The organism is Mesorhizobium sp. RIZ17, assembly GCF_051127865.1.
In the GTDB taxonomy this organism is placed as follows: domain Bacteria; phylum Pseudomonadota; class Alphaproteobacteria; order Rhizobiales; family Rhizobiaceae; genus Mesorhizobium; species Mesorhizobium humile.
Window position 1 is genome coordinate 6,473,307 of record NZ_CP147861.1, and the last position, 224,552, is coordinate 6,697,858.

General features: G+C 64.4%; 211 protein-coding genes, 1 tRNA gene, 2 other RNA genes, 3 pseudogenes and 1 riboswitch (2 of these 218 cut by a window edge). Of the genes and pseudogenes, 74 read left to right on the plus strand and 143 right to left on the minus strand.

Annotated elements, in window-relative coordinates:
* The 22 genes from proS to WDX12_RS31685 form a co-directional block, all read right to left on the minus strand.
* A protein-coding gene (gene proS, locus WDX12_RS31580; protein WP_434723252.1) for a proline--tRNA ligase crosses the window boundary here: on the minus strand, nt 1–913 show its 5' portion. The gene continues 416 nt to the left of window position 1, outside the view; 913 of the gene's 1,329 nt are visible here — the first part of the coding sequence; the start codon lies at nt 911–913; its stop codon lies beyond the left edge, outside the window.
* Between the two features lie 575 nt (nt 914–1,488).
* Nucleotides 1,489–1,773 carry a DUF1467 family protein gene (locus WDX12_RS31585; RefSeq protein WP_320295248.1) on the minus strand — a complete coding sequence of 95 codons (285 nt, stop codon included), beginning with the start codon at nt 1,771–1,773 and terminating at the stop codon, nt 1,489–1,491.
* Nucleotides 1,770–2,174 (minus strand): methylmalonyl-CoA epimerase, encoded by a 405-nt coding sequence (gene mce, locus WDX12_RS31590; RefSeq protein WP_320295247.1) that lies wholly within the window; start codon nt 2,172–2,174, stop codon nt 1,770–1,772. Before mce ends, WDX12_RS31585 begins: the two co-directional genes overlap by 4 nt.
* A gap of 101 nt (nt 2,175–2,275) precedes the next feature.
* A complete protein-coding gene (locus WDX12_RS31595) occupies nt 2,276–3,949 on the minus strand; it encodes a ribonuclease J (RefSeq protein WP_434723253.1) in 1,674 nt (557 codons plus the stop codon).
* 93 nt (nt 3,950–4,042) lie between these two features.
* The gene (locus WDX12_RS31600; RefSeq protein WP_320295245.1) at nt 4,043–4,864 is read right to left on the minus strand and encodes a biotin--[acetyl-CoA-carboxylase] ligase; all 822 of its coding nucleotides are present in this window, start codon (nt 4,862–4,864) and stop codon (nt 4,043–4,045) included.
* 4 nt (nt 4,865–4,868) lie between these two features.
* Nucleotides 4,869–6,305, minus strand: a complete 1,437-nt coding sequence (nuoN, locus tag WDX12_RS31605) for an NADH-quinone oxidoreductase subunit NuoN (protein WP_434723254.1) — start codon at nt 6,303–6,305, stop codon at nt 4,869–4,871.
* Nucleotides 6,306–6,319: 14 nt separating this feature from the next.
* Nucleotides 6,320–7,825, minus strand: a complete 1,506-nt coding sequence (locus tag WDX12_RS31610) for an NADH-quinone oxidoreductase subunit M (protein WP_434723255.1) — start codon at nt 7,823–7,825, stop codon at nt 6,320–6,322.
* Nucleotides 7,825–9,798, minus strand: a complete 1,974-nt coding sequence (gene nuoL / locus WDX12_RS31615) for an NADH-quinone oxidoreductase subunit L (protein WP_434723256.1) — start codon at nt 9,796–9,798, stop codon at nt 7,825–7,827. The genes WDX12_RS31610 and nuoL overlap by 1 nt, the downstream gene beginning before the upstream one ends.
* 11 nt (nt 9,799–9,809) lie before the next feature.
* The gene (nuoK, locus tag WDX12_RS31620) at nt 9,810–10,118 is read right to left on the minus strand and encodes an NADH-quinone oxidoreductase subunit NuoK (RefSeq protein ID WP_027168992.1); all 309 of its coding nucleotides are present in this window, start codon (nt 10,116–10,118) and stop codon (nt 9,810–9,812) included.
* A 1-nt stretch (nt 10,119) separates the two neighbouring features.
* A complete protein-coding gene (locus tag WDX12_RS31625; protein ID WP_320295241.1) occupies nt 10,120–10,740 on the minus strand; it encodes an NADH-quinone oxidoreductase subunit J in 621 nt (206 codons plus the stop codon).
* Nucleotides 10,741–10,972: 232 nt separating this feature from the next.
* Nucleotides 10,973–11,464: an NADH-quinone oxidoreductase subunit NuoI gene (gene nuoI, locus WDX12_RS31630; RefSeq protein ID WP_217569186.1), complete on the minus strand. Its 492-nt coding sequence runs from the start codon at nt 11,462–11,464 to the stop codon at nt 10,973–10,975.
* A complete protein-coding gene (gene nuoH, locus WDX12_RS31635) occupies nt 11,464–12,507 on the minus strand; it encodes an NADH-quinone oxidoreductase subunit NuoH (RefSeq protein WP_320295240.1) in 1,044 nt (347 codons plus the stop codon). Before nuoH ends, nuoI begins: the two co-directional genes overlap by 1 nt.
* Nucleotides 12,508–12,509: 2 nt before the next feature.
* Nucleotides 12,510–14,591 (minus strand): NADH-quinone oxidoreductase subunit NuoG, encoded by a 2,082-nt coding sequence (nuoG, locus tag WDX12_RS31640; RefSeq protein ID WP_434723257.1) that lies wholly within the window; start codon nt 14,589–14,591, stop codon nt 12,510–12,512.
* Nucleotides 14,592–14,665: 74 nt separating this feature from the next.
* Nucleotides 14,666–15,349 carry an NADH-ubiquinone dehydrogenase gene (locus WDX12_RS31645; RefSeq protein ID WP_434723258.1) on the minus strand — a complete coding sequence of 228 codons (684 nt, stop codon included), beginning with the start codon at nt 15,347–15,349 and terminating at the stop codon, nt 14,666–14,668.
* A 75-nt stretch (nt 15,350–15,424) separates the two neighbouring features.
* Nucleotides 15,425–16,729 carry an NADH-quinone oxidoreductase subunit NuoF gene (gene nuoF, locus WDX12_RS31650; RefSeq protein WP_434723259.1) on the minus strand — a complete coding sequence of 435 codons (1,305 nt, stop codon included), beginning with the start codon at nt 16,727–16,729 and terminating at the stop codon, nt 15,425–15,427.
* On the minus strand, nt 16,719–17,168 hold the full coding sequence (locus WDX12_RS31655; RefSeq protein ID WP_434723260.1) for a hypothetical protein: 450 nt from the start codon (nt 17,166–17,168) through the stop codon (nt 16,719–16,721). Before WDX12_RS31655 ends, nuoF begins: the two co-directional genes overlap by 11 nt.
* Nucleotides 17,165–18,469: an NADH-quinone oxidoreductase subunit E gene (locus WDX12_RS31660; protein WP_434723261.1), complete on the minus strand. Its 1,305-nt coding sequence runs from the start codon at nt 18,467–18,469 to the stop codon at nt 17,165–17,167. The genes WDX12_RS31655 and WDX12_RS31660 overlap by 4 nt, the downstream gene beginning before the upstream one ends.
* A complete protein-coding gene (locus WDX12_RS31665) occupies nt 18,470–19,660 on the minus strand; it encodes an NADH-quinone oxidoreductase subunit D (protein WP_434723262.1) in 1,191 nt (396 codons plus the stop codon).
* 48 nt (nt 19,661–19,708) lie between these two features.
* Entirely contained in the window at nt 19,709–20,092 is a 384-nt protein-coding gene (locus tag WDX12_RS31670) for a four helix bundle protein (protein WP_434723263.1), read from the minus strand.
* Between the two features lie 21 nt (nt 20,093–20,113).
* Nucleotides 20,114–20,716 (minus strand): NADH-quinone oxidoreductase subunit C, encoded by a 603-nt coding sequence (locus tag WDX12_RS31675; protein ID WP_434723264.1) that lies wholly within the window; start codon nt 20,714–20,716, stop codon nt 20,114–20,116.
* Between the two features lie 4 nt (nt 20,717–20,720).
* Entirely contained in the window at nt 20,721–21,302 is a 582-nt protein-coding gene (locus WDX12_RS31680) for a NuoB/complex I 20 kDa subunit family protein (RefSeq protein ID WP_015317338.1), read from the minus strand.
* A complete protein-coding gene (locus WDX12_RS31685) occupies nt 21,293–21,658 on the minus strand; it encodes an NADH-quinone oxidoreductase subunit A (protein ID WP_140644309.1) in 366 nt (121 codons plus the stop codon). Before WDX12_RS31685 ends, WDX12_RS31680 begins: the two co-directional genes overlap by 10 nt.
* A gap of 333 nt (nt 21,659–21,991) precedes the next feature.
* On the opposite strand from WDX12_RS31685, the gene WDX12_RS31690 reads away from it, so the two are divergent.
* The 8 genes from WDX12_RS31690 to WDX12_RS31725 all read left to right on the plus strand — a co-directional run bounded on the left by WDX12_RS31690 (nt 21,992) and on the right by WDX12_RS31725 (nt 32,317).
* Nucleotides 21,992–23,191, plus strand: a complete 1,200-nt coding sequence (locus WDX12_RS31690; protein WP_434723265.1) for a winged helix-turn-helix domain-containing protein — start codon at nt 21,992–21,994, stop codon at nt 23,189–23,191.
* Between the two features lie 29 nt (nt 23,192–23,220).
* A riboswitch (cobalamin riboswitch) is annotated at nt 23,221–23,423 on the plus strand.
* Nucleotides 23,424–23,463: 40 nt separating this feature from the next.
* Complete coding sequence (locus tag WDX12_RS31695) at nt 23,464–23,892, plus strand: DUF1636 family protein (RefSeq protein ID WP_434725738.1); 429 nt, start codon at nt 23,464–23,466, stop codon at nt 23,890–23,892.
* 2 nt (nt 23,893–23,894) lie between these two features.
* Nucleotides 23,895–24,932, plus strand: a complete 1,038-nt coding sequence (gene cobW / locus WDX12_RS31700; protein ID WP_434723266.1) for a cobalamin biosynthesis protein CobW — start codon at nt 23,895–23,897, stop codon at nt 24,930–24,932.
* 17 nt (nt 24,933–24,949) lie between these two features.
* Complete coding sequence (locus tag WDX12_RS31705; RefSeq protein ID WP_434723267.1) at nt 24,950–28,717, plus strand: cobaltochelatase subunit CobN; 3,768 nt, start codon at nt 24,950–24,952, stop codon at nt 28,715–28,717.
* On the plus strand, nt 28,714–30,177 hold the full coding sequence (cobG, locus tag WDX12_RS31710) for a precorrin-3B synthase (RefSeq protein WP_434723268.1): 1,464 nt from the start codon (nt 28,714–28,716) through the stop codon (nt 30,175–30,177). Before WDX12_RS31705 ends, cobG begins: the two co-directional genes overlap by 4 nt.
* Nucleotides 30,178–30,810 carry a precorrin-8X methylmutase gene (locus WDX12_RS31715; RefSeq protein WP_434723269.1) on the plus strand — a complete coding sequence of 211 codons (633 nt, stop codon included), beginning with the start codon at nt 30,178–30,180 and terminating at the stop codon, nt 30,808–30,810. It abuts the gene before it with no gap.
* A complete protein-coding gene (locus WDX12_RS31720) occupies nt 30,807–31,556 on the plus strand; it encodes a precorrin-2 C(20)-methyltransferase (protein ID WP_434723270.1) in 750 nt (249 codons plus the stop codon). The genes WDX12_RS31715 and WDX12_RS31720 overlap by 4 nt, the downstream gene beginning before the upstream one ends.
* On the plus strand, nt 31,553–32,317 hold the full coding sequence (locus WDX12_RS31725) for a precorrin-3B C(17)-methyltransferase (RefSeq protein WP_434723271.1): 765 nt from the start codon (nt 31,553–31,555) through the stop codon (nt 32,315–32,317). Before WDX12_RS31720 ends, WDX12_RS31725 begins: the two co-directional genes overlap by 4 nt.
* Here the strand turns inward: WDX12_RS31725 and WDX12_RS31730 are convergent.
* Nucleotides 32,281–33,048 (minus strand): cobalt-precorrin-6A reductase, encoded by a 768-nt coding sequence (locus tag WDX12_RS31730; RefSeq protein ID WP_434723272.1) that lies wholly within the window; start codon nt 33,046–33,048, stop codon nt 32,281–32,283. The genes WDX12_RS31725 and WDX12_RS31730 overlap by 37 nt on opposite strands.
* 1 nt (nt 33,049) lies before the next feature.
* On the opposite strand from WDX12_RS31730, the gene cbiE reads away from it, so the two are divergent.
* From cbiE to cobT, 7 genes are read left to right on the plus strand one after another with little or no spacing between them, the layout of a single operon-like run.
* On the plus strand, nt 33,050–34,291 hold the full coding sequence (gene cbiE, locus WDX12_RS31735; RefSeq protein ID WP_434723273.1) for a precorrin-6y C5,15-methyltransferase (decarboxylating) subunit CbiE: 1,242 nt from the start codon (nt 33,050–33,052) through the stop codon (nt 34,289–34,291).
* The gene (locus tag WDX12_RS31740) at nt 34,288–34,674 is read left to right on the plus strand and encodes a cobalamin biosynthesis protein (RefSeq protein ID WP_434723274.1); all 387 of its coding nucleotides are present in this window, start codon (nt 34,288–34,290) and stop codon (nt 34,672–34,674) included. Before cbiE ends, WDX12_RS31740 begins: the two co-directional genes overlap by 4 nt.
* Complete coding sequence (gene cobM / locus WDX12_RS31745; RefSeq protein WP_434723275.1) at nt 34,671–35,435, plus strand: precorrin-4 C(11)-methyltransferase; 765 nt, start codon at nt 34,671–34,673, stop codon at nt 35,433–35,435. The genes WDX12_RS31740 and cobM overlap by 4 nt, the downstream gene beginning before the upstream one ends.
* A 14-nt stretch (nt 35,436–35,449) precedes the next feature.
* Nucleotides 35,450–36,247 (plus strand): uroporphyrinogen-III C-methyltransferase, encoded by a 798-nt coding sequence (cobA, locus tag WDX12_RS31750; RefSeq protein ID WP_434723276.1) that lies wholly within the window; start codon nt 35,450–35,452, stop codon nt 36,245–36,247.
* A complete protein-coding gene (locus WDX12_RS31755) occupies nt 36,244–37,560 on the plus strand; it encodes a cobyrinate a,c-diamide synthase (protein WP_434723277.1) in 1,317 nt (438 codons plus the stop codon). Before cobA ends, WDX12_RS31755 begins: the two co-directional genes overlap by 4 nt.
* Nucleotides 37,557–38,324, plus strand: coding sequence for an adenosylcobinamide-GDP ribazoletransferase (cobS, locus tag WDX12_RS31760; protein ID WP_434723278.1), 768 nt, complete (start codon nt 37,557–37,559; stop codon nt 38,322–38,324). The genes WDX12_RS31755 and cobS overlap by 4 nt, the downstream gene beginning before the upstream one ends.
* A 24-nt stretch (nt 38,325–38,348) precedes the next feature.
* Complete coding sequence (cobT, locus tag WDX12_RS31765; protein WP_434723279.1) at nt 38,349–39,374, plus strand: nicotinate-nucleotide--dimethylbenzimidazole phosphoribosyltransferase; 1,026 nt, start codon at nt 38,349–38,351, stop codon at nt 39,372–39,374.
* A gap of 115 nt (nt 39,375–39,489) precedes the next feature.
* Here the strand turns inward: cobT and WDX12_RS31770 are convergent, their stop codons facing one another.
* The 3 genes from WDX12_RS31770 to WDX12_RS31780 all read right to left on the minus strand — a co-directional run bounded on the left by WDX12_RS31770 (nt 39,490) and on the right by WDX12_RS31780 (nt 41,771).
* Nucleotides 39,490–40,326, minus strand: a complete 837-nt coding sequence (locus WDX12_RS31770) for a hypothetical protein (protein WP_434723280.1) — start codon at nt 40,324–40,326, stop codon at nt 39,490–39,492.
* Between the two features lie 307 nt (nt 40,327–40,633).
* Nucleotides 40,634–40,709: transfer RNA gene (locus WDX12_RS31775), tRNA-Lys, on the minus strand.
* 159 nt (nt 40,710–40,868) lie between these two features.
* Nucleotides 40,869–41,771 carry a PhzF family phenazine biosynthesis protein gene (locus WDX12_RS31780; RefSeq protein ID WP_434723281.1) on the minus strand — a complete coding sequence of 301 codons (903 nt, stop codon included), beginning with the start codon at nt 41,769–41,771 and terminating at the stop codon, nt 40,869–40,871.
* A 132-nt stretch (nt 41,772–41,903) separates the two neighbouring features.
* Between WDX12_RS31780 and WDX12_RS31785 the strand changes: the two genes are divergently transcribed.
* The 3 genes from WDX12_RS31785 to WDX12_RS31795 are packed head-to-tail and all read left to right on the plus strand — an operon-like array spanning nt 41,904 to nt 45,116.
* Nucleotides 41,904–43,190 (plus strand): efflux RND transporter periplasmic adaptor subunit, encoded by a 1,287-nt coding sequence (locus WDX12_RS31785; protein WP_434723282.1) that lies wholly within the window; start codon nt 41,904–41,906, stop codon nt 43,188–43,190.
* A gap of 4 nt (nt 43,191–43,194) precedes the next feature.
* A complete protein-coding gene (locus WDX12_RS31790; RefSeq protein WP_320295216.1) occupies nt 43,195–43,902 on the plus strand; it encodes an ABC transporter ATP-binding protein in 708 nt (235 codons plus the stop codon).
* Entirely contained in the window at nt 43,899–45,116 is a 1,218-nt protein-coding gene (locus WDX12_RS31795) for an ABC transporter permease (protein ID WP_434723283.1), read from the plus strand. The genes WDX12_RS31790 and WDX12_RS31795 overlap by 4 nt, the downstream gene beginning before the upstream one ends.
* Nucleotides 45,117–45,152: 36 nt before the next feature.
* On the opposite strand, the gene WDX12_RS31800 is transcribed toward WDX12_RS31795, so the two are convergent.
* A complete protein-coding gene (locus WDX12_RS31800; RefSeq protein ID WP_434725739.1) occupies nt 45,153–45,869 on the minus strand; it encodes a hypothetical protein in 717 nt (238 codons plus the stop codon).
* Nucleotides 45,870–45,874: 5 nt separating this feature from the next.
* Nucleotides 45,875–46,987 carry an endonuclease/exonuclease/phosphatase family protein gene (locus tag WDX12_RS31805; protein ID WP_434723284.1) on the minus strand — a complete coding sequence of 371 codons (1,113 nt, stop codon included), beginning with the start codon at nt 46,985–46,987 and terminating at the stop codon, nt 45,875–45,877.
* Nucleotides 46,988–47,153: 166 nt separating this feature from the next.
* Between WDX12_RS31805 and WDX12_RS31810 the strand changes: the two genes are divergently transcribed.
* Both WDX12_RS31810 and WDX12_RS31815 read left to right on the plus strand, forming a co-directional pair.
* Nucleotides 47,154–47,735 carry a BA14K family protein gene (locus WDX12_RS31810; protein WP_434723285.1) on the plus strand — a complete coding sequence of 194 codons (582 nt, stop codon included), beginning with the start codon at nt 47,154–47,156 and terminating at the stop codon, nt 47,733–47,735.
* A 176-nt stretch (nt 47,736–47,911) separates the two neighbouring features.
* Nucleotides 47,912–48,196, plus strand: coding sequence for a PilZ domain-containing protein (locus WDX12_RS31815; protein ID WP_041008222.1), 285 nt, complete (start codon nt 47,912–47,914; stop codon nt 48,194–48,196).
* Between the two features lie 304 nt (nt 48,197–48,500).
* On the opposite strand, the gene ilvC is transcribed toward WDX12_RS31815, so the two are convergent.
* The 3 genes from ilvC to WDX12_RS31830 form a co-directional block, all read right to left on the minus strand.
* Nucleotides 48,501–49,520: a ketol-acid reductoisomerase gene (gene ilvC / locus WDX12_RS31820; protein WP_320295212.1), complete on the minus strand. Its 1,020-nt coding sequence runs from the start codon at nt 49,518–49,520 to the stop codon at nt 48,501–48,503.
* Nucleotides 49,521–49,552: 32 nt separating this feature from the next.
* The gene (locus WDX12_RS31825) at nt 49,553–50,194 is read right to left on the minus strand and encodes a TetR/AcrR family transcriptional regulator (RefSeq protein ID WP_320295211.1); all 642 of its coding nucleotides are present in this window, start codon (nt 50,192–50,194) and stop codon (nt 49,553–49,555) included.
* 129 nt (nt 50,195–50,323) lie between these two features.
* A complete protein-coding gene (locus WDX12_RS31830) occupies nt 50,324–50,782 on the minus strand; it encodes a MarR family winged helix-turn-helix transcriptional regulator (RefSeq protein ID WP_320295210.1) in 459 nt (152 codons plus the stop codon).
* 96 nt (nt 50,783–50,878) lie between these two features.
* On the opposite strand from WDX12_RS31830, the gene WDX12_RS31835 reads away from it, so the two are divergent.
* Together WDX12_RS31835 and WDX12_RS31840 are read left to right on the plus strand one after the other, a co-directional pair.
* Nucleotides 50,879–51,184, plus strand: coding sequence for a Rieske (2Fe-2S) protein (locus tag WDX12_RS31835; protein WP_434723286.1), 306 nt, complete (start codon nt 50,879–50,881; stop codon nt 51,182–51,184).
* Nucleotide 51,185: 1 nt separating this feature from the next.
* Nucleotides 51,186–51,905 (plus strand): glutathione S-transferase family protein, encoded by a 720-nt coding sequence (locus WDX12_RS31840; protein ID WP_434723287.1) that lies wholly within the window; start codon nt 51,186–51,188, stop codon nt 51,903–51,905.
* Here the strand turns inward: WDX12_RS31840 and WDX12_RS31845 are convergent.
* Both WDX12_RS31845 and WDX12_RS31850 read right to left on the minus strand, forming a co-directional pair.
* The gene (locus tag WDX12_RS31845; protein ID WP_434723288.1) at nt 51,859–53,088 is read right to left on the minus strand and encodes an FAD-dependent oxidoreductase; all 1,230 of its coding nucleotides are present in this window, start codon (nt 53,086–53,088) and stop codon (nt 51,859–51,861) included. The two genes, WDX12_RS31840 and WDX12_RS31845, sit on opposite strands and share 47 nt — an antisense overlap.
* A gap of 150 nt (nt 53,089–53,238) precedes the next feature.
* Complete coding sequence (locus WDX12_RS31850; RefSeq protein ID WP_320295206.1) at nt 53,239–53,646, minus strand: winged helix-turn-helix transcriptional regulator; 408 nt, start codon at nt 53,644–53,646, stop codon at nt 53,239–53,241.
* Nucleotides 53,647–53,813: 167 nt separating this feature from the next.
* Here WDX12_RS31850 and WDX12_RS31855 point away from each other — a divergent pair, with 167 nt between their 5' ends.
* Complete coding sequence (locus tag WDX12_RS31855) at nt 53,814–54,707, plus strand: SDR family oxidoreductase (protein WP_434723289.1); 894 nt, start codon at nt 53,814–53,816, stop codon at nt 54,705–54,707.
* A gap of 35 nt (nt 54,708–54,742) precedes the next feature.
* On the opposite strand, the gene WDX12_RS31860 is transcribed toward WDX12_RS31855, so the two are convergent.
* The 4 genes and pseudogenes from WDX12_RS31860 to WDX12_RS31875 form a co-directional block, all read right to left on the minus strand.
* Nucleotides 54,743–55,783 carry an SDR family oxidoreductase gene (locus WDX12_RS31860; protein ID WP_434723290.1) on the minus strand — a complete coding sequence of 347 codons (1,041 nt, stop codon included), beginning with the start codon at nt 55,781–55,783 and terminating at the stop codon, nt 54,743–54,745.
* Nucleotides 55,784–55,860: 77 nt separating this feature from the next.
* Complete coding sequence (locus tag WDX12_RS31865) at nt 55,861–57,780, minus strand: potassium transporter Kup (RefSeq protein WP_434723291.1); 1,920 nt, start codon at nt 57,778–57,780, stop codon at nt 55,861–55,863.
* A gap of 145 nt (nt 57,781–57,925) precedes the next feature.
* Nucleotides 57,926–58,171: pseudogene (locus WDX12_RS31870) on the minus strand (KUP/HAK/KT family potassium transporter); the annotation flags it as partial.
* 120 nt (nt 58,172–58,291) lie between these two features.
* Nucleotides 58,292–59,032 carry a pyridoxine 5'-phosphate synthase gene (locus tag WDX12_RS31875; protein WP_434723292.1) on the minus strand — a complete coding sequence of 247 codons (741 nt, stop codon included), beginning with the start codon at nt 59,030–59,032 and terminating at the stop codon, nt 58,292–58,294.
* 108 nt (nt 59,033–59,140) lie between these two features.
* On the opposite strand from WDX12_RS31875, the gene WDX12_RS31880 reads away from it, so the two are divergent.
* Complete coding sequence (locus WDX12_RS31880; protein ID WP_320295201.1) at nt 59,141–59,539, plus strand: STAS/SEC14 domain-containing protein; 399 nt, start codon at nt 59,141–59,143, stop codon at nt 59,537–59,539.
* A gap of 202 nt (nt 59,540–59,741) precedes the next feature.
* Here WDX12_RS31880 and WDX12_RS31885 read toward each other — a convergent pair whose 3' ends face one another.
* The 10 genes and pseudogenes from WDX12_RS31885 to WDX12_RS31930 form a co-directional block, all read right to left on the minus strand.
* Nucleotides 59,742–60,869 (minus strand): ATP-dependent DNA helicase, encoded by a 1,128-nt coding sequence (locus WDX12_RS31885; RefSeq protein WP_320295200.1) that lies wholly within the window; start codon nt 60,867–60,869, stop codon nt 59,742–59,744.
* 165 nt (nt 60,870–61,034) lie between these two features.
* Nucleotides 61,035–61,943: pseudogene (gene fusA, locus WDX12_RS31890) on the minus strand (elongation factor G); the annotation flags it as partial.
* Nucleotides 61,944–62,040: 97 nt separating this feature from the next.
* Nucleotides 62,041–62,385 carry a nitrile hydratase accessory protein gene (locus WDX12_RS31895; protein WP_320295199.1) on the minus strand — a complete coding sequence of 115 codons (345 nt, stop codon included), beginning with the start codon at nt 62,383–62,385 and terminating at the stop codon, nt 62,041–62,043.
* A complete protein-coding gene (nthB, locus tag WDX12_RS31900) occupies nt 62,372–63,031 on the minus strand; it encodes a nitrile hydratase subunit beta (RefSeq protein WP_434723293.1) in 660 nt (219 codons plus the stop codon). Before nthB ends, WDX12_RS31895 begins: the two co-directional genes overlap by 14 nt.
* Entirely contained in the window at nt 63,028–63,633 is a 606-nt protein-coding gene (gene nthA, locus WDX12_RS31905; RefSeq protein WP_434723294.1) for a nitrile hydratase subunit alpha, read from the minus strand. The genes nthB and nthA overlap by 4 nt, the downstream gene beginning before the upstream one ends.
* 63 nt (nt 63,634–63,696) lie before the next feature.
* Nucleotides 63,697–66,852: an efflux RND transporter permease subunit gene (locus WDX12_RS31910; RefSeq protein ID WP_434723295.1), complete on the minus strand. Its 3,156-nt coding sequence runs from the start codon at nt 66,850–66,852 to the stop codon at nt 63,697–63,699.
* Nucleotides 66,849–68,153 (minus strand): efflux RND transporter periplasmic adaptor subunit, encoded by a 1,305-nt coding sequence (locus WDX12_RS31915; protein WP_434723296.1) that lies wholly within the window; start codon nt 68,151–68,153, stop codon nt 66,849–66,851. Before WDX12_RS31915 ends, WDX12_RS31910 begins: the two co-directional genes overlap by 4 nt.
* Nucleotides 68,154–68,370: 217 nt before the next feature.
* Nucleotides 68,371–68,967 (minus strand): LysE family translocator, encoded by a 597-nt coding sequence (locus tag WDX12_RS31920; protein ID WP_434723297.1) that lies wholly within the window; start codon nt 68,965–68,967, stop codon nt 68,371–68,373.
* A gap of 106 nt (nt 68,968–69,073) precedes the next feature.
* Nucleotides 69,074–69,646, minus strand: a complete 573-nt coding sequence (gene ilvN / locus WDX12_RS31925) for an acetolactate synthase small subunit (RefSeq protein ID WP_042644054.1) — start codon at nt 69,644–69,646, stop codon at nt 69,074–69,076.
* Between the two features lie 82 nt (nt 69,647–69,728).
* Nucleotides 69,729–71,480 (minus strand): acetolactate synthase 3 large subunit, encoded by a 1,752-nt coding sequence (locus tag WDX12_RS31930; RefSeq protein ID WP_434725740.1) that lies wholly within the window; start codon nt 71,478–71,480, stop codon nt 69,729–69,731.
* 359 nt (nt 71,481–71,839) lie between these two features.
* On the opposite strand from WDX12_RS31930, the gene WDX12_RS31935 reads away from it, so the two are divergent.
* Together WDX12_RS31935 and WDX12_RS31940 are read left to right on the plus strand one after the other, a co-directional pair.
* Complete coding sequence (locus WDX12_RS31935; RefSeq protein ID WP_434723298.1) at nt 71,840–73,759, plus strand: sigma-54-dependent Fis family transcriptional regulator; 1,920 nt, start codon at nt 71,840–71,842, stop codon at nt 73,757–73,759.
* Between the two features lie 267 nt (nt 73,760–74,026).
* The gene (locus WDX12_RS31940; protein WP_434723299.1) at nt 74,027–75,835 is read left to right on the plus strand and encodes an NAD(P)-binding domain-containing protein; all 1,809 of its coding nucleotides are present in this window, start codon (nt 74,027–74,029) and stop codon (nt 75,833–75,835) included.
* A 50-nt stretch (nt 75,836–75,885) separates the two neighbouring features.
* On the opposite strand, the gene tmpB is transcribed toward WDX12_RS31940, so the two are convergent.
* Together tmpB and tmpA are read right to left on the minus strand one after the other, a co-directional pair.
* Nucleotides 75,886–76,476, minus strand: a complete 591-nt coding sequence (tmpB, locus tag WDX12_RS31945) for a (R)-1-hydroxy-2-trimethylaminoethylphosphonate oxygenase (RefSeq protein WP_434723300.1) — start codon at nt 76,474–76,476, stop codon at nt 75,886–75,888.
* Nucleotides 76,473–77,624 carry a 2-trimethylaminoethylphosphonate dioxygenase gene (gene tmpA / locus WDX12_RS31950; protein WP_434723301.1) on the minus strand — a complete coding sequence of 384 codons (1,152 nt, stop codon included), beginning with the start codon at nt 77,622–77,624 and terminating at the stop codon, nt 76,473–76,475. The genes tmpB and tmpA overlap by 4 nt, the downstream gene beginning before the upstream one ends.
* Before the next feature lie 111 nt (nt 77,625–77,735).
* On the opposite strand from tmpA, the gene WDX12_RS31955 reads away from it, so the two are divergent.
* Nucleotides 77,736–78,620 (plus strand): LysR family transcriptional regulator, encoded by an 885-nt coding sequence (locus WDX12_RS31955; RefSeq protein WP_434723302.1) that lies wholly within the window; start codon nt 77,736–77,738, stop codon nt 78,618–78,620.
* Here the strand turns inward: WDX12_RS31955 and WDX12_RS31960 are convergent.
* The 3 genes from WDX12_RS31960 to WDX12_RS31970 are packed head-to-tail and all read right to left on the minus strand — an operon-like array spanning nt 78,612 to nt 80,064.
* Nucleotides 78,612–79,151: a GNAT family N-acetyltransferase gene (locus tag WDX12_RS31960; RefSeq protein ID WP_434723303.1), complete on the minus strand. Its 540-nt coding sequence runs from the start codon at nt 79,149–79,151 to the stop codon at nt 78,612–78,614. The two genes, WDX12_RS31955 and WDX12_RS31960, sit on opposite strands and share 9 nt — an antisense overlap.
* 32 nt (nt 79,152–79,183) lie before the next feature.
* Nucleotides 79,184–79,492 carry a hypothetical protein gene (locus WDX12_RS31965; protein WP_320295186.1) on the minus strand — a complete coding sequence of 103 codons (309 nt, stop codon included), beginning with the start codon at nt 79,490–79,492 and terminating at the stop codon, nt 79,184–79,186.
* A 5-nt stretch (nt 79,493–79,497) separates the two neighbouring features.
* Nucleotides 79,498–80,064, minus strand: a complete 567-nt coding sequence (locus WDX12_RS31970) for a helix-turn-helix domain-containing protein (RefSeq protein WP_434723304.1) — start codon at nt 80,062–80,064, stop codon at nt 79,498–79,500.
* A gap of 152 nt (nt 80,065–80,216) precedes the next feature.
* Between WDX12_RS31970 and WDX12_RS31975 the strand changes: the two genes are divergently transcribed.
* Entirely contained in the window at nt 80,217–82,052 is a 1,836-nt protein-coding gene (locus WDX12_RS31975) for an ATP-binding protein (RefSeq protein WP_320295184.1), read from the plus strand.
* 164 nt (nt 82,053–82,216) lie between these two features.
* Here the strand turns inward: WDX12_RS31975 and WDX12_RS31980 are convergent, their stop codons facing one another.
* Nucleotides 82,217–83,008, minus strand: a complete 792-nt coding sequence (locus tag WDX12_RS31980) for a GGDEF domain-containing protein (protein ID WP_320295183.1) — start codon at nt 83,006–83,008, stop codon at nt 82,217–82,219.
* A 125-nt stretch (nt 83,009–83,133) separates the two neighbouring features.
* Entirely contained in the window at nt 83,134–84,078 is a 945-nt protein-coding gene (gene miaA, locus WDX12_RS31985; RefSeq protein WP_434725741.1) for a tRNA (adenosine(37)-N6)-dimethylallyltransferase MiaA, read from the minus strand.
* On the opposite strand from miaA, the gene serB reads away from it, so the two are divergent.
* Complete coding sequence (gene serB / locus WDX12_RS31990; protein WP_434723305.1) at nt 84,068–84,955, plus strand: phosphoserine phosphatase SerB; 888 nt, start codon at nt 84,068–84,070, stop codon at nt 84,953–84,955. The two genes, miaA and serB, sit on opposite strands and share 11 nt — an antisense overlap.
* Nucleotides 84,952–85,545 (plus strand): GNAT family N-acetyltransferase, encoded by a 594-nt coding sequence (locus WDX12_RS31995; RefSeq protein WP_320295181.1) that lies wholly within the window; start codon nt 84,952–84,954, stop codon nt 85,543–85,545. Before serB ends, WDX12_RS31995 begins: the two co-directional genes overlap by 4 nt.
* A 124-nt stretch (nt 85,546–85,669) precedes the next feature.
* Here WDX12_RS31995 and WDX12_RS32000 read toward each other — a convergent pair whose 3' ends face one another.
* The 6 genes from WDX12_RS32000 to WDX12_RS32025 all read right to left on the minus strand — a co-directional run bounded on the left by WDX12_RS32000 (nt 85,670) and on the right by WDX12_RS32025 (nt 91,367).
* Nucleotides 85,670–87,187: a DegQ family serine endoprotease gene (locus tag WDX12_RS32000; protein WP_320295180.1), complete on the minus strand. Its 1,518-nt coding sequence runs from the start codon at nt 87,185–87,187 to the stop codon at nt 85,670–85,672.
* 145 nt (nt 87,188–87,332) lie between these two features.
* On the minus strand, nt 87,333–87,518 hold the full coding sequence (locus WDX12_RS32005) for a DUF2065 domain-containing protein (protein WP_320295179.1): 186 nt from the start codon (nt 87,516–87,518) through the stop codon (nt 87,333–87,335).
* Nucleotides 87,519–87,524: 6 nt separating this feature from the next.
* Complete coding sequence (gene hflC, locus WDX12_RS32010; RefSeq protein ID WP_434723306.1) at nt 87,525–88,466, minus strand: protease modulator HflC; 942 nt, start codon at nt 88,464–88,466, stop codon at nt 87,525–87,527.
* On the minus strand, nt 88,466–89,578 hold the full coding sequence (gene hflK / locus WDX12_RS32015; protein WP_320295177.1) for an FtsH protease activity modulator HflK: 1,113 nt from the start codon (nt 89,576–89,578) through the stop codon (nt 88,466–88,468). The genes hflC and hflK overlap by 1 nt, the downstream gene beginning before the upstream one ends.
* A gap of 248 nt (nt 89,579–89,826) precedes the next feature.
* The gene (locus WDX12_RS32020; RefSeq protein WP_434723307.1) at nt 89,827–90,345 is read right to left on the minus strand and encodes a dihydrofolate reductase; all 519 of its coding nucleotides are present in this window, start codon (nt 90,343–90,345) and stop codon (nt 89,827–89,829) included.
* Complete coding sequence (locus WDX12_RS32025; RefSeq protein ID WP_320295175.1) at nt 90,345–91,367, minus strand: DUF4424 domain-containing protein; 1,023 nt, start codon at nt 91,365–91,367, stop codon at nt 90,345–90,347. The genes WDX12_RS32020 and WDX12_RS32025 overlap by 1 nt, the downstream gene beginning before the upstream one ends.
* 142 nt (nt 91,368–91,509) lie before the next feature.
* Between WDX12_RS32025 and cobF the strand changes: the two genes are divergently transcribed.
* Entirely contained in the window at nt 91,510–92,271 is a 762-nt protein-coding gene (cobF, locus tag WDX12_RS32030) for a precorrin-6A synthase (deacetylating) (RefSeq protein WP_434723308.1), read from the plus strand.
* A 109-nt stretch (nt 92,272–92,380) separates the two neighbouring features.
* Here the strand turns inward: cobF and WDX12_RS32035 are convergent, their stop codons facing one another.
* The 4 genes from WDX12_RS32035 to modA all read right to left on the minus strand — a co-directional run bounded on the left by WDX12_RS32035 (nt 92,381) and on the right by modA (nt 95,436).
* Nucleotides 92,381–92,722, minus strand: coding sequence for a winged helix-turn-helix domain-containing protein (locus WDX12_RS32035; protein WP_320295173.1), 342 nt, complete (start codon nt 92,720–92,722; stop codon nt 92,381–92,383).
* A gap of 84 nt (nt 92,723–92,806) precedes the next feature.
* Complete coding sequence (gene modC, locus WDX12_RS32040) at nt 92,807–93,919, minus strand: molybdenum ABC transporter ATP-binding protein (RefSeq protein ID WP_434723309.1); 1,113 nt, start codon at nt 93,917–93,919, stop codon at nt 92,807–92,809.
* Nucleotides 93,916–94,620, minus strand: a complete 705-nt coding sequence (modB, locus tag WDX12_RS32045; protein ID WP_434723310.1) for a molybdate ABC transporter permease subunit — start codon at nt 94,618–94,620, stop codon at nt 93,916–93,918. Before modB ends, modC begins: the two co-directional genes overlap by 4 nt.
* Before the next feature lie 21 nt (nt 94,621–94,641).
* The gene (gene modA / locus WDX12_RS32050) at nt 94,642–95,436 is read right to left on the minus strand and encodes a molybdate ABC transporter substrate-binding protein (RefSeq protein WP_434723311.1); all 795 of its coding nucleotides are present in this window, start codon (nt 95,434–95,436) and stop codon (nt 94,642–94,644) included.
* Nucleotides 95,437–95,603: 167 nt separating this feature from the next.
* On the opposite strand from modA, the gene WDX12_RS32055 reads away from it, so the two are divergent.
* Nucleotides 95,604–95,813, plus strand: coding sequence for a TOBE domain-containing protein (locus WDX12_RS32055; protein ID WP_040995706.1), 210 nt, complete (start codon nt 95,604–95,606; stop codon nt 95,811–95,813).
* Between the two features lie 5 nt (nt 95,814–95,818).
* Here WDX12_RS32055 and WDX12_RS32060 read toward each other — a convergent pair whose 3' ends face one another.
* Together WDX12_RS32060 and WDX12_RS32065 are read right to left on the minus strand one after the other, a co-directional pair.
* The gene (locus WDX12_RS32060; RefSeq protein WP_320295169.1) at nt 95,819–96,613 is read right to left on the minus strand and encodes a thymidylate synthase; all 795 of its coding nucleotides are present in this window, start codon (nt 96,611–96,613) and stop codon (nt 95,819–95,821) included.
* A gap of 142 nt (nt 96,614–96,755) precedes the next feature.
* Nucleotides 96,756–97,067, minus strand: a complete 312-nt coding sequence (locus tag WDX12_RS32065) for a DUF2853 family protein (RefSeq protein WP_140644165.1) — start codon at nt 97,065–97,067, stop codon at nt 96,756–96,758.
* Nucleotides 97,068–97,236: 169 nt separating this feature from the next.
* Between WDX12_RS32065 and ssrA the strand changes: the two genes are divergently transcribed.
* Both ssrA and WDX12_RS32075 read left to right on the plus strand, forming a co-directional pair.
* Nucleotides 97,237–97,597, plus strand: a transfer-messenger RNA (tmRNA) gene (gene ssrA, locus WDX12_RS32070).
* Between the two features lie 99 nt (nt 97,598–97,696).
* The gene (locus tag WDX12_RS32075; RefSeq protein WP_434723312.1) at nt 97,697–98,257 is read left to right on the plus strand and encodes an AAA family ATPase; all 561 of its coding nucleotides are present in this window, start codon (nt 97,697–97,699) and stop codon (nt 98,255–98,257) included.
* A gap of 45 nt (nt 98,258–98,302) precedes the next feature.
* On the opposite strand, the gene WDX12_RS32080 is transcribed toward WDX12_RS32075, so the two are convergent.
* Nucleotides 98,303–99,508, minus strand: a complete 1,206-nt coding sequence (locus WDX12_RS32080; RefSeq protein WP_434723313.1) for a multidrug effflux MFS transporter — start codon at nt 99,506–99,508, stop codon at nt 98,303–98,305.
* 187 nt (nt 99,509–99,695) lie between these two features.
* Here WDX12_RS32080 and WDX12_RS32085 point away from each other — a divergent pair, with 187 nt between their 5' ends.
* The 4 genes from WDX12_RS32085 to WDX12_RS32100 all read left to right on the plus strand — a co-directional run bounded on the left by WDX12_RS32085 (nt 99,696) and on the right by WDX12_RS32100 (nt 101,470).
* Nucleotides 99,696–100,379, plus strand: a complete 684-nt coding sequence (locus WDX12_RS32085) for a TetR/AcrR family transcriptional regulator (RefSeq protein WP_434723314.1) — start codon at nt 99,696–99,698, stop codon at nt 100,377–100,379.
* Between the two features lie 116 nt (nt 100,380–100,495).
* A complete protein-coding gene (locus tag WDX12_RS32090; protein ID WP_320295165.1) occupies nt 100,496–101,026 on the plus strand; it encodes an SspB family protein in 531 nt (176 codons plus the stop codon).
* 9 nt (nt 101,027–101,035) lie between these two features.
* On the plus strand, nt 101,036–101,233 hold the full coding sequence (locus WDX12_RS32095) for a DUF4169 family protein (RefSeq protein ID WP_320295164.1): 198 nt from the start codon (nt 101,036–101,038) through the stop codon (nt 101,231–101,233).
* 9 nt (nt 101,234–101,242) lie between these two features.
* Entirely contained in the window at nt 101,243–101,470 is a 228-nt protein-coding gene (locus tag WDX12_RS32100) for a ribbon-helix-helix domain-containing protein (protein WP_434723315.1), read from the plus strand.
* On the opposite strand, the gene WDX12_RS32105 is transcribed toward WDX12_RS32100, so the two are convergent.
* Nucleotides 101,467–103,269, minus strand: a complete 1,803-nt coding sequence (locus tag WDX12_RS32105; protein WP_434723316.1) for a chloride channel protein — start codon at nt 103,267–103,269, stop codon at nt 101,467–101,469. The two genes, WDX12_RS32100 and WDX12_RS32105, sit on opposite strands and share 4 nt — an antisense overlap.
* 170 nt (nt 103,270–103,439) lie before the next feature.
* On the opposite strand from WDX12_RS32105, the gene WDX12_RS32110 reads away from it, so the two are divergent.
* Nucleotides 103,440–103,868 carry a MarR family winged helix-turn-helix transcriptional regulator gene (locus WDX12_RS32110; RefSeq protein ID WP_320295161.1) on the plus strand — a complete coding sequence of 143 codons (429 nt, stop codon included), beginning with the start codon at nt 103,440–103,442 and terminating at the stop codon, nt 103,866–103,868.
* Between the two features lie 425 nt (nt 103,869–104,293).
* Here the strand turns inward: WDX12_RS32110 and WDX12_RS32115 are convergent, their stop codons facing one another.
* Nucleotides 104,294–108,217: an AsmA family protein gene (locus tag WDX12_RS32115; protein ID WP_434723317.1), complete on the minus strand. Its 3,924-nt coding sequence runs from the start codon at nt 108,215–108,217 to the stop codon at nt 104,294–104,296.
* Nucleotides 108,218–108,413: 196 nt separating this feature from the next.
* On the opposite strand from WDX12_RS32115, the gene WDX12_RS32120 reads away from it, so the two are divergent.
* The gene (locus WDX12_RS32120; RefSeq protein ID WP_434723318.1) at nt 108,414–109,382 is read left to right on the plus strand and encodes a Dyp-type peroxidase; all 969 of its coding nucleotides are present in this window, start codon (nt 108,414–108,416) and stop codon (nt 109,380–109,382) included.
* Nucleotides 109,383–109,397: 15 nt separating this feature from the next.
* On the opposite strand, the gene WDX12_RS32125 is transcribed toward WDX12_RS32120, so the two are convergent.
* Nucleotides 109,398–110,813 carry an FAD-binding oxidoreductase gene (locus tag WDX12_RS32125; RefSeq protein WP_434723319.1) on the minus strand — a complete coding sequence of 472 codons (1,416 nt, stop codon included), beginning with the start codon at nt 110,811–110,813 and terminating at the stop codon, nt 109,398–109,400.
* 166 nt (nt 110,814–110,979) lie between these two features.
* On the opposite strand from WDX12_RS32125, the gene WDX12_RS32130 reads away from it, so the two are divergent.
* From WDX12_RS32130 to WDX12_RS32140, 3 genes are all read left to right on the plus strand, one after another.
* Nucleotides 110,980–111,465 (plus strand): thioesterase family protein, encoded by a 486-nt coding sequence (locus WDX12_RS32130; RefSeq protein ID WP_434723320.1) that lies wholly within the window; start codon nt 110,980–110,982, stop codon nt 111,463–111,465.
* Nucleotides 111,466–111,609: 144 nt separating this feature from the next.
* On the plus strand, nt 111,610–111,807 hold the full coding sequence (locus WDX12_RS32135; protein WP_140674600.1) for a hypothetical protein: 198 nt from the start codon (nt 111,610–111,612) through the stop codon (nt 111,805–111,807).
* Between the two features lie 414 nt (nt 111,808–112,221).
* Nucleotides 112,222–113,148, plus strand: a complete 927-nt coding sequence (locus tag WDX12_RS32140) for an IS110 family transposase (RefSeq protein WP_434725742.1) — start codon at nt 112,222–112,224, stop codon at nt 113,146–113,148.
* Between the two features lie 233 nt (nt 113,149–113,381).
* Here the strand turns inward: WDX12_RS32140 and WDX12_RS32145 are convergent, their stop codons facing one another.
* Entirely contained in the window at nt 113,382–113,858 is a 477-nt protein-coding gene (locus WDX12_RS32145) for an Lrp/AsnC family transcriptional regulator (protein WP_320295156.1), read from the minus strand.
* A 193-nt stretch (nt 113,859–114,051) separates the two neighbouring features.
* On the opposite strand from WDX12_RS32145, the gene WDX12_RS32150 reads away from it, so the two are divergent.
* A complete protein-coding gene (locus WDX12_RS32150; protein WP_434723321.1) occupies nt 114,052–114,879 on the plus strand; it encodes an EamA family transporter in 828 nt (275 codons plus the stop codon).
* 9 nt (nt 114,880–114,888) lie between these two features.
* Here WDX12_RS32150 and WDX12_RS32155 read toward each other — a convergent pair whose 3' ends face one another.
* A complete protein-coding gene (locus WDX12_RS32155) occupies nt 114,889–115,791 on the minus strand; it encodes a dienelactone hydrolase family protein (protein ID WP_434723322.1) in 903 nt (300 codons plus the stop codon).
* A 213-nt stretch (nt 115,792–116,004) separates the two neighbouring features.
* On the opposite strand from WDX12_RS32155, the gene WDX12_RS32160 reads away from it, so the two are divergent.
* On the plus strand, nt 116,005–116,442 hold the full coding sequence (locus WDX12_RS32160; RefSeq protein ID WP_434723323.1) for a hypothetical protein: 438 nt from the start codon (nt 116,005–116,007) through the stop codon (nt 116,440–116,442).
* 19 nt (nt 116,443–116,461) lie between these two features.
* Here the strand turns inward: WDX12_RS32160 and WDX12_RS32165 are convergent, their stop codons facing one another.
* A complete protein-coding gene (locus tag WDX12_RS32165; protein ID WP_434723324.1) occupies nt 116,462–118,777 on the minus strand; it encodes a glucose/quinate/shikimate family membrane-bound PQQ-dependent dehydrogenase in 2,316 nt (771 codons plus the stop codon).
* 191 nt (nt 118,778–118,968) lie between these two features.
* Here WDX12_RS32165 and WDX12_RS32170 point away from each other — a divergent pair, with 191 nt between their 5' ends.
* A complete protein-coding gene (locus WDX12_RS32170; RefSeq protein ID WP_434723325.1) occupies nt 118,969–121,728 on the plus strand; it encodes an ATP-dependent helicase in 2,760 nt (919 codons plus the stop codon).
* 9 nt (nt 121,729–121,737) lie between these two features.
* Here the strand turns inward: WDX12_RS32170 and WDX12_RS32175 are convergent, their stop codons facing one another.
* The 5 genes from WDX12_RS32175 to WDX12_RS32195 all read right to left on the minus strand — a co-directional run bounded on the left by WDX12_RS32175 (nt 121,738) and on the right by WDX12_RS32195 (nt 126,706).
* Nucleotides 121,738–122,784: an ABC transporter permease gene (locus tag WDX12_RS32175; RefSeq protein ID WP_434723326.1), complete on the minus strand. Its 1,047-nt coding sequence runs from the start codon at nt 122,782–122,784 to the stop codon at nt 121,738–121,740.
* Complete coding sequence (locus tag WDX12_RS32180; RefSeq protein WP_320295149.1) at nt 122,784–123,572, minus strand: ATP-binding cassette domain-containing protein; 789 nt, start codon at nt 123,570–123,572, stop codon at nt 122,784–122,786. Before WDX12_RS32180 ends, WDX12_RS32175 begins: the two co-directional genes overlap by 1 nt.
* Before the next feature lie 88 nt (nt 123,573–123,660).
* Nucleotides 123,661–124,668 carry a substrate-binding domain-containing protein gene (locus WDX12_RS32185; protein WP_434723327.1) on the minus strand — a complete coding sequence of 336 codons (1,008 nt, stop codon included), beginning with the start codon at nt 124,666–124,668 and terminating at the stop codon, nt 123,661–123,663.
* Nucleotides 124,669–124,769: 101 nt separating this feature from the next.
* A complete protein-coding gene (locus WDX12_RS32190) occupies nt 124,770–125,675 on the minus strand; it encodes a sugar phosphate isomerase/epimerase family protein (protein WP_434723328.1) in 906 nt (301 codons plus the stop codon).
* A complete protein-coding gene (locus tag WDX12_RS32195) occupies nt 125,675–126,706 on the minus strand; it encodes a Gfo/Idh/MocA family protein (protein WP_434723329.1) in 1,032 nt (343 codons plus the stop codon). Before WDX12_RS32195 ends, WDX12_RS32190 begins: the two co-directional genes overlap by 1 nt.
* Before the next feature lie 297 nt (nt 126,707–127,003).
* Between WDX12_RS32195 and WDX12_RS32200 the strand changes: the two genes are divergently transcribed.
* The 3 genes from WDX12_RS32200 to WDX12_RS32210 all read left to right on the plus strand — a co-directional run bounded on the left by WDX12_RS32200 (nt 127,004) and on the right by WDX12_RS32210 (nt 131,358).
* Nucleotides 127,004–128,029, plus strand: a complete 1,026-nt coding sequence (locus WDX12_RS32200; RefSeq protein ID WP_434723330.1) for a LacI family DNA-binding transcriptional regulator — start codon at nt 127,004–127,006, stop codon at nt 128,027–128,029.
* A gap of 273 nt (nt 128,030–128,302) precedes the next feature.
* Nucleotides 128,303–129,784, plus strand: a complete 1,482-nt coding sequence (locus tag WDX12_RS32205) for an esterase-like activity of phytase family protein (protein ID WP_434723331.1) — start codon at nt 128,303–128,305, stop codon at nt 129,782–129,784.
* 107 nt (nt 129,785–129,891) lie between these two features.
* Complete coding sequence (locus tag WDX12_RS32210; RefSeq protein WP_434723332.1) at nt 129,892–131,358, plus strand: MATE family efflux transporter; 1,467 nt, start codon at nt 129,892–129,894, stop codon at nt 131,356–131,358.
* 6 nt (nt 131,359–131,364) lie between these two features.
* Here WDX12_RS32210 and WDX12_RS32215 read toward each other — a convergent pair whose 3' ends face one another.
* A complete protein-coding gene (locus WDX12_RS32215) occupies nt 131,365–132,774 on the minus strand; it encodes an MFS transporter (protein WP_434723333.1) in 1,410 nt (469 codons plus the stop codon).
* On the opposite strand from WDX12_RS32215, the gene WDX12_RS32220 reads away from it, so the two are divergent.
* Nucleotides 132,713–133,288, plus strand: coding sequence for a TMEM175 family protein (locus tag WDX12_RS32220; protein ID WP_320295143.1), 576 nt, complete (start codon nt 132,713–132,715; stop codon nt 133,286–133,288). The genes WDX12_RS32215 and WDX12_RS32220 overlap by 62 nt on opposite strands.
* A gap of 4 nt (nt 133,289–133,292) precedes the next feature.
* Here WDX12_RS32220 and WDX12_RS32225 read toward each other — a convergent pair whose 3' ends face one another.
* Nucleotides 133,293–133,574 carry a hypothetical protein gene (locus tag WDX12_RS32225; protein WP_320295142.1) on the minus strand — a complete coding sequence of 94 codons (282 nt, stop codon included), beginning with the start codon at nt 133,572–133,574 and terminating at the stop codon, nt 133,293–133,295.
* A gap of 219 nt (nt 133,575–133,793) precedes the next feature.
* On the opposite strand from WDX12_RS32225, the gene WDX12_RS32230 reads away from it, so the two are divergent.
* Nucleotides 133,794–134,660, plus strand: a complete 867-nt coding sequence (locus tag WDX12_RS32230; protein ID WP_434723334.1) for an SDR family NAD(P)-dependent oxidoreductase — start codon at nt 133,794–133,796, stop codon at nt 134,658–134,660.
* A 92-nt stretch (nt 134,661–134,752) separates the two neighbouring features.
* Here the strand turns inward: WDX12_RS32230 and WDX12_RS32235 are convergent, their stop codons facing one another.
* The 4 genes from WDX12_RS32235 to WDX12_RS32250 form a co-directional block, all read right to left on the minus strand.
* Entirely contained in the window at nt 134,753–135,184 is a 432-nt protein-coding gene (locus tag WDX12_RS32235; RefSeq protein WP_320295140.1) for a low affinity iron permease family protein, read from the minus strand.
* Between the two features lie 330 nt (nt 135,185–135,514).
* Complete coding sequence (locus tag WDX12_RS32240; protein ID WP_434723335.1) at nt 135,515–136,156, minus strand: DapH/DapD/GlmU-related protein; 642 nt, start codon at nt 136,154–136,156, stop codon at nt 135,515–135,517.
* 61 nt (nt 136,157–136,217) lie between these two features.
* Nucleotides 136,218–136,646 (minus strand): CreA family protein, encoded by a 429-nt coding sequence (locus tag WDX12_RS32245; RefSeq protein WP_278160609.1) that lies wholly within the window; start codon nt 136,644–136,646, stop codon nt 136,218–136,220.
* Between the two features lie 140 nt (nt 136,647–136,786).
* Nucleotides 136,787–137,293 carry a cytochrome b gene (locus WDX12_RS32250; protein ID WP_434723336.1) on the minus strand — a complete coding sequence of 169 codons (507 nt, stop codon included), beginning with the start codon at nt 137,291–137,293 and terminating at the stop codon, nt 136,787–136,789.
* A gap of 197 nt (nt 137,294–137,490) precedes the next feature.
* Between WDX12_RS32250 and WDX12_RS32255 the strand changes: the two genes are divergently transcribed.
* The 3 genes from WDX12_RS32255 (at nt 137,491) to WDX12_RS32265 (ending at nt 140,952) form a co-directional block, all read left to right on the plus strand.
* Complete coding sequence (locus tag WDX12_RS32255; protein WP_434723337.1) at nt 137,491–138,075, plus strand: SCO family protein; 585 nt, start codon at nt 137,491–137,493, stop codon at nt 138,073–138,075.
* Between the two features lie 58 nt (nt 138,076–138,133).
* A complete protein-coding gene (locus WDX12_RS32260) occupies nt 138,134–139,006 on the plus strand; it encodes a 50S ribosomal protein L11 methyltransferase (RefSeq protein ID WP_434723338.1) in 873 nt (290 codons plus the stop codon).
* A 101-nt stretch (nt 139,007–139,107) separates the two neighbouring features.
* Entirely contained in the window at nt 139,108–140,952 is a 1,845-nt protein-coding gene (locus WDX12_RS32265; RefSeq protein ID WP_434723339.1) for an aminopeptidase P family protein, read from the plus strand.
* Nucleotides 140,953–141,048: 96 nt separating this feature from the next.
* Here WDX12_RS32265 and WDX12_RS32270 read toward each other — a convergent pair whose 3' ends face one another.
* The 11 genes and pseudogenes from WDX12_RS32270 to WDX12_RS32320 all read right to left on the minus strand — a co-directional run bounded on the left by WDX12_RS32270 (nt 141,049) and on the right by WDX12_RS32320 (nt 151,298).
* Complete coding sequence (locus tag WDX12_RS32270) at nt 141,049–141,345, minus strand: AzlD family protein (protein WP_434723340.1); 297 nt, start codon at nt 141,343–141,345, stop codon at nt 141,049–141,051.
* Complete coding sequence (locus tag WDX12_RS32275; protein WP_434723341.1) at nt 141,342–142,070, minus strand: AzlC family ABC transporter permease; 729 nt, start codon at nt 142,068–142,070, stop codon at nt 141,342–141,344. The genes WDX12_RS32270 and WDX12_RS32275 overlap by 4 nt, the downstream gene beginning before the upstream one ends.
* 119 nt (nt 142,071–142,189) lie before the next feature.
* A complete protein-coding gene (locus tag WDX12_RS32280; protein ID WP_434723342.1) occupies nt 142,190–143,584 on the minus strand; it encodes a glutamine synthetase family protein in 1,395 nt (464 codons plus the stop codon).
* A gap of 29 nt (nt 143,585–143,613) precedes the next feature.
* On the minus strand, nt 143,614–144,711 hold the full coding sequence (locus WDX12_RS32285) for a branched-chain amino acid ABC transporter permease (RefSeq protein ID WP_434723343.1): 1,098 nt from the start codon (nt 144,709–144,711) through the stop codon (nt 143,614–143,616).
* A gap of 17 nt (nt 144,712–144,728) precedes the next feature.
* The gene (locus WDX12_RS32290) at nt 144,729–145,628 is read right to left on the minus strand and encodes a branched-chain amino acid ABC transporter permease (RefSeq protein ID WP_320295131.1); all 900 of its coding nucleotides are present in this window, start codon (nt 145,626–145,628) and stop codon (nt 144,729–144,731) included.
* Between the two features lie 6 nt (nt 145,629–145,634).
* The gene (locus WDX12_RS32295; protein WP_320295130.1) at nt 145,635–146,339 is read right to left on the minus strand and encodes an ABC transporter ATP-binding protein; all 705 of its coding nucleotides are present in this window, start codon (nt 146,337–146,339) and stop codon (nt 145,635–145,637) included.
* Between the two features lie 15 nt (nt 146,340–146,354).
* A complete protein-coding gene (locus tag WDX12_RS32300) occupies nt 146,355–147,509 on the minus strand; it encodes an ABC transporter substrate-binding protein (RefSeq protein ID WP_434723344.1) in 1,155 nt (384 codons plus the stop codon).
* A gap of 42 nt (nt 147,510–147,551) precedes the next feature.
* Nucleotides 147,552–148,217, minus strand: a pseudogene (locus WDX12_RS32305) (ABC transporter ATP-binding protein); the annotation flags it as partial.
* Between the two features lie 198 nt (nt 148,218–148,415).
* Nucleotides 148,416–149,000 carry a helix-turn-helix domain-containing protein gene (locus tag WDX12_RS32310; protein WP_434723345.1) on the minus strand — a complete coding sequence of 195 codons (585 nt, stop codon included), beginning with the start codon at nt 148,998–149,000 and terminating at the stop codon, nt 148,416–148,418.
* A gap of 71 nt (nt 149,001–149,071) precedes the next feature.
* Entirely contained in the window at nt 149,072–149,911 is an 840-nt protein-coding gene (locus WDX12_RS32315; RefSeq protein ID WP_434723346.1) for an N-formylglutamate amidohydrolase, read from the minus strand.
* Complete coding sequence (locus tag WDX12_RS32320) at nt 149,889–151,298, minus strand: aldehyde dehydrogenase family protein (protein ID WP_434723347.1); 1,410 nt, start codon at nt 151,296–151,298, stop codon at nt 149,889–149,891. The genes WDX12_RS32315 and WDX12_RS32320 overlap by 23 nt, the downstream gene beginning before the upstream one ends.
* A gap of 171 nt (nt 151,299–151,469) precedes the next feature.
* Between WDX12_RS32320 and WDX12_RS32325 the strand changes: the two genes are divergently transcribed.
* On the plus strand, nt 151,470–152,228 hold the full coding sequence (locus WDX12_RS32325) for an SDR family NAD(P)-dependent oxidoreductase (protein ID WP_320295124.1): 759 nt from the start codon (nt 151,470–151,472) through the stop codon (nt 152,226–152,228).
* 131 nt (nt 152,229–152,359) lie between these two features.
* On the opposite strand, the gene WDX12_RS32330 is transcribed toward WDX12_RS32325, so the two are convergent.
* The 21 genes from WDX12_RS32330 to mraZ form a co-directional block, all read right to left on the minus strand.
* On the minus strand, nt 152,360–153,052 hold the full coding sequence (locus WDX12_RS32330) for a DUF2461 domain-containing protein (RefSeq protein ID WP_434723348.1): 693 nt from the start codon (nt 153,050–153,052) through the stop codon (nt 152,360–152,362).
* Nucleotides 153,052–155,259, minus strand: a complete 2,208-nt coding sequence (gene ligA / locus WDX12_RS32335) for an NAD-dependent DNA ligase LigA (RefSeq protein WP_434723349.1) — start codon at nt 155,257–155,259, stop codon at nt 153,052–153,054. Before ligA ends, WDX12_RS32330 begins: the two co-directional genes overlap by 1 nt.
* A gap of 202 nt (nt 155,260–155,461) precedes the next feature.
* Entirely contained in the window at nt 155,462–157,135 is a 1,674-nt protein-coding gene (gene recN, locus WDX12_RS32340) for a DNA repair protein RecN (protein WP_434723350.1), read from the minus strand.
* An 8-nt stretch (nt 157,136–157,143) separates the two neighbouring features.
* Nucleotides 157,144–158,013, minus strand: coding sequence for an outer membrane protein assembly factor BamD (locus WDX12_RS32345; RefSeq protein ID WP_320295120.1), 870 nt, complete (start codon nt 158,011–158,013; stop codon nt 157,144–157,146).
* 201 nt (nt 158,014–158,214) lie between these two features.
* On the minus strand, nt 158,215–159,162 hold the full coding sequence (gene lpxC, locus WDX12_RS32350) for a UDP-3-O-acyl-N-acetylglucosamine deacetylase (protein WP_320295119.1): 948 nt from the start codon (nt 159,160–159,162) through the stop codon (nt 158,215–158,217).
* 379 nt (nt 159,163–159,541) lie between these two features.
* Nucleotides 159,542–161,203: a cell division protein FtsZ gene (gene ftsZ, locus WDX12_RS32355; RefSeq protein WP_320295118.1), complete on the minus strand. Its 1,662-nt coding sequence runs from the start codon at nt 161,201–161,203 to the stop codon at nt 159,542–159,544.
* A 67-nt stretch (nt 161,204–161,270) separates the two neighbouring features.
* Nucleotides 161,271–162,578, minus strand: a complete 1,308-nt coding sequence (gene ftsA, locus WDX12_RS32360) for a cell division protein FtsA (RefSeq protein ID WP_320295117.1) — start codon at nt 162,576–162,578, stop codon at nt 161,271–161,273.
* On the minus strand, nt 162,575–163,519 hold the full coding sequence (locus tag WDX12_RS32365) for a cell division protein FtsQ/DivIB (RefSeq protein ID WP_434723351.1): 945 nt from the start codon (nt 163,517–163,519) through the stop codon (nt 162,575–162,577). The genes ftsA and WDX12_RS32365 overlap by 4 nt, the downstream gene beginning before the upstream one ends.
* Nucleotides 163,507–164,433, minus strand: coding sequence for a D-alanine--D-alanine ligase (locus tag WDX12_RS32370; RefSeq protein ID WP_434723352.1), 927 nt, complete (start codon nt 164,431–164,433; stop codon nt 163,507–163,509). The genes WDX12_RS32365 and WDX12_RS32370 overlap by 13 nt, the downstream gene beginning before the upstream one ends.
* 312 nt (nt 164,434–164,745) lie before the next feature.
* Complete coding sequence (murB, locus tag WDX12_RS32375; RefSeq protein WP_434723353.1) at nt 164,746–165,711, minus strand: UDP-N-acetylmuramate dehydrogenase; 966 nt, start codon at nt 165,709–165,711, stop codon at nt 164,746–164,748.
* Nucleotides 165,708–167,114, minus strand: a complete 1,407-nt coding sequence (gene murC / locus WDX12_RS32380) for a UDP-N-acetylmuramate--L-alanine ligase (protein ID WP_320295113.1) — start codon at nt 167,112–167,114, stop codon at nt 165,708–165,710. Before murC ends, murB begins: the two co-directional genes overlap by 4 nt.
* Nucleotides 167,111–168,235 carry an undecaprenyldiphospho-muramoylpentapeptide beta-N-acetylglucosaminyltransferase gene (murG, locus tag WDX12_RS32385; protein ID WP_434723354.1) on the minus strand — a complete coding sequence of 375 codons (1,125 nt, stop codon included), beginning with the start codon at nt 168,233–168,235 and terminating at the stop codon, nt 167,111–167,113. Before murG ends, murC begins: the two co-directional genes overlap by 4 nt.
* Nucleotides 168,236–168,241: 6 nt before the next feature.
* Complete coding sequence (ftsW, locus tag WDX12_RS32390; protein WP_320295111.1) at nt 168,242–169,393, minus strand: putative lipid II flippase FtsW; 1,152 nt, start codon at nt 169,391–169,393, stop codon at nt 168,242–168,244.
* Complete coding sequence (gene murD, locus WDX12_RS32395; RefSeq protein ID WP_434723355.1) at nt 169,393–170,796, minus strand: UDP-N-acetylmuramoyl-L-alanine--D-glutamate ligase; 1,404 nt, start codon at nt 170,794–170,796, stop codon at nt 169,393–169,395. The genes ftsW and murD overlap by 1 nt, the downstream gene beginning before the upstream one ends.
* A gap of 9 nt (nt 170,797–170,805) precedes the next feature.
* Nucleotides 170,806–171,888, minus strand: a complete 1,083-nt coding sequence (mraY, locus tag WDX12_RS32400; protein ID WP_320295109.1) for a phospho-N-acetylmuramoyl-pentapeptide-transferase — start codon at nt 171,886–171,888, stop codon at nt 170,806–170,808.
* Nucleotides 171,889–171,914: 26 nt separating this feature from the next.
* Nucleotides 171,915–173,348 (minus strand): UDP-N-acetylmuramoylalanyl-D-glutamyl-2,6-diaminopimelate--D-alanyl-D-alanine ligase, encoded by a 1,434-nt coding sequence (locus tag WDX12_RS32405; protein ID WP_434723356.1) that lies wholly within the window; start codon nt 173,346–173,348, stop codon nt 171,915–171,917.
* Nucleotides 173,345–174,799, minus strand: a complete 1,455-nt coding sequence (locus WDX12_RS32410) for a UDP-N-acetylmuramoyl-L-alanyl-D-glutamate--2,6-diaminopimelate ligase (RefSeq protein WP_434723357.1) — start codon at nt 174,797–174,799, stop codon at nt 173,345–173,347. The genes WDX12_RS32405 and WDX12_RS32410 overlap by 4 nt, the downstream gene beginning before the upstream one ends.
* Nucleotides 174,800–174,853: 54 nt before the next feature.
* Nucleotides 174,854–176,578: a peptidoglycan D,D-transpeptidase FtsI family protein gene (locus WDX12_RS32415; protein WP_434723358.1), complete on the minus strand. Its 1,725-nt coding sequence runs from the start codon at nt 176,576–176,578 to the stop codon at nt 174,854–174,856.
* Nucleotides 176,575–176,970 carry a cell division protein FtsL gene (ftsL, locus tag WDX12_RS32420; protein WP_434723359.1) on the minus strand — a complete coding sequence of 132 codons (396 nt, stop codon included), beginning with the start codon at nt 176,968–176,970 and terminating at the stop codon, nt 176,575–176,577. Before ftsL ends, WDX12_RS32415 begins: the two co-directional genes overlap by 4 nt.
* Before the next feature lie 4 nt (nt 176,971–176,974).
* Nucleotides 176,975–177,991, minus strand: a complete 1,017-nt coding sequence (gene rsmH / locus WDX12_RS32425) for a 16S rRNA (cytosine(1402)-N(4))-methyltransferase RsmH (protein WP_434723360.1) — start codon at nt 177,989–177,991, stop codon at nt 176,975–176,977.
* Nucleotides 177,988–178,446, minus strand: coding sequence for a division/cell wall cluster transcriptional repressor MraZ (gene mraZ / locus WDX12_RS32430; RefSeq protein ID WP_434723361.1), 459 nt, complete (start codon nt 178,444–178,446; stop codon nt 177,988–177,990). Before mraZ ends, rsmH begins: the two co-directional genes overlap by 4 nt.
* Before the next feature lie 392 nt (nt 178,447–178,838).
* On the opposite strand from mraZ, the gene WDX12_RS32435 reads away from it, so the two are divergent.
* On the plus strand, nt 178,839–179,954 hold the full coding sequence (locus WDX12_RS32435) for a cystathionine gamma-lyase (protein WP_320295102.1): 1,116 nt from the start codon (nt 178,839–178,841) through the stop codon (nt 179,952–179,954).
* 9 nt (nt 179,955–179,963) lie between these two features.
* Here WDX12_RS32435 and WDX12_RS32440 read toward each other — a convergent pair whose 3' ends face one another.
* The 7 genes from WDX12_RS32440 to WDX12_RS32470 form a co-directional block, all read right to left on the minus strand.
* Nucleotides 179,964–180,257, minus strand: coding sequence for a type II toxin-antitoxin system RelE/ParE family toxin (locus WDX12_RS32440; protein ID WP_320295101.1), 294 nt, complete (start codon nt 180,255–180,257; stop codon nt 179,964–179,966).
* Complete coding sequence (locus tag WDX12_RS32445) at nt 180,254–180,538, minus strand: type II toxin-antitoxin system ParD family antitoxin (RefSeq protein WP_320295100.1); 285 nt, start codon at nt 180,536–180,538, stop codon at nt 180,254–180,256. The genes WDX12_RS32440 and WDX12_RS32445 overlap by 4 nt, the downstream gene beginning before the upstream one ends.
* A 153-nt stretch (nt 180,539–180,691) precedes the next feature.
* Nucleotides 180,692–181,087, minus strand: an RNA gene (gene rnpB / locus WDX12_RS32450) — RNase P RNA component class A.
* Between the two features lie 127 nt (nt 181,088–181,214).
* Nucleotides 181,215–181,913, minus strand: a complete 699-nt coding sequence (locus WDX12_RS32455; protein ID WP_434723362.1) for a lytic transglycosylase domain-containing protein — start codon at nt 181,911–181,913, stop codon at nt 181,215–181,217.
* 185 nt (nt 181,914–182,098) lie between these two features.
* A complete protein-coding gene (locus tag WDX12_RS32460) occupies nt 182,099–182,866 on the minus strand; it encodes a peptidoglycan recognition protein family protein (RefSeq protein WP_434723363.1) in 768 nt (255 codons plus the stop codon).
* Nucleotides 182,863–183,582, minus strand: coding sequence for a DnaJ family molecular chaperone (locus tag WDX12_RS32465; RefSeq protein WP_320295097.1), 720 nt, complete (start codon nt 183,580–183,582; stop codon nt 182,863–182,865). Before WDX12_RS32465 ends, WDX12_RS32460 begins: the two co-directional genes overlap by 4 nt.
* A 134-nt stretch (nt 183,583–183,716) precedes the next feature.
* Entirely contained in the window at nt 183,717–183,929 is a 213-nt protein-coding gene (locus WDX12_RS32470; protein WP_320295096.1) for a hypothetical protein, read from the minus strand.
* Nucleotides 183,930–184,104: 175 nt separating this feature from the next.
* Here WDX12_RS32470 and WDX12_RS32475 point away from each other — a divergent pair, with 175 nt between their 5' ends.
* The 5 genes from WDX12_RS32475 (at nt 184,105) to WDX12_RS32495 (ending at nt 190,432) form a co-directional block, all read left to right on the plus strand.
* The gene (locus WDX12_RS32475; RefSeq protein WP_434723364.1) at nt 184,105–187,731 is read left to right on the plus strand and encodes a hydantoinase B/oxoprolinase family protein; all 3,627 of its coding nucleotides are present in this window, start codon (nt 184,105–184,107) and stop codon (nt 187,729–187,731) included.
* Nucleotides 187,732–187,763: 32 nt separating this feature from the next.
* Nucleotides 187,764–189,062: a DUF3419 family protein gene (locus WDX12_RS32480; protein ID WP_320295094.1), complete on the plus strand. Its 1,299-nt coding sequence runs from the start codon at nt 187,764–187,766 to the stop codon at nt 189,060–189,062.
* Nucleotides 189,059–189,724, plus strand: a complete 666-nt coding sequence (locus WDX12_RS32485; protein ID WP_434723365.1) for a class I SAM-dependent methyltransferase — start codon at nt 189,059–189,061, stop codon at nt 189,722–189,724. Before WDX12_RS32480 ends, WDX12_RS32485 begins: the two co-directional genes overlap by 4 nt.
* A 94-nt stretch (nt 189,725–189,818) precedes the next feature.
* Nucleotides 189,819–190,115 carry a type II toxin-antitoxin system RelE/ParE family toxin gene (locus tag WDX12_RS32490; protein ID WP_434723366.1) on the plus strand — a complete coding sequence of 99 codons (297 nt, stop codon included), beginning with the start codon at nt 189,819–189,821 and terminating at the stop codon, nt 190,113–190,115.
* An 8-nt stretch (nt 190,116–190,123) separates the two neighbouring features.
* On the plus strand, nt 190,124–190,432 hold the full coding sequence (locus WDX12_RS32495) for a HigA family addiction module antitoxin (protein ID WP_112099856.1): 309 nt from the start codon (nt 190,124–190,126) through the stop codon (nt 190,430–190,432).
* A gap of 21 nt (nt 190,433–190,453) precedes the next feature.
* On the opposite strand, the gene WDX12_RS32500 is transcribed toward WDX12_RS32495, so the two are convergent.
* A complete protein-coding gene (locus WDX12_RS32500; protein ID WP_434723367.1) occupies nt 190,454–191,836 on the minus strand; it encodes a serine hydrolase domain-containing protein in 1,383 nt (460 codons plus the stop codon).
* A 233-nt stretch (nt 191,837–192,069) separates the two neighbouring features.
* On the opposite strand from WDX12_RS32500, the gene WDX12_RS32505 reads away from it, so the two are divergent.
* Nucleotides 192,070–192,861: a glycoside hydrolase family 25 protein gene (locus tag WDX12_RS32505; RefSeq protein ID WP_434723368.1), complete on the plus strand. Its 792-nt coding sequence runs from the start codon at nt 192,070–192,072 to the stop codon at nt 192,859–192,861.
* A gap of 182 nt (nt 192,862–193,043) precedes the next feature.
* Nucleotides 193,044–194,222, plus strand: a complete 1,179-nt coding sequence (locus WDX12_RS32510; protein WP_434723369.1) for a lytic murein transglycosylase — start codon at nt 193,044–193,046, stop codon at nt 194,220–194,222.
* Nucleotides 194,223–194,321: 99 nt separating this feature from the next.
* Here WDX12_RS32510 and WDX12_RS32515 read toward each other — a convergent pair whose 3' ends face one another.
* Nucleotides 194,322–195,260, minus strand: coding sequence for a LysR family transcriptional regulator (locus WDX12_RS32515; RefSeq protein WP_434723370.1), 939 nt, complete (start codon nt 195,258–195,260; stop codon nt 194,322–194,324).
* Between the two features lie 84 nt (nt 195,261–195,344).
* Here WDX12_RS32515 and WDX12_RS32520 point away from each other — a divergent pair, with 84 nt between their 5' ends.
* Entirely contained in the window at nt 195,345–196,076 is a 732-nt protein-coding gene (locus tag WDX12_RS32520) for an SDR family oxidoreductase (RefSeq protein WP_434723371.1), read from the plus strand.
* Between the two features lie 162 nt (nt 196,077–196,238).
* Here WDX12_RS32520 and WDX12_RS32525 read toward each other — a convergent pair whose 3' ends face one another.
* Complete coding sequence (locus WDX12_RS32525; protein WP_434723372.1) at nt 196,239–197,459, minus strand: alanine racemase; 1,221 nt, start codon at nt 197,457–197,459, stop codon at nt 196,239–196,241.
* A 217-nt stretch (nt 197,460–197,676) separates the two neighbouring features.
* Between WDX12_RS32525 and WDX12_RS32530 the strand changes: the two genes are divergently transcribed.
* Nucleotides 197,677–198,597 carry a DMT family transporter gene (locus WDX12_RS32530; RefSeq protein ID WP_434723373.1) on the plus strand — a complete coding sequence of 307 codons (921 nt, stop codon included), beginning with the start codon at nt 197,677–197,679 and terminating at the stop codon, nt 198,595–198,597.
* Nucleotides 198,598–199,235: 638 nt separating this feature from the next.
* Here the strand turns inward: WDX12_RS32530 and metF are convergent.
* Both metF and WDX12_RS32540 read right to left on the minus strand, forming a co-directional pair.
* Nucleotides 199,236–200,153 carry a methylenetetrahydrofolate reductase [NAD(P)H] gene (metF, locus tag WDX12_RS32535; RefSeq protein ID WP_320295085.1) on the minus strand — a complete coding sequence of 306 codons (918 nt, stop codon included), beginning with the start codon at nt 200,151–200,153 and terminating at the stop codon, nt 199,236–199,238.
* Nucleotides 200,153–201,160 carry an ArsR/SmtB family transcription factor gene (locus WDX12_RS32540; protein WP_320295084.1) on the minus strand — a complete coding sequence of 336 codons (1,008 nt, stop codon included), beginning with the start codon at nt 201,158–201,160 and terminating at the stop codon, nt 200,153–200,155. Before WDX12_RS32540 ends, metF begins: the two co-directional genes overlap by 1 nt.
* A 140-nt stretch (nt 201,161–201,300) precedes the next feature.
* Between WDX12_RS32540 and tsaA the strand changes: the two genes are divergently transcribed.
* Together tsaA and WDX12_RS32550 are read left to right on the plus strand one after the other, a co-directional pair.
* Nucleotides 201,301–201,807, plus strand: a complete 507-nt coding sequence (gene tsaA / locus WDX12_RS32545) for a tRNA (N6-threonylcarbamoyladenosine(37)-N6)-methyltransferase TrmO (protein WP_434723374.1) — start codon at nt 201,301–201,303, stop codon at nt 201,805–201,807.
* On the plus strand, nt 201,804–202,118 hold the full coding sequence (locus WDX12_RS32550) for a DUF2293 domain-containing protein (RefSeq protein WP_320295082.1): 315 nt from the start codon (nt 201,804–201,806) through the stop codon (nt 202,116–202,118). Before tsaA ends, WDX12_RS32550 begins: the two co-directional genes overlap by 4 nt.
* A 134-nt stretch (nt 202,119–202,252) precedes the next feature.
* Here the strand turns inward: WDX12_RS32550 and WDX12_RS32555 are convergent, their stop codons facing one another.
* Nucleotides 202,253–202,882 carry an MOSC domain-containing protein gene (locus WDX12_RS32555; protein ID WP_434723375.1) on the minus strand — a complete coding sequence of 210 codons (630 nt, stop codon included), beginning with the start codon at nt 202,880–202,882 and terminating at the stop codon, nt 202,253–202,255.
* A 179-nt stretch (nt 202,883–203,061) separates the two neighbouring features.
* Here WDX12_RS32555 and WDX12_RS32560 point away from each other — a divergent pair, with 179 nt between their 5' ends.
* A complete protein-coding gene (locus tag WDX12_RS32560) occupies nt 203,062–203,628 on the plus strand; it encodes a methyltransferase family protein (protein WP_434723376.1) in 567 nt (188 codons plus the stop codon).
* A 7-nt stretch (nt 203,629–203,635) separates the two neighbouring features.
* Here WDX12_RS32560 and WDX12_RS32565 read toward each other — a convergent pair whose 3' ends face one another.
* The 5 genes from WDX12_RS32565 to WDX12_RS32585 all read right to left on the minus strand — a co-directional run bounded on the left by WDX12_RS32565 (nt 203,636) and on the right by WDX12_RS32585 (nt 209,039).
* Nucleotides 203,636–204,757: a beta-ketoacyl-ACP synthase III gene (locus tag WDX12_RS32565; RefSeq protein ID WP_434723377.1), complete on the minus strand. Its 1,122-nt coding sequence runs from the start codon at nt 204,755–204,757 to the stop codon at nt 203,636–203,638.
* A gap of 187 nt (nt 204,758–204,944) precedes the next feature.
* Nucleotides 204,945–205,280 (minus strand): hypothetical protein, encoded by a 336-nt coding sequence (locus tag WDX12_RS32570; RefSeq protein WP_434723378.1) that lies wholly within the window; start codon nt 205,278–205,280, stop codon nt 204,945–204,947.
* A 97-nt stretch (nt 205,281–205,377) separates the two neighbouring features.
* On the minus strand, nt 205,378–206,145 hold the full coding sequence (gene tam, locus WDX12_RS32575) for a trans-aconitate 2-methyltransferase (protein ID WP_434723379.1): 768 nt from the start codon (nt 206,143–206,145) through the stop codon (nt 205,378–205,380).
* A 40-nt stretch (nt 206,146–206,185) separates the two neighbouring features.
* On the minus strand, nt 206,186–207,835 hold the full coding sequence (gene ettA, locus WDX12_RS32580; protein WP_434723380.1) for an energy-dependent translational throttle protein EttA: 1,650 nt from the start codon (nt 207,833–207,835) through the stop codon (nt 206,186–206,188).
* 193 nt (nt 207,836–208,028) lie between these two features.
* Complete coding sequence (locus WDX12_RS32585; protein ID WP_434723381.1) at nt 208,029–209,039, minus strand: ribonuclease T2 family protein; 1,011 nt, start codon at nt 209,037–209,039, stop codon at nt 208,029–208,031.
* 248 nt (nt 209,040–209,287) lie between these two features.
* Between WDX12_RS32585 and WDX12_RS32590 the strand changes: the two genes are divergently transcribed.
* From WDX12_RS32590 to WDX12_RS32600, 3 genes are all read left to right on the plus strand, one after another.
* Nucleotides 209,288–210,220, plus strand: coding sequence for an alpha/beta fold hydrolase (locus WDX12_RS32590; RefSeq protein WP_434723382.1), 933 nt, complete (start codon nt 209,288–209,290; stop codon nt 210,218–210,220).
* Between the two features lie 81 nt (nt 210,221–210,301).
* Entirely contained in the window at nt 210,302–211,474 is a 1,173-nt protein-coding gene (locus WDX12_RS32595) for a CaiB/BaiF CoA transferase family protein (RefSeq protein ID WP_434723383.1), read from the plus strand.
* Nucleotides 211,471–213,120: a thiamine pyrophosphate-binding protein gene (locus WDX12_RS32600; protein WP_434723384.1), complete on the plus strand. Its 1,650-nt coding sequence runs from the start codon at nt 211,471–211,473 to the stop codon at nt 213,118–213,120. Before WDX12_RS32595 ends, WDX12_RS32600 begins: the two co-directional genes overlap by 4 nt.
* Nucleotides 213,121–213,202: 82 nt before the next feature.
* Here the strand turns inward: WDX12_RS32600 and WDX12_RS32605 are convergent, their stop codons facing one another.
* From WDX12_RS32605 to WDX12_RS32625, 5 genes are all read right to left on the minus strand, one after another.
* Nucleotides 213,203–213,640: a CHRD domain-containing protein gene (locus WDX12_RS32605; protein WP_320295070.1), complete on the minus strand. Its 438-nt coding sequence runs from the start codon at nt 213,638–213,640 to the stop codon at nt 213,203–213,205.
* 169 nt (nt 213,641–213,809) lie between these two features.
* Nucleotides 213,810–214,781, minus strand: coding sequence for an ABC transporter substrate-binding protein (locus tag WDX12_RS32610; RefSeq protein WP_320295069.1), 972 nt, complete (start codon nt 214,779–214,781; stop codon nt 213,810–213,812).
* 39 nt (nt 214,782–214,820) lie between these two features.
* Nucleotides 214,821–215,975: an ABC transporter permease gene (locus tag WDX12_RS32615; RefSeq protein WP_434723385.1), complete on the minus strand. Its 1,155-nt coding sequence runs from the start codon at nt 215,973–215,975 to the stop codon at nt 214,821–214,823.
* The gene (locus tag WDX12_RS32620; protein ID WP_434723386.1) at nt 215,972–216,850 is read right to left on the minus strand and encodes an ABC transporter permease; all 879 of its coding nucleotides are present in this window, start codon (nt 216,848–216,850) and stop codon (nt 215,972–215,974) included. The genes WDX12_RS32615 and WDX12_RS32620 overlap by 4 nt, the downstream gene beginning before the upstream one ends.
* Nucleotides 216,851–217,262: 412 nt before the next feature.
* The gene (locus WDX12_RS32625; protein WP_320295066.1) at nt 217,263–218,054 is read right to left on the minus strand and encodes an ABC transporter ATP-binding protein; all 792 of its coding nucleotides are present in this window, start codon (nt 218,052–218,054) and stop codon (nt 217,263–217,265) included.
* Between the two features lie 119 nt (nt 218,055–218,173).
* Between WDX12_RS32625 and WDX12_RS32630 the strand changes: the two genes are divergently transcribed.
* Entirely contained in the window at nt 218,174–218,578 is a 405-nt protein-coding gene (locus WDX12_RS32630) for a cupin domain-containing protein (protein WP_434723387.1), read from the plus strand.
* Between the two features lie 17 nt (nt 218,579–218,595).
* Here the strand turns inward: WDX12_RS32630 and WDX12_RS32635 are convergent, their stop codons facing one another.
* The 3 genes from WDX12_RS32635 to WDX12_RS32645 form a co-directional block, all read right to left on the minus strand.
* Nucleotides 218,596–218,973 carry a hypothetical protein gene (locus WDX12_RS32635; protein WP_320295064.1) on the minus strand — a complete coding sequence of 126 codons (378 nt, stop codon included), beginning with the start codon at nt 218,971–218,973 and terminating at the stop codon, nt 218,596–218,598.
* A 2-nt stretch (nt 218,974–218,975) separates the two neighbouring features.
* A complete protein-coding gene (hydA, locus tag WDX12_RS32640; protein WP_434723388.1) occupies nt 218,976–220,427 on the minus strand; it encodes a dihydropyrimidinase in 1,452 nt (483 codons plus the stop codon).
* A gap of 65 nt (nt 220,428–220,492) precedes the next feature.
* Nucleotides 220,493–221,743 carry a Zn-dependent hydrolase gene (locus WDX12_RS32645; RefSeq protein WP_434723389.1) on the minus strand — a complete coding sequence of 417 codons (1,251 nt, stop codon included), beginning with the start codon at nt 221,741–221,743 and terminating at the stop codon, nt 220,493–220,495.
* Nucleotides 221,744–221,804: 61 nt separating this feature from the next.
* Here WDX12_RS32645 and WDX12_RS32650 point away from each other — a divergent pair, with 61 nt between their 5' ends.
* A complete protein-coding gene (locus WDX12_RS32650) occupies nt 221,805–222,503 on the plus strand; it encodes a TetR/AcrR family transcriptional regulator (RefSeq protein WP_434723390.1) in 699 nt (232 codons plus the stop codon).
* 98 nt (nt 222,504–222,601) lie between these two features.
* Here the strand turns inward: WDX12_RS32650 and WDX12_RS32655 are convergent, their stop codons facing one another.
* A complete protein-coding gene (locus WDX12_RS32655) occupies nt 222,602–223,930 on the minus strand; it encodes an aspartate aminotransferase family protein (RefSeq protein ID WP_320295060.1) in 1,329 nt (442 codons plus the stop codon).
* 238 nt (nt 223,931–224,168) lie between these two features.
* Here WDX12_RS32655 and WDX12_RS32660 point away from each other — a divergent pair, with 238 nt between their 5' ends.
* Nucleotides 224,169–224,552: the 5' portion of a TetR family transcriptional regulator C-terminal domain-containing protein gene (locus WDX12_RS32660; protein ID WP_320295059.1), read on the plus strand. Its footprint extends 246 nt past the window's final position; 384 of the gene's 630 nt are visible here — the first part of the coding sequence; its start codon is at nt 224,169–224,171; its stop codon lies beyond the right edge, outside the window.

Below are 224,552 nucleotides of genomic sequence, written 5' to 3' on the forward strand. Positions count from 1 at the left end.
GGCCGGTCACCTTGGCGTTCATCGGCTTGGAATACTTCTCGCCGAAGTGGAAGATATGGCCGACCTCGATGCCGCGCGCCGAGAGCCGGTCGCCTTCGGCGACTTTCTCCCAGGCCGCCTCGTCATGCATTTCGTCGGTGGCGGCGTAAGGCGTCGTCCATTTCTGCACGATCTCGCCGATCTCGGCATCGTTGGAGAAGTTCGTGCCGGCGCCCGGCACGTCGAGCGACAGATAGGCGCGGTCACAGAACACCTGGCTCTCGCCGGTCTCGGCCAGGATGATGAACTCATGACTGAGATCGCCGCCGATCGGGCCGGTGTCGGCGCGCATCGGAATGGCCTGCAAGCCCATGCGGGTGAACGTCCTGAGGTAGGACACGAACATGCGGTTGTAGGCGGCCCTGGCGCCCTCGAAATCGAGGTCGAAGGAGTAGGCGTCCTTCATCAGGAATTCGCGAGACCGCATGACGCCGAAGCGCGGCCGCACCTCGTCGCGGAACTTCCACTGGATGTGGTAGAGGTTGAGCGGCAGGTCCTTGTAGGACTTCACGTAGGCGCGAAAAATCTCGGTGACCATCTCTTCGTTTGTCGGCCCGTAGAGCATGTCGCGGTCCTGGCGGTCCTTGATGCGCAGCATCTCCTTGCCGTAGTCGTTGTAACGGCCGCTTTCGCGCCACAGATCCGCCGACTGGATGGTCGGCATCAGGATTTCCAGCGCGCCGGCGCGGTCCTGTTCCTCGCGGATGATCCGGCAGACCTTGTCCAACACGCGCTTGCCCAATGGCAGCCACGAAAAGCTGCCCTGCCCTTGCTGGCGGATCATACCGGCGCGCAGCATCAACCGGTGCGAGACGATTTCGGCCTCGCGGGGATTTTCTTTGAGGATGGGCAGGAAATAGCGCGACAAACGCATGGACTGGTCCGTGAATGAAGATGGCGGCGCGGGGAATCGGCGCACCTCAGGCTGCTTGCCCGGGTTTCATAGCCATTTCATGGCCGAATGGAAACCCGAGTGCCCCAAAGTATCGGGGCCTTCTGCACCTTACCAAAAAGGCGATTTTGGCCGCAAAGTGCCGCAAATGGCTTTTTGATCGATTCACAAGCAAGCCCTGCCGCACTATTGTGCAGTGCAGCACGATATTGCCTGTTTCGAGGCAAAATTCTTCGTGACATTTTCACCTGCCTTGGTCTAGTGTGCCCCGATAACCGAGAGGGCGGAGAAAAATCTGCTCTCCTACGCGGTCAAAGTCTTGGGAGGATGCGATCTAGGCGCGGTAACTCGCTGCCGCCGGACACCGGAAACGGATCGGACGCGTTTAAATTGCAAGGCCTCGTGCCTTGCATTTTTTTTGTGCAATCATCTGCTTAGCACAGCCATCTGCCAAACAGCATTAGCCATGGATAGCTGCCGAATTCGGAAGCCGGCTTCCGAATTCAACCTTGGCGCGCGTATGCTCTTCAATACTTGCGGAAACTGTATCTTCAGCGTCAGTGACTGCCGTTCGGACTAAAGTCCGGCATGATCCGCATGATGTCGTCGAAGCTGAATCCCAGGCCCATCGTAAGACCGTAGAGAACGCCCATCACGATCACCGTCACGATCGTCGCGCGGATGAAGGCGCGCAGCATATGCGGGCCGCGCGGTGCGCTGGAAACGGTGCCGAGCGTGACATCCTGGTCGTCGTCCTGGGTGCGCAGGCTGAACGGAAGAACAACGAACAGCACCAGCCACCAGGTGACGAAGAACAGCGCGGCGAACAGAATCCAGTTCATGCCTGCTCCAGTTCGACGAGCGTGCCGAAGAAATCCTTGGGATGCAGGAACAGCACCGGCTTGCCATGCGCGCCGATCTTCGGGTTGCCGTCGCCCAGCACGCGCGCGCCGCTTTGTTTCAAATGATCGCGAGCGGCCAGGATATCGTCAACCTCATAGCAGACGTGATGCATGCCGCCGGAGGGGTTCTTCTCGAGGAACGCGGCGATGGGCGAAGCCTCGCCCAGCGGCTCCAGCAGCTCGATCTTGGTGTTGCCGACATCGACGAACACGACGGTGACCCCATGTTCCGGCAGCGCCTGCGGCGCGCTCAACCGCGCGCCCAGCGTATCGCGATAGGCGGCCATCGCCGCGGCCAGATCCGGCACGGCAAGCGCGACATGGTTCAGGCGTCCAAGCATTGGTTCACTCCAAGGGGAGTAGTGAGTAGTCAGTAGTGAATGGTGAATGGTACCGAACAGCGGGCATCACTATTCACTATTCACTATTCACTATTCACTATTCACCACCTGGTCACAAACACCGTCACCAGCGGCTTCTTGCCCCAGGCTTCGTTGGCGGCGCCGCGCACGGCACGGCGCACCGCTTCCTGCACCAGGTCGAGGTCTTTTCGGCGCTGGCGCGGAATGGAGTCCACCGCGCCGATTGCTGCATCGAGCATCAGGTCCTCCAGCGTCTCGCCGCGGGCATCGGCCTCGGCGACGCCGATCGCCACCAGGTCGGGGTCGCCGGCAAGCTCATATTTGTCGTCGAGCACGACATTGACCGCGACATGGCCGGCAAAGGAAAGCTTGCGGCGGTCGCGTATGCCCATCGCCTGGTCGGTGCCGATCAGATTGCCATCCTTGTAGAGCCGGCCGAACGGCACCTGGTCGATGATCGTGGCGGGACCGGGCCAGAGCCGAAGCATGTCGCCGTCGCGCACCTGCGCCACCTGGCCGATGCCCGAGATCGACATCAGCGAGCCCTGCGCCACCAGATGCGCCGCCTCGCCATGCACGGGAACGCCGATCTGCGGCCGCACCCACTCATACATCTTGCGCAATTCGCTGCGCCGCGGATGGCCGGAGACGTGCACCAGCGCGTCGCCGTCCTCGATGATCTTCATGCCGAGGTCGATCAGCCGGTTCTTGATCTCGAGGATCGCTTTTTCGTTGCCGGGAATGGTGCGCGAGGAAAACACCACCGTATCGCCGGCCGTCAGCGCCACCGACTTCATCTCGTCGCGCGAAAGCTTTGCAAGCGCCGCCAGCGGCTCGCCCTGGCTGCCGGTGCAGATGATCACCAGGTTCTCGCGCGGGATATAGCCGTAGTCTTCCTCGGCGATGAACTCCGGCAGGCCGTCCATGTAGCCGAGCTCGCCCGCCACATCGATGACGCGCTTCAGCGAGCGGCCGAGCACCAGGCACTGCCTGCCGGCGTCGCGCGCCGCCCTGGCGATCGAGACGATGCGCCCGACATTGGAGGAGAAGGTGGTGACCGCGACGCGGCCCTTGGCTTTCTCGATGACGCCCTTGAGGCCTTCGCCGACCGCCACTTCCGAGGGCGACTCCCCTTCCCTCAGCGCGTTGGTGGAATCGCAGATCAGCGCCAGAACGCCCTTGTCGCCATAGGCGCGGAAACGCGCCTCGTCGGTCATCGGGCCGATCGTCGGCGCCGGGTCGATCTTCCAGTCGCCGGTGTGGATGACGGTGCCTGCGGGCGTGGTGATCGCCAGCGACATCGGCTCGGGGATCGAATGCGCCACCGGAATGGCCTCGATCTCGAACGGTCCGACGGTGAATTTCTCGCCCGCACGGTAGATCGACGCCGGTATCTTCGGGGCGTTCTGCTCGCCCTGCCGCTTGGCTTCGAGCAGGCCGGCGGTGAACGGCGTCATCCATACAGGCGCCTTGAGCTTCGGCCAGATATCGAGCAGCGCGCCGTAATGGTCCTCATGCGCATGGGTGATCACGACGCCGCGCAGCCCGTCGATATTCTCCTCGATGAAGCGCGTATCGGGCAGGATGAGATCGACGCCGGGATGCGCGCTGTCGGGGAAGGTGACGCCGACATCGACGATGATCCACTCGCGCGCGTCGGCGGGCCCATAGCCGTAGAGGGCGAAGTTCATGCCGATCTCGCCGACGCCGCCCAGCGGCGCGAAGACGAGCTCGGCGTTTTCCTTATTCGCCATGAATTCTTTCCTTCCTGGCCGTCAGGCCAAGCCGTTGGAGCAATGCCGGGAAATGCGTGTCACGGTTTCCGTCCGGAATTGCACTGAACAAAATTATACCCGGGCCGAGGCGACAGCGCCGAAATGCACGTCGCCGGCCGCGATCGTCAAAACCGATCCCTTATCGTCGCGGATCACGAAACGGCAGTCCTCGTCAATGGTCTCGAAGACGCCGCGCACCACATTGCCGTCAATTCTGACAGCAACCTCGCCGCCGAGGCCCGCCGCACGGCCAAGCCAGCGCTTTCTGATGGCATCGAGCCCGCGCCCGTTATCCCACATCCGGGCATTCTCGCTCCAGGCATCCGAAAGCGCCAGGAACAGGATCTCGGCGTCGCACTCGGCACCCAATGCCTGCAGCGACGTCGCCGGATAAGGCAAGTCCTCGGGATAGGCCACGACATTGACGCCTATGCCGACGGCGACTGCAAAACGGCCGCCCTCCAGCATCGCCGATTCCAGCAATATGCCGGCAAGCTTGGCGCCCGAAGCCAGCACGTCGTTCGGCCACTTCAGTTCGAAGCGGTTGCGGCCCTGGCTCGCGCCATCCAAGGCGACGGCGATCCGGCCCTTCGGCACGACGGCGTCGAGCGCGTCGGCCAGCGCCAACCCTGCGACAAAGCCGAGCGTCGCGGCAAGCCGCAGCTCGCCGCCCGGAACCAGAAGCAGTGTCGCCGCGAGATTGCCTTCAGGCGTTGCCCAGACACGGCCACGGCGGCCGCGACCGCTTTCCTGCTTCTTCGAAACGACCCAGAGCTTGCCGGGATCGCCGGCGCGCGCATGATCCAGCGCCAGCGCGTTGGTCGAGCCGACGCTGTCATGCGCCTCGAGCCGGAACCCTTCCGACGCCGCGGTTGGAGCCAGCCGAAATGCCATCCCTTCAGAAGAAGGTCTTGGCGGCGGCTTCGGCATAGCTGCCGATCGGCCCGCCGATCAGCACATAGAACAGCACGAAGGCGCCGCTGACGCCGAGCACGAGACGCAGCTCGCTGGCCATCGGCACGAAACCGCCGACCGGCTCGTCGAACCACATGATCTTGATGATGCGCAGATAGTAGTAGGCGCCCACCACCGAGGCCAGCACGCCGATGATCGCCAGCGCGTAGAGATGCGCGTTGATGGCGGCGAGGAACACATACCACTTCCCCCAGAACCCCGCGAGCGGCGGAATGCCGGCCAGCGAGAACATCAAGATAGTGAGGATGGTGGCCATGATCGGGTTGGTCGAGGACAGGCCGGCGAGATCGCTGATCTGCTCGACATTGCCTTCCTTGCGCCGCATCGCGAGGATGAAGGCGAAGGTTCCCAGCGTCATCACCAGATAGATCAGCATGTAGATGGCGACGCCGCGCACGCCGGCCTGGCTGTTGGCGGCAAGGCCGACCAGCGCATAACCCATATGGCCGATCGAGGAATAGGCCATCAGGCGCTTGATGTTGGTCTGGCCGATGGCCGCGAATGCGCCGAGCGCCATCGAGGCAATCGAGATGAAGACGATGATCTGCTGCCAGTCGGCGGCGATCGGCTTGAACGCGCCCATGGTGACGCGCACGATCAGCGCCATCGCCGCCATCTTCGGCGCCGCCGCCAGGAAAGCGGTGATCGGCGTCGGCGCGCCCTCATAGACGTCCGGCGTCCACATATGGAACGGCACGGCCGAGATCTTGAAGGCAAGGCCGGCAAGCACGAACACCAGGCCGAAGACGAGGCCGAGCTGGCGCTCGCCGCTGGAGAGCGCCGTCGCGATCTCCTGGAAACCGGTGTTGCCGGTGTAGCCGTAGACGAGGCTGATGCCGTAAAGCAGCATGCCCGACGACAGCGCGCCGAGAACAAAATACTTCAGGCCCGCCTCGGTCGAGCGCAGATTGTCGCGGTTGATCGCCGCCAGCACGTAGATCGCCAGCGACTGCAGCTCGAGCCCGAGATAGAGCCCGATCATGCCGTTGGCCGAGATCATCAGCAGCATGCCGAGCGTGCAGAGCAGGATCAGCACCGGGAATTCGAACTTGTCGAAATGTTCCTGACGCGCAAAGCGCATCGACATGACCAGCGTCACCGCCGAACCGATCAGCGCCAGCATCTTCATGAAGGCGCTGAAGGAATCCTGCACGAAGGCGCCGCCATAGGCAGCGCCCCGCCCGCCGGAGAAGGCAAGCCACAGGCCGGCCACCACCAGCACGAGCACGGCCAGACCGGTCACGGTCATGGTGTTGTTGGAGCGCGAATAGGCTCCGATCATCAGGAGCACCAGCGCGCCGACGGCCAGGATCAGTTCCGGCGTCGAGAGCGAAAAGCTGGAGAGAAGGTCCGGCGTCATGGTCTATTCCCCAGTCAGTTCGCCGCCGCGGTCTGCGCGGAATTGATGGATGCGGTGACGTTGGTGACGAGCGTCTTGACCGACTGGGCCGTCGCGTCGAACACCGGCGCCGGATAGACGCCGAAGAAGATCACCAGCACCACCAGCGGGTAGATGATCGCCTTCTCGCGCGGCGACAGGTCGAGCAGGTTCTTCAGGCTGTCCTTGGTCAGCGCGCCGAAGATCACCCGCCGATAGAGCCACAGCGCGTAGGCCGCCGACAGGATGACGCCGGTTGCGGCGAAGAAGGCCACCCAGGTGTTGACCTTGAACACGCCGAGCATGGTCAGGAATTCGCCGATGAAGCCGCTGGTGCCCGGAAGGCCGACATTGGCCATGGTGAAGATCATGAACACGGTAGCGTATTTCGGCATGTTGTTGACCAGGCCGCCATAGGCGTCGATTTCGCGCGTGTGCATGCGATCGTAGATGACGCCGACGCACAGGAACAGCGCGCCCGAGACGAGGCCGTGGCTGAGCATCTGGAAGATCGCGCCCTGCACGCCTTCCTGGTTCATCGCAAAGATGCCCATGGTGACGAAGCCCATGTGCGCGACCGACGAATAGGCGATCAGCTTCTTCATGTCCTCCTGCATCAGCGCCACCAGCGAGGTGTAGATGATGGCGACGACGGAGAGCGTGAACACCAGCGGCGCGAACATCGCCGACGCTTCCGGGAACATCGGCAGCGAGAAGCGCAGGAAGCCGTATCCGCCCATTTTCAGCAAGATAGCGGCCAGGATGACCGAGCCCGCGGTCGGCGCCTCGACGTGGGCGTCGGGCAGCCAGGTGTGCACCGGCCACATCGGCATCTTCACCGCGAAGGAGGCGAAGAAGGCGAGCCACAGCCAGGTCTGCATGTTGGCCGGGAAGTGATGCGTCAGGAGCGTCGGGATGTCGGTGGTGCCCGACTGGAAGAACATCGCCATGATGGCGAGCAACATCAGCACCGAACCGGCCAGCGTATAGAGGAAGAACTTGAACGAGGCATAGACGCGGCGCTTGCCGCCCCAGACGCCGATGATGATGAACATCGGAATCAGGCCGGCCTCGAAGAAGACGTAGAACAGGACGATGTCGAGCGCGCAGAACACGCCGATCATCAGCGTCTCGAGGATCAGGAAGGCGATCATATAGGCCTTGACCCGCTTCTCGATCGCTTCCCACGAGGCGAGGATGCAGAACGGCATCAGGAAGGTCGTCAGGATGACGAACAGCATCGAGATGCCGTCGACGCCCAGATGATAGGAGATGCCCGAATCCAGCCAGGCGTGCTTCTCGACGAACTGGAAGCCGGCCTGCGAATTGTCGAAGCCGGTCCAGATGAACAGCGAGACGACGAAGGTGAACGCCGTCGTGATGAAGGCGATGGCGCGGATGTTGCGGCGCGCGTTTTCGCTGTCGTCGCGGATGAACAGGATGAGCAGAACACCAACCAGCGGCAGGAAGGTGACCAGCGAGAGGATTGGCCAGTCGGTCATCAGAGCATCATCCAGGTGACGAGAGCGGCCACGCCGATCAGCATGGCGAAAGCGTAGTGGTAGAGATAGCCGGTCTGCAGCTTGACGACGCGGTTGGTGACGTCGACGACGCGCGCCGAGATGCCGTCCGGGCCGAGCCCGTCGATGATCGTGCCGTCACCGGTCTTCCACAGGAACCTGCCGAGGCGCTTGGCCGGCTGCACGAACAGGAAGTCGTAGAGCTCGTCGAAATACCACTTGTTGAGCAGGAAGCCGTAAAGCAGGCGATGATTGGCGGCGACGCTTCTGGGCAGTTCCGGTGTGCGGATGTAGAACTTCCAGGCAACCGCCAAACCGATGATCATGGCGACGAAGGGCGCCAGTTCCACCCACAGCGGCAGCTCGTGGATCTCGTGCAGGATGTGGTTGTCCGGCAGCGTGAACAGCGACGCCTTCCAGAACTCGGCATAGCCCTCGCCGATGAAGGCGCCGTGGAAGATGATGCCCGCGAACAGCGCACCGGCGGCGAGCACATAGAGCGGCACCAGCATCACCGGTGGCGATTCATGGACGTGATGCATGACCTCGTGGCTGGCGCGTGGCTCACCGTGGAAGGTCATGAAGATCAGCCGCCAGGAATAGAAGCTGGTGAAGCAGGCGGCGACCACCAGCAGGATGAACGCGAAGGCCGCGACCGCGTTGTGGCTGGCAAACGAGGTCTCGATGATGGCGTCCTTGGAGAAGAAGCCGGCAGTGCCGATCACCGTAGCCGGAATGCCGACGCCGGTCAGCGCCAGCGTGCCGATCACCATCATCCAGTAGGTGGCGGGGATGAGCTTCCTGAGCCCGCCCATCTTGCGCATGTCCTGCTCGTCGGACACGGCGTGGATGACCGAGCCGGAGCCGAGGAACAGCAGCGCCTTGAAGAAGGCGTGCGTGAACAGATGGAAGATCGCCGCGCCATAGGCGCCGACGCCGAGCGCCACGAACATGTAGCCGAGCTGCGAGCAAGTCGAATAGGCGATGACGCGCTTGATGTCGTTCTGGACGAGGCCGACGGTTGCCGCGAAGAAGGCGGTGAAGGCACCGATGAAGGTGACGACGGTCAGCGCCGTATGCGACAGCTCGAACAGCGGCGACAGCCTCGCCAGCATGAACACACCGGCGGTCACCATGGTCGCCGCGTGGATGAGCGCGGAGACCGGGGTCGGGCCTTCCATCGCGTCCGGCAGCCAGGTGTGCAGCGGCACCTGCGCCGACTTGCCCATGGCGCCCATGAAGAGCAGCAGGCAGACCACCGTCAGCGCCGCCTGCTTGTCGAGCGCATGGCCGAGGAAGGTGAGCACGGCGGCACCGGCCGGCGCGCCTTCGGCCGGCAGGTAGGTGGCCGCATTGGCGAAGATGGTGCCCAGGTTGACCGAGCCGAACAGCACGAACACGCCGAAGATGCCGAGCGCGAAGCCGAAGTCGCCGACGCGGTTGACGACGAAAGCCTTGATCGCCGCCGCATTGGCCGACGGCTTCTTGTACCAGAAGCCGATCAGCAGATAGGAGGCGAGACCGACGCCTTCCCAGCCGAAGAACATCTGGATGAGGTTGTCGGCCGTCACCAGCATCAGCATGGCAAAGGTGAACAGCGACAGATAGGCGAAGAAGCGCGGCCGGTTCGGATCGTGGTGCATGTAGCCGATCGAATAGATGTGAACCAGCGCAGACACCGTGTTGACCACGACCAGCATCACCACCGTCAGCGTGTCGACCCTCAGCGCCCAGGAGGCGTCGATGCCGCCCGACTGGATCCAGCGCAGCACCGGCACAGTGAACACCTCGCCATGGCCGAAGCCGACGGTGAAAAAGGCGATCCACGACAGCACCGCCGCGATCACCAGGAAACCGGAGGTGATGTATTCGGAAGCCTTGGCGCCGAGCGAATTGCCGAACAGGCCGACAATCAGGAAGCCAAGCAGCGGAAGGAAGACGATAGCCTGATACATGATGGTTCCCGTCAACCCTTCATCGCGCTCACGTCTTCGACCGCGATCGAGCCGCGGTTGCGGAAGAAGACGACAAGAATGGCAAGACCGATCGCGGCTTCCGCGGCCGCGACCGTCAGCACGAACAGGGCGAAGACCTGTCCGACGAGGTCATGCAGCGCCGCCGAGAACGCGACGAAATTGATGTTGACCGCGAGCAGGATGAGCTCGATCGACATCAGGATGACGATGATGTTGCGGCGGTTCAGGAAGATGCCGAACACGCCGAGCGTGAACAGGATCGCCGATACGGTCAGGTAATGTGCAATGCCGACGACCATCTCAGATGCCCTCGCCCGATTTGACCTTGCGGATTTCCATGCCCGTCGCCGGCGTGCGGCCGACCTGCGCGGCGATCGACTGCCGCTTGACGCCTTCCTTGTGGCGCAGCGTCAGCACGATGGCGCCGATCATGGCGACCAAGAGCACCAGGCCGGAAATCTGGAAGTAATAGAGGTAGTCCGTATAGAGGATATCGCCGAGCGCGGCCGTGTTGGAGCGCGCGGCGAGGTCCGGCGTTGCCTTGGCGACCGTCGAGGCAAGCTGCGGCGCGAATGTGTAGCCGCCGAGCACGACGATCAGCTCCGCCGCCAGGATCAGCCCGACCATCGCGCCGATCGGCGCATATTGCAGGGCGCCCTGCTTCATCTCGGCGAAGTCGACGTCGAGCATCATGACGACGAACAGGAACAGCACCATGACCGCGCCGACATAGACGACGAGCAGGATCATCGCCAGGAACTCGGCGCCGGTCAGCATGAACAGGCCCGCGGCGTTGAAGAAGGTGAGGATCAGGAACAGCACGGAATGCACGGGGTTGCGCGACGAAATGACCATGAAGGCCGACGCCACGGCGATAAAGGCGAAGAGGTAGAAGAAGGCCGCCTCTAGTCCACTCAGCATGGGTTCCCCCGGGTTCCTGTCCGAACAGGACGTTCGTCCTGTTTGATTTTTGCGACCGCCTCCGGCCGGCAAGTTGCGTGTTCCTATCGCATGTTTCGATCGGGTTGAAAGACCCGATCGAAAGAAACATGCGACACTCTTTCATTCCGGAGGATGATCTTGTCCGAAAAGTCTGCAACTTTTCGGGATCATCCTCTGGACGAGGCCCCTCGCCCCGTCCATGCGTCAAATGTCAGCGATAGGGCGAGTCCAGCGCGATGTTGCGCGCCAACTCCCGCTCCCAGCGATCGCCGTTCGCGAGCAGCTTTTCCTTGTTGTAGTAAAGCTCCTCGCGCGTCTCGGTCGCGAATTCGAAATTCGGCCCCTCGACGATGGCGTCGACCGGGCAGGCTTCCTGGCAGAAGCCGCAATAGATGCACTTCACCATGTCGATGTCGTAGCGCACGGTGCGGCGCGTGCCGTCATTGCGGCGCGGGCCGGCTTCGATGGTGATGGCCTGCGCCGGGCAGATCGCCTCGCAGAGCTTGCAGGCGATGCAGCGTTCCTCGCCGTTCGGGTAACGGCGCAGCGCATGTTCGCCACGGAAGCGCGGGCTGATCGGCCCCTTCTCGTGCGGATAGTTGATCGTTTCCTTCGGCGCGAAGAACTGGCGCATCGAAAGGAAGAACGCGCTGACGAAATCCTTCAGCAGCAGCGATTTTGCGGCCTGGGCCAGAGCGGACATCACGCAAACCCCGTGATCTTGAGGAACGCCGCGGTGGCCACGACCATGAACAGCGAGATCGGCAGGAAGACTTTCCAGCCCAGCCGCATCAGCTGGTCGTAGCGGTAGCGCGGCACGAAAGCCTTCACCATCGAGAACATGAAGAACATCAGGCAGATCTTCAGCACGAACCAGATCACCCCCGGCACCCAGGTGAAGGGCGCGAAGTTGAACGGCGGCAGCCAGCCGCCGAGGAACAGGATGGTCGCCAGCGCGCACATCAGGACGACGGCGACATACTCGCCGAGGAAGAAAAGCAGGAACGGCGTCGACGAATATTCGACCATGTGGCCGGCGACGAGTTCCGATTCCGCCTCCACCAGATCGAAAGGCGGGCGGTTCGTTTCGGCGAGCGCAGAGATGAAGAACACCACGAACATCGGCAACAGCGACAGCCAGTGCCAGTCGAGGAAGGTATTGGGCAGGCCGAGCCTGGTGCCGAGGCCGTCCTGCTGCGCCATGACGATGTCGGAGAGGTTGAGCGAGCCGACAGTGAGCAGCACGGTGACGATGACGAAGCCGATCGAGACCTCGTAGGACACCATCTGCGCGGCCGAGCGCAGCGCGCCCAGGAACGGGTATTTCGAATTGGACGCCCAGCCGCCCATGATCACGCCATACACCTCAAGCGAGGAGATGGCGAAGACATAGAGGATGCCGACATTGATGTTGGCGATCGCCCAGCCCTCATTGACCGGAATGACCGCCCAGGCCGAAATCGCCAGCACCGCCGAGACCAGCGGGGCCAGCAGGAACACGCCCTTGTTGGCGCCCGACGGGATCACCGGCTCCTTGAAGACGAATTTCAAAAGGTCGGCGAAGGCCTGCAGCGTGCCCCACGGGCCGACGACGTTCGGGCCGCGCCGCAATTGCACCGCCGCCCAGATCTTGCGGTCGGCGTAGAGCAGGTAGGCGACGCCGATCAGAAGGACGACGATCAGCACGACCGACTTCAACAGGATCAGCAGCGCCGGCAGCACGTAGAAGGAGAAGAACGTTTCCATGCTTATTCCGCCGCCTGCTTGAAGCCGCTCTTGGCCAGCGCCGAGCATTCGGCCATCACGGCCGACGCCCGCGCGATCGGGTTGGTGAGATAGAAGTCCTTCACCGGCGAGGTGAAGGTGCCCTTGTTCAGTCGGCCGCCGAGCTTCGCCACCTTGGCGATGTCGTCGCCGCTGCCGGCCTGCACCTGGTCGATACGGGCAAGATGCGGGAATTCGCCATAGAGCTTGGCGCGCAGCTGCGCCAGCGAATCGAAGGGCAGCTTCTTGCCGAGCACGTCGGAGAGCGCCCGCACGATCGCCCAGTCCTCGCGGGCCTCGCCAGGAGCGAAGCCGGCGCGATTGGTCTGCTGCACGCGGCCTTCCGTGTTGACAAAGGTGCCGGACTTCTCGGTGTAGGCGGCGGCCGGCAGGATGACATTGGCGCGGTGCGCGCCGGCATCGCCATGCGTGCCGATATAGACGACGAACGCGCCACCGGTCCTGGCCATGTCGATCTCGTCGGCGCCGAGCAGGAAGAGCACGTCGGTGTCGCCCAGCATGCCGGCGACGTCCTTGCCGCCCTCGCCCGGCACGAAGCCGACGTCGAGGCCGCCGACTCTTGCCGCCGCGTTGTGCAGCACCGCAAAGCCGTTCCACTCGGCCGTGAACGCGTTGACGGCGGCCGCGAGCTTCGCCGCCTGGCCGAGCACCGCGGCGCCGTCGGCACGTGCCAGCGCGCCCTGGCCGACGATGATCAACGGATGCGTGGCCTTGCTCAGCACTTCGAAGAATTTGCCGGTGCCGTCGGCCAGCCCTTTCAGGGATTCCGGACCGGCGCCGATGAGCTCATAGTCGTAGCGCGTGTCGCCGATCTCGCCGATGACGCCGACCGGCAGATTGCCGACGCGCCAGCGCTTGCGGATGCGCGCGTTGAGCACCGAGGCCTCGAAGCGCGGATTGGCGCCGATGATCAGCACCGCGTCGGCCTGCTCGATGCCCTCGATGGTCGGGTTGAAGATGTAGCTGGCGCGGCCGAGCGACGGATCGAGCGCGGCGCCATCCTGGCGGCAGTCGATGTTTTTCGAGCCGAGCGCCGCCATCAGCAGCTTGAGCGCGTAGATTTCCTCGACCGCCGCGAGGTCGCCGGCGATTGCGCCGATCCGCTCGGGCGCGGTCTTGGCCACCTGTTCCTTGATCGCGGCGAAGGCTTCCGCCCAGCTTGCCGGTGCCAGCTTGCCGTTCTTGCGCACATAGGGACGGTCGAGACGCTGCGTGCGCAGGCCATCCCAGATGAAGCGGGTCTTGTCGGAGATCCACTCCTCGTTCACCTGTTCGTTGACGCGCGGCAGGATGCGCATCACCTCGCGACCACGGCTGTCGACGCGGATCGCCGAACCGACGGCGTCCATGACGTCGATCGATTCCGTCTTGGTCAGTTCCCACGGCCGCGCCTGGAAGGCGAACGGCTTGGAGGTCAGCGCGCCGACCGGGCAAAGGTCGATGACGTTGCCCTGCAGTTCCGACGTCATCGCCTGTTCGAGATAGGTGGTGATCTCGGCATCCTCGCCGCGGCCGATCAGGCCGAGCTCGGAAATGCCGGCGACCTCGGTGGTGAAGCGGACGCAGCGCGTGCAATGGATGCAGCGGTTCATCACCGTCTTGACCAGCGGGCCGATATACTTGTCTTCGACCGCGCGCTTGTTCTCGTGATAGCGCGAGGAATCGACGCCGAAGGCCATCGCCTGGTCCTGCAGGTCGCATTCGCCGCCCTGGTCGCAGATCGGGCAATCCAACGGATGGTTGATCAGCAGGAATTCCATCACGCCTTCGCGGGCCTTCTTGACCATCGGCGTGTTGGTGAAGATTTCCGGCGGCTCGCCGTTCGGACCGGGGCGCAGGTCGCGCACGCCCATGGCGCAGGACGCCTGCGGCTTGGGCGGACCGCCCTTCACCTCGATCAGGCACATGCGGCAATTGCCGGCGATGGACAGCCGCTCATGGAAGCAGAAGCGCGGCACTTCCGCGCCGGCGTCCTCGGCCGCCTGCAGCAGCGTGTAATGGTCGGGTACCGTGATCTCTTTCCCGTCGACCTTTAGCTTTGCCATTCGCCTCAAACCCTCGCGGATGTTCCGCAATCCGTTTTGCCGGACGTGGCTTCCGCCGCGCCCGGCATTTCAATTCAATTCGTCGCGGCGAGCGCCGCCGCCTGCGCAGTCCAGTCGTCGCGGCCGATGCGGCCGGCGAGCGACAGGTAATCCTCCACCCAGGCGATCTCTTCCGACGTCCAGGCGGCGATCTGGCCATAGGTCCAGATGCCGAGGCCGTTGAGCACCTTCTCCAGCTTCGGTCCGATACCCGAAATCGCCTTCAGGTCCGACGGCGCCGCCGGCTTGTCGAGCGCCTTCGGCTGCCTGAAATCCTCGGGCATCAGCCCGGTCGGGGCCGGTTGGGCGACGATATCGGCCCCGGTCGCGTCAAGCGCCTTCTCGGTCGCGTTCGCCGCGATATCGGTCACGTCCCTGGCGAAGGTCTGCGCCCTGGCGATCAGCGTCTCGGTCGCCTTGCGCGCCTTGGACGCGTTGGCGGCCGCTTCGTTCTGTGCCTCGAGGTCGTCGAGGAAAGGCTGGAACATGCGCTGCGAGGCTTCCATCGCGCCGGTGAAGGCGCCCATCCACATGCCGACGGCATGGTTGGCAAGACCGATGCTGAGCGCCGACATCGCCGCCGCGCCCGCGACCGGATGCGCGAAGAGGTTGACGGCGCTGGCCATCTCCTTCGGCATCATCTTGGTCAGGTCCTGGTTCATCTTCTCGAGCTGGTCCAAATCAGGCATGAACGGATAGGGTATCGAATACGGCGCCATAGAGATCTCCTGGTCGTTTCTTCGTATGCCCCGCCCCTGCTTTCAGTCTTCGGGCCAAGCCCGTATTTCGAAGTCTTATTCCGCCGCCACCATCACAGGCTCGACCCGGTGCGCGTTGCGCGAAAACTCGTCGATGCGGCGTTCCACGTCGCCACGGAAATGCCGCATCAGGCCCTGGATCGGCCAGGCCGCCGCGTCGCCCAGCGCGCAGATCGTGTGACCCTCGACCTGCTTGGTGACGTCGAGCAGCATGTCGATCTCACGCTTCTGCGCTTCGCCGCGCACCAGCCGCTCCATCACCCGCCACATCCAGCCGGTGCCTTCACGGCACGGCGTGCACTGGCCGCAGCTCTCGTGCTTGTAGAAGTAGGAAAGCCTGGCGATCGCCTTCACGATATCCGTCGATTTGTCCATGACGATGACGGCCGCCGTGCCAAGGCCGGATTTCAAGTCGCGCAGCGCGTCGAAATCCATCGGCGCGTCCATGATCTGCTCGGCCGGCACCAGCGGCACCGAAGCGCCGCCAGGGATGACCGCGAGCAGGTTGTCCCAGCCGCCACGGATGCCGCCACAATGCTCCTCGATCAGCTCGCGGAACGGGATCGACATCGCCTCTTCGAAGGTGCACGGATTGTTGACGTGGCCGGATACGCAGAACAGCTTGGTGCCGGCATTGTTCGGGCGGCCGAAGGACGAGAACCAGGCGGCACCGCGCCGCAGGATGGTCGGCGCCACCGCGATCGACTCGACGTTGTTGACGGTGGTCGGGCAGCCATAGAGGCCGACATTGGCCGGGAACGGCGGCTTCAGCCTGGGCTGGCCTTTCTTGCCTTCCAGGCTTTCGAGCAGCGCGGTCTCCTCGCCGCAGATATAGGCGCCGGCGCCGTGATGCATGTAGACTTCGAAGTCGTAGCCGGACGTGTTGTTCTTGCCGATGAGCTTGGCCGCGTAAGCCTCGTCGATGGCGCGCTGCAGCGCCTCGCGTTCGCGGATGAACTCGCCGCGCACATAGACGTAAGCCGCGATCGCGCCCATGGCGAAGCCGGCGACCAGCGCGCCCTCCACCAGCGTGTGCGGATCGTTGCGCAGGATGTCGCGGTCCTTGCAGGTGCCAGGCTCGGATTCGTCGGCGTTGATGACGAGATAGCTCGGCCGGCCGTCGCTCTGCTTCGGCATGAACGACCATTTCAGTCCGGTCGGGAAGCCGGCGCCGCCGCGGCCGCGCAGGCCTGACGCCTTCATCTCGTTGACGATCCAGTCGCGCCCCTTGGCGATGAGGCCCGGCGTATCGTCCCAGATGCCGCGCGACTGCGCCCCGGCCAGCGACGTGTCGAACAGGCCGTAGATGTTGGTGAAGATGCGGTCTTTGTCAGCCAGCATTTGCAGCCTCCATGGCGGCGTCGGTCACAATGACGAACGGAGCGATCAGAGCGCGACCTTTTTCCGTCAGGACAAAATTTCCGTTGAAGCCTGGGGTTATGCACCCGAATTTCAGGTGGGTTTTCATGTTTGCCAGATCGGGGTGGATGTAACCGTCTGAGAATTCCAGCCGTTCATAAGAGAAGCGAGGTCCAAAGAAATCCACGTAGGCAGCAAGATATCCAACTTTTCTCGCCCCGAACCAATCGCTGTCGACCTTACCCACGTTGTAGTCATATTCAGCGATTGCTCGTTTGCTTAGGGACGTGTGTGGCAACTTGTTGGATGAAATACCAGTTTCGCTAGCCGCACCGGTTCCCACGTGCGCGAATTGGCTAAGAAGCGCCTCAAGCCGCTTCCGAAATTCGTGATGGCTTCCCAAGACCGACATCATCTTCAAACCGGCTTCTTGCCGAAGACGCGGATGTATTCGGCGACGCCGCCCTTGGCGAGCGCCTTGGCCTGCTTCACCCAGTCGTCGCGCTCGATACGGTCGCGGAAATTGAGATAACCGTCGACCCATTCGCGCTCGGCTTTCTTCCAGGAGGCGACCTGCGCGAAAGTGTAGATGCCCAGCGAATGCAGGATGCCCTCGATCTTCGGCCCGACGCCGGAGATCAGCTTGAGATCGTCGACCGTCGCCGGGCGCTCGATGCCGGCGGGCCGGTTCCTGTCCTCGAGCGAAGGTTTTGCCGTCTTGGCGGCAGGCTGCTTGGTTTCCGGCGCCTTGAAGGCGGCAGCCGGCTCGGCTTTCGTCTTTGGCCCGCTGCGCGGCTTGGAAACCGCCTCGACTTCCGGATCGGCCTGGTTGGCGTTGGCGGCAGAATGGCGCGGCGCCCTGACGCTGGCCGCCTTCTCGGTGGCCGGCGCGACCTTGACCGGCGACGGCGTCGCCAACGCCGGGCTGGTTTCCGGCGCATCGGTCTTCGGCTTGGCGGATTTGGATGGCGCAACCGGGCCCGACGCCGGCCCGGCGGGAGCCTGCGAGACGACGGCGGCAGAAACAGCAGCGGGTGCAGCGGCGGCAGCATCCTTGGCGGCTTTCGCCGCCGCCTTGGCTTCCTTGTCGCGCGTCGACTTCAGGATCGCCTTTTCGCTGGTCAGCGTCTTCAAGCCGCCGGCCGGCTCGGAGCCATGGCGGCCGTTCTGCGGACCGGGCTTCACCTCGGCGCCCTTGCCGGCGTCGTAGAGATCGATGATCTCGGCCAACCGCTCGGGCGTCAGGTCCTCGAAAGTATCCTTGAAGATCATGACCATCGGCGCGTTGACGCAGGCGCCGAGGCATTCGACCTCCTCCCACGACAGCGTGCCCTTGTCGTTGGTGTGGAACTGGTCGTGATGGATCTTCGAGCGACACACATCCATCAGCGCTTCCGAGCCGCGCAGCATGCAGGGCGTGGTGCCGCAGACCTGGATATGCGCACGCGTGCCGACCGGATTGAGCTGGTACTGCGTATAGAAGGTCGCGACTTCGAGGCCACGGATACGCGGCATGCCGAGCATGTCGGAGATCGTCTCGATCGCCGCCTTGGTGACCCAGCCTTCCTGCTCCTGCGCGATCATCAGCAGCGGAATGATGGCCGACTGTTCGCGCCCTTTCGGGTATTTGGCGATCCACTGCTGCGCCGCCGCCGCGTTCGCCTTGTTGAAGGCGAAGGAAGCGGGCTGGACGCTGGCATCTGCGAGACGGCGGACTGACATTTAGCGATCGACCTCACCAAACACGATGTCGAGGGAGCCAAGTACGGCGGTGACGTCGGCCAGCATGTGGCCGCGGCACAGGAAATCCATGGCTTGCAGATGCGCGAAGCCGGGCGCGCGCAGCTTGCAGCGATAGGGCTTGTTGGTGCCGTCCGAGACCAGATAGACGCCGAACTCGCCTTTCGGCGCCTCGACGGCCGCATAGACCTCGCCGGCCGGCACGCGATAGCCCTCGGTGTAGAGCTTGAAGTGATGGATCAGCGCTTCCATCGAGCGCTTCATCGCCTGGCGTTTCGGCGGTACCACCTTGCCGTCGAGGTTCGACACCGGGCCGGCGCTTTCCTTGCCGAGCAGGAGATCGACGCACTGGCGCATGATCTTGGCCGACTGGCGCATCTCTTCCATGCGCACCAGGTACCGGTCGTAGCAGTCGCCGTTCTTGCCGATCGGGATGTCGAAATCCATCTCGGAATAACATTCGTAGGGCTGCGACTTGCGCAAGTCCCAGGCAGCACCCGAGCCGCGCACCATGACGCCCGAAAAGCCCCAGGCCCAGGCGTCGGCAAGCGACACCGTGCCGATATCGACATTGCGCTGCTTGAAGATGCGGTTGGGTGTGAGCAACGCGTCGAGATCGTCGATCGACTTCAGGAACGGATCGATCCACTTGCCGATGTCCTCGACCAGCTCCTGCGGCAGGTCCTGATGCACGCCGCCCGGCCGGAAATAGGCCGCATGCATGCGCGAGCCGGAGGCACGCTCGTAAAACACCATCAGCTTTTCGCGCTCGACGAAGCCCCACAGTGGCGGCGTCAGCGCGCCGACGTCCATCGCCTGCGTCGTCACATTGAGGATGTGCGACATGATGCGGCCCATCTCGGAATAGAGCACGCGGATCAGTTGGCCGCGCTTCGGCACCTCGATGCCGAGCAGGCGCTCGGCCGCAAGCGCGAAGGCATGCTCCTGGTTCATCGGCGCGCAATAGTCGAGCCGGTCGAGATAAGGCACGGCCTGAAGATAAGTCTTCGCTTCCATCAGCTTCTCGGTGCCGCGATGCAGCAGGCCGATATGCGGATCGACGCGGTCGACCACCTCGCCGTCCAGCTCCAGCACCAGGCGCAAAACGCCGTGCGCCGCAGGGTGCTGCGGACCGAAGTTGATGTTGAAGTTGCGGACGGAGGTTTCAGCCATGGGTCGCCCTTGGCGAATAGTGAATGGTCAATGGTGAATGGTGAATGGTCATTCGCGCTCCCCCTCGAGCGACCGAACGAACGAAACCAGCCTTTTGCCCAGCCGGGTGAAGCTTGGTTCCAGACTTGCGGCTTGCTCCTTGGACAAGAGTCCCACGCGCCCGCAGAGCATTGTATGCGTTTCCAGTTCCTTCAATGAGCCCTGCGCAATACGAAGGAATTGAATGAACGGTCGCCTCTGAGCGCGACCGAACCCTTCCGCAATGTTTGCCGGTATAGAAGCTGCACATCGCCGCATCTGAGCCGCCAGTCCGTACATTTCCTCGCGCGGAAACCCGCGCGTCAAAGCGTAAATGGACTCGGCGATATCCATCGCCTCCTGCCAGACGATGAGATCGCGATAGTCGCGTATCTTTCCCGGCGTCTCGTCCATTCACCATTCACTATTCACCATTCACTGCTTCGCCTTTTCATCCCCCGGCAGGACGTAATCCGTCCCTTCCCATGGGCTCAAAAAGTCGAAGTTTCTGAATTCCTGCTTCAATTCCACCGGCTCGTAGATCACGCGCTTGGCTTCGTCGTCGTAACGAACCTCGACGAAACCCGTCAGCGGAAAATCCTTGCGCAGCGGGTGCCCTTCAAAGCCGTAATCGGTCAAGATGCGGCGCAAGTCTGGGTGGCCCGAAAACAGCACGCCGTAGAGATCGTATGTCTCGCGCTCAAACCAGTCGGCGCCGGGATAGACCGCCGTCAGCGACGGCACCAGGGTTTCCTCGTCGGCCTGAACCTTGAGCCGGATGCGCACATTCTGCTTCGGCGACAAAAGGTGATAGACGACATCGAAGCGCCTGGCGCGCGACGGGTAGTCGGCTCCGCAGACGTCGATGATCGAGATGAACTGGCAGCGCGGATCGTCGCGCAGGAAAGTCGCCACCTCGATCAGATTGCCCGGTTCGACCGAAACGGTCAGCTCGCCATAGGCAAGCACGGCTTCGCCGATGCGGCCGGAGAGCTTCTCGCCCAGATAGGTGGAGAGTTCGTTCAACGCCTGGGTCATCGGCTCACCGTTCGATCGTGCCGGTGCGGCGGATCTTCTTCTGCAGAAGGAGAATGCCGTAGAGCAGCGCTTCCGCGCTCGGCGGGCAGCCGGGCACATAGATGTCGACCGGCACAACGCGGTCGCAGCCGCGCACCACCGAATAGGAATAGTGGTAGTAGCCGCCGCCATTGGCGCAGGAGCCCATCGAGATGACGTAGCGCGGCTCCGGCATCTGGTCGTAGACCTTGCGCAACGCCGGCGCCATCTTGTTGGTCAGCGTGCCGGCGACGATCATGATGTCGGACTGGCGCGGCGACGCGCGCGGCGCGACGCCGAAGCGCTCCGAGTCATAGCGCGGCATCGAGGTATGGATCATCTCGACCGCGCAGCAGGCGAGGCCGAAGGTCATGAACATCAGCGAGCCGCTGCGCGCCCAGGTGATCAGCGCTTCGGTCGACGTGACAAGGAAACCCTTGTCGGCCAGCTCATTGTTGATTTCGAGGAAGAAGGGATCGTCCTCCCCCACCGGCCTGCCGGTGTTGGGGTCGATGATGCCCTTGGGCTTCGGCGCGACGAGGGTGCCTGAACTGTCGTTCAATCCCATTCCAGCGCTCCTTTTTTCCATTCATAGGCAAAGCCGATGGTCAGCACCGCCAGAAACACCATCATCGACCAGAAGCCGAGCATGCCGACCTTGGAGAACGACACCGCCCATGGGAACAGGAAGGCGACCTCGAGATCGAAGATGATGAAGAGGATCGACACCAGGTAGAAGCGGATGTCGAATTTCATGCGGGCGTCGTCGAACGAGTTGAACCCGCATTCATACGCCGAGAGCTTTTCCGGATCTGGATTGCGGTAAGCGACCAGGAACGGCGCTATGAGCAGCGCAAGGCCGACGACCAGCGCCACGGCGATGAACAGGACGATCGGCAGATATGAACTCAGGAGTGCGCTCATGCGGCGGCTTTCCTTAGGCGGGCAGTTCACTTTGATTACAGCAACGAACTCTAATGCGGAAGCGTGACAGTTTAACCGCTGAACCGTTTTAAGAGGCCCATGCTGCATCGCGGCGATGGGTTAGCGCAGCGGTTTCGGTGACGCAAGTCAAACCTTGTTCAAATCGCGGCCCGGGACGCCTTATCGGAAGAAACTGGTCCGATCCGCTCTTGTTTGATTTCCTTCGCTTTTTACTCCACTTTTCTCTCCTGACATGTCTCCCGCCATTTGCCTGCTAGCATGGCCGGAATCACCGGCTAAGAACCAACGGACGATCTCGGCAAGGACATCTTGATGAAGGAGAAAATCTCGCTCGCCATGGCCAGGCGCATCGCGCTTGGCGCGCAAGGGTTCAACGACCCTCGCCCGGGAGGAGTACCCGACCGCCGGCACCTTGCGCGTGTGCTTTCGCGAACCGGCCTCTTGCAGATCGATTCCGTCAGCGCCGTGGTGCGCGCTCATTATATGCCGCTCTATTCTCGCCTCGGCCCCTACCCGCTTACGCTGCTCGACAACGCCGCGGTGACCCGCAAGCGCGCCGTCTTTGAATATTGGGCGCATGAGGCGTCGTTCCTCCCCGTCGAGACCTACCCGTTGATACGTTGGCGCATGCAGCGCGCCGAGCAGGGCGACGAAATGTATATCGGCCTCGCCAAATGGGGCCGCGAGCGCGGCGAACTGATCGAGGAGATCTACAAGGAGGTGGCCGAACGCGGGCCGATCGCCGCCTCCGACATCGAGGGCCACAAGGGCAATGGCGGCTGGTGGGGCTGGAGCGAGGCCAAGCACGCCTTCGAATGGCTGTTCTGGGCCGGCCGCATCACCACCGCCTACCGGCGCGGCTTCGAACGCTATTACGACCTGCCGGAGCGCGTTTTGCCGCAGGCGGTGCTTGACCTGCCCGTGCCCTCGGTCGAGGACGCGCATCGCGAATTGCTCCGCATCTCGGCTCGCGCCCACGGCATCGCCACCTATGGCGACCTGCGCGACTATTTTCGCCTTGCACCGGGCGACACGAAGGACCGCATCGAGGAACTGGTCGAAACAGGCGAATTGCTACCGGTGAAGGTCGAAGGCTGGGACAAGACAGCCTATCTCCACAAGGATGCCCGTTTCCCGCGCCGCATCGAGGCCCGCGCCCTGCTCGCCCCTTTCGATCCAGTGGTTTTCGAACGCACGCGCACAGAAAAACTGTTCGGCTTCCGCTACCGTATCGAGATCTACACCCCGGCCGAAAAGCGCCAGTACGGCTACTACGTGCTGCCCTTCCTGCTCGGCGACCGGATCGTCGCCCGCGTCGATCTGAGGGCCGACCGGCCGGCCAAAGTGCTGCGCGTTCACGCCGCCTATGCCGAAGTCGGGGCGCCGCCTGAAACCGCCGCGCAGCTCTTCGACGAGTTGAAGCAGATGCAGGCTTGGCTCGGCCTGGAGGCGATCGAAGTGACACCGGCCGGTGACCTCGGGCCGGCGCTGGCCGACATCGCGGTGTCGTAGCCGCGCGTTGACTCTGCCGCCTGCAAAAGCCTAAATCCGACCTAGACGGTCCCCTACCCGCAACGGCAGGGGCCAAGAGGGAATGCGGTGCGGGCCAAAAACCCAAATCCGCGGCTGTCCCCGCAACTGTAAGCGACGAGCCTTAGCCGAAAACCACTGGGATGTCCCGGGAAGGCGGCATTCAAGGCGACGACCCGCGAGCCAGGAGACCTGCCGTCTGAGACTTTGAGTATCCGAATGCCCGGCGGGTTTTCCGGGCAAGGAGCATGGTTTTGGATCGCAACGGCAGTTTCCCGGCTAAAGCAGCGGATTTTTCGTCCGAGCCCGACGACGCGCCGGCTGGCGTCACCGTCATCGTTTGTTCCTCCTGCCGCGACGAGACCGGCTCGGACGCGCATCCGCGCGCCGGAACCCTCCTTGCCGAGGACGCGCGCCGCGCCGCATCGGGCGAAAACATCCGCATCCGCACCGTAGAATGCCTCGGCAATTGCAAGCGCCGGCTGAGCGCCGCGCTGCTGCGCGACGGCTGCTGGAGCTACGTCTTCGGCGATCTGAACACTGCCAGCGGCGCCGACCTCGTCGCCAGCGCAAAGCTCTTCGCCACCTCGACCGACGGCCTGATCCCCTGGCGCGGCCGGCCCGATTCCCTCAAGCGCGGCCTGGTTGCCCGCATCCCTCCCCTCGACATGCTGAAGGACTGACCATGAACGCTTCCGTTTCCCGTGTTCCCTGCACCGTCGTCACCGGCTTCCTCGGCGCCGGCAAGACGACGCTGATCCGAAACCTCATCGAAAACGCCAAGGGCAAGCGGCTGGCGATCATCGTCAACGAGTTCGGCGATGTCGGCATCGACGGCGAGATCCTGAAAGGCTGCGGCGTCGACGCCTGTCCGGAGGAAAACATCGTCGAGCTCGCCAATGGCTGCATCTGCTGCACCGTGGCCGACGACTTCGTGCCGGCGCTCGACCAGATCCTGTCGCGCACACCGAAGGTCGAGCACATCCTGATCGAAACCTCCGGCCTCGCTCTGCCGAAGCCCCTTGTCCAGGCCTTCCAGTGGCCGACCGTGAAGAGCCGCGTCACCGTCGACGGCGTCATTGCCGTGGTCGACGGCCCGGCGCTGGCCGACGGCCGGGTCGCCTCCGATATGGACGCCTTGCAGGCGCAGCGCGCGGCGGACGATTCCCTCGACCATGACGATCCGGTCGAGGAGGTGTTCGAGGACCAGATCGCCTGCGCCGACCTGATCATCCTGTCGAAGAGCGATTTGATGGATGCGGCCGGCTCGGCACGCGCCAATGCCGTCATCGGCGAGCACGTAGCGCGCGCCGTCAAAATCGTGCCGACCGCGCAAGGCAAGGTCGACCCGTCCGTGCTGCTTGGCCTCGGCCTCGCCGTCGAGGACGACATCGAGAACCGCAAGACCCATCATGACGACGAGCTCGACCACGAGCACGACGATTTCGATTCCTTCGTCCTCGACATCCCCGCGATTTCCAACCCGGATGAGCTAGCCAAGCGCGTCGCCCTTGCCGCCGAGCAGGAAAACGTGTTGCGCGTCAAAGGTTTCGTCGAGGTCGGCGGCAAGCCGATGCGGCTTCTGCTCCAGGCCGTCGGCCCACGCGTCAACCATTACTACGACCGCGCCTGGACGGCCGAGGACGACCGCCGCTCGCGGCTCGTCGTCATCGGCCTCAAGGGGCTGAACCGCCCGGCGATCGAGCGTATCCTCGCCGGCTGAGGCAAATTCGGACCGCGATGCATATCCTCGCCACCACATCCGCTTCGCTCGACGATCTCGCCGAGCCGATCGACCTCAGGCAAACGCCTGCGGATGTCGTGGCCCTGTCCTTCACCGACAGCGACCTGGCCGGCCTGGCAGCCGCCTGGAAGGCGGATGCGGTGCGGCTGCCCTCGATGCGGCTGGCGGCATTGCGCGACCTTCGCCACCCGATGTCGGTCGACCTGTGGATCGACAGCGTTGCCCGCCATGCCAAGGTCATCCTTGTCCGCATCCTCGGCGGCTATGATTGGTGGCGCTATGGCTGCGACCAGCTCGCGGCGCTGGCGCGCGAGCGCGGCATCAAGCTCGCGCTGTTGCCCGGCGAGAGCCACGACGAGGATCAGCGGCTGATCGAGGCCTCGACCCTGCCGCGCCCCGAGCTCGACGCCCTGCTCGGCTATTTCCGCGAAGGCGGTCCGGCGAACATGGCGGCGCTGGTGGAAAGGCTGGCACGGCTTGCGGGAGCGGAGGCGGTAGTCGCCGAAGCGGTGAGCGTGCCGAAGGCGGGGTTTTACCAGCCGGGAGTTGGTGTTGTTGACAAGCCGAACCTTTCAAAGGTCGGCGATCCTTCGCCCCCCTCTCTGTCCTGCCGGACATCTCCCCCTCAAGGGGGGAGATCAGCCGTCACCGAGCCTGTTGCCCCTTCTGCCAACTCAACGATAGAACCTTCTGCGGTATCCGCGATTGGCGAAACCGTCGACGACGGAGCAATCTCCCCCCTTGAGGGGGAGATGTCCGGCAGGACAGAGAGGGGGGCGGCGGAACTCAACGCCGACAATCTCGGTTCCCCCGTCGTCCCCATCCTCTTCTACCGTTCGATGCTTCTCGCCGCGGACGTCGCGCCGATCGACGCACTGGTTGACGCGCTGCGCTCGCAGAGCCTGGCGCCGGTGCCGATCTTTGTGTCCAGTCTCAAGGATCCGGCGTCCCTGGCCTTCGTCGAAAACGCCATCACCTCGCTAAGCCCCGCTGCCATCATCACCGCAACCGCCTTCGCCTCCGGTGCCGAACCTGGCGCCGAAACCCTGTTCGACCGGGCCGGCGTGCCGGTCTTCCAGGTCATCGTCGCCACCACCCGGCGCGAGGTCTGGGAAAAGAACCAGCGTGGCCTGGCGCCCGCCGATCTCGCCATGCATGTCGTGCTGCCCGAACTCGACGGCCGCATCCTCGCCGGCACGATCTCGTTCAAGGGCGAGGTCGAGACCGATCCGGCCCTGGCTTTTCGCGCGTTTGCCAACCGGCCTGAAGCGGATCGCGTCACGCAGGTCGCCAAGCGCATCGCTGCCTTCATCCGCCTGCAACGGACGGAGCGAGCCAAGCGCAAGCTCGCGATCCTGCTCCCGGATTACCCGAGCGCGCCGGGACGGACCGGCTACGCCGTGGGGCTTGATGTGCCGTCCAGCGTGCTTGCGATGCTGCATGACCTGAAGGAACAGGGCTATGCGGTTGACGGGATTCCGCAATCGCCAAGAGAGTTGCTGGATGCGCTGGAGGTGGGTGGACAAGGATTGAGTTTCGATGACTACCTGGCCCTTTCCGCCGAGCTGCCGGAAGCTGCGCGTAGTGCGGCGGAAGCGGCGTGGGGCAAAGCGCAGGACCAGATAAGTTTGCGCGAGGCGCCCCTCTCTGTCCTGCCGGACATCTCCCCCTCAAGGGGGGAGATTATTCCTTCGCCACGGCTTTCGCCAATTTCCGGCCTGGCAAGAGGAGAGCCAGCGGCGGAACTGCCAATCTCCCCCCTTGAGGGGGAGATGTCCGGCAGGACAGAGGGGGGGGCGACAGAACGCCAGCCTTCACGACCAGCAGTCGAACCCCACTTCCGCTTCCGCGCCGCGACCTTCGGCAACGTCACCGTGGCGCTCGCCCCCGACCGCGGCCGCTCGGCCGACCGCCGCGCCGACTACCACGACCCGACGCTGCCTCCCCGCCACGAGCTGATCGCGTTCGGGCTCTGGCTGCAGAAATCGCTCGGCGTCCATGCCATCGTCCATGTCGGCGCGCATGGCACGCTGGAATGGCTGCCGGGCAAGACCGTCGCGCTCTCCGACACTTGTTTCCCCGAGATCGTCACCGGCTCGCTGCCAGTCATCTATCCCTTCATCGTCTCCAATCCCGGCGAGGCCGCGCAGGCCAAGCGCCGCATTGCGGCCGTCACGCTCGGCCACCTGCCGCCGCCGCTCACCGGGGCCGGCCTCGACGAGGCGCAACAGAAGCTCGAACGCCTGGTGGATGAATATGCCCAGGCCGACGGCCTCGACCGCCGTCGCCGTGACCGTCTGGCGAAGCTGATCGTCGAGACGGCGCGCAAGACCGGGCTTGCCTCGGAAGCCGGCGTCGCCAAGACCGATCAACCCGACGAAGCGCTGCGGCGCATCGACGCCTGGCTTTGCGACCTCAAGGATTTCGCCGTCAAGGACGGGCTGCATGTCTACGGCCGCGCGCCGGAGGGCGAGACCGATCCGCTGCGCCGGCAAAGCGCCGTGGCAGAGAAGGCAGCACTGCTCGCCGCTCTCGACGGTCGCCACATCAAGGCAGGACCGGCCGGTGCGCCGGCGCGCGGCCGCTCCGACGTGCTGCCCACCGGCCGCAATCTCTTCACCTCCGATCCGCGCACGATGCCGACGCCGACAGCTTACGATCTGGGCCAGGCGGCGGCGGAAGAAGTCGTGCGCAGCTATATGCAGAGCCATGGCGATTGGCCGCGTTCGCTGGTCATCGATCTCTGGGGATCGGCTTCGCTACGCACCGGCGGCGAGGAGATCGCGCAAGGCCTGGCGCTGATGGGCTGCCGGCCGCAATGGGACGCCGCCACCGGCCGCGTCACCGGCATCGAGGTGCTGCCGCCGGCAACGCTCGCCCGCCCGCGCGTCGACGTCACCTGGCGCATTTCCGGCCTGTTCCGAGACATGTTCCCGACCCAGATCGCGCTGATCGACGCCGCTGCCAACGCCGTCGCCGGCCGTGACGAGGACGATACGGAAAACCCGCTCGCCGCCTCGACGCGTGCTCAGGGCAAGATCAGCCCGCGCATTTTCGGCACCTCGCCCGGCACCTATGGCGCCGGCGTCGAGGATCTGCTGTCGCGCGGCGAATGGGGCGCGCGCGAAGAGATCGGCCGCGCCTATCTCGATGCGACATCGCACGCCTATGGCGGCGCCGACGGCGAAGCGATTGCCGCGCCCGGCGCTTTCGAAGGCCGCATCGCCGAAGCTGATCTCCTCGTCCACACCGGCGACGACCCGGGCCGCGACATCCTCGAAGGTTCGGCCGATGTCGCCTTCATCGGCGGCTTTTCGGCAGCCCTTGCCGCACTTGGCCGGAATGCCGACGTCATCGTGCTCGACACGACCGACCCGAAAAAGCCGAAGCCGCGTTCGGTCGGCGAAGCGGTGTCGCGCGTGGTCCGCGCCCGCGCGGTCAATCCGCGCTTCATCGCCGGCCAGATGCGCCACGGGCCGCGCGGCGCCTCGGAATTCGCCGAAACGGTCGACCGCCTCGTCGGCTTCGCCGAGACCACGCATGCCATTTCCGGCGCGTTGATCGAGGCCGTGCACGACGCCTATGTCGGCGACCCGGACGTCCGCGCCTTCCTGCTGCGCGAGAATCCGGCTGCCGCCAAGGTCATCGCCGAGCGGTTCCTCGCTGCGCGGCGGCGCGGCCTCTGGCATCCGCTCAGGAATTCCATCGACGACGACCTCGCGGCCCTGATCGCCGAGGCCCAGGCAGGTGGGGTGGCAGCATGAACGCGTTTTCGCGCCGTGGCGCCTGCCCCGCACTCAGCGCTCCCATGCAGACCGGCGACGGGCTGCTGGTACGGCTCAACCCGGTTGCTGGAGGATTGGCGCCGAAGTCCCTGATCGGACTCGGGGAATCCGCTCTGCGCCACGGCAACGGCATTATGGAAGTGACCGCGCGCGGCAGCCTGCAGATCCGTGGTTTGACGGCAGAAAGCGCGCGGCTGCTGGCGGCGGAGGTCGATGCGCTTGGCATTGCGGTGCGCAGTGGCGTTCCGGTGGAGATTGGGCCGCTGGCGGGGATCGATCCGCACGAGGTTGTCGACCCGCGTCCGCTGGCCCAGCGGATCAGGGCCGCGATCGAGGAGGCCGGGCTGACGGTGCGGCTGGGGCCGAAGGTGTCGGTGATCGTCGACGGCGGCGGGCAGTTGGGCATGGATGCGTTGACAGCCGATGTGCGGCTGAGGGCGGTACGGACCGGGGATGGTGTTCTCTGGCGCGTATCGGTTGCCGGCGACCCACCCGGCGCAAGGCCACTCGCGACGGTCGATGCCGATGCAGCACGCGATATTGCTGTCGCGGCACTGCGGATGGTCGCTGAACGAGGTCGTGAGGCCCATACAAGAGATTTGTCGGAGAGACAGCTCAATTCACTCGCAGGTTGGCACTCTGTCGCCCCCCTCTCTGTCCTGCCGGACATCTCCCCCTCAAGGGGGGAGATTGGCAGCGTCGACGCCGGCTCTCCATTTTCAACGTTGCAGATTGGCGAAACCATTGGCGAGAGCGTAATCTCCCCCCTAGAGGGGGAGATGTCCGGCAGGACAGAGGGGGGGGCCTCACGCAAACCTATCGGCCTTTTCCCGTTAGCCGGCGACACTTTCACCCTCGGCATCGGCCTCCCTTACGGCAGCATGCCGGCCGAAAAGCTCATCGCCCTCACCCAAAGCGCCCTGTCCCTCGGCGCCCCCGAAATCCGCCTCGCTCCGGGCCGCGCCCTGCTCTTCCTCGGCCTCTCCACCCCCTCCTCGCTCCAGACCTCCGCCGCGACGCTCGGCTTCGTCACCAACCCCGCCGACCCGCGCACCCGCATCGCCGCCTGCCCTGGAACGCCGGCCTGCGCCTCCGGCCGCATCGCTACGCGCGCCATCGCCGAAGCCATCGCAAAACAAAGCGCCGACCTCCTCGACGCCTCGCTGATCCTGCATGTTTCCGGCTGCGCCAAGGGCTGCGCCCATCCCGGAGCGGCGATGCTCACTTTGGTCGGCGACGAAAACGGAGCCGGACTTGTCGTGGACGGGACGGCAAAGGCCCTTCCTGCCGGATACAGGCCGGGCTATGACGCCGCGCGCGGCATCGCCGGCATCCTTGCCGCGCTGCGCGCGCAAAGACATCAGGGCGAAACCGCCGCCGCTTGCCTCACAAGGCTCGGCGCGGCCGGTATCGCGGAACTCTATCGACGGAACCAGTGAATGGCCGCCTACGACTATATCCGTGACGGGATGGCGATCTACGAGCGCTCTTTCGCCATCATCCGCGCCGAGGCGGACCTCACGCGATTCTCCGAGACGGAGGCAGATGTCGCGATCCGCATGATCCATGCCTGCGGCCAAGTCGAAGCCGCCAGGAATTTCGTCTTCTCCAGCGATTTCGTCGCCGCGGCGCGCACCGCGCTGGCTGCCGGCGCGCCGATCTTCTGCGATGCCGAGATGGTGGCGCATGGCGTCACCCGCGCGCGGCTGCCGGCCGGCAACGAGGTGATCTGCACGCTGCGCGACCCGCGCACGCATGACATCGCCAAGCAAATCGGCAACACCCGTTCGGCCGCGGCGATCGACCTCTGGGGCGAGCGCATGGCAGGCTCCGTCGTCGCCATCGGCAATGCGCCGACCGCGCTGTTCTATCTGCTCGAAAAACTGCGCGACGGCGCGCCGAAGCCGGCCGCGATCATCGGCATGCCGGTCGGCTTCGTTGGCGCCGCCGAATCCAAGGATGCGCTGGCCGAGAATTCCTACGGCGTGCCCTATGCCATCGTTCGCGGCAGGCTGGGCGGCAGCGCCATGACCGCCGCGGCGCTCAATTCGTTGGCGAGGCCGGGCCTATGAACGCTATCCTGAAAGGGCGTCTTGTCGGCGTCGGCACCGGTCCGGGCGATCCGGAGCTGCTGACGCTGAAAGCGGCGCGCGCGCTGGCCGAAGCCGACGTCGTCGCCTATTTCGCCAAGCGCGGCAACAACAGCAATGCCCGTGCCATTGTCGAGGCGCGTTTCCGACCCGACATGGTCGAACTGCCGCTGCTCTATCCGGTGACGACCGAGATCGACAAAGACCACGACGACTACCGGGCACAGATCACCGATTTCTACGAGCAGTCGGCCGAACAGGTCGCCGAACATCTTAGCGCCGGCAGGATGGTGGCGGTGCTGTCGGAGGGCGATCCGCTCTTCTACGGCTCCTACATGCATCTGCATGTGCGCCTCGCGCATCGCTTCCCGACCGAAGTCATTCCCGGCATCACCGCGATGTCTGGCTGCTGGTCGCAGACCGGCGTGCCGATCGTCCAGGGCGACGACGTGCTGACCGTGCTGCCGGGCACGATGAGCGAGTTCGAGCTGACCCGTCGGCTGGCCGACACCGACGCCGCCGTGATCATGAAGGTCGGCCGCAACCTGCCGAAGATCAGGCGCGCGCTGGAAGCGACCGGCAGGCTGGCCAAGGCCGTCTATGTCGAGCGCGGCACCATGCCGGGCAGCGTCTCGATGCGGCTTGCCGAAAAGCCGGACGACAAGGCGCCCTATTTCGCCATCGTGCTGGTCGCCGGCTGGTCGGCGCGTCCCGGGGCAAAGCCATGAGCGGTCGTCTCACCGTCATCGGCCTCGGACCCGGAAATGCCGACCAGGTCACGCCGCAGGCTGCCAATGCCGTCGCAGAGGCTTCCTTCTTCTATGGCTACAAGCCTTATCTCGACCGGCTTGAGCTACGGCCGGACCAGACCCGCATCGCTTCCGACAATCGCGAAGAGCTCGCCCGTTCCAACGAAGCACTGGCCAAGGCGGCCGAAGGCCACAGCGTGGCAGTCGTTTCCGGCGGCGATCCCGGCGTCTTCGCCATGGCCGCGGCCGTCTGCGAGGCAATCGAAGCCGGCCCGGCCGAATGGCGCGCCATTGACCTGTCGGTCGTCCCCGGCGTCACCGCCATGCTTGCGGTTGCCGCCCGCATCGGCGCACCGCTCGGCCATGATTTCTGCGCCATCTCGCTCTCCGACAATCTGAAGCCGTGGGAGCTGATCGAGCTGCGCCTGCTGGCGGCGGCCGGCGCCGGCTTCGTCATCGCGCTCTACAATCCGATCAGCAAGGCCCGCCCCTGGCAGCTCGGCCGCGCCTTCGAATGCCTGAAGGCGATCCTGCCGGGCACCACGCCGGTGATCTTCGGCCGCGCCGCCGGCCGGCCCGATGAGCGCATCGAGGTTTTCCTGCTCGCGGACGCCGACGCGGAAAAGGCCGACATGGCGACCTGCATCATCATCGGTTCGCCCGAGACGCGCATCATCAAGCGCGGCGAAAAACCCGCGCTGGTCTATACGCCGCGTTCGGCAACGGGGCCGAAAAGATGATCGACTTTTGCCGCCAGCGCATCGACGGTTTCGGCCGAGGGCATGTCGGGCAGCGCCGGCCGGCGGACCATGACCACCTCGATGCCGAGCGCTCGCGCGGCAGCGATCTTGCCATAGGTCGCCTCGCCGCCGCTGTTCTTGGCAACGACGGCGTCGATCCCGTATTTTTCGAGCAGCGCCCTTTCGTCCGCTTCCGGGAACGGTCCGCGCGCCAACAGGTAGAGCGCATCCGGCACGGCAAGCTTCGGCTCGACCGGATCGACGCTGCGGATCAGGTAGCGGTGTTGCGGCGCGGCCTCGAAGGCGCAGGCCTCCTGCCGGCCGATCGCCAGGAAGACACGACGCGGCGCCGTACCGAGGGCGCTTGCCGCCTCGGTGACATTGTCGACCAGCGTCCAGCGATCGCCCGCGACGGGCTCCCAGCCGGGACGCCGCAGCGCAAGGATCGGCACGCCGGCCTCCCTGGCCGCTTCGGCGGCATTGGCGGAGATACGGGCAGCGTAAGGATGCGTGGCGTCGATCAGCAGATCGATGTGTTCCTGGCGAAGATGGGCGGCGAGCCCCTCCACGCCGCCAAAGCCGCCGACCCGCACCGGCACGCCTTGCGCGACCGGGCTTTCGGTGCGGCCGGCAAGCGACAGCGTGACCGAAAGATCCTCGCGACGCGCGAGCTTTCCCGCCAGTTGCCGGGCTTCCGTCGTGCCGCCGAGGATCAGGATACGGTGGGTCATCATGCCTGCTAAGGGTCCGCGCGCCGCCAAGCCCGCCTCGAAATGGCTGACCATCGTCGGCATCGGCGAGGACGGTGTAGCGGGTCTCGGCGACGAGGCCAAGCAGCGGATCGCGCAGGCGGAGACCGTGTTCGGCGGCAAGCGGCACCTTGCTCTCGTCTCGAACGTGGCCAAGGGCGAGACGCGCCCATGGCCAACGCCCTTCGATGCCGAGATGCGCGACGTGCTGGCGCTCAAAGGCAAGAAAATCTGCGTGCTTGCATCCGGCGACCCGTTCTTCCACGGCGTCGGCGTCACACTGGCACGCAAGGTCAAGCCGGATGAGATGCTTGTCCTGCCGGCACCCTCCTCGCTGTCGCTCGCGGCATCGCGTCTTGGCTGGGCGTTGCAAGACGTCGAGACCATCTCGCTGCACGGCCACCCGATCGATCTGATCCGCCCCCTGCTCCAACCCAGCGCGCGCATCCTGGCGCTCACCTCCGACGCCGACGCGCCGGCGGCTATCGCCTCACTGCTCGACGAACTCGGCTTCGGCCCGTCGCGGCTGACCGTCCTGGAGGCGCTCGGCGGCGCCGATGAAGCGCGTCGAACCTCCCGCGCGGACGCTTTCGATCTCAAGAACATCAACCCGCTCAACGTGCTGGCGCTCGAGATTGTATCGACGCCGGATGCGCGCGTCCTGCCCTTGACCGTCGGCCTCGCCGATCACCTTTTCGAGCATGACGGCCAGATCACCAAGCGCGAGATCCGCGCCATCACGCTGTCGGCGCTGGCGCCACGGCGCGGTGAGTTGCTGTGGGATATCGGTGCCGGTTCGGGCTCGATCGGCATCGAATGGATGCTGGCGCATCCTTCGCTGCGCGCCATCGCCATCGAGGCCAACGGCGAACGCGCCGTCCGCGTCCGCCGCAACGCCGCGCATTGCGGTGTGCCGGGCCTTGTCGTGGTCGAAGGCGCGGCGCCCAAGGCGTTCGCCAAACTGGAGACGCCGGATGCGATCTTCATCGGCGGCGGCGGCAGCGATACCGGCGTGCTGGAGAAAGCGATCAAGGCGCTGCGCGCCGGCGGCCGACTGGTCGCCAACGCGGTGACGCTGGAGATGGAGGCACTGCTGCTCGACCAGCACAACAGGCGCGGCGGCGATCTCACCCGCGTCGCGCTTTCCCGCGCGGCACCTGTCGGGTCCATGCAGGCCTGGCGTCCAGCCATGCCGGTTACGCAGTGGAGCTGGGTCAAGTCATGATGGTCGCGGGCATCGGTAGCCGCAAAGGCGTGAGCGTCGAGGAAGTGCTGGCGGCGATCGAGACCGCGCTTGAAACGCATGGCCTCGCGATGACAGCGCTTTCGGCACTGGCGACCGCCCCGCTCAAGAAGGATGAGGCGGCGATTTCCGCCGCCGGCCGCGCGCTTAACCTGCCTGTCGTCATTGCCGATGACCGGGTCCTGCAGCTGGCCTCGCCGGGCGCCCGCAGCCGCTGCGATCTCTCGCAAAGCCGCGCCGGCACGCCGTCGGTTTCGGAAGCTTCCGCCCTCGCGGTCGCCGGGGCCGGTGCAAGGCTGCTCGGGCCCCACACAGTGCTCGGTCCGGTCACCTGCGCCATCGCCATCAGCGGAGATGCGCCATGACGGTCCATTTCATCGGCGCCGGTCCAGGTGCGGCCGATCTCATCACGCTGCGCGGCGCGCGGCTCCTGGCCAGTTGCCCGGTCTGCCTCTATGCCGGCTCGATCGTCGCGCCGGAGCTGCTGGAACATTGCGCGCCAGGCACCAGGCTGATCGACACCGCGCCGATGTCGCTCGACGAGATCGAGGCCGAATATGTCGCCGCCCACAAGGCCGGCCACGACGTCGCGCGCCTCCATTCCGGCGATCTTTCGGTGTGGAGCGCCGTCGCCGAACAGATCAGGCGCCTGGAAAAGCACAACATCGCTTACACGCTGACCCCCGGCGTCCCCTCCTTCGCGGCGGCGGCGGCGGCGCTGCGCCGCGAGCTCACCATCCCCGAGCTCGCGCAAAGCCTGGTGCTGACGCGCGTTTCCGGTCGCGCCTCGAAAATGCCGCCGGGCGAGACGCTGGCCGGCTTCGGCCGCACCGGCGCCACGCTTGCCATCCATCTTGCCATCCATGCCATCGACCGCGTCGTTGCCGATTTGACGCCTCTCTACGGCGCCGAATGTCCGGTCGCGGTCGTCTTCCGCGCCTCCTGGCCGGACGAGCGCATCCTGACCGGCACGCTCGGCACCATCGAAGCGCAGCTGGCGGAAAATCCGGTGGAGCGCACGGCGATCATCTTCGTCGGCAGCGCTCTCGCAGCTCAGGATTTCGGCGAAAGCTCATTGTACGACGCCCAGTACCAGCGGCGTTTTCGCGGACGGGACGGATTGTGAACGGCAGCGCCAATATGAACGGACGGGCAACTCTGGAGCAGGCGCTGGCGCGGCTGAACTTCAAGCCGCGCGAACTGGAGCCTGGCCATGTCTGGCTGGCCGGCGCCGGCCCGGGCGATCCCGGCTGCCTGACGCTTGAGGTGCTGGCGGCGCTCGGGCAATGCGACGCGCTGGTTTATGACGCGCTGGTCTCGCCCGACGTCGTGGCGGTCGCTCAGGGCGCCGAGCTCTTCTACGCCGGAAAACGCGGCGGCCAGCCCTCGATGAAGCAGGACGACATCAATGCCCTTCTCGTGCGGCTGGCGCGCGAGGGCCGCCGTGTCGTGCGCCTCAAGGGCGGCGATCCCTATATTTTCGGGCGTGGCGGCGAAGAGGCCTTGGCCCTGGCGGGCGAAGACATTCCGTTCCGGGTGCTTTCCGGCCTGACCTCCGGGCTCAGCGCTTTGGCCGCCACCGGCATTCCCGCCACCATGCGCGGCATCAACAAGGCGGTCATCCTCGCCACCGGCCACGCCGCCGGCACCGATGACGACATCGACTGGACCGCGATCGCCCGCACCGGACAGCCGGTCGTCGTCTATATGGGCATGGCCAATTTGCCGGTGATCGCGGCAAAGCTGCTGGGCGGCGGCCTCGCGCCATCGACACCCGCCGCCGTGATCGTCGCGGCGACGACGCCGCAGGAGCGCATCGTCGTCGCCACGCTCGCCACCATCGCCGATGAGGCCGCAGCTGCCGGGCTTGCTTCGCCGGCGCTGATCGTCGTCGGCGGCATCGTCGCCATGCGCGCGGCACTGGCGGGCGGCGCATGACGGCGCGCGCGATCATCATCGGCGCGCCACGCTCCGGCTCGGGCAAGACCAGCGTCACCATCGGCCTGTTGCGCGCGCTCGCCCGGCGCGGCCTGAAAGTGCGCGGCGCGAAGTCCGGACCGGACTATATCGACCCCGGTTTCCACACCGCCGCCACCGGCCTTTCCGGCGTCAACCTGGACAGCTGGGCGATGTCGCCTTCCCTGCTCAACGCGCTGGCCAGCCAGGCAACGGATGACGCCGAATACGTCATCCTCGAAAGCGCAATGGGCCTGTTCGACGGCATCCCCGCGCCGGAAGGCCGCTCCGGCTCGGCCGCCGATCTCGCCCGGCTCTATGGCCTGCCGGTGCTGTTGGTGCTCGACGTCTCCGGGCAGTCGACCACGGCGGCGGCGGTGGCCAAGGGTTTCGCCACCTACGACCCGGATGTCCGCATGGCCGGTGTCGTGCTCAACCGCCTTGGCAGCGAACGCCACCGCCGTCTGTCCGGCGACGCGATCGAGGCGATCGGCCTGCCCGTGGTCGGCGCCATCCTGCGCGATCCGATGCTCAATCTGCCGGAGCGGCACCTCGGCCTCGTCCAGGCCGGCGAATACGAAAACCTGATGGCGCATCTCGACCGGCTGGCGGACATGGTCGAGAAGTCGCTCGACATCGACGCCATCCTGGCGCTGGCTACCCCGCTGGAGCCGACGGCCGGCGACTTCGGTGACGCGCTGCAACCGCCCGGGCAGCGCATCGCGATGGCCGAGGACGCCGCCTTCACCTTCCTCTATCCGCATGTCGCGACGCATTGGCGCAAGGCCGGCGCCGAGATCGTGCCCTTCTCGCCGCTTGCCGACGAGGCGCCGGCTGAAGACTGCGATGTTTGCTGGCTGCCCGGCGGCTATCCCGAGCTGCATGCCGGCAAGCTCGCGGCCGCGACGAATTTCCACACAGGTATGGCGCGCTTTGCAGCGACAAAGCCGGTTCATGGCGAGTGCGGCGGCTTCATGGTGCTGGGCGAAGTGCTGGAAGACGCGGATGGACAAAGCCATAAGATGCTCGGCCTGCTCGGCCATTCGACCAGCTTCGCCAAACGCAAGATGAACCTCGGCTATCGCGAGGCGCGGCTGCGCGCCGCCTGTCCTTTGGGACCGGAGGGAACGCTGATCCGCGGTCATGAATTCCACTATGCGCAGATGACCGCTACCGGCAATGACGAGCCTTTGGCCGACCTTGCCGACGGCCAGGGCAACCCGCTTGGCGCTTCCGGCTACCGGCGCGGCCATGTCAGCGGCACTTTTTTCCATGCCATAGCGAGGGGCGCATGAACGGCCCTTCCGCACCCCGGCGAGTGCTTGACGATATCGGCCTCAGCCTCATCTTCTTCACCCGGCTGAAATTGCCATCGAGCGATTTCGGCGGCCGCAGCCTTGCCGACGCGATCTGGGCTGCGCCCTTTGCCGGTCTCGCGGTGGCGATCATCGGCGCGCTGGTCTACGCCATCGCCACGGTCCTCGGCCTCGCCACCGGCCCGGCCGCGGCGCTCACGCTCGCCGCGACGATGCTCGTCACCGGTTGCCTGCACGAGGACGGGCTTTCCGACATCGCCGACGGTTTTTGGGGCGGCCGGACACGCGACAGGAAGCTGGAGATCATGCGCGACAGCCGCATCGGCGCTTATGGCGCCGCGGCGCTTGGTATCTCGCTGCTCATCCGCTGGAGCGCGCTGTCCCAACTCACCGGCCCCGGCCACGTCGTCCTGGCGCTGCTCGCCGCGCATGCGGCTTCACGCGGCCTGTTCGGCGCCTTCATGCATCTTCTGCCGCCGGCTCGCAGCGACGGCCTGTCGGCCAATGCCGGCTCCGTCACGACGGAGACCGCCATCGTCGGCGCGGCGCTCGGCGCGGTGGCGCTGCTGGCGCTCGGCCTTGGCGGCGCGATCGCGGCGCTCATACTGCTCGGCCTGCTGTTTGCCGCCTTCCGCGCGCTTTGCCTCAGCCAGATCGGCGGCCAGACCGGCGACACGATCGGCGCGCTGCAGCAGCTCGGCGAGATCGCGGTGCTGCTTACCGCTTCCGTTTGCCTTTCCTGACTCTCTTTCGGAGACCTTGCCCCCATGTCCCCCCAATCGACTGCCTTCAAATCGCTCGAAGATCTTCGCGCCGCCTGCCTCGACCTCCCCGCCGGCAGCGATGCGGCCGCCGGCGCCGTCGCCAAGCGCCAGGACACACTGACCAAGCCGCCGGGCAGCCTCGGCCGGCTGGAAACCATCGCTGCCTGGCTCGGCCGCTGGCAGGGCCGCGACATGCCGAAACTCGATGCGGTGAAAGTCTTTGTTTTCGCCGGCAATCACGGCGTCACCGCGCAGGGCGTGTCGGCCTATCCTTCTGAAGTCACGGTGCAGATGGTGGCGAATTTCGCCGGCGGCGGTGCGGCCATCAACCAGCTTGCCCGCATCGCCGGCGCGAAGCTGGACGTCATCCCGCTCGATCTCGAGCATCCGACCGGCGACTTCACGCAGGTTCCGGCGATGGACGAAAAGGCATTCCTCGCCGCCGTCTCCGCCGGCTATGACGCCGTGACCAACGACCTCGACCTCGTCTGCTTCGGCGAGATGGGCATCGGCAACACGACACCGGCTGCGGCGATCTCCACCGCCCTCTTTGGCGGCGGCGCCGAGAAATGGACGGGTCGCGGCACCGGCGTCGACGACGCCGGGCTGCAGCGCAAGGTCGTCGCCATCGAGGCCGGCCTCAAGCGCCATGCCGATTCGCTCTCCGATCCGCTGAAGATCGCTGCCGCTCTCGGCGGGCGCGAATTGGCGGCTATCTTCGGCGCCACGCTCGCCGCGCGCAAGAACAACGTGCCGGTGCTGCTCGACGGTTTTGTGTGCACCGCCGCGGTCGCACCATTGGCCAGGCTCCACCCGACCGGCCTCGCCCACACCGTCGCGGCCCATGTCTCGGCCGAAGCCGGCCACCGCCGCCTGCTCGAAGCGCTCGGCCTGCCGCCGCTGCTCGATCTCGGCATGCGGCTCGGCGAAGGCTCCGGCGCCTGCCTTGCCGTCAACATCGTTCGCTCGGCGCTGGAATGCCATGCCCGGATGGCGAGCTTCGCCGAGGCCGGTGTTTCGGAGAAGTAGAACAGAGAGAGGGCGTTTCGCCGTTCGCGCGAAACGGTGAAACGCCCAGTCAGTCTTCGAAGGGTCGAAGGCGCAATGTCACCCGGCTGCTGCGCGGGCGATCTTGCGGGCAGGTTCACTGCGAGGCGGCGAACCCGCATTGCTTCTGTTCCATCTCGATCTGCTTCGTGATGCGGATGGCGTTCTGCGCATAGGCTTCCGTCACGGAGCCGCTGTTCACAGTCTTGTCCTTCAGCGGACTCACGGCGGCGCATAGATGGAAAACATGTGGTTCGGAGGACTTCGCGGCTCCGTTTTCCGGCGCGATCCAGTACACGACATCCTGGCCTGCAGGGTGGCTCGCGTCCTTCGTCGCCGCGGTCACCGCGGAAGTATCCGTGGCGATCTCCTGGGCCTGGGCGGCGACTTCGGGCGAACAGGCCGTGGTCGGCTGCCCCGCCCTGATCTGGGCCGCGCACGAGTTCATGTCCTGGGTGTACTGCTCGACCGACGGGGGCTTGAAGCTGACCCCCATTACCGTCGCGAGCACGGCCAGCGCGGCACCGACGCCGCCGGCGACCTTCTTGGTCTGCGGATCCATGTTCTTGTCGGTGAGGATAAGGAAGATCAAGGGGAGGAAGGCAATCAGCGTGATGATCGCGCCGAGCTGGTTTTGGAAGAAGAAGCTGGCCGTGTCGGATGCCCGGGCCGGGTCGTGCCGGTTGGCTGCCTTCCACAGCAAGTTGCCGGCGATTGCGAAAATCGCGATTCCGACCAGAATGCCGATCAGCAGCGGCAGGTTCCCCTGGTCGAACTTGTGCTTGTAGAACAAAAAGATCCCGGCAATCTCGCCGCCAATGGCGACGATCCACGAGAGCGCGGCGAAAAGGCGGAGGCGCGTGGCGGCGGATTTCTGGCCCTGCGTTGCTTGCCAATCCTTGGTGACGTCTGCGGCCGGCTTGTTGTCGGTCATGACCAGTTCCCCTGAAATCGACACTTTTGCAGGGCGGCGTCAATCAAAAGACCAACTCGCCCCACGCAGCATCATTGAACGAACGTCTCGTCGTCTTCCTTCGCGACGCAGCGAAAACGGGAGCGCCACGACAGGTTGCATCCCATCCATATTGCGCATGAGCGAAAGCGTCCATACCCACGGGGGGCAGACTCTAGCATAACGGTGGCTTTGCTCTTCCTGTCTCCGGTTCGAACCCGGTGCCGGGATCCGGAAAAGACAAAGTCTTCTCGGCAGGCGTAAAGCGCTAGGAAAACAAGGAATTAAATGGTGGGTGTGCACAGGATCGAACTGTGGACCCGCTGATTAAGAGTCAGCTGCTCTACCAACTGAGCTACACACCCACACCGCTGGAAAACCAGCGTCGGCGGCGCATATAGCCGCCGCCTTCGGTCATGTCTAGCCCTGCCCGATCATTTCCCGACAAATCGCTGAAGCATGATCCCGAAAAGTGGATACCGGTTTTCGGAAAAGATCATGCTCGCTCAAAAAGGCCGCACCGGTCAGACAAACAGCCTGCCTTCCGCGACCTTGATCGCATGGCCGCCGATGCGCGCGGAGGCCAGTTTTCCGCCATCGACATTAAGCTCGAGCCGAATGCGCGATGGCCGGCCCATTTCCAGCCCCTGCTCGATCCAGAGCTGCGAGGTGCCGTCGGTCGGGGCATCGAAATGCATGATCGCGCCGGCAAAGGCCGCCGCGGCCGAACCGGTTGCGGGATCTTCGTAGGACGGGGTACCGGGCACGATCATGCGCACATGGAAGCCGCTGTCGTGATGGACCGTCTCGCGGCAGTAGACATACGGGCTGGCGAAGGCCCATTCGCTCTTGCGGGGTGCCAATTCCGACCATGCCTGGTTGTCGAGCCTGATCTTGGCCGCCTCCGCCAGGCCGGCAACCGGAATAGTCACATAAGGCACACCGGCCGACCAGAAGGCGACGCGGTGATTCTCGAAGCCGATCTCGTGCGGGGCAAGGCCGAGTGCCGCGCCGATCGCGTCCGGGTCGGCCTTGAGCTCCAGCGGCTCCGGCAATTTCGCCAGGTCGAACTCGGCGAAGGTCGAGCCGTCATGCTTGCTCACCGCGCAGCGTACCGGCCCGATATTCTCCTCCAGCACGAAGATGCCGGCCGCCTCCCCGGCGAGTTCCGCCAGCGCGATTGCCGAGCCGACCGTGGGATGCCCGGCGAAAGGCATTTCATAGTCGGGCGTGAAGATGCGGATACGCTTGCGGTGCTTTGGATTGTCGGCGGGCAACACGAATACCGTTTCCGAAAGATTGAATTCGCGCGCGATCGCCTGCATGCAGGCAGTGTCGAGCCCATCGCTGTCGAGCACCACCGCAAGCGGATTTCCGGCCAGCCTTTCGGTGGTAAACACATCGTAGAGCAAGTAATTGCGCGCCATGGAGAAAACCTTTCGCCTCGCCCCGAATTTCCGCCTCAATCCCAACATGAGGGAAATTTAATTTGAAATTCGGACCTTAAGGCCTGATCTGTGCACGGATAGGGACATCGATTTTCAGCATAGGGGTCCGGGGTGGACCAGATTGTCAATCCGCCAAGCGCGGAATCCGGTACTTCCATAGAGGCCGCGCTTGGGCTCGACCGCAAGGGCGTAAGCCGCAAGCGACGCCGCTTCTGGCTCTACGCGATCCTGGCGGTAGCGGTCGTCGCGGCCGGCATTGCCCTCTATCGATGGTATGCCGCCGCACCCCCCAAAATTGAATACGCCACCGTGCCTGCGGCAATCACCGACCTCACCGTCGAGGTATCGGCCACCGGCACGCTGCAGCCATTGACCCAGGTCGACATCTCCAGCGAGCTTTCCGGCATCGTCCGCTCCGTCGCGGCCAGTGAGAACCAGCAGGTCAAGAAGGGCGACGTGCTGGCGACGCTCGACACCGTAAAGCTGGAGGTCCAGCTCGAGCGCGCCACCGCCTCCGCCAAGGCGGCGGCTGCCGCCGTCGAGAACGCCAAGGTGACCTTGCAGGAAAACGAGAACGCGGTTGTACGCGCAAGCGCGCTCACCAAGCGCGGCATGGCGACGGACCAGTCGCTCGAAGCGGCGACCGCGACGCGGGATCGCTCGAAGGCGGCGCTGGACAGCGCCGAAGCCAATCTCGCCATCGCCCAGGCCGACCTCAAGGCGCAGCAGACCGATCTTGCCAAAAGCACCATCTATGCGCCGATCGACGGCATCGTGCTGACGCGCTCGGTCGATCCCGGCCAGACGGTCGCGTCCTCGCTGCAGGCGCCGGTGCTCTTCGTCATCGCCGCCGACCTTCGCAACATGGAATTACAGGCTGCGGTCGACGAGGCCGATATCGGCCAGGTCAAGCCCGGCCAGCACGCCCGCTTCACCGTCGACGCCTTCCCGGATCGCCCCTTCGACGCCGAGATCCGCGACATCTCCTACGCCTCGGTCACCACCGACGGCGTCGTCACCTACAAAGCGCGTCTCGAAGTTGACAATGGTGAGCTTCTGCTCAGGCCCGGCATGACGGCGACGGTCTCTGTTGTCACAAGGCAGGCCAAGGGCGTGCTCACCGTTCCCTCGACGGCCTTCCGCTATCGCCCGATGCAACAGCAGACGCGCGGCTGGAGCTTCAGTGACCTGTTCACCGGCCGCATGGGCCGTCCCAACCGGCAGCGCGAGGCGACGAAAGCCCCGACCGACGGCTCGCGCACGCTTTATGTGCTGGAGAATGGCCGGCCGCATCCGATCAACGTCAGGATCGGCTCGACCGACGGCGAGTTGACCGAGATCACGTCCGGCCTCGACGCCGGCGCGCAAGTCATCACCGGCGCGCAGCAGCGGAGCTGACGACATGTCGGCTCCGCTGCTCATCACCTTCGACAAGGTCTGGAAGAGCTACGGCGAGGGCGAAGCCCGCGTGCATGCGCTGGCCGGCGTCGATCTCGCCATCCGGCGTGGCGAGTTCGTCGCCATCATGGGTCCCTCAGGCTCGGGCAAATCGACAGCGATGAACATCATCGGCTGCCTCGACACGCCGACGGTCGGAACCTACTCTTTCATGGGCGTCGATGCGGGCCGCCTCGACCGCAACCGCCGCGCGCTTTTGCGCAACCTTTATGTCGGCTTCGTCTTCCAGGGCTACAATCTCTTGCCGCGCACGACCGCCGCTGAAAATGTCGAGCTGCCGCTGATCTATCGCGGCGTTGCCGCGCGCGAGCGCCGCGACCTCGCCATGCAGGCGCTGGCCGAGGTCGGTCTGGTCGGGCGCGAGCACCACACCCCGGCCGAGCTTTCGGGCGGCCAGCAGCAGCGCGTTGCGATCGCCCGCGCCATCGTCACCAGGCCGACGCTGCTCGTCGCCGACGAACCCACCGGCAATCTCGACACCGCGCGCACGCACGAAATCATGGAATTGCTGACCAGGCTCAACGCCGATCTCGGGCTCTCCATCGTCATGGTCACCCACGAGGCCGATGTCGCGGACTATGCCGGCCGCACCATCCGCTTCCTCGACGGTCATGTCGCCTCCGACACCTTGAAAGCGGAGGAAGCGGCATGATCTGGGAGACCGTCCGCCTCTCGCTGCGCTCGATCCGCCGCAACGTATTGCGCTCATTCCTGACGCTGCTCGGCATCGTCATCGGCGTCGCGGCCGTCATCGCCATGCTCACCATCGGCTCCGGCACGACGGAGAAGGTCAAGGCCGACATTTCCAAGCTTGGCAGCAACCTGCTCGTCGTTCGCGCCGGCCGGCCCGCGGGACCAGGCGGACCGGGGGGCCTCGATCAGGTGACGCGGCCGCTGGCCGAAAAGGATGTGACCGCGCTGGTTGCGCATCTCAGCGGCGCGCGCGCAATTTCGCCTGCCTCGCAAAAACAGGTCCGCGTCATCTTCGGCACCGAAAGCCTGACCTCGGGCGTCACCGGCACCGACAGCGCCTATCTCGATGCTCGCGACTGGAGGCTGGTGTCGGGGCGGCCGTTCAGCGATTCCGAAACGCGCGCCGGCACAGGCGTGTGTCTGATCGGAGAGACGGTGCGCCAGCAATTCTTCGGCGCCGGCGATCCCGAAGGCGAGATCATCCGCGTCAACCGCACCTCCTGCACGATCATCGGCCTGCTCGAGCCCAAGGGCTATACCGGCTTCGGCCAGGACCAGGACAATGTCGTGCTGATGCCTTTGCACGCCTATCAGCGCCGCATCGCCGGCAACCGCGACATCGACAACATTTATATCGCCGCCGACGACCGCACGCCGACCAGCGAACTGCAGCCGCGCGTCGAGGACATTTTGCGCGACACGCGCCGCATCACGCCGGACCGCGATCCCGATTTCGCCATACGCGACATGACCCAGATCGCCGACGCGATGACCAGCGCCACCACCACCATGACCGGCATGCTGGGCGCGGTCGCCGGCGTCAGCCTGTTGGTCGGCGGCATCGGCATCATGAACATCATGCTGGTGTCGGTCACCGAGCGCACGCGCGAGATCGGCATCAGGCTGGCCATCGGCGCGCACGAAAAACACATCCTCATCCAGTTCCTGGTGGAGGCGACGGTGCTGTCGCTCTTTGGCGGCATCATCGGCATCCTGATCGGGCTTTTGCTGGCCGGCCTTGCCTCGATGGCGCTGACGATACCTTTCGCGCCAAGCCCTGCCGTCATCCTGCTCGCCGTCGGCTTCTCGGCGCTGATCGGCATGGTGTTCGGTTTTTTCCCGGCGCTGCGCGGCGCGAGGCTCGACCCGATCGACGCGCTGCGGCACGAATAGCCAGATCGACTACTGACGTCGGGACGCCCAGCGGCGTTAGCCGTGGCTAGCGAAATGCCACTCGATCAGTGGCTTCATATGCCCCATCAACCCATCCGGCAGATCGCTGGCGTCACGGATGATCACCGGCCCCTCGATCTCCGGATCCGTCTCGGTCGCGACGAAGGCTGTGATGCGCCGCGCCAGCTCATCGGCGGGCTCAGTCACATGGTAGCGGCGGAAGATCACCGTGCCGCTCGGCGTCGAGAGCGCGTGCCAGCGCCGCCCACGCTCGGCCGTCGAAAGATCGATGCCCGTCTCTTCGCCCACTTCGCGGATCATGTTGAAGTCGACATCGACCAGCCCGTCGCGAAAATCGATCGGCTCGAAGGACCCGGCGGCGAAATAGACGCGGCCGGCATTGACCGTGTGCGACCCCATGCGGATCGCCACCAGCGCATTGTCGCCGGCGACCAGCATGGCATGCGCGTAGGCGTGCTCGGCGCCGGAATTCTCGCGCCGCTTGCGCCACAGCATGAAGGTCGAATAGTTGACCGCATGGCAGCGGCCGATGAGGCGGCCGTCCCGGTAAGCAAGCTCGGAAAGCAGCACCACCGTGCCGTCGAACAGCGCCGGATTGGCGGCTGTCTCCCGCCGCCAGTTGTCTGCGATCGCCGCCGCATTGGTCAGCGCGAAGGGATGCGGACCGGGATCGAGGCGGACGTCGACCGCATCGACCGGTAGGATGACATTGCGCGGCAAGTCGAAACTCACGAGCGTCACGCCATGTCCAGTGTGATCGTCACCGGGCAATGGTCCGACGCTTTCGGCCTGTCCCAGCCGGCGCGCGGGAAACGCTCCACTTCCTGACCGGGCGGAAAGATGGTGCGCCAGGGCTGGCCGTTGCGGATGATGTCGGGGACGGCGGTGGCGTTCTTCGCGGCCAGCGCCTTTGACAGCAGGATATAGTCGAGCTGGCAAAGATGCCGCTCTTCAGGGCCGCGCGTGTGGTAGAAGCTCCAGCGGTCCATCTCCGGCCGCCGCTCGACGACATTCTCGCAAAAGCCGCCGGCGGTCAGCACGTCGATCGAGGAGCGGGCTTCGTCGACAACCTCGAAACGGTAACCGTCTATGGCGTCGCCGTCGATCTTCACGCGCTGCCGGTAATCGTTCATGTCGCCACAGATCGCCCAGCGCTTGTCCGCGGCATGATCCTTGCCGAAACGCTCCTCGATGATGCGGCGCACTGCCTGCGCCTCGGCAATGCGCAGCGGCATTGACGCCTCGCGGCCGTCCAACCCGTTGCGCGGCGGCCCCATCGACTTGAAATGCACGAGATAGAGCGTCAACGGCGCGCCGCCGATCCTCAGGTCGATCTCCAGGCAGTCGCGGCGAAAGATACGCTCGTTCGCGAGATAGCCGAGCGTGGCAAGCTCCGGCGTGAACAGCCCGAACTGCTCGAAGGTGACATAGGCGTGGCTGGTCATGCGCACGAAATCGATCGGCTGCCCTTGCGTGGTCTCGTTGCGCATCATCACGGCGACATCGATGCCGCGCGTATCGTTGCCGGCGGTGGTGTATTTCTGCCGGTAGCCACGCCCGACCATCTTGAACAGATAGCCATATTCGAAAGCCTTCAGCGCCTCGATATTGTCGACCTCCTGCATGCAGATGATGTCCGCGCGGGTGGCTGCGATGGCGAGTGCCGTCAACTGGCGCGTGTCGTCGGACTGGGCGATCGCGCGGGCCTGCTCGAGGATGCGGTATTCGGCCTCGCTCTGGATGTCGAACAGCGCCAGCGTGCGGTCTTCATTGAGCTGGTTGCGGTAGCCCGAGAAATCGAACCTGTTCATCAGGTTCTCGACATTGAAGGTGGCGAGGCGCAGCGACATGGCCGTGACCTTTGCCCGCAAGCGAGGGCGAAAACAAGAGCCAGGCCGATGCTCGCCATGGTTGACGGAACCTTTCCGTTCATCCTCCGTTCAGACGGAAAGTTCCAACAATAGGCCTTTCCCCGGGGTGTGCTGGGCGTGGGGCCTTTGCTCCTTGGAGAGTGAAATGAAACCGCTTTTTTCTTCCCTGACATCCGGGCTCCTGGCCCTGGGCCTCGTTGCGGGTGTGACGGCACAGTCGGTCGCCGGCCCGATCCTGCAACCCGATCTCGGCGTCGCGACGAGCACTGCCGCGCCGACGATCATTCCGGTGCGCGACAGCTGGGCCGGCGGTAACAACAATGGCGGCGGCTTCCCGGACTGGCGTTGGCGTCACCGTGGCGGCGACTTCAGGTGGCGTGGCGGCGACCGTCAATTCTCGCGCCATTGGGACGGCGGCAACTGGGATGGCGGCGGCGACTGGCGCTGGCGGCATCACCGCCGGCACTTCCGAGACAGCGATGCGGCGATCCTTGGGCTGGGCCTCGGCCTGGGCTTGGGCAGCCTGGCCTATGACAACTACTACGACCCCTACTATTACGATCCCTACCCGCGCTACGTTCAGCCGCGGCGCATCTACCGGACCGAGCGGCTGTCCAGCGCGCATGTCCGCTGGTGCTACGACCGCTACCGGTCGTATCGCGCCTGGGACAATACCTTCCAGCCCAACTACGGTCCTCGCAAGCAATGCTGGTCGCCCTATAGCTGAGCGGCGCCGCCGGCACAGACAAGCAGACGGCGCCCTTCCCGGCGCCGTTTTGCTTTTGCCGCAACCAGTGCTCGCTACCGGCCCATAACCCTAAATTCATCGGCGGCTTCTATTCATCCATGCCGATGTCCTCCAATATGACGATTCGCGCGAACGGGGTGCGAGACGTACCCGCCATGGCCGAAAACGAACACAGAAACCAACACAGGCAACGCGTGCTGAAGGGCGCGGCGATCCTGACTGGCATCAACAATTCCGAGGTGAGATGCACGGTGCGCAACATGCACTCGAACGGCGCCGAGCTGAAAGTGCCGATCGATGCGCGCGTGCCGGACGAATTCCTGCTTTATGTGCCGGTCGACGGCATCGGCTACAAGGCGGTAGTGCGTTGGCGCCGCGAGGACCGCATCGGCGTCGAGTTCACCGGCACCGAGCCCAAGCCGCACTGGCACTACGGCTGAAGAACGTCCACTTTGCAAAATAAAAAGCCAGCGGATTTCTCCGCTGGCTTGAACTCCAGCAACCGGAAGGTTGATGACAATTCGCCCTGCCGGGTCAGCTGGTGCGGGTTTCGAGAACCGGAGCGGAGCGGACATCTAAGTCCGTGAGCACCGGAAGCGCAGAAACCCGCGGCAGATGGCCGGCAGGGTAGAATTGGAGCAAGCTTCTTAGTTCTTCGCCTTGTCGACCAGCTTGTTCTTGGCGGTCACCCGCGCGACCGCAGGGCGAAGCCCGAGGACGCGCAGGCAAAAGACGTGGATCGCCTTAGTTCTTCGCCTTGTCGACCAGCTTGTTCTTGGCGATCCACGGCATCATGGCGCGCAGCTTGGCGCCGACTTCCTCGATCTGGTGGCTGTCGTTGTTGCGGCGGATGCCCTTGAAGCGCGACATGCCGGCGCGATATTCCTGCATCCATTCCGAGGTGAACTTGCCGGTCTGGATGTCCTTCAGGATGCGCTTCATCTCGGCCTTGGTGTCGGCGGTGATGATGCGCGGGCCCGAAACATATTCGCCCCATTCGGCGGTGTTCGAGATCGAGTAGTTCATGTTGGCGATGCCGCCTTCATAGATCAGGTCGACGATCAGCTTCACTTCGTGCAGACACTCGAAATAAGCCATTTCCGGCGCGTAGCCGGCTTCCACCAGCGTCTCGAAACCGGCGCGGATCAGCTCGACCAGGCCGCCGCACAGCACCACCTGCTCGCCGAACAGGTCGGTCTCGCATTCCTCGCGGAAATTGGTCTCGATGATGCCCGAACGGCCGCCGCCGACGCCGCAGGCGTAGGACAGAGCGAGATCGAGCGCGTTGCCCGAAGCGTCCTGGTTGACGGCGACAAGGCACGGCACGCCGCCGCCCTTCTGGTATTCGCCGCGCACAGTGTGGCCGGGGCCCTTAGGCGCGATCATGACGACGTCGACCGTCGACTTCGGCTCGATCAGGCCGAAATGCACGTTGAGGCCGTGCGCGAAGGCGATCGCGGCGCCATCGCGGATGTTCGGCGCGATTTCCGATTTGTAGATGTCGGCCTGCAATTCGTCGGGCGTCGCCATCATCATCAGGTCGGCCCACTTGGCTGCATCCGCCACGCTCATGACCTTGAGGCCGTCGGCCTCGACCTTCTTGGCGGTCGCCGAGCCGGCCTTCAGACCGATGGCGATCTCCTTGACGCCGGAATCCTTGAGGTTGAGCGCATGCGCCCGGCCCTGGCTGCCATAGCCGATAATGGCGACCTTCTTGCCCTTGATCAGATTGAGATCGGCGTCACGATCGTAATAGACACGCATTTGGTGTTCCTTCCCGTTTGAAGATCAGGGCCTCACGACCCGGTTTTTGCTCCGAAGAGAGCGAGAAAATGTTGCGTCGCGCGCGCGGCATCGCCGCCGATCGTCGCCCCAGTCAATTCCACCCGGTCGCCGAGCAGCAGACGTATCTGCACGTCGCGGCCGACCAGGCCGAAAAAGGTCCGGAACGCCGTCTCGGCGTCCTCGAAATCGAGCAGCCCGGCCTGCCGACCTGCTTCAAGCACCGGCTTCAAGCGCTTGGCAAGCGCGAAGCGGCCATTCTGCAGCACGATCGCGCCGAGATCGTCCTTGCCGGAACCGGCATGGCTGACTGCCACACGGTTCAGCGCGATCGAAGTGTCACTGGAGATAACCTTCAGCCAATCTGAAGCGAAACGCTCCAGGCTCGCCGTGAGCGAACCGATGTCCAGTCTCTCACGGTCGACGGACGCGACACGCACCTTTGACGCCTGCCATTGCACCGTAGCGTTGAGCAGTCCGTCGCGGTCGCCGAACCATTTGTAGAGCGTTTCCTTGGAACAGCTCGCCCGCCGCGCCACCGCGGTCATGGTAAGATTGTCGCCCTCCTCGACCAACAGGCGAAGAGCCGCATCCAGAACGGCCTGCTGCCGCTCCGTCAGCGTTTCACTTGTGTCGATCTCAGCTGGCTGCAACACGACTGTTCCCAATTCCGGATACGCCCGCAGATGCGTACCGTACGTTACGGTTCGGCTTATGGCTCATTCCCCTTTTCAGCGCAAGGGGCGGAATCGAAAAATTCGGACGAGGCGGGTGGCCGAGCTCTCTCAGTGGTTTTCTATCGGCGGATGCCGCAGCCGCCCGAGCAGAGTCGCCAGTGCCTTGAGCTCTTCGGCCGAGAGCCTGTCGCCCATCAGCTCGGCGATCGAAGCGCCGTAGACCGCCCAGATGCGGCGGCGCATCTCCCGGCCGCTTGCCGTGATGCGGACGGTCTGCCCGCGGCCATCGTCGGAGACGGGCAGCTTCTCGACCAGGCCGTCCGCCTCCAGCCGGGCCAGTAGCCGTGAGACGCCGTACTGCGCCAACAGCACGCGATCGATCAGCTCGAACGGCCGCAACCCGCCCTCGCCCGCTTCCGCGAGCTCGTGCAGCACGTCGTACCAGGCGAGCGGCGGCAAGCCGCGCGCCTTCAGCGCGTCCTCCGTGCTTTCGACCAGCTGTCGCGAGACGCGCACGAGGCGCGCCCAGGCGGTGACGGCTTCAGGTGATGGGGATTTTTTCGTCATCGGCACAATCTAGTAGATAGATGCAATTGCATCAAGCTTGACGATCGATGCAAATGCATCCATATAGATGCAATTGCATCGACAAGGAGTTATCCGATGAAACATGAAATCTGCAAGATCGCCGATATCCCGCAGACCGGGAGCCTGATCGCGCCTTTCTTCGGCCGCGAGGTCCATGTCTGGCGCAGTGGCGAACGCGTCCGCGCCGCGGCCAATGTCTGCCTGCATTTCGGTGGACCGCTCGACTGCAAGGACGGCGTTTTCGTCTGCCAATGGCATGGCGCGAAATTCGACATGGCAAGCGGCGAGCGTTTGGAAGGACCGGCGCCAAAGGGCGCGCGCCTGATGTTCCTGTCGACCCGCGTCGAGGATGGCGCGCTCAATTACGTCTGGGGAGAGTGAGATGACCGCCAGGCTCACCCTCGTCAGTCATCATTTATGCCCCTACGTCCAGCGCGCCGCGATTGCGCTTGCCGAGAAAGGCGTGGCGTTCGAGCGGGTCGATGTCGATCTCTCCAACAAGCCTGACTGGTTCAAAGCCGTCTCGCCGCTCGGCAAGGTGCCGCTGCTGCGCGTCCGGCATGGCCATGCGGAGGAAGTGATTATCGAATCCGCCGTCATCCTCGAATTCCTGGAGGAGACGGAGGCCAATCCCTTGCACCCGGCCGATCCGCTGGCGCGGGCCAGGCATCGCGCCTGGATCGAATTCGGCTCGGCCATCCTCAATGCCATAGGCCGTTTCTATTCCGCTGCCGACGAAGCCGCTTTCCGCCATGAAAGCAGAGACTTGTCCGGGATGTTCGCACGCGTGGAGGCAGAACTTGCGGCCAGGCAAAGCGGCCCGTGGTTCGCCGGCGAGCGCTTCTCTTTGGTCGATGCCGTCTACGGGCCGGTCTTCCGCTATTTCGACACGTTCGACCGCATCGGCGATTTCGGCATTGTCGACGGCAAGCCGCTCGTCCGGGCCTGGCGCGAGGCCTTGAGCGAACGCTGGTCGGTGACTGAAGCCGTCAGCCCGGATTATCCGCAGCGGCTGCTCGCCTTCCTTCAAGCAAGGAAATCTTACCTGTCCGGGATCATCCGGCGGCAGGCCATTGCAACTCCGCAAGCCCGATCCGCCTGAACGGGTCGATAACCGTTCCGGCCACCATGGCGGCGAGGAATTGCGGTCCTGGCGGAACCCTCGCCAGCGCCGCCACCATACGGTCGCGGACAAAGGGTAAGGCTGCGGAATCCGATTGGTAGAACGGCGTCAGCGACAGCGACAGCGCCTGGAACACGCGCACATGCCAACGCCTCGCCTTCGCGTAGGTATCGAGCGCGTCGTCGACACCCTTCGCCTGCGCCAGCGCATGGCTGAGCGCGGCGGCGTCGAGCAGCGCCATGTTTGCGCCTTGCCCGAGTTGCGGACTGGTCGAGTGCGCGGCGTCGCCGATGACGGCCAGCCGCCGACCGGCCGGCAGCGTCATCGTGTGGTGGCCGTAGCGGGCGAGCGAGAGTTGCTCGAAACTGTCGATCTGGCCGGTGAAGGCCTCGCACTCCGGCCACACCGAGACCACCCTCGCCTTCCATGCTTCGAGCCCCTGCCCCTTTACCCGTTCGGCATCAGCCGGCTTGAGGCTCCAGAAGAAAGCCGCCATGTCTTCCGCGCCGGGCTCAGGCCGGCCGATCGGCAGCACGCCGACCATGATGCTTGCCTTGTCGTAGCGCTGCAGCAGCGCCCGCCGGTCGAAGCCGTCCCGCCAGCCGAGCGACGCCCAGAATGCGCCATAGGTGAGCGGCCGTGGCATGGCGGCATCGCCAAGATAGTGCCGCAGCTTCGAGCGAGCGCCGCTGGCATCGACGATGAGGTCGAATGGACCGAGCCGCCTGCCATTGCCGCAGACGAGCGTCGCGCGCTCGGCCGTCTCCAGCGTCTCGACCTCGACATTGGTTTCGATGGCGATCGCTTCGCGCAAGGCGGAGCGATAGAGCACCCCGAACAGCGCCGCACGATGCACGGCGAGGCCGAAGCGGCGGCCGCGCCGCGCGTCGTAGCGGACTTCGAGCACCGTGCGTCCGCTGCCGGCGTCGGTGCCGTGCAGCCGTTCTATGCGGCTGCCAAGCGAGAGAATCTCATCGAGCATGCCGAGATCGGCGAGCACGGTCAGCCCGGTCGGCTGCAGGATGAGGCCGGAACCGACAGGCTTCGGCTCATCGAAGCGCTCGAAAATGGTGACCTTGTGCCCGGCCCGCTTGAGATAAAGCGCTGCCGCCAGCCCGGCCGGACCGGCGCCGGCAATCGCGATGTCGAGATTCTTGCCCATTGCCCGCCCAGACCGACCGGCGGGCACAATCCCCGATCGATCCCGCCAAATCAACCAGGCGCTTTAAGTCTTTATCTTGATGCATGTCGTTGTCCCAGAACCGCTGCACACTTCTGGGCGACATGCATTAGCTGCGGCAAGAAACCAGGCTCAGGTCCGGGCGTCGAAGGCGGCCCGCGCGTCGCGCACTGCGTCGTGGTTGAGCTCGGCCCATTGGACAAGCTGATGCATGGGGCCGGACATCGAGCGGCCAAGATCGGTGAGGCTGTATTCGACGCTTGGCGGCTTGGTCGGAAACACTTCGCGATGCACATAGCCATCGCGCTGCAGGTCGTAGAGCGTCTGCGTCAGCATGCGCTGCGAAATATCGGGAACCAGCCGTCGCAATTCGCCGAACCGATAGGGTTTTTCGGCCAGCGCCATGACCAGCAGCGAGCTCCATTTGCCGCTGATGCCCTGGATGACGTCGCGGACCGGGCAGTCGGCGAAATTGCCGCCGCCGGTCATGGCCTTATAGACCTCGAGCTTGGCTTTCAGATTGAGGATCTTGCTGTCCATCGCGGCATCCGCTGATCGAAATTCGGCCGTCCAGGTGGTTCCCTGGCTGTGCCTACCTCCCGAAAAACTGCCTTCTTTACGGCTTGAGGTCAATTCCTATTTTAGTGCTGGTCTCTTTTTGAGACCACCAACAGCTCCCGCCGATCGGCGCAATTCAGGAACCTGCCATGACCGAAACACTCCTCGTCACCGGTGCCTCCGGCCAGCTTGGCCGCGCCGTCATCAATCACTTGCTGGAAGCGCAAAAGATAGCGCCGGCAAGCATTGTCGCCACCACGCGCAATCCCGAAAATCTCGCCGATCTCGCGGCACGCGGCGTCGTTGTCAGGGCCGCCGATTTCAACGACAAGGCCTCGCTGGAGAAGGCATTCGCAGGCGCTGACCGGGTGCTGATCATCTCGACCGGCGACCTCGATTTGAAGACTGGCCGGCGCCTCAAGCAGCATGAGACCGCGGTGGCGGCGGCCAAGGCGGCGGGCGTTTCGCATCTGCTCTACACCTCGATGCCCAATCCGGAGCCGGGCTCGCCCGTGCTCTTTGCCGGCGACCACTACGGCACCGAGCAGGCTATCAAGGCGAGCGGCATCCCCTACACCATCTTCCGCAACGGCTGGTACCAGGAGAACCTGTTCATGGCGCTGCCGCACGCCATTTCGGCGGGCAAGTGGTACACCTCGGCCGCCGACGGGCGCATCGCCCACGGCGCGCGCGACGATATGGCAGCCGCCATTGCCGCCGGCCTCGCGTCCGGCTCCAGGGAAAGCCATATCTACACGCTCACCGGCCCTCAGGCCTACACCGCCGGCGAGATCGCCGCTCTGGTGAGCGAAGTCACCGGCAAGCCGCTGGAAGTCATCCAACTGCCGGACGAAGCGCTGACTGAAGGGGTGAAAGCGGCCGGCGTTCCCGAAGATTTCGCCCGCATCATCGTCTCCTTCGACGCCAACACGCGCGCCGGGCGCATTGCAGAGGTAACCGATGCCGTCGAAAAACTCTCGGGTCGCAAGCCGCGGACGCTGAAGCAGTTCCTCGAAGCGAACAAGGCTGCCCTGCTCGGCTGAAGTCTGCGCGCCTGGGGAAGCCGTCCCCCGGCGCGCTATTTCGCCTTCTTGAGCAGTCCGAGCCGGATCAAGCTCTCGCCGGTCGCCACAAGCGCGTCCTCGCGCGATCGCGGCGTCCAGCCGAGCAGGCGCACGGCCTTGGCGCTCGTGGCGTTCCTGGCCTTGCCCAGCTCCGTCACGATCTGGGCCGCTTGCCCGTCGAACAGGCCGACGATCCGGACCAGCCAGTCCGGCAGCACCCTCGTCGTGATGCGCGATCCTGCGTTGCCCAGCCGCGTCTTCAGCGTCCGCGCGATCTCGAGCATCGTCATGAAGTCGCCGCTGATGGCCAGGAACCGCTCGCCTTTGGCTGCGGGATTGGTCATGGCGCGCAGATGCAGGTCCGCGACGTCGCGCACGTCGACCACGCCGAACACCATGCGCGGCAGGCCAGGCATCTCGCCATCCATCAGGCGCCGGATGAAATCCGTCGAGGTCGAAAGATCCGCCCCAAGGACCGGTCCGAAGATGCCGACCGGATTGACGACCGCCAACTCCAGTGCCCCGCCTTCGCGATCGATGAAATCCCAGGCCGCCTGCTCGGCCAGCGTCTTCGACTTCACATAGGCGCTCACCTTCTGCGACAGATCGGTCCAGTTCTCTTCCGTGAACGGACGGCCGGCAACCGGTATCTGGCCATAGCCGACGGCGGCAAAGGACGAGGTGAGCACGACCCGTTCGACGCCGGCATCGCGCGCCGCGCGCAGCACGCGCAACGCCCCTTCCCTGGCCGGGACGATCAGCTCGTCCTCATGTTTCGGCACGCCGGGCGGAAAGGGCGAAGCGACGTGCAGTACGTATCGGCACCCGGCGACCGCTTCGGGCCAGCCCTTGTCGCTCATGAGGTCGGCATGGCCGAAGGAAAGCGCATCGCCCGGCTCGACGCCACCGACCTTCAGCATGGCAAGAGCATCCGCTTCGCGCTTGGCGGAGCGCACCGTCGTGCGCACGCGGTAGCCCGCGTTCAAAAGCGACAGGATGCAATGCGCGCCAAGGAAGCCGGACCCGCCGGTCACAAGCACCAACTCGCCGCTCATGCCCCGCCCCTTTCGAAAGCAATTCCCGGAAACTTCCGTCCGGAATTGCGTGACGTCAGCCTATACGGCGCAGTCTGTCAGATGGCGACCTGCGTGCCAATCTCCACCACGCGCCCGGTGGGGATCTGGAAATACTCCGTCGCGTCCGCCGCCGTTTTCGCCAGGCCGATGAACAGCCGGTCCTGCCAGATCGGCATGCCGGAATTGGGCGAAGCCTTAAGCGACCGGCGCGACAGGAAGAAGGACGTCGTCATGATGTCGAACTTCCAGCCCTGCTTGCGGCAGATGGCCAAGGCGCGCGGAATGTTCGGCTGCTCCATATAGCCGAAAGTCAGCGTCACGCGCATGAAAAGCTCGTTGACCGTCTCCAGCTTCACGCGCTCGCTGTCGGGCACGACTGGCTGCGGCGCCGTGACCACCGACAGGATGACGTTCTTTTCATGCAGCACCTTGTAGTGCTTCAGGCTGTGCATCAGCGCCGTCGGCGCGCTCAGCGGATCGCTGGTCAGGAACACGGCGGTGCCCGAGACAAGCTGCGGTTTTTTCTTCAGGAGATTGGCCGCCAGGAAATCGAGCGGGATCTCGTTGCGGCGCGTCTTGTCGAACAGATAGCGGCTGCCACGCACCCAGGTCCACATGGCCATGATAATTGCGAAGGCCACGGCCAGCGAAGACCAACCGCCCTCGAAAACCTTGACGATGTTGGCGGCAAAGAAGCCGATGTCGATCAGCGCGAACATCGCCGTCAGGCCGACCGCCAGCCAGATGTTCCATTTCCAGATGCGTGTCATGACGACAAACAGCAGCGTCGTCGTCACCAGCATGTTGCCGGTGACCGAGATGCCATAAGCCGAGGCCAGCCGGCTGGATTCGCCGAAACCGACCACCAGCAGCATCACCACCAGGGCGAGCAGCAGATTGACGCGAGGCATGAAGATCTGGCCGGATTGCTTCTCCGACGTATGCAGGATTTCGAGCCGCGGCAGCATGTTGAGCTGCACGGCCTGCCTGGTCAGCGAGAAGGCGCCGGAGATCACTGCCTGGCTCGCGATGACGGTCGCCGCGGTCGCCAGCACCACCATCGGGATCAGCGTCCAGCCCTCGTTCATCTCGAAGAAGGGATGGCCGACCACGCCTTTGTTCGCGAGGATGAAGGCACCCTGCCCCGCGTAGTTCAGCAGAAGGCACGGGAACACGATTGCCAGCCAGGCAAGCACGATGGGCTTGCGGCCGAAATGGCCGAGATCGGCATAGAGCGCTTCCGCCCCGGTGACGGCGAGAAAAACGGCACCGATGGTCACGAAGGCCACGTCAGGCGAATTGATCAGGAACGCGACGATATAATGCGGGCTGATTGCCCACAGGATTTCCGGGTCGCTGACGATATGATTGAGACCGGAAAGGCCGATGGCGAGGAACCATAGGGCGGTGATCGGCCCGAACACGAGGCCGACGCCCCCCGTGCCAAAACGCTGCACGGCGAACAATATCGCCAGGATGATCAGGGTCAGCGGCACGACATAAGGCTGGAAGGCGGGCGTGACGACATTCATGCCTTCGACCGCCGAAAGCACTGAGATGGCTGGTGTGATCACCGCGTCGCCGAAGAACAGTGACGCTCCGACGATGCCGATGCCGAGGATGATCGCCGAGCGCGTGGCGAAACTGCCGCGTACCAGCGCCATCAAAGACAGCACGCCGCCTTCGCCGCGGTTGTCGGCGCGCAGCACGAACATGATGTATTTGACGGTGACCGTGATGGTGAGCGACCAGATGATCAGCGACAGCACACCGAGAATGTCGGCGCGGGTGGCGACGTCGCCGCCCGACGAGGCATGCAACGCCTCGCGAAGCGCATAGATCGGGCTGGTGCCGATATCGCCATAGACGACCCCGAGCGCACCCAGCATCAGCACCTTGGTGCTGTGCTGCTGCATTTCAGTGTGGCCCGATTGGTCGGCGGGTTCTGCGTCTACACCACCATTGGCAAGGGCCATGACGACACTCCGATAAAATGCGCGGTGCTCTACGCTTGCTGCGGTGCAATATCAAGTGCCCCAGCGTGAGGGCTCTCATGCTGCCAACGCAGGGCTTTCATATACGCAATGCGCAGGCTTATGCATCCGGTAGAAATCGATCTCGTCAAATGGCGACCTGCGTGCCGATCTCGACCACGCGCCCGGTCGGAATCTGGGAATACTCCGTCGCGTCCGCCGCCGTTCGCGCCAGGCTGATGAACATCCGGTCCTGCCAGACCGGCACGCCGGAATTGGGCGACGCCTTCAGCGAGCGCCGCGACAGGAAGAACGACGTCGTCATGATGTCGAACTTCCAGCCCTGCTTGCGGCAGATGGCCAAGGCGCGCGGAATGTTGGGCTGTTCCACATAGGGGGTCCGTCTCGCTGGCGTTGGCTAGCACCATGAACCCCATTTCACCGGATTCGTCACGCCCCGAGGTCGCCGCAACGCGCGGGACGCTCCAAAACCGCCGAAACTACGCAAGGCGCCCTACCATCCGCAGGCCTTCAAGAACCGCCCGACCGTGCCGGCCATGCCATACTCCAGCGCATCGGCTGTCAACCCATGTCCGATCGATACTTCGGCCAATGCCGGAATACGTTTTGCCAGCGCCGGCAGGTTCTGCACGGTCAGGTCGTGGCCGGCATTGACGCCAAGCCCGGCCTTGAATGCCGCGTCAGCGGTTTTTCCCAGTCTTTCCAGTTCCTTCGCCGCCTTTGCGGTATCGGAATGGAAGCCGCCATAGGGGCCGGTATAGAGCTCGATCCGGTCGGCGCCGGTATCGCGAGCCGCGTTCACCCCGTCAGGATCGGCGTCGGAAAACAGCGACACGCGAAACCCGCTTTTCTTCAGCCGCTTGACGACCGGAGTGAGGAACGCCGCCTGGGCGACGAAGTTCCAGCCATGGTCCGAAGTCGCCTGCGCCGGATCGTCCGGCACCAGCGTCACCTGCTCGGGCTGGCTTTTCTCGACAAGCGCCAGGAAATCCTCGGTCGGATAGCCCTCGATGTTGAATTCAGCCTTGGGAAATTCGTCGTCGATCAGCGCCCTGATCTCAGGCAGGTCGGAATGCCTGGTGTGCCGCTCGTCGGGCCTCGGATGCACCGTCAGCCCGTGCGCGCCGGCGGCAAGGGCGATGCGGCCAAGCCCGGTGACGCTCGGCCATGGCAGGTCGCGGCGGTTGCGTAGCATGGCGACAGCGTTGAGATTGACCGAAAGCTTGGCGGGCATGAGCTGGGTCCAGTGGATCGGCGGGCATCTATACCGCCTTTGACGGGAACAGATAGAGGGTTTCGGGTGTTCCAGGGGATAGATGGAGGCTAACGTAAGGATCTACCTGTGAATTTCCTCGAAGCCGTGCCGGCGGTCCGCCGCATTGAAACCAACCGCGACGCGCTTTTCGCCATCGACGTCGTCGGCGATATCTCGCCGGCCGACGCGGAAAACCTCTTCGGCCTGCTGGAGGCGGCCTATGCGCTGCATCCAAGGATCGACGTGCTGGTCAGGCTGACCGACGCGGAAAGCGTCGACTGGGCCAACATTTCGCAAGATACGGTCAAGCAGGGCGTGGCCGACGCGCTGGAACATGTCGTGCGTTGCGCTGTCGTCGGCGAGCCGAATTGGGCCTACCTCGTCACCGGCGTCTTCCCTAAGGCGCTGCCGTTCGAATTCAGACGTTTCGGCGTCGACGATGAAGAAGCTGCCTGGCAATGGCTTGGCGCAAGGCCGAAGGACTAGGGTTGTCGAGATTCAGGTCAGGCCGAGTCGAAAATGGTGGATTCCGAGAACCGGCCTACGCCGGCCGTAGCCTTCATAGAGCGGAAACATTTATGAGGGCTTCGGCCGGCGAAGGCCGGAGCGGAGCGTACTAAAGTACGTGAGCACCGGAAGCGCAGGAAGCCGCCATTTGCACGCCGGCCTCACCTGAATATCGACAACCCTAGCGTACGACCGTCAGTCGCTCGGCTGCCCGGGTGATGGCGGTGTAAAGCCAGCGCTGCCTTGTCTCCTTGAAGGCCCAGCTCTCGTCGAACAGCACCACGTCGTTCCACTGTGAGCCCTGCGCCTTGTGCACGGTCAAGGCGTAGCCATAGTCAAAATCGTCGAAACGCTTCTTCTGCTGCCAGGGGATTTCGGCGTCCGGATCCTCGAACGCCGCCTTGAGCAGCTTGATCTTGGCGACGCCGCGGTCGGGATCGTCCTCTTCCGGCGAGACAAGCAAGTTGATGCCGGGCTTCACCGTCTCGCGCGAGGAGGTCATCACCTTCCATAGCGAGCCGTTGAGCAGCCCCTTGGCCGGATCGTTGCGCAGGCAGACCAGCTTGTCGCCGGCCTGCGGGAAGTCGGCGTTGAAACCCTTCAGTTCGCGCAGCCGCTGGTTATAGCGCCGCCTTGTGCGATTGGTGCCGACCAGCACCTGGTCGGCCTTGAGCACCAGATCCTGGGTGACGCCTTCCCTGCCGATCACTTGCGCGGTGCCATAATCGCCATGCATGAATTCGCGACCCTCGCGCACGTCGAGGGCCAGCCGGATGATGGGATTGTCGCGCGCCTGGCGGTGGATTTCGGTGAGCAGCACATCCGGCTCATGCTCGGTGAAGAAGCCGCCGCCCGAGATCGGCGGCAGCTGGGCCGGATCGCCAAGCACCAGGATCGGCGTGCCGAAACTCTGCAGGTCGCGGCCGAGCTGCTCGTCGACCATCGAGCATTCGTCGATGACCACGAGCTTGGCGCGCGAAATCGGGCTTTGCCGGTTGAGCGAAAAGGTCGGCGACATCGAGGTCTTGCCGGTCACCTCGTCCTCGACCGATTCCTCGCCCTTCGGCCGATAGATCAGCGAATGGATGGTGCGGGCGTTGGTCGCTCCTTTCGAGCGCAGCACCTGCGCCGCCTTGCCGGTGAAGGCGGCGAACTGCACCTGTCCGTCGACATGCTCGGCGAAATAGCGCGCCAGCGTCGTCTTGCCGGTGCCGGCATAGCCGAACAGGCGAAAGACCTGCGGCCGACCCTCCTTGAGCCAGCGCCCGACCGCTTTCAGGGCCTCATCCTGTTGGGGAGAAAATTCCATCAGTGCGACAGACCGGATTCGCAAGCGAAAGACAAGATTGGCCGCCATGTCGACCGCTGTCGGCGACAATCGCTAGCGCCTCCGACAAAGTCAGGCTATCAGCCGCGAACCGGAACGTAAAGAGAACAAGTCGCAGTGCTTTGGTTGGCTCGGACGAAGAACAAGTCAGCCGTAGGCAGCCACTGCCGGCGGCGGCGGCGGGTCGCGGTAAGGCATCGGAACGGGCGCGTAGTGATCGAATTGCATCGTGTAGGCCGCACTGTCCCGGCTCATCGAGCGCAGGTAGTCGATGTACTTGAACATGTTGGCCAGCGGCACCATCGCGTTGATGACGATGGCCTCGCCGCGGCTTATCCGACTCTTGACCAGACCGCGGCGGCCGTGCAGGTCGCCGATAATGCTGATGACATAGATTTCCGGCGTCACCACCTCGACCTTCATGATCGGTTCGAGCAATTGTACGCCAAGCTTGGGTGCAGCTTCACGGAAACAGGCGCGGCCGGCGATCTCGAATGCGAGCGCCGAAGAGTCCGTGTCGTGATAGACGCCGTCCACCAAGGTTGCCTTGATGCCGATCATCGGAAAGCCCGCGAAGGGACCGGAGGACAGGATGCTGCGCAATCCGGCCTGGACCCCCACGACATAGACCTCGGGAACCGCAACTCCGGCGGTCTTCGAGAGAAACACGAACTCCGCATTGCGCCCGTTCGGCTCGAACAGAATCTTGACTCGAGCGAACTGTCCGTGGCCGCCAACCTGCCTCTTATGCGTATAGTCTTGTTCGCAGGCGAGGGTAATCGTTTCGCGATAGGCCACTTGTGGCGCGCCGACATTGACCGCGACGTTGAACTCGCGGGTCAAGCGATAGAAAATGATGTCGAGGTCAAGCTCGGTCATCGCGGCGATGATCGTCTGGCCCGATTCCACGTCCCGCTTCACCTCAAAGCCAGGCAGCTTCTCTGCAAGCGTCGATAAGGCGACACGCAACTTCTCCTCATCGGCTCTCGACTTCGGCTCGATCGCGAGTTGCAGCAAAGGCCATGGCGCGGGAGGTTTTTCCATAGTGACGGCACGGTTGCAGGCAGCGCCGATATTTGCAACCGAACATCGGGGCGAAATCCAGACTGAGATAATAGAAGCCTAAACTTGTCCCACTGCCGGCAAGCTGCGATCAGAGCCCCGGATCGTTCTCCAGCAGGATCGGCTTGCCATGCGGCGTGGCGTGTGCGGCGCGTTCCCACGCGGCGGCGAGCTCGTCCACCTCGCCCTTGCCGGCAATCCCCTTTCGCGACAGCAGCTTTTCCAGCGCCGCCAGCCAATGCTCGTAATAGTCGTGCCCGTCGCAAGCCGCGCCCGGCTGCTTCACCTCGGCGGACAAGGCCTCCGCCCACTCGCTCCACGAAAACAGGCCTTTGCCGTGCAGCGCAACCGTCAGGGCGAAGGCTTCCGCCTGCCAGGGCTCGGCAAAGACCGGCTCGTCGAAACCCGCCGGCAACGCATCTTCATGCCGGCTCAAGATAACTCTCCCAGGCATCGATCGAGACACTCAGCGTAGGATCGGCGCCCTCGCCCCAGATCTCGCTCCCGTCGAACACCACCGTGTAGACCCATTGCGGGTTCTCACCCGTGCCATGCGCATTGCTGTCGGGGAAGACGAAGCCGTCGCGAACGGCCTCGATCGTCCCTGTCTTGCCACGGGCGTAGCGCGGCAGGCGCGTATGGCCGGTCGGGTTGAAGTTCTTCGTCCGCACGTGATCGCCCGCCTGGAAACGCGCCGGGGTATCGACGGGCCGATCGCACGGGCCGCCCTTGGCGAGCACGGCCGGCACGTCCGCCGCCTTCAGCACTCTCTTCGGCGTCGCGGCCGGATCGACCGCCTTGTCGGCGGCAAGGTCGCGCTCGGTGATGAAGCCGTGGCGCTTCAGCAGCACTTCCAGCGCCTTGATCCAGATCTGATAGTAGCTCGACGAATAATAATCGGCGGGATGCAGCGATTCCCGCGCATGCCGGCTCTCGTCAATGTTCCAGGCGCCCATGCCGCCGGCCGTTAGTGTCACGCCCAGCGCCCGCCTCTCCCATGCCGCATGGAAATAGGGCTCGTCTCTCTCGGGCGCGACCGGCCCGAAACCCATCTGCCCGCCGAGATCCTGCGGTCCGTTCATGCCGGTTCCTTCGCGACTGCCGTGCCGATCATCGCATCGCGGCTGACTAGCCCGGCGAGCTGCTCCTCGCTCCAGCCTTCGGTGCCCTTGGGCCGCATCGGCACCACCAGGTAGCGAAGCTCGGCCGTCGAATCCCAGACGCGGATCTTCTTCTGCGCCGGCAGCGTCAGTCCGAATTCCTCCAGCACTCCGCGCGGATCGATCACAGCCCGCGAGCGGTAAGGCGGTGCCTTGTACCAGACCGGTGGCAGGCCGAGCACCGACCACGGATAGCAGGAGCAGAGCGTGCAGACGACGAGGTTGTGCGTCTCCTCGGTGTTGAACACGGCCTGCATGTGCTCGCCCTGGCGGCCGGAATAGGAGAGCGATTCAATCGCCGCGGTCGCGTCGCGCTTCAGCCAGTCGGCGTAAGCCGGATCGCCCCAGGCCTTGGCCACCACCCGTGCACCGTTGCGCGGACCGATCTTGGTCTCATAGGTGTCGACGATGACGTCGATGGCCGCGGGATCGATCAGGCCCTTTTGGGTGAGGATCGTCTCCAGCGCGCGCACGCGCGCCGCGAAGGGCTCGAGCTCGTTGTCGTGATCATGATCATGGGACATCACACGACGTTACGATTGCCCACATCGCGCCGCAAGTATGACGGCTTGGGCCAGAGCCGCCGCCTATTCGGCGGCGGTCTTTTGCGGGATGTCGTCGTTGGTGTCGAACAGCGAGGCTTGTTCGCCGCTGTCCACCACATGCAGCGCCGGACTGCTCTTCTTCGAGGAGAAGCCGAGCAGCCAGCCGGAGAAATTCTCGAAATAGACGTAGATCACCGGCGTGACGAACAGCGTCAGCGCCTGCGAGGCGAGCAGGCCGCCGACCACCGCGACGCCGAGCGGCTGGCGAAGCTCGGCGCTGGCACCGGTGCCGAGCGCGATCGGGAACGTGCCCATCAGCGCGGCAAGCGTCGTCATCATGATTGGCCGGAAACGCATCAGGCAGGCCTTGTGGATGGACTCCTTCGCCGACATGCCCTGTCGCCTGAGCTCCAGCGCCACGTCGACCATCATGATGCCGTTCTTCTTGACGATGCCGATCAGCATCAGGATGCCGATCACCGCGATCACTGAAAGGTCCATGCCGGCGAAGCGCAGCGCCACCACCGCGCCAAGCACCGCCGACGGCAGGCCAGTGAGGATGGTGAGCGGGTGGATGAAGCTCTCATAGAGCATGCCGAGCACGATATAGATCGTCAGGATCGCGCCGCCGATCAGCAGGCCCTGGTTGGCAAGCGAATCCTGGAAGGTCTTGGCCGTGCCGGCGAAGCTCGTCGAGATCGCCGTCGGCATGCCGATCTGCTCCTTGAGCTGGTCGATGCGGGTCACCGTGTCGCCGAGCGAGACGCTCTGCGGCAGATTGTAGGAGATCGTCACCGCCGGAAGCTGGCCGAGCTGATTGACCGTCAGCGCGCCGGCTGTGCGATCGACCCGCGCGAAAGCGCCCAGCGGAACCAGGCTGCCGCTGGCCGTCCGCATCTGGATGGCAAGCATGTGCTCCGGCGACCATTCGATCTTGGGATCGAGCTCGGTGATCACCGCATAGCTGTCGGCCGAACCGAAGATGGTCGAGACCTGATCGGTGCCGAAGCCGCCATAGAGCGCGGAGCGCAGCGTGTCGGTATCGATGCCGAGCTGCGCGGCCTTGTCGCGATCGATCACCAGCGACGCCTGCAGGGCGTTGTTCTGCAGATCGCTTGTGACGTCGGTGAATTTCGTGTGGTCGGCCGCCATCGCATCGTTGAGCTTCTGCGCCCAGATATCGGTCTGGCCGGTATCCAGGCCCTGCACCACGAGCTGGTAGGCGCTGGCGGATGACCGCGAACCGAGCCGCAGGTTCTGCACCGGTTGCATATAGGTCTCGATGCCCGCGACTCCCGACAGCTGGCGCCTCAGATCCGATAGCACCTTCTCGATGTTGGGACGCTGATCCTTGCCCTTGAGCTGGACGAAGAGCTGCCCCTGGTTGAGGGCGTTGTTGCCGCTGCCCGCCGACCAGGCCACATGGTCGACATAGGGCGACTTCGAGAACACGCCGGCCACTTGCCCTTGCAGCTTCGCCATGGCGTCGAACGAGATGTCCTGGCGCGCGATGGTGGTCACCGAGATCTGGCTGATATCCTCCTGCGGAAAGAAGCCCTTCGGCGAAACCTGGATCAGCCACACCGACGCCGCCGCGGTCGCCACGAAGACGAGGAACACCAGGAAAGTGTTTCGCAGGCAGAAGCCCAGGATCCGGTCGTATCCGCGCGTGATGAGGTCCGGCCTGTGACCGGGAGCATGCTTTTCGCGATCCGCCTTGCTCACCGACAGCAGGCGCGAGCAGAGCATAGGCGTCAGCGTCAGGGACACGAACATGGAGGCCAGGATGGCGACGGTCACCACGACGGCGAATTCGTTGAAGATGCGGCCGATGACGCCGCCCATCAAAAGCACCGGGATGAACACCGCCACCAGCGAGATCGAGATCGAGATGATGGTGAAGCCGATCTCGCGCGCGCCCTTCAGCGAGGCGTCGAAAGCCGACAGGCCGTCTTCCTCCATATGGCGGAAGATGTTTTCCAGCATGACGATGGCGTCGTCGACGACAAGGCCGACGGCTAAAGTCAATCCCATCAGCGAGATGTTGTCGATCGAGAAGCCGAACAGGAACATCGCGCCGAGCGTGGCGATCAGCGAGATCGGCACCGCCACGGCCGGGATGATCGTCGCCGTTACCCTGCGCAGGAACACGAAGATCACCATCACCACGAGAGCAATGGTCAGCAGCAGCGTGAACTGCACGTCGTCGACGGCCTGGCGAATCGAGGTCGAACGGTCGTTGAGCAGCTTGATCTGCGCGGCCGCCGGCATCTGGTCCTGGAAGGACGGCAGCATCGCCTTGACCTTGTCCACGACGTCGACGGTGTTGGCGTCGGGCTGGCGCTGCACGGCCATGATGATCGCGCGGGTACCATCGTACCAGCTCGCGGTCGTCGTGGTCTGCACGGAATCGACGACCCGCGTCACCTCACCCAGCCGGACCGGGTGGCCGTTCTTGGTGGCGATGATGAGGTTGGAGAAGCCGGCCGCGTCGGTGAGCTGGGTGTTGGCGGTGATGGTGAGCTGCTGCTTGTTGTTCTGCAGCACCCCGAGCGGCGTGTTGCTGTTGGCCGAGGCGACGGCCGCCTGCAGCTGGTCGATCGAGATACCGCGCGCGGCAAGCGCGGTCGGATCGATCTGGATGCGCACCGCGTATTTCTGCTGGCCGAAGATCGAAACCTGGGCCACGCCGTCGATGGTCGACAGCGACGGCGAAATGACGTTTTCGGCGAAGGCGTCGAGATCGGTCATCGGAACCGTGTCGCTGACCAGCGACATCAAAAGGATCGGCGCATCGGCCGGATTGACCTTGCGATAGCTCGGCGGCGACGTCATCTGCGGCGGCAGCGATTTCTGCGTGCGCGCGATCGCTGCCTGGACGTCGGCGGCCGCCGCGTCGATGTTGCGGTTGAGCACGAACTGGATGGCGATCGAGGTCTGGCCGAGCGAGTTGGTGGTCGAGATCGAATCGATGCCGGCGATCGTCGCGAACTGCTTGATCAACGGCGTCGCAACCGATGTCGCCATCGTCTCCGGCGAAGCGCCGGGCAGCGAGGCCGAGACATTGACCACCGGAAATTCGGCGCTGGGCAGCGCCGCCACCGGCAGGAACTTGTAGGCAAAAATTCCGCCCAGCACGAGGGCGAACGACATCAAAAGGGTGGCGACAGGCTTGCGGATGCAGAATTCGGAGATCATTGGCTCGCCCCGCCGGCCTTGTCGGCCTCCGCAACCTTGGGCGCAGCCTGCCCACCGCCGCTGGCCGCGCTGCCTTCATGCACCGCCGCGCCGTTCTTCAGTCGTGTCTGGCCTTCGACGACGACCTTCTCGCCGCTCTTCAGGCCATCGCTGATGGCGCTGTTCTGGCCCACCGTCAGCGCCACCTGCACCGGCCGCATCTCCACGGTGTTGTCCGGCTTGACCACATAGACGAACGGACCCTTCTGGCTGGGCTGCACCGCGACCGTCGGAACCGAGGTCATCTGCGGCATCGTGCCGGCCTCGAGCACCACGTCCACATATTGCCCCGGCCACAGCGACAGATCCGGATTCGGTATGCTCGCCCGCGTGGCGATGGTGCCGGAGGCCGTATCGACGCTGGAATCGACGAAATCAAGCGTGCCCTTGCCGATCGGCGTGGGATCGTCGTCCTTGGTCAGCGTCACGTCGCCTTGCTGCGGGTCGGCCAGGGCCTTGTGCAACAGCGCAAGGTTGCTCTCGGGCAGCGTGAAGTTCACCTGCAGCGGGTCGATTTGCGTGATGGTGACCAGCGGGGTCGCCGTGCTGGAGTTGCCGTTGCTTACGGTGACAAGGTCGCCGACCGAGACGTTGACGGCGCCGAGCCTGCCTGCGATCGGCGCCGTGATCGTGGCAAAGCCGAGCTGGACATTATCGGCGTCGATCGTCGCCTTGTCGGCATCGACGGTCGCGGACGCTGCCTTCTGCGCCGCCACCGCCTGATCATAGGTTTGCTGGGTTCCGGCCTGCTTGGCGACAAGGTCCTTGGCGCGCTGGAGATCGGAATTCGAACTGGCAAGCAGCGCCTGGTCCTTGGCTAAAGCGGCCTGATCCTTGGCAAGTTGCGCCTTCAACGCGCGGTCGTCGAGCTGGAACAGAACGTCGCCGGCCTTGACCATCTGGCCGTCCTTGACGTCGATCGACACGATCTGGCTGGAGATACGGGCATTGATGCTCACCACCGCCGGCGACGACACGAAGCCGATGGCATAGCGCCGTATCGGGAAATCGGCGGTCGTCGCGGTCGCCGCAACGATCGAGGCCGAGCGCGCCCCGCCGCCCTTCGCGGTGTCCGATGCATTGGCCGTCTTGTCGCCGCCCCCGGTTTTATCACCGCTTGCCGTCTTGTCCGCGGTGGTCGTGCCGGCCTGCCTGCCCGAAACGAGCTGCTGGACCTTGGCCAACGTCGAGGGCGAAGAATAGAGCCCGGCGCCCGCCAGACAGGCGACCGCTACAACTGCAAAGATGATTTTCCCGCGCATCGACAAATAAGCCTTCTACCCGACACGCCGATCCCGGTGGTCCATCTTAGCTCGATTCACGGCCCTTCGCCGCGATTTTCGCCGAATAGATAGGACAAGGCTCTGGCGGAAAAGGGCCAAAACACGGGATTACGAAGATTTAATGTGCAGTGCACAAATGTTGGGCAGCCGGCTAATATGCCGTCTCGGACCCTCGCATCGGTCCAAAAAAACGCTCTCAGCGCAGCATCGGCCACAGCGTCGCCGCGAGCAGCACACCCATGGCGATGTTGAACCATTTCAGCCGCACCGGATCCGACAGGAAGCCGCGCAGCGCGGTACCGAAACCAGCCCAGACGGACACACTGGGCAGGTTGACGATGGCGAAGGCGGCCGAGATTAGCATCACCGAAATGAACGGGTGGTCGGCGTTGGTGTAGACGGCCATGGCGGTGATCGCCATCACCCATGCCTTGGGATTGACCCACTGGAAGGCCGCCGCATCGATGAAGCGCATCGGCTCCGCCTCCGCCTCGCCCTTGCCGCTCAACGAGCGCGACATCGCGATCTTCCAGGCGAGATAGAGCAGATAGGCCGCGCCCGCGACCTTCAACGCGGTATGCAGCGCAGGCACCGCCGTCAGCACCGCGCCGAGGCCAAGGCCCACGGCCAAAAGCAGGACGAAAAAGCCGATGCTGATGCCGAGCATATGCGGGATCGTTCTGACGATGCCGAAATTGACGCCGGATGTCAGCAGCATCAGATTGTTCGGCCCTGGCGTGATCGAGGTCACCAGGGCATAGACCAAAAGGGCAAGGAATGCGTCAGCCGACATGATATCCTCCCAGATATGTCAGCCTTACTGTCCTTTTAGCAAACGCGCAAAAGCCAGCGGCGGGCAACCGCCGGGCCAAAAGCTGAAAACAGGCTGACCGTCCTGGTTACATCCCCTGCGGGCCGCGGTTCATCGCAGCGACGCCGGTGCGGCAGATCTCGACCAGGCCGAGCGGCTTCATGATGGCGATGAACTGGTCGAGCTTGGAGCCCTTGCCGGTGATCTCGAAGATGAAATGCTCGGTGTTGGCGTCGATGACCGAGGCGCGGAAAGCATCCGCAAGGCGAAGCGCCTCGACCCGGGCATCGCCGGTACCGGCGACCTTGACGAGCGCGAGTTCCCGCTCCAGCGGCCGCTCCTGCCCAAGCTCATGCGAGCGCACGGTCAGGTCGACCACCCGGTGCACCGGCACGATGCGCTCGAGCTGATGCTTGATCTGCTCCATCACATGCGGCGTGCCGCGCGTCACGATGGTGATGCGCGACAGATGTTTTTCATGCTCGGTCTCGGAGACCGTCAGACTTTCGATGTTGTAGCCACGGCCGGAGAACAGGCCGATGACGCGGGCAAGCACGCCCGGCTCGTTATCGACGAGCACGGAAAGCGTGTGCGTTTCCGGCTTCTCGGTTTCCTTGGCGATGAAGTATGCCGAGCCGGTCGGCTGAAGCTGTGCGTTCATGACGTGAATCTCTATTTCAGATTTTTGAGCTAATTCTCTGTTTGCGCATGGCTTCTCGCGACAGCCCTGCCTTGGCGGCCACCTACACCAGTTCCCTGCCCTTGGCGTCGATGGCGTTGGCCACCGCCTCGTCGGTCGCCTCGTCGGGCAGGAGCATCTCGTTATGCGCCTTGCCCGACGGGATCATCGGGAAGCAGTTGGCCAAGGTCGCCACGCGGCAGTCGAACAGAACCGGCTTCTTCACCGAGATCATCTCCTTGATCGCGTCGTCGAGCTCGTCCGGCTTGTCGCAGCGTATGCCGTGGCCGCCATAGGCTTCCGCCAGCTTGACGAAGTCCGGCATCGCCTCGGTGTAGGAATGTGACAGCCGGTTGCCGTGCAACAACTGCTGCCACTGGCGCACCATGCCCATATACTGGTTGTTGAGGATGAAGATCTTGATCGGCGCCTCATACTGCACCGCCGAGCTCATCTCCTGCATGGTCATCTGCACCGAAGCGTCGCCGGCGATGTCGATGACCAGCGCATCGCGATGCGCGATCTGCACGCCGAGCGCGGCCGGCAGGCCGTAGCCCATCGTGCCCAGGCCGCCCGAGGTCATCCAGCGGTTCGGCTTGTCGAAATGATAGTGCTGAGCCGCCCACATCTGATGCTGGCCGACCTCGGTGGTGATGTAGGTGTCCATATCCTTGGTCAGCGCATAGAGCCGCTGGATCGCGTATTGCGGCATGATGACGTCGCTGTTCATCTTGTAGGCGAGCGAATCCCGCGCCCGCCATTTCGCGATCTGTTCCCACCACGGATAAAGCGCCTTCTTGTCGGTCTTGGCGGTCGCCCGCCACAGCCGCACCAGGTCTTCCAGCACGCGGCCGACGTCGCCCAGGATCGGCACGTCCGCATGCACGTTCTTGTTGATCGAGGACGGGTCGATGTCGATGTGGATCTTCTTCGAGTTCGGCGAGAACGCGTTGAGCCTGCCGGTGATGCGGTCGTCGAAGCGCGCGCCGATGCAGATCATCACGTCGCAATCGTGCATTGCCATGTTGGCTTCGTAGGTGCCGTGCATGCCGAGCATGCCGACCCAGTTCTTGCCGGATGCCGGATAAGCGCCAAGCCCCATCAGCGTCGAGGTGATCGGGAAGCCGGTGAGGTCGACCAGCTCGCGCAGCAGATGGCTGGCTTCCGGGCCGGAATTGATGACGCCGCCGCCCGAATAGATGATCGGCTTCTTCGCGCCGGCCATCAGCTCGACCGCGGCCTTGACCTTCTCCAGGTCGCCCTGGACCTTCGGCTTGTAGCTGGTGCGCGGCGCCGTCTGTGGCGGCACATAGATGCCTTTGGCGAACTGCACGTCCTTCGGAATATCGACCACCACCGGGCCGGGCCGGCCGGTGGTCGCGACATGGAACGCCTCATGGATGGTGGCGGCGAGCTGGTTGACGTCCTTCACCAGCCAATTGTGCTTGGTGCAGGGCCGCGTGATGCCGACCGTGTCGCATTCCTGGAAGGCGTCGGAGCCGATCAGCGAGGTCGGCACCTGGCCAGTGAGGCAGACCAGCGGAATGGAATCCATCAGCGCGTCCTGCAGCGGCGTCACCGCATTGGTGGCGCCGGGACCGGACGTCACCAAAAGCACGCCGGCCTTTCCGGTCGAGCGCGCATAGCCTTCGGCCGCGTGGCCGGCGCCCTGCTCATGCCGGACCAGGATGTGCTCGACATCGTCCTGTTGAAAAATTTCGTCGTAAATTGGGAGAACCGCGCCGCCCGGATAGCCGAAGACGTGCTTGACGCCGTTATCCTTCAGCGCCTGCACCACCATCTCCGCGCCCGTCATTTCGCGCCGCTCGTTCTGTCCGTTGCTCATCGGTCTGGTCCCGTACTGTCCGCCATCTGGCGATTTGCTGGTCGTTTAGTTCGATTGGAGGCAATAAAAAAGGCCCCCGAGGGAGCCTGTGAGATGCGCATGGGAGGTTTTCGCCCGGCGGTTACACCGCCTTGCCCACGCGCCAGCCTACGAGAATGAGTGCCGTTTTCATGGGCGCGGACAATAAGCGAAAACGCGGGCTCGTCAATGGGGTCCCGTGCAAATTCACCCGCCTGTGAAACGGCTCGGTCTCGCGCTACCATAGTACAGTTGAGCGCCCGCCGCCGACGCACCACTATGCGCTGGCAAAGGACGTGCGAGGAGGACGCATGGCTGGCGAACGCGAGCATATACGCGAAATCGAACAGGTATTGTCCGGCGCCCGATCGGCCCGCGACGATATCGTGGTTCAATCCTGGCTGCGCTGCATCGACACGCATCGGCTCGATCCGGCACGGCCGACGGAAGCCTACATCGTTCCCGATACCCAGCTGCGCGAGCACCGCGAGCAGTCGGAGCGGCTGATCGCCATTGCCCGCAGCGGGCTGGAGACATTATTCAAGCAGGTGGCGGGCCAGAACTATGTCTTGCTGCTGGCCGACGCCAAGGGCGTCACCGTCGACTTCCTCGGCGACCCGCTGTTCATGGACCAGTTGCGCACGGCCGGTCTCTACCTCGGCTCCGAATGGTCGGAGAGCCGCACCGGGACCTGCGGCGTCGGTTCCTGCATCGTCACCGGCGAGGCGATGACCATTCACCAGACCGACCATTTCGACACCACCCACACGCCGCTCTCCTGCACCGCCGCGCCGATCTTCGACACCAAGGGCGAATTGACCGCCGTGCTCGACATATCGCTGCTGCGCTCGCCGCAGCCCAAGGTCAGCCAGAACCTTGCCCTTCACCTTGTGACGTCGTCGGCCCGGCGCATCGAGCTCGCCAATTTGATGGCGCAGATGCATTCGGAATGGGTGCTGCGCTTCTCCCGCTCGCCCGAATTCCTCGACGTCGATCCGGAAGCCGCCATCGCGCTCGACGCGTCGGGCCGCATCCTCGGCACCACGCGCGGCGCGGCACTGCTCCTGGCACAGGCTGGCGGTGTCGACTGGCGTCGCTCCTCGCCGGTCGGCCAGCCGATCTCGCGTTACCTCGACATGGATATCGACGACTTGCCGAATTTGACGCGCGGCCGCCCGACCGAGGAGCGGCTGGTGTTCGGCCGCAACGGCAGCGCGCTGTTCGCGCATGCCATCGAACCGCAGCCGTCGAGCGGACGCCGCGCCCCCGTCGAGGTGCTGCCTGGACCGATCGCCGAGCTTTCTGGCGGCGACCCGGTCATGGCGGCAATGCAGCTCAGGGCCGCCAAGCTGGCGCGCACCACAATCCCGATCCTGATCCACGGCGAGACCGGTTCCGGTAAGGAACATCTCGCCCGCGCGCTGCATGACAGCTCCGGGCGCTTCGGCCCGTTCGTGGCCGTCAACTGCGCGGCCATCCCGGAACATTTGATCGAGAGCGAGCTGTTCGGGCACGCCGCGGGCGCCTTTACCGGCGCCACGGCCAAGGGACGCAAGGGCCTGATCGAGAGCGCCGACGGTGGCACGCTGTTCCTCGACGAGATCGGCGACATGCCCTACGCGCTGCAATCGCGGCTTTTGCGTGTGATCGCCGAGCGCGAACTGGTCCCGGTCGGCGGCATCGCGCCTCGGCCTGTCAACATCAAGATCATCTCCGCCTCGCATCATGACTTGCGCCAACTGATTGCCGAGGGCCGTTTCCGCGAGGACCTGTTCTATAGGCTGAACGCCGCCTCGCTGAGTTTGCCGGCACTGCGAGAACGCACCGATTTCGAATGGCTGCTGGAACGGCTGGTCGGCGAGCGCGCGCGCCTTGCCGGCCGGTCGGCACGGCTGTCGCCGGCGGCGCGGCTGGCGCTGATCCGCCATGACTGGCCCGGCAACATCCGCGAGCTCGTCAACGCCGTGGATCTGGCGATGGCGCTTTGCGACGATGAGACGATCCAGCCTTCCGACCTGCCTGATTTCGCCACGTTCCGCGCCGCGCCGACGGCCCCATCCGCCAGCCTGGTCGCGCTGCGCGCGCCCTCGCCCGAGGAAGAGCGTGGCGCCCTGCTGGCCGTGCTGGCGGCAACCGGCTGGAACATTTCCGAAGCCGCGCGGCGTCTCGGCGTCGACCGCACCACGGTGCATCGCCGCATGAAGCGCCTGCGGCTGGAAGCGCCCAACTAAGCATGTCGCCCAAAAGTGCGCAGCGGTTTTGGGACAACGACATGCGTCGGAACAGGGACTTAAAGCGCGCCGCCTGAATGCGCTTCATTCGGCGCGCTTTAATATTGCAAGGCTGTGGCGCGCCGTAGCGCCTGCAACAGGAAACGCAACAGGCAAGACAACGCAAGAGCATCCTAACAGATTGATTTCATTGCAATCACGAACAAGCGCCACGGTTGGCACGCCGCTTGCTGCTCATGGCGCACTCTAGCAAGTGGAGGAGAACAAATGCTCGAGAGAACACCCACCACCAAGGCGCAGGCGCTGCTCGACAAATTCGGCAAGGCGCTGGAAGCCGGCGACATCGACAGCGCCGTCAACTGCTTCCAGGCCGACTGCTACTGGCGCGACCTCGTCACCTTCACCTGGAACCTGAAGACGATGGAAGGTCAGAACCAGGTCCGCGACATGCTGCAGGCGACGCTGGCCGGCACCAAGCCGACCGGATGGTCGGTGGCCAAGGGCGAGGAAGCAAGCGAGGACGGCGGCGTCATCACCGCCTGGATCACCTTCGAGACGAGCGTGGCGCGCGGCTTTGGCCTTGTGCGGTTCAAGGGCGACCTGATCTGGACCTTGCTCACCACGATGGCGGAGCTGAAGGACCATGAGGAGAAAGCGGGCTTCAGCCGCCCGCTCGGCGCCAAGCATGGCCACGGCAAGGGCCGCAAGACATGGCGCGAGGAGCGCGACGACGAGATCGCCGAGCTCGGCCATTCCAGGCAGCCCTATGTCGTGATCATCGGCGGCGGCCAGGGCGGTATCGCGCTCGGCGCGAGGCTGAAGCAGCTCGGCGTGCCGGCCATCATCATCGAGAAGAACGAGCGTCCGGGCGACTCATGGCGCAAGCGCTACAAGTCGCTCTGCCTGCACGACCCGGTCTGGTACGATCACCTGCCCTATATCGACTTTCCGAAGAACTGGCCGGTGTTCGCGCCGAAGGACAAGATCGGCGACTGGCTGGAGATGTACACCAAGGTGATGGAGCTGAACTACTGGTCCTCCACCACCGCCAAATCGGCCAAGTACGACGAGAAGACCAAGGAATGGACCGTCGTCGTCGAACGCGACGGCAAGGAGATCGTGCTCAAGCCGAAGCAACTGGTGCTGGCGACCGGCATGTCCGGCAAGGCGAACTGGCCGAAATACAAGGGCCAGGACATCTTCAAGGGCGAGCAGCAGCACTCCTCGACCCATCCCGGCCCGGACAAATACCGTGGCAAGAAGGTGGTGGTCATCGGCTCGAACAACTCGGCGCACGACATCTGCGCGGCGCTGTGGGAAGGCGGCGCCGACGTGACCATGGTGCAGCGCTCCTCCACCCATATCGTCAAGTCCGACACATTGATGGATATCGGTCTCGGCGCGCTCTATTCGGAGCAGGCGGTCGAGAACGGCATGACGACGCGCAAGGCCGACATGATCTTCGCTTCGCTCCCCTACCGCATCCTGCACCAGTTCCAGATCCCGCTCTATGAGCAGATGAAGGAGCGCGACGCGAAATTCTACGCCGACCTGGAAAAGGCCGGCTTCATGCTCGACTGGGGCGATGACGGCTCAGGCCTCTTCATGAAATACCTGCGCCGCGGCTCCGGTTATTACATCGATGTCGGCGCCTGCGACCTCGTCATAGACGGCTCGATCAAGCTGAAGAGCGGACCGGGCGCGGCGGTCCAGGAACTCACCGAAACCGGCGTGAAATTCGCCGACGGCACGGAGTTGCCAGCCGACCTGGTGATCTATGCCACCGGCTACGGCTCGATGAACGGCTGGGCCGCGGACCTGATCTCACAGGAGGTGGCGGACAAGGTCGGCAAGGTCTGGGGCCTCGGCTCCGCCACCACCAAGGATCCGGGTCCCTGGGAAGGCGAGCAACGCAACATGTGGAAGCCGACGCAGCAGGAAGCACTGTGGTTCCACGGCGGCAACCTCCACCAGTCGCGGCACTACTCGCAGTATCTGTCCCTACAGCTCAAAGCCAGGCAGGTCGGCTTGCCGACGCCTGTCTATGGGCTGCAGGAGGTCCATCACAAGAGCTGACCCACGGGGCTCGCAGAAGACAGAAGCCCGGCCAACCGGGCTTCTGTCATCTAAGCCGCCTTTTCCGCCGCGAACTTTTTCACGACGCGCTCAAGCAACGGCACATAGTCGCGAAAAGCCCGCGTCTTCATGTCGGCGACCTTGCCGCCCTCGTCCCACATGCGCACCCGCACCGCTTCGTCGTGGAACGGATTGCTACGGAACTCAGCCACTTCCTCCGCGCTCATCGGTCCGCCCTGCAGCGACAGCGTGTGGACCGAAGCCGGCGACAGCTTGCCGAAATAGCTCGGATCGGTGGCGCAGAGATAACGCTTGGCCGAGACATGCAGCCGCACGCACTCGACGATGACCGGCGGAAAGAACGGCGCAAGCACCTCGCCGCCGGCCTCGTCATGGTGCTTGTCCTCGACGTCGTCGGGCGAATAGGTGCCGAACTCGCTGGTGTAGTGGCCGATGTCGTGCAGCAGCGCCGCCGCCACAAGCTCCTCCGGCGCGGCGTCCTGCTCGGCCAGCCACGCGCCCTGCAGCATATGCTGCGACATGGTGACGGGCTCGCCGAGATAGGATTCCGCCCCGCGGCGCTCGAAGATATCGGCGATGAACTCTACGATGTTGCCGGCGTTCAATTCGTTCGGGCTCATTCCGCCGCCTCCTTGAAACCATGCTCGATCGCCGCAAGCGTCGACAGCAAGCCATCCTTGTCGGCGTAGCAGCCCTGCAGCCAACGCTTGCCGCTGCCGGAAAACGCCTTGCGCGCATGCATGACGCGGGTGTTGTCGACGATGAAGGATTCTCCCGCCTCGAGCTTGAACGTCACCTCGAAGACCGGATCCTCGATCAATTCGGCGAACCGGCGGTAGGCTGCATAGTATCTGTCCATCTCGGTGAACGGCACGTCGACGATCGGCGCCAGCGAGCGGTTGTTGAAGCGGATGCAGATGAGTTCGCCATCGGGTCCGAGCTCGATCATCGGCCGCTTGGACTGGAGGCGCACGCCCGACGAGCCGGCATATTCGAAGCGCGCCGGATAGGAAGAGAGCAACCGGAAGCCGTCCGGGTTTTCCGCCTGCAGTGCCGCCGCCACCGCGAACCCGTCGACGACACTGGATTCGCCGCCATCGACCGTGTTCTCGATGCAGGCGAGGATCTGCAGCGTCGGCACCGGATCGCGGTAGGGATTGTCGGTATGCGCCTGCAGGCCGAGATTGGTGTAGGCGAGATTGTTCGGATTGACCTCGGCGCGCACCTCGAACCAGCGTCCGTAATTGGTCTCCCTGACATAGCCGAAGAGGTCGGCCACCTTGCACAGCGAACCGGATACGGCAGGCAATCCGTCCATGACGGCAAAGCCGTAGCTGCGCACCGCGGCCAGCCATTGCCGCAGCACATTGCTGTCGCGGCTGGCGTCGGCATAGGCCGCGCGCGGCACGGAATTCTGCATCGTGGCTTTCGTCCAGCGCCGTATGTCGCCTGCCGTCCAGCCGAGCTCGCGTGCCTCCTGGCGATCATAGGCATGGCCGCGCAGCCAGCCGGCGGGAAAGCCGACGGTCTTGCCTTCGGGAGCGAACGTGACTTCGAGCAACTCGCCCTTGATCGAGGCGGCGGCGATCCGCGTCTCGGCCGGAATGTCGAGGATGGTGATCAGCCTCTGGCCGTTGCCGGCGCTGCGCGTCTTGTCGTCCAGCGCATTGTCGCGCAGCCACATGGCGTGGAAGCGGCTCACCGTTCCGTCTTTCCAGCCAAGCTCGATCGTTCGTCCGTCGTCGCCCAGCGTTACCGTCGTCAGCATATCCCGAAAGCTCCCATCCTCGACCCGCCACTGCGGACACGGATTGCATGGTGGCTTCGCCGAAGGCATAATTCAAATTATCGTTTTGTGGGTAATGACGCTAAATTTCTGATGGCTGGAAAAGCTTTCGACACGATGCCTCCGCTCGACTGGCTGCGCAGTTTCGAGGCCGCTGCCCGCCTGTCGAATTTCACCGCCGCGGCCGCCGAGCTCGGGCTCACCCAGGCAGCGGTGAGCCAGCACATCCGTTTTCTGGAAGAGCGGCTCAAGACGCGATTGTTCGCGCGCCTGGCGCGCGGCGTGGCCCTGTCGCCGGAAGGCGCGGCCTACCTCCCCCACATCCAGTCGGCATTCGCGACCATCGGCAACAGTACGAACGAGTTGTTCGAGCCGCGCGCCGTGCAGTCCGTCAGCATCCGTGTTCCCATCTCCTTCGCGATGCTGGTTCTGGTCCCGGCTCTTCCCGACCTGGCAAAGGCGCTGCCACGGGTGAGGCTCGATCTGGTGACCATCCATCGGCCGACCGACTACGACCAGCCGGGCTCGGCGCTCGACATACGCTTCGGCAACGGATCCTTTCCCGGGCGCGAAGCCGACCGGTTGACCATCGAGCGGCTCGTCCCGGTCGCGGCGCCGACACTCGCGCTCGGTGGCGATTGGACATCGCTGCCACTGCTCCTGGTGGCCGGCGCGCGCGAGATGTGGGCGGAGTGGTTTGCCGCCGCGGGGCTTGCCGGCCATTCCCGGCGCTCGCATCGCTTCGACAGTTTCGTCGCCGCCTTGGAAGCGGCAAGGACCGGCGCCGGAGCGCTGCTCGGTTCCCGGCCTTTGGTCGACGCCGCGCTCAGGGACAAGGCTCTGGTCAGGCTTTCGGATTTCGAGCTTTCAAGCCCATCGGGCCATTTCCTGACGAGGCCGTCATCGTCGCGACTGTCCGGCGCCGAGCAGGATTTCCGCCGCTGGCTCCTGTCGCGCATCGCCCGGGTTTCAGGATAGCGCTCCGGCCGTCGTTCCGATCCGTTTCCAGTAGATAAGGGTGCCGGTCAGCCCGCCATGCGGCTTGAGCGCGAAATCGGGGATCTCACCGGTCAGGGTGAAACCAAGTTTCTCATAAAGCCCGGCCGCGCCCTCCTCGCTCGCCGTGTCCAGCACCAGTAGCGTGCGGCCTTTTTCGGCAGCCAGTTTCTCGGCTGCCTGCATCAGGCGCGTCGCGACGCCTTTGCCGCGATGGCGCCGGCCGGTCATCAGCTTGGCGATCTCGGCGCGGTGCGGCTGATTGGGCGGAAAGTCGAGAAGCAGCGTGACGGTGCCGGCAAGCGCCCCGCCCTGCCATGCGCCCAGCACCGCCCTTTCGCCGCGCGCGGCCGCGGCAAGCGACTTGCGCCAGAAATCCCGCGCTGCTTCCGGCGACAATGGGTGCATGAAGCTCACCGACCCGCCGGCGGCGACCGTCTCGATCAAGAGATCGCACAGCATGGCCTCGGTTGCCGCGTCGTCGGTCAACGCCCGGATTTCAAGGGGGTTCATGCCGGTGCTCTCCAGAGGTATCGGGAACGAGGTCATTCGAAATGGCTGATGCGCTTGCGTCGTCGCGCCCGCCTGATTTCGGCGACACGGTCGTCATCGTCCTCGCCGAGGTGGCGCCCGCGCTCCAGGATCTCGAGCGTGTATTCCTCATAGGTCAGCCCGAGCCGCTCGGCTCGTTCCAGCCGCATCAGCATGACGGCGTGGCCTGGCGCCTTCCAGGCCTTGTCGTGGGCGGCGCGCCAGGCGAGGAAGACATAGGCGTCGCCCTTGCCCCAGGGCGGGCCGTCATAGTCGTCGAGCGGCGGCCCGCCATTGTGCGAGCGCTTTGGCCGGCGGGACATCAGGGTCATCCCTTAACCAGCGCCACGAGATACTCCGCTGCATCCGGCCCCGGAGCATGAAAGACGCAATCCGACGGCGCGCCGAGCGCCAGGCAGTCGCCGGGTTCGAGCCGGTGCACCACATCACCTTCGGTGAACTCCAGCCTTCCGTCGATCAGCCATATCTGCTGCTTGATGAAAGCGTAGGAGGCGGCCGGAAGGCTGACCTTGGCGCCCGCGGGCAGACTGACCCTGATCAGTTCGAGCGGCATCTGCGATGCCGGCGACAAATGCCGCCTGATGTAACCGGTTGCCGGATCCTGCCAGACCGGCTGCTCGTCCTTGCGCGAAACGCCGCCGCCTTGCATCTCGGCTCGTGCGATCAGTGTCGACAGCGTCATGCCGAAAGCCGCTGCGATACGCACCAGGAGCGCCGCGGTCGGACTGGTCGTGCCGCGTTCGATGGCGCTCAGCATCGCCTTCGAGACGTCCGAGCGCTCGGCCAGTTCGGCCAGCGACCAGCCCCTCACCGTCCGTTCGCCGCGTATTCGCCTGCCGATGGTGGCGCTGATGTCATTCGATATATTATCCACTCGTCCAATATATCGGAATTTCGCGAACTGAGAAGAAGCTGTTCGATCGAATTGTCGCGGCTGGCTTAACGCTGCCTACACCATCCGACCTCACCTGACTTTAACCCCGATTGGATAGGGTTCCCGCTCCAGGGGAATGGGACCAGCGCATTATGTTTGTTGAACGCGAAGCCTCCGTCGGAGAACCGACCTCGCAGGAACGCCGCAACATCCAGCAGAACGACAAGCGCATTCTGGGCAATGTCGTGCAATGCGACGGCGCGCGCGCCACCATCAGCGCCTATGCCGAAGACGCCGACGGCATCGTCAGCGGTCAGTGGACCGTCGGCAGGATGATCTCCATCAATCTCGGCGCGGCGCGAACTGTCGGCCTTGTCTATGCCATCGGCAAATCGGACCGCGCCTGGAACACCGAAGGGCAGAACCCGATCGAGGTCAGCGTCGAACTGGTCGGCGAAGTGCGCGACGGCGCCGAGCCCGGCTCCAAGCCGGTGTTCGACCGCGGCATCACGATTTATCCGCATATCGGCGCCATCGCTCACCGCATCCGCAGCCGCGACCTGCAGGCGGTCTACGACCTGGCCGGGCGCCATTCGGTGACCATCGGCACGCTGTCGCAGGATGAGTCGATCGATGCCAACATCGCCATCGACGACACCCTGGCGCGCCATTTCGCCATCGTCGGCACCACCGGCGTCGGCAAATCGACCGCGGTCTCACTGCTCTTGCGCAAGACCATCGAGGCGCGCCCGGACCTGCGCGTGCTCATTCTCGACCCGCACAATGAGTTCGCTGCCTCGCTGCCGGAATATTGCGTCAAGGTCGATTCCGCGACGCTCGACTTGCCATTCTGGATGTTCAGGCTGGAAGAATTCGCCGAGGTCCTGTTTCGAGGGCGCGAGACGGTACCGGAAGAGGTCGACGCCCTGCGCGACCTGATCCCGGCCGCAAAGAACCTCTACCGCAACCCGAATTCCGGGACTTATATCAGGCGCGGCAGCGACGCGCTGACGGCGGACACGCCGGTGCCTTACCGCATCGCCGACCTCATCAAGCAGATCGACGAGCGCATGGGCCTGCTGGAAAGCAAGAACGACCGCCCGATCCTGAAATCGCTGAAGACGCGCATCGAATCGGCCGCTGCCGACCCACGTTACCGCTTCATGTTCAATTCGCGCCTGATCGAGGACACGATCCACGAAACGATCGGCAATATTTTCCGCGTTCCGAGCCACGGCCGCCCGGTCACCTGCTTCGAGATGGCGGGCATGCCGTCGGAAGTCGTCAATTCGGTCTGCTCGGTGCTGGCGCGCCTGGCCTTCGACCTGGCCTTGTGGAGCGAGGGCCGGCTGAGGCTGCTCCTGCTTTGCGAGGAAGCCCACCGCTATATGCCGGCCGATCCGCGTCTCGGATTCGCGCCGACCCGGCACGCGCTGTCGCGTATCGCCAAGGAAGGCCGCAAATATGGCTGCTATCTCGGCGTCGTCACCCAGCGCCCGGGTGAGCTCGACCCGACCATTCTGTCGCAGTGCTCGACCTTTTTCGCGATGCGCCTCGCCAACGAGCAGGACCAGGCGATCATCCGCTCGGCGATCGCCGACTCCTCGGCCTCGACGCTGGCCTTCCTGTCCTCCATGGGGCAGCGCGAAGCCATCGCCTTCGGCGAAGGCGTGGCGACGACCATGCGGCTGAAATTCGAGAAGCTTGCGCAGGAATTCATCCCCGGCACCGCGAAGAGGGAGCAGGTAGAACCCTCCGTGGACGGCAACGATGTCGACCTGGCCATGATCGTCGAGCGGCTGCGCAACGTGCCGAAGCCGCAACAGGCCATGGCTTTTGCCGAAGCCGTGGACTCGAGCCGCCAGGCCGGCGACCCGGACTATAAGAAGCCGGCCACCACCGCCGCCCGCGCTCAGCCGGACGACGACTTCGACACACGCTACGGGCTGAAGCCCTCGACCTTCGGCATGCGCCAACTCAACGACTGAACGGCTGCCTCGCAAGCACGGCCAAATTCCGAACAGGAATTCATCAGGCCGGTCGAATGACGTGGCTTTCGAGAAGCCGGAGCGGAGCGGACATTCAGTCCGTGAGCACCGGAAGTCGAGAAAGCCGCGTCATTCGACCGGCCTCATGAATTCATGTCGGAATTTTAGGCGCAGACGCGGTTGCGGCCCTGCTTCTTCGCCTCGTAAAGCTGGCGATCGGCGCGGCGATAGAAATCCTCCGCGCTCTCCTTGTGGTCCCAGACGGCAAGGCCGACGCTGGTGGTGACCTTCAGCCGCACATTGCCCGACATGATCGACATGTTGGCGATCGCCTTGCGGATGCGCTCGGCGAACCTGGCGAGCAATTCGACATCCATGTTGGGGGTGACGACGGCAAACTCCTCGCCGCCCAGCCGCGCCACCACGTCGTGATAGCGCGTCATGCCCCGCAGGCAGGTGGCGACGGCTCTCAGCACCTCGTCGCCGACGTCATGGCCATGCGTGTCGTTGACCTGCTTGAAATGGTCGAGATCGAGGATCATCAGCCCGACCGGCCTGTCGATGCGGCGAAACTCTTGGAGATATTCGCGCAGCGCATCGTCGAAATAGCGGCGGTTCTGCATTCCGGTGAGACCGTCGGTGAGCGCCGCCTGCTCGAGCGTCTGCGAACGGGCGCTGAGCGAAACCGTCATGGCCCTGAGCTTGCCCTCTTCCCGCACCTGGCCGCGGATCAGCGGGTAGATGAAGAAAGTGCCGAAGAACAGCGCGGTCGCCAGCAGCGCGCCGGTGACGAACAGCAATTTGTTGAGATAGACGATTTTGTCGACGCGCGACGCCGCATCGAGATCGGCGGCGATGTCCTGCAATTGGCCATAGGCGTGGAAGGTCACCAGGCCCGCGGCCAGGATCACGAAAATAAAGACAAAGAATGCGGATTCCGCCTTATGGAAACGCATCTACTCCCCGCGGCACTGCAAGCCCTGAGGTTATGGCATGGCGGACCTTACGGACCGTTAACCCGGACAACCTTGGCGAGAATTAGAGCTGGGGATTTTAAGGTGCTGATTGAAAAAGCTTTTCGTCAGTCCGGGAGCGCCGGTTCGTCGCCCGGCCGCAGCCTGCGCCACTCCGCGCCCAGTTGGTGTCTGAACCATGTCGACTGACGCTTGGCATACTGCCGGGTCGCGATCTTGGCGCGTTCGATGGCTTCAGGAAACCCCGACTGGCCGGCCATTGCCGCCTGGAGCTCGCGCACGCCGATCGCTTTCATCGCCGGCAGGTCCGGGTCGAGGCCGAGCGCGATGAGCTGGCGCACTTCGTCGAGTGCGCCCTTGTCGAGCATCTGGTCGAAACGCGCCTCGATGCGCCGCACCAACTGCTCCCGGTACGGCTCGATCACCAGGAAGCGAGCGCTGTCGCGATCGATCAGCGGGCGGCCGCGCGCCGCCTGCCATTCCAGGATCGAGCGCCCCGAAGTGTCGAGCACTTCGAGCGCCCGCACGATACGCTGGCCGTCGGTCGGCCTGAGCTGCATGGCGACAGTCGAATCCTCGCGCATGAGCAGGCGATGCAGCCTTTCGGCCCCTTGTTCCTTGAGCTCGTAGCGCCAGCGCTCGCGCACGGAGGCAGGGATATCCGGCATATCCGAGATGCCTTCGGCCAGCGCGCGGAAATAGAGCCCGGTGCCGCCGACGAAAACGACCGGTCGGCCCGACAGCAGGCCGTCTTCCATCAGCTTCGTCACGTCGCGTAGCCAGGCGCCGGTGGAATAGGCCGTAGAGGGATGCACATGGCCGTAGAGGAAATGCGGCACGCGCGCCGTTTCGGCAGCGCTCGGTCGTGCCGTCAGGACATCGAGCACCGAATAGCCCTGCATGGAATCGGTGTTGACGATGACGCCGCCATCGCGTTCGGCGAGATCGAGCGCCAGCGCCGACTTGCCGCTGGCTGTCGGCCCGGCTATCAGGATCGCGTTCTTGACGCGGCCTTCGCCCGCCTGCCTGCCGGAATTCTCAATGCCGCTGATCGCCACGCTAGTGTCCCGTCCAGAAGCCCGCGCCGTGCCGGCCTCGCTTGCGAATATGGCCTTGCGGGCCGCCGGCGCAAGCGCCGTTCATTGGCTGGCTGAGGACATTGCCTGTGATCTCGTTTTGCCGTGGACGCCCGATATCGGCGAGATGACCGCCAATCTGCGCGCCGCACTGGCTTCCGAGCCGGTCGACGTCATCGTCCAGCCCGCCAAAGGCAGGCGCAAGAAGATCCTGCTTGCCGATATGGATTCGACGATGATCGACCAGGAATGCATCGACGAGCTCGCCGACGAAATCGGCGTCAAGGACCATGTGGCGGCGATAACCGCGCGCTCGATGAATGGCGAGATCGCTTTCGAGCCCGCCTTGCGCGAGCGCGTGGCCTTGCTGAAAGGCCTCGACACCGCCGTGGTCGATCGCATCATCGCCAACCGGCTGACGCTCGCCGCCGGCGGCCGTGCCCTGGTGCAAACGATGCGCGCCAATGGCGCCTGGACGGCGCTGGTCTCTGGCGGCTTCGACGTCTTCACCAGCCGCATCGCCGCGATGCTGGGTTTCCAGGAGAACCAGGCCAACCGCCTGATCGAGGACGGCGGCGCATTCACCGGCATGGTGGCCGAGCCGATCCTCGGCCGCGCCGCCAAGGCCGAAGCGCTGCTCGACATCGCGGCGAGGCTTGGACTGACGACCGAGGACGCCATCGCGGTCGGCGACGGCGCCAACGATCTCGATATGATCCGTCTCGCCGGCACCGGCGTCGCGCTTCACGCCAAGCCGGCGGTGGCGGAGCAGGCCCGCATCCGCATCGATCATGGCGACCTGACCGCGCTGCTCTATCTGCAGGGCTATCGCCGGGAGGAGTTCGTCGAATGAAGCCGATCCGCACCGAGCGCCTGATCCTGCGCAATTGGGAGGAGCGCGACCGCGAATTGTTCCATCGCATCAACTCGGATGAACGTGTGATGGAATTCTTCCCGTTCCGCCGCGACCGCGCAACTGCGGACGCCAAGATGGACGAGGTCCGCGCCTGGATCGATGAGGATGGCTACGGCTTCGCGGCGGCCGAGATTGCTGCGACCGGCGAATGCATCGGCTTCGTCGGATTATCCGGAACGGAAGACATCGACGTGCTGGCCCCCGGCACCATCGAGATCGGGTGGCGGCTGGCGCCGGAATTCTGGGGCAAGGGCTATGTCACCGAGGCATCTGAAGCCTGGCTCGCATTCGGCTTCGAAACGCTTGCCGTCGACGAAATCGTGTCGTTCGCGGTCGCCGACAATCATCGTTCGATCGCCGTCATGAAGCGGCTCGGCATGCGAGCCGATCCGGGTGCCGATTTCGACCACCCCGCCGTCCCCGACAGCCACCCGCATCTCAAGCGCCATGTCATGTATCGGCTGTCGCGGGAGGATTGGCAGGCACGAAAAGGGTGGCTCGCTAGAGCAATTCCAGGAAAAGTGTAAGCGGTTTTCCGTCCGGAATTGCGTAAAAACAAAGAGATAGGGCGTTTCACCGGTTCCGTGAAACGGTGAAACGCCCTAGCCGCCCTATTCACTGAACCATCGATCGGCGATGGACGATCCGGACTCAATCCATCCGGATCGTCACGAAGCGCAGTTCGCCGGTCTTCGAGGCCAGCATCAAAAGCGCGTTCTTGCGGCCCTGCTCCTTCAGCGCGCCGATCCGGTCCATCACGTCCTTCGGCGTGCCGACCGATTCCTGCGCGATCTCGGTGATCACCTCGCCGGGCTGGATGCCACGCTCGGCCGCGGCCGAATCCTTGGCGACATCGGTGACGACCACGCCGGACACATCCGCCGCGATGCCGAACTTCTGCCGCGTCTGGTCGTTGAGCTCGCCGATCGTCATGCCGAGCACCGAAGCCGTCGATACCGGAGGCGTTGCCTTGTCGCCCTTGTCCTGGTCAGTGTTGCCGTTCTCGCCGCTGGCGAGCTTCTCACCGTCCTCGAGCCGGCCGAGCGTCACCTTGACGGTCTGCTCGACGCCCTTGCGCACGATGACGACGTCGACCGCCTTGCCGACCGGGCTTTCGGCGACGACGCGCGGCAGGTCGCGCATTTCGTGGATGTCCTTGCCGTCGAATTTGATGATGACGTCGCCGGCCTGCACCGTACCGTTGTCGACCGGCCCGCCCTTGATGACGCCGGCCACCAGCGCGCCCTTGGCGGTCGCCATGCCGAGGCTTTCGGCGATGTCGTCGGTCACCGGCTGGATGCGCACGCCAAGCCAGCCGCGCCGCGTCTCGCCATACTGGCGAAGCTGGTCGACGACGCCGGCGGCAAGCTGCGAGGGGATGGAGAAACCGATGCCGATCGAGCCACCCGACGGCGAGATGATCGCCGTGTTGATGCCGATGACTTCGCCTTGGGCGTTGAACAGCGGGCCGCCTGAATTGCCGCGGTTGATGGCGGCGTCGGTCTGAATGAAGTCGTCATAGGGGCCGGAATTGATGTCGCGGTTGCGCGCCGAGACGATGCCGACCGTGACCGTGCCGCCGAGGCCAAACGGATTGCCGATCGCCATCACCCAGTCGCCGACGCGCATCTTGGTGGAATCGCCGAATTTCACCGCCGTCAGCTTGTGGCCTTTCGGATCGACCTTCAGCACCGCGACGTCGGTCTTGGTGTCGGTGCCTACCAGCTTCGCCTTCAACGTGATGCCGTCGGAGAAATTGACCTCGATATCGTCGGCGTCAGCGATGACGTGGTTGTTGGTCACCACGATGCCCTGCTCCGCGTCGATGACGAAGCCGGAGCCGAGCGACTGCACTTTCTGGGCGGCACCGCCCTTGTCGCCGCCACGGTTCTTGAAAAAATCGTCGAAGAAGTCCTGGAACGGCGAGCCCTCGGGCAGTTGCGGCATCGGCACCGCGCCCGGCCCTTCCGTGCCTTTGACCGTCTGCGAGGTCGAGATGTTGACCACCGCGCCGAGCAGACGCTCGGCCAGATCGGCGACCGAAGGCGGTCCGTCGGAGGCGATCGTCGGCGTGACGAAGGACGGAACGGCAACAATGCCAACCACGAATGCCGTGGCGCCGGCGAAGAAGGTGCGGCGCGCCGCGCGCAACAGGGTGTCGGATATCATCGTGGCCTCCCGGCGTTTTCAGAAAAGGAAAGGCGCTTACGCAAAGACGCCTGTCCCGTTCATGTTGGCAAGAAATACGGCACGTTTGCGGCTACAGCGATCGACCAAGGATAAATCGTCAATCGCTTCGGCACCAAGGAATTCTTCAGCCGCGGACCAGCCAGACGATGGCAACGCCGACGGCGATCGCCACCAGCCCGCCGATCCGCAGCACATTTTCCGGCACCGACAAAACCTCAGTGGCGAGCTTCCGGGCCAAAGCCGGAAACCCTCCATAGACCAGCCCTTCGATCACGAGGACCAGGCCGATTGCCGCCACAAAATCCTGCACCGCCCGCTACTGGGCGGTGCTGGGTTGCGCGGCCGGAGCGGCTGGCGCCGCCGGCTGCCCGGGCTGAGGCTTGCTGTCCGGATCGCGGAAGTAGCGGAAGAACTCGGACTCGGGCGAGAGCACCATCGTCGTTCCGGTGCTGTCCAGCGCCGTGCCGTAGGCGTTCATCGAGCGATAGAAATCGAAGAAGGCCGGATCGCGCTTATAGGCGTCGGCGAAGGTCGCGCTGCGCTGCGCCTCGCCCTCGCCGCGCAGGATTTCCGATTCCTTTTGCGCCTCGGCGACGATCTCGACGACCTCGCGGTCGGCTCGTGCTCGGATGCGCTGCGCCGCCTCGTTGCCGCGGGCTCTCAGACGCTCGGCTTCCGCCAGGCGCTCGGCCTTCATGCGGTCATAGGTCTGCTGCGAGACCTCCGCCGTCAGATCCGTCCGGCGGATGCGCACGTCCTCGATGTCCAGGCCGAGCGAGGTCGCATCGGGGCGAAGCTGGTCGCGCACCTCGCGCATCATGACGCCGCGTTCCTCGGAGAGCGCGGCCTCGAAGTCTCGCAGGCCATAGACACGGCGCAGCGCCGCATCGAGACGCGTCCTCAGCCGGGCTTCGGCCAGTTCGACCTGACCGGATACTGCCGCGCGGAAGGTGCGCGGATCCGAAATGCGGTAGGCGATGAAGGCATCCACCTCGTAGAACTTGCCGCCCGAGACCTGGACGCGGATGTTGTCGAGGTCGAAGCGCATCACCCGCTTCTCGACCATTTGCACGCTGTCGGCATCGAAGAAGGCGAACGGCGCCTTGAAGTAGATGCCGGGCTCGTTCTTGACGTCGATGATCTCGCCGAACCTGAGCACGATCGCCTGCTGGCCGGCACTGACCACGAACACCGAGGAGTAGAGCAAGAACAGAAGGACTGCCGCGATGACGGCGATGATGGGAAGACGGTTGGCCATCACTGGTTACCTCCCGTCGTGCCGCCGCCCAGGGCCGGCGCCGGCTGCGCTTTCGGCTGCAATGCCGGCAGCGGCAGGTAAGGCAGCACGCCCTGACCGTTGCCTTGCTCGACGACGACCTTGTTCGAGTTCTTCAGGATCTTCTCCATGGTTTCGAGATAGAGACGCTTGCGCGTGACGTCGGGCGCCTTGGCGTATTCGCTGTAGACGGAGATGAAGCGCTGCGCCTCGCCTTCCGCCTCCTGCACGACGCGGTTCTTGTAGGCCGCCGCATCCTCGCGGACCTGCGCCGCCTGGCCGCGTGCCTGGCCGAGCTTCTGGTTGGAATACTGGTTGGCCTGCTCGACGAACTTGTCCTCGTCCTGCTCGGCGCGCTGCACCTCGTCGAAAGCGTCGGCCACCTCACGCGGTGGTGCTGCATCCTCGATCGAGACCGCGTTGACCTGCAGACCGGTCTTGTAGCCGTCGAGCGTGCCCTGGATGATCTCGCGCACCCCGGTTGCGATCCCCTGGCGGTCGTCGCGGAAGATGTCCTGCGCCGGACGCCGACCGACGACTTCGCGCATGGCGCTTTCGGCGACCTGGGCCAGCATGCCGTCGGGATCGGAAACGTTGAACAGATAGGCCTTGGGATCGGACACCTGGTAGGCGACCGAGAACTGTACGTTGACGATATTCTGATCGCCGGAGAGCATCAGCCCGGAGCCGCTGCTCGAGCCACCGCCGACGCTGACGAGCTGCTCGGATATCTTGGCCGTTTCGACCGTCTCGATCGGCCACCAGTGGAAATGCAGGCCAGGCTGCGAAAGCTCTGCTTTCGGCTGGCCGAAGCGCAATTCGACCGCAACCTCGTCGGGCTGCACGGTGTAGATCGCCTTGAAGGCCCATAGCACGACGAGGGCCAGCGCGATCAGCCCGAGCACGGCCGGGCTGGTGCCGCCGCCGCCCGGAAGCGCGCGCCGCAGCCTGTCCTGGCCGCGGCGGATGATATCCTCAAGATCGGGAGGCGAGCCTTGCGGGCCGCTCGGCCCTTTCGGTCCCTGCCCCCAGGGCCCCTGATTGCCGCCGCCGCCCCATGGGCCGCCGCCGCCGCTCTTGTCGTTCCAGGGCATGAATGTCCTTTCGCTCCGGTTCCCTCAGGCCTTGCGGCGCAATCCTAGCGCATGACCCAGAAAACCCATATCGGTTTTCGAAAAGGGAATCATGCGCCAAAATCAAAGTATTACGGCGGCCTCTTGTGCGTCCGGTTGGACGCGAGCCGCTGCAACACTGTTCTTCTATAGGGACGCCTTGACCCGCTTTCAACGCGATGCGCCATCGTCACCGTGCGATTTGGATCGGTAGCGACCCTTTGTCGTCGTCAACGATCGTCGCGTCGGCGCTCGTAAACCGTATAACGCGTGGCGTGGCTGTCCTTCTCGCCGGCGGGAAAACCCTCGGCGCTGACGACTTGCCAGGTGTTCGGGTCGATCGGCGGGAAATGCGCGTCGCCATCGACGCTGGCCAGCACATGCGTCACATGCAGCCGGTCTGCGAGCGGCAAGGCCTGGGTATAGATCTCGCCGCCACCGACCACGCAGATCTCCCGTGCTCCCGCCATGCAGCGGCCGCGAACCTTGGCCAGCGCGATCGCGTCATCCAGCGAGTGGGCCACTTCTATGCCCTCGGCACGCCAGGTCTTGTCGCGCGTCACCACGATGTTGAGACGACCGGGCAGCGGCCGGCCGATGCCTTCATAGGTCTTGCGGCCCATGACGATCGGCTTGCCCATCGTGTCGGCCTTGAAGCGCTTGAGATCGGTGGAAAGCCGCCACGGCAGGCCGCCTTCACGGCCGATCACGCCGTTTTCGGCAATGGCGACATAGATGGCGACGTCCATCAGTTGGCGTCTCCACCATTGTTGTCCGAAGGCTCCAGCAGAAGGATGTCGATGTCGTGCTCGGGATAAAAATCCTTGGCCGTCACCTCGAACGTGGTGGCGCCGACTTTTTTGACATTGTCGCCGCAGAAGGAAACCAGGCTGTTGGGGTTGCCCTTGTCGATGGTCAGCTTGAAATTGCCGATCGTCCCGGCCGCCCAGTTGCCGCCGGTGGTCAGGATATAGGCGATGCGGCTCTCGTAATATTTCGGATAGCCGTCCGGATTTGCCTTGGCCGCCTTGCGCACCGCATTGTCGAACGTCTCGTCCATGCAATAGCGGGTCTTGTAGGTATCGTATTGCGGGCTCTGGAACTGGCCGTCGGAGAAGAAGCTGACCGAAGAGGTGCCGCCGACGCTCGGCTTGTAGCGGTGCGAAACGTGGACCTCCTTCTTGGCCGGGAAGGTCGAGCGCCACCAATAGGTCGAGCGCAATTGCCAGAACGGCGAATATCCGGGGTTCAGGCCGGATCCGTTATCCGCTTCCGGGTCCTCGATGATGATGCCGCGGTTTTCCCAGTCCTGAGCGACCTCTTTCGGCAGTTTCGCCAAAGCCGCCTTGGCGGCATCGCCGAACGGGTTGAATGGCACATTCTGCGCTTTCAGGTCGGCGCTGATGTCGATACCCAGCGCGAAAACCTTCTGTTCGAGCTGCGGTTTGGCCGCGACGCCATCGATCGTCACCTCGAAACCGAGGAAATTGTCGCTCTGGTTTTCCGGGATAGCCGGCATCTCTTCGGGATCGCCCGAAATGTCGGGCATCGGGAAGGCGACAATCGCGTCGACATCCTTGTCGGTGTTGTTGCGGAAGACATAGTCAACCGTCACCTTCTCCGGCGAGATGAAGAGATCCTCGCTTTGCATGGCGACAGCATCGCTGCGCGACAGGATCAGCCCGCCGGTGCCAAGCTCGGCCACGGAATCATTGGCGAAGGCCGGAGCGGCGATGACTGCCAGCGCTGCGGTCAGTGCGGTGCGTAACATGGACCCCTCCTCTGTGCCGCGATACCGGAACCAGCCGGATGCGCGCTCCCATCTAGCCGTTTAAAGACGGCGTTTCAAAGCCCTTCATCACCGGATACGGGTACTTCTGGACACCGCGCCGCCGATCGGGCAGGAGAGCGCCATGCGCAAGCTTCTCGTCATCGGCATCGGCGCCGGCAACCCCGACCACATGACGGTTCAGGCCATCGATGGCCTGAACCGCGCCGACGTGCTGTTCATTCCCGACAAGGGAGCGAAGAAGAACGATCTTGCCGATTTGCGCCGCCAGATCTGCGACCGCTTCGTCACCAATCCGAAATCGCGCCGCGTCGAGTTCGATGTGCCGGTTCGGGCCGAGCCGACATCGTCTTACCGGATAACCGTCGACGACTGGCACGAGGCGATCGCCGAAATCTACGAGACCTTGATCCGCGACGAGCTTGCCGAAGACGGCTGCGGTGCGTTCCTGATCTGGGGCGATCCGTCGCTCTATGACAGCGCGCTGCGTATCCTCGAGCGTGTGCGCCTGAGGGGCAATGTCGGTTTCGAGCTCGAAGTCATCCCCGGCATCACCGCGATCCAGGCGCTGGCCGCCGCCCACGCGACCGCGCTCAACCGCATCGGCGATTCGATCCTGGTCACCACCGGCCGGCGGCTGACCGAGGAAGGGCTGCCCACCAATGCCGGCTCGACGGTGGTCATGCTCGACGGCAAATGCGCCTTCAACACGCTGGCGGACCAGGACGTCCTCATCCAGTGGGGCGCCTATCTCGGCACACCCGACGAGATCGTCATCTCCGGACGCCTGGGCGACGTCGGCGCCGAGATAGAGAAAGTCCGCGAGGAAGCCCGGCTAAAGAAGGGCTGGATCATGGACACTTATTTGCTGAGGAAGGCGGAGTGAGTAGTGAGTAGTGAGTAGTGAGTAGTGAGTAGTGAGAGCACCGCAAGCTTGTGACGCCCACTATTCACTATTCACTATTCACTATTCACTATTCACTATTCACTATTCACTACCCAGCATCGATCTCCGACTGCAGCGCCTGCATATGCACCGCCGCCGCCGAAGCCGCCGCGCGCTCTATAGCGCGAAACCGGCTGACGACCGCCAAACCCACCGATGTCAGTTGCGCGCCGCCGCCTTTGCGGCCGCCGGTCTGCGCCGCGACCAGCGGCTTGCCGAACACGCGGTTCATGTCTTCGACCAGGTCCCAGGCATGCTTATAGGACATCTCCATGCCGCGCGCCGCGGCCGAGATCGAGCCGAAGGCGGCAATCTGCTCCAGGAGTTCGATCTTGCCCGGGCCGATCCGGCCGTCGGGGTCGAGATTTATCCGCAGGCTGAGCGACGGCATGTCCTGTCCTCCGCAATCATGTCGAGGTTAGCCCTTTTGCGGCCAAAGCGCTATTCCAAAGCAACATAGCGACATACGCATCCGTCATCCATCGGCCTCCGCCGGCAGTCCGACGCCTGTCGTCGCGCTGTCGAAGCTCACCGTCTTGATCACCGCGAAGACCTTGTGGCCAAGCGCAAGGCGCAGGGTTTGCTTTGACTGTTCGGTGATGCGCGCCAGCACGGTCGCGCCATTGCAATCGATGGCGATTTCCACCGTAGGCCCGATACCCGGCCTGACGGCGGAAATCGTTCCCGACAAAATGTTGAGCGCGCTGAGGCCTGTCGGCTGCCCGGTCGCAACCATGACGTCGCGGGCCCGGACGCGCAGCCGCACCGAAGCTCCGACCGGATGCGCAAGGCGCGGCACGCGGATTTCGCCGGCCTGCGAGCCAAGCACCGTCATGCCGAAGGCCTCATCGTGGCGCATGACCTTTGTGTCGAGCACGGCACCACCCTCGCCGCGCTCCTCCGCCGGCAACAGGTCGAGCCGCTGCATGATTGCCACCGTCGGGCCCGAGGCCGCGACCTTGCCTTGCGAAAGCACCACGACGTCGCTTGCCAGCCGCGCCACCTCGGCGACGGAATGGCTGACATAGCCGATCGGGATATTCGTCTCGTCGCGCAACCGCTCGATATAGGGCAGGATCTCGGCCTTGCGCGCCTCGTCGAGCGAGGCGAGCGGCTCGTCCATCAGAAGCAGCTTCGGACTGGCAAGCAGCGCGCGGCCGATCGCGACGCGCTGTTTTTCGCCGCCCGACAGTTTCGCCGGCCGCCGGTCGAGCAGGTGACCGATGCCGAGCAGGTCGACCACCGCATCCATCTTGGCGTAGCGTTCGGAGGCCGGCGTGAACCAGCGGCCGTAGCGCAGATTGCCGGCAACGCTCATATGCGGGAACAGCCGCGCATCCTGGAACACCATGCCGATGCGCCGCTTGTGCATGGGCACGAAGATCCGCGCGGCGGTGTCGACCAGCACGTTGCCGTCGACAGAGATGCGGCCCTTGTCCGGACGGATCAGGCCCGCGATCAGGTTGATCAGCGTCGACTTGCCCGAGCCGGACGGCCCGAACAGCGTAGTCAGCCGGCCGGCGCTCTCGAAACGCGCTTCCACGGCGAAATCGCCAAGGCGATGGCTGATGTCGACCGAGAGCGTCATTCGATGTCCATCCGCCGGCCAACCCGCCGCGCCAGCACTTCCGAGGCAACCAGCGCAACCATCGAGATGACGATCGAGATCAGCGTCAGCCTCAGCGCGCCTTCATCGCCGCCGGGCACCTGCGTGAAGGTGTAGATCGCCGAGGGCAGCGTCTGCGTCTCGTTGGGGATGTTGGAGACGAAGGTGATGGTGGCGCCGAATTCGCCCATCGCCTTGGCGAAGGAAAGGATCGCGCCCGCGATCAGGCCGGGCAGGATCAGCGGCAGCGTGATGGTGGCGAACACCCAGAGCGGATTGGCGCCCAACGTGCCGGCCGCCGCCTCGATTCTGCGGTCGACAGCCTCGATCGAGAGCCGGATGGCTCGCACCATCAGCGGAAAGCCCATGACCCCGCAGGCCAGCGCCGCGCCCGTCCAGCGGAACGAAAAGACGATGCCGAAATGCTCGGCAAGGAAGGCGCCGGCCGGCCCGCGCCGGCCGAAGGTGAGCAACAGCAGATAGCCGGTCACCACCGGTGGCAGGATCAGCGGCAGGTGCACCAGCCCGTTGAGCAGGGTCTTGCCCCAGAAGCGCCCCCGCGCCAGCAGAAGCGCGATCAGGATGCCTGGCGGCAGGCTGGCGATCATCGCCACCGTCGCCACCTTGATGGACAGCCGGACCGCATTCCATTCGTCGGGAGTGAGGTCCAGCAGCCAGTTCATGTCAGCGTTGCGCGGTCTTTCTCAGTTGCTCGGCGCGAGCACCGTGAAGCCCTGCTCCTTGAAGAGCTCGGCGGCCTTGGCCGACTCGACGCATTTCAGGAAGGCAGCCGTGTCCTTGTCCTTCGAATCCGCGGTCTGGGCAATCGGATAGATGATCGGCGGATGCGAATCTTCCGGGAAGGTGCCGACGACCTTGACGCCCTTTTCGGCATGCGCGTCGGTGGCGTAGACGATGCCCAGCGCCGCCTCGCCCGTCGAGACCAGCTTCAGTGCCGCACGCACATTCTCGGCCTGCGCGACCTTGCCCTCGACCGACGACCAGACGCCCAGCGATTCCAGCGCCGCCTTGCCGTATTTGCCGGCGGGCACGGCCTTGAAATCGCCCATGGCAAGCTTGCCGTCGCCGATCAGCTTGGCGAGGTCGAAGCCCTTCTCGATCTTGGTCTCAACCGTGGAATCCTTGGGCGCCACCAGCACGATCTGATTGCCGAGCAGCTTCACTTCGGTATCCGGCTTGGTCAGCTTCTTGTCGGAGAGATACTTCATCCAGTCGAGGTCGGCCGAGACGAAGATATCGGCCGGCGCGCCGCCTTCGATCTGCTTGGCGAGCGCCGAGCTCGCCGCGTAGGAAATGGTGGCGGCCTCGCCGACTTCCGGCTCGCAGGCCTTGTTGACCGCGTCGAGCGCGTCCTTGAGGCTTGCCGCGGCAAACACGACCACCTTGGCGTCGGCATGGGCCGCCGGCACCGCGGCCATCAGCATTGCCGTAAAACCTCCAACAGCGATCGCCTTCAAACCAAAACCCTTGCGCGTCATGAAATCTCTCCCCGGTTTCAAAATCCGTATGGCCCAAAGCCTCGGACCGATATATCCGTATGAACATAACAAGGGAAGGGTTTTCGCCTGCGATAGCATTGTGCGCCGTCGTGGTCTCAGCCTACGGTGAATGCGAAACGGAACGGCGAAGTTCAAAGGAGAGACGCATGAAGATCAGCGCCCGCAACATCCTCAAGGGCAAGGTGACCGAGATCGTCAAGGGAGCCACCACTTCGCATGTCAGGATCGACATCGGCGGCGGCGTCATCGTCACCTCCTCGATCACCAATGAAGCGGTCGCCGACCTCGCGCTCGAAAAAGGCAAGCAGGCCTATGCGGTGATCAAGGCCTCGGACGTCATGGTCGGCATCGACTGAGAGAGCTAGACGGCGATCGGCGCCTTGATGCTCGCATCCGCGAAGTAGTTTTCGAGGCGGAAATCCTCGAAGCGGAAGGCGAAGAGGTCCTTCACCTCCGGATTGATCCACATCGTCGGCAAGGCCTTGGGCGTGCGCCGCATCTGCTCGCGCGCCTGCTCGAAATGGTTCGAATAAAGATGCGCATCGCCAAGCGTGTGGACGAAGTCGCCAGGCTTCAGCCCGGTCACCTGCGCCACCATCATGGTGAGCAAGGCATAGGACGCGATGTTGAACGGCACGCCGAGGAAGATGTCGGCCGAGCGCTGGTAAAGCTGGCACGAGAGCCGGCCTTCCGAAACATAGAACTGGAACAGGCAGTGGCAGGGCGGCAGCGCCATCGCCTCGACTTCGGCCGGATTCCAGGCCGAGACGATCAGCCGGCGCGAGTTAGGATTCCTGCGTATCTCCTTCAAAAGATTCGCGATCTGGTCGATCCCGCCGCCATGTCCATCCGGCCATGAGCGCCACTGCTTGCCATAGACCGGACCGAGATCGCCATTCTCGTCGGCCCACTCGTCCCAGATGGAGACGCCGTTGTCGTTGAGATATCTGATGTTGGTGTCGCCGGCCAGGAACCACAAAAGCTCGTGGATGATCGACTTCAGATGCAGCTTCTTGGTGGTCGTGACCGGAAAGCCGCGCGAAAGATCGAAGCGCATCTGGTAGCCGAACACCGAGCGCGTGCCTGTTCCGGTACGGTCGCCGCGGTCGGCGCCGTTCTCCAGCACATGCTTCAACAGGTCGAGATATTGGCGCATCGGCTCTGCCTCGATTCGGGTAACAGGCAATCATACCCGACCGGCAGCCGGTCGAACACCGCAAAGCGGGCGGCAAATGTGGACCGCGCCGGAAATCCACGGTGCCGGCACGGTTTCGTGCCGACTGCCGGGTGGCCGTGCCTTACAGGGAGCCGAGTTTGCCGAGGTCCTTCGCGACCAGGTAATAGAAGGTCACGCGGCTCTTGGTGTTGTCGGCATGCATCGCCTTGCAGGTCTTCTCGATCGAGGCGTTGGCCTTGGCGGCATCCGCGATGCCGAGCTTCTTGCCGATCCAGTTCTCCCGCACGCGGTCGAGTTCCTTCGGGTCCGTGCAGGACACCAGCGAGGAATCGCGGTTCCTGAGCGCAATGCCCAGATGCTTGACGATCTTATCGACAGCGTCGGCGCTGGCGCCGGCATCGTATTTCTTCACATCCGCAAGATAGTCGGCCATCGAACTTCCCCTCGTCGGCGCCACGGATCCGGTCGATGAGGGTTGTGGCGCGCCGCGCAACCTGTGCGCTAGGTCAGAGACTCCTCACCGGGGAGCGAGATTTGATTGAGTGGGCGCGCAAGTCAACCCTTGGCTGTGCAGTTTGGCATAACCGGATAAGCACCGGTTTGGCCTTTCTTTTTCCGCTATCGGTCCCTATATTCGTTTCGTCGGCTTGACCGACTATGGCGATAAACAGGCGATGAAATAAGCCGTTCGGACCCGGGGGCGGTACCCGGCGCCTCCACCAAAAACCGCTCTGGCTGACGGAGCGGCTTTTGCTGGGGGCGAAATAGGATCGACGAAGGTGTAAAGATCGTACTTTTGCCCGGCATTGTACCACCGTCATCGGGCTAAACTTATAGTTGCCAACGACAACTATGCGGAAGCTCGTCTCGCTGCTTAATGCGGCGCGAACGCTTCAAATCAAGTCCTAGCGGTTCGCACTTCTAGGCGGGGTTCGGAGGTACCTGGCAACAGAAACCTCCACTTTCCTCCCCCTTTTCTTCTCATTCGATCGAACGGCCAAGGCTCGTCCGGCGCTCGATGCGCGGCGCGCAGCCTTGCCGCTCATTCTCCAGGGACAAGCGATGCAAGACGATTGCGACCGATTTTTCGTGCTGACCGGCGGCCCCGGCTCGGGCAAGACCACCTTGGTCGAGGCACTGCGGGCCCAAGGCTTCGCCACGGCCCCTGAGGCTGGGCGCGGCATCATCCGCGACCAGATGGCCATCGGCGGCCCTGCCCTTCCCTGGCAAGACCGCACGCTCTTCGCCGAGCTGATGCTGTCGTGGGAGCTGCGTTCCTGGCACGCCGCACGTGCCGAACCGCCTGGCCCGATCTTCTTCGACCGCGGCGCGCCCGACACGATCGGCTATCTTAGGCTCTGCGGCCAGCCGGTGCCGGACCACATCACAAGCGCGGCTGAAAAATTCCGCTACGCGCGCCGCGTCTTCGTCGCGCCGCCCTGGCCGGAGATTTTCATCCAGGACGAAGAGCGCAAGCAGACGCTCGACGAGGCCGAGCGCACATTCAGCTCGGTGACGGGCGTCTATGCGGAGCTCGGTTACGAGCTGGTGCCGTTGCCTCTCGTGCCGGTCGGGGAACGGGTCCGTTTCGTCCTCGATCAAGCGGGCCTGCGAGGCACATGAAAAAGGCCGAGCAAACCCGGCCTTTCCTGTTTCGTCTGCGATTACCTATTCCGCCGGCGCTTCGGCCGCCTCGCGTGCGCGGCCGAGCGTCAGCTTGGCCAGCGTGAACGAGATCACTGCGCAGAGCGAGATGCCGGCCACCATCGGCAGCGGCGTGCCGTCGAAGAAGATGCCGGCGACGCCCATCGCCAGCGCGCCGATGGCGAAGTGCAGCGTGCCCATCAGCGCCGAGGCCGTTCCCGCGATCTGGCCATGCTCTTCCATCGCCAGCACCGAGGTGGTCGGGATGACGAGGCCAAGGAAGCCGTACCCGACGAACAGCAGCGCCGCCATCACGTCGAGCCGGTCGACACCGGAGGCCATGATGGCGAACAGCGCCACCATCACCGTGGCATAGCCGGTGACCGCCACCCAGACGACGCGCTTCAACCCGAAGCGGTCGGCCAGCATCCCGGTCAGCTGCGACATGCCGATGAAGGCGACCGCGTTGATCGAGAAGAACACGCTGTAGACCGACGGCGACAGGCCGTAATGGTCGATCAGGATGAAGGACGAGCTCGACAGATAGACGAAGAAGCTCGCAATACCGAAGCCCGCGATCGCCACAAGGCCGAGGAAGTTGCGATCGCCCATCAGGTAGCGATAGCCGGCAAGTGCCGTGCCGAAGGACGAGCCGGCGCGCTCCTCGACCGGCCGCGTCTCCTTGAGCGAGGTGGCGAGCAGGATGGTGGCCAGGGCGGCCGCGCCCGTCACCGTCCAGAACACGGCGCGCCAGCCAAAACTCTCGATGATCTGGCTGCCGGTCAGCGGCGCCAGGATCGGCGACACCGAGAACACCAGCATCAAGAGCGACATCAGCTTGGCGGCCTCGTTGCCGGTGTGCAGGTCGCGCACGATGGCGCGCGGCACCGCCATGCCGGCGCTGGCGCCAAGCCCTTGCAGGAAGCGGAAAGCGATCAGCCACTCGATGGTCGGCGCCATCGCAGAGCCGACGCCGCCGACCATGAACAGCGCGAGACCGGCATAAAGCGGCGTCTTGCGGCCGACCATGTCGGAGATCGGGCCGACGACGATCTGCCCGAAACCCATCGACAGGAAGAAGATCAGCAGGCTCATCTGCACGGCGGCTGTGCCGGCATGCAGGTCCTGGCCGATCGACGGCAGCGCGGGGAGATACATATCGATCGCAAACGGGCCGATCGCGGACAACAAGCCGAGCACGACCGCGACGCGGAGGAATTTGGGACTCATGATAAAGGCTCTTTCAGATCTGGTTGCCGCCGAGAATACCGGCGTCTGAACCAAGGACGTTCCATCCCACGGGAAATCCGACATTCACGAGCGAACTTGTTCGTCTCGGCAGCTCGGACTCCCTTTGTTGTGTCCACAAATTTAGACAGGCTTGTCCAATTCGTCAATCACCGCTATATAGATTTTCATGAAGCACGGCGTTTCTCCTGACACTTTCCCGCCACGCAGCCACGAGGCCAAGCGCGTGTCGGTGGTGGATGCCGCCGCTTCCGTCTTTTGCCGGGAAGGCTATGCCGGCGCCAATATCGACCTGATCGCGGCCGAGGCCGGCGTATCGCGCCAGACCGTCTACAACCATCACGGCGACAAGGAAAAGCTCTTCGTTGCCGTCGTGCGCGACCTGACGGAGCGCTGCAACGCCGGCATCTTGGCCACATTCGCCACATTCCCCGACCAGCCTACGAACCTCGAAGCCGACCTAGTCGCCTTCGCCGTGCGCATGAACCGCAATTGCATCTGCAACCGCGACGGCCGTTTCCTGCGCAAGCTGATCCAGGCCGAAGGCGAGCGTTATCCGGAACTATTTGCGGAATGGCGCGAACAAGGTCCGGGCCGCACCTGGTCGGCGCTTGCCGCGCGCTTTGCCCGGCTTGCCTTCGCCGGTCATCTGTCGATCGGCGACCCAGACGTCGCGGCGCGTCAGTTCCTCGCTCTCGTCAACGCCGAGCTTCAGATCACTTTCATGCTGGGCGGCGTGCCGACCGAGGAAGAGGTGCTGCGTTCCGCCACCAACGGCGTGCGGACCTTTCTTGGCGCCTTCGCCAGGAAGAAGTCGCCAGCCGGCAAACAGGCGGCGCTCGTTCACGCCTGAGCGATCAAATCGCCGACACCCCTCTTGGCCTCACGGCTTTGCGCCTATATGCGGTTTACGCCGCGCTCAAGCTTGATTACAGCTATGCGGACGATTCAACGGAACCCGACCATCAGATGGCCGACGACCACATCCGCTACGACATTCTGGCCCAGGAGGCTCTGCGCGGCGTCATGCGCAAGGTCCTGGCCGAGGTCGCGCGCACCGGCCTTCCGGGCAATCATCATTTCTTCATCACCTTCCTGACCGGCGCGCCGGGCGTGCGCATCTCGTCCAGGCTGCGCGAGCGCTATCCGGAGCAGATGACCATCGTCATCCAGTTCCAGTACTGGGACCTCAAGGTGACGGATGCCGGCTTCGAGGTCGGGCTTTCCTTCTCCGACGTGCCGGAAAAGCTCGAAATCCCCTTCTCCGCCGTGCGCGGCTTCTACGATCCGTCGGTCAATTTCGAGCTCGAATTCGACGTCAAGACGGAGAATGCGGAAGAAGAGGCGGCCGCTCCGGCGCCCGAGCCGATCGCCGTCGTCCCCGAGAAGAAGGCGGAAACGAAGAAGAAGGCCGCCGAGGCCGAAAAGAAGCCGGCGGTCGCCGAAACCGGCGGCAAGGGCGCGGACGTCGTTTCGCTCGACGCCTTCCGCAAGAAGTAGCGCTGCGCCATGGGCGAGGTCGTCAATCTCCGCCAGGCCCGCAAGCATAAAGCGCGCATCGAGAAAGAACGCCAGGCGAGCGAGAACCGGGCACTGCACGGCCGCCCGAAGACGGAGCGCGAGCGTGACCGGCTCGCATCGGAAAAGGCCGAGAAATTCGTGGCCGGCCATCGCCGGGAAAAACCCGACGACCCTGGCGAGCGCTGAGTCCCTGCAATGGCCGCGGTCGAAAAACGTTCGGTAACGATCCGCGGTCACCGCACCAGCTTTTCCCTGGAACAACCCTTCTATGACGACCTCATCGCCATCGCTGCGCAGCGTTCGCTGTCGCTCGCGGCTCTGGTCGCGGAGATAGACGATACGCGCACCCGCGACGCGAACCTCTCATCCGCGCTGAGGCTCTATGTGCTGGCCTGGGCGAAGGGCGGCGGCGCCGCGCCCTAAGCCGGATCGCCGACGCTTTGCCCAGCCTTGCGCTTCGCGCCGAAGCTGAGCAATGCAGTGCGGTCGCGCTCCTCCGCCTGCTTTTTCGATCTCACCCGCATCATGTCTTTCCAGCCGATATAGCCGATGAGCCGTTCACCCTCGCGTGAGACCACAGGCAGATGCGACACATTGGCGGTGAGCAGCTTGTCGGAAAGCGCCTCCAGATATTCGTCCGGATAAGCGAGCGTGATCTTGCTGCCAGCGAGGAGTTCGCCGAGCGTCGCCTTGCGGTGCTTCCCGGCGCGCCGCCAGCGCAGGATCGCGGGCGGATCGATGACGCCGAGCACATGCCCCTCCCCATTGATAACCGGGAAGCTCGGGTGCCGCGTGTCCGGCGCGGTCAGGAAGGCTGCCGCGCCATGCAGCGTCATCGTCGATGGCACGCTCTCGACCTTGGTCGTCATCACCTCCTTGACCCTGGTCAGGGCGAAAGGATCGACACGATATTCGCGAACGAGGTGATGCCCGCGCCGCGCCACTTTCTCGGTCAAGATCGAGCGCTTCATCAACAGCACGGTGACCGCATGCGCGGTAGCGCAGGCGGCAATCAGCGGTACCAGAACATGCGTGTTGCCGGTAAGCTCGGTGGCAAAGAAGGTCGCGGTCAGCGGCGCGCGCATGGTGCCGCCCATGGTCGCGGCCATCGCCAACAGCGGCCAGAAGCCGGGGCTCGCCTCGGGCAGGATGCCCGAGAGCACCGCTCCCATCGCGCCGCCCATGATAAGCAGCGGCGCCAGCACGCCTCCCGAGGTCCCGGACCCCAGCGCAACCGACCAGATGACGGCCTTCACCACCAGAAGCAGCAGCGCGGCGGTCGCGACGGTGCGGCCGTCGAGCATGTTGGCGATGTTGTCGTAGCCGACGCCAAGCGCGTGCGGCTCGACAAGTCCGCCGATGCCGACCACCAGGCCGCCGATCATCGGCCACCACATCCAGTGTATCGGCAGCTTCAGGAAGGCGTCCTCGCAGGCATAGACCAATTGCGTCAGCAAGCCCGAAAGCAGCCCGGCGGCAATGCCGACCAGCACCCAGCCGCCCAATCCTGCGAGCGATGTCTCCATGGTGCCTGAGAACGGAAAGATCGGACCTGGCAAGTGCAGCAAGGTGCGCTCGACTTCCGCGACGATCGCGGCGACGGCGACAGGGATGAAGCTGCGCGGCGTCCATTCGAACAACAGTAGCTCGACCGCGAGCATGATGGCGGCAATCGGCGTCCCGAACACCGTCGTCATGCCGGCCGCAGCGCCCGCCACCAGCAGCGTCTTGCGCTCATTGTCGCTGACCGGCAGCATCTGCGCGATCAGCGAGCCGATGGCGCCGCCGGTCATGATGATCGGGCCTTCGGCGCCGAACGGTCCGCCCGAGCCGATCGAGATCGCCGACGACAGCGGCTTCAGCACCGCGACCTTGGCGTCGAGCCGCGAGCGCCCGAGAAGGATCGCCTCGATGGCTTCGGGAATGCCGTGGCCGCGGATCTTCTCGCTGCCGAAGCGCGCCATAAGGCCGATGATCAGCGCGCCGATCACCGGCACGATCACGGCGGCATAGCCCAGCGGCGAGTCCTCTAGCTTGAGTTCGGCCAGCGAGAACTGGCCGAAATAGGCGATGTTGGTGGCGAGCCGGATGAGCTTCAGGAGCACGATGCCGGCGAAGAGCCCGGCGGTCGCCACCACCACGGCGATTGCCGCGATGATCAGCACGCGCGGATCGGTCGTGAAGTCGCGAAGATGGCCGTTGCCGGCGTGAGCGGATTTCATTTCGGGAGCCTGAACTTTCTGGCGGCGCGAAGGCCGTCCGGTTTCAGGTGGGTTAATATCGTAATACGATATAAATCTTCAAGCCGTTTTCGATCCTTGCGCCGCGTCATTTTGGACAGGGATCGCGGCCGCCTGTTGAGCTTTTGCAGGAAAGGACCATAAGTCGGGGAATGACGCCGCCGAAACCACGCCCCGCCATCAGCCAGGCCGACTACCAGCGGCTGTCGCAGTTTCGCTACCTGATCCGCCGCTTTCTCGAATTCAGCCAGGTCCAAGCCAATGACGCAGGCCTCACGCCGCGCCAGCACCAGGCGCTGCTGGCGATCAAGGGATTTCCCGGCGGCGGACCGGTGGCGGTGGGCGATCTTGCCGAGCGGCTGCGCATCCGCCACCACAGCGCGGTGGAACTGGTGAACCGCCTTGCCGAGGCGGGCCTGGTCATTCGCGATCAGGACAAGGGCGATCACCGCCGCGTCTTGCTGCAGCTCACCCCTCTGGCGGACGACCACCTTGCCGACTTGTCGGCCGCGCATCTCGACGAGCTTTCGCGCATCGAGCCGATGCTGCGGCGCCTGCTCTCGCGCCGGGAAGAATCCTGAGCGCTAAGATATTCGACCAGTTCCCCGATAAGGGATGAAAGGTTGCCGTTTGTCTTGGTGCAAGATTTTCCGTTCATGTTCGTGAAATCAGCACAAGCGCCGGGGATTGGTTGAAGCCGCCCCAACCTCGTCATTCTATGGCGGAGCAAGGAGCGAAGCGACGCGGCGCAGACCATAGAATCCATGCCGTGACTTGGAAGCGCCGCCACGGTGCGGAATTCTGCTCCGTAGCACGCCTTGGCGAAGGTAACGGCATGGATTCTAGGGTCTTCGCGACGGAGCTTCGCTCCTGCTCCGCCCTGGAATGACGATCGCGATGGAGGTTTCGGCTAATCTCCAACGCATGCCACCTGCCAACGCAAACAGAGCCGACCGGTCAAATCCGTGTGCCGGGCAACTGGTCCGCCGCCCGCGCAGCGTGAAGCTCAGCCGCCGTCCAGCGACTTCAACAGATTGTCTATCGTGAACGGGTTGGCCTTCGGCTTCGCCGGCGTCGAACCGTCATTGACGCCGGGCAGCGACCCCTCGGCCTTTGGCGTTTGCTCGGCCGCCTTACGCGCCGCTTCCAGCTTCGCCTGCTCCGCCCTCTTGCGATCGGCCTCGGCCTGCGCCTTGGCCGCCTCGTCCGCGGCCCGCTGCTCGGCCTCGGCTTTCGCCTGTGCATCGGCCTTCGCCTTGGCGTCCGCTTCGGCCTGCGCCTTGGCGTCGGCTTCCGCCTTGGCCCTCGCCTCTTCGTCGGCCTTGGCTTTTGCCTCGGCTTCCGCCTGCGCCTGGGCTTCCGCTTCGGCTTTGGCCTTGGCTTCCGCCTCGGCCTTCTGCCGCGCCTCTTCCTCTTGCCGGCGCAACTCCTCGGCCGCGTTGTCGCGCTCCGTCTGCAGCGCCGCGTAATAGCGCACTTCGCGCCGCAGCCGCTGCTTCTCCAGGAGCGCCGCCTGCATCGCCTCGACCCGCTGCTGTTCCTTCTCCAGCGCGCGCTGCGTCAGGAACTGCGCCAGCGGGCCGCTGTCGAACTGCGGCGCGGCCGCCCCGAGCGGGCCGGTCAGGCTGAAATTGACGGTTGGTTCGGAACCGACCAGCGCCTCGTCGCCGGGACGATAGGTCAGCGCCCCCTTTGCCGTGACGGTGCTCGTGTTGAGATCGGCCGTCACGTCCGCGGACAAGGTCGCGCCGGGATTGTCGAGGCTGATCGGCGGCGCCCGCAACGTGCCGTTCGCCACGGTGAAGGCCACATCAGCATCGCCGGCGGCAAAGCTGCCCTCCCCGGCGATCTGCGGCGCGAACTCCGCCGTCTTGGCCGTGTCGATATCGCGTCCGATCGCATCGGCCTTGGCGATCATCGCGGCAAAGCCATCCGGATTGATGCCGTCCACTTTCAATCCCTTCAGCGCCGCCGTGCCCGATCCGGAGAGAGCCGCAATCATGGCGTCGACGGATTTGCCGCTGGTCGACAGCGCCGCCGAAAGATCGCCGCTGCCGCCGATACCGGCGCCGGGCAGAACGGCGGAAAGGTCGCCGCCGGCCAGTCTCATCTGGCCGGAGAACAGGCCGGTGCCTTCCGTGTTCTTCAAGTCGAACAGGCCGGTCAGATCGCCGCCATAAAGCTTCGCCTTGAGGTCGGAGACGTGGATGCCTTCGCGGTCGAGCTTCAACGAGAATGAAGCGTCATGCGCCGTGGCGAACGGCCCGGCGGCAAGCGCCGACGTGTTGAGATCGAGGTCTGCGTTGAACGGAAGCGTCGACTTCTGGCTAAACGGCCTCGTCGGCCATCCGCTCTTGGCGGGCGCGAAGGACTGGTCGCCGAACAGCGAGACCGCCAGCGGATCGAGGTCGAGTTCGTCGAGCGCCAGCGCCCCTGCAAGATGCGGCAGTCCATCCTTGGCATCGATGTTGATGTCGCCGGACACCGCCGCCTTGTTGATCGAGCCTGTGAGTCCGCTCAGCACCAGGAGCCCGTTGCCAAAATCGGCATCGGCCGCCAGCGACGTCGACGTGCCCGCTCCCATGCCGGGCAGGCCGACCCCGGTCGTCATCAGCCACGGCTCGATATCGGCGGCCTCGAGATTGACCTTGCCTTTGGCGGTGGCGCCTTGCGCCGTCTCGGCGACGGTTCCGTCGAAGCTTGCCCTGAAATCGTCGGACGTCAGGTTGAAGCTGGCCGCGAGACCGCCGACGACCGAGCCCTTCGCCGAGACTTCGGTGTTGGCGTGGCCGAGCATGCCGAGCGGCAGCGCCGGCAGGCCGTAAAGCGCAAGCAGCGTGGTGGCATTGTCGTTGCGGGCGTTGAAGGTGATCGATACCGGCGCCTCGGAGAGCTTGTCCGCGGTTCCCTTGCCGGAAAGCGAAGCCGAGAAGGCCGAGCCGCCGGCATTGCCCTGGGCGGAGAGCGCCAGGCCCGTGGTGCCGTCGCCATTGTCGGCGGCGCTGGTCAAAAGATCAATGCGCGCGTCCTGAAACAGTTCGGGATAGGCCGCCGCGCGGGTGGCCAGGCCTTTGAGCACGCCATTGTTGGGATAGTGCTGCGCCGCGACATCGATCAGCGGCTTGAGGTCCACCGCCACCACGGAAGCGTTGAGCTTGCCTGTCGGGCTCTGAGGGAAGTCCTTGACACGGCCCGTGGCGCTGATCGAGGCGCCGGCCAGGCCGCCGATCGAAAGCCGGTCGATCTCGAGCAGGCCCTCACGCAGCCGCAGCGCCGTGTCGACAGTGTCGGCGCTCAAGCCGCCGGCGCTGACTGGCCCCGCCTTGATCTGGAAATCGAGATCGCGATCCGAAAAGCGGTTGGCGCCCTTGTCGCTGATGAAGATAGAGGCGAAGGCCGCGAGCCCGTCCAGGTCCATCTCGCCGCCCGTCAGCCGCATCAGCACCGATGGCCTGGCGCCGTCCGGCTGGCTGGAATCGATGCTGCCGGAAAATTTCGCCTTGCCGAGGATAAGTTCGAGATCGCTGAAGGACTGCCGGTTCTCGCTGAGATCGACCTTGGCCTTGAAGCCTGCCGCGGGCAGCCGGCGGATCGCCTCGTCGACATCCTTCGACAGCCAGGCGGCAAAGCCGGAAGGCTGTCCGACGGCGAGCAGCAACGAGCCGGTGAAGCCGAAATGGTCCTCGACGCTCAACATGCCGTCGGCCTCGAGCGTTGTGCGGCCAGGCAGCGTCGCGGCAAGCGACTTGACCGACCAGCCCCCTTCGACGGGCTCGGCCGACAGCCGCACGTCGCGCACCGTGGTATCGCCCGCCACCACCGCCGGGAGCCTGACCTCGACCGTGCCCGGTATCGTCGGCTTCGGCATATGCTGCAGCGTCTGCTCGAATGCGGCGATGCGCTGGTCGAGCGTGAAGCCGGCGCCGGCGGCACCACCCACGGCCTCGTCGAACTGGACCTGCGCGCCGCTGGCCTCAACCGAGAAATGCGGCTTCAGGCCGAGATCGACCGATGCCTTGCCGTCGGCGGTATAGGGATTGTCGAGCGGCCCGGTCTCGAAGCGGAATTCATCGACATTGAGCTTCTGGTGGTCGAGCGCGAACTTGCCGTTCAGCCGGAAGCCCGGGTCGGGCTTGCCGGTGCTGATCTTGACCGGCTCGCCGTCATTGCCGCGCAGCTCGGCCGAGTTTTTGTCCGCACCTGAGATCTTGAACTGGCCGGAATAGACCGCGGCGCCCTTGACGATGCCGGCATTGCCGTCGGCTTCGATGACCAGCGGATAGGCATCCGGATCGGCTTTCAGCCTGAGCCGCATCTGGCCGTCCTGCTCCACCTTGCCGGTCGAAGCCGAGACGTCGGCGCGCAAGCCGTCGAAGCGCAGCGTTCCGTCCATGCGCCATGGGCCGGTGAGCGCCTTGGCCGAAATCGTCGAGTTGATCTCCGATATCAGATGGCTGCGTCCGCCGGCGGCGTGACGAAGCTCGATCTGTCCCTCGGTTACCGACAGCTTCTCGATGGCGATCTGGCCCGGGTCGAGGGGCGTCGAGGGCCGCAGCGTCCAGTCGACGGTGCCGTCACCGGCGACATTGATGATGGCCTTCGGGTGCACCAGCCGCATGTCGAAGATCAGCACCTCGCCACGCAGGAAGGGCGCCAGCTCCGCATCCATGGAAAAGGTCTCGACCGTCATCGCCGGCTGGCCTTCCGGCCCGCCCGCGACCTCGACATTGGAGAAGGTCACCGACGGAAACGGCAACAGCCGCGCCGTCGCATCGCCCTTCACCGTCACCTTGCGGCCGAGGATGGCGCTCGCCTCGCGCTCGAAATCGCCCCGGTAACCCGTCCAGTCGATGAAATACGGCACCACCAGCGCCGCGCACAGCACCAGCACGAACAGGCCACCGAAGATCACGAACAGGCGGGCGAGCATCTGTTTCCCGGATTGAAAGTCAGCCGCACTCTACCCGCATCCGCGTGTCGATAAAGAGGCAATTCAGCGGCGCAGCAACGGCCGACCTCTCCAGTTGCGCGATGGCTCGCGGTCGGGATATCTCTTTTGCCAATTCCTGCCCTTCCGGCCATGCCCCTGGTCGCCACAGATCTGAACCCAACACGGAGCGTTCCCGATGTCAGGCAAGAACTGGGATAGAGTGCCCATCGATGCGCAGAGCGTCGACGCTCCGCTATCGCAGGCCGCGATTTTCCTCGTCGTCACGGTCGGCACCGACAGGGCCGCGCTTGCGACCGTCGCATCGGTGCTGGGCGAACTCGACGATCTCGTCAAGAATGTCGGCTTCCGCGACCTGTCGGGCCGGCTGTCCTGCATCGCCGGCATCGGCGTCGGACTCTGGAACCGCCTCTCGCCCAACCGGCGGCCGCGCGAGTTGAAACCCTTCGCGCCGATTGAAGGAGCGGCGCATTCGGCGCCCTCGACGCCCGGCGATCTCCTCTTCCACATCCGCGCCGAGCGGCCCGATATGTGCTTCGAGTTCGAGCGCATCTTGCTGAACAGCCTCGGCGACAGCGTGAGCGTTGCCGACGAGGTTTCGGGCTTCCGCTATTTCGACGCCCGCGATCTTCTGGGCTTCATCGACGGCACTGCAAATCCGACCGGCCTCGACCTGCCCGCCTCGGCGCTGGTCGGCGACGAGGACGGCGACTTTGCCGGCGGTAGCTATGTGGTCGTGCAGAAATACCTGCACGACATGGCCGCCTGGGGCAAAACGCCGACGCATGTCCAGGAAGAAATCATCGGCCGCACCAAGATCGACAACATCGAGATCGATGACGACGACAAGCCGCGCAAATCGCACAAGTCGCTGGCCACGATCGAGGACGACGCCGGCAACGAATACGACATCCTGCGCGACAACATGCCGTTCGGCCGCCCCGGGCAGAACGAGTTCGGCACCTATTTCATCGGCTACACGCGCTATCTGTGGGTGATCGAGAAAATGCTGCAGCGCATGTATGTCGGCGAGCCGCCCGGCGCCTACGACCGGCTGCTCGACTTCTCCACGCCGCACACCGGCACGACCTTCTTCGCGCCGACGCGGCCGACGTTGCAGAAGCTTGTCGAAGGAGTGGGCGAATAGCCTCTGGCCGATGGGTTATCCCGCCGCCGGCAGAATCTTGCCCGGGTTCATGATGTTGAGCGGATCGAGCGCCTGCTTGATCGTGCGCATGACATCGACGCCATGGCCGAGCTCATGGCGCAGGAAGCCGACCTTGCCCTGGCCGATGCCGTGCTCGCCGGTGCAGGTTCCCTCCATCGCGATGGCACGCATGTTGAGCCGGGCTACGAATTTCTCGGCGAGCGCGATCTCTTGCGGGTTGTCGACGTCCATCAGCACCAGCACATGGAAATTGCCGTCGCCGGCATGACCGACGATGGGTGCCACCAGCCCCATCTCGGCAATGTCGGCCTCGGTCTCAGCGACGCATTCGGCAAGCCGCGAGATCGGTACGCAGACATCCGTCGAAAGCCCCTTGGCGCCGGGCCGCAGCGTCAGCGACGACCAATAGGCGTCGTGCCGCGCCTTCCAGAGCTTCGTCCGCTCTTCCGCGACGCTGGTCCACAGGAACGGCCCTCCTCCATTCTCCTCGGCGATCATGCCGAACGTCTCGGCCTGTTCAGCCACGCCGGCGTCACTGCCGTGGAACTCGACGAACAGGCATGGGCTCTCCGGATAGTCGAGCTTGGAATAATTCTTCATCGCCCGCATCTGCAACGCGTTGACCAGTTCGATGCGCGCCACCGGAATGCCCATCTGGATGGTCGCGATCACCGTGTTGCAGGCCGCCTCGAGGCTCGGAAACGGACAGACCCCTCCTGAAATTGCCTGCGGAATGCCCTGGAGCCTCAGCGTCAGCGAAGTGATCACGCCGAGCGTGCCTTCGGAGCCGACCAGAAGCCGCGTCAGGTCATAGCCGGCCGAGCTTTTCTTCGCCCGCTTGCCGGTCGTCACCGTCTCGCCGTCCGCCATGACGGCGGTCAGCGACAGCACGTTTTCGCGCATCGTGCCGTAGCGCACCGCGTTGGTGCCGGAAGCCCTGGTCGCCGCCATGCCGCCCAGCGACGCATTGGCCCCCGGATCGATCGGAAAGAACAGGCCGGTGTCGCGCAAATGCCGGTTGAGATCCTCGCGCGTCACCCCTGGCTCGACCGTGCAGTCGAGGTCCTGCGGATTGACGGCCAGGATCCGGTTCATGCGCGACGTGTCGATGGAAATGCCGCCGCCCGGCGCATTGGTGTGGCCCTCGAGCGAAGACCCGACGCCGAAGGCGATGACGGGCACGCGGTGCGCGGCGCAGGCGCGCACGATCTCCTGCACTTCCTCAGCTGTCTCGACGAAAGCGACGCCGTCCGGCGCCTGGGTCGGGATATAGGTGGTGGTGTGCGCGTGCTGGCCGCGTATCGCCTCGCCGGTCTGGAAGCGCTCGCCGAAGCGCTGCTTGAGGATGCCGAGCACCGCGGCGATGCCTTCCTCGTTGCGTTCGACGGGGTTGAGGTCGCTCAAAGCCATGAATTCCTCCGCGAATGGACCAGCGTCCACCCTTGTTATGCAGCTATGGATGATGCCTAAAGCAATTCCAGGAAAAGTGCCAAGCGGTTAGGCTTGGCGACTTTACGCCAGAACAACGAGAATCTTAGCAGCCACGCCCTGTCCCGCGGCGATCAAGGAAAATCAGATGACCATCCCCGCCCCGTTCATTTCCGACCCGATGGACATCGAGAAGGACTGGATCGACTATAACGGCCACCTCAATATGGCCTATTACAACGTGCTGTTCGACCGCTGTTCGGATGTGGCCTTCGAGATGATGGGCATGGGGCCGAACTACGCAAGGGATCGCCGTCTCACCATCTACACGGCGGAAGTCCATGTCTGCTATGTCCAGGAACTACACCTCGACCATAAGGTGAAGGTCTCGTTCCAACTCATCGACCACGACGAGAAGCGGCTCAGGGCCTATCAGGAAATCCGCCATGTCGACGGTTGGTTGGCCGCGACCTCCGAGCAGCTTGCGCTGCATGTCGACATGGCCGGGCCTAGGGTCGCCCCCTTCCCAGCCGACGTGATGGAAAAAGTTGAAGCTATGCGCGCCGCCCATGGGGCGCTGCCCATGCCGGAGCGCGCCGGTCGCTCCATCGGCATCAAGCGCAAGACCGCTTGAAGCACCCGGACGCCCGCGTTAACCTTACCAAGGTTTTAACGTGAACAAGTCGGTTGAGTCCGTTGAACGACTCACTGGTGCGTTCGAAAACCGCCGTACCGGGTTGCGCGCGGGCGGCTGGCGGATGCGGTACGAGGACAGTGCATGAAAACCGACATCAAGGTCGAAGTGGAACGGTTGGCGGCCGATCCACGCATCACCGACTATGATTTCTGGCGATCGTTGAAGAACGTCAACAACGAGATCTTCCACATCGCCAACAACAACGAGCCCATCCCGTTCGACATGATCCGCTGGCGCGCGATTCTGAAGCAGGCGCGCATGAGGCGCGGCCACGCCTAAAGCAGGTCGCGTGAAAAAGGATTCACGCAACCTGCTTTAAGTCTTTGATCTTAAGCATGTCTTTGTCCCGAAACCGGGACCACTTTCGGGAGACATGCTTTAGTTCCCTGGCACAGAAATCTGACAGGTTGGCTATGTTTGCCTTGGCGGGCGGCATGCCTTGGAGATTGGCCGAGACGCCGACCCCGTCGTCATCCACGGGCGGAGCGGGAGCGAAGCGGACGCGCAGACCCGAGGATCCTGTGTGTTGGTTCTGGTGTATGGTTGAAGTGGGAAGGAGACCGAGTGGATCCTGGTCGTCCTTTCGGACAGGCCGTGGCATGGCCCGGTCCCTTCCCACCGGTGAACCATCAACCTGAACAGTTGCACGGGGCTGTTCGAAGCAGACCCCGCACCACAGGAAGAGGCGTGGACATGATAGCCCAGAACTATGTCGGCTGCGACATCTCCAAGCAGTGGCTCGACTTTTTTGATGAGACAAGCGGCCGTCTTCGGCGCATCGACAACCAGGCCGATGCGATCGCGGCCTATGTGGCGGGTCTTGATCCCAGTCGGGACTTCGTCGTCATGGAGGCGACAGGGGTGCATGACCGGCTCCTGCGCCATGCGCTGGCCAAGGCCGGCGTGCCGTTCTCGCGGCACAACCCGGCCCATACCCACCACTATTCGAAGTCGACGCGCCGGCGCGCCAAGACCGATCCTCTCGATGCCAGGATGCTGAGCGACTACGGCCGTCGCTATAGCCCTGAAGCCGAGCCGGCGCCGAGCGAAGAAGTCGAGCGGCTTCAATCGCTTGCCGGCCACCGCGATCACTTGGTCAATATGCGGGCAGCGCTGAAGAAGCACCTCGCCGAGGCTTTCGAGGAGGTCGTCATTGCCGATCTGGAAGAGACGATCGCCTTCCTCGACACGCGCATCAAGGCGTTCGAGAGCCAGATTGCCGAAATCATTCGTCAAAACCAGGACACCGCTCGCGACCATGCGCTGATGGTCTCCGTGCCCGGTGTCTCCAAGGTCGGCGCGCTCTCGCTGCTGGCGCTCCTGCCCGAGCTCGGCCAGCGCTCACCCAAGGCGATCGCAGCACTCGTCGGCCTTGCCCCGTTCGACAACAAGAGCGGCAAGCTCAACCGCAGGAGCCAGATCCAAGGCGGGCGATCACGCGTGCGCCGCGCCCTCTATATGGCAGCCCTCACGGCCATCAGAACCTGCGACCGGTTCAAGTCCTTCTACACAGCCCTTGCTGCCCGGTCGGGCTCCAAGAAGCTCGCCATCATCGCCGTCGCAAGGAAGCTCTTGGTCGTCCTCAACGCTATCATTCGCGACAAAACTGCGTTTGCGTGAACACAGTTGCCATGCCGTGAGGTCGAGGCGTTGCCGCGGTGCAGAATTCTGCACCGCCGCGTTCTCCGATCACGGTCACGGAATGGATTCCAGGGTCTCCGCGACGCCGCTTCGCGGCTGCTCCGCCCTGGAATGACGAGGTTGAGAGGCTTCCGCCAATCTCCAGCGTCTGCGCTGATTTCACGGAAATGAACGGTGGAAATCTTGCTGCCGACAACCCCGCTCTGATCCCCTCACCGGGCCTTGAACCCGCCGAGCGGCGAGCGCGGCTCGACCGGTGACGACTGGATGATGGCGGTGTTGGTCATCGCATAGGGAATGATCCGGTCGATCACGCGCTCGAGCTCGCTCACCGAGCCGACATGGGCGAGCGCGATGAAGCAGTCCTCGCCAGTCACCCGGTCGCATTGCGCGATTTCCGGCAGCTCGCGGATGATGTCCGCCACCACGGAAAGCTGTCCCGGCACCGGCCTTATTCTCAGCCATGCCGACAGCTTCATGCCGAGAGCGGCTGGATTGATCCTCACTGTATAGGCCTCGATCACGCCGTTCTCCTGCAGCTTGCGGATGCGCTCCGCCACGCTCGGCGCCGACAGCCCGACCGCGCGCGCCAGTTCCGCCGTGCTGATGCGCGCGTCCTTTTCCAGGAGCCGCAGCACCTTCAGATCGATCGCGTCCAGATCGACATTTTCACTTCGAAGGTTTTTCAACTTTTTTCTCTTCTTCTGAAAGCCAATAAATCAATATGGCCGCCGATCACGCATATAGATCACGCATTTCGCCTGCGATAATGCGCTCGTGACCAACCAAACGCAAATTCCAGCTGCAAATCCGGCCACCGGTGATACGGATGCGCGCCCCGCCCTCGCCCGCCCCACGACACTCGCTGGAAGGGCCAACGCTTTGCCGCCGCATGTCTGGTTCTGCGTCAGCGCCGTATTCCATTATCTCGGGCCGGCCTTCGCCGTGCTGCTTTTCGCTCAGGTCGGCGTGCTCGGCATGGCTTGGCTGCGCATCGCCACCGCCGCCCTCGTCTTTGCCCCGCTGACCAGGCCCTGGCGCGTCTTCGCCCGCGCGGATCGCGCTCAACGGCTCCTGCTGCTGGCATTCGGCATCTGCCTGGCGGTGATGAACTGCTCGTTCTATCTGGCGCTCGACCGCCTGCCGATCTCGTTGGTGGCGGCGATCGAATTCGTCGGCACGATCGCGGTGGCGCTGGTCGGCCTGCGCAGCCGGCGCAACTTTGCGGCGCTCGCTGTTGCCGTTGCCGGCACCTTGCTTCTCATCGACGTGAAGTGGTCCAGCGATCCCGTCGGCCTGTTCTGGGCCTTTTTGAACGGCGCCCTGTTTGTCGGCTACATCGTGATCGGTCACCGCGTCGCCCAGGCCGGCATCGGCATTGCCGGCCTCGGCACCGCCATGGCGATCGCATTCCTCATCGTGTTGCCCATCGGCTTCCACGAGGCGCTGCCCGCCTTCTCATCGCCGCAACTGCTCGCCGCCGCGATCGGCGTCGGCGTCTGCTCCTCGGTCATCCCCTACATCTGCGACCAGCTTGCCATGGCGAGGCTGCCGCGCGCGAGCTTCGCATTGATGCTCTCGCTTCTGCCGCTGACGGCGACGCTGATCGGCGTCGTCGTGCTGGGTCAGGTGCCGAGCGTCACCGGCTGCATCGGCATTGCGATGGTCATCGCCGGCGTCGCCTTCCACAAGCCCGCGGCAAATATCTAGCCTGCTCGACTATGCCAGCTTCTCTTTCAGGAAAGCGACAGTGCGCCCCCAGGCCAGATCGGCGGCCTTCTTGTCATAGCGCGCGGCCGAGGTGTCGTTGTTGAAGGCGTGGTTAGCGCCATCATAGACAAAGACCTTGTATTCGACATGCGCGGCGTCGAGGGCCTTCTTATAGGCATCGATGCCGGCATTGGTGCGCGTATCGAGCCCAGCATAGTGGAGGAGTAGCGGCGCCTTGATTTTCGCAGCGTCCTCCGCCTTGGGCTGCATGCCGTAATAGGCGACGCCGGCGTTGAGATCCGGCGCATGGACGGCCAGCTGGTTGAGCGCGCCGCCGCCCCAGCAGAAGCCGACCGCCCCGACCTTGCCGTTGCCGTCCTTGAGGCTCTCGAGGTAGGCGATCGTCGCCACGCCGTCGGCCGTGACCTGTGCAGCGTCGAGCTTGGTGAACATGTCGCGCGCCTTGTCCTCGTCGGGCGGCGTGCCGCCGAGCGGCGACAGGAAGTCAGGCGCCAACACGACGAATCCCTCCAGCGCCACACGCCGGGCGACATCGCGGATATGCGGGTTCAACCCCCTGTTCTCGTGGATGACTATGACGGAGCCGAGCTTGCCTGAGTGGTTGGCGGGCTTGACCAGATAGCCCTTTATCTCGCCGGTGCTGCCGGGATAGGTGATGTCCTCGCCCTTGATGCGGCTGTCGTCCTCGGCGACGATCGCCGCTTGGGCGGAATTGGCCGCCAGCATCGGCGCGATCGCGGCCGCCGCGGCGGCCGAGCCCGCCAGCTTCGTCAATTGCTCCATGAAGCGGCGGCGGTCGAGCGTCAGATGCGTGTATTCGTCATAGGCATCGATCATGGCCTGCGTGACGGCGGGCTGCGTGATGACGGGCTTGGCAACGGGTTCGGTCATGGCTCTCTCGACGACAATCGGGGAGATTGGCAGGTCGATCCGCAAGATAGGGTCGAGATTTATACGTTCCAGTCACGCTTGGATGACGATCCGGAGAGGTGCGGCTCGCCCATCACATTTTGGTCATTTCCGAAAGCCTTGATGGTGCTGTCACATTAGGGCGCGAAGTTGCCGAGGCCGCCGCACCGATACGAACGACGAAAGGGGAATGCCATGAACGTCCAGGACATCGTCAACACCGTTTCCGCCAAGGCCGGCCTCGACGAGCCGACCACCGAGAAGGTTGTCGGCACCATCTTTTCCGTGCTCGAGCACGAGGCTGAAGGCACCAGCGTTTCGTCCTTCTTCGACCAGATCCCCGGCGCTGATGCGCTGGCGCAGAAATATGACGTGATGGCCGCCGGCGCGACGGCCAATTCGGGGGGCGGCCTTCTGTCGTCGCTGCAGGGCGCGCTTGGCGGCGTGCTGGGCGAAAAGGCCGGCGCGCTCATCAACGGCGTCGCCGTGCTCAAGGCGTCCGGCCTCGACATGGCTCAGATCCAGAAGGCAGGCACGACGCTGACCCAGCAGGCGGAAGCCGCCGCCGGCCCTGACCTGACCAACCAGGTGCTGGACCAGGTACCGAGCCTGAGGGGCCATCTCGGACTTTGAAGCCTCGCGCTGCCCTCTCTTATTTCGGTAGCGTGTAGGCCATCACGTAATCTCCCGGCTTGGTGCCGACCGAGCCGTGGCCGCCGGCGACGATGACGACGAACTGGCGGCCGTCGGCCACCGTGTAGGTCATCGGTGTCGACTGCCCGCCCGCCGGCAGCCGCGCCTGCCAGAGCTGCCGGCCGGTGGTGAGGTCATAGGCGCGCAGATAGTCGTCGACCGCGGCGCCCAGGAAGGCGACGCCGCCCGCCGTGATCATCGGCCCGCCGATGCCTGGAACGCCGACCTTGAGCGGCAGAGGCAGCGGCGTCATGTCGTAGACCGTGCCGTTGCGATGTTTGTAGGCGATGTTTCCCGTCTTGAGGTCGACGCCGGCGACGTAGCCCCAGGGCGGCGCCTGGCAGGGAACGCCGAGCGGCGACAGGAACGGTCCCATCACCACTGCGTAAGGCGCGCCTTCGTTGCGGTTCAGCCCCTGCTCGCTGCCCTTGGTGTTGTCGCCCGGCGCCGGCACGTCCGCGCGCGGGATGAGCTTCGAGGTGAAGGCGAGATAGGTCGGCATGCCGAACATCACCTGCCGCACCGGATCGACCGCGACGCCGCCCCAGTTGAAGACGCCGAAATTGCCGGGATAGATCAGCGAGCCCTGCAGCGAGGGCGGCGTGTAGCGTCCCTCATAGTGCAGCTTCTTCAATTCGATCCGGCACGCCAGCTGGTCGAACATGGTGATGCCCCACATGTCGGCGCCGGTCAGCGGCTTCGGATTGAAGGACAGGTCCGAGGCCGGCTGCGTGGGCGACGCGTGATCGCCCTCGATCGCGCCGCCGGGTGCGGGCACTTCCTTCACCGGGATGATCGGCTCGCCGGTGCGCCGGTCGAGCACGTAGAGATCGCCCTGCTTGGTCGGTCCGACCAGTGCCGGCACGACTCCGTTCGCCGTGGTGATGTCGACCAGCGTCGGCTGCGCCGGGACGTCCATGTCCCACAGATCGTGATGCACGGTCTGCCTCACCCAGCGCAATTGTCCGGTGTTGAGGTCGAGCGCGGTGATCGAGGAGGAGAACTTCTCGACATTGGCGCTGCGGCCCATGCCGAGCTGGTCCGGCGTCTGGTTGCCGAGCGGCAGATAAAGCAGCCCCAGCTTCTCGTCGGCGCTCGCCGTCGACCACATGTTGGGCGAGTTGTGGGTGTAGGTCTGCCCGGCGGGCAACGGCGTCGTCACATCCGGATTGCCGGAATCCCAGTTCCACAGCAGCGCGCCGGTGTCGACATCGAAGGCGCGGATGACGCCGGACGGCTCCTCGGTCGAGTAATTGTCGTTGACCGCGCCGCCGACGATGATCTTGCCGCCGACGATCAGCGGCGCCGATGTCGAATAGTAGTAGCCCGACTTCGGATAGGGCATGTTGGCCATCAGGTTCAGCGTGCCGCCCTCGGCGAAGGACGCACACACCTGCCCGTTCGCGGCGTCGAGCGCGATCAGCCGGGCGTCCGACGTCGGCAGGTAGACGCGCTGCGCGCAAGGCTGGCCGGCGGCGATCTTGGCGTCGGCATAATAGGAAACACCGCGGCAGGTCTGGTGCTGGCGGTTGGGGTCGAGCTTGACCTTCGGGTCGTAGCGCCATTTCTCCTGGCCGCTCGCGGCATCGATGGCGATAGCGAAATTATGCGGCGTGCAGATGTAGAGCGCATCGCCGACTTTTAGCGGTGTCACCTGATAGGTCGTCTCGCCGATGTCGTCGGGGCCTTTGACGTCGCCGGTGCGATAGGTCCAGGCCGGCTGCAATTTGGCGACATTGTCGGGCGTGATCTGGTCGAGCGGTGAATAGCGCTGGCCAAAGGGCGTGCGGCCGTAGAAATGCCATTCGCCGGCCGGCATGTCGCCGCCGAGATTGGCCGCCGTCGCCACCTTCTCGGTGCCCAGCGTGCCGCCGATGTCGTGAGGGTCGACGGTCATCGAATAGCCGGCGACCGCGAGCGAGGCGAGCACGGCCAGGATCAGCGGCGCGCGCGCGTCCGGCCCCCGCAAGCCGCGCCTTGCCCATGGCGTCAAAAGCCACAAGGCGATAAGCACGATGACGCCGCCGCGCGGACCGAGCTGCCACCAGTCGAAGCCGATTTCCCAGACCGCCCAGCACAAGGTGGCGAGCACGAACAGCGCGTAGAGCCAGAGCGATGTCGACCTGCGTCGCAGCAACAGCCAGGCGGTGATCAGGAAGACCAGGCCGGCGATCAGGTAGTACCAGCTGCCGCCTAGCGTCGCGAGCCAGATGCCGCCGCCGCCGAGAACGAGACCGATGAGGGAGAGGACGAGGGACGTGATGGTGACAGCCAAGACGGTGCTCCTTCGACTGTTGCGCGCCTTCAAACGAAGAGGCGGCTTTCAGGCGACGGCGAGCCGTCCCTGCCCTGCCGGCAGCTTTCCCTCACCCGCTCCGGCTGTCAAGTTGGGGCCAGACACGCGAAACTAGAACAAAACGTAGACAGTTCTGGTCTTTCGCTGCCGAATCACTACATTCGGGAGCGATGTCGGGCTTTTCCGAGGACATGCCTTTTTTCGATGAACCGAATGCGCGGCCGGCGGCGGCACCATCCGGCATAGCCGCGCGCGCCATGGCCGCCCGCAGCGGCCAGCACGGCGCGCCCGATTACCTGAAGGGCCTGAACCCCGAGCAGCGGCTCGCCGTCGAGACGACCGAGGGCCCGGTTCTGGTGCTGGCCGGCGCCGGCACCGGCAAGACGCGGGTGCTCACCACCCGCATCGCCCACATCCTTGCCACCGGCAGGGCCTTCCCCTCGCAGATCCTGGCCGTCACCTTCACCAACAAGGCCGCGCGCGAGATGAAGCAGCGCATCGGCCACCTGATCGGCGAAGGCAATGTCGAAGGCATGCCCTGGCTCGGCACCTTCCACTCGATCGGCGTGAAGCTGCTTCGCAGGCACGCCGAGCTGGCCGGATTGAAATCGGATTTCACCATCCTCGACACCGACGACGTGGTGCGGCTGATCAAGCAGCTGATCCAGGCCGAAGGGCTGGACGACAAGCGCTGGCCGGCCAAGACCTTCGCCCAGATGCTCGACAACTGGAAGAACAAGGGCCTCGGCCCCGACGAGATTGCTGAAGGCGATGCGCGCAGCTTCGGCAACGGCAAGGGCCGCCAGCTCTACAAAGCCTATCAGGAGCGGCTGCAGACGCTGAACTCCTGCGATTTCGGCGACCTGCTCTATCACCCGATCCGCATCTTCCGCGCCTATCCGGACGTGCTGAAGGAATATCACCGCAAGTTCAAATACATACTGGTCGACGAGTATCAGGACACCAACACCGCGCAATACATGTGGCTGCGCCTACTGGCGCAACGGCCGGGTACTCCAAGAAGTGGTTCACCGGGCGGTCGCACCCCTAATGCGTCCAAATCAGCGTCGTTCGACAGGACCGAGCCAGGCCAATACAGGCCCCCGACTCCCGAGTATGACGCACCTGAGCACAACCATGATTGGGACGTTTCGGCCGAAGGCCGCAAGCCCGACCGGGCGTCCGAGCCGTTGCGAGGCCCCCGCGGAGGGCCCGCGCCGGCAGGCGCGGAACAGCCCGTGAGCGTGAATATTTGCTGCGTCGGCGACGACGACCAGTCGATCTATGGCTGGCGCGGGGCCGAGGTCGACAACATCCTGCGCTTCGACAAGGATTTCCCCGGCGCCACCATCATTAGGTTGGAGCGCAACTACCGTTCCACCGCGCATATCCTGGGCGCCGCCTCGCACCTCATCGCCCACAATGAGGGCCGCTTCGGCAAGACGCTGTTCACCGACCGCGACGACCCCGAGGACGACAAGGTGCATGTCCATGCCGCCTGGGACTCCGAGGAAGAAGCCCGAGCCGTCGGCGATACCATCGAGGCCTATCAGCGCCAGAAGCACCGGCTTAACGACATGGCGATCCTGGTGCGCGCGTCCTTCCAGATGCGCGCCTTCGAAGACCGTTTCATCACGCTGGGCCTCAACTACCGAGTCATCGGCGGCCCGCGCTTCTACGAGCGGCTGGAAATCCGCGATGCGCTCGCCTTCTTCCGCGTCGTCGCCAATGGCGGTGACGACCTCGCCTTCGAGCGCATCGTCAACGTGCCGAAGCGCGGGCTCGGCGAAGCCACCATCCGCCAGATCCACGACACCGCGCGTGCCCTGCGCGTCCCGATGCTGGAAGCGGCCGCGACGCTTGCCGAAAGCGACGAGTTGAAGCCGAAGCCGCGAGCAGCACTGCGCGAGGTCGCGGCCAATTTCGAGCGCTGGCAGAAGGCGCTGGAAACCACCCCGCACACCGAGCTCGCCGAGACCATCCTCGAAGAGAGCGGCTACACCGACATGTGGAAGAACGACCGTTCGGCGGATTCGCCCGGACGGCTGGAAAACCTCAAGGAGTTGATCCGCTCCATGGAGGAGTATGAATCGCTGCGCTCCTTCCTCGAGCATGTTGCGCTGGTCATGGACGCCGAGCAGAATGCCGACCAGGACGCCGTGAGCATCATGACGCTGCATTCGGCCAAGGGTCTCGAATTCGAGACCGTGTTCCTGCCTGGCTGGGAGGAAGGCCTGTTCCCGCACCAACGCGCGCTGGACGAAGGCGGACGCTCCGGCCTGGAGGAAGAACGCCGGCTCGCCTATGTCGGCCTGACGCGCGCGAAGAAGAACCTGCACATCTGGTTCGTCTCCAACCGCCAGATTCACGGGCTTTGGCAATCGACCATCCCGTCGCGCTTCGTCAACGAACTGCCGGAAACCCATGTCGATGTCGCCGATAGCGGCAACAGTTACGGCGGCTACGGCAACCCTTACGGCGGCGGCTCATTCGCCTCCGGGCGCGGTGGCGGTGGCCGCCAGAATCCCTATGGCGCCTCGCGCTTCGACAATGTCGGCGCCAAGGACCAGGGCAGCTTCTCCAACACCTATGCGACGCCCGGCTGGCAGCGCGCCCAGGCGAACCGCACCGAAGCGACCGACCGCAACTGGGGCACCCGCTCCGGCCATCAGGTCGAGCGCATCGGCTATGGCGAGACAGACTCCGGCTACGGTGCCGGCCGCACCTCGGTGAAGGGCCGTACCATCGATGGCGAGCTGGTCGCCAAATCGGTTGCCGACACGCCCTCCGCCTTCAATGTCGGCGACCGCGTCTTCCATCAGAAATTCGGCAACGGCAACATCGCGGCGATCGAAGGCAACAAGCTCACCATCGACTTCGACAAGGCCGGCCAGAAACGCGTGCTGGACGGGTTTGTCGCGCCGGTTTGACCAGCCCCCTCACCTGTACCTTGCCTGGTTCCACTTATGACCCAGCAGCGACAGGATGATGATCAGCCCGTTGAAGAACTGCACGTAGAAGCCGCTCAGGCCCGCCGCCACCACGCCGGTCTGGATGAACGACACCGTGACCGCGCCGATCGCGCCGCCGACCACGGTGCCGATGCCGCCCCATGTCGGCGTGCCGCCAACGAACACCGAGGCCAGCACCGGTAAGAGATAGCCGTCGCCCGCCGTCGGCCACCAGGTGAAGTTGATCATCACCGAGAAGCAGCCGGCGATCGCGGCACCTATGCCGACGAAGACGAACACCTTCACCCGAACCCATTTGACGTCGATGCCCATCTGCCTGGCGCTGTCCGGGTTGTCGCCGACCACTTTCACCTGCGCGCCGAAGCGGTGGCGGTTGTAGAGCAGCGCCGCAAAGACGACGAAGGCGATCGCCCAGAAGATCTGCACCGGGATGCCGAAGACCTGGCTGGAGAAGATCTTGTAGGCCGAGCTGTCGGCAAGGCCCGTCAGCGCCATCGACTTGCCCTCGTTGACGATCTGGATCAGGCCGCGCAGCAGGAAATTCATGCCGAGCGTGGCGATCAGCGACGATAGTCCGCCATAGACGACCAGCGAGCCGACCAGGAAGCCGAGCAGCGTGCCGGTGACCAGTGCGGCCACGATGCCGATGAACGGATCGTAGCCGGCCTGCACCACCAGCGCGAAAACCCATGAGGCAAAGCCCATCGTCGCCGGGAAAGACAGGTCGATCTCGCCGCAGGTGACGACGAAGACCAGCGGCACCACCACGAACAGCGCCACGGGAAGCGTCGTCAGCACCGAACTGTAGAGATACCAAGTGGTGAAGACGGTCGGGTTGGCGATCATGAAGACCGCCATCATCACGATGAACACGGCCAGCGTGCCGAGCGCCGCGCGGTTGTCGAGGACGAAGCCGCGCAGCCAGTGGTTGGATGGGTGGCTCCACTCCTTGGTCGCCTTGCCGCTTGTTCTTCCCAGAGGAGTTTGCAGATCGGGTTCCATGACTTTGCTCATCAGGCTCTCTGCTCCGCTTCCCCGTGCAAACCGGGCAATCCGCCGGGATGCGCCACGTCTTCCATGAAGTTGATGAGGTCTTCGGCAGACTTGACCTCGGTGCGGTCGGCGGTCAGCGCCACCTTGCCGCGGTCGAGCACCACGAAACGGTCGGCGATGTCGAAGACATGGTGGATGTTGTGGCCGATGAACAGGATCGAGCGGCCGCTCGCCCGCACCTGGCGAACGAAATGGAAGACCTTGGCGGTCTCGGTCAGCGACAGCGCCGTCGTCGGCTCGTCGAGGATGATCAGCTCCGCCTGCTTGTAGATGGCGCGCGCGATCGCCACGCCTTGCCGCTCGCCGCCCGAAAGCTGGCCGACGATCGACTGCGGCGTGAACACTTTCGAGGTGAAGCCGATCTCGCGCATCAGCCGGCTAGCTTCCGCGACTTCCTTGTTGACCTTCAGCCAGCCCATGAAGCCTGTGAGCTCGCGACCCATGAAGATGTTGCGCACGATGGTCTGCTGCACGGCCAGCGCCCGGTCCTGGAACACGGTCTCGATGCCGGCGTCGCGCGAGCGCGCCGCGCTCCATCCGCTCACCGGCTTGCCGCGCACCAGGATGTCGCCGCTGGTCGGCTTGACCACGCCGGACAGGATCTTGATCAGCGTCGACTTGCCGGCGCCGTTGTCGCCGATCAGGCCGACCACCTCGCCGCGATCGACGCTGAGATTGACGCCGCCCAGCGCATAGACCTGGCCGTAGGACTTCTTGATGTCGCGCAGTTCGATGATGCGTTCGCTCATGCGATCCTCGCTTGAATTGTCTGTTGTGCCTGCCTCGTCCGCAGGCGGTCCCGCCGGCCGGGTTGGGTCCGGCCGGCGGCCTGGGAGGTCAGCGCAGCGCCTGCTTGGCGAGCTCTGAGACGATCTCGTAGTTCTGCGGCGTCACGAAGCCGGCGCCGGTGTCGACATTCATGGGGGCAAGACCGAGCACCACCTGCTGGCAGAGACTGAGGATCGGCAGATAGCCCTGCATGAACGGCTGCTGGTCGGCCGTCAGCTGCACCCAGCCGCCCTTGAAGGCCTCGACGATCTGCGGGCTGGTGTCGAAGCCGAAATTGAAGATGTCGCCGGGCTTCCTTCCCGCCGCCTGCATATAGGTGGCGACATTGCCGAGCATCTGTCCGCCGGGATAGCCGACCGCCTTGACGCCGGGATTGTTGAGGAGCGCGGCAGTGATCGGCGGGATCGCGAGATTGGGATCGGCTGCCCATTCGGTTTGCGAATTGATCTGAACGACATCGACGCCGGCCTCCTTCAGCGCGGCGACCGTCCCACGCTCGCGCGCACCGCGGCTCTCATTCTCGAACGGGCCGATCATGATCGCCTTGTCGCCAGCCTTCAGCCCGGCCAGCTTGAACGCCTCGGCGCCGAGCGCGCGCCCCTGCTGCTCCTGTTGCGCGCCGACATAACCGCCGCCGAACGCCGCCACCACGGTCGGCACCGGAACGTTCTGGTACATCATCTTGATGCCGTCCTTATGCGCCTGTTCGGCCAGCGGCATGATCGCCGCGTCGCCCGGATGGCCCATCATGGCGATGCCCTGGGGCTTGACGGCGACCGCCTCGCGCAATTGCTGCACCATCTTTTCGACATCCCAACCGGAAAAGATGTAGTCGACCTTCGGCCCGAGATCGGCCGCCGCCTGCTTGGCGCCATTATAGACGATGGTGCCGAAGGCGTCGCCCTCGGCGCCACCGACGAAGAAGCGGATGTGCACGTCCTTGCACCATTGCGCGTCGAGCGCCTGCGCCGGCAAGGTGGAGATCGAGGCGCAGAGCGCCGTGGCGGCCGCCACGACGGTCGAGCGCAGAAAAGTCCTTCTGGTCGTCATGCTCATGCACGTTCCTCCCTTTTGGTTCCCTCACGATCAAGGGTTTACGACAATGATTTTGGATCGGCCGGCTCCTCCCGCCGGCCGGCACTCAAGTCGGCCAGTACTCAAGTTGGATTGGGCAGGTAGCTCTTCCCTCCCCGGCATTGCTTCAGATACTCCAGGCCACGGACCTGGCCGGTGATCTCGAGGTCGCCGCGATAGACAGGGTCGTGCCAGCCCTCGATGTCGATGGCGCCCTTGTAACCGGCTAGCCGCAACTCGCTGATCACCCGCGTCCAGTCGCTGTCGCCGAAGCCCGGCGTGCGCATCTGCACGAAAGGCAGGCGCCCGAACACGCCATGCTGGCGGATCACGTCCCAGCGCACCGTCGCGTCCTTGCCGTGGACGTGGAAGATGCGCGGCGCCCATTTGCGGATCTGCGGCATCGGGTCGATCAGGTAGACGAGCTGGTGGCAGGGCTCCCATTCGAGCCCGAGATTGTCGTTGGGCAATTCGTTGAACATCAGTTCCCAGGCGTCCGGGTTGTGCGCGATGTTCCAGTCGCCGCTCGCCCAGTTGCCGTCCATGGCGCAGTTCTCGAAGGCGATGCGCACGCCCTTGTCGGCGGCGCGTTTGGCCAGCGGCCCCCAGACCTCGCGGAAGCGGGGCAGGCTGTCGGTCAGCTTCTTGCCGCGCAGGCGGCCGGTGAAGCCGCTGACTATCGAAGCGCCGAACAGATGCGCATGGTCGATGACGGTCTCCCAGGCCGCGAGCACGCCGCGATCGACTTCGCCGCTCTCCAACGGATTGCCGAACACGCCGATCGAGGACACGGTGACGTCGGCGTCGCCGATCGCCTCCCTTATTTGGCCGGCGAGCCGCGGCAAATCCTTACCGCCCAGCGTCTGCCAGAAGAAGGGCTGGATGCTCTCGAAACCGAGCGGCAGGATCTGCCTGATATAGGCCGCCGGGTCGTCGAGATTGGCCCGCACCATGGTGCCGATCCTGATATCGAGAAGCGGGCTCGGCATCATTGTGGCTCCTGTGCGATGGCGATACGGCGCCCGGTCTCGGCGCTCTCGATGGCGCCGAACACCATGGCCAGACTGCGGATATTGTCGGTGCCGCGCGTTTCCGGTTCCGTGCCGGTCTCGATCGCGTGCATGAAATCCTTGATGATGCCGAGATGGCCGTCGACGCGATCGGCGGGATCGAGCGGCGGCACCTCGATCGGCCGGGTCTTGTCGATGATACCGTCGCGGCCGGACGCAACCACTTCCGCCTTCAGCCCGTCATGGCCATCCCACAACAGGGAGCCGTGCTGGGCGACGATGCGCCAGCTGCCTTCCCAACTGGTCCTGAAACCGTCTGCGCACCAGGAGCCGGCATAGGTAAAAACCTTGCCGCCGCCGAAGTCGAAGACCGCACTTGCCGACGATCCCTGCCGGTACCACGAACTGGCCGGCTCCCATTCCTGGCAATAGACGCCGGCAGGCTCGCCGGCCACCATGTAGCGGGCGGCATCGAAGGTGTGGATCGCCATGTCGAGCAGGAGCACATGCGCCATCTCCTCGCGAAAACCGCCGAAATGCGGGGCGACGAAGAAGTCGGCGTGGATGCTTGTCGGCGCGCCGATCGCGCCGGAATCGAGGAACCGCCGGATGCGCCGGACATTGGCGACGTAGCGGCGGTTCTGGACCACCGCATGGATGCGCCCGGCAGCCCGCGCCGCGGCGATGATGGCGCGCGCATTGTCCGGGCTGTCGGCCAGCGGCTTTTCCGTGAGCAAATGGCAATGATGGGCAAAGGCCGAAAGCGCAACCTCGCGCCGGGCGGCGGGAACCACGACGTCGAACACGGCATCGGGTTTTGTCTGATCGAGGACGGCATCGATGCTGGTGCCGATGACCGCGCCGGAAAGCTCGTATTCGCGCGCCCTTGCCTGTGCCCGGTCGGCATCGAGGTCGACAAGGCCGACAATGGCAAGCCCGTCGATCTGCCTCGCGGCATCGAGCCATTGCCTGCTCATGGCTCCGCAGCCGACCAGGACGACCTTCATCATCCAGCGCTCCTCCTCCGCCCGGTCCCTCCAGACCGGTCGTCACGGCATTCACGGCGAGACCGTAAACGTTTTTCCGTAAACGTTTACGAGAACACACCCGATGACATAGAATGTCAACAGGCTGCCTCTCAAAAATCTTCCGGAAGCCTTGGCCCGGGCGGCAGCCAATGCTAGACCGGCTCACCGTTTACGAAAACGGTGAACCGGTCTAACTCTTTGTTTTTGACGCAATTCCGAACGGAAACCGCTTCGCGCTTTTCCTGGAATTGCTCTGGCCAAGGCAAGGGAGAGTGGCTCTTGGCGTCCAGCATTCACGACCTTGCGCGTCATCTGAACATTTCGATCGGCACCGTGTCGCGCGCGCTGAACGGCCGTGCCGACGTCAATGCCGATACGCGCAGGCGCGTGCTCGATGCGGCCAAAGAGCTGAACTATTCACCCAACCAGTCCGGCCGCAGTCTCAGGCAAGGCGCCACCCGCTCGATCGCCTTCATGCTGCAGCCGCATCCGGGCGACCAACAATATGGCGAGCCCTTCTTCATCCCGTTCCTGATCGGGCTGCAGGCGAAGCTCGCCGAGCATGACCTCGATCTGATGGTCGTCATGGGAGAGCCCGGCCAATATCAGCAGGAGCGGTTGCGCCGCGTGGTCGAGACGCGCCGGGCCGACGCGGTCGTGTTGGCCAATACGCGAAGGGAAGACGACCGGATCGACTATCTCAGCAAGGCCGGCTTTCCCTTCGCCACGCTTGGCCGAAGTCAGTCCGGCGGCGACACCTATCCTTCGCTCGATATCGATTTCGAGAGGGCGGGTGATGAAGCCGTCGAGCGGCTGGTCGCGCGCGGCCACCGCCGCATTGCCGCCATCCGCCCTTCGCTTGATCTCAACTTCGGCTACCTGTTCCTCGACGGCTACCGCAAGGCGCTGAGGCGGCACGGCATCGAGGTCGACCCCGACCTGATCGCCGACGGTTTCATCAACGAGACCGGCGGCTACCAGGTGACGCCGCAAGTCATGCGCTCCAAGGCCCCACCGACGGCCATCATCTTCAACAATGACGCGATGGCGCTTGGCGGCTGCAAGGCGCTGGCAGAGATGGGCATCAGGCCGGGCCATGACATGGCCGTGATCGTCATCGTCGACACGCCGCTCTGCCGCTACTTCTCGCCGACGCTGACCGCCTTCCGTCCGGCACTGGAGGCCATGGGCCGGCGGCTGGCCGAGATGCTGCTCGCCTCCCTTCCCGCCTTCGCCGGGCCCGAAGGCACACGCATCATACGCGAAGTCTGGCCGCTGGAGCTGATCGCGCGCGAGAGCGATTGAAGCGCCTTTCCTTCTCCCCTTGTGGGAGAAGGTGTCGCCGAAGGCGACGGATGAGGGGTGCTCCAGGGAAAGCCGGCGTCTCACTCCGCTGGAACACCCCTCAACCGTCTCGGCGCTGCGCGCCGATCCACCTTCTCCCACAAGGGGAGAAGGAGAAGGGCGCCCCTCCTGTCACGCAACCATCACGTTGGCGTCCTAGACCGCTTGGCGGAAACTACTGGCGGCTGTCGATGCGACGCCTGCTCCGATCTGCTCGTCACGAAGGGGATATCCATGAAACATCTCAACCGAACCACCGCGCTCGGCGCGGCACTCGCCCTGTTCACCGCGCTGACCCCGGCGCTCGCCGACGGCGTCGCCTATGTCAACAAAGGGCTCGTCGGCATCGGTCGCATCCCGGCCAGCCAGAAGGACAAGTTCGGCGAGACCTTCGGTTCGGGTTCCGGTATGGCGATCGACACCAAGGGCTGGGCGCGCGACGGCGCGGGCTACAAGGGCTCGCTCTGGCTGCTGCCGGATCGCGGCTACAATGTCGTCGGCACCACCGATTATCGCGCTCGCGTCAACACCATCGCGATCGAGCTGACGCCGACCGCTCCTGGCGCGGCGCCGGCCGCCGGACAGGAACAGACCGGCGTCAGGGCGACGCTCGCCGACACGATGCTCTTGGCCGACGACAAGGGCACTGATTCCACCGGCCTTGATCCGCTCGACGGCGTGCGCGAAGCGGCCGGCGGCATGCCGATCCTGCCGCAGGCCGAAAACGGCAAGCTGGCGCTGGACGACGAAGCGATCGTGCGGCTGCCCGACGGCACGATGTTCATCTCCGACGAATATGGCCCCAACATCTATCGCTTCTCGGCCGAAGGCCGCCTGATGTCGGCGACGCAGCCGCCCGCGGCCCTGGTGCCGATGCGCCACGGCAAGCCGAACTTCGCCTCCGACAACCCCGGCCCGGGCGCAGCCGAGCCCAGTCCGAAGGATCCCGAGACCGGCCGCCAGAACAACCAGGGTCTCGAAGGCATGTCGATGACGCCTGACGGCAAGTTCCTGATCGCCGTGCTGCAGTCGGCGGCCCGCCAGGACGGCGGCGATTCCGGCTCGACGCGCCAGAACACCCGCGCGCTGGTCTATGACGCTTCCGACCTCGCCCACCTCAAGCTGGCGCACGAATATGTCGTTCCGCTGCCGATGTTCAAGGACGCCAAGGGCAAGACCAAGATCGCCGCCCAGAGCGAGATCGTCGCGCTTTCCGACAAGAGCTTCCTGATGCTGGCCCGCGACTCGGGCAACGGCCAGGGCCTCAAGGGCGACGAGTCGCTCTATCGCAAGATCGAGATCGTCGACCTCTCCGCCGCGACCGATATCGCCAACGGCCCGTTCGACGCCGCCGACAAGCCGGTCGCGCCCAAGGGCGTGCTCGACCCGTCGGTGACGCCGGCCAAGCTCACCTCGTTCATCGACATCAACGACAAGGGCGAGCTCAGCCGCTTCGGCCTGCACAATGGCGCGCCGAACGACAAGAACAACCTCTCGGAGAAGTGGGAAGCGATGTCGCTGGTCTCTGTGCTCGACCCCAAGCTGCCCGACGACTATTTCCTGTTCGTCGCCAACGACAACGACTTCCTCACCCAGGACGGCTTCCAGGTCGGAGCTTCGTACAAGGCCGAGGATGGCGCCGATGTCGACACCACCTTCCTCGTCTATCAGGTCACGCTGCCTGGTCTGTCTGGGAACAGCCTCGCCGCAAACTAGTTCTGCTTCGGATCGTATGTCGAGCGGCATATGACCGAGCGCGGAAGGGATGCATGAGCATCAGGCCTGCGATAGCATCGCGGGCCTGATTCATTTTCGGTGCTGCCATGGATGACGAAAAGCCCACCCGCCGGCGGACCGCCGACCTGACCAGCGGCCCCATACCGCGCACGCTGCTTTTGTTCGCGCTGCCGGTGCTGGGCTCCAACGTGCTGCAGTCGCTCAACGGCTCGATTAACGCGGTCTGGGTTGGCCGTTTCCTCGGCGAGGCGGCGCTGACGGCGACCTCCAACGCCAATCTGGTGCTGTTCCTGATCCTCGGCACGGTGTTCGGCATCGGCATGGCGGCGACCATCCTGGTGGCGCAATCGGTCGGCGCCCGCGACCTGCCCGAGGCCAGGCGCATCGTCGGCACCAGCGCCACCTTCTTCTTCCTGGTTTCCGTGGTGTTCGCCGTCTGCGGCTGGGTCTGGGTCGACGCAATCCTCACCGGGCTCGGCACGCCGGCGGATGCCTTGCCGCTGGCGCGCGCCTACTTACGCATCATCTTCGTCGCCGTGCCGATGATGAACCTTTTGTCCTTCGTCATGACCGTGCTGCGCGGCGCCGGCGATTCGCGCACGCCGTTCGTCTTCATGGCGCTGGCGGTCGTGCTTGACGTCGTGCTCAACCCGCTGCTGATCCGCGGCATCGGCCCCTTCCCCGAGCTCGGCATCGCCGGCTCGGCAACGTCGACGCTTGTAGGACAGACGGTGAGCGTCATCGCCATCCTCATCGTGCTCTATGTGCGCAAACATCCGCTCAGGCTGGCAGGCAGCGATCTGGCCTTGCTTCGGCCGGACCCGGCGCTGCTGCGCATCGTCGTCTCCAAGGGCATTCCGATGGGCCTGCAGATGATCGTCATCTCGGCCGCGGCGCTGACCGTGATGGGCATCGTCAATTCCTATGGATCCCAGGTCGCCGCCGCTTACGGCATCGCAGCCCAACTCTGGACCTATATCCAGATGCCGGCCCTGGCGATCGGCGCCGCCGTCTCCTCGATGGCGGCACAGAATGTCGGCGCCGGGCGCTGGGACCGCATCGGCAAGGTCGCGGCATCCGGCGTCGGCTTCAACCTGGTGCTGACCGGCGCGCTGGTTGCGCTGCTTTTCGCCTTCGACCGCGCAGTCCTCAGCCTCTTCCTCAGCAATGACAGCGCCGCGATCGACATCGCCGCCCACATCAACAAGGTGGCATCCTGGTCGTTCATCCTGTTCGGCGTCACCATCGTGCTCTTCGCCACGGTGCGCGCCACCGGCGCCGTCATGCCGCCGCTGATCATCCTGATCATCTCGGTGTTGATCATTCGCACCGGCTTTGCCTATTCCATGCGCAGCGTCATCGGCCAGGAAGCGCTGTGGTGGAGCTTTCCGGCCGGCTCGATCGCCTCGCTCGTGCTCGCCGCCGCCTATTATCGCTTCGGGCGCTGGCGCACGATGCACATGATCGAGGACCGCCCGGCCGCCGGCGAGCCGCCCGACACCGGCCTCGGCGTGCCCCGCCAGCGCGCGCAACTCCTGCCGGAGACCGAATAGTTAAACCTACCGCGCGTATCTGGCGCCGAAGCCGAGCGCCACCAGCGAGAACACGATGATCATGCCGGCAAAGGCCAGGCTTGCCGCGGTGGCGCTCGCCATGCTGGACAGAATGCCGATGCCGATCACCGGCAGCGCGTTGCCGCAGAAGCAGCAGATGAAGAAGGCCGACACCACCTCGGCGCGACGGTCGGCGGGCGCGATCTGATTGACCACTTGCAAGCCGCCGCGATAGCCGAGAGCCGCCGCCACGCCACAGAGCGCCGTCGCGGCGATCATCAGCGCCATCGAAGCGTAGACCTGCGCCGCCACGACCAGCGCCACGGCGGGGATCATCAGCGCCAGCGCCGCGAGCATGGTGGCGCGGCTGGAGAGCCTGGCGGTGGCGAGGATGGTGACGGCCGCCACGATCGACAGCTCGAAGAAAAGCCCGCCGGCTTCGGCATGACTGGTCACATGCAGCTGCTGCGCCAATATGCTCGGCGCCAGCGCCGCATAGAAGCCGACCAGCGCCATGGCACCGAACCCGGTCACCGCCGGCGCCACGAATTGCGCGCGGATATCGTCGGGCACCGAAAGCCGCGGCCGCAACGAGACGTCGGAGAATCGCCCGGGCTCGGAGACCGTCTCCTGCGTACGCCAGATCAGCAAGGTGACCAGCACGAGCAGGACGAGATAAACGGCGAATGTCAACCTGAGCGGCCAGGGCGCATATTGGGCGAGCAGCCCCGCCACGAGCGCGCCGACCCCGAGACCGACAAAGTTGGTGCTGGTGGCGATGACCGCGGCGCGTGACTTGTCCTTGCCTTCGATCAGTTCGGCCAACCAGGCAGTGCCGGCGCCTGCGCCGACACCGATGCCTAATCCGCTGAGGATGCGGGCGACGTCGAGCCAGGCGAGATTTTCAGCAAACAGGAAAGACAGCGCGCTGACCACCGCAACCGCCATCGCGGCGAGCGCGGCGGGGCGGCGGCCGACGGCATCCGACAGGCGGCCGAAAAACAGCAGCGCCGCCAGGTTGCCGACCACGTAGACGGCATAGACCAGCGTCAGCATGATCTGCGAGAAGCCGAAGGCCTGCTTGTAGATCACGTAAAGCGGCGTCAGCGCGGTGCTGCCGGCAAAGAGCGCGGCGATCATGGCGGCGACGGCGGCTTTCGCGGCGCCGCCGCCAAGCTCATTGTCACGCGTCATGGTTTGAGCGTAGCTGGTCATCGCGACCTCCGGAGGTTGCAAGCCCAACGCCCATATAATGGCGCTGTTCCACCCCGCGAACGCCCTCCTGACAATCCTGACAGTATGGTCTTGCGCAGAATCCTCCCGTAACGTCTGCCGGCCACTGAGGGGAGGAATCATGGGCAAGGGACGGGTCGAGGCATTCACCGATGGCGTCGTCGCCATCATCATCACCATCATGGTGCTGGAGCTGAAAGTGCCGCATGGCGAGGATTTTTCAGCACTTTTGCCGCTGTGGCCGGTCTTCTTCTGCTATGTGCTCTCCTTCATCAATGTCGGCATCTACTGGAACAATCTGCACAACATGTTCCATGCGGTGCAGCGCGTCGACGGGCGCGTCCTATGGGCCAATCTCAACCTTCTGTTCTGGCTGTCGCTGATGCCGGTGACCACGGCGTTCATGGGAGAGAACCACTTCGCGCCCGTGCCGGTCGCTGTCTACGGCATCGACCTGGTGCTCTGTGCCGTTGCCTATACCATTCTGGTCGTCAAGCTGCGCCATCTGCACGGCGCCGACACGACCTTTGCCAAGGCGGTGGGCCGCGACAACAAAGGCAAGATTTCCCTGGGACTCTACACCACCGCCGTCCTGCTCAGCTTCTTCAACCAGTGGATCAGCGTCGCGATCTACGTGCTTGTAGCGGCCATCTGGTTTGCGCCCGACAAGCGCTTCGAGAGGCTGATCGAAAAATAGAACCCTACTTCCGCATTGTTTTCAGCTTTTCCGCCGCCGAGGCGGCAAGGTCGGCATAGCGCTCCTCCAGCCGTTCGGCCGCCTTGATGATCGGAAAGTCATGGCCGAACTTCTCCAGCGCCAGTCGTAGCTTCTCGGCGAAATCCGCCTGCTTCTCCAGCGCCGCAAACAGCGTCTTCACCTGCGTCTCGCTGATGTCGGGATTGGCGAGCATCTTCGGCACTTCGCGGCCCATCTGGTCGCCGTTGACGGTCTGCTCCTTCAGGATTCCGATCCAATCGGTCAAATGCCGAGCTCCTTTTTCTGAACAGCATGCGCGGCAGGCGCAGCAATGGTCAACCCGTTGCGGCTATCGCCGTCAACCCGTTGCGGCCATCGCCGTCAACCCGTTGCGGCTATTGCCGTCAACCCGTTGCGGTTATCGCCGTCACTGTCGGGATTGGTTGGCCTTGCCTCGGCGGCGCCCGGCGTTAAGTTCGGCCCGACCCGAACAAGGATGGAAATCATGACCAGCGACGCCCAGATCCAGACCGCCCTGCCCGCTTTCGCTTCCGGCAATGTCGCCGTCATCACCGGCGGCGCCAGCGGCATCGGCCTCGCCGCCGCGAAACGATTCGCGGCGATGGGCATGAGGACGGTGCTCGCCGACATAGGCGGCGTGCGCCTCGACCAGGCCAGGCAAGCAGTCGCGGCGATCGCCGGCGACGATGCCGTGCTGCCAATCCCCACCGACGTCTCCAAGGCCGAAGAGGTCGACCGGCTGGCGGACCTCGCTTACGGCGCCTTCGGTGCGGTGTCGGTGCTGATGAACAATGCCGGCGTCGGCAACAATCCGGGCAAACCCTGGGAGAACCGCGACGCCTGGAAGCGGTTGCTGGATATTAATTTCTGGGGCGTCGTGCATGGCGTCGAGGCCTTCGCGCCGCGCATGCTCGCGGCGGACAAGCCGGGCCTGATCATCAACACCGGGTCCAAGCAGGGCATCACTACGCCGCCCGGCAACCTCGCCTACAACGTATCCAAGGCCGGCGTGAAGACTTTTACCGAGGGGCTGGCGCACGCGCTGCGCAACGAGCCGGGAGCCAAGGTGTCGGCGCATCTGCTGATCCCCGGCTTCACCTATACCGGCCTCACCGAAGGCGCGACGGAAAAGCCAACCGGCGCATGGACCGGCGAACAGGTGATCGACTTCATGCTGGCATCGCTGATGGACGGTGACTTCTATATCCTCTGCCCCGACAACGAGGTGGCGCGGCCGACGGATGAAAAGCGCATGGCCTGGGCGATCGGCGACATCATCGAGAACCGCCCTGCCTTGTCGCGCTGGCATCCCGATCACAAGGACGCGTTCGCGGCCTTCATGAACCGCTAAGCAATTCCAGGAAAAGTGCATAGCGTTTAGGCTCGGCGACTTCGCCGTAGCCTCCCGTCCAAAATTGCGCAAAAGCAAATACTTACATCGCCTCAGGCGGCCGCCTTCTTCCTGGAGCCGGTCTTGCCCGCCACGGCCTTCTTGGCCGCCATCTCGGCGATCTTGCGATCATGCCGCTTTGCGGCGCGCTCGCATTTGTCGCGGATTTCCTCGACCTCCGATTCCGTCAGGTGCTCGATGCCGATGAAATGATTGTGGGCGCGGCTGACCCTGATCAGCTCGTCCAGCTTGGCCTGGATCGCCGCGCCATCGCGATTCTGCGTGTTCTGGATCAGGAACACCATCAGGAAGGTGATGATGGTGGTGCCGGTATTGATGACCAGTTGCCAGGTGTCCGAGAACCCGAAGACCGGGCCGCTTGCCCCCCATGCGATCACGATCAGCACGCAGGCGGCAAAGGTCGGCGGCAGGCCCGCCATATGCGCGACCCGGTTGGCTATGCTGGTGAAGAGTCTTTCGATCATGCAATTCCCTCGGCAAGCCGCGCAAGCGCAGGATTCGCTATGAAACAAACTGCCGCCGCGTCCGGTTCCAAGGATTGAATTTTCGTGCATGCACGCGTCTCACAATCGGATACACGCAGAAAGCGCAGGCGTGTGAAGAAACACCTTATCCGTTGCTTGCCATAGTGCGGTTGCAGGCCGAAAGCCTGTTCCTTCCGCTTCACGGCGGTTTACCTCCAGCCCCTTCCGCTGCGCCACCCCCGCATGGCGGAAGGGGCAATTCCCCGAGAGCAAGGCAATATCTCGACAGCGCCGTCATGCGTTTGGACGGCGTTCTGCCGGTGGTTCGCCTCAAAAGCTGTTTTCTTCCCAACGATCGAGGAAGGCCTCGATCGGCATGGCCTGCATGTCGGGGATTGCGCTTGCCAGTTTCTCGGGCGTCCAGTCCCACCAGGCGAGCGCCTCGATGCGCGCCGCGACGGTGGCGGAGAACCGCCGGCGCAGTGGCTTGGCCGGAACGCCGGCGACGATCATGTAAGGCGCAACGTCATGCGTCACCACGGCATTGGCGCCGATGACGGCGCCGTTGCCGATCGCGACGCCCGGCATGATGACCGCGCCGTGGCCGATCCAGACATCATGGCCGATGCTGACCGATTTTGCCTGCCGCCGCGCGCGGAATTCGGTGTCCACGCCCAGCCAGCGGAAATACTCGTTTGGCCGGTAGCTGACCTTGTGCTGCGTCAGCCGCTCGATCGGATGCTCGAGCGCGTTGATGCGGCTGTTGGCGGCAATCGAGCAGAACTTGCCGATCGTTGTGTAGATCGCCTCGCAATGGCGTTCGAAATAGGAAAAGTCGCCGACGCTCACTTCGCGCAGGATCACCCGCTCGCCGATCGAGGCATAGCGGCCGAGCTTGCACGCCTTCAGCTCCGCGGTCGGATGGATGCGCGGCTCGGGGTCCTTGAGGACGAGGTTTTCAGGGCGGTCCATGACGCGGCTTTACGCCGGCCGGGACAGTCCCGCAAGCGCGGCGGCCTGGCCTGTCGGAAAGCTATTGCGGCTTGCCCTTGGTCCACACCACGTTCTGGCCGTAGAGCGGCACGGTCGTGACCGACATCTTCGCCGAGCCGTTCTGCACCTGGCGCGAATGCGACAGATAGATCAACGTCTCGTTCTTCTTGTCGTAGATGCGGTTCACCACCTGCTTCTTCCAGATCAGGCTGAGGCCCTGCTTGAACACCTCCTCGCCGCCCTCGCTCATGTCGATGTCGCCGATGGTGATCGGCCCGGTCTGGCGGCAGGAGATCGAGGAATCGGAAGGATCCTCGAACCAGTTGCCCTTGTGCAGCCGGTCGATGATGCTGCGGTCGAAATAGGCGACGTGGCAGGTGACGCCGTCGACCTTCGGGTCCTTGATGGCGTCGATCATGATGTCGTTGCCGACCCAGTCGACACCAACCTTACCCACTTCGTCAGCCATGGCCGCGCCGGCGCTCAGGGCAAGACAGGCTGCGAACAAGCCGATCAGTTTTCGCAAGGAAGCCTCCTCGGTTCACGTTTGCCGGTGTCAGGTGGGACAGCACAATGACTTTTGCAAGCCGCCCGGCGTCGCTGAAGAGGCTATGCCTGCCGGAAGGCCAGCATCTGCCGCAACACATTCGACTTCAGCACAAAGTGCTGGACGAGCGCGCCGGCGATGTGCAGCAGAACCACATAGAGGAGGATGTTCTTGCCTAAGACATGCACCAGGCCCGCGCCGGGCACCTGCATGAACCATGCCGCCGCGCCGGAAAGCGGCACGATGAAGATGAGTGCGTAGATCGCCAGATGCGTCAGCCTGGCGAGCAATTGCAGCGCCGGATGTTCCATGCCCGACACCGGCGGGACGCCGCGTGTTGTCCGCAGCCACAGCCGCCAGGCGGCGAGCACCAGCACCGCGAGGCCGAGCACGACATGCATATAGGCCAGCGGCCAATCGCCGGCGGCGGCCTCCTGCCCGCGGCGCAGCGCGCGCCACACATGCTGCATGCCGTCATGGGCGACGAACTGGACCAGGATGAGCGCCGCGATGCTCCAATGCAGCCAGACCTGGGTCTTCGAATAGGACGATACTGGCGCGCCGGCCATCGGGGAGCTCCACCACGAAAGTCTCACGGAAGATAGTTGTGAGCCGAGACCGGTCAAATTAAGGATCGGTAATGGTTAGGCACGGGATCGGCCTGTCCGTCCGATTGCGGCAACGCGACATCTTTGCGTGCCCGGCGCCGACCCGCTAAGACTGTCGCCGAAACTTGGCTTCTAGCCAACGCAATGGGCATTCACTGATGATGCGTTCAATCCTGGTCGGCATTCTCGTCCTGATGGCGGCGGGCATCGGCTGGCTGACATTCGACTGGTACCGGGGCCATTATGGCGGCGAGCCCTTCGGCGCCCCCTTTATGCTTGTCGACCAGAAAGGCGCGCCGATCACCGAGGCGGCCTTCAGGGGCCACCCGAGCGTCGTGTTCTTCGGCTTCACCCATTGCCCGGAAGTCTGCCCGACGACCCTGTTCGAGCTGGCCGGCTGGCTGAAGACGATGGGCGACAGCGGCAAGAACCTCAACGCCTATTTCGTTACCGTCGATCCGGAGCGCGACACGCCGGAGACGATGAACACCTATGTCAGCAACTTCTCCGACCGCATCACCGGCATCACCGGCGATCCGGACAAGGTGCATGCCATGGCCAAGGCCTTCGGCATCTACTGGAAGAAGGTCGATACCGGCGACGGCGACTACACGATGGACCATACGGCTTCGGTGCTGCTGCTCAATGCCAAGGGCGATTTCGCCGGCACCATCGCCTATGGCGAGAGCGCCGATACCGCTGTCGCCAAGCTGAAACGGCTCGCTGCAGGTGGCCAAACATGATTCCGAAAAATGGAGACCGGTTTTCGGAAAAGATCATGTTCAAACAAGAGTCATTCTGATGGGCCAGACCAGGCTCCATCTCACCGCAGGCAAGATTGAAGCCGACCGCATCTTCGCGGCGCTCGACGCCGCTTTCGAGGATGACGGCCTGCCGATCGCCGTGCTGGAGGTCGACGAAGAGAAAGACATCCACGAAGTGTCGCTCTATGCCGATGGCGACGTCGATCCCGTCGAAGCGCGGGTCAGGGACATCCTCGCCGGTCTCGGCCTACCGAAGCCCGTCGAGCGCGAGGTCCTTCCCGACGTGGACTGGGTGACCCGCTCGCTGGAAGGCTTGAAGCCGGTGCGCGCCGGCCGCTTCCTTGTCCACGGCTCGCATGACCGGGCCAAGCGTCACAGCGGCGACCTCGCCATCGAGATCGAGGCAGGCCTTGCCTTCGGCACCGGCCATCACGGCACCACCGCCGGCTGCCTCGAAGTGCTGGAGCAGGTGGTGCTGCGCGAGCGGCCGCGCAACGCGCTCGACCTCGGAACGGGAAGCGCGGTGCTTGCGATCGCGCTTGCCAAGCTCGCGCATATCCCGGTGCTGGCGACCGACATCGATCCGGTCGCCGTCCGCGTCGCCGCCGCCAACGCCCGCCTCAACCATGTCAAGGCGCTGGTCGAGACGGTGACCGCGCCGGGCTTCCATCACCCGATCTTCGCCAGGCGCGCGCCTTTCGACCTCATCGTCGCCAACATCCTGGCCCGGCCGCTGATGCGGCTCGCGCCTCAGATGGCCAACCACATCAGGCTCGGCGGTTCGCTGGTGCTTTCCGGCATTCTCGACCGGCAGCGCGACGCGGTGATCTCGGCCTATGTAGGCCAGAGCTTCCGCCACGTCCGCACGCTGCATCGCGAAGGCTGGGTGACCATCCACCTCAAGCGCTGAGGCCGACTTTTATCCAGCCGATCTGGCCCTGCCGAAATCGATTCCGGTTTTCGAGATCATGCGCTACGGTCGCCGCAAGCCACTCGAGGGAGGTGCCAGAAATGTTCCAGACCTTTGATTCCGCTGGCGATCCGGCTGTCGGCAAGCCGCGCGTGGCGTTGCTGCGGCAGTGGCTGGCCGAGAACGGCCTGGATGGCTTCATCGTTCCCCGCGCGGACGAGCATCAGGGTGAATATGTCGCCGACCGCTCGGCGCGGCTGAAATGGCTGACCGGCTTTTCCGGTTCGGCCGGCGTCGCCATCGTCCTGCGCGACCGTGCCTTCATCTTCGTCGACGGACGCTATACGCTGCAGGTGCGCAACGAGGTCGACCTTTCGATCTTCACCGTCGAAAGCCTGATCGACAATCCTCCGGCCAGCTGGATCAAGGACAATCTCGGCAAGGGCGCGAGGCTCGGCTTCGACCCCTGGCTGCATACGATCGGCGAGATCAAGGCGCTGAGGGCATCGGCCGAGCAATGCGGCGCGACCTTGGTGCCGCTCGACAGGAACCCGATCGATATCATCTGGAAAGACCAGCCCGAGCCGCCACGGGCCCCGGTGGAGCTGCAAGAGCTCAATTTTGCCGGTGAGCTTGCCAAGGACAAGCTTGTGCGGCTGGCAAGCGCCATCCAGAAGGACGGCGCCACCCATGCGGTGCTGACCGATCCCTCTTCTATCGCCTGGAGCTTCAACATCCGTGGCGGCGATGTCCCGCACACGCCGCTGGCGCTGGGTTTTGCCATCCTCGCCGCCGACGGCAAGCATCAGCTGTTCATGGACCAGCGCAAATTTCCGCGCCAGGTCGCTGCCTATCTCACCCAGCTTGCCGACCTGCATGATCCGGGCGAGTTCGAAGCCGCGATCATTGAGCTCGCCAAGGGCGGCGCGAAAATCGCGCTCGATCCTGTGCTGGCGGCGGACAAGCTGAGGATGCTGGTGGAGGACAATGGCGGCGCCGTCGTGCTGGCCGCCGACCCGGCCCGTATCCCTCGCGCGACCAAGAACCAGGCCGAGATCGCCGGCAGCCGCGCCGCGCATCGCCGTGATGGCGCAGCGATCGCCAAGCTGCTGTGCTGGCTCGACCGCCAAGAGCCGGGCTCGCTGGACGAAATCGCCGTCGTCACCAAGCTGGAGGAAGTGCGCCGCCAGACCGGCGAGGAAACGCAGATGCCGCTGCGCGACGTCTCCTTCGACACGATCTCCGGCGCCGGCCCGAACGGCGCCATCATGCATTACCGCGTCTCGCGCGCCACCAGCCGCAAGCTGCAGAGCGGCGAGCTGTTCCTGCTCGATTCCGGCGGTCAGTATCAGGACGGCACCACCGATATCACCCGCACCGTGCCGATCGGCCAGCCGAGCGAGGAGATGCGCGAGCGTTTTACTTTGGTGCTGAAAGGCATGATCGGCATCTCGACGCTGCGCTTCCCCGCCGGCACCCGCGGCTCGGAGATCGACGCCGTCGCCCGCATGGCGCTGTGGAAACATGGCTGCGACTTCGCTCATGGCACCGGCCACGGTGTCGGCTCCTACCTTGCCGTGCATGAAGGGCCGCAGCGCATCGCCCGCACCGGCGCTGAAAAGCTGCTGGCCGGCATGATGCTGTCCAACGAGCCCGGCTACTACAAGGAAGGCGCCTACGGCATCCGCATCGAGAACCTCATCCTGGTCACGCCCGCCGAGCAGATCGACGGCGGCGACATCGCCATGCACGGCTTCGAGACGCTGACGCTGGCGCCGATCGACAAGCGGCTGATCCGCAGCGACCTGCTGCACCGGGATGAGTTGCAGTGGCTCGACCGCTATCACGCCTGGGTGCTGGCCGAGATCGGCCCGATGGTCGACGGCGAAACGCTGGCCTGGCTGGAAAAAGCCACCGCGCCGCTGCCCCACGACGCGAAGATTTGAGATGAGCTTCTTTCTCCCCGTTCTACGGGGAAGAAATGCCTGGCAGGGCAATGAGGGGCAGCGCCTACGATCCGAACGATCGCGCCGGCAGAGTTCCTACCCGACGAACTGGCGCGCCAGGATCAGCACCGCTGCGCCAGCCAAAAACATCGCCATCAGGCCGCCGCGCAGCGATACCAGCACAGTGACGATCAGCGCTGCCCATTCGGCCGGTCCCGCATGCAAGAGCTCCGGCGCGACAAGTGTCGTCAGCACGGCGGCCGGCACGGCGTTCAAACCCGCCTCGACGCGTGGATGGATGGTGTCGAAGCGCGAGATGACGAGATGGCCGCCGACGCGCGTGAGATAGGTGGCGACGGCGCCGGCAAGGATGATCCAGAAGGTCGTGCTCATGGCCGCTTGCCCACGCCGCTGTGATGCGGCGGCAGGACCACCGCCAGGAGAACGCCGGCGACCGCGCCGATCGAGACATGCCAGGGCGAGCCGACGGCCCGATAGGCGATGATCGAGGCGACGGCGCTGGCGGCAACGACGGGCGCCCAGAGCGGCCGCTTGCGGAAGCCGAGCACCAGGCCGAGGAAATAGATCGGCAGCAGGAAATCGATGCCGAGCGCATGGGTGTCCGGGATCATTTTGCCGAACACGGCACCCAGACCGCTTTCGATCGTCCAGAACACATAGACCGGCAGGCCGAGCCCCAGATACCAGACGAAGCCGACCGGACGGCCCGACTCGGCCCTCGCCTCGGCGATGGCGAATTGCGGGTCGGTCAGGATGAAATAGCCGAGCGCCTGCTGCAAAACGGGCCAATGCGCGATGCGTCGGCCGATGCCGGCCGAATAAAGCACATGGCGGAAATTCACCGCGAAGATCGACAGCACGATCAGCCATGGCGCGACGTGCTGGCCGAACAGCTCGATGCCGACCATCTGGCTGGCGCCGCCATAGATCATGGCGCTCATCAGGAAAGCTTCGAGCACCGAGAAACCATTGTCGACGGCGATCGCGCCGAACAGGATCGCGAATGGCGCCGAGGCGACGACCACCGGCATCGACAATCGCACGCCGTCCCAGAAATCGCCGCCTGCCGTGCTCTCAGAGATTGCTTCCGTCGCCATGCGCCGCTCCTTGAGCGGCCTCATTTAGGGAGCGTCGCCTTCAATGTCACACCAATTCGCTTGACCCAGCGATCAGCGGAACTGATCGCCGGGTTGTGAAGCGCCGAAGCTTTGTCGGCTCAACTGACGAAATAGCGCTGCCATTCGAAGTCGGTGATGTGCGAGGCCTGCCAGGCATCGAACGCCGCCTGCTCGGCGCGGCGGCTCTCGGCGTAATTGTCGCGGAACGCCTCGCCGAAAGCTTCGGCGCAGAAATCGGATGCGGCGAAAGCTTCGATGGATGCGTTCAGCGTGCGCGGCAGCTTCGGCTTGTCGAGATTGGCGAGGTTGGATGTCACCGGCGCCTCGAGCGGCAGGTTCTTCTCGATGCCTTCGCAGCCGGCCGCCAGGATCGCGGCGATCGACAGATAGGGATTGACGTCGGCGCCCGGCGCCCGGTGCTCGAACCGGCAGGCGGCGTCGTTCGGCGTGGTGATGGCGCGGATCGGCGCCGTGCGGTTCTCGAAACCCCAGGCGACGTCTTCCGGCGACCACGCGCCGCGATCGAAGCGGCGGTAGGAATTGACCGTCGGCCGGAAGAAGATATGCGTCTCTTGCATGCGGTTGAGCACGCCAGCGAGGAATTTTTCGGCAACCGGCGTCAAGCGGTTCGGTCCGGCCGCGAAGGCCGGCTTGCCGTCCCGCCACAGGCTGACATGATGGTGCGCGCCGCAGGCGCTTTCCTTGCCCGGCGGCTGGAAGCGCGTCATGAAGGTGGCGACCAGCCCGCGCTCGGCGCACAGCTCGCGCAGATGCAGCTTGGCCCGCATCGCCGCGTCTGCGGCGGCAAGCGCGCTCTTCGGCGTCAGCGCGTACTCATACATGCCATAGCCATATTCGGTGACGAGCGAGGCGACGCCGATATCGATGCTCTTCATGCGCGTGATGAACTCGGCGGCGAAGTCCTGGTATTCGCCACTGCGCACCAGGTCGTAGTTGATCAGCGAGTGGCCCCACGGCTTGAGCTCGCGATAGCGGCCGGCGCGCATCTGATCATGGTCGGCGTGGAAAATGCCGAACTCGTATTCGAGCGCGAATTTCGGCTCGTAGCCGAGCGCCCTGGCACGCTCCTCAACTCGGGCGAGGACGTTGCGCGGATCGTACGGGCAGACCGCGCCGTCGAGCATGTAGGAGCGCGTGATGGCGGAAGCGAATTTAGGCTTCCAGCCATGCTGCACCACAGTGTCGGGATCGATGATGCCCTTGATGTTGGGAAAGCCGTTCTCCTCATTAGCACTCGGCGAGGCGAAGGCGACGTCGCCCATCGGCTGGCCGTCGCCATGCGTGACGCAATAGAGGATGGCGTTGATCGATTCGCCATGGGTGGAAAGCTTCAGCGGCGCGATCTTGGAGCGCACCACGCCCGACGTGTCGACCGTATGCACCTCGACGAACTCGACGCCGCGCGATGCAAGCTCGGCCTGCAGCGCTTCAAGCTTCGGCGCATACGCCGCCACCCTGTCCTCAAATTCCACGTTCAACCCTCCACCAGGAAATGACTGAGCTATTTGGCGTTGCGCCGCAACAGAAGCGACAGGAGCTCATCGAGCTCATGCCGGCCGCTGATGCCGCTTGGCCGGAACGCCATGCAAAGCACGATGACCACGCCGAGCGCCACGCCCGACAGGCCGAGCAGCTGCGGCAATTGGATGCCGGCGATCGTCACGCCGGATTCGATGCTGCGGATGAATTCCAGCCCGATCGAAAGCACGATGACGCCGGTCACCGCCCCCGTCACCGTTGCCATGCCGCCGAGGATCAGCATCGCCAGCGTGTTGAAGATCATCTGGAAATAGAACAGCTTCGGGCTGATCGTGCCGGCGAAATAGGCGTAGAGCACGCCGGCGAGCCCGCAGATCAGCGCCGACAGCACCCACGACATCAGCCGCAGCTTCTTGGCGTCGATGCCGAGTGCTGCCGCCGCCTGCGGGCTCTGCGCGCTGGCGCGCAACTGCAGGCCCCAGCGGCTGTCCTTGAACAGCCGCGCCGCCACGATCGCCACCACCGCGAAGACCAGCATCCACGGCAGGCCGACCACTTTGGGAATGCCGAAGAAAGCCTGGTTGCCCTTGAACAGATCCGTCCAGTTGAGGAACACCGAGTGGACGATGATCAGCAGCGCCAGGCTGACGATGGTCGCAGCCACCCCCGACAGCCGGCTGATCACCTTGCCGCTGACCAGTGCCACGACGCCGACGACTAAGAGTGCGATGAACGCCGACGAAACCGGATCGAGCTCCAGCGTCGCAAAGCCGAAGGGCGCGTTCGGGATCGACAGCTTCTTCATGGCGAGCGGCGTCGACAGGATGGCGACGCCATAGGCGCCGAGCCCGACAAAGGCGCTGTGGCCGAGATTGGCGATGTTGGAATTGCCCATGAACACTTGCAGCCCGACCACTGCGATCAGGTTCACGAAGGCGCCGAGCGCCAGGAAGGTGTAGTAGGTCGGCGCGAAATTCAGCACCAGGAGCCCGATCACCAGCACCGGCAGCGCCGTCACCAGCCCGCCGATCAACGAACGGACCAGCGCGTTGCCGGATCGCGTTGCGCCAGTTGGAGCCGCCATCTGATCGACCGCTTGCGAGAGTTCGGAGCCTGCCACGTCAGATCTCCCCCACTTCAGATCTCCTTGTCGCCGAGCTCGATGCGCTGGCCGAGCAGGCCCTCCGGCCGGTAGACGAGCAGCGCGACGATGATGGCGTAAGTAAGCGCGTCCCTGAAGCCCGCATATTCCTGCGGCAGCGCGACGAGCAGGCCGACTTCGATGAAGCCGAGCAGCATGCCGCCGACAGCCGCGCCCGGCAGCGAGCCGAAGCCGCCGATGACGCAGGCGACGAAGGCCTTCAGCACCAGGCCGAAGCCAAGGTCCGGCGAGACGCTGCCGCGCCGCGCCAGGATGAAGACGGCGGCAATGCCCGCCAGCGCGCCTGAAATCGCGAAGGCCGTGGCAATGACGCGGTTCGCCTTGATCCCCATCAGCCGCACCGTTGCGAAGTCGCGCGAGGCGGCGCGGATGGCGAGGCCGAGCGTCGAGCGGTTGAGGAAGAGCACCAGCGCAAGGATGGTCAGGCCCGAGACGATCAGTTCCATCACCTGCAGCGAGGAGACGGCGAAGGGGCCGAAGAACCACATCTGGTTCAACCCGTTGAGGATCGAAACCGACTGCGGCTTGGGCGAGATCAGAAGCATGAAAAGGTTCTGCACCACGATCGACACGCCGAAGGCGGTGAGCAGCCCGGTCGTGGTCGGCGCGTAGCGCACCGGCCGGAAGGCGACGCGCTCGAACACGACCGCCGCCAGCGCCGCCATGACGACGGCAAGCAGCACCGCGACGAAGGGCGAAGTCAGCCCGAGTGCGGCTGCCAGGAACACGCTGTAGGCCGAGACGCCGATGATCTCGCCATGGGCGAAATTGACCAGCCCCATGATCGAGAAGACGACGGCGAGCCCGAGCGCCACCAGCGAATATTCCGCGCCGAAGGCGAGCGCGTTGAGAAGCTGCTGCAGAGCGTAGTCCATCGCCGCCTACCCGCCGAGATAGAGGTTGAACAGGCCGTGCTCGTCGGCGAGCTTGGCCGGCGGTCCGTCATAGCGCAGCGTTCCCGAGCTCACGACATAGACGCGGTCGGCGAAGCGCAGCGCCTGCTTGGCGTTCTGCTCGACCACCAGCAGCGTCAGCCCTTGCGCCTTGAGCTCGCCGATGAAATCGAAGATGCGCGCCACGATCTTCGGGGCCAGTCCAAGCGACGGCTCGTCGAGCAGCAACAGCTTCGGCCGCGACATCAATGAGCGGGCGATCGCCAGCATCTGCTGCTCGCCACCCGAAAGCGTGCCGGCCGCCTGGCCGTAGCGTTCGGACAGAACCGGAAACAGCGCCAGGAACCGCTCGATGTCCTGGCGCACACCGGCGGGGTCGCGCCTTGTCGCGGCCCCCAGCCGCAGGTTCTCGCCGACGCTCAGGTTGGAGAAGATGTGCCGGCCTTCAGGCGTCGAGGTCAGCCCGGCTCGGATGCGATCCTCGGTGCGGACATGCGAGATGTCCTTGCCGTCAAGGACTATGCGCCCCGAAGCGGGCGTTACCAGGCCGGTCAGCGCATTGATGGTCGAGCTCTTGCCGGCGCCGTTGGGCCCGAGCAGGGCGACAAGCTCGCCCTGCCCGACCTCGAGCGACAGCTCGCGCACCGCCGTGACGGCGCCATAGCGCACGACAAGCTTCTCGACCTTCAACACGTGCTCCGGCCCGCCCTAGTTCAGCGCCGGAACGAAGGTCGGCGGCGTGTCGGTAATCAGCACCCGCTTGCCGTCGGCAAAGCCCATCACCGGCACGGCCTTCACCGGATAGCCCTTCTTCTCGGCAAAGGAGATCGTCGGCGCCGTGGTGCCCGGATAGCCGCCCGGCGCGCGGATCGCCTCGCGCAAGGCTGCGGGGTCGACGGTGCCGGCTTTCTCGGCCGCTTCGTAGCTTATCTGCACCATGTCGGCGCCGAGCGCGTCGAAGATGCCGTTGATCTTGTAGCCGTCGGCCTTGCACTGGGCGAGGAACTTGTCGATCGGGCCGTCGACGCCGGTCGCGCCGTGCGTCGCGAACATCACCTTTTCCAGCGACTTCGGATCGCCGACCGTGCCTTCCAGCGACTTGTCGTCGAAGGCGTCGCAGCCGGCCACCCAGCCGTCATAGCCGTTGGCGCGCAGCTGGCGGATCAGGATGCCGACATCGGGCAGCACGGCGCAGATATGGATCGCATCCGGCTTCTGCGGCAACGCCTTGATCGAGGCGATCTGCGGCGACCAGTCGGTGGTGCCGTAGGAATAGTTGAACTTGCCGACCACCTTGCCGCCGAGATGCTCGAACACCTCGCCGAACCACTCCGGTAGCTTTTCCGAATAGGAACCGGCATCGGGCGACACCATCAGCGCCACGGTGCGCGCGCCCTTGCCGTAGAGCGCGTCGGCGGTGGCAGCCGCGTTGATCGGGTCGGGCACCGCGCCGGCGATGAAGTTGTCGAGACCTGCCTGCTGCATTTCGAGCTGCGTGTTCGGCGCCGAGAACACGGTGGCGCCGTAAGGCTGCGCGGTCTGTGCCATCGGGATCAGCGCGTCCGGGAACGGCACGCCGGTGATGATCTGCGCGCCGGCATCGAGGAATTTCTGGCCGAGCGAGACCGAAAGCTGCGGGTCGGAGCGGTTGTCCTCGATCATCAGCTCGACCTTGGGATCGTTCGCGCCCGCCGCCTTGTTCAGCCTGTCGGCCATGCAGCGCGCGCCCTCGGCTTCGCTGTAGGGCGCGTAGGCGCCGGTCATGGCGACGGCAAGCCCGATCTTCAGGTCGGCCGCACCCGCATGCCCTGCCTGCAGCAGGCCGGCGGTCAGCACCGCGGCTCCCAGCAAAATCTTTTCCATTCTACCCCTCCTTCCTCTCATTGCGGTTGTTCTTCCGGGCCCTCAAGCAGTCTCCGACTGCCCGACATAGACCTCGATGACGCGCGGATCACGCCACACCTCTTCCGTCTCGCCCGAAGCGATCACCTGGCCCTGATCCATCACGCAAAGCCGGTCGCAGAGCCGGTTGATGAAGCGCAGGTCGTGATCGATGACGATGGTAGCGCAGCCGACGTCGCGGCGGATACCTTCGATCGCGATCGCCAGCGTCTCCGACTCGGCCTCGTTGAGGCCGGCCGCCGGTTCGTCGAGCAACAAGAGCGACGGCCCCAGCGCCAGCGCGCGGGCGATCTCGAGCCGGCGCTGGCTGCCATAGGGCAGCGTGCCGGCCGGGCTGTCGGCGAATCCCGCCAGCTCATATTGCTGCAGCAGCTGGTCGACGCCGATCCGAGCGGCGGCGGCGGGGCGCACGGCGCGGCAGGTGATGTGCGCGACCTCGACGTTCTGGCGCACGGTCAAATCCTTGAACAGCCTGATGGTCTGGAAGGTGCGGCCGACCCCAGCCCGTGCGCAATGCTCCGGACCGCGCCCGGTGATCTCTTCGCCAGCCAGGCGAACGCTGCCGCTGTCCGGCTTGAGCACGCCCGAAATGGCGTTGACGAGCGTCGACTTGCCGGCGCCGTTCGGGCCGATAAGGCCGAGGATCTCGCCGGCCTCGCAAGTCAGCGAAGCGTTGCGCAGGGCCTGCACGCCGCCGAATGTCTTGCTGACTGCCTCAACCGACAGCATCGGTCATCTCTCCCATTGCCGGCCGCTGGCTGTTCTCCTGTCGGCCGTCGAAAGGGATGCTAGTCCTCCGACTTTTCCAGAACAAGTATTTTTTTCCATTTTAGAAAAATTCTTGAACGGAGGGCTTGGGACCGTCGGTCAGGCGCCTGTTCCCGGCGGCAGCCCGTCGCGCGGCACGGTGTTCGACATCAGCATGATGACGGGTTCGTCGCCGAGCGCGACATAGGCGTGCTGCATCTCGCCGTCGAACAGGATGCTGTCGCCGGGCTGCAGCACGGTCGGGTCGTAATGAAGCGTGTGCAGTTGCAGGCTGCCGCTCAGCACATGGATGAACTCTTCACCCGAATGGCTGCGCCAGCCGCCATTTTCCTCGAAGGTTCTGGCGCGCAGCGTGACGCGCCAGAAAATATTGGTCTTGTCGCGGAAATCGCTGCACAAGACCTCGAATTCCATGGCGTTGCCTTCATGCAGGATGCCACTGCCGGCGCGCGTGATCGAGCGGCGCGCCTGCGGCCCGGGCTTCGGGCTGAACAGGAACGAGGCCACCGGCACGTGCAGCACGCCGGCGATCATCAGCGCGATGTCGACGGTCAGCCTGGCCTTGCCGTTCTCCAGCTTCGACAGCTGCGAAACGGAAAGGCCGGAGCGCTCGCTGAGATCGCGCAAGGTGATGTTCTGCTGCTTGCGCGCGTCGCGGATCTTGCTGCCCACATTGCCTTGCATCGTCCACGCCCTTGGCTGTCGTGTTTCCAATTCGACAAGCTCTAGCGTTCCGCTATTTGAGCGTCCAGCCTTTAGACGGCTACGGCTGATTGCGGCCATAGGGACATCGCGACGGTGGCAAAGGCATTTTCGAGAAGGCGGCTGATGCGTTCGAAAGTTTCCGGATCAGCAAGCAGGTCGTTGCGCACCTCGAGGTAAAGGCAGGGCCGGGCCTGCTGCAGCCCATGCCGGTTCAGCGTGTAGCCGACGGCCTGGCGCCAGTCGTAGGGTTCGTTGTCGCCGATGCTGAAGCCTGCTTCCACGCCCTGTACGCCGAGGGTTTTCAGCACCGAGGTGACGAAGGGCGACTGTTCCCGCCACAGCACGCCGATATCGACATTGCGTTTCACGCCGCCCATCACCGGCGTGAAGGAATGCACCGAGATCAGCGCCCGCCGGCCGGCGGCGGCTTCGATGATCGCCCGTTCGACCGGCGCCCAGGCGACAAGCTTGCGCAGCCTCGCATCCACGGCATCGACCGCCACATTGTCCGGCACCGGGATGCCGCCGAGGTCCGGCCGCATGAAATCCCACTCATCCGCGGGGCGGTTGTAGTCGAGGAACAGCCGCGAATAGCGCGCGATCACGGCCGGCGCCCGCAGTGTTCGCGAAAGCCGCCGCGTCAGCGCATCGACGCCGATGTCGACCGCGAAATGCGTACCGAGATAGGGCTCCGCCAGGCCAAGGTCGCGCCAGGGCGCCGGTACGACATTGCCGGCATGCTCGGCGATCAAAAGATACGGGCTGGCCGCATCCGGCAGCAGCCGTTCCACGCCGGCCGCGGCAAGCGCCGAGACCGCCGCATCGCCAAGCTTTTCAAGGTCCCGCACGGTCGGATGCCGCTGGCGGTCAAGCGATGACGGAGCGGACATGATAGGCTTTCGCCGCCGTCGCCTCGATCAGGCCGGCGCGTCCGTTGGTGCGGCCGAGACCGGAATTCTTGATGCCGCCCCAGGGCAGATAGAGGTCGGCGTGGTCGCAGCGGTTGAGATAGACCGTGCCGGCCTCGACCTCGTCGAGCAAGGCCACGCCGCGCTCGACATCGCGCGTCCAGATCGAGGCGCTCAAGCCGTAGTCGCTGTCGTTCACCAATCGGATCGCTTCGTCGTCGCCGCTGACCGCCTGGACGCAGGCCACCGGACCGAACAGCTCGTCGCGCATGATCTGCATGCTGTGGTCGACGCCGGTCAGCACCTCGGGCGCGACATAGGCGGTCCCAAGCTTTGCCGCCTTGAGCGCGCCGTCCTGCGGCATCAGGCGCTTCGCCCCTGCCCGCACCGCGCTTTCGGCGAGGCCGCGAATGGTGTCGGCCGCAACCGCGCGCACCACCGGACCGACCATAGGCTTTTCGCCGATCGGATGGCCGATGCTCCACTTCGCCGTCTCGGCGACCAGCGCCTCGACGAAACGATCATGGATCGAGCGATCGACATAGATGCGCTCGACCGAGCAGCAGGACTGGCCGGCATTGGAATAGCTGCCCTCGGCAATCAACGGCACCGCCGCTTCGAGATCCGCGTCGGAGCGCACATAGGTCGGATCCTTGCCGCCGAGCTCGAGATGCACCTGGGTGAAGGTACCTGCGGCGGCCGCATGCACGCGTCTGCCGCCATTGACCGAACCGATGAAATTGACGGCGTTGAAGACGCCGGAGGCAATCAGCCGCTCGGCATCCGGATGGTCGAGATGCAGGCTCTGGAAGACGCCCTCGGGACCGCCGGCGGCGCGAAAAGCTTCTTCGGCAAGCTCCGCGATCAACGGCGTCTGCGGCGAGTGCTTGAAGATCACCACATTGCCGGCCGCCAGCGGCGACGTGACCAGATAGCCGAGCATGGCGGTCGGATAATTCCAGGCGCAGATCGACAGATGCAGGCCGCCGGCCACCGGCCTGGCGTAGCGGCGGATGTTTTCATCCGACGGGAACGGCATGTCGGCCAGCGTCTCGGGCGCGGCACCTGCAAGCAATTCGCCGATCAGCGCCAGGCGCGGCGTCTCGTCGGCCTGCCATAGTGGCCTGCCGATCTGCCATGCCACCGCGTCGGCCAGCGGGGCTGCGCGCGCCTTCATCTCCTCGCCGAAGCGCAAAAGGATGGCCAGCCGCTCGGCCAGCGGCGTTCGCCGCCAGCCCGGCAACGCCGCGCGGGCCCGGGCGACGGCCGCCTCGATCGCCGAGCCGTCCACGTAGCTGCGTGTCGCATAGATCGAGCCGTCGACAGGAGAGGTCACCGCGAAGGTGCGCGCGCCGGAATGCAGGTTCATGGTCTTGGAATCCACCTGATAGGAAAGCCGTCAATCACGGCACGATATCGCGATTTTCCATTTTGGCAAATTTTTTCGAATATGGCTTGATGGATTTTTTGCCCGCCCCTATTGTCCGGCCATCGCGTCCTGGCGCAAAACGCGTCTCTGGCGCCAACAAGAGAGGGACAGATGGTCGTCTTTGATTTCACCGGCAGGCATGCGGTCGTCACCGGAGCGGGCGGCGGCATGGGCGAAGCGATCGCGCTGGCGCTGCTCGATGCCGGCGCCTCCGTCACCGCCATCGACATCAAGCCGCGCCCGGCCTCGCTTGCCGCCTATGACGACAGGCTGACCTTTGCGCAGGGCGATTTGACCAACGCCGCTTTCGTCGAGCAAACCATCGGCGCCGCCGGCCGCGAGCGCGGCGGCATCGACTTTCTCGCCAATGTCGCCGGCGTTCTGTGGTTCGGCCGCGACAAGTCTGCGCTCGATATGGACCTCGATGTCTGGGACCAGGTCTTCAACATCAATTTGAAATCCTTCGTGCACACCGCACGCGCCGTCGTTCCTTACATGCGTTCCGGCGGCCGCGGCGGCGCCATGGTGCATTTCTCGACCATCCAGTGGTATCGCGGCGATCCGAAACCGCAGGATGCCTATCAGGCCTCGAAGGCAGGCGTCTGCGCGCTGTCCAAGTCGCTGGCCATGCAGCTTGCCGGCGACGGCATCCGCTCCAACGCCATCTGCCCTGGCATGGCGCTGACGCCGCTGCAGGCGCGCTGGGACACCGAGGAGAAGCGCGCCGCCGTGGCGAACTACACGCCGCTCGGCCGCATCGGCACGCCGCAGGATATGGCGAACGCCGCACTCTTCCTGCTGTCGGATGCCGCAAGCTACATCACCGGCATCGAACTCGCTGTCGACGGCGGCCTGCTGATGCGGATGTAAGCCTCTGGCGGCAGCGGACGGCGGCGTTAACGCATGTCTCCCGAAAGTGGGAACCGGTTTCGGGATAAAGACATGCGTAAAATCAAAAAACCTAAAGCGCATGGTGCGAATCTGAAAGATCGCGATGCGCTTTAGGCCGCCACGACCGTGCCCTGGATCGCCCTGCCCCAGTCGAGCAGCGGCTTGGCACGCAGGGTGAAATCGACAAGGTCGTCGACCAGTGCCGGCGAATGGATCGTCGCCGGATCGATGTCGTGCCGGACCACGAAATGGCGGTTGCGGACGGCCTGGGCGAGATCGTCGTCGCCGACATCCTCGAAGCCGCGCGGCGCCCGCTTCAGGCGATCTTCCGGATCGAGCGCCAAGCCTGCCTTCTTGAGCGACGAGACCATGCCGCGGAACGCAGCCGGCTTCTCCACGATCGCCTTGCGCATCGCCTGCAGCAGTTCAGGCGCCGGCTGCCACCAGGCGACGCCGGCAAAGCAGCGCTCGAGCCCGATATGCACATAGAAGACGCCTTGCGACATCTTGCTGCCGTCCGGCGAAAGGATCGCTGACAGATGCCGGTTGTAAGGCCGTTTGTCCTTTGCAAAGCGCACGTCACGGTTGATGCGGAACAGCGACCTCTTGCGGTCGCCTCGCAGCCCGAGCTTGGCCGTTTCGAAGCGCTCGCTCAGCGTCTCGACAAGATCGCAAAACGGCCCGTGCAGTTCGCTGTCGAAGAGGTCGCGGTTCTCCTGGAACCATTCGCGGCTCTGGTGGAAGTCGAGCGCCTTGAAGAAAGGAATGGCCTTCTGCCCAAAACCCTTGAACGCGCCCGCCATCAGCCAGCCCTGCCGATGCGCTGCAGCCAGGTATCCTCGTCGATCACCTCGATGCCGAGCTCGCTTGCAACTTTCAGCTTCGAGCCGGCGCCGGGGCCGGCCACCACCAGATCGGTCTTGGCCGAAACCGAGCCCGCGACCTTGGCGCCGAGCCGCTCGGCCATCGCCTTGGCTTCCGATCGGGTCATCTTTTCCAGCGAGCCGGTGAACACGACCGTCTTGCCGGAAACTTCGCTGCCGGCCGAGATCTCCATGACATAGGGCTTGGGGTGGACCTGCGCGAGCAAGGCATCCAGCACGTCGTCATTGCGCTCATTGCCGAAGAAGTCGCGCAGCGCGTTGATCACTGTGTCGCCGATGCCGTTGATCGACGGAAAGACGCTGTGCGGATCCTCCGCCTTCGCCGTCTCCTTGCCGATTCGAATCAGCTCCTCGATGGTCGAGAACTGGCGGGCAAGTACGGCCGCCGTCGTCTCGCCGATATGGCGGATGCCGAGCGCGAAGATGAAGCGGTCGAGCTCCGGCTCGCGCCGCGCGTCGATGGCCGCGAACAATTTGTCGAGACCTTCATAGTTGCGCTCCTCGACGCTGCGCACATTCTTGCGCGTCTTGCCCGAGGCTTCCTCGCGCAACCTCGCCTGCTCCTCGCGCCGCTCGGCCAGCGCCTTGGTGACGGCTGGCCTTCGATCCTTCAGCGTGAAGATATCGGCAGCCGTCTTCACCAGCCCCGCATTGAAGAAGAGGTCGATGTTTTCCGCGCCGAGGCCTTCGATATCCAGCGCGCCGCGCGACACGAAATGGCGCAGCCTTTCCACGGCCTGGGCGGCGCAGATCAGCTCGCCGGTGCAGCGCCGCCGCGAATCCTCCTTGCCCGTCTTCTCGTTGATCTCGCGCGTCGCCGGCGAGCCGCAGACCGGGCAGGTATGCGGGAATTCGTAAGGCACCGCATTGGCCGGCCGCTTGTCGATGACGACGCTGACGATCTGCGGGATGACGTCTCCTGCCCGCTGGATCACCACCGTGTCGCCGATGCGCACGTCGATGCCGTCGCGGATCGGCTGGCCGTTGCTGTCGAAGCCCTTGATGTAGTCTTCATTATGCAGCGTGACGTTCTCGACCACCACGCCGCCGACCGTGACCGGGGCAAGCCGCGCTACTGGCGCCAGCGTGCCGGTACGGCCGACCTGGATGTCGATTTTCTCGACCGTCGTCATCGCCTGCTCGGCCGGGAATTTGTGGGCGACCGCCCAGCGCGGCTCGCCGGTGACGAAACCCCAGCGGCGCTGCAGCTCGAGCTGGTCGACCTTGTAGACGACGCCGTCTATGTCGTAGCCCAGCGAGGAACGCTGCTCCTCGATCCGGTGATACTGCGCGATCAGGTCGTCGATCGACTTCGCCCGCACCATCAGCGGACTGACCTTGAAACCCCACTCGGCGAATTTCTGCACCGCTTCGAACTGCGTCGGCGCGGGGTCCGCGGTCGTGTAGCCCCAGGCATAGGCGAAGAATTTGAGGTTGCGGCTGGCGGTGACCGACGGGTCCTTCTGGCGCAGCGAGCCTGCTGCCGTGTTGCGCGGATTGACATAGTCCTGGCCGCCGACCGCCGCCGAACGCTGCTTCAGCGCCTCGAACTCGGCATAGGTCATGTAGACCTCGCCACGGATTTCGATCGTCTCCGGCCAGCCCGACCCCTTCAGCTTTTTCGGAATGTCGGCAATCGTCTTCAGATTGGCGGTGATGTCCTCGCCGACCGCGCCGTCGCCGCGCGTCGCGCCCTGCACGAACACGCCGTTCTCATAGCGCAGCGAAGCCGACAGCCCGTCGATCTTCGGCTCGGCGGTGAAGGCGATGTCGAGGTCCTTGTCGCGGTCGAAGAAGCGCCGGCCGCGTTCGATGAAATCGGCGACGTCCTGGTCCGTATAGGCCTTGGCGAGGCTGAGCATCGGCACGGCGTGGCGCACCTTGGCAAAACCTTCCGCCGGTGCGGCGCCAACCCGGAGCGACGGCGAATCCTCGCGCACCAGCCCCGGGAATTGCTCCTCAATGGCAAGATTGCGCCGCCGCAGCGCGTCATATTCGGCGTCGGTGATCGTCGGCGCGTCCTCGGCATGGTAGCGCCGATCATGTTCGGCGATCTCGGCCGCCAGCCGCTTCAGCTCATCCGCGGCTTCGCTTTCGCTCAACGAATCGACTGGCTTTTCCGACATGCGGCGCGGTCCTCAAATTGTGGCGGGCCACTATAAATCAGGATTCGCCGGCAGGGAGTCGGCTTGCGCAAAAATCATTCCTGAACAGCAACATGCAGCCATCTGCTGACTCCGCTTCCGGGGCCGGAGGATCAAGCATCGAGGATGTGTCGAGCAGGAAGCCACCATTCGCAGGTCGGCATCACGTGAATATCTACACAGCCTATGCGGCGGCCGTATTCTCGCGCAACAACCGCTCGGCCGCGGCGCGCGCCTCATCGGTAATGGTGGCGCCGGCCAGCATGCGCGCGATTTCTTCCTGGCGCGCGGCGCGGTCCATTTCGGCAATACCGGTGGCGACACGGTCCTTGCCGCCGGATTTCGAGATCAGGAAATGCGTGGCGGCGCGTGCCGCGACCTGCGGCGCATGCGTGACCGAAAGCACCTGCACCCGCTTCGACAGCCGCGCCAACCGCTGGCCGATGGCGTCGGCCACCGCGCCGCCGACGCCGGTGTCGATCTCGTCGAAGACCAGGGTCGGCGCCGAGCCGCGATCGGCGAGCGCCACCTTCAGCGCCAGCAGGAAGCGCGAGAGCTCGCCGCCCGACGCGACCTTCATCATCGGCCCCGGCCTTGTGCCCGGATTGGTCCGCACCCAGAATTCGACCTGGTCGATGCCTTCTTCCATGCGGCTTTCGGCATCGCTTCCCATCTCGACGATGAACTCGGCCCGTTCGAGCTTCAGCGCCGGCAGTTCCGCCATCACCGCCTTGCTCAGCCCCGACGCCGCCGCATGGCGCAGCGACGACAGCTGCGCCGCGGAAATGTCGTAGGCCTCGCGCCCGGCGGCGGCCTGCTTCTGCAGCGCATGCAGCCGCTCCTCGCCGGCATCGAGATCGGCAAGATCGGCCACCATCGTGTCGCGCAGTTGCGCCAGGTCGTCGACCGCGACATTGTGCTTGCGCGAGGCGGCGCGCAGCGCAAACAGACGCTCTTCGGCCTTCTCCAGACGCTGCGGATCATATTCGGTGGCGCGAAGCGCGGCTTCCACGCCGGACTGCGCCGCGTCGAGCGAGATCATCGCCTCGTCCAGCGACGTCACCACGTCGTCGAGCAGGCCGGGCGCTTCGCCCAACTTGCGCTGCAGCCGGCGCAACAGGCTGGCGAGCTGCGGCAAGGGCGAGGACGGCCCCGACAGAACATCCTGCGCGTCATGGATCTCGGCGGCGATCTTTTCGACGCGCATCATCTGCGCGCGCAATTCCGCAAGCTCCGTCTCCTCGCCCGGCTGCGGATCGAGTTTTGCGAGTTCGGCCACGGAAGCGCGCAGATAATCGGCCTCGCGCGCCGCCGCCTCGACCTTGGCGCGATGCCGGGAAAGCTCCTGCTCGCAGTTTCGCCAGTAGCGCCAGGCTTCGCCCGTGCCGCGCACGGCGCCCAGATGGCCACCGAAACTGTCCAGCAATTGGCGATGCGCGCCGGGATCGACCAGGGCGCGTTCGTCATGCTGGCCGTGAATCTCGACCAGCGCGCGGCCGACATCGCGCATCAGGGTGACGCTGGAGGGCTGGTCGTTGACGAAGACACGGGTGCGGCCGTCGGCCGTCTGCACGCGGCGCAGGATGATGTCGCCATCGTCCTCGATGTCGTTTTCGGCGAGCAGCCCGCGCGCCGGATGGTTGCGCGGCACGTCAAACACCGCGATGACCTGGCCTTGCGCGGCGCCGTGGCGCACGAGCGAGGTGTCGCCGCGCGCGCCAAGCGCTAGCGACAAAGCGTCGAGCAGGATGGATTTGCCGGCGCCGGTTTCGCCGGTCAACACCGAAAGCCCAGGCAGGAAGTCGATGTCCAGCTTCTCGATCAGGACGATATCGCGGATCGACAGTCTGGACAGCATCGCAAGCTTCAGGCGCCGGTGATCAGCTTCCCGGCCTTGGATATCCACGATCCGGCATTTTCGCGCGGCGCAAGCCCGTTGCTCTGCAGGAGCTTGTAGGAATCCTTGTACCACGAGCTGTCCGGATAGTTGTTGCCGAGCACCGCCGCCGCCGTCTGCGCTTCCGAGGTCAGGCCCATCGCATAGTAAGACTCGGTCAGGCGCGCCAGCGCCTCTTCGACATGGCGGGTGTTGGAATAGTTTTCGACGACGGTGCGGAAGCGCTTCACGGCGGCGATGTATTCGCGACGCTCGAGATAGTAGCGGCCGACCTGCATCTCCTTGCCGGCGAGTTGGTCGTTGGCGAAGCGGATCTTGTCCTTGGCGTCGCCGACATATTCGGAATTCGGCCAGCGCGTCACCAGTTCCTGCATGGTCTGGATGGTCTGGCGCGCTTCCTTCTGGTCCTGGGTGACGTCCTTGATCTGCCGGTAGTAGCTCAAGCCGATGATGTACTGCGCGTAAGCGGCATCGTCGGTCGAGGGATAAAGCGTCAGATAGCGCTTCGCGCTGCCGATGGCCTCGTCGTATTTGCCGGCGCGGTAGTCGGCGAAAGCGCCCATCACCATCGATTTGCGGGCAAATTCGGAATAGGGATGCTGGCGGTCGACAGCGTCGAACTTCTTGCTCGCCTCATCGAGGCGGCCGGCATTCATGTTGGCCAGGCCCTGGTTGTAGAGAACGTCGGCCGGTTCGGTCTGGTCGACATAGGTCGCCAGGTTGACGTCCTTCTCGGAGGACATGCAGGCCGACAGCACGAGCGCGGGAGCAACCACCGACAGCGCCAGCAAAACACCCCGACGCGGCGTTACCGATTGACCAACTCGCGAAAAAAACATGTTTGGATTCCGCCCCTTCGGCGTCGTTTCGGTCCGGGCCGCAGCCATAAACCATTATCCCCTTGCCCGGCAACGCTATGTCCGGCCAATCGCACATTTTTGTGGCAGGCCGGCGCCGCGCGCGAGGTTGTGCAATTTCAGCGATTCGTGATGCAATCGTGCAACACAGCCCGCCCTACAAAGCCAGAAAACGGTTAAAAATCAGATCACCCAGGGTGCGTAGACCGGCCGGCTGACGGCGATCATCTCGGCGACGCGGCCGCGCTCGCGGCGCCTCGTCTCGACGATCTCGAAGGCCGTATGGTCGGAAAGCAGCCGGCGCAAGGCCGAGGCATTCATCCTGTGCCCGCCGCGGTAGGAACGGAAGCAGCCGATGAAGCGCGCGCCGGCCAGCGCCAGATCGCCCATCGCATCGAGCGTCTTGTGGCGCGCGAATTCATTGGGATAGCGCAGCCCGCCGACATTGATGACACGGTTGTCGTGGCCGATGACCAGTGAGTTTTCGAGCGACGAGCCGAGCGCGTAGCCGGCCGCCCAAAGCCTCTCGACATCCTTCATGAAGCCGAAGGTCCGCGCCCGCGCGATGTCGCGACGGAAGATGTCGGGATTGATGTCGGAGGCGAATTGCTGACGGCCGATCGCCGGACTTTCGAAATCGATCTCGACCTCGAACCGCGTACCGTCATAGGGACGGAACTCCGCCCAGGACGCGCCGGCTTCCACGCGCACCGGCTTGACGACACGGATATAGCGACGCCTCACCGCCAGCGTCTCGATGCCGGCCTGCTCGAAGGTTTCGACGAAAGCCATGGCGCTGCCGTCGAGAATGGGAACTTCCGGACCGTCGATCTCGATGATGAGGTTGTCGATGCCAAGACCGAACACCGTGGCCATCAGATGCTCGACGGTGCCGATGTGCTCGCCGGCCGGATCGCCAAGCATGGTGCACAGATCGGTGGCGCCGACTTCCGCCACCAAGGCGCGGAACTCCCGCGCTTCGTCGCCATTCGAAAGATGGAAGACGATGCCGGTGTCGGCATCGGCCGGCAGGAAATGAACGGTGACGGTTTTGCCGCTATGGACGCCGATGCCAGCCAGCGTCGCACGCGATTTCACTGTCGTCTGATAGTCGTGCAAGAGTAACCCCATCGCCCAAAATGCCTGCGTCCGCTCCGTGGGCCCTGGGTATCTTGCAGCCAGTTTTATGGTCTGGCGCTCGCACGAAGGCGGCAAAATAAGCAAGAGCATGCGGCTCTGGTATGATCGGCAGGCAGGGCTACTCCCCGAATCCCGGCAAACCGACTTTAGTCCGTGGCGAAGATAGTGGCCCGCCCGGGAGACTCCAAATCACGGTTTCTTACCCCGTGTAACCGCCAGGTTGCGTCAAAAACGGCCCATAAGGCACTGTTTTTAATGCATTTTATAAAAGCAGCAGGCAGACGATCTCTCGTCTGCCTGTTAACAACCGTTATATATCGTTAACGATCGGCGGTCCGCCGTATCGACGATCGGCGATCCGCCATATCGGTCAGTTGGCCTGGCGGCGCAGGAAAGCCGGTATCTCCAGCTGGTCGTCTTCCTGGACCGTGCGGGCCTGCGGCGTCAGCCGGCCCTGGTCGTCGAGCTGGCCGCGGCGGGGCGCGTAGAGCTGCGGATCCTGGCTGGCGAGACGGCGCATCTCGGGCGCGGCCTGGCGCAGCTTCGGCTCGCGCGGCTGCGCCGGCTGGAGCCGGGCCGGCTCTTCCTCGCGGCGGGTAAGGCCGTTGGTCAGCCGCTTGATCAGCCCCATCGGACCGCTGTTCTCATGGTCCGCCGGACGGGTCTTGGCTTCGACTTCAGCCCTTACCACCGGCGGAAAGTCTTCCACGCGCGGCATGCGCTGCGGAGCCGCGGCCATCGGCTGCGGCATCTCGCGCTGCGGTGCGGGCTGCTGCATGACCTGCTGCGGCACCACTGGCTGTGGCTGCGGCTGGGCCGGCGGAGCCTGGAAAATCTTGCTCTGCGGCCGGAAGTCGTCGACCGGCATCGGGCGCGGCTGGGCCATGGCCGCAGCGTTTGCCTCGGCAAGCTGGATCGCCTCGGCGACCGGGTCGGCCGCGCGCGGCTCGTAGGCCTGCGGCTGAACCGGGGCGGGACGGATTTCGGCAATCGGAGCCGCGGCCGGACGGGCGGCAGGCTTCTGCGGCGCGCGGATCGAGATCGGCGCGGCCGCGATTTCGGCCGCCGACTTGTCGATGCCGGTGGCGACGACCGACACGCGGATCACGCCTTCCAGTTCCTCGTCGAAGGTGGCGCCCAGGATGATGTTGGCGTCCTGGTCGACCTCCTCGCGGATACGGGTCGCAGCCTCGTCCACCTCGAACAGGGTGAGGTCGCGGCCGCCGGTGATCGAGATCAGCAGGCCCTTGGCGCCCTTCATCGAGGTTTCGTCGAGCAGCGGGTTGGCGATAGCAGCTTCGGCGGCGGCCATCGCGCGGCCCTCGCCCGAGGCTTCGCCGGTACCCATCATCGCCTTGCCCATCTCGCGCATCACCGAGCGGACGTCGGCGAAGTCGAGATTGATCAGGCCTTCCTTGACCATCAGGTCGGTGATGCAGGCAACGCCCGAATAGAGCACCTGGTCGGCCATGGCGAAGGCATCGGCGAAGGTGGTCTTGTCATTGGCCAGCCGGAACAGGTTCTGGTTGGGGATGACGATCAGGGTGTCGACGCATTTCTGCAGCTCCTCGATGCCCAGGTCAGCCGTCTTCATGCGGCGCTGGCCTTCGAAGTGGAACGGCTTGGTGACGACGCCGACGGTAAGGATGCCCTTCTCGCGCGCAGCGCGGGCAACGACCGGAGCTGCGCCCGTGCCGGTGCCACCGCCCATGCCGGCGGTGACGAAGCACATATGTGTGTTGGACAGATGATCGATGATCTCGTCGATGCACTCTTCCGCCGCCGCGCGGCCGACTTCCGGCTGCGAACCGGCGCCGAGGCCTTCGGTGACATGCGCGCCGAGCTGGATCAACCGCTCGGCCTTCGACATGGTCAGCGCCTGCGCGTCGGTGTTGGCCACCACGAACTCAACGCCGCGCAGGCCGGCTGTGATCATGTTGTTCACGGCATTGCCGCCGCCGCCGCCGACACCGAACACGGTGATGCGGGGCTTAAGCTCGGTGATGTCCGGCTTCTGCAGATTGATAGTCATTGTCTCCGTCCTTTGCCTTTCCCGCCGCCTCGCCGCTGCGGCCGCCTATGGGGCTGTCCCCGTCAAATTAAAAACTGTCTCTCAACCACTGACTCATGCGATGCAGTTTTCCGCCCGTTCCGGTCATCCTGAAACCGGAAAGTCCTTTCGCCGAATGGCTCTCGAAGCTCGCCATCTGCGGATAGATCATCAGTCCGACCGGGGTCGAGAACGCCGGTCCCTTGGCCGCTTCCGGCAGGCCGGCAACGCCGAGCGGCCGGCCGATGCGCACATTGCGCCCGAGGATGCGGCGTGCCGCTTCCGGCAGGCCGGAAAGCTGACTGGCGCCGCCGGTGAGCACGACGCGCTTGCCGACGGCATTGCCGTAGCCGGACTTGTTCAGCCGGTCGCGCAGAAGCTCCAGCGTCTCGTCGATGCGGGCGCGGATGATGCGCGTCATCACCGAGCGCGGGATCTGCAGCGGCACATCGCCTTCCTCGCCGATCGGCTGGATCGAGACGAGGTCGCGGTCGTCGGCGCTGCCGGGCAGCGCCGAGCCATGCATCACCTTCAGCCGCTCCGCGGCATCGAGCGAGGTCGACAGGCCCTTGGCCATGTCGAGCGTCACATGGTTGCCGCCGATCGCGATGGCGTCGCCATGGACGAACTTGCCTTCCGAGAACACCGAGATAGTCGTCGTGCCGCCGCCCATGTCGATGCAGGCCGCGCCCATTTCGAGCTCGTCGTCGACCAGCGAGGCAAGCCCGCTGGCATAGGGCGTCGCGACCATGCGTTCGACCGACAGATGCGAGCGATTGATGCAAAGCTCGAGATTGCGCATCGGCGCCGCATCGCCGGTCAAGACATGCATGTCGACGCCAAGCGCATCGCCCACCATGCCGCGCGGGTCGCGCATGCCGCGCTCGCCATCGAGCGAGAAACCGACGGGCAGCGAATGGATCACCTCGCGCTCGGCCCTGAGCGCCTGCTTGGCGCCGGCGGCGAGCACGCGCTTGATGTCGATTTCCTCGACCTGATGGCCGCCGAGATTGATGGTCGCCGAGAAGGCTTCGCTCTTCAGCCGGCCGGCCGTCATGTTGACGATGAGGGAATCGACCGTCAGCCCGGCCATGCGCTCGGCCGCATCGACGGCAAGCCGGATGGCATGCTCGGCGCGATCGAGATCGACCACGACGCCGGACTTCACGCCTTGCGACTTCTGGTGGCCGATGCCGATCACCTGGATGCGGTGCGAGCGCCCGCGCAGCAGCTTGCCGTCCTCGTTCGGCTTGAGCTTCGCCACGACGCAGCAAACCTTGCTGGAGCCGACATCGAGCACCGTGAGCGTGCCCGACCGGCGCGAAGAAGCATCACCGCTGCCGCCAAGCCAGCTCATATCTTCGTCTCCGCCTTGCGCTTGGCCAGGTTCTTCGGCTTGTCGCTTAGCGCGGCTTCGCGCTGCGTCGCCGCTTCCGGCGACAGCTCCACGACCAGCCGGTCGGAGAGCCGCATGTCGACGGCGGCGATGTCGCGCGTCAGCAACCCGTTGCCATGATCGATCTTGACGAGTTCCGCGATCGCCTGGTCCTCGTCATCTTCTGGCAGCTTGACCGTGATGCCGTTTTCAAGCCGCAGATCCCAGCGGCGTTCGCCGACACGGATGTAACCTTTGACCCGCGCCGCAAGCTCGGGGTAGCGCTCGATCTTGGCGAGGAAAGCCGGCGCCATCGCCGGGGCGCCCGCGCCGATGATCAGGGGAAGCAGCGCCTGCTTGCCGCCCGAGAATGGCGCGATCACCTCGCCAGACCGCTCGATGACCGAAACAGAAGTACCCTGCTGCCAGAGCGCGAAGGGCTGGCGCTCCTCGATGCGCACTTCCAGCGTATGCGGGTAGATCTTGCGCACCGCCGCACCCTCGACCCAGGGCAGAGTGACAATACGCTCCCGCGCGGCCTCTGCATCGAAGCCGATCAGCGAGGTCCAGCCGTCGAGGCCGAGCCGGTCGAGCACGTCGATCTCGGATGTCTGGCGGTTGCCGACCACCTTGATCTGGTCGACGGCAAAGCCGGTGCGCGCCGTCACGCCCTGCACGATGCTGTCGGTGTAGCCGCCGAGAAAAGCGCCATAGGCGCTGCTGGATGCGATCAGCGCGGCGGAAAGGATCGCCGCCGAAAAGCGCGGCGCCTCATACTCGCCGCCGCACAGGCGCGCCAGCACGCGCATCGGCCGGCGAAGCTGACGCGGCAACACGAAACGGTCGAATGACAGCGACATGCCGAACGGCGCGGACCGAGCCGCGCCACCGCCATTACCCTGTCCCCACCTCAACGCAGACACGAAGCGTCCTCCACCATCCAACTCAACAAATCGCCGAACGAGTGCCCCGCTTGCGCGGCGATTTCAGGCACCAGAGACGTCGGCGTCATGCCCGGCTGAGTGTTGACCTCGAGCCAGACAACCTCGCCGTTTTCGGAGTGACGGTCGTCGTAACGGAAGTCCGATCGGGAAACGCCCCGGCAACCAATGGCAAGATGAGCCTTGAGGGCCAGTGTCTGTATTTTTTGGTAAATATTCGGTGAAATTTTAGCAGGGATTTCGTGTTTTGATCCGCCGGGAACGTATTTTGAATCGTAATCGTAGAAGGAATGCCCAGTCGGGATGATCTCGCAGACGCCGAGCGCCACATCGCCCATCACCGCGCAGGTCAATTCGCGCCCATGGATGTAGCGCTCGACCATGACGATCTCGCCATATTGCCATTCGGTCGAACCGATCACCTGCGGCGGATGCGACTGCCCCTCATGCACGATGACGACGCCGAAGCTCGAGCCCTCATTGACCGGCTTGACCACATAAGGCGGCTTCATCGGATGCTTGTTCTGGATAGCGAAGCGGTTGACCACCTTGGATTCCGCGACCGGAATGCCCGACGCCTTGGCAACCTTCTTGGCTTGCTCCTTGTTCATGGCCAACGCCGAAGCGAGCACGCCCGAATGGGTGTAGGGAATTCCGAGATATTCGAGAATTCCCTGGATGGCGCCGTCCTCGCCGAACGGACCGTGCAGCGCATTGAAGGCGACGTCGGGCTTGAGCTCGGCAAGCACAGACCCGACATCGCGCGAAACATCGACGCGGGTGACCTGATAGCCTTCATTCTCGAGCGCATCCGCACACGCTTTCCCCGAAGACAGAGACACGGGCCGCTCCGAGGAGAATCCACCCAGAAGGACAGCCACATGCTTGTTCTTCATTTCCCGTCATCCCCTCTCACGCCGGGCCTGCAACCGATATTCCCGCACCGCATTCCCAAGCATTGAGTCCGAGTCTTCCGGCAGGTTGCCCCCCAGACGGAAAACGCGGCTTAACGCGTCGAACGACTCAAATCAGGAAACGCTTTAGGGCAGAGAATCAGAGAGTTGATTCCCTGGCAAGTGCCTAAGATTCCGAGAGATTCACTTTCCGCGAAAACAGCCGCAAAAAGTGAATTGTGAGTCTTTAAGGCAACGGTTTTGCGGCTATTCAGACCGCTCGAAGTTCAAGTATCGCATGAACTTCAGCCTGGGCTAAAGAAGCTGGCCGAGGAACTCCTGCACTGCATGGCCGGGGCGGAAATTGCCCAGGCGCTTGATCTCCCAATGCAGCCGGATGCCGGAGTTCTCCAGCACCCGCGCCCGCACCGTCTCGCCGAGATATTCGAGGTCGTAGCCGGTAGCGGTGCCGGTGTTGATCATGAAGTTGCAATGCATCGGCGACATCTGCGCGCCGCCGATCATCAGCCCGCGGCAGCCGGCCTTGTCGATCTCCTTCCAGGCCGAGGTGCCTTCCGGATTCTTGAAGGTCGAGCCGCCGGTTTTTTCGCGGATCGGCTGCACCGTCTCGCGATGGTTCTGCACGGCATCCATCGCCGCCTTGATCGCGGCCTTGTCCTCGGCAACGCCTTCGAAGGTGGCCGAGGTGAAGATCAGGCCGGCGGGCGCGGAGGAATGGCGATAGGCATAGCCCATATCGGCATTGCCGAGCGTATGGAGATTGCCCTTGCGGTCCAGCGCCCGCACCTCGACGACTCGCTCGCGCGTCTCGACGCCGTTGGCGCCGGCGTTCATGCGCAGCGCGCCGCCGATGGCGCCGGGAATGCCATGGTAAAAATGGAAGCCGCCGATGCCGGCTTCATAGGCCACCGCGGCGACACGCTTGTCCGGCGTTGCTGCACCTGCCTTGATCGTGGTCGGCCCGGTGGCCTCGGCCTCGCCGAAACCCTTGGCCGAAAGCCTGACGACGAAACCGGGAACGCCGCCGTCGCGCACCAGAAGATTGGAACCTACGCCGACCACCATGATCGGCACCTCTTCCGGCACCGCGCGCAGGAAGGCCGCCAGGTCTTCCTCATCGGCCGGCTGGAACAGCGCCTCCGCCAGGCCGCCGGCCCGGAACCAGGTGATCTTGTCCATCTCGGCATTGGGCGTGATACGGCCACGCAGGCCGGAAAGCTTGCCGCCGAGCTTGTCGATGAGATCCTGGCCGCGCATCATGAGGGCGTTCCACCGAGTTCCTTAGGCAGCGCGTAAGCCCATTGGGTGATGTTGCCGGCGCCGAGGAAGACGACGAAATCGCCGGGCTTGGCAAGCTCGCGAATGGCCGGCGCGATCGCCGCCGCGCCATCGATATAACGCGCGTCGCGATGGCCGCCGGAGCGGATGCGCGACACCAGCGCGTCGGAGGTCGCGCCTTCGATGGGTTCCTCGCCGGCCGCATAGACCGGCGCCACCATGACGGTGTCGGCATCGTTGAAGCAGACGGAGAATTCGTCGAAGAGATCGTGCAGGCGGGTGAAGCGATGCGGCTGCGCGATGGCGATGACACGCCCCTTGGTCGCGCTGCGCGCGGCCTTCAGCACCGCCGCGATCTCGACCGGATGATGGCCGTAGTCGTCGAACACCTCGACGCCGTTCCACGAACCGGTATGGGTGAAGCGCCGCTTGACGCCGGCGAAGGACGACAGGCCCTTCTTGATCGCCTCGGCCGAGAGGCCAAGCTCATGCGCGACCGCGATCGCCGCCGTCGCGTTGGATACGTTATGCCGGCCGGGCATCGGCAGGCGCAGGCCCTCTATCGAGGTCGTGCCGCGCCCCTTGCGGTCGCGGATCACGACATCGAACTCCGAGATCGCACCCTGCATGCGATGGTTGGTGAAGCGCACGTCGGCCTGCGCGTTCTCGCCATAGGTGATGACGCGCCGGTCCTCGATGCGGCCGACCAGCGCCTGCACTTCCGGGTGGTCGGTGCACATCACCCCGAAGCCGTAGAACGGCACGTTCTCGACGAACTGGCGGAAAGCCTCGCGCACCTTGTCGAAGCTGCCATAGTGGTCGAGATGCTCAGGATCGATGTTGGTGACGACGGCGATGTCGGCCGGCAGCTTCAGGAAGGTGCCGTCGCTCTCGTCGGCCTCGACCACCATCCACTCGCCATCGCCCATGCGCGCATTGGTGCCGTAGGCGTTGATGATGCCGCCATTGATGACGGTCGGATCGAGCCCACCGGCTTCGAGCAGCGTCGCCACCATCGATGTGGTCGTCGTCTTGCCATGCGTACCGCCGATGGCGACCGCCTGGCGGAAGCGCATCAGTTCGGCCAGCATCTCGGCGCGGCGCACGATCGGCAGCAGCTTTTCGCGCGCGGCCTTCAGTTCCGGGTTGGACTTCTTGATCGCGGTCGAAACGACCACGACTTCGGCGTCGCCGAGATTCTCGGCCCTGTGGCCGACGAAGCATTCGATGCCCTTGTCGCGCAGCCGCTGCACATTGGCGCCGTCGGCCTGGTCCGACCCCTGCACCTTGTAGCCGAGATTGTGCAGCACCTCGGCGATGCCGCTCATGCCGATGCCGCCGATGCCGATGAAATGCACAAGGCCGATCGTCTGCGGCATCTTCATGCGCGCGTCCTCCTGTAGTCCGAAACCGTCTTGCCGGACGCAATAGCCTCTGTCAGATCGGCGAGCAACCGCGCCGCGCTCGGTTTGCCGGCCGAACGGGCGGCGGCGGCCATGGTCGCCAGCCGGCTCGGATCCTTGATCAGCCCGCCGACCAGCTCGGCGATCCTCTCCGCCGACAGCGTCGACTGCGGATGGAGCTCGGCCCCGCCGGCGGCGGCAAGCGCCGCGGCATTCGCCGCCTGGTCGTGGTCGAGCGCGTGCGGATAAGGCACCAGCAGCGCCGGCCGGCCGATGACGGCGATTTCCGAAACCGTCGAGGCGCCGGAGCGAGACATCACCAGATGCGCCGCTCCCATGCGCGCCGCCATGTCGGTGAAGAAGGGCGAAACCTGGACGTCGACGCCGAGTTCGGCATAGGCGGCCTTCACCCGCGCCACATCCTCGGCCCGCGCCTGCTGGGTGATCAGCAGCCGCTTGCGCAGGTCTTGCGGCAGCAGTGCGATCGCCGCCGGCACGGCATCGGAAAAGAACTGCGCGCCCTGGCTGCCGCCGAACACCAGGAAGCGGAACGGCTCGCCCTCGTTCGATACCACGTAAGGCGTTTTCGCTGCCTCGAGGACCTGCGGCCTGACCGGATTGCCGGTGGTCACCGTCTTTGCGCCGTCAGCGCTGGCGCCCTCCGGCAGGAAGCCGCCGGCGATCGCGTCCACGCGGCTGGCAAGCGCCTTGTTGGCGCGGCCCATGACGGCATTCTGCTCATGGATCAGCGTCGGCACTCTTCGCCGTGTCGCCGCGTAGAGCGGCGGCAGCGTCGGATAGCCGCCGAAACCGACGACCGCCTCCGGCTTGATCCTGGCGATGATCCTTCCCGCTTCGCGCACGCCCTGCCAGATTTTCCAGAAGGCCGAGATCACGGCCACCGGATTCTTCGATCCCAGCGTCGCTGAGGCGATCGCGTGGATGTCGGCGGCGGGAAACTGGCCGGAATAACGCTCGGCGCGACGGTCGGTGGCGAGATGCACCTTCCAGCCGCGTTCGATCAGCTCATGCGCCAGCGCCTCGGCCGGAAACAGATGTCCGCCCGTTCCGCCGGCTGCAAGCAGGATGACACCCTTCGCCATCCTGCCTCATTCCGCCGGGATTGCGCGCTGCGAAAGGACGAAGCCCATCTGCTTGCGCTTTTCCGGACGCTTGCGCGTCAATGCGAGCACCATGCCCATCGAGACGGCGATGGCGATCTGCGACGAGCCGCCATAGGAGATGAAGGGCAGCGTCATGCCCTTGGCCGGCATCAGTTGCAGGTTCACGCACATGTTGATGGCCGATTGCAGGCCGAAGACGGTGACGAGGCCACCGACCGCATAGCGGGTGAAATCGTCGTGCTCCTTGAGCGCGATGTTCAATCCCCGCAGCACGATGAAGGCGAAGATCGACATGATGAAGAAGCACATGATCAGCCCGAACTCCTCGCCCGCGACCGAGAAGACGAAATCGGTATGGGCATCCGGAACGATGCGCTTGACGGTTCCCTCGCCCGGCCCGACGCCGAACCAACTGCCGTTGATCAACGCCTCGCGGCCCATGTCGACCTGGAAGGTATCGCCTTCGCCGGTCAGAAACTTGTCGATGCGCAGGGCAACGTGCGGGAACACCGAATAGGCCGCGAACAGACCGCTTGCCCCGATGACGCCGAGAGCCATGATCCACAGCCACGGCAGGCCGGCCATGAAGAACATGACGCCCCATGTGCCGGTCACCAGCATGGTCTGACCGAGGTCAGGCTGAGCGACCAGGAGAGAGACCACCAGCACAAGCAAAAGCAGCGCGAACAGGTTGCCGGGAATATCGGGCTGGCGCCTGTGCTCGGCAAACAGCCAGGCGCAGATGACGACGAATGCCGGCTTCAGGAATTCGGACGGCTGGATGGAGAGCCCGGCGAGCGACACCCAGCGGCGCGCGCCCTTCACCTCGACGCCGACGTAGAGCACCGCCACCATCAGCACCAGCATGATGCAGAGCATCACCAGCGACATGCGCCTTATCTGCCGCGCCTCCAGGAAGGAGACCGCAAGCATGACGATCAGCGCCGGGATGGTGAAGATGACCTGTCTGGTGGCGAAGTGGAAGCTGTCGAGGCCGATACGCTCGGCCACCGCGGGGCTCGCCGCGAAGGACAAGATGATGCCCAGCCCCATCAGCGACAGGAACGCGGCCAGGAACCATCGATCGATGGTCCACCACCAGGTTGCAACAGGACTTTTGTCGAGACGGCTTTGCATCAACGTGGCCCTCCGATGGGTTTCACACCATCAATAGCAGTCGCAGCTTGCCTGAAGGCTTCGCCGCGAACTTCGAAATTCTTGAACTGGTCGAAACTGGCGCAGGCCGGCGAAAGCAGCACCACGGCCTCGCCGCCGGTGTCGCGTGCCGCGTCGTTTGCGGCATGTTCCACCGCCGCCGCCAGCGTTCCGGATATCTCGTAGGGCACCGCCTCGCCGAGCGTTGCGGCAAAGGCGGGCGCCGCCTCGCCGATCAGATAGGCCTTGGCGATACGCGGGAAGAAACCGCGCAGCGGCTCGATGCCGCCTTCCTTGGGCAGGCCGCCGGCGATCCAGTAGATACGGTTGGCGAAGCTCGACAGTGCGGGTGCGGCCGCATCGGCATTGGTCGCCTTGGAATCGTTGACGAACAGCACATGGTCCTTGCGGCCGACCTGCTCCATGCGATGCGCCAGCCCGGGGAAGCTCTCGAGCCCGGACTGGATCTCGCCGAGCTCGAGCCCGACTTTCAGGCAGGCGACGACGGCGGCCAGCGCGTTCTGTGCATTGTGCTGGCCGCGCAGCGAGCCGATACCTTCGAGGAAGGCGACGCGGCTGTAGCGGCCGTGCACGGCTTCCATCAGATTGGTGCCGTCGGCGAAATAGCCGTCGGTCAGCGGCAGGCGCTTGGAGATGCGGACGACCTGCCGGCCGGCCCGTTCCAGCCGGTCGGCGATCTGGGCGCCCCAGGAATCGTCGACGCCGACGATCGCGGTGTCGCTGCCGGCGACCAGCCGCTCCTTGATCGAGGCGTAATGCGCCATCGTGCCGTGCCGGTCGAGATGGTCTGGCGTCAGGTTGAGCAGGATGCCGGCGGTCGGATTGATCGAGGGCGCAAGGTCGATCTGGTAGGACGAGCACTCGACCACATAGTGCCGCGTCGGTTCGGGCGGATCGAGCGTCATGATGGCGCGGCCGATATTGCCACCCATCTGCGTGTCGCGGCCCGCCGCTTTCAGGATATGCGCCGTCAGCGCCGTCGTCGTGGACTTGCCGTTGGTGCCGGTGATCGCGATGAAGGGTGCTGCCGGCGCGCGGCTGATGCGCTCGCGGCAGAACAGCTCGATATCGCCGATCACCTCGACGCCGGCGCCGCGCGCCAGCTCAACCGTCCAATGCGGCTTCGGATGCGTCAGCGGCACGCCTGGCGACAGCACGAAGGCGGCGAAGCGCTGCCAGTCGGCGGCGCGCAGGTCGCCAGTCGCAATGCCAGCGGCCGCTGCCTTGGCGACGCTGTCAGGATTGTCGTCCCACGCCAGCACCTCGGCGCCGCCCGCGATCAGCGCATGCGCGGTGGCGATCCCCGAGCCGCCAAGCCCGAAAAGCGAAACGCGTTTGCCTGAAAAGGAAAAGGCGGGGATCAAGCGCGCATCCTATCTGAGCTTGAGGGTGGATAGGCCGACCAGCGCCAGGATGACCGCAATGATCCAGAAGCGGATCACCACCTGGCTTTCGGTCCAGCCGAGCTTTTCGAAATGGTGATGGATCGGCGCCATCAGGAAGACGCGCTTGCCGGTCATCTTGAAATAGCCGACCTGGATGATGACCGACAGGATCTCGACCACGAACAGGCCGCCGACGATGACCAGCACGATCTCGTGCTTGGTGGCGACCGCGATGGTGCCGATCAGGCCGCCCATCGCCAGCGAGCCGGTGTCGCCCATGAAGATCGCGGCCGGCGGCGCGTTGAACCAGAGGAAGCCGAGACCCGCGCCGATCACCGCGCCGAGCACGACGGCAAGCTCGCCGGTGCCGGGAACGAAATGGATCTGCAGGTATTCGGCGAAGACCGCGTTACCGGAAAGGTAGGCGATGACGCCGAAGGACGCCGCCGCGATCATGATCGGCACGATCGCCAGGCCGTCGAGGCCGTCGGTCAGGTTCACCGCATTGCCGGCGCCGACGATGACGAAGCAGGAGAACGGCACGAAGAACCAGCCGAGATTGATCAGGAATTCCTTGGCGAAGGGAAAGGTCAGCGACGACGAGAACGGCGCCTGGCCGTTATGCATGATCACCCACGCGGCGATGCCCGCGATGACGAATTCGATCGCCAGACGCGCCTTGCCGGAGAAGCCAAGATGCGACTGCTTGGTGACCTTGAGATAGTCGTCGTAAAAGCCGATCGAGCCGAAGCCGACGGTGACCAGCAGAACCACCCAGACATAGATGCTGGAAAGGTTGGCCCATAAGAGCGACGAGCCGATGATGCCGGACAGGATCATCAGCCCGCCCATGGTCGGCGTTCCGGCCTTCTTGAAATGGGTCTGCGGGCCGTCGGCGCGGATCGGCTGGCCCTTGCCTTGCCGCAGGCGCAGCGAATTGATGATCGTCGGCCCGAAGATGAAGACGATCAGCGCGGACGTGATCAGTGCGCCGCCGGTGCGAAAAGTGATGTAGCGGAAGACGTTGAAGAACGAGATCTTGTCCGCGAAATCGACGAGCAGTGTGAACATGGTCCTTCCGTCCCCCGGAGCCCGACCTAGGTCGGCTTAATGTTTGTGGCTTCCGCCGGAAATTTGCCGAGCAATGCCTCGACCAGCTTTGAAAACCCAATGCCTTTCGACGACTTGACCATCACCACGTCGCCGGGCCTGAGCGCGGAGATCACGATCGGCTTCAGCTCGTCGGCGCCTGCCCGATACTCCGTCCGGACCTCGGTCGGCAGAACCTTGGCCAACGCCTGCATTTCCGGCCCGCCGAGAAAGACGTTGTGCGTGCCCGTGCCGACGATCAGCTCGGCGAGTGCCGCGTGAAGCTTGGCCGAATGGCTACCGAGCTCCAGCATGTCGCCGAGCACCGCGATGCGCCGGCCCTCGCCCGAGACCGGCGTGGCGTTGAGCAGCGCCATCGCCGCCGCCATCGACGCCGGATTGGCGTTGTAGCTCTCGTCGATCAACGTGATCGGCCCGTTGGGATGATGCAGGACATGGCGCCGGCCCCGCCCGCGCTCGGCCGAAAGATCGGCGAGCGCAGCCGCGACCTTGTCGAGGTCGGCACCGACCAGTTGCGCGGCGCCGAGCACGGCCAGCACGTTCTGCACGATATGGCGGCCGGGTGCCCCGACACGGGCGGTCAGATCCTTCTTGCCGATCTTGACGTCGATGTCGGAATGGTCGGCATGAAGCTCGCAGCCGACAAGGCGGAAGGCCGAGCGGGGATTTTCGCCGAAGCCGAAGACATGCTCGACGCCTGCCTCTTTCGCCATTTTCCCGAGCAGCTTCCAGCGTGTATCGTCTCGGTTGAGCAGCGCGGCGCCGCCGGGCTCTATCCCCTCGAAAATCTCGGCCTTTGCCATGGCGATCTCGTCGAGGTTCTTGAAGAAACCGAGATGGGCAGCGGCGATGATCGTCACGATGGCGACATGCGGCCTGACCATCTTGACCAGCGGCCTGATCTCGCCCGGATGGTTCATGCCGACCTCGAAGACCGCGTAGTCGCAGTCCTGCGGCATGCGCGCCAGCGTCAGCGGCACGCCCCAGTGGTTGTTGAACGATTGCGCCGAGGCGTGCACCTTGCCGACGGCCGACAGCACATGGCGCAGCGCTTCCTTGGTGGTCGTCTTGCCGGCCGAGCCCGTGACCGCGATGATCCTGGCCTTCGAGCGCGCGCGGGCCGCCACACCCAGCTTCTCCAGGGCCGTGAGCACGTCCTGCACGACGATCATCGGCGCCGTCAGCCGGCCGAGCGAAGGCAGCTTGCCCTCGGCGACGACCAGCACGGCTGCCCCGGCCTTGACCGCGGCTGTCGCGAAATCATGGCCGTCCATCGCCTCGCCCTTGATGGCGAAGAAGGCGTTTCCCGGCTCCAGGCTGCGGCTGTCGATCGAAATGCCGGTTATGCCCTCCGGCAGCGAGCCGATCGGCCTGCCGCCCATGGCTTCGACCAGCGCTTCCGACGTCCACAGCAAGCTCATGCGGCGCGCTCCTTCAGCGCCTCGCGCACTTCCTCGTGGTCGGAGAAGTGGAAGGTTTCGGTGCCGACGGTCTGACCTTCCTCATGCCCCTTGCCGGCGACGATAAGCGTATCGCCGGCGCGAAGCATCGCCACCGCCTCGTGGATTGCCTTGCGGCGATCGCCGATCTCGATGGCGCCGGGCGCGGCGGCGAGTATCGCCGCGCGAATGGTTTCGGGCACTTCCGTGCGCGGATTGTCGTCGGTGACGATGACGACATCGGCGAGCCGCGTCGCGATCTCGCCCATGATCGGCCTTTTGCCCCGATCGCGATCGCCGCCGCAGCCGAACACAACGACGACCCGACCCGTAGTGAAAGGCCGGACCGAGGTCAGCACGTTCTCCAGCGCATCGGGCTTGTGCGCGTAGTCGACATAAACGGGGGCGCCGGCGGCGGTGGTGCCGACGAGGTCGAGCCGGCCCGGCGCGCCTTGCAATTTTTCCAACGCCGCCAAGGCCTTGCTCGCGGGCGTTCCAGTCGAGATGGCAAGGCCGGCCGAGACCAGCGCGTTGGCGATCTGGAAATCGCCGGCCAAAGGCAGGTCGATCTCGTAGAGCGCGCCGTCCGCCACGACCTCGGCGCGCTGGCGATGGCGCTCATGCTCGACTCGCTTCAGCGCCAGGAAATCGCCATGGCGGCCGACGGTCAGCACCTTCAAGCCCGCCGCCTTCGCGGCCTTGATCGTGGGCTCCGACCACGGGTCGTCGGCAAAGACGATCGCGGGCGCGCCCTTCGGCAGCAACGTGTCGAACAGGCGCAGCTTGGCGCGATGATAATCCTCGACTGTCGGATGGTAATCCATGTGGTCGCGGCCGAGATTGGTGAAGGCCCCGGCCGCCAGCTTCACGCCGTCGAGGCGGCGCTGGTCGAGACCGTGGCTGGAGGCTTCCATCGAGGCGTGGGTGACGCCCGCATCCGCAAGCTCCTTGAGCAACCGGTGCAACGCCACCGGATCGGGCGTCGTCAGCGAGCCATATTCGTTGCGGCCGGGCGCCACGACGCCGGTCGTGCCGATCGAGGCGGCGGCAAAGCCCGCCTGCTCCCAGATCTGCCGGGTGAAAGCGGCGACGGATGTCTTGCCGGCTGTGCCAGTGACGGCGACCATGGTCCCGGGCTGGCGTCCGAAGAAGCGCGCCGCGCTGAGCGCCAGCGCCAGGCGCGGATCATCGACCGCGAGAACCGGGATCGACAGGCCGGAGACGGCGGCACCCTTGCCGGTGACGATCGCCGCGGCGCCGCGGGCCGCGGCATCGGCCGCATAGGTCGAGCCGTCGGCCTTGCTGCCGGCAAGCGCGAAGAAGACAACGCCGGTCTTGACCGAGCGGGAATCGGAGGAAAGTCCGGTCACCTCCAGATCGGGGGAAGCTGTTCCCTCGACAGGCAGGACGCCGGCTAGATCTTTTAGATGCATTGAGTCCCGTTCACCGCAACAAAATAGCGCGCAGTTGCCGGCGCGCCCCAAGAATCACTGATAGGAAACCAGCGTTGCACCATTTTCATGGCTGAAATCTGGCTTCACGCCAAGCATGGCCGCTGAGCGCCTGATGATATTGCCGGCCATGACCCCCGCATTGTTGGCGGCGACATCCGTCATCCCGGGCTTTTCCGGATGCGGCGCGTCGGCGATCGTGAACACCAGAAATTGCGGATCGTCCATCGGGAAGGCGGCGACGAAGGTGTTGAAATTCAATTCCTTGGAATAGCGGCCGTTGATGACCTTCTCGGCCGTTCCGGTTTTGCCGCCGACGCGGTAACCGGGGGCCCTGGCATTCCTGGCCGAGCCCTTCTCGGCATTGAGCGTATAGAGATAGCGCATGCCTTCGACGGTCTTGTCGCTGACCACTTTCTTGGCCACCGCCATGGCTTCCTGCTCACTGCGGACCAGGAATGTCGGTTGGATCAGATAGCCCTGCATCAGCGCCGCGCAGCCGACGGCGGCCTGCAGCGGCGTCGTCGACACGCCATGGCCGAAGGCGATGGTGAACGAGTTGACCTGTTTCCAGACCTTGGGTTCGGTCGGGCGCGCGATTTCCGGCAGCTCGGTCTGCATCCTGTCCAGGATGCCAAGGCGATGCAGGAATTCGCGATGCCCCTCTATGCCGACCAGCTCGGCCTCCCTGGCCGACCCGATGTTGGACGAATAGAGGAACACTTCCGGCAGCGACAGCACGCGGTTCTTGCCATGGAAATCGTGGATGGCCTGATGGCCGACCCGGATCGGATGCGACGCGTCGAAGCGGCTGTTCATCGTCGCCTTGCCGGAATCGAGCGCCATGGCCGAGGTGAAGCTCTTGAAGGTCGAGCCCATCTCGTAGAGACCGGCGGACATGCGGTTCAGCCGATCTTTTTCCTGCGCGTTGTACGGATTGTTGGGATCGAAATCCGGCACCGAGGCCATCGCCATCACTTCGCCCGTCTTGATGTTCAGCACGACGGCGCCGGCGCCCAGCGCGCGATAGCGCTCCAGGCCGGCGGCGATCTCGTCGCGCACCACATGCTGGACGCGCAGATCGATCGACAGCTTGACCGGCTTGAGATCCCTGGCCACCGCGAGCCCCGATGCCTGCAGGTCGCTCAGCCCCTGTTCGTCGATATATTTCTCCATGCCGGAGATGCCCTGGTTGTCGATGTTGGTGAGGCCGACGATGTAGGACGACGTCTCGCCGCTCGGATAGAAGCGGCGCTTTTCGGTGCGGAAGCCGAGGCCAGGGACGCCCAGCGCCATGATGTCGGCCTGCTGCTTCGGCGTCAGCTGGCGCTGCAGCCAGACGAAGCCCGCGCCGCTCTTGAGCTTGCGATAGGTCTGCTCGTAGTCGATCTCCGGCAACACGGTCGACAATTTCTCGATCGCTTCATCAGCGTCGACAATGCGGCGCGGCTCGGCAAACAGCGACGCCGTCTTGATGTCGGTCGCCAGCACCTCGCCGTTGCGGTCGACGATATCCGGACGCGACGCCGTGACCCGGCTTTCCGGGCCGCCCGAGAGATCCGGGTTCTGCATGCCGAGATAGACGAGCCGGCCGGCAATGGTCGAATAGATGGTGAAGAACACCGCCATCGTCATGACGATGCGGGTCTTTGCCTTGCCGCCTGTCGCCTTGCGGGCGGCATCGACGACGATCGAGCCGTCCTCGGCCTGCTTCTTGCGGCGCTTCAGCAGGTCGCCGATCCTTGGAAGCCTCCCGATCATTGAACGGTGCTCCCGGTGACCACTGGATCCTTGCCGTCCGAAGGCTCCTTCCCCGAATTGTCGGCCATGCCGCCAAGCCGCTGCGAGGACAGGTCCTCGATGGTCAGGGGTTTCACGGGAATGTCGTCAAGGCTGCCGATCTGGTGCGCGTTGACCGGCTCGAGTCCGAGCTGGGTCTTATAGACATCGGCAAGCTTCTGCAGCCGCGACGGCTGCGTGAGCAGGCTCCAGTCCGCCTTGAGGAGATCGATCGTTTCTTCCTCGTAATGGATCTGCGCCTGGATCTTCTGCACCGCCGCCAGTTGCTCTTCGGCTTCCCGCTTCGTCTTGTAGGTCAGGGCCGCGGCCGAGACCATGACGGCGATCAGGACTATATCGCTGGTACGAAACACGTGCTTACCTCTCCCCCGGCCGCTCGACGGCGGGAAGCTTTGGAAGGCCGAAAATCGAAAAGTCGCCGGCCCGCGCCGGGGCCTCGGTGCGGATCGCGGCGCGCAGCCTGGCCGAGCGCGCCCGCGGATTGGCTGCCGTCTCGGCGTCTCCCGGCGTCACACCGCCGCCGGCCTTGCGGAAGGTCGCGATGCGCTGGGGCGCGTCGGGCATGTGGCGCGAGCCGCTGGCGGCTTCGGAACGGTCGGCGATGAAGCGCTTGACGATGCGGTCTTCCAGCGAATGGAACGTCACCACGGCAAGCCGTCCGCCGGGCTTCAGCACCCGCTCGGCGGCCAGCAGCGCCCTTGCCAGCTCGCCAAGCTCGTCATTGACGAAGATGCGCAGCGCCTGGAAGACGCGCGTGGCCGGATGGATCTTGTCCTTCGGCCCTCGCCCGATATGCGTCTGGATGGCGTCGGCGAGATCGAGCGTGCGCTCGAAAGGCTTCTTCTCGCGCCGGCTCTCGATCATGCGCGCGATGCGGCCGGCATGACGCTCCTCGCCGAGAAAGCCGAAGATGCGGGCAAGGTCGCCCGCCTTGAAGGTGTTGACGACGTCGGCGGCGGAGAGACCCGCCTGCGCCATGCGCATGTCGAGCGGCCCGTCGGCGCGAAAGGAAAAGCCGCGCTCGGCCTGGTCGAGCTGCATGGAGGAAACGCCGATGTCGAGCACGACGCCATCGGCGCTCTCGACATGCTCGTCCAGCGTCGAGAACGGCGCCTGGACAAGCCTCAGCCGGCCGCCGGCCTGTTGCTCGAGCGCGCTGCCCGCCGCGATTGCGTCCGGGTCGCGGTCGATGGCAACGACAGAGGCGCCGCGATCGAGGATGGCGCTGGTGTAGCCGCCGGCGCCGAATGTCGCGTCGACGATCGTCTCGCCGGCCTTCGGCGCAAGCGCGTCGAGCACCTCGGCAAGGAGGACCGGAATGTGACGGGCCGGTCCGCCAACGGCGTGAGGATCATCGCCGTGGCCCGCCATCATTCCGATCGCTCCTCGGGCTTCGTCCCCTGCCGAAGCTGCAAAAGCCTGGCCCGCGCCTGCGCCCCATAGGCGGCAAGCCGTCCCGGCTCCCAGATCTGAAAAAAATTGCCGCGGCCGACAAAGGCCACCTCGTTCGAGATGCCCGTATGCTCGCGGATGAAATCGGTCATGGTGATGCGGCCGTCCTGGTCGAGCTTCAGAAATGTCCCGTCGCCATGGCAGAAGAACGACATGTCGTCCGCCGTCTGCAGGAACGGGTCTTCCAGCGCGATCCGCTGCTCGTAGCGGTCGAGCAGGTCGAGCCCGCCCACATCCATGGCCGGCAGATCCAGGCAGCGCAGCGCGTAAAGTTCCGAATAGCCGCGTTTCTGGACCACTGAGCGGAAATGCGCCGGAACGGAAACCCGCCCCTTCGCATCGATCCTGCTCACCGTGTTTGACAGAAACCGGTCCAATAAACGCTACAGCCGCTGTTGCCGCTGCACCCCTCATGTTGTTCTCCGCGCCCCCGCCGCATTCGCGGCAAACCGCTTCATTCACCGGGGCGAAAACCGGCAAACGTACAGCCGCCGCGGCTGCCCGATTGGCGTACGCTTCACCCTGACGCGGAACGAAAGCTTGATTTAAATGGGATATCATGGGGCACTATGGGCGTCAACGGGAACAGGCATCACAAACACACGCGTCACAACCAGAAAGCGCAGGCTGAATGCACGTCTCGTCTTTATCGTCTATTAAGCCTAACGAACCGTTTAGAGCCCTCTGGCCCAAAAAGACGCGGCTTGCTGCGCACAGCCGGCGCGCATAGCGTCGGTTGAAGTTTTCTGCCTGACCAAGGATCGAGTTCATGTCCGACACTGCGAAGTCACGCGCCGCGACGCTTACCCATCTGCGCAGCGCCGATTTCGCCAAGGGCGATCCCATCCCGTTGCCGCTGACCATGGCCTCGATCTTCCACGCGCCGGGCGACGCGACGGGCTTCGATCAATATGGCCGCTTCAGCAACCCGACCTGGCATGCCGTCGAGCATGCGCTCGGCCATCTGGAAGATGCGCAATGCGTTATCTTTCCGTCGGGAATGGCCGCGATTTCCGCGGCTTTCTTCGCCCTCCTCAAATCGGGCGACCGCATCCTCTTGCCGTCGGACGGCTATCACACGACGCGCGCGCTCGCCGAACGTTTCCTGAAGCCGCTCGGCGTCGCCTATGACGTGCGGCCGACGGCAAGCATGCTCGATGGCGGTTTCGCCGGCTACCGGGCGGTCTTCGTCGAGAGTCCGTCGAATCCGCGGCTGGACATCTGCGACATAATCGCGGTCGCCAAGGCCGTCCATGCGCAAGCGGGTATCCTGATCGTCGACAACACGACGATGACGCCCTTCGGCCAGCGCCCGCTCGACCTTGGCGCGGACATCGTGGTCTCGGCCGACACCAAGGCGATCAATGGCCATTCCGACGTTCTCTTCGGCCATGTCGCCAGCCGCGATCCCGATGTTGTCGCCAGGGTTAGGGATTGGCGCGAGACGGCCGGCGGCATTCCCGGACCGTTCGAGGCCTGGCTCGTGCATCGCGGCCTCGAAACGCTGGAAGTGCGCTTCGACCGCATGTGCTCGTCGGCCGAAACGATCGCGCGGCGGCTGAAGGATCACCGCGCCGTCAGCGGCCTGCGCTTTCCAGGCCTCGAGGGCGATGCGTCGCACAATCTGGCGCGTGCCCAGATGGAGCGCTTCGGCTTCCTGATTTCGTTCGAACTGGCCTCCGAAGAAAAGGCCGAGGATTTCATCAACAATTGCGCGCTCATTGAAGCGGCAACATCCTTCGGCGGCGTTCATACGTCGGCCGAGCGGCGCTCCAAACGCGGCGATGCCGTGCCGCCGGGCTTCGTTCGCCTGGCCATCGGCTGCGAACCGGTTGAGGACCTCTGGCAGGCAATCGAGGCATCGCTGGCTAAGATAGCCAGCTGAGCGGACTTGTCACGGGTTCATATCATCCGCATCGATCTTGCGCCGACCATGTAATACGCGGACGATTTCGATGGCATCGCGACCTACCCGGTACAAGGTAAGGTATTCGCCAACGACCAGATGGCGAATACCGGGCGCTATATCGTCGCGCGGAGCACCTGAAAAGGGATGCAGGGTGAGCAAGTCCCACCTCCTCTCCATGGAGTCTACGAACCGGACCGCGGCATTGGGACTATGGCTGGCGATGTAGTCGCCGATATCTTCGAGATCGACTGCCGCTTGAGGAAGCAGCTGATATCTCACTCTTCGAAGCCTTTAGCTTCGGCCATCTTGAGATATTTGGTACGCGCCCGTTCGATGATCGACGGACCGTCCAGCGCAGGCCCGCTGTCGATCCCCTCCTGAACCAGCACCCGCAACTCCTCGACGGTATAGCCGAGCAGGTCGCGGCGATCTTTCCATTGCCTGAGCGCATCGCGGATCACTTCGCTGGCGGAAGCATATTCACCGGCAGCCACGACATCGTCGACTGCGGCTGCCAACTCCGGCGAAAGCGTGATGCTGCGTTTATCAACCTGACCCATGATGCGCTCCTGCTCTCTCCAAAGGTACGATTTAATCGTACCGGCTTCAAGAAACAGGTCATCGTGTTCAGTGCGATTACGCCCAGACGTTGAATCAAAAGGCACGCCTTTCGGCGTAACCTCCTGATCCCGTTCAGCTATCGCTACGAGAGAAATGCCAGCTGGCCTGTAAGCCGGGTTCTGTATGGCCCTCGCCTCGCGGCGAGAACGTGGCGGCCATTCATCTTGGGCGCATGTTGCCACGCGCCTCACGCAACCTACCCGGACGGTGGGCCGGAAACAGCCCTCGAAGGTTTCCCTTCGCACCGCCCCTATTCGGTTTTGCTCCCGGTGGGGTTTGCCCTGCCGCTCCTGTTGCCAGTCGCGCGGTGGGCTCTTACCCCACCCTTTCACCCTTGCCCCGGCAATGCCGTGGCGGTTTGCTTTCTGTGGCACTTTCCCTGGGGTCGCCCCCGCCGGCCGTTAGCCGGCACCGTGTCTCCATGGAGCCCGGACTTTCCTCACCCGCAACCTTTCGGTTCACGCGGGCGCGGCCGCCCAGCCAGCTGGCAAGCGCGTATAAAGGGATTCCCGCCTGAAAACGCAAACGAAAAAGCTGTGGCGCGTTGCAGCGGTTTGGGACAACGACATATATGAAACAGACACGCGTCGCCCAAATCCACTTCGATGGGCCGGCTTAGACCGGCGAACCCAGCGCCGCCATCTGCACCTTCACCTTGCTGCAATAGGCGGCCGAGACCGGATTCATCCGCGTGGCGCCGTGACCGGCATTGTATTTCAGGATCGTGCCGCAGGTGGTGCCGCCGCCGAGACCCTGCGCCATCGCAAGATACTTCATGCCGAATTTGATGTTGGTGTCGGGATCGAACAACCCCTTGGCCGAACCGGTATAACCCATCATGCGCGCCGTGGCCGGCTTGATCTGCATGAGGCCGATCTCGCCCGCGCCGCCGACCATGTTCGGCCTGTAGTTGCTTTCGATCTTGATGACGGCTTTGGCCAGCGACACCGGCACGCCGTAGCTTGCGGCATAGCGGGCGATGATCGCCGAATATTGGCCGCCGCCGGCCGCGGCGGGCGCCGCAAGGGCGATCTTGCCGGTGTCGATAGAAGCAGTCGTGGTGAGATCGATCGCCTTTCTGCCGGGTTTGGCGCGCTTGACCGTCGATTTCGCCGCCCTGGTCGCGGCGGCTTTCTGCACCTTTGCCGGGGCTCTCTTGATCTTTGGCGTTTTGCTGCCAGCCTTGGTCGTCGTGGGGGCAGCGGCAAAGCCATTGTCTGCCCGAAGGCTTAAAGGGGCGCCGTTTGCCGGATTGAAGGCAAAACTTATCACTCCGGCAGCAACAGCTGCCGCTACAACGGTCAATTTTTGCATGTAGTCCTGTTCTGTTAGAACCGCGCGAAGAAATTCGCGCAGCTGTGCCAATTCAACATCGGATCATCCGGGGGGATAGGTGCCCGACAACTTGCGGGAGAGGCATTTGGAGGCGGAATTGGCGGCAATGAAGGCGGCGCAATTCACTTTCAGTGACAGGTTGTAATTTAAAGAACTTGTCGCGACTATTTGAGGGGCGCTGCCTTTACGGAAGCAACGAGCCTTTCCAGCGTGCGGAATGTCGAATTGTCCGCTGCACCGTCCACCAGCCGCCGCCGGAAATGCCGCTGGAAGGCCGCCACCACGATTTCCGTCTGCTTGTCGTAGACACCCGATATCTCGACGCCATAGCCATAGAGCGCCAGCATCGACTGCAGCGTCTCGACATCGGCGCCGGTATCGCCGGCCTTCAACGCGGCGCCCGGCCTTCGCGGCGCCGCCGGTACCAGGTGGCCGACACCGGCCACGAACAGCGCCTTCCACGGAAATTTTTCGCCAGGATCGACCTTACGGCCCGGCGCCACGTCCGAATGCGCGAGCACCCTTGCCGCGGGGATGGAATGACGGCCCACGATACCCGCGCACAAATCGATCACGGCACTGATCTGTCGCTTCGGGAAGGCCTTGTAGCCCAGTGAATGCCCGGGGTTGACGATCTCGATGCCGACCGAACAGGAGTTGATGTCGCTGCGCCCGAGCCAGGAACTCTTGCCTGCATGCCAGGCGCGGTCGCTCTCGCGCACCATCTGGACGATGCGGCCGTCCTCATGAACGAGATAATGCGAGGACACCTCGCTCGCCGGATCACACAGCCACGCCTCGGCACCGGCCCCGCTTGCCATGCCGGTATAATGCAGGACGATCATGTCGGGTCGTAGCGTCTCGCGGCGCGGACCGAAATTCGGCGAAACCCGGACCTCGGCGCCTGGCTGGTCGGGCAGGAAACCGCTCATACGCGCCTGAGGCCTCGCTCGATCATCTCATAGGCGGCGTTGATCGCCGCGACCCTGGTCGTGGCGATCTTGATGAATTCCTGCGGCAAGCCGCGCGCGATCAGCCTGTCGGGGTGATTGTCGGAGATCAGCTTGCGGTAGCGTTTCCTGACCTCCTCGAACGGCTTGCCGCGCTCGATGCCCAGAACGACATAGGGATCGGCGGCGCCGAGATTGACGTGCCGCGACAGGATCGCTTCGTAATGCGCCTCGTCGATCCGAAAAATCTCGGCAATGCGATGCAGGAATTGGCCTTCATGCTCATGAATCAGGCCATCCGCCTTGGCGATATGGAACAGACCGTCGAGGATATCTTCCAGCATCATGCAGTTGGCATGGCCGGACCCGCAGAGCTGCGCCATGCGCTGGGCATAGATCTCGAAGCCGGCGACGTCCTGCTTGGCGATGTCGTAAAGCCGCGCCACGTTGCGCGTCTCGCTCGGCGGCACTTCGAAGATTTCCTGGAAGGCGCGCACCTCATCCTGCGTGACGATGCCGTCGGCCTTGGCCATCTTGGCCGAGAGCGCGATCATGGCCACGGAGAAGGCGACGCGCCGGCGCAGGTCCGGATCGCCCGAAAACACGGTGCGCACGGCTTCGACGACATCCGCGACGCCCGAGGACGCGGACGACGAAACACGGGCGATGAAGTCGCCAAGGCGGTCCCAAATCGACATGCCGGCTTCATAGAGCGAACCGGGCGGTTCTATCAAGCCGGGACGATGCCGCAGGCCACCCGCTGCGCGGGATCGAGGGCGAAAAAAGAAGGCCGGCAAAAGCCGGCCTTCCTCGATATGGTCTGCCAGGGCTCTTACTGCGCGGGCGCGGCAGGAGCCGGATTTGTTGCCGGAGCCGGTTCAGCGGGCTTCGAAGCGTCAGGCGAAGCTGGCTTCATGGGCTGCTCGTTGGCCGGCGGATTTGTACTTTGCGTGGTGGTTTTGTCAGTACCGGTGCCACTGTCGCTGCAAGCCGCGACCCCCAACAGGGCGAGCGCCGAAACAGACGCCAGAATGAGCTTCTTCATGGTATCTCTCCTTCAGCAGACGCTCACATTTCGGTGAGCGGTCGCAGGGAAATGCATCAGCAGGCCCGCCGGTTTCGTAACGTTGCATTTCGACGTGTAATATCAACTTGCGATTGCTGGCGCTGAAATCCCGAACTAACAGAACATACGCTCGAAGACATGGTGGATAAACAGAATGCCGGCAGCCGCGGGAACAAAGAAATGGGATTTTTGGATCGACCGCGGCGGCACCTTCACCGACGTCATCGGCCGTGATCCGCAAGGCCAGTTGCATCCCCGAAAACTGCTGTCCGAAAATCCCGAGGCTTACGCGGATGCCGCCATCCAAGGCATCCGCGACCTGTTGGGTTTGAAAGCCGGCGCCGCCATTTCCGCCAATGCGATCGGCGACGTCAAAATGGGCACGACCGTTGCCACCAATGCGCTGCTCGAGCGCAAGGGCGACCGCGTGCTGCTGCTTATCACCAAGGGCTTTCGCGACGCCTTGCGCATCGCCTACCAGGCGAGGCCGGACATCTTCGCCAAGGAGATCATCCTGCCGGAGCAGCTTTACGAGCGCGTGATCGAGATCGACGAGCGCGTCCGCGCCGACGGCTGCGTCGAACGCCTGCTCGACATCGCGGCCTGCCGTTCGGCGATCGAACAGGCCAAGGCCGACGGCATCGACGCCGTCGCCATCGTCTTCATGCACGCCTGGAAATACCCGGATCACGAAAAGGCCGTTGCGAAAGTCTGCCGCAAGATCGGCTTCAGCCAGATCTCGGTCTCTCACGAGGTCTCGCCGCTGATCAAGCTGGTCGGCCGCGGCGACACCACCGTGGTCGACGCCTATCTTTCGCCGATCCTGTCTCGCTATGTGCAGCGGGTGGCCGGCGAACTGGGCGCTGGACCGCGCCTGATGTTCATGATGTCGTCCGGCGGCCTCACCGCCGCCGACCTGTTCCAGGGCAAGGACGCGCTGCTGTCCGGCCCTGCGGGCGGGGTCGTCGGCATGGTCGAGACGGCGAAGCTCGCCGGCTTCGAAAAGGTCATCGGCTTCGACATGGGCGGCACCTCGACCGACGTCGCCCATTACGACGGCGAATATGAGCGCGCCTTCGACACCGAGGTCGCAGGCGTCCGCATCCGCGCGCCGATGATGCGCATCCACACCGTCGCTGCCGGAGGCGGCTCGATCCTGCACTATGAAGCGGGCCGCTTCCGCGTCGGCCCCGATTCCGCCGGCGCCAATCCCGGCCCCGCCGCCTATCGGCGCGGCGGCCCGCTTGCCGTGACCGATGCCAATGTCATGCTCGGCAAATTGCAGCCCGATTTCTTCCCGGCGATCTTCGGCGCGGGCCAGGACAAGCCGCTCGATGTCGGCACGGTTGGCGAAAAATTCGCCGCACTTGCCGCCGAAATCGGCGACGGCAGGACGCCTGAGGCGGTCGCCGAAGGTTTCGTCACCATCGCCGTCGAGAACATGGCCAATGCCATCAAGAAGATCTCGGTGCAGCGCGGCTACGACGTCACGGAATATCTCTTGAACTGCTTTGGCGGCGCCGGCGGCCAGCATGCCTGCCTGGTCGCCGATGCGCTCGGCATGGAAGCCGTGCTCATCCACCCCTTCTCGGGGCTGCTTTCGGCTTATGGCATAGGCCTCTCGTCGGTCTTCGCCTCGCGCCAGCAGGCGCTGCTGGAGCCGCTCGCGGACGCATCCAGGCCGGCGATCGAAAATCTCATAGCCGCCCTGCGTGGGGTTGTGACCGCCGAACTTGTGTCCCAGGGCATCGCCGAGAGCGGGATTACCGCCAGGCCGATCCTCCAGATCCGCTACGACGGCACCGACACGGCTCTGCCGGTGAATTTCGAGCATGGCTCGATCCTGCGGGCGAAGGACGATTTCGAAGCCGCGCACAAGGCGCAGTTCGGGTTCGTCTATGAAAACAAGCCGATGATTATCGAAGCTGTAGGGGTGGAGGGCAGCGATGCCGGCGGCGCGGGCCGCGAGGAAACCGAAGCGGAGATGCAGGATCTTGCCGTTGTTGCTTCCGAGAAGCGGAAAATATTCGCCGAGGGCGAATGGCGCGAGGCCGGTGTCTTCCGCCGCGAAGCCCTCAGGCAGGGCAACAAGGTTGCCGGCCCAGCCCTGATCATCGAGCCCAACCAGACCATTGTTGTCGAACCGGGCTGGCAGGCCGAGATCACCGCAAAGGACCATGTTCTCCTGCGCCGAACGAGCAAGAAACGACGCCAGGCAGCACTCGGCACCGAAGCCGATCCGGTGATGCTTGAGGTCTTCAACAACCTCTTCATGTCGATCGCCGAGCAGATGGGTGTGACGCTGCAGAACACCGCCTATTCGGTCAACATCAAGGAACGGCTCGACTTCTCCTGCGCCGTATTCGATCGCCATGGCGCGCTGGTCGCCAATGCGCCGCATATGCCGGTGCATCTGGGCTCCATGGACCGATCGGTCGAAACCGTCATCCGCCTGAATTCGGGCGACATCCACCCCGGCGACGTCTTCGCGCTCAACGCGCCCTATAATGGCGGAACGCATCTGCCCGACATCACCGTGGTGACGCCGGTGTTCGACGATGCGCGCAACGAGATCCTGTTCTGGGCGGCCTCGCGTGGCCACCACGCCGATGTCGGCGGCACCGCGCCCGGCTCGATGACGCCTTTGGCCACAACGGTCGACGAGGAAGGCGTGCTGTTCGACAATTTCCGCATCGTCGATCGCGGCCGCTTCCGCGAGAAGGAGCTGGAGACGCTGCTGACCGACCACCCCTACCCGGCGCGCAATCCAACCCAGAACATCGCCGACCTGAAGGCACAGATCGCCGCCAACGAAAAGGGCGTGGCCGAATTGCGCAAGATGGTCACGCATTTCGGGCTCGAGGTCGTCGAAGCCTATATGGGCCATGTCCAGGACAACGCCGCCGAGAGCGTGCGCCGCGTGATCGAGCGGCTTCCCGACAGCGCGGCATATGAATACCCCACCGACACCGGCCAGGTGATCAAGGTGAAGATCACCGTCGACCGGCAAAAACGCGAGGCGACCGTCGATTTCACCGGCACGTCACCCGTCATGAAGAACAATTTCAACGCGCCGGAGCCCGTCGCCCGGGCCGCCGTGCTCTATGCCTTCCGCGTCATGGTCGAGGACATGATCCCGATGAACGCCGGCTGCCTGAGGCCGATCAACATCGTCATCCCTGACGGCTCGATGCTGAAGCCCGCCTACCCTGCGGCGGTCGTCGCCGGCAATGTCGAGACCTCGCAGCACGTCACCAATGCGCTGTTCGGCGCGATGGGTGCGATCGCCAACGCGCAAGGCACGATGAACAACCTCACCTTCGGCAACAAGAAATACCAGTATTACGAGACGATCTGCTCCGGCTCGCCGGCCGGCCGGATGAATTCGGGTCGCGGCTTTGCCGGCACCTCCGGCGTTCACACCCACATGACCAATTCGCGCCTCACCGACCCCGAGGTGCTGGAACTGCGCTTCCCGGTCGTATTGGAGGACTTCCACATCCGCGAGGGTTCCGGCGGCAAGGGTAAGTGGAATGCCGGCGACGGCACCAGGCGCACCATCCGCTTCCTCGAAAAGATGGAATGCGCGATCCTCTCCTCTCACCGCAATCGCCCACCCCAAGGCCTCGACGGTGGCGGCGATGGCGAGCCGGGCTCGACCAGGGTCCGGCGCAATGACGGCTCGCTCGACGTTCTGAAGGCCTGCGACCAGACCACGCTCGATGCAGGCGAAGCCGTCATCGTCACCACGCCGACGCCGGGTGCGTTCGGAAAAGTGTGAGATTTGCGTCAACAGGCTGTCACCTGCCTGTCATGACGCTGCGCTACCCGCTTGCGCCAATGCAAACGGGGAATCACCTTTCCATGTCGGATGTTTCCGGAGAACTCGTTTATCGCCGAGGCAAGGAAGTCGGAAAGGCCGTCTACCAGAACCGCGTATTGTCGAAGGACGGCATTTCCGAGCGGTTGTTCGCTTTCCTCTTCTCCGGCCTCGTCTATCCGCAGATCTGGGAAGATCCGGATGTCGACATGGAGGCCATGCAGCTTGGCGCTGGCCACCGGATCGTCACAATCGCATCGGGCGGCTGCAACATCCTGGCCTATCTAACCCGCTCGCCGGCCACGATCGACGCCGTCGATCTCAATGCCGCGCACATCGCGCTGAACCGCATGAAGCTGGAAGCGGTGCGCCACCTGCCGTCGCAGGGCGATCTGTTCCGCTTCTTCGGCGCCACCGGCACCAGCCACAATTCCAATGCCTATGACCGCTTCATCGCGCCGCATCTCGATGCGGTCAGCCGCCATTACTGGGAGCGCCGCAACTGGCGCGGCCGCCGCCGCATCTCGGTCTTCGACCGCAACTTCTACCAGACCGGCCTGCTCGGCCTCTTCATCGCCATGGGCCATCGCGTCGGCAAGCTGTTCGGCGTCGACCCGGCCGGCATCATGAAGGCGCAGAACATCGGCGAGCAGCGTCGCTTCTTCAACGAGGAGCTGGCACCGGTCTTCGACAAGAAGCTGCTGCGTTGGGCGACCTCGCGGAAAGCCTCGCTGTTCGGCCTCGGCATCCCGCCTGCGCAGTATGATTCGCTGATCACCTCCGGCGACGGCTCGATGGCGAGCGTGCTCAAGGCGCGGCTGGAAAAGCTCGCCTGCGATTTCCCGCTCAAGAACAACTATTTTGCCTGGCAGGCCTTTGCCCGCCGCTATCCGCAACCCGGCGAGGCGGCGCTGCCTGCCTATCTGGAGCAGAGCAACTACAAGACGATCCGCGACAACATCGATCGCGTCGCCATCCACCACGCCAACCTGATCAAGTTCCTGGCCGCCAAGGACGCCGGCACCGTCGACCGCTTCGTCCTGCTCGACGCGCAGGACTGGATGACCGACGACCTGCTCAACGCACTGTGGACCGAGATCACCCGCACAGCCTCAGTCGGCGCGCGCGTCATCTTCCGGACCGCAGCCGAACCCAGCCTCCTGCCCGGCCGTCTCTCCAACTCGCTGCTCGATCAGTGGACGTACGAGGCCGACGCCTCGCGCGAATTCTCGGCGAAGGACCGCTCGGCCATCTATGGCGGCTTCCACCTCTATGTGAAGCGCGCCGCATGAGCACGACGGAGCTGCCGGCCAGCCATGCCGAACTGATGGACGGCATCTACCGCTGGCAGCGCCACATCTACGACCTGACCCGCAAATACTATCTGCTCGGCCGCGACCGGCTGATCGACGGGCTGGACGTCCCGCAAGACGGCACCGTGCTGGAGCTCGGCTGCGGCACCGGCCGCAACATCGCGCTCGCCGCCCGCCGCTATCCGGACGCCCGCTTCTTCGGTTTGGATATCTCCGCCGAGATGCTGGAGACGGCGAAGGCGGCCATCGCTCGCGAAGGCCTCGCCGACAAGGTCAGCCTGGCGCGCGGCGACGCCACCGATTTCGACGCCAAGGCTCTCTTCGGCATCGAGCGTTTCGACCGGGTCTTCGTCTCCTATTCGCTGTCGATGATCCCCGGCTGGGAAAAGACCGTATCGGCTGCCCTCGCCGCGCTCGCCCCCGGCGGCTCTCTGCACGTCGTCGATTTCGGCCAGCAGGAAGGCCTGCCGCGCTGGTTCCGTGGCCTGCTGCGCGGCTGGCTGCGGAAATTCCACGTCACGCCGCGTGAATCGCTGCGCGACGTGCTTGAATCGGAATCGCAGAGCGCCGGCGCAACCTTCCGTTTCAGAACGCTTTATCGCGGCTATGCCTGGCTGGCGGTGATCAAGATCGCCGTTTGAAGCCATCGGCACGGAAGCAAAACGCAATCAACAAATCGCGCAATTGCGGCATGACCCAAGGAGTGGTACATTATCTCCACCCTGGAAGCGTGCGATGATCGTCAGATTTAGAGATGAATGGCTGCGGGCTTTCTTCGTGGACGATATCCACTATCGCAACATTCCGTCCGATCTCGAAAGCCGTTTGTTTCGCAAACTCCAGATGATTGACGACGCTGCGACCGATCAGGATTTGCGTGTGCCACCCAGTAATCACTTCGAGAAGTTGCGCGGCAATCTCGAAGGCCTCCATTCGATCCGCGTCAACAAGCAATGGCGGCTGATCTTCCGCTGGGACGGTGACCGCGGTGAGGCGTCGGACATCTACCTGGACGACCACAGCTATAAGTGAGGTGAGACATGTTGATGACCGCACGCAAGCCCGCAACGGTAGGCGAAATCCTCACGGAAGAATTCATGCAGCCGCTCGGCCTGACGCAAGCCGCTTTGGCCGAGGCAATGGGCGTCCAGCGCAAGCATGTGAACGAATTGTGCAACGACCGCCGCAACGTGACGGCGGCGACCGCGCTCATTCTGGCGCGGGTATTTGGCAACAGCCCGGATTTCTGGCTGAATGTCCAACGCCGCAACGATCTTTGGCAGGTCATGAACTCGCCTGACGAGCGGGCGCGCGTCGATCGCGCCAAACCTTTGCCGACCGCCGCATAGGCAGGCTTACGCAACTGCCGGTTAGTGCAGCGCCTTGACCAGCGCACCCACCATCGCTTGTGGACGATAGCCGAGCTTGGCCGGGGTCAACCCAAGCCGCACCACCACCAACTGCTCCGACGGGATGATCGCCACCGTCTGGCCGTCATGGCCTTCCATCCAGTAGATGTCCTTGGGCAGGCCGGCGGCAGCGCCCGCCCCCGGCCTTTCCTCGTCTCCTGGTCCCTCGATCCAGAGCTGGCCTTTGCCGTACACCTTCGAGGCCGGCGCCGGCTCGCGCATCCAGTCGACGAAACCCGCGGGCAGGATCTGGTTTCCGTTCCAGGCCCCGCCTTGCAGCAGGAACAGGCCGAAGCGCGCCCAGTCATGCGCGGTGGCGTAGAGATAGGACGAGCCGACGAAGGTGCCCTGCTCGTCGGTCTCGAGCACCGCGCTCCTCATGCCGAGCGGCTCGAACAGCGCCGTGCGCGGCCATGCCAGCGCCTTCGTCTTGTCGCCGATCGCGTCCTGCCACAGGCGTGACAGCATCACCGCCGTGCCGCTCGAATAGGAAAAAACCTTGCCGACCTCGCCACTTAGCGGCTTGGCCTCGGCGAAACCCGCCATGTCGGGCTCCAGATAGAGCATGCGCGTCACGTCGGCGACGTCGCCATAATCCTCGTTGAACTCCAGCCCGCTCGACATCGCCATCATGTCGGCAAGGCTGATGGCGGCGCGGCCGTCTGCCTTCCACGGCTTGAACAGGCCCTTGTTGTCGACCGCCATCTTGCCGTCCTTGACCAGAGTGCCGACGATCGCCGCATTCACCGTCTTGGTCATCGACCAGCCGAGCAGCGGCGTCTTGGCCGAAAAGCCCTCGCCATAGCGTTCCGCGACGACGCGGCCGTTCTTCACCACCACGACGGCGCGCATGCCAATGCCGGCCATGGCGGCATCGTCGACGATCTTCGCGACCTCGGGGGTCTGCGAAGCGTCCACACGCTCGCCATCGGGCCACAGCGCGTCGGGCTGCGTCGCCGCCGGCTGCGCGGCGCGCAGCGACGTCTGCCTTGCCTTGCCGGTATCGCCGTCTGGAACAGAGGCGCAGCCGACGCCGTTGCGCTCGACCGCGACGCTCTTGCCGAGAACCCAGAGCAGGCCAGCCGAGACCAGTCCTCTTTCCTTGTCGACGGAGACCTTCATCAGCCTGAGAAGCGGATGGCCGGGCGCCTGCACGTCGACGGCCAGGACCTCTTTGGCGTCGCGGCCGGCGATGAAGACATTCGAGCAGACGATCTTGGCCGAATAACCGGAGCCGACGCGGATCAGCTCCGGCGGAGCGAAATAAAGCCAGGCGAAGAGTGCTGCCACCACCAGGATCACAAGGCCAAGCAGCCATTTGATGAACTTCACGACAGCCCGCATCTTTACCGCCCTTTTGGATTCGCCGGCTCGATTTATGTCATCGATTTGCCGCCTTTGCTCCCGCAAAATCACCGGTGTCGTCGAGCGCCGTCAATGGATTATCAACCATGTTCGGCGATCAACTGAGTCGATCGGACGATCCTGTGGGGCGATCGTTCGAGGGGGGCCGGCGCAAGCATGGCCATCTGGAAGGACCCATCAGCGGCCGGCTGGATCCGGCCCCGGGGAACGCCATGCGCCGTCTTGCGGCCATCCTGATGCTGACGCTGCTCTGCGCCTGCTCGACCGTGGACGATCTGTCGCCGCTGTCGCCGTCCGCGCCGGCGGTTGCGGTGCGCGCGCCCAAGTTCGACGATTCCAAGCCGCATGAATGGGACAGCGGCGCGCCGTGGACCTACGCCATCCACGGCACGGACGTCTCCAAATACCAGACCTCGGTCGATTGGCCGGCGGCCAGGGCCAGCGGCATCTCCTTCGCCTTCATCAAGGCGACCGAAGGCGGCGATCGCTTCGACGAGTATTTCAACGAGCACTGGGCGCGCACCAGGGCCGCCGGAGTTCCGCGCGCCGCCTATCATTTCTTCTATTTCTGCACGCCTGCCGAAGCCCAGGCGCGCTGGTTCATCGCTAATGTCCCGAGGGACCCGTTGGCGATGCCGCCGGTGCTCGACATGGAATGGAACCCGAAATCGCCGACCTGCAGGCTACGCCCCGATCCGGCCACCGTGCGCAGCGAAATGACCGTCTTCCTCCAGATGGTCGAGCGCTATTACGGCAAGAAACCGATCATCTACACCTCGCTCGACTTCTTCGACGACAACCAGTTGGCGACGTTCCGCGGCTATCCCTACTGGCTGCGCTCGGTCGCCGGCCACCCGCGCGAGAAATACGGCAGCCACCCCTTCGCCTTCTGGCAGTACACCGGCACCGGCATCGTGCCCGGCATGACCGGCAAGTCCGACATCAATGTCTTCAACGGCTCGGAAGCCGCCTGGAAGAAGTGGCTGCGGCAGAACACCCGTTGACATCCGATCCCCCGCCTGCTTTTCGACAGGGCGGGCGGCGAAACATGCAACCGCTGGTAATCTGGAGCGGCGCGCTCGTGCGAGTGCCTGGCGCGGCTCCTGAACTTTGAAATCCTCGCATGCGCCTTTCCGATCCTTTCGGGGTCACGATGGGGCCATGCGCCGGTCTCGAAAGGAAAGCGATGCGATTGCGCGTTGAAATCCTCGCGGCGCTTTTTGTCGGCGTGCTTGCGCTGCCCGCCGCGGCGCAGGAATGCGGCGGCGATTTCGAGGCCTGGAAGCAGGGCGTGGCAGCCGAAGCCAAGGCGGCCGGCGTCGGCGCCGTCGGCCTCGACGCGCTGGAGGACGCCACCATCGACGAGCGGGCGCTGGCGCGCGACCGCGCCCAAGGCGTATTCACCCAGACTTTCACCGAATTCTCCGACCGCATGATTTCGGCGTACCGCCTGAAGCAGGGCGCGGCCAATCTGAAGAAATATGCCGACGTCTTTGACCGCGCCGACAAGGAGTTCGGCGTACAGCCGGCCATCATCGCCGCCTTCTGGGGGCTGGAGACCGACTTCGGCGCCGTGCAGGGCGGTTTCCATACGCTGAATGCACTGGTGACGCTCTCGCATGATTGCCGCAGGCCTCAGTTGTTCCGGCAGCAATTGGTGCCGTTGCTCACCCTCATCGACCGCGGTGTGCTGCCGGCCGACGTCAAGGGCGCCTGGGCCGGCGAGATCGGCCAGACGCAGATCCTGCCGACCGACTATCTGGCCGAAGGCGTCGACGGCGATGGCGACGGCAAGGTCGATCTGAGGAACAGCGTGCCGGACGTCATCATGACGACCGCCAACAAGATCATGTCGCGCGGCTGGAAGCGCGACCAGCCCTGGGTCCAGGAAGTGCGCGTCCCCGACGAGATGCCATGGGACCAGACCGGCCGCACCAACAAGCTGCCGTTGTCGCAGTGGGCGCAATGGGGGGTCACCGAACCCAATGGCAACCCGCTCATCGACAATGGTCTGAAAGCCGGCCTGGCGCTGCCGATGGGCCGCAAGGGCCCGGCCTTCCTGACCTACGACAATTTCGACGTCTATCTCGAGTGGAACCAGTCCTTCACCTATGCGCTGACCGCGGCCGTGCTTGCCACCCGCCTCGCCGGCGCGCCGCAATTCGATCCGCGTACGCCCGAGCAAGGCCTGAGCGGCGACCAGATGAAGGCGCTGCAGACCAAGCTCGAGGCCAAGGGTTACGACGTCGGCACCGTCGACGGCATCCTGGGCACCAACACGCGCGAGGCAGTCCGCAAGGAGCAGATGCGGCTTGGCCTGCCGGTCGATGGCTGGCCGACGCCTGAATTGCTCGCCAAGCTGTAGTGGATAGTCGGTAGTGAGTAGTCAGTAGTCAGTAGTCAGTAGTGAAGAGGTGTAAGCCTACTCCCTACTCCCTACTCCCTATTCCCTACTCCCTACTCCCTACTCCCCCTTCTTCAGCACGAAATCGATGAACGCCCGCAGCGCCGGCGGCACATGCCTTCGGCTTGGATGGTAGAGGTAGAAGCCGGGGAAGCGGGGCGACCACGCTTCCAGGAACCGGACCAGTCGGCCCTGCTCGATCCACGGCTGGACCTGATAGTCGATCATGTAGGCCACCCCCGCCCCGGCCAGCGCGGCATTGAGCAACAGCTCCGTATCATTGACGATAAGACTTCCCTTGACGGCGATTTCCAGTGAACGCTTGCCGCGGGAGAACTCCCACCGGTAGATATCGCCACCGCCTGGCCACTGGAAATTGATGCAGCGGTGCTGGTGAAGGTCCTGTGGCTGGCGCGGAATCGCCCGATCCTGGAGATAGGCCGGAGCGGCCACCGCTGCCATCTGCAGCTCATCGCTGAGCTTGACGGCGACCATGTCCTGTTCCAGCCGCTCGCCAAGCCGGATGCCGGCATCGAACCGCCCTTCGACAATGTCGGTCAGCACATCGTCGATGATGACCGTCAAGGCGATGTCAGGATAGGCGCGTTGGAAATCGCCGAGTATCGGCGCTACGAACCGCATTGCGGCGACGCGCGAGACATTGATGCGCAGCGCACCTGCCGGCCGGTCTCGCCCAGCCTGGAGTTCAGCGACGGCGCCTTCCAGCTCACCGAACACGACCGCAAGACGGGTAAACAGCGTTTCGCCGGCCGCCGTCGGCGAAACGCTGCGCGTCGTGCGGTTGAGCAACCGCACGCCGACACGCGCCTCCAACTGTCGGATCGTCTGGCTGAGCGCTGGCGGCGACACCCGCAGCCGTGCTGCAGCGCGAACGAAGCTACCCTCCTCCACGATCGCCGAAAATGCCTTGAACTCCGTAAATTCGGACCCGCGCATTATGTATCTCTGAATTAACAGGCCACTCGGATAATAGGCCATTATCTGATCAATAGCATGCCGCTATTTCTCAATCATCCGCCCGTCACATAAATCGACGCGGCCTGAATGGTTGAGGAAACGATCATGTCTCAGTCGCTGCAAGGCAAAACCGCAATCGTCACCGGCAGTTCGCGCGGTATTGGCCGCGCCATTGCCGAAGGACTCGCAGAAAAGGGTGCTGCCGTCGTCGTCAACTATATCGGCAACAAGAATGCGGCGGACGAAGTAGTGGCAGCCATCACCGGCAAGGGTGGCAAGGCAGTTGCCATTCAAGCCGATATTTCCGCCCCTGCCGATGTCAGCCGCCTGTTCGACGAGACCGAGAGCCAGTTCGGCGCGATCGACATCGTCGTGGCCAATGTTGGCGTTGCCGTCATCAAGCCACTCGCCGGAGCGACGGAAGATGATTTCGACCTCGTCTTCGGCACCAACGCCAAGGGAACCTTCTTCACGCTTCAGGAAGCGGCCAAACGTGTCCGTGACGGCGGCCGCATCATCGCCGTCTCCACCGGCGGCACCAGGATGTTCTTCACCCAGACGGCGCTATACCTGGGCAGCAAGGGCGCCGTGGAACAGTTCGTTCGCGTGCTTTCGCGCGAGCTCGGGCCGCGAGGCGTCACCGTCAATGCCCTGTCGCCAGGTTTCACCGATACCGATCTGCTGCCGGAGCGGGATCGCGCCGTCGCGGCCGGCATGTCGCCCTTCGGACGGATCGGCGTGCCGCGCGACGTTGCGGACGTCGCAGTCTTCCTGGCCAGCGACGAAGCTCGCTGGCTGACGGGTGAGAATATCCAGGCCGGCGGTGGAGTGGCGTAAGGTAGGCAGTAGGCAGTAGGCAGTAGGCAGTAGGCAGTAGAAAAATATCAAAGGGATATCCGCGGGGATAAGACGATCGACGATCCTACTGCCTACTGCCTACTGCCTACTGCCTACTGCCTACTGCCTACTGCCTACTGCCTACTGCCTAATTCCTACCTCCTAATCCGCCATCGTCTCTAGGCTCGCGAACCCTTGCGGCGCGTCACCCTCGTCGAACGGCGTCGTCACCTCGACGAAAGTGTCGGGGTAGAAGCCGTTGAAGCGCGTCCTCAGCGACAGCGAGTAGGCGCCGATATGGCCGATCTCGATCCAGTCGCCAGTGTCGACCGTTTCCGGCAGCCAGAATGGCCTGGACAGGATGTCGACGGAATCGCAGGTCGCGCCGCAGACCTTGAACGGCACGATGGTGTTTTCGTCGCCGTTGCGGGTACGGATCGCGGGATCGGGAATGAAGCGCGCCGGCAGGGTGATCTTGCCCGTCCATGAATCCGACAGCGACGCCCAGATGCCGTCGTTGATGTAGAGCCGCTTGCCCTTGCGCAGCAGGACGCGAACAATCAGGGAAAGACAGCGCGCCACGATCACGCGCCCGGGCTCGGCCACTAGGGGCATCTGGTCGAACTGATACTCTTTCAGGTCGCCGGCAAGCCGCGACATCAACTGGCCAAGCGACGGCATCTCGATGTGCTTGCGGTTGGGATCATGGCCGTATTCGGCCGGGAAGCCGCCGCCGACATCGAGCCCGGCAATATCGAAGGTCAGGCGGTTGCGCACCCAGTCGGCCGAGGCGAGCGCGCGTTCATAGGTGTCGGGATCCTCGATCTGGCTGCCGACATGGAAGCAGAGGCCTACCTTGTAGCCGGTGCGGTTCAACCGCTCTGCGAGATCGACGGCATTGGCGGGCCCGGCGCCGAATTTCTTCGACAATTCGTAAGCCGCGTGGCCCTTGGTCTGGATGCGCACGAAGACGGTTATCGCGCCCGGGTCGATATCGAGCGCCCGCACGACGCGCGTCAGCTTGGTGATCTCGTCCTCATGGTCGAGCGAGATCACCCGGATGCCGTATTTCTCCAGCGCCAGCTTGATGTCCGACTGCGCCTTGACCGGGTGCATGTAGAGCATCTCGGCATCCGCCGAGACAGCGCGCACGGCCGCGAACTCGCCGGGCGACGCGACGTCGAAGGTGCTGACGCCAGCTTCCACCAGTGTCTTCAGCACGATCTGCTCGCCATTGGTTTTCACCGCATAAGCGGTCTTGCCCGGAAACATGCCCATGAACTGCAAGGCATCGGCCTTCAGCACCTGCGGCCGGAAACAATAGACCGGATCGTCCGGACGAAGCGCCAGTGCCGCCTCACGGGCATTTTCGAATCGTTGCATGGACGAATCCTCAGGTCTGGAGCGTGCACAATTAATCCTAGCTAGCCGCCAAAGAAAACAGTTCTGTGTCTGGCCATCCCGCGCGGCCGGCCGCATTTTCTTGCCAACGCTAAACCACCAGTCAGCTTTCGGGTGGCCCTTGCCGCCGAACCCGATATCGGTTGTTGAGATGTCTGCTGGGCTGAGGTTGCGATCGGCTCCGGGGGAGGAACAGGACATGTCGATTACGGCCGCCGCCGCGCCGACGCGCGGACCAATGACGCTCATAGATTGGGCGCAGCTTCTCCTGCTCGGCGCGATCTGGGGCGGCTCGTTCTTCTTTGCCCGCATTGCCGTTTCCGAGATCCATCCGCTGGCACTGGTGCTGTTTCGCGTCGCGATCGCTGCGATAGCTCTTCAGCTCTATCTGGCGGTCCGCGGTCCGTCCTTCCGTCTCGCCTTGCCGCATGCCGGCCTCTTCTTCCTGCTGGCGCTCACCAACAATGTCGTGCCGTTCTCGCTGATCTTCGCTGGCCAGACGCAGCTTGGCGCCGGCGTCGCCTCGGTGCTCAACGCGACGACGCCGTTCTGGACGCTGATCCTGGCCAATGCGCTCACCACGGACGAGAAGCTGTCCTGGAACAAGCTGGCCGGCATCGCCCTTGGCGTCGCCGGCACGGCGGTGATGATCGGCCCTGGCCTGCTTGCCGGGCTTGGCGGACCGGTGTGGGCGAAGTTCGCGCTGATCGGCGCTTCGCTCTCCTATGCCGTCGCCCTGATGATCGCGCGTCGCTTCAAGGGCGTGCCTTCGCCGGTCGTCGCTACCGGGCAGCTGACCGCATCGACCATCATCATGATCCCGGTCGTGCTGATTGCCTATGGCCCTGCGGGGCTTTTCTCGGTTTCGCCACCCGTCTGGGCCGCGGTGCTGGGCCTGGCGCTGCTTTCCACCGCCTTTGCCTACATCCTCTATTTCAACCTCGTCGCCTCGGCCGGCGCCACCAATGCCTCGCTGGTCACCCTGGTCGTGCCGGTCAGCGCGGTGCTGCTCGGCTTCCTGTTCCTCGGCGAGCGGCTGGCGATGTTCGAGATCGGGGGCATGACGCTGATCGGACTCGGCCTAGTCACCATCGACGGGCGGCTGTTCGGCAAATGGTAGCGGTGTCATGCCACACCGTCGCCACAATTTATTCACAACCGCGGAGCCGGTTTTTGCCGAAGAGTTTCAACGGCTAACGTCGAATTGCAGGTCGCAAATTCCACATTCATGTCGCATTGCAGCACGTTTTCCGCTTGCCTGTGGCACAAATGACCCTAGACTCCTGCCATAGCTCTGAAGAGGAGGCTATGACATGGGACTGACGAGGCCGATCAACGCTTTGATGATTTGTGCCGCATTCGCATTCATCGGTGCCCTTATCATAGGCGTTCTTCCCTGACCCGCCAAAGCCGGGAAGACCAGCACCGAGAATAGTCCAACAGTTCGAAAAGGCCGGGTTCTACCCGGCCTTTTCCGTTGCAGCCTGCTTTAATGCATGTCGCCCAGAAGTGCGCAGCGGTTCTGGGACAACGACATGCAACAAAGCAAAGACTTAAAGCATGTCCCCCGAAAGTGGTCCCGGTTTCGGGACAAAGACATGCTTAAGATCAAAGACTTAAAGCAGGTTGCGTGAATCCTTTTTCACGCGACCTGCTTTAATGCATGTCGCGCAAAAGTGACCTCGGTTTTGCGGCAACGACATGCATCAACAAAGGACCTAAAGCGCGTCGCCCGAATCCGTTTCAGCGCGACGCGCTTTATGCGGCGGCCGAACCCGCCGCCTCCGCCTCATGCGAGCGGATGCCGATCATGTGGCAGACGGCAAAGACGAGGTCGGCACGGTTCATCGTATAGAAATGGAAGTCGCCAACGCCGCGCTCGACAAGGTCGAGCACCTGCTCGGCCGCCACCGCCGAGGCCACGAGGGCATGCGTCTGCGGATCGTTCTCCAGCCCCTCGAAACGCTCGGCCAGCCAGGCCGGCACCAGCGCCCCGCAGCGCGACGAGAAATTGGCGACCTGGGTGAAATTATGCACCGGCAGGATGCCCGGCACGATCGGGATGTAGATGCCGGCGCGGCGCGCCCGCTCGACATAGCGCTCGTAGAGATCGTTGTCGAAGAAGAACTGGGTGATCGCCCGCGTCGCGCCATTGTCGACCTTGCGCTTCAGCATGTCGATGTCGGTGGCGAAGTCCGGGCTTTCCGGGTGCTTTTCCGGATAGGCCGAGACCGAGATATCGAAATCGCCGACGCCTTTCAGCGCCCCGACCAGTTCGGCGCCATTGGCATAGCCATCGGGATGCGGGCGGTAGCTCGTGCCCACCCCGGCCGCCGGATCGCCACGCAGCGCGACGAAGCGTTTGACGCCCATATCGGCGAATTCGCGGATGACCGTGTCGACCTGGTCGCGCGCGGCATCGACGCAGGTCATATGCGCCGCCGGCGTCAGCGTCGTCTCGTTCAAGATGCGCTTGACCGTGCGCGCCGTACGCTCGCGGGTCGAACCGCCGGCGCCGTAGGTCACCGAGACGAATTTCGGCTTGAGCGGCTCCAGCCTTGTGACCGTGTCCCAGAGCCTCGCTTCCATCTCATCGTTTTTCGGTGGGAAGAATTCGAACGAAACCCGGACCTTGTCGCCGATGTCGGGGCGGCGGGAAAAGCGGAACTGGTTCATCAGGCTGTTTCCTTCACAGGCAAGGAATCGTTGGACGGATCGGCGATCAAAAGGCGACGGTCGCGGCCGAGCCAGAGCTTGACGGTGAGCCTTGCCTCGTTGCCGCCGCGCGGCTCGAATTCCTGGCTCTCCTCGAGGTCGAGGCCGGCCTCCGCGAACCACTCGGAAATCTGCCGATCGGAGAAGCCCAGCCGCATATGGGCGTGCTGGTCGCGTAGGAATTCGAGCGCGTGCGGCGCGAAGTCGACGACGATCAGCCGGCCCGATGGCCTGAGCAGCCTCGCCGCTTCGGCGATGGCGCGCGCCGGATCGTCGAGATAGTGCAGCACCTGGTGGATGGTGACGAGGTCGAAGGCGTTGCGCTCGACCGGCGGGGAGAAGATGTCGCCCTGGCGCACCTGCGCGTTGGCGACGCCTGCCTTGTCGAGATTGGCGCGCGCAACCGTCAGCATCTCGCGCGACATGTCGATGCCGACGCCGCGACGGTAGAGCGGCGAAAAGATTTCCAGCAGCCGACCGGTGCCGGTGCCGAGGTCGAGCATCGACTGGAACGGCCGCTTGCCGACGAGCTTGATGAGCGCGGCTTCCACCGCGCGGTCCGGCACATGCAGCGAGCGGATATGATCCCAGCTCGCGGCGTTCTCGGAGAAATATTCGGCGGCTCGGTCCTGCCTTTTGCGCTTCACCGCCGCCAACCGCTCGAGATCGCGCACCGCCTGCGGATCGGCCTCGCTTATGGCCGAGACCAGACGCTGCACGAAATCGCGCGAATTATCCGTATCGGTCAGCCTGAAGAAGGCCCAGGACCCTTCCTGGTAGCGGCCGATCAGCCCGGCATCGAGCAAAAGCTTCAGATGACGCGAGACGCGCGGCTGCGACTGTCCAAGGATCTCCGTAAGGTCCGAAACGGTAAGATCGCCGCGCGAAAGCAGCACCAGGATGCGCAGCCGGCTGGATTCGGCCGCCGCCTTCAATGTATCTACCATTGTGTCGAGCGAGACATGCATGAGCGGGTTCTCGTTGAAAGATATAAAGATATGTTTATGTCGATTTTGAAACCCTGGCAAGCGCTATGTCGCTTCCGGACAAGAAAATGGCGCAGCCGTGATCCGCGACGGGCTGGCGGTTTTTCCGCAGGATGAGCAGGATGTTTGAAACGCGCCAAGGTGAAACGCTTCTTGCAGCCGATCCGGCGGAACTGCGGCCGGACGGCCATGTCGTCTTCATCGGCCGCATCGTCTCGCCCTGGACGGTCCGCGAGGAGTGCCCAAAGAACATGCGCGCCGCCCGCGAAACCGGGCGGGCCGCGACAGTCCTGGTCGACGAGCCCTATCGCCCGGGGCTGCAAAACCTGGAACGCGCCAGCCACATCGTCATCCTGTCTTGGCTCCATCATGCGCCGCGGAATCTGATTGTGCAGAAACCGCGCCATGCGGCTGAACCGAAAGGCGTTTTCTCGCTGCGTTCCCCTGCCCGGCCGAACCCTGTCGGCCTGCATGTGGCAAAGCTTGTCGCCCTCGACATCGAGGCCGGCCGGATCGGGATCGACGCCATCGATGTGCTCGACGGCACGCCGGTCATCGACATCAAGCCCTACTATGCCTCGACCGACGCTATCCCCGAAGCGACCATCGCCGGGCGCGGCGAGAAATGAGCGCTCCCACCGGCCGCCGCCGCGCCATCGCCAAGGCGCTGACCGCGCTGTTGCCGCTCGCTCCTTACGCCGACATGGAAAAGATCCGCGCCGACGCCGGTTCGGTGCATATGAAGACCCTGCCGCCGACGATCGCGGTGTGGTTGGCCACCATCGCTCATATCCGCCACGCCCACACCGACTACGAAAAGCTTCTAGCCGAAGGCTATGACCGGGATTCGGCGCGCTTCTTCGTCATCGAGCAGACCAATATGGTGCTGACCCGCTGGCGGGCGACGCGCCTGCTCGAGGAAGACGACGAAGACGAGTGAGGTCGGCCCGATCACCGAACGTCTGATAGGCTTTCTGCTGGGAGGCATGACGATCCGGCCTGGTCGAGCGTGGTGTGCTATCCCTGACCCGCGCCAAATAAATCCAGTGGCGCCCCTGCTTCGGCAGCGTGGCTTCAGGCCTGATAAATCCACTGCTCCGGCACCCGCACCGAGATCTCTTCGCCGGCCCTGATGATGCCAGGCTTTTCGACCCAGGCCACAAGGCCACGCAGCCGCTTCGCCATCTTTGGAAAGAGCAGCGCGGTCGCCTCGTGGTCCGCCGAGCGGACATGCTCGGCGATCGACTGGCCAGCGATGCGGCACGGCTTGTTCTGCCCGTCGACCTTGAGCGTCACGCCACCCTTGAAGAACATCAGTGAACCGGCCGGCAGCATCGAAAGCTGCGGCACCCCTTCGATCACAAGATTGGCGCCGATCCACTCCGGCTTGATCTCATTGAGCCCCATGCGCTGGGCGACGACGGCAAGCTCGTCCGCCGCGACGAGCGACAATTGCCGCTCGTTGCGCATCTCGGTGCCGCGCGGATACCAGGGCTCGCGTCCGCCGGAGCGCCGCGTTGTTCCGCCATGGAAGTCGCCCGCGATACCGTCGAAGCCGAGCCGCAGTTCCTCGACCGCCCTCGTCTCGAAATGATCGTGCGGGGCGGCAAAGAGCGCCGCTGCCTTCGCCGTCAGCTTGCGGCCCGGCACGATGTCGACCGTCGGTCCCGCCACGGGAAAAAGATCAAGGTTCATTTCCTGCATGCCGCTGGTCTAAAGGCCGCGAGGAATGCGGTCCAGTCGAAAGCGCTGATGATCCGATCACGCCCTTTGATGGCGATCACGATCTTCTTACCGCAAATGCCTTCCGCCGGCCGCCGCAAGCCGCAATGCTGCCGCTCCGGCGGCATAGCGACCGCGCGCAATCGGGAGGAGGCTCGGACATGCAGGTTGGACACGCAATCGCCGCGCTTTGGCTCTTCTGGGTGGTATCCTGGATCCTCGCCGCCTCCTGGGCCGATCCGGCGCAGAAGCGCGCGGACTTCAGGGCGGAGGCCCGATACCGGGTGTTCTGGCTGGCCGGCACCGTCCTGCTGTTCGTGCCGGCGCACGGCTATGTCGGCCGGCTGCGGCTCTGGATGCCGACGCTTACCGAAGCCTGGATCTGCGTCGCCCTGATCGCTGTCGGCATCGCCTTCGCCTGGTGGGCGCGCCTGCATCTTGGCCGGCTATGGTCGGCCAACGTCACCGCCAAGGCCGATCATCGCGTGGTCGATACCGGCCCCTATGGCCTGGTCCGCCACCCGATCTACACCGGCCTGCTGCTCTCGATCCTTGCCACCATGGCCGTCAAGGGCACGGTCTGGGGCATTGCCGGCGCCGCCCTGCTGCTCGTCGGCGTCGTCGTCAAGGCGAGGCTGGAAGAGAGCTTCCTGCGCGGCGAGCTCGGCCCGGCCTATGACGATTACGCCAGGCGCGTGCCGATGCTGGTGCCCTTCGCACCGGCCTGATCGCCGGTTACAGCATTCTCAGCAGCGCGCCGCCGATCGAATAGCCGGCGCCGAAGGCGCAGATCAGGCCGAAATCGCCGGCCTTCATGTCGGCATGGTTCTCCGACAGTGCCACGATCGCGCCGGCGCCGGCGGTGTTGCCGAGCCGCTCCAGCACCATCGGCGCGCGGTCATGGTCGACGTCGTGTCCGAAGGACAATTTCAGGATCATCGCATTCATGCGCGCATTGGCCTGATGCAGCCAGAAGCGGCGGATGCCATCGGGCGTCAGCCCGTGCTCGGCCAGGAATTCGACGATGAATTTTTGGCCGGCGACGGTGACTTCCTTGAACACCTTGTTGCCGACCTGCTTGATGAGATTGCCTTCCAAGTTGATCATGTAGGGATCGTCCTGGGCCGTGCGCGTGTGGTAGCCGAGATTGGTGCGGATGTTGTTCGACATCTGCGTCCAGGTGCGGGTGTCGAGCACCTCGAAGCGCCCCGGCCGCTTTTCGCCCTGTGCCAGTCCTTCGACGATCATGGCGACCGAAGCGTCGCCGAAGATGAAATGCGTCTGCCGGTCGCGGAAGTTGAGATGGCCGGTGATGATCTCAGGCGTCGACACCAGGATGCGCTTGTGCGCCCCCGACCTCACCAGGTTGACGGCGACATGCAGCGCCGCCGCGGCGGAAGAACAGCCGAGCCCCATGTCGAAGCCGGCGCCTTTGGTTCCCAGCGCCTCCTGCATCTCGATGGCGATGGCCGGATAGGGCCGCTGATGGTGCGAGGCCGAGCAGATCACCAGATCGATGTCCGACCCATCGACCCCGGCATGGGCAAGCGCCTTCCTGGCCGAGGCGATGCCGAACTCCGCCTCCAATGACAGCGCGTCGTCCGGCCGTGCCGGAATGCGCGGCGACATGCGGGTCGGGTCGAGGATGCCCTCGCGCTCGACGACATGGCGGCTCCTTACGCCCGAGGCGTGGACGATGAAGTCGCTGTCCGATTTCTGCAAAAGCGGCTCGCCGGTGTCGGCGCGGCGCGCATTCTCGGTGTCGACCCAGCTGTTGAAGCTTGCGACCAGCTCTTCATTGGTAATGACGGGTTCAGGGATTTCGGCGCCGATGCCGCTGATGATGACGCGATGCATGTCCAATCCGTCTAGAGCAATTCCGGGGAAAGTGAGAACCGGTTTTCCGTCCGGAATTGCGTTGGAAACAAATGGCACGGGCCTTGCGGCCTTGAGATGAGCGCGGAACCGGCCCGGCGCAACCCTTGTCGCATTTGGCCGGTTTATGCCAGCTTAAACTCGTGACCCCACAAATCCGCGAGGGCGTTCACCAGGCACAGACTTTGGTGTTGGTCTGCGGGTTGTTCCAGCAGGCGTCGTCGTCGCGGCTGCGCACGAACTGCCCCGGCAGCGATCGGTTGCGGTTGCCGAACCTGGCGTAGCCGAAGGCAAAGCCCGGCTGGTCGATTTCAAGCGTGATGGTGGGATAGCCCGGCGCCGAGATGCGGAAGCTGCCCTCGCCGTCCAGGGCTTTGTAATTGCACGGATAATAGCCGTCATCCGGGGTGAAGCAGCGTGCCGGCTTGGCCTCGGCCGCCATCGAAAAACAAAGTACCGCAGCCACACACAGATTGCTTATGAGCGCTATCTTGCCCAGTGTCATCGCTTATCCCCCTGGGCCGCGGACGGTCGGCCATCGTCCAGGTGGATGAAATGCGCATGACGGCACAAGGGGGTCAAGCGCTGGAAGCGCCCCGGGGTTAAGCCCGCTTGGCGACGATGAATATCCGCGGGAAGCGCAACAGCACCTTGCCGTTCGCCGTCTTCGGATAGGCCTTGGCGATCTTTGCCGTATAACTGTCGAGGAACACCTTCTTCTCATCCACGTCGAGCGGATCGAGGAACGGCTTCAACCCCGTCGACTTGACCCATTCGACGATCGCTTCGGCATCGGCCAGCGGGTGATTGTAGATGGTGTGCCAGATATCGAGCCGGTCGGCGAGCGGCGACAGAAGATCGTAGTAGAAGGACACCGGCGGCAGCGGCCCGCGGGCGGCGCCTTTCAGCTTGGCGGCAAACGGCACTTCCTCAGCAGTCTCGCGCATCAGCTGATGCGAGGCTTCGCCGAGATTGTCCGGCATCTGGACGGCCAGGGCCCCGCCCGGCGCCAGTAGCCCCATCAGCCGCTGGAACACCGCCGGATGCTCCGGCAGCCACTGGAAGACGGCATTGGCGAAGATGACATCGACGGGATGCTCGGGTTGCCATCCGGCGGCATCGGCCAGCTCGAAATTGACATTCGGCAGCCTTGCCCGCGCCTTCTCGATCATGTCGGGCGAAGTGTCGAAGCCGCTGACTTGAGCATCAGGCCAGCGTTCTACCAGAAGCTCGGTCGAGTTACCCGGACCGCAGCCGATATCGACGACGCGGCGCGGGAAATCGACCGGCACCTGCGCCACGAGATCGCGCGCCGGCCGCGTGCGCTCGTCTTCGAACTTCAGATATTGGGCGGCGGACCAGTCAGCCATGTGAGAACCTCGCTCTGTTCGCCGCCCCTTCGGACCGATGCTACCGCGTCAGCCGCTTGTGCGTCATGCGGTGCGGGGTCGCCGCTTCGGCGCCGAGGCGCCGCAGCTTGTCCTTCTCATATTCCTCGAAATTGCCTTCGAACCATTCGACATGCGCATCGCCCTCGAAGGCGAGCATATGCGTGGCCATGCGGTCGAGGAACATGCGGTCGTGGCTGATGATGACGGCGCAGCCGGCATAGGCTTCCAGCGCGTCTTCCAGCGCGCCCAGCGTTTCGGTGTCGAGGTCGTTGGTCGGTTCGTCGAGCAGCAGAACGTTGCCGCCATTCTTCAGCATCTTGGCCAGATGCACGCGGTTGCGCTGACCGCCCGACAGGTTGCCGACCTTCTGCTGCTGGTCGCCGCCGCGGAAGTTGAAGGACGAGCAATAGGCGCGGCTGTTGATCTCGTGCTTGCCGAGCTTGATGACCTCGGCGCCGCCGGAGATCTCTTCCCACACCGTCTTGTTCGGATCGAGCGCGTCGCGGCTCTGGTCGACATAGCCGAGCTTGACGGTTTCGCCGATGCGGATCGAGCCAGAATCCGGCTTTTCCGCGCCGGTGAACGTCTTGAACAGCGTCGTCTTGCCGGCGCCGTTCGGGCCGATGACGCCGACGATGCCGCCCGGCGGCAGCCGGAACGACAGGTTCTCGATCAGAAGCTCGTCGCCAAAACCCTTGTTGAGGCCTTCGACTTCGATGACGACATTGCCGAGGCGCTCGCTCGACGGGATGACGATCTGGGTGTCGGTCGGCTTGCGGTTCTGCGACTGCTCGACCAATTCCTCATAGGCCTTGATACGCGCTTTCGACTTGGTCTGGCGCGCCTTGGGCGAGGACTGAATCCACTCGCGCTCGCGCCAGATCGACTTCTGGCGGGCGTCGTCCTCGCGGCCTTCCTGGATCAGGCGCTTGGCCTTGGCGTCGAGATACTTGGTGTAGTTGCCCTCGTAGGGGATGCCGCGGCCGCGATCGAGCTCGAGGATCCAGCCGGTGACATTGTCGAGGAAGTAGCGGTCGTGGGTGATGATCAGCACCGAGCCCGGATAGTCGCGCAGGTGCTTTTCCAGCCACGCCGTGGTCTCGGCGTCGAGATGGTTGGTCGGTTCGTCGAGCAGCAGAAGGTCGGGCTGGCGCAGCAGAAGCTGGCAAAGCGCGACGCGGCGGCGCTCGCCGCCCGACAGGTTGGTCACCTCGGAGTCGCCTGGCGGGCACTGCAGCGCATCCATCGCCATCTCGACCTGTTGCTCGAGATCCCACAGGTTGAGCCGATCCATCTCGTCCTGGAGTTTGCCGGACTCATCCGCAGTCTCGTCGGAATAGTTCATCATCAGTTCGTTGTAGCGCTCGATGATGGCCGTCTTCCTGGCGACGCCTTCCATGACGTTTTCCATCACGGTCTTGCTTGGGTCGAGCTGCGGCTCCTGGGGGAGATAGCCGACGGTGGCGCCTTCTGCCAGCCAGGCTTCGCCCTGGAACTCCTTGTCGAGCCCGGCCATGATGCGCAGGATCGTCGACTTGCCCGAGCCGTTGGGTCCGAGAATGCCGATCTTGGCGTCCGGATAGAAGGACAGGTGAACGTTATCGAGCACCTTCTTGGTGCCATAGGCCTTCGACAGGCCGGACATGTGATAGATGAACTGGCGAGCCACGCGCGCTTTCCTTGGAAACTGAAGTGTCAAGGTGGATGGGGGTTGCGCGCTATGTAGGCGATGAAGCGCCGAACGGCAATCGCTTTCGGCGTGCGACGGCCAATCCGCGCGCATTCGCCGGTTTGCGCCCCTCAAGTCGGTCCACAGCTTTTCGTCGCAGCCTAACCCCAGACGGTTTGACCAAAACCGCCGCCTACTGGAAACCGATCGCGTCGACCGTGCCCTTCGGGCAACCGGCCTTGGCTGTCGGCGCCGACGCCATCAGGAGGTCGGCAAGCTTGCTGTCCGGGCCGATCGGGCCGGACAGGCCGAGCGTCAATTCGCCGATCAGGCGCCGGCCGCTCGACGGGTCGACCAGGCAGGACACGCGCACCCGATCTCCCGCGCCGGCGCCGAAAGCTTCGTTGAAGGCGCCGCGGATCTGATCGGAGGTCAATTGCTTGCCGATGTTCTTGTTGAAAAGGTCGCGCACCGCGGACGCGTTCACCGCCCGCATCAGGTTGAGCGCGTCGGAGAAATACTCCTGCTGGCTCTTGCCGTAGCAGGTGCCGTGCTTGATCCATTCGTGGCGCTCGAGCTTGGAAGCCGTGCCCGGCATCACCTGGTCGAGTTCGGCGCGCGTGTTGGCGTCGAGATCGACCGGCGGCAGGTCTCCCCAATGTGACGGATTGTCATTGCCCTTGTCGCTCGCCGACACCTGGCAATAGAAATTGCCGTTCGGCTGTGGCCACAGCCCGTGCAGCGTGAAGTGCGAAGCGTCGAACTCGCCCGGGTTCTGAGCCTTGCATTCGGGTTTGCTTGCCTTGGTTTCGCAGAAAGCCGGCTGCCAGCTCAGCGCAAAGACATATTCGGGTTTTCCGGAGGCAGACGATGACGGTTTGGTCTGGCCGGAAGGCGCCGGGGTCGTCTGCGCGCTGCCGCCGTTGACATGGCCGCAGCTGATCTTCACCCAGCGCCGCTCGGGGTCGGCCCCCGGCACCTGGATCAGATAATGGGTGGGCTCGTCCTTGTTGCCGGCAAGCAACTCGTAGCTCTTCCCGGCTTCGGTCGAGATGTTGCCGGGGTTCTTGCCGCTCTTGATGGCCTGCGTCGCCGGGCAGGCGCTGTCGGCAACGAAAGTGCCGCTCATCTTCACGTCGGCATGCGCCACGCCGGCACTGGCCAAAGCCAGCGCCATCGAACCCCACAATGCCCAAACCCGCATCCCGCTCTCCCGGCGATTATTGAACCGTATTGGATTCGTCACACTAGAACAGCCGGCGTGTCAGAATTGCGATCTTTTTTCACCGCGCGAAAAAACAATCCCCAGCTCACCGCGTCCACCGGCGTGTCCGCAAGCACGCTTAGCACCTCCGCGCGACGACGGAATGCCGTGGTAGCACAGCGGCAAACGCGCGCTCCGCACTTGACGCCGGCAAAAGCCTCGCCCAACAGTCGCCAAGGGAGCGAGACATGCCATTCGACAGAAAGACGAGCCTGGCGTCACCGACGAAGGCCGAGCTCAACCTTTATGTAAAACAGGCCGCCGGAAACCCGCGCGCCGTGGTCCAGATCAACCATGGCCTGGCCGAGCATGCGGCGCGCTATGCCCGCTTTGCCGATTTCCTGAGCGAGCATGGATTCCACGTCTATGCCCATGACCATCGCGGCCATGGCGCGACAAAGGCGTCCGACGCGCCGCTCGGCAAATTCGCCGACAGCGATGGCATCGCCAAGGTGATCGCCGATGTCGACGCCGTTCACGACCTGATCGCCATGGAGCATTCGGGACTGCCGGTGATCGTGTTCGGCCATTCGCTGGGCGCCTCGGTCGCGCTCAACTTCGTGCTGCGCCACTCCGAGCGTGTCCATGCCGCCGCGATCTGGAACGGCAATTTCTCGCAAGGCCTGCTCGGCCAGCTGGCGCTGCTCATCCTCGGCTGGGAGCGGATGCGGCTGGGTTCCGACGTGCCGTCGCGCCTTCTGCCCAAGCTCACATTTCAGGCCTGGGGCAAGGCGGTGCCCAATCACCGAACCTTGTTCGACTGGCTGTCGCGCGACCCGGTCGAGGTCGACAAATATATCGCCGATCCGCTCTGCGGCTGGGATGCTTCGGTCTCGATGTGGCGCGACGTGGTCGGCATGGCGCTTCACGGCGGCAAGGACCAGAGCTTTGCCGGCGTCCGGCGCGATCTCTTCGTCAACCTTGTCGGCGGCGAGAAGGACCCCGCGTCGGACTACGGCAAGGCCGTCCATCACCTGGCAAGGCGCATGCGGGCAATGGGCTTTTCGAATCTGTTTTCAAAGGTTTATCCCGAAACCCGCCATGAAAGCCTGAACGAGATCAACCGCGACGCCGTCATGAATGATTTCGCCGCATGGGCGGACGACGTGCTGAAATCCTGATCCGGCGTGGCCTATCGTATGGGTCGTGACAGGGCCGGTGCGGGTTGCTAGAGCCTGCGTTTCGTTGGAACACGGTGATCCATGGCCGAACCCCCGCTGAAAGGCATCCGCGTTATCGAACTTGCCCGCATCCTGGCCGGCCCCTGGGCCGGGCAGTTGCTGGCCGACCTCGGCGCCGATGTCATCAAGGTCGAGAGCCCGGACGGCGGCGACGATACCCGCAAATGGGGTCCGCCCTTCGTCATGAGCCATGACGGCGAGAACCTGTCGGCCGCCTATTACCATTCCTGCAATCGCGGCAAGCGCTCGATCGCGATCGATTTCTCCAAGCCGGAGGGTGCCGACACGCTGCGCAAGCTGGTCGCCTCCGCCGACGTGCTGATCGAGAACTTCAAGCTCGGCGGCCTGAAGAAATACGGCCTCGACTACGAAAGCCTGAAGGCGATCAATCCGCGCCTCGTCTATTGCTCGATCACCGGCTTCGGCCAGGACGGCCCCTATGCGCCGCGCGCCGGCTACGATTTCATCATCCAGGCCATGGCCGGCATGATGTCGATCACCGGCGAGCCCGGCCGCGAGCCGCAAAAGGCAGGCGTCGCGATCTCCGATCTCTTCACCGGCCTCTATTCGGTGATCGCCATCCAGGCCGCACTGCGCCATGCCGAGAACACCGGCGAGGGCCAGCATATCGACATGGCGCTGTTCGACAGCCAGATCTCGGCGCTCGGCAACCAGAACCTCAACTACCTGGTTTCCGGCAAGTCGCCGGTGCAGATGGGCAATGCGCATATGAACATCGCCCCCTATGAGGTGCTGCCGGTGCGCGACGGCCACATCATCCTGGCAGTCGGCAATGATGGGCAGTTCGGCAAGTTCTGCGCCGCGGTCGGCCTCGCCGAGCTGCCCGCCAATCCGGATTTCGCCACCAACCCTGCCCGCGTCGCCAACCGTGTGAAGCTGCGCGAGACGATCGTCGCGACGCTGGCGACGTTCGACCGCGACCCGCTGCTCGCCAAGCTGGAAGCCGCCGGCGTGCCGGCAAGCCCGATCAACACGATCGGCCAGATGTTCGACGATCCGCAGACCATCGCGCGCGGCATGCGCCTCGACCTCGACGACGGCCATGGCAATCGCCTGCCTTCGGTGCGCGCGCCGATGGTGATGTCGGGCACGCCGCTCGTCTATGAGCGCCCCTCGCCGCGCCTTGGCGAGCACACGGACGAAATCCTTGCCGAACTGGAGAGAGCAAAATGAAGACCGGCGGACAACTGATCGTCGAGACGCTCGAAGCGAACGGCACCGACCGCATCTTCTGCGTTCCGGGCGAATCCTATCTCGCGGTGCTCGACGCGCTGCATGATTCTGCAATCCGCACCATCGTCTGCCGCCAGGAAGGCGGCGCCGCTATGATGGCCGACTGCCAGGGTCGGCTGACCGGCAAGCCCGGCATCTGCTTCGTCACCCGCGGCCCCGGCGCCACCAACGCTTCGGCAGGCATCCACATCGCCATGCAGGATTCGGTGCCGCTGATCCTGTTCATCGGCCAAGTCGCCAGCCACGCCAAGGAACGCGAGGCGTTCCAGGAGGTCGACTACAAACGCTTCTTCGGCGACATCGCCAAATGGGTGGTCGAGATCGACGATGCCGCGCGCATCCCCGAATTCGTCACCCGCGCCTTCGCCGTCGCGACCTCCGGCCGTCCTGGCCCGGTGGTCATCTCGCTGCCGGAGGACATGCTGACCAGCGAGGTCGAGGCTCCGGAAGCGCTCCCGCACACGCCCGTCGAAACCCGCCCCGGCGAGGCCGAGCTCGATGCGCTGGAGATGTTGCTGAGCAACGCCAAGCGTCCTTTCGTCATTCTCGGCGGCACGCGCTGGAACGAGGAAGCGGTGGCGCATATGCGCGCGATCGCCGAGACCTGGTCGCTGCCGGTCGGCTGCTCCTTCCGCCGCCAGATGCTGTTCGACCATCTGCATCCGAACTACGCCGGCGATGTCGGCATCGGCATCAATCCAAAGCTGGCGGAGAGGATCAAGCAGGCCGACGTCGTGCTTTTAATCGGCGGCCGCCTGGGCGAGATGCCGTCTTCCGACTATACGCTGCTGAAAAGCCCCTACCCCGACCAGGCGCTGGTGCATGTCCATGCCGATGCCGGCGAGCTCGGCCGCGTTTACCGGCCCACGATAGCCATCAACGCCTCGCCCGCCGCTTTCGTCGAGGCCTTCGCCAAGCGCAAGCCTGCCATCAGGCCTTCCTGGGCGGCCGAGGCGGAAAAGGCGCACGCCGCCTATCTCGAATGGTCGACGCCGCCCCAGACCGGCCCCGGCGCCGTCCAGATGGGCCCGATCATAGACTATCTCGGAAAGGTCCTGCCGGAAGACGCCATCCTCACCAACGGCGCCGGAAATTACGCCACCTGGGTGCATCGCTTCTACCGCAACCGCCGCTTCGGCACGCAAGCGGCGCCCACGTCCGGCTCGATGGGCTACGGCACGCCGGCCGCGGTTGCCGCCAAATCGCTGTTCCCGGATCGCACCGTGGTTGCCTTCGCCGGCGACGGTTGCTTCTTGATGAACGGCCAGGAGTTCGCGACGGCTGTCCAGTATGACCTGCCGATCATCGTGATCGTCATCAACAACGGCATCTACGGCACGATCCGCATGCATCAGGAGCGGGAATATCCGAGCCGCGTCGTCGCCACGGATCTCAAGAACCCGGACTTCGCCGCACTTGCCCGCGCCTATGGCGGCCATGGCGAAACAGTGGAAAAAACCGCCGACTTCGCGCCGGCCTTCGAACGCGCGCGCGCCAGCGGCAAGCCGGCGATCGTCGAGATCAAGCTCGATCCCGAGGCGATCACGCCGACCCGCACACTGACGCAGATCCGCGACAGGAGCTAAGGCGAAAGGCAGCCTGCTGCCTTTCTGCCGGCTGCGCTGTGTTTGGAGGTGGAAGGGGCGGTGAACCGCCCCTTTTGCGTCTTTACATCGCCTTCTCGATCTGGCCGCGGATCTCCCCGTCCTTGTTCTTGGCGGTGTGGACGTTGACATAGTATTTGCCGGCCTCGAGGTCGGCCGCTTGCGCGTCGGTCAGCGTCGCCGATCCCTTGATCGGGCTTTTCAGGTTTTTGAACGGAATGACGGGGTCCGCGTTTGCGCCCATATCAGCCGGACCATGGATGTGGGCGCCAACTGCCGGCCCGCTGAGGCCGGAATATTTGACGTTCCAGCTGAGTTTCTTCTTGGTTGTGTCGAAAGTGAGTGTCGCGGTGCCCTTGCCCTTGGTCGTCACGGGTGGGCTCTGCTGGCTGCCGTCGAGCGTCGCCTTGAACTTCATAGTCTCGGCCATGGCTGGCGATGCGAGAAGGAAGGCGGTCGAAACGGCTAAGGCCGAAAGCATCGGCACGGACAGGATGCGCATGAAGAACCTCCGTTGATGGCAGCATCCTGCACGGCTCCCCGGCGCGCGGATGCGTCACTGAAACGGCTGGGCGGCGCTTTGTATCCCTGCGCGCACAATTATTTTACCTCAACCAACAAAAAAGGGGCGGTCGCCCGCCCCTTTCCAACTCCTGCGTAGAGCGCAGATCCTACTTGATCGCCTTGTCGGTGATCGCGGTCGTGTAGGCGCCACTCGCTTCCTTGCTGATGATCTTCTGGTCGAGCAGCGCCTTGGCGGTGCGCTCGTAAGCGGCCGGGATCAGCTTGCCGTCGGCATTGTCGATCAGCTTGGCCACTTCCTTCATCATGAACTTCTGGTGGTTCTCATCCTGGCCGCCGGCGTCGACGACGATCCCGGCCGCCTCGTCGGTGTTCTCGGTGGCGTATTTCCAGCCCTTCATCGAGGCGCGCACGAAGCGCACCATCTTGTCCTCGAAGGCCGGATCCTTGAGCTTGTCCTCAAGCGTGTAGAGCCCGTCCTCCAGAAGGTCGTTGCCCATCGCCGAGTAGTTGAACACGACCAGGTCTTCCGGCTTGTAGCCGGCGTCCAGCACCTGGCCGTACTCGTTGTAGGTCATGACCGAGATGCAGTCGGCCTGCTTCTGGATCAGCGGCTGCACATCGAAGCTTTGCTTGAGCACGGTAACGCCGTCCGGGCCGCCATCGGTCTTGAGACCGATCTTGTTCATCCAGGCGTAGAACGGATATTCGTTGCCGAAGAACCAGACGCCGAGGGTGTGGCCCTTGAAGTCGGCTTCCGTCTTGATCGGGCCGGCCTTGGGGCAGACCAGTTCCATGCCCGCCTTCTTGAACGGTTGGGCGATGTTGACGAGCCCCACGCCCTTGTCGCGCGCGGCCAGAGCGCCGCCCATCCAGTCGACGATGACGTCGGCGCCGCCGCCGGCAATCACCTGCTCGGGCGCGATATCAGGGCCGCCCGGCTTGATGTCGACGTCGAGGCCTTCGGCGTCATAGAAGCCCTTGGCCTTGGCGACATAATAGCCGGCGAACTGGGCCTGCGTGACCCATTTCAGTTGCAATGTCACCTTGTCGGCGGCCATCGCCTGGAAGGCGGCCAGCGACATGGCGCCGGCCAAAGCAGAAATCAGCAGTCTTTTCATGTTTTTACCCTCTGAAGTTAGCACCCAAACCCACCGCCCCTATCCACCTCGGACAGAGGGATGCCAAAACGTGACGGCTCTCTCGATGAGAGCGACCACGCCATAAAAGACCGAACCCGCAAGTGCTGCAACTGCGATTTCGGCCCACACCATGTCGATGTTCATCCGCCCGACTTCCGTCGAAATGCGGAATCCCATGCCGACCACTGGCGTACCGAAGAACTCGGCGACGATGGCGCCGATCAGTGCCAGCGTCGAGTTGATCTTCAGCGCATTGAAGATGAACGGCATTGCCGCCGGAAGCCTGAGCTTCAGCAAGGTCGGCCAATAGCCCGATGCATAGGTGCGCATCAGGTCGCGTTCCATATGCCCGGATGCGGCAAGCCCGGCGACCGTGTTCACCAGCATCGGGAAGAAGGTCATGATGATGACGACCGCTGCCTTGGACGGCCAGTCGAAACCGAACCACATGACCATGATGGGTGCCACGCCGATGATCGGCAGCGCCGAGACCATGTTGCCGATCGGCAGCAGCCCGCGCCGCAGGAACGGCACGCGGTCGGCAAGGATGGCGACGATGAAGCCGGCGAGATTGCCGACGATGTAACCGATGAGCACCGCCTTGAAGATCGTCTGCCGCACATCCGCACCCAGGATCGGCAGCGAATTGGCGAAGCGCGCACCGATGGCGCTCGGCGGCGGCAGCAGGATGAAGGGGATGCCGGCGCCGCGCGTGATCGCCTCCCAGATGATCAGGATCCAGGCGCCGAAGATCGCCGGGATGACGAGCCACAGCGCAGTCTTCGCCCAGCCCTGCGCGGGGCGTAGCGACGACAGCAATGCGACGCAGCGCCAGGCAAGCAGCCAGGCAGCCGCAAGCAGCAGGAAATACGGCGCCAGCGCCGTGCCTTCGAAACCAGCTATGCCTTTGATCAAGAGCCAGGCTGCGGCATGGGCGCCAACGAAGAGCACGATAGCTTCAACAATCGGGGTAAGCCTCACCATCGAAACCAATGCCGCGACGATCAACAGCCCGATGAGCAGCCCCTTCGCGCCCATAAAGGGATAGGCCAGCGTTGCGGCCGGCTCTGCCAGCGCAGCGGCTTCCGGCTTCGTTATTGCGCCGAGCGCAAAGGCGATGAGGCACAGCGCAATCGCCAGCACCGATTGCCAGGATGGTTTCAACCAGCTCATGCCGGCCTCCCGCCCATGGCGCGGTCGACGAGGCGTCCGGCAATGCCGACCACCATCACCAGCAGCGCCGCGACGATCGAGCCTGCAACCAGCGCCGACCAGATGTCGATGGTCTGGCTGTAATAGGCGCCCGCGAGCAATTTCGCGCCGATGCCGGCGACCGCGCCTGTCGGCAGCTCGCCGACGATGGCGCCGACCAGGCTTGCCGCCACCGCCACCTTCATCGAGGTGAACAGGAACGGCACCGAGGCCGGCACGCGCAGTTTCCAGAAGGTCTGCGAGGCGCTGGCGTTATACGTATGCATCAGGTCGAGATGCGTGAGCTCGGGCGAGCGCAGGCCCTTCACCATGCCGACGGCGACGGGGAAGAACGACAGATAGGTCGAGATCAGCGCCTTGGGGATCAGTCCGGTGATGCCGATCGCCGCCAGCACCACGATGATCATCGGCGCCACCGCCAGGATCGGAATTGTCTGCGAGGCGATGATCCACGGCATCAGGCTGCGGTCGAGCGTCGCCACATGCACGATGCCCACCGCAATGACGATGCCGAGCGCTGTGCCGAAGGCAAAGCCGAGCAGCGTCGACGACAGCGTCACCCAGGCGTTGTAGACCAGGCTGCGGCTCGACGTGACGGATCGCAGGAAGGTGTTTTCGAAGAAATTCACCGCAACCTGGTGCGGCGCCGGCAGCGTCGGCTTCGGCTGCGACAGCGTCTTGCCGATGAACTCGACGGTGCCGGGGCTTTCGTTGGCCCTTACGTCGAGGTCACGCTGGAACGGCGCGTTGAGGATGACGGCAAAGACGTACCAGAGCACCACCACGCCGGCGAGGATGGTGGTTACGGGGACGATCTTGGAACGGAAGCTATCCATCTAGCGGCGCCCCCCTCCTCTCCCCGGCGGGGAGAGGGTGGCCGGAGCGAAGCGAAGGCCGGGCGCCTTTGTTGTCGGTGCCGCGACGTTCGCGTTTTTCGTCATCCTAGGGCGAAGCAAGGAGCGAAGCGACGCGGCGCAGACCCTTGGATCCATGCCGTTACTTCCCCGCTTCGGAGCGGTGCAGAACACGGCTCCCAGCGCCGGACCCCGGGCAGATATTCTCCGCAGCTTTGACCCTTCGGCCGCGGTCACGGTATGGATCCCAGGGTCTGCGCTCCGCTTCGCGTCGCTCCGCCCTAGGATGACGAAATCGCGGCGGGCGGCTCCCACCACTCGCGCAGTTGCAGGCCTGCTCCGCCCCAGGATGACAAAGGCGTGGCGGCCTCGTCCGCACTCATTCGCCATCCCCTCAATCATCATAGCTGTGCCCAGCCCTCAAGCCGTCGCGCACGCGCGCGGCGATCGCCAGGAATTCCGGCGTCTCGCGGATGTCGAGCGGGCGCTTCCTCGGCAGCGTCGATTCGATGATGTCGGTGACGCGGCCGGGCCGCGGCGACATCACCACGATGCGCGTCGACAGATACACCGCCTCGGGGATCGAATGGGTGACGAAGCAGATCGTCTTGTTGGTCCTGTCCCAGAGTTCGAGGAGTTGTTCGTTCAAATGGTCGCGCACGATCTCGTCGAGCGCGCCGAACGGCTCGTCCATCAAAAGCAGGTCGGCATCGAAGGCTAAAGCGCGCGCGATCGAGGCGCGCTGCTGCATGCCGCCAGAGAGCTGCCAGGGATACTTCTTCTCGAAGCCCGACAGGTTGACGAGCGCCAGCGTGCGCTTGATGCGCTCGGCCTGCTCGGCCTGGCTCAAGCCCATAACCTCCAGCGGCAGCCCCACGTTGCGCTCGATCGTGCGCCACGGGAACAAGGCGGCGGCCTGGAAGACGTAGCCGTAGGAGCGCTTCTCGCGCGCCTGCTCGGGCGTCAGCCCGTTGACGGAGATCGTTCCCGATGTCGCCCTTTCCAGGTCGGCGATGACGCGCAGCAAGGTGGTTTTGCCGCAGCCGGACGGGCCGATGAAGGAGACGAATTCGCCCTTGCCGATGGTCAGATCGACATTGGAGAGCGCCTGCACCGGACCGTCATTGGTCTGGAAGGTGAGGCCGAGCTTGCTTGCCGAAACGACGGCTGGCGGCTGTCCGGTCATTGGCTGCAGCCTGCCTTTCGCAGCCGCTGCCGCGCTGTCCGCAATCCTGTTGATTTTATGATAGCGTTGCTTTCCACTCGTCCTGTCCCACCCGATCGACGCCGCCCGGAGCCTTGCCGATGTCGCCCAAACCCACCTGTCATCTCGTTCGCCCCGAAAGCACCTACCAGGGCAAGCAGGGGCTGAGCTATTTCGCCGGCATCGCCGCCGAAACCGTCGGCTCGTCCGGCATCTGCATGCATCTTCTCACCATGCCGCCTGGCGCCCGCGCCAAGGCGCATATGCATGAAAGCCATGAGACGGCCATCTACGTGCTCTCGGGCGAAGTCCACACCTGGTACGGCGACCGGCTCGAGCATCATATCGTCGTCAAGGCCGGCGACCTCTTCTATATTCCGGCGGGCGTTCCGCATCTGCCGGCCAATCTGAGCGGCGCGCCGTCCTCGGCCATCATCGCCCGCACCGATCCCAACGAACAGGAAAGCGTCGTCCTGCTGCCGGAACTGGATGCTTTGGTTGCCTGAGGCCGACGGGATCGCCGTCATTTGCATCGCGCGACTTCGCCCATCACATTGCCGTCCTCGTCGGCCACCACCAGCTTCTTCGCATTCTTCGCGCTGCGCTTGATGGTGAACTTGGTCGGCGCCTGTCCCTCTTCGCCTTCGGCCTCGCATTTTGCCGTCACCACCAGCGATCCGTCGGCCTGGGCTTGGCTGTCGCTGAAGGTGCAGGCGCTGGCCGCCGTGATCAGTTCCTTGTCGGTCAAAAGCAGCATCTTGTCGGCGGCCACTTGCTGGCCGTTCCGGTTGATGCAACCATATTTGTCGCCATAAGGCTTGCTGAGGTCTATGCCCGCGGCGAGAGCCTGGCCGGCGGCCAGCGTCGTGGCCGCCGCGATCGCAAGATGAAGAGCCCGCATGGTCAGACCCCGGTCGCCGGAATGCCGGTCCGCTCCACCTTGCGCGGCGCGGAAATCTCCTTCCAGGTCGACAGCGCCCGATTGACCGCGGCGTTCGGCTCACGCGCGACGAACTCGCCATGTCCGACCTTGGCCTTCACGTCCGCTTCCTCGATCGACAACTCGCCGCGCGAGAAGACGAAGCGCGGCAGGCCGGTCACCTCGACGCCCTCGAAGACATTGTAGTCGATCACAGACTGCTGCTTCTGGGCGGAGATCGTCTTCTTGCGCTTCGGATCCCAGACGACGATGTCGGCGTCGGCGCCTTCGACGATGGCGCCCTTCTTCGGATACATGTTGAGTATCTTGGCAATGTTGGTCGAGGTCACCGCGACGAACTCGTTCATCGTCAGCCGTCCGGTGTTGACGCCTCTAGTCCACAGAACCGGCAAGCGGTCCTCGAGCCCGCCGGTGCCGTTCGGGATCTTGGTGAAATCGCCGATGCCGTTGCGCTTCTGCTTTGTGGTGAAGGCGCAGTGGTCGGTCGCCACCACTTGCAGCGATCCAGCCTGCAGGCCGGCCCACAGCGAATCCTGGTGCAGCTTGTTGCGGAAGGGCGGGCTCATCACCCGGCGCGCCGCGTGATCCCAGTCCTTGTTGAAATATTCGGTTTCGTCGAGCGTCAGATGCTGGATCAGCGGCTCGCCGTAAACGCGCATGCCCTTCTGGCGCGCGCGGCGGATCGCTTCATGGCTCTGCTCGCAAGAGACATGCACGACATAGAGCGGCACGCCGGCCATGTCGGCGATCATGATGGCGCGATTTGTCGCCTCGCCTTCCACTTCCGGCGGACGCGAATAAGCGTGGCCCTCGGGACCGTTGTTCCCGGCGGCCAGAAGCTTTTGCGAAAGTGCTGCGACCACATCGCCATTCTCGGCATGGACCAGCGGCAGCGCGCCGAGATCGGCGCAGCGCTGGAACGACGAATACATCTCGTCGTCGTCCACCATCAACGCGCCCTTATAGGCCATGAAATGCTTGAACGAGGTGATGCCACGGTCGACGACTTGAGCCATCTCGTCGAACACCTGCCTGCTCCACCAGGTGATCGCCATGTGGAAGGAATAGTCGCAGGCCGCCTTCGAGGTCTTGTTATCCCACATCTGCAGCGCCTCCAGCAGCGACTGCTGCGGCGCCGGCAGGCAGAAATCGACCACCATCGTCGTGCCGCCGGAAAGCGCGGCGCGCGTGCCGGATTCGAAATCGTCGGCCGAATAGGTGCCCATGAAGGGCATTTCGAGATGGGTGTGCGGATCGATGCCGCCCGGCATGACGTAGCAACCCGTGGCGTCGAACTCGTGATCGCCGTGCAGGTTCGAGCCGATGGCGACGATCTTGCCGTGCTGCATCAGCACGTCGGCCTTCCACGTGCGGTCGGCGGTGACGACGGTACCGTTCCGGATGACTTTGGTCATATCTGTTCCCCTGTTCTTTCGCGCTTCTTTGCGAGCGGCGTTGCGAGGTGAAATGCTCTAGTCGGTCATTCGACGATTCCAGCAGTCTCCACCACCGCGTGGAACAGCACGTCGGCGCCCGCCGACGCCCATTCCTTGCTGATCTCCTCGGCCTCGTTGTGGCTAAGCCCGTCGACGCAGGGGCACATCACCATGGCGGTCGGCGCGACGCGGTTGATCCAGCAGGCGTCGTGCCCGGCGCCCGACACGATGTTGCGATGCGAATAACCGAGACGCTCGGCGGCGTCACGGATCGCCTTGACGCAGTTCTTGTCGAAGGTGACCGGATCGAAATGCCCGACCTGCTCGATCTCGTATTTGATGTCGAGCGCGTCGCAAATCGTGTCGATGCCTTCGCGGATGCGGCCATCCATGGCGTCGAGCACTTCTTTCTCCGGCGAGCGGATGTCGATGGTGAAGACGGTGCGGCCGGCGATGATGTTGCGCGAGTTCGGATAAGCCTGCATATGGCCGACCGCGCCGACGGCGTCCGGCTGGTAGTCCATGGCGATCTCGTGCACCAGCTCGATGACCCGCGCCATGCCGAGCCCCGCATTGCGGCGCTTGGGCATCGGCGTCGAGCCGGTATGGGCTTCCTTGCCGGTCAGCGTCACCTGCAGCCATTTCAGGCCTTGGCCATGGGTGACGACGCCGATATCGATGCCCTCGTCCTCCAGGATCGGCCCCTGCTCGATATGCAATTCGAAGAAGGCGTGGATTTTGCGATCACCGACCTTTTCCGTGCCTTTCCAGCCGATGCGCTCGAGCTCTTCGCCGAACTTTTTGCCGTCCTTGTCGACATGCTGGTAGACATCGGCCTGGTCGAGCACGCCGGCGAACACGCCGGACGCCATCATGGCCGGCGCGAAGCGCGCGCCTTCCTCGTTGGTCCAGTTGGTGACGACGATCGGGTGCCTGGTCTTGATGCCGAGATCGTTGAGCGAGCGCACGACTTCGAGCCCGCCCAGCACACCGAGCACGCCATCATACTTGCCGCCGGTCGGCTGTGTGTCGAGATGGCTGCCGACATAGACGGGCGGCAGGCTGGGATCGGTGCCTTCGCGGCGGGCAAACATCGTGCCCATCTCGTCGACGCCCATTTCGAGCCCCGCGGCATCGCACCAGCGCTTGAACAGATGACGGCCTTCGCCGTCCTCGTCGGTCACGGTCTGGCGATTGTTGCCGCCGGCAATGCCGGGGCCGATCTTCGCCATCTCCATGATGGAATCCCACAAGCGGTCTGAATTGATTCGCAGGTTTTCGCCCGGTGCGGCCATTTGCGGTTCCCATTTACACCAGAGGTCTTGTCGCCTCTTGAGTGGTTTGCATCCTGACCGTATGGTCAGCTTTCAGACTACACAAGCTGACCAAGCGGTCAACGAGAATCTTGGAGAACACATGAGCGAAACCACCCGTCCCATGCGTCGACAGGATATAAGGCGGGAGAATGAAAAAGCCATTCTGCTCGCCGCCGAGAAGGTGTTCGCGGAGGCCGGCTTCGGCGGCGCCACGATGCAGCTGATCGCCGATCTGGCGGGGCTGCCGAAGGCAAATCTTCACTATTATTTCGCCACCAAGGAAGAGCTCTACCGTTCCGTCGTCCAGAACATTTTCGAGATCTGGCTGCAGGCGGCCAATTGCTTCGACGCGGCGCGCGGCCCGGTGGACGGCATCAGCGCCTATATCGACGCCAAGATGGAAATATCGCGCCGCCACCCGGACGGTTCGAAGGTCTGGGCCTCCGAAGTGATGCACGGCGCGCCGGTGCTTCAGGACTATATGGAATCAACGCTGCGCGAATGGACCGACGGCCGCGTCGGAATTATCAGCCGTTGGATCGAAGAGGGCAAGATGGACCCGGTGGACCCGCGCCATCTGCTCTACATGCTCTGGGCCACGACCCAGCACTACGCCGATTTCGGCCACCAGATCGAGACGCTGAACGGCGGCAAGTCGCTCTCTGACCGGCAATGGCGCGAAGCCAAGGAAAACATCAAGCGAGTGATCCTGACCGGCATTGGCGCGCAGCCGGCCTGAATCACGCCGCTCTTAAAGTCGGCGCGTCGGCGCCGACCTCGCCTGGCCGCTTGGCGGACACCCTCCCCTCGACGGGAAGGAGTGTCCGCACCGGCTTGTCAGTCGATCGACCTCAGAACATCGCGAACATGGTCGATCAGCTCGTTGATCTGGCCCTTGGTGATGATCAGCGGCGGCGACAGCGCGATGATGTCGCCTGTGGTGCGGATCAGCGCGCCGCGCTCGAACGCCTTGACGAAGGCCGAGAACGCTCGCTTGGTCGGGCTGCCGGCGATCGGCGCCAGCTCGATCGCGCCGATCAGGCCGATGTTGCGGATGTCGATGACATGCGGCTCGCCCTTGAGCGAATGCAGCGCGTCTTCCCAGTAAGGCGCCAGCTCCTCGCCGCGCGTCAAAAGGCCCTCTTCCTTGTAGGTGTCCAGAGTGCCGAGCGCCGCGGCGCAGGCGATCGGATTGCCGGAATAGGTGTAGCCGTGGAAGAACTCGATCATGTGCTCGGGGCCGGTCATGAAGGCGTCGTGGATCTCCTTCTTGACGAACACCGCGCCCATCGGGATGACGCCGTTCGACACGCCCTTGGCCGTCGTCATGATGTCCGGCGTGACGCCGAAATAGTCCGCAGCGAACGGCGCGCCGAGGCGTCCGAAGCCGGTGATCACTTCATCGAAAATCAACAATATGCCGTGCTTCGTGCAGATTTCCCGAAGCTTCTGCAGATAGCCCTTCGGCGGCAGGATGACGCCGGTGGAGCCGGCGACCGGCTCGACAATGACGGCGGCGATGGTCGAGGCGTCATGCAGCGTGACGAGGCGCTCCAGCTCGTTCGCCAGCTCCGCCCCATGTTCCGGCACGCCCTTCGAGAAGGCGTTCTTCTCGGGCAGGTGCGTGTGCGGCAGATGGTCGACGCCGCCGAGCAGCGTGCCGAACATCTTGCGGTTGGTGACGATGCCGCCGACCGAGATGCCGCCGAAATTGACGCCGTGATAGCCGCGCTCGCGGCCGATCAGCCGGGTGCGCGAGCCCTCGCCCTTCACGCGGTGATAGGCGATCGCCATCTTCAGCGCGGTCTCGACCGATTCCGAACCGGAATTGGTGAAGAAGACATGGTCCATGCCCTTCGGCGCGATGTCGACCAGCCGGTTCGCCAGCTCGAACACGATCGGGTGACCCATCTGGAAGGCCGGCGCGTAGTCGAGTTCGGCGGCCTGATGCTGGATCGCCTCGGTGATCTTGGGGCGGCAGTGGCCGGCGTTCACGCACCACAGGCCCGCGGTGCCGTCCAGCACCTTGCGGCCGTCGCTGGTCGTGTAATGCATGTCCTTGGCGGACACGAACATGCGCGGCGCCTGCTTGAACTGGCGGTTTGCCGTGAACGGCATCCAGAATGCGCTGAGATCGTTCGGCGTGACTTTCAGCCGGTTGGACATGACCAAGACTTCCCCTTGTAACCTGTTTCGGTGCGGCCAACGCTTGGTCTTTGCTGCGTTTTCGTGCTACGCAAAATTTTGACCGGTTGGACAAACGTTAGCACCGCCTGTCGGCGGTCCAAGGATTACTAGCGGAAATGCGGCATCGAAAGCGCGCTCCACAGCCCAAGGAAAAACTGGTCCAGACAATTGGTCCAGAGAGCCCGCGCGAAGACGGCCGGCAAGGATGACGGCGGCGATGGAAGGCTCAGCTCCCCGCCGCACCCGCATCCAGCAGGAAAAGCGCGAGCTCATCCTGGAAGCCGCGCTCGAAGTCTTCTCCGCCAACGGTTTTCGCGGCTCGACCATCGACCAGATCGCCGAAGCCGCCGGCATGTCGAAGCCGAACCTTCTCTATTACTTCCGCCGCAAGGAAGACATTCACGAGACGTTGATGCAGCGCCTGCTCGACACCTGGCTGGCGCCCTTGCGCGAGCTGGACGACATCGGCGATCCGCTGACGGAGCTCAGGAGCTACATCCGCCGGAAGCTCGAAATGGCGCGCGACTTCCCGCGCGAAAGCCGGCTCTTCGCCAACGAGATCCTGCAGGGCGCGCCGCGCATCAAGCCGATGCTGGAGGGC

Excerpts from the sequence above, each read along its gene's own strand:
- WDX12_RS31585 (WP_320295248.1), bottom strand. The coding sequence starts at position 1,773 with ATGAACTGGATTCTGTTCGCCGCGCTGTTCTTCGTCACCTGGTGGCTG.
- mce (WP_320295247.1), bottom strand. The coding sequence starts at position 2,174 with ATGCTTGGACGCCTGAACCATGTCGCGCTTGCCGTGCCGGATCTGGCC.
- WDX12_RS31595 (WP_434723253.1), bottom strand. The coding sequence starts at position 3,949 with ATGGCGAATAAGGAAAACGCCGAGCTCGTCTTCGCGCCGCTGGGCGGC.
- WDX12_RS31600 (WP_320295245.1), bottom strand. The coding sequence starts at position 4,864 with ATGGCATTTCGGCTGGCTCCAACCGCGGCGTCGGAAGGGTTCCGGCTC.
- nuoN (WP_434723254.1), bottom strand. The coding sequence starts at position 6,305 with ATGACGCCGGACCTTCTCTCCAGCTTTTCGCTCTCGACGCCGGAACTG.
- WDX12_RS31610 (WP_434723255.1), bottom strand. The coding sequence starts at position 7,825 with ATGACCGACTGGCCAATCCTCTCGCTGGTCACCTTCCTGCCGCTGGTT.
- nuoL (WP_434723256.1), bottom strand. The coding sequence starts at position 9,798 with ATGTATCAGGCTATCGTCTTCCTTCCGCTGCTTGGCTTCCTGATTGTC.
- nuoK (WP_027168992.1), bottom strand. The coding sequence starts at position 10,118 with ATGGTCGTCGGCATTGCACATTACCTGACCGTATCGGCGATCCTGTTC.
- WDX12_RS31625 (WP_320295241.1), bottom strand. The coding sequence starts at position 10,740 with ATGCTGAGTGGACTAGAGGCGGCCTTCTTCTACCTCTTCGCCTTTATC.
- nuoI (WP_217569186.1), bottom strand. The coding sequence starts at position 11,464 with ATGTCCGCTCTGGCCCAGGCCGCAAAATCGCTGCTGCTGAAGGATTTC.
- nuoH (WP_320295240.1), bottom strand. The coding sequence starts at position 12,507 with ATGGAAACGTTCTTCTCCTTCTACGTGCTGCCGGCGCTGCTGATCCTG.
- nuoG (WP_434723257.1), bottom strand. The coding sequence starts at position 14,591 with ATGGCAAAGCTAAAGGTCGACGGGAAAGAGATCACGGTACCCGACCAT.
- WDX12_RS31645 (WP_434723258.1), bottom strand. The coding sequence starts at position 15,349 with ATGGCGCCGTATTCGATACCCTATCCGTTCATGCCTGATTTGGACCAG.
- nuoF (WP_434723259.1), bottom strand. The coding sequence starts at position 16,729 with ATGCTGGCTGACAAAGACCGCATCTTCACCAACATCTACGGCCTGTTC.
- WDX12_RS31660 (WP_434723261.1), bottom strand. The coding sequence starts at position 18,469 with ATGTCAGTCCGCCGTCTCGCAGATGCCAGCGTCCAGCCCGCTTCCTTC.
- WDX12_RS31665 (WP_434723262.1), bottom strand. The coding sequence starts at position 19,660 with ATGGCTGAAACCTCCGTCCGCAACTTCAACATCAACTTCGGTCCGCAG.
- WDX12_RS31670 (WP_434723263.1), bottom strand. The coding sequence starts at position 20,092 with ATGGACGAGACGCCGGGAAAGATACGCGACTATCGCGATCTCATCGTC.
- WDX12_RS31675 (WP_434723264.1), bottom strand. The coding sequence starts at position 20,716 with ATGACCCAGGCGTTGAACGAACTCTCCACCTATCTGGGCGAGAAGCTC.
- WDX12_RS31680 (WP_015317338.1), bottom strand. The coding sequence starts at position 21,302 with ATGGGATTGAACGACAGTTCAGGCACCCTCGTCGCGCCGAAGCCCAAG.
- WDX12_RS31685 (WP_140644309.1), bottom strand. The coding sequence starts at position 21,658 with ATGAGCGCACTCCTGAGTTCATATCTGCCGATCGTCCTGTTCATCGCC.
- WDX12_RS31690 (WP_434723265.1), top strand. The coding sequence starts at position 21,992 with ATGAAGGAGAAAATCTCGCTCGCCATGGCCAGGCGCATCGCGCTTGGC.
- cobW (WP_434723266.1), top strand. The coding sequence starts at position 23,895 with ATGAACGCTTCCGTTTCCCGTGTTCCCTGCACCGTCGTCACCGGCTTC.
- WDX12_RS31705 (WP_434723267.1), top strand. The coding sequence starts at position 24,950 with ATGCATATCCTCGCCACCACATCCGCTTCGCTCGACGATCTCGCCGAG.
- cobG (WP_434723268.1), top strand. The coding sequence starts at position 28,714 with ATGAACGCGTTTTCGCGCCGTGGCGCCTGCCCCGCACTCAGCGCTCCC.
- WDX12_RS31715 (WP_434723269.1), top strand. The coding sequence starts at position 30,178 with ATGGCCGCCTACGACTATATCCGTGACGGGATGGCGATCTACGAGCGC.
- WDX12_RS31720 (WP_434723270.1), top strand. The coding sequence starts at position 30,807 with ATGAACGCTATCCTGAAAGGGCGTCTTGTCGGCGTCGGCACCGGTCCG.
- WDX12_RS31725 (WP_434723271.1), top strand. The coding sequence starts at position 31,553 with ATGAGCGGTCGTCTCACCGTCATCGGCCTCGGACCCGGAAATGCCGAC.
- WDX12_RS31730 (WP_434723272.1), bottom strand. The coding sequence starts at position 33,048 with ATGACCCACCGTATCCTGATCCTCGGCGGCACGACGGAAGCCCGGCAA.
- cbiE (WP_434723273.1), top strand. The coding sequence starts at position 33,050 with ATGCCTGCTAAGGGTCCGCGCGCCGCCAAGCCCGCCTCGAAATGGCTG.
- WDX12_RS31740 (WP_434723274.1), top strand. The coding sequence starts at position 34,288 with ATGATGGTCGCGGGCATCGGTAGCCGCAAAGGCGTGAGCGTCGAGGAA.
- cobM (WP_434723275.1), top strand. The coding sequence starts at position 34,671 with ATGACGGTCCATTTCATCGGCGCCGGTCCAGGTGCGGCCGATCTCATC.
- cobA (WP_434723276.1), top strand. The coding sequence starts at position 35,450 with ATGAACGGACGGGCAACTCTGGAGCAGGCGCTGGCGCGGCTGAACTTC.
- WDX12_RS31755 (WP_434723277.1), top strand. The coding sequence starts at position 36,244 with ATGACGGCGCGCGCGATCATCATCGGCGCGCCACGCTCCGGCTCGGGC.
- cobS (WP_434723278.1), top strand. The coding sequence starts at position 37,557 with ATGAACGGCCCTTCCGCACCCCGGCGAGTGCTTGACGATATCGGCCTC.
- cobT (WP_434723279.1), top strand. The coding sequence starts at position 38,349 with ATGTCCCCCCAATCGACTGCCTTCAAATCGCTCGAAGATCTTCGCGCC.
- WDX12_RS31770 (WP_434723280.1), bottom strand. The coding sequence starts at position 40,326 with ATGACCGACAACAAGCCGGCCGCAGACGTCACCAAGGATTGGCAAGCA.
- WDX12_RS31780 (WP_434723281.1), bottom strand. The coding sequence starts at position 41,771 with ATGGCGCGCAATTACTTGCTCTACGATGTGTTTACCACCGAAAGGCTG.
- WDX12_RS31790 (WP_320295216.1), top strand. The coding sequence starts at position 43,195 with ATGTCGGCTCCGCTGCTCATCACCTTCGACAAGGTCTGGAAGAGCTAC.
- WDX12_RS31795 (WP_434723283.1), top strand. The coding sequence starts at position 43,899 with ATGATCTGGGAGACCGTCCGCCTCTCGCTGCGCTCGATCCGCCGCAAC.
- WDX12_RS31805 (WP_434723284.1), bottom strand. The coding sequence starts at position 46,987 with ATGTCGCTGCGCCTCGCCACCTTCAATGTCGAGAACCTGATGAACAGG.
- WDX12_RS31810 (WP_434723285.1), top strand. The coding sequence starts at position 47,154 with ATGAAACCGCTTTTTTCTTCCCTGACATCCGGGCTCCTGGCCCTGGGC.
- WDX12_RS31815 (WP_041008222.1), top strand. The coding sequence starts at position 47,912 with ATGGCCGAAAACGAACACAGAAACCAACACAGGCAACGCGTGCTGAAG.
- ilvC (WP_320295212.1), bottom strand. The coding sequence starts at position 49,520 with ATGCGTGTCTATTACGATCGTGACGCCGATCTCAATCTGATCAAGGGC.
- WDX12_RS31830 (WP_320295210.1), bottom strand. The coding sequence starts at position 50,782 with ATGACGAAAAAATCCCCATCACCTGAAGCCGTCACCGCCTGGGCGCGC.
- WDX12_RS31835 (WP_434723286.1), top strand. The coding sequence starts at position 50,879 with ATGAAACATGAAATCTGCAAGATCGCCGATATCCCGCAGACCGGGAGC.
- WDX12_RS31840 (WP_434723287.1), top strand. The coding sequence starts at position 51,186 with ATGACCGCCAGGCTCACCCTCGTCAGTCATCATTTATGCCCCTACGTC.
- WDX12_RS31845 (WP_434723288.1), bottom strand. The coding sequence starts at position 53,088 with ATGGGCAAGAATCTCGACATCGCGATTGCCGGCGCCGGTCCGGCCGGG.
- WDX12_RS31850 (WP_320295206.1), bottom strand. The coding sequence starts at position 53,646 with ATGGACAGCAAGATCCTCAATCTGAAAGCCAAGCTCGAGGTCTATAAG.
- WDX12_RS31855 (WP_434723289.1), top strand. The coding sequence starts at position 53,814 with ATGACCGAAACACTCCTCGTCACCGGTGCCTCCGGCCAGCTTGGCCGC.
- WDX12_RS31860 (WP_434723290.1), bottom strand. The coding sequence starts at position 55,783 with ATGAGCGGCGAGTTGGTGCTTGTGACCGGCGGGTCCGGCTTCCTTGGC.
- WDX12_RS31865 (WP_434723291.1), bottom strand. The coding sequence starts at position 57,780 with ATGGCCCTTGCCAATGGTGGTGTAGACGCAGAACCCGCCGACCAATCG.
- WDX12_RS31875 (WP_434723292.1), bottom strand. The coding sequence starts at position 59,032 with ATGCCCGCCAAGCTTTCGGTCAATCTCAACGCTGTCGCCATGCTACGC.
- WDX12_RS31885 (WP_320295200.1), bottom strand. The coding sequence starts at position 60,869 with ATGGAATTTTCTCCCCAACAGGATGAGGCCCTGAAAGCGGTCGGGCGC.
- nthB (WP_434723293.1), bottom strand. The coding sequence starts at position 63,031 with ATGAACGGACCGCAGGATCTCGGCGGGCAGATGGGTTTCGGGCCGGTC.
- nthA (WP_434723294.1), bottom strand. The coding sequence starts at position 63,633 with ATGTCCCATGATCATGATCACGACAACGAGCTCGAGCCCTTCGCGGCG.
- WDX12_RS31910 (WP_434723295.1), bottom strand. The coding sequence starts at position 66,852 with ATGATCTCCGAATTCTGCATCCGCAAGCCTGTCGCCACCCTTTTGATG.
- WDX12_RS31915 (WP_434723296.1), bottom strand. The coding sequence starts at position 68,153 with ATGCGCGGGAAAATCATCTTTGCAGTTGTAGCGGTCGCCTGTCTGGCG.
- WDX12_RS31920 (WP_434723297.1), bottom strand. The coding sequence starts at position 68,967 with ATGTCGGCTGACGCATTCCTTGCCCTTTTGGTCTATGCCCTGGTGACC.
- ilvN (WP_042644054.1), bottom strand. The coding sequence starts at position 69,646 with ATGAACGCACAGCTTCAGCCGACCGGCTCGGCATACTTCATCGCCAAG.
- WDX12_RS31930 (WP_434725740.1), bottom strand. The coding sequence starts at position 71,480 with ATGACGGGCGCGGAGATGGTGGTGCAGGCGCTGAAGGATAACGGCGTC.
- WDX12_RS31935 (WP_434723298.1), top strand. The coding sequence starts at position 71,840 with ATGGCTGGCGAACGCGAGCATATACGCGAAATCGAACAGGTATTGTCC.
- WDX12_RS31940 (WP_434723299.1), top strand. The coding sequence starts at position 74,027 with ATGCTCGAGAGAACACCCACCACCAAGGCGCAGGCGCTGCTCGACAAA.
- tmpB (WP_434723300.1), bottom strand. The coding sequence starts at position 76,476 with ATGAGCCCGAACGAATTGAACGCCGGCAACATCGTAGAGTTCATCGCC.
- tmpA (WP_434723301.1), bottom strand. The coding sequence starts at position 77,624 with ATGCTGACGACGGTAACGCTGGGCGACGACGGACGAACGATCGAGCTT.
- WDX12_RS31955 (WP_434723302.1), top strand. The coding sequence starts at position 77,736 with ATGGCTGGAAAAGCTTTCGACACGATGCCTCCGCTCGACTGGCTGCGC.
- WDX12_RS31960 (WP_434723303.1), bottom strand. The coding sequence starts at position 79,151 with ATGAACCCCCTTGAAATCCGGGCGTTGACCGACGACGCGGCAACCGAG.
- WDX12_RS31965 (WP_320295186.1), bottom strand. The coding sequence starts at position 79,492 with ATGTCCCGCCGGCCAAAGCGCTCGCACAATGGCGGGCCGCCGCTCGAC.
- WDX12_RS31975 (WP_320295184.1), top strand. The coding sequence starts at position 80,217 with ATGTTTGTTGAACGCGAAGCCTCCGTCGGAGAACCGACCTCGCAGGAA.
- WDX12_RS31980 (WP_320295183.1), bottom strand. The coding sequence starts at position 83,008 with ATGCGTTTCCATAAGGCGGAATCCGCATTCTTTGTCTTTATTTTCGTG.
- serB (WP_434723305.1), top strand. The coding sequence starts at position 84,068 with ATGCCGCTGATCGCCACGCTAGTGTCCCGTCCAGAAGCCCGCGCCGTG.
- WDX12_RS31995 (WP_320295181.1), top strand. The coding sequence starts at position 84,952 with ATGAAGCCGATCCGCACCGAGCGCCTGATCCTGCGCAATTGGGAGGAG.
- WDX12_RS32000 (WP_320295180.1), bottom strand. The coding sequence starts at position 87,187 with ATGATATCCGACACCCTGTTGCGCGCGGCGCGCCGCACCTTCTTCGCC.
- hflC (WP_434723306.1), bottom strand. The coding sequence starts at position 88,466 with ATGGCCAACCGTCTTCCCATCATCGCCGTCATCGCGGCAGTCCTTCTG.
- hflK (WP_320295177.1), bottom strand. The coding sequence starts at position 89,578 with ATGCCCTGGAACGACAAGAGCGGCGGCGGCGGCCCATGGGGCGGCGGC.
- WDX12_RS32020 (WP_434723307.1), bottom strand. The coding sequence starts at position 90,345 with ATGGACGTCGCCATCTATGTCGCCATTGCCGAAAACGGCGTGATCGGC.
- WDX12_RS32025 (WP_320295175.1), bottom strand. The coding sequence starts at position 91,367 with ATGTTACGCACCGCACTGACCGCAGCGCTGGCAGTCATCGCCGCTCCG.
- cobF (WP_434723308.1), top strand. The coding sequence starts at position 91,510 with ATGCGCAAGCTTCTCGTCATCGGCATCGGCGCCGGCAACCCCGACCAC.
- WDX12_RS32035 (WP_320295173.1), bottom strand. The coding sequence starts at position 92,722 with ATGCCGTCGCTCAGCCTGCGGATAAATCTCGACCCCGACGGCCGGATC.
- modC (WP_434723309.1), bottom strand. The coding sequence starts at position 93,919 with ATGACGCTCTCGGTCGACATCAGCCATCGCCTTGGCGATTTCGCCGTG.
- modB (WP_434723310.1), bottom strand. The coding sequence starts at position 94,620 with ATGAACTGGCTGCTGGACCTCACTCCCGACGAATGGAATGCGGTCCGG.
- modA (WP_434723311.1), bottom strand. The coding sequence starts at position 95,436 with ATGACGCGCAAGGGTTTTGGTTTGAAGGCGATCGCTGTTGGAGGTTTT.
- WDX12_RS32055 (WP_040995706.1), top strand. The coding sequence starts at position 95,604 with ATGAAGATCAGCGCCCGCAACATCCTCAAGGGCAAGGTGACCGAGATC.
- WDX12_RS32060 (WP_320295169.1), bottom strand. The coding sequence starts at position 96,613 with ATGCGCCAATATCTCGACCTGTTGAAGCATGTGCTGGAGAACGGCGCC.
- WDX12_RS32065 (WP_140644165.1), bottom strand. The coding sequence starts at position 97,067 with ATGGCCGACTATCTTGCGGATGTGAAGAAATACGATGCCGGCGCCAGC.
- WDX12_RS32075 (WP_434723312.1), top strand. The coding sequence starts at position 97,697 with ATGCAAGACGATTGCGACCGATTTTTCGTGCTGACCGGCGGCCCCGGC.
- WDX12_RS32080 (WP_434723313.1), bottom strand. The coding sequence starts at position 99,508 with ATGAGTCCCAAATTCCTCCGCGTCGCGGTCGTGCTCGGCTTGTTGTCC.
- WDX12_RS32085 (WP_434723314.1), top strand. The coding sequence starts at position 99,696 with ATGAAGCACGGCGTTTCTCCTGACACTTTCCCGCCACGCAGCCACGAG.
- WDX12_RS32090 (WP_320295165.1), top strand. The coding sequence starts at position 100,496 with ATGGCCGACGACCACATCCGCTACGACATTCTGGCCCAGGAGGCTCTG.
- WDX12_RS32095 (WP_320295164.1), top strand. The coding sequence starts at position 101,036 with ATGGGCGAGGTCGTCAATCTCCGCCAGGCCCGCAAGCATAAAGCGCGC.
- WDX12_RS32100 (WP_434723315.1), top strand. The coding sequence starts at position 101,243 with ATGGCCGCGGTCGAAAAACGTTCGGTAACGATCCGCGGTCACCGCACC.
- WDX12_RS32105 (WP_434723316.1), bottom strand. The coding sequence starts at position 103,269 with ATGAAATCCGCTCACGCCGGCAACGGCCATCTTCGCGACTTCACGACC.
- WDX12_RS32110 (WP_320295161.1), top strand. The coding sequence starts at position 103,440 with ATGACGCCGCCGAAACCACGCCCCGCCATCAGCCAGGCCGACTACCAG.
- WDX12_RS32115 (WP_434723317.1), bottom strand. The coding sequence starts at position 108,217 with ATGCTCGCCCGCCTGTTCGTGATCTTCGGTGGCCTGTTCGTGCTGGTG.
- WDX12_RS32120 (WP_434723318.1), top strand. The coding sequence starts at position 108,414 with ATGTCAGGCAAGAACTGGGATAGAGTGCCCATCGATGCGCAGAGCGTC.
- WDX12_RS32125 (WP_434723319.1), bottom strand. The coding sequence starts at position 110,813 with ATGGCTTTGAGCGACCTCAACCCCGTCGAACGCAACGAGGAAGGCATC.
- WDX12_RS32130 (WP_434723320.1), top strand. The coding sequence starts at position 110,980 with ATGACCATCCCCGCCCCGTTCATTTCCGACCCGATGGACATCGAGAAG.
- WDX12_RS32135 (WP_140674600.1), top strand. The coding sequence starts at position 111,610 with ATGAAAACCGACATCAAGGTCGAAGTGGAACGGTTGGCGGCCGATCCA.
- WDX12_RS32140 (WP_434725742.1), top strand. The coding sequence starts at position 112,222 with ATGATAGCCCAGAACTATGTCGGCTGCGACATCTCCAAGCAGTGGCTC.
- WDX12_RS32155 (WP_434723322.1), bottom strand. The coding sequence starts at position 115,791 with ATGACCGAACCCGTTGCCAAGCCCGTCATCACGCAGCCCGCCGTCACG.
- WDX12_RS32160 (WP_434723323.1), top strand. The coding sequence starts at position 116,005 with ATGAACGTCCAGGACATCGTCAACACCGTTTCCGCCAAGGCCGGCCTC.
- WDX12_RS32170 (WP_434723325.1), top strand. The coding sequence starts at position 118,969 with ATGTCGGGCTTTTCCGAGGACATGCCTTTTTTCGATGAACCGAATGCG.
- WDX12_RS32175 (WP_434723326.1), bottom strand. The coding sequence starts at position 122,784 with ATGAGCAAAGTCATGGAACCCGATCTGCAAACTCCTCTGGGAAGAACA.
- WDX12_RS32180 (WP_320295149.1), bottom strand. The coding sequence starts at position 123,572 with ATGAGCGAACGCATCATCGAACTGCGCGACATCAAGAAGTCCTACGGC.
- WDX12_RS32185 (WP_434723327.1), bottom strand. The coding sequence starts at position 124,668 with ATGAGCATGACGACCAGAAGGACTTTTCTGCGCTCGACCGTCGTGGCG.
- WDX12_RS32190 (WP_434723328.1), bottom strand. The coding sequence starts at position 125,675 with ATGCCGAGCCCGCTTCTCGATATCAGGATCGGCACCATGGTGCGGGCC.
- WDX12_RS32195 (WP_434723329.1), bottom strand. The coding sequence starts at position 126,706 with ATGATGAAGGTCGTCCTGGTCGGCTGCGGAGCCATGAGCAGGCAATGG.
- WDX12_RS32205 (WP_434723331.1), top strand. The coding sequence starts at position 128,303 with ATGAAACATCTCAACCGAACCACCGCGCTCGGCGCGGCACTCGCCCTG.
- WDX12_RS32210 (WP_434723332.1), top strand. The coding sequence starts at position 129,892 with ATGGATGACGAAAAGCCCACCCGCCGGCGGACCGCCGACCTGACCAGC.
- WDX12_RS32220 (WP_320295143.1), top strand. The coding sequence starts at position 132,713 with ATGGGCAAGGGACGGGTCGAGGCATTCACCGATGGCGTCGTCGCCATC.
- WDX12_RS32215 (WP_434723333.1), bottom strand. The coding sequence starts at position 132,774 with ATGATGGTGATGATGATGGCGACGACGCCATCGGTGAATGCCTCGACC.
- WDX12_RS32230 (WP_434723334.1), top strand. The coding sequence starts at position 133,794 with ATGACCAGCGACGCCCAGATCCAGACCGCCCTGCCCGCTTTCGCTTCC.
- WDX12_RS32235 (WP_320295140.1), bottom strand. The coding sequence starts at position 135,184 with ATGATCGAAAGACTCTTCACCAGCATAGCCAACCGGGTCGCGCATATG.
- WDX12_RS32240 (WP_434723335.1), bottom strand. The coding sequence starts at position 136,156 with ATGGACCGCCCTGAAAACCTCGTCCTCAAGGACCCCGAGCCGCGCATC.
- WDX12_RS32245 (WP_278160609.1), bottom strand. The coding sequence starts at position 136,646 with ATGGCTGACGAAGTGGGTAAGGTTGGTGTCGACTGGGTCGGCAACGAC.
- WDX12_RS32250 (WP_434723336.1), bottom strand. The coding sequence starts at position 137,293 with ATGGCCGGCGCGCCAGTATCGTCCTATTCGAAGACCCAGGTCTGGCTG.
- WDX12_RS32255 (WP_434723337.1), top strand. The coding sequence starts at position 137,491 with ATGATGCGTTCAATCCTGGTCGGCATTCTCGTCCTGATGGCGGCGGGC.
- WDX12_RS32260 (WP_434723338.1), top strand. The coding sequence starts at position 138,134 with ATGGGCCAGACCAGGCTCCATCTCACCGCAGGCAAGATTGAAGCCGAC.
- WDX12_RS32265 (WP_434723339.1), top strand. The coding sequence starts at position 139,108 with ATGTTCCAGACCTTTGATTCCGCTGGCGATCCGGCTGTCGGCAAGCCG.
- WDX12_RS32270 (WP_434723340.1), bottom strand. The coding sequence starts at position 141,345 with ATGAGCACGACCTTCTGGATCATCCTTGCCGGCGCCGTCGCCACCTAT.
- WDX12_RS32275 (WP_434723341.1), bottom strand. The coding sequence starts at position 142,070 with ATGGCGACGGAAGCAATCTCTGAGAGCACGGCAGGCGGCGATTTCTGG.
- WDX12_RS32290 (WP_320295131.1), bottom strand. The coding sequence starts at position 145,628 with ATGGACTACGCTCTGCAGCAGCTTCTCAACGCGCTCGCCTTCGGCGCG.
- WDX12_RS32300 (WP_434723344.1), bottom strand. The coding sequence starts at position 147,509 with ATGGAAAAGATTTTGCTGGGAGCCGCGGTGCTGACCGCCGGCCTGCTG.
- WDX12_RS32310 (WP_434723345.1), bottom strand. The coding sequence starts at position 149,000 with ATGCAAGGCAATGTGGGCAGCAAGATCCGCGACGCGCGCAAGCAGCAG.
- WDX12_RS32315 (WP_434723346.1), bottom strand. The coding sequence starts at position 149,911 with ATGTCCGCTCCGTCATCGCTTGACCGCCAGCGGCATCCGACCGTGCGG.
- WDX12_RS32320 (WP_434723347.1), bottom strand. The coding sequence starts at position 151,298 with ATGAACCTGCATTCCGGCGCGCGCACCTTCGCGGTGACCTCTCCTGTC.
- WDX12_RS32325 (WP_320295124.1), top strand. The coding sequence starts at position 151,470 with ATGGTCGTCTTTGATTTCACCGGCAGGCATGCGGTCGTCACCGGAGCG.
- WDX12_RS32330 (WP_434723348.1), bottom strand. The coding sequence starts at position 153,052 with ATGGCGGGCGCGTTCAAGGGTTTTGGGCAGAAGGCCATTCCTTTCTTC.
- ligA (WP_434723349.1), bottom strand. The coding sequence starts at position 155,259 with ATGTCGGAAAAGCCAGTCGATTCGTTGAGCGAAAGCGAAGCCGCGGAT.
- recN (WP_434723350.1), bottom strand. The coding sequence starts at position 157,135 with ATGCTGTCCAGACTGTCGATCCGCGATATCGTCCTGATCGAGAAGCTG.
- WDX12_RS32345 (WP_320295120.1), bottom strand. The coding sequence starts at position 158,013 with ATGTTTTTTTCGCGAGTTGGTCAATCGGTAACGCCGCGTCGGGGTGTT.
- lpxC (WP_320295119.1), bottom strand. The coding sequence starts at position 159,162 with ATGGGGTTACTCTTGCACGACTATCAGACGACAGTGAAATCGCGTGCG.
- ftsZ (WP_320295118.1), bottom strand. The coding sequence starts at position 161,203 with ATGACTATCAATCTGCAGAAGCCGGACATCACCGAGCTTAAGCCCCGC.
- ftsA (WP_320295117.1), bottom strand. The coding sequence starts at position 162,578 with ATGAGCTGGCTTGGCGGCAGCGGTGATGCTTCTTCGCGCCGGTCGGGC.
- WDX12_RS32370 (WP_434723352.1), bottom strand. The coding sequence starts at position 164,433 with ATGAAGAACAAGCATGTGGCTGTCCTTCTGGGTGGATTCTCCTCGGAG.
- murB (WP_434723353.1), bottom strand. The coding sequence starts at position 165,711 with ATGATGCGCGGCCAGGATCTCATCGACAAGCTCGGCGGCAAGCTTTCC.
- murC (WP_320295113.1), bottom strand. The coding sequence starts at position 167,114 with ATGAAGATGCCGCAGACGATCGGCCTTGTGCATTTCATCGGCATCGGC.
- murG (WP_434723354.1), bottom strand. The coding sequence starts at position 168,235 with ATGGCGAAGGGTGTCATCCTGCTTGCAGCCGGCGGAACGGGCGGACAT.
- ftsW (WP_320295111.1), bottom strand. The coding sequence starts at position 169,393 with ATGCAAAGCCGTCTCGACAAAAGTCCTGTTGCAACCTGGTGGTGGACC.
- mraY (WP_320295109.1), bottom strand. The coding sequence starts at position 171,888 with ATGTTCACACTGCTCGTCGATTTCGCGGACAAGATCTCGTTCTTCAAC.
- WDX12_RS32405 (WP_434723356.1), bottom strand. The coding sequence starts at position 173,348 with ATGAGCTTGCTGTGGACGTCGGAAGCGCTGGTCGAAGCCATGGGCGGC.
- WDX12_RS32410 (WP_434723357.1), bottom strand. The coding sequence starts at position 174,799 with ATGCATCTAAAAGATCTAGCCGGCGTCCTGCCTGTCGAGGGAACAGCT.
- WDX12_RS32415 (WP_434723358.1), bottom strand. The coding sequence starts at position 176,578 with ATGATCGGGAGGCTTCCAAGGATCGGCGACCTGCTGAAGCGCCGCAAG.
- rsmH (WP_434723360.1), bottom strand. The coding sequence starts at position 177,991 with ATGATGGCGGGCCACGGCGATGATCCTCACGCCGTTGGCGGACCGGCC.
- WDX12_RS32435 (WP_320295102.1), top strand. The coding sequence starts at position 178,839 with ATGTCCGACACTGCGAAGTCACGCGCCGCGACGCTTACCCATCTGCGC.
- WDX12_RS32445 (WP_320295100.1), bottom strand. The coding sequence starts at position 180,538 with ATGGGTCAGGTTGATAAACGCAGCATCACGCTTTCGCCGGAGTTGGCA.
- WDX12_RS32455 (WP_434723362.1), bottom strand. The coding sequence starts at position 181,913 with ATGCAAAAATTGACCGTTGTAGCGGCAGCTGTTGCTGCCGGAGTGATA.
- WDX12_RS32460 (WP_434723363.1), bottom strand. The coding sequence starts at position 182,866 with ATGAGCGGTTTCCTGCCCGACCAGCCAGGCGCCGAGGTCCGGGTTTCG.
- WDX12_RS32465 (WP_320295097.1), bottom strand. The coding sequence starts at position 183,582 with ATGTCGATTTGGGACCGCCTTGGCGACTTCATCGCCCGTGTTTCGTCG.
- WDX12_RS32470 (WP_320295096.1), bottom strand. The coding sequence starts at position 183,929 with ATGAAGAAGCTCATTCTGGCGTCTGTTTCGGCGCTCGCCCTGTTGGGG.
- WDX12_RS32475 (WP_434723364.1), top strand. The coding sequence starts at position 184,105 with ATGCCGGCAGCCGCGGGAACAAAGAAATGGGATTTTTGGATCGACCGC.
- WDX12_RS32480 (WP_320295094.1), top strand. The coding sequence starts at position 187,764 with ATGACGCTGCGCTACCCGCTTGCGCCAATGCAAACGGGGAATCACCTT.
- WDX12_RS32485 (WP_434723365.1), top strand. The coding sequence starts at position 189,059 with ATGAGCACGACGGAGCTGCCGGCCAGCCATGCCGAACTGATGGACGGC.
- WDX12_RS32490 (WP_434723366.1), top strand. The coding sequence starts at position 189,819 with ATGATCGTCAGATTTAGAGATGAATGGCTGCGGGCTTTCTTCGTGGAC.
- WDX12_RS32495 (WP_112099856.1), top strand. The coding sequence starts at position 190,124 with ATGTTGATGACCGCACGCAAGCCCGCAACGGTAGGCGAAATCCTCACG.
- WDX12_RS32500 (WP_434723367.1), bottom strand. The coding sequence starts at position 191,836 with ATGCGGGCTGTCGTGAAGTTCATCAAATGGCTGCTTGGCCTTGTGATC.
- WDX12_RS32505 (WP_434723368.1), top strand. The coding sequence starts at position 192,070 with ATGCGCCGTCTTGCGGCCATCCTGATGCTGACGCTGCTCTGCGCCTGC.
- WDX12_RS32510 (WP_434723369.1), top strand. The coding sequence starts at position 193,044 with ATGCGATTGCGCGTTGAAATCCTCGCGGCGCTTTTTGTCGGCGTGCTT.
- WDX12_RS32515 (WP_434723370.1), bottom strand. The coding sequence starts at position 195,260 with ATGGCCTATTATCCGAGTGGCCTGTTAATTCAGAGATACATAATGCGC.
- WDX12_RS32520 (WP_434723371.1), top strand. The coding sequence starts at position 195,345 with ATGTCTCAGTCGCTGCAAGGCAAAACCGCAATCGTCACCGGCAGTTCG.
- WDX12_RS32525 (WP_434723372.1), bottom strand. The coding sequence starts at position 197,459 with ATGCAACGATTCGAAAATGCCCGTGAGGCGGCACTGGCGCTTCGTCCG.
- WDX12_RS32530 (WP_434723373.1), top strand. The coding sequence starts at position 197,677 with ATGTCGATTACGGCCGCCGCCGCGCCGACGCGCGGACCAATGACGCTC.
- metF (WP_320295085.1), bottom strand. The coding sequence starts at position 200,153 with ATGAACCAGTTCCGCTTTTCCCGCCGCCCCGACATCGGCGACAAGGTC.
- WDX12_RS32540 (WP_320295084.1), bottom strand. The coding sequence starts at position 201,160 with ATGCATGTCTCGCTCGACACAATGGTAGATACATTGAAGGCGGCGGCC.
- tsaA (WP_434723374.1), top strand. The coding sequence starts at position 201,301 with ATGTTTGAAACGCGCCAAGGTGAAACGCTTCTTGCAGCCGATCCGGCG.
- WDX12_RS32550 (WP_320295082.1), top strand. The coding sequence starts at position 201,804 with ATGAGCGCTCCCACCGGCCGCCGCCGCGCCATCGCCAAGGCGCTGACC.
- WDX12_RS32555 (WP_434723375.1), bottom strand. The coding sequence starts at position 202,882 with ATGCAGGAAATGAACCTTGATCTTTTTCCCGTGGCGGGACCGACGGTC.
- WDX12_RS32560 (WP_434723376.1), top strand. The coding sequence starts at position 203,062 with ATGCAGGTTGGACACGCAATCGCCGCGCTTTGGCTCTTCTGGGTGGTA.
- WDX12_RS32565 (WP_434723377.1), bottom strand. The coding sequence starts at position 204,757 with ATGCATCGCGTCATCATCAGCGGCATCGGCGCCGAAATCCCTGAACCC.
- WDX12_RS32570 (WP_434723378.1), bottom strand. The coding sequence starts at position 205,280 with ATGACACTGGGCAAGATAGCGCTCATAAGCAATCTGTGTGTGGCTGCG.
- tam (WP_434723379.1), bottom strand. The coding sequence starts at position 206,145 with ATGGCTGACTGGTCCGCCGCCCAATATCTGAAGTTCGAAGACGAGCGC.
- WDX12_RS32585 (WP_434723381.1), bottom strand. The coding sequence starts at position 209,039 with ATGCGGGTTTGGGCATTGTGGGGTTCGATGGCGCTGGCTTTGGCCAGT.
- WDX12_RS32590 (WP_434723382.1), top strand. The coding sequence starts at position 209,288 with ATGCCATTCGACAGAAAGACGAGCCTGGCGTCACCGACGAAGGCCGAG.
- WDX12_RS32595 (WP_434723383.1), top strand. The coding sequence starts at position 210,302 with ATGGCCGAACCCCCGCTGAAAGGCATCCGCGTTATCGAACTTGCCCGC.
- WDX12_RS32600 (WP_434723384.1), top strand. The coding sequence starts at position 211,471 with ATGAAGACCGGCGGACAACTGATCGTCGAGACGCTCGAAGCGAACGGC.
- WDX12_RS32605 (WP_320295070.1), bottom strand. The coding sequence starts at position 213,640 with ATGCGCATCCTGTCCGTGCCGATGCTTTCGGCCTTAGCCGTTTCGACC.
- WDX12_RS32610 (WP_320295069.1), bottom strand. The coding sequence starts at position 214,781 with ATGAAAAGACTGCTGATTTCTGCTTTGGCCGGCGCCATGTCGCTGGCC.
- WDX12_RS32615 (WP_434723385.1), bottom strand. The coding sequence starts at position 215,975 with ATGAGCTGGTTGAAACCATCCTGGCAATCGGTGCTGGCGATTGCGCTG.
- WDX12_RS32620 (WP_434723386.1), bottom strand. The coding sequence starts at position 216,850 with ATGGATAGCTTCCGTTCCAAGATCGTCCCCGTAACCACCATCCTCGCC.
- WDX12_RS32625 (WP_320295066.1), bottom strand. The coding sequence starts at position 218,054 with ATGACCGGACAGCCGCCAGCCGTCGTTTCGGCAAGCAAGCTCGGCCTC.
- WDX12_RS32630 (WP_434723387.1), top strand. The coding sequence starts at position 218,174 with ATGTCGCCCAAACCCACCTGTCATCTCGTTCGCCCCGAAAGCACCTAC.
- WDX12_RS32635 (WP_320295064.1), bottom strand. The coding sequence starts at position 218,973 with ATGCGGGCTCTTCATCTTGCGATCGCGGCGGCCACGACGCTGGCCGCC.
- hydA (WP_434723388.1), bottom strand. The coding sequence starts at position 220,427 with ATGACCAAAGTCATCCGGAACGGTACCGTCGTCACCGCCGACCGCACG.
- WDX12_RS32645 (WP_434723389.1), bottom strand. The coding sequence starts at position 221,743 with ATGGCCGCACCGGGCGAAAACCTGCGAATCAATTCAGACCGCTTGTGG.
- WDX12_RS32650 (WP_434723390.1), top strand. The coding sequence starts at position 221,805 with ATGGTCAGCTTTCAGACTACACAAGCTGACCAAGCGGTCAACGAGAAT.
- WDX12_RS32655 (WP_320295060.1), bottom strand. The coding sequence starts at position 223,930 with ATGTCCAACCGGCTGAAAGTCACGCCGAACGATCTCAGCGCATTCTGG.